Origin of the sequence: Brevundimonas sp. UBA4553 (assembly GCF_002387245.1) — a bacterium.
GTDB lineage: Bacteria > Pseudomonadota > Alphaproteobacteria > Caulobacterales > Caulobacteraceae > Brevundimonas.
This window is the reverse complement of record NZ_DGLD01000013.1, coordinates 1-219979: the sequence shown is the minus strand read 5'-3', so window position 1 is coordinate 219979 and position 219979 is coordinate 1. Positions and strand designations below refer to the sequence as shown.

Sequence of the window (219979 nt, the reverse complement as noted above, 5' to 3'; positions counted from 1 at the left end):
GTCCAGTCCAAACCGGCCAGCGCCCTGTCGCCGGTCTTCGTCACGCCCGACGCGCTCGGCGACCGCTGGAACGACGGCAAGCTGTCGGGCGCCCTGTCGGTGCAGTTGAACGGCCAGGACTTCGGCCAGGCCGACGCCGGCGTGGACATGACCTTCGACTTCGGCGTGCTGATCGCCCACCTGGCCAAGACGCGCTCGCTGGGCACCGGGACCATCATCGGTTCGGGCACTGTGTCGAACAAGGACGCCGACGGCGGCCCGGGCAAGCCGGTGGCCGACGGCGGCCTGGGCTATTCCTGCATCGCCGAGGTCCGCACCGTCGAGACCATCCTGACCGGCGAGGCGAAAACGCCCTTCCTCAAGCACGGCGACACGGTGCGCATTGAGATGCTGGACGACGCGCGCCACACGATCTTCGGCGCCATCGAACAGACGGTCTCGCCCGCCTGATCTCCGCTTTTCGAGCGCCGTTCGCCGCGTTAGGCTGACGGCGTTCGGAGGGGGAGTTCCGCATGTCGCCTGAAACCATGGGGCCGCTGATCGGCATCGCCGTCGCGGTGATCATCGTCCTGCTGCGCAATCGCCGGAAACGGACGCTGCGACCGCATCTGCTGTGGGTCACGCCCGTTCTGGTCACCACGCTGATCGGGGTCGGGCTCTGGGCCAACACCCAGCATCCGCACTTCGGCCCCCTGGCCTGGCTCGCCTTCATCGTCGCCCTGGGTCTGGGCGGCGTCGCCGGCTGGTGGCGCGGCAAGACCATCACCATCGAGAAGGAACCGGACGGCTCACTGAAGGCCCAGGCCTCGCCGCTGGGTCTGATCCTGGTGATCGGCCTGTTCGCCGCGCGGGCGGGCCTGCGCGAGGTGATGGACGCCAACGCCGCCGCCTGGCATCTGGACGCGGTCGTCGTCACCGACGCCTTCATGATCTTCGCCATCGGCCTGATCGTGATGCAGCGCGTCGAGATGTACATCCGCGCCCGGCGCATTCTGGCCGGCGGAACCGATCGTCACGTCGAGGTTGCAGCCTAGTTTTGGCAGCGGCGCTTTCGCGGATTGACCCCCCGAATTCCGCCGCTAGATTGCGCGCCTCCCAGACCTGTGCCGGTGTGGTGGAATTGGTAGACGCGCTGGATTCAAAATCCTGTTCCGAGAGGAGTGCCGGTTCGAGCCCGGCCACCGGCACCACGTCTGGATGAGCGCCTGAAGAGGCGCTTTCCCCACGCTTCCTGACATCGTCATCGACCCGGAACGCAGCCTTGGCCGTTCTGGCGCATTCCGCTGGGCGAGGAGGAATGTCGCGCGCCGTCGCATGACGAAACAAAGAATGAGTTCGAGCGCTATTGATTAAGCGGACACAAGTGTCCACTTGGCGATCTTCATGACCCGTCCCTTGCGAAAAGACGCCGCCGAACGCCGCGAGGCGCTGCTGATAGCCGCCGCCGAGGCCTTTGCGCGCGATGGGCTGGACGCCCCTCTGCACCTGATCGCCGAACAGGCGGGCGTGGGACGGGCGACGCTGTATCGCAACTTCGCCGACCGGTCGGAGCTGGCCCTGGCGGTGTTTCTGGAACAGATCGAGGACCTGGGTCGCCGGACGCACGACCGCCTGGATGATCCCGAGGTCTTCCTGTGGTTTCTCGGCCAGATGGTCGAGCTGATGATCCGCAGCGCCGGCCTGTCCACCGCCATCCGCGACCTGAGGGACGAGGCCCTGGCCCCGATCCGCAGCGGCCTGAAGCAGGCCGGCGCCGAGGCGCTGCGCGTATCCCAGTCGGCGGGGCGGGTGCGGCCGGACCTGACGATCGAGGACATCCGCGTCATCGCCCTGATGCTGGGCGCGCCGTCGCGCACAGCCGCCGCCGCCGACCGCGACCTGTTGAGCCGCCGCACTCTGGAGCTGGTGCTGGACGCCGTCCGACCCCAGGGGCGCCCGGCATGAGCCGCCGCAACTGGGACCTGCCCTGGGACGACTATCTGGCGACGCTGAAGCCGCACGAGCGGCCGGCCTTGCCGGGCTCGCCGGCCACGCCCGACCACTCGACCGCCTGGCGCCTGGCCTACGCCGCCGTCGGCGTTCTGGTGGCCCTGACCGGCAGTCTCGGCAATGCCGCGGTCACGGCCAACATACCCCTGCTGGCGGGGTCGCTGGGCGTGACCACGACCGAAGCCGCCTGGCTGCCCGTGGTCTTCGTCATGACCAACGCCTGCATGAACCTGCTGCTGGTCAAGTTCCGGATGCAGTATGGCCTGCGCCTGTTCACCGAGATCATCCTGATGGTCTTCCTGGCGACGGCGGCGGCCCACCTGTTCCTGGAGGACTACGGCTCGACCCTGGTGGTGCGGGGCATCGCCGGGATCGCGGCGGCGGGCATGTCGACCCTCGGCATCCTCTACATCATCCAGGCCTTCCCGGCGCAGCATCGGCTGAAGGGCATCATCATCGGCGTCGGCCTGTCCAGCCTGGCCATCCCGCTGGCGCGGCTGGGCGTGGGCCGCCTGCTGGACCACGACCTGTGGCGCGCCGTCTATATGTTCGATCTGGGCCTGGTGCTGATCGCCCTGCCCGCCGTCTTCGCCCTGAAGATGCCGCCGTCGCAGCGGGTCAAGACCTTCGAGAAGCTGGACTTCGTCACCTTCGCCCTGTTCGCGCCGGGCATCGCCCTGCTGACCGCCGTGCTCGGCCTGGGCCGGATCGTGTGGTGGACCGAGGCGGCGTGGATCGGTTGGGCCCTGATCGGCGCTCTGATCCTGCTGACCGCCGCCGTGGTGGTCGAATACAATCGCACTAATCCGCTGATCGACCTGAAATGGCTGGCCGGGCGCGACATCGTGCGGCTGACCCTGGCCATCATCCTGGTGCGGATCGTCCTGTCGGAACAGACGACGGGCGCGGTCGGCTTCCTGCAGCAGATGGGGCTGGGCAACGATCAGATGCACGGCCTGTTCTGGGTCATGCTGCTGGCCACGGCCGCCGGCACCCTGACCAGCGCCCTGACCCTGAACCCGCTGAAGCTGTGGAAGCCCATCTCCATCGCCCTGGGTCTGATCGCGGTCGGGGCCTTCATGGACAGTCACGCCACGGTGCTGACGCGTCCGTCCAACCTCTATCTCAGCCAGGCCCTTCTGGCCTTCGCCGCCGCCTTCTTCATCGGCCCCACCATGATCATCGGCTTCGGCAAGGTGTTGCAGGGCGGCGGCAAGAACCTGATCAGCTTCATCGTCGTCTTTTCCATCGGCCAGAACATCGGCGGCCTGATGGGCTCGGCCCTGGTCGGCACCATCCAGACGATCCGCGAGAAGTATCACTCCAACCAGTTGAGCGAGAGCATCACCCTGGGCGACCCCGACGTGGTCCTGCGCCTGCAGCAGCTGGGCGGAGCCTACGCCCACACCCTCGGCGACGCCGCCCAGCGCCAGGCTCAGGGCCTGAAGCTGTTGCAGCAGCAGGTCAGCCAGCAGGCTCAGGTTCTGGCCTACAACGACGTCTTCCTGCTGATCTCCGCCGCCGCAGCCCTGGGCGCCGCCTGGGTCGCCCTCAACCATTTCCGCCCCCGTATCGAGGCGCGCCGCGCCGCCAACCGCGAGGCGGCGCAAGCCGCCGCAGCCGCCGCTGTCGAATGACCCGGACCCGACCATGACCGACGCCACTCCCTCACCCGTTCCCGCCGCTCCGGCTCCAGCCGCCCCGCCGCCGCCCGCCGCGCCCGCGCCCCAGCCGTCCAGCAGTCGACGCGTCATGATCAGCGTGGTGCTGGCGCTGATCGCCCTGGTCGGTGTCGGCCTGATCCTGCACGCCTGGCGGCTGCCGCCCTTCGACGGCGGGCCGCAGACCACCGACAACGCCTATGTGCGCGGTCAGGTCACCGTCATCAGCCCCCAGGTCAGCGGCTATGTCACCTCCGTCCCGGTGCAGGACTTCCAGACCGTGCAGCAGGGCCAGCTGCTGGCGACGATCGACGACCGCATCTATCGCCAGAAGCTGGAACAGGCGCAGGCGGCCCTGCACGCGGCCGAAGCCGCCCTGGCCAACTCGGCCCAGAGCCAGGCCTCGGCGCGCGGCTCGGTCGCCCAGACCCGCGCCTCCATCGCCGGCGCCGAGTCAGCCGTGACCAAGGCCCGCGCCGACGCCCAGCGCGTGCGCACCCTGTTCGCCGGGGGCTGGGTCGCCCAGGCCCAGGTGGACACGGCCCAGAACGCCCTGCGCGCCGCCGAGGCCCAGCTGGCCGCCGCCCGCGCCGCCGAGGGCGTGGCCCAGACCGGCGTCACGTCCGCCGTGGTCAGCCGCGGCTCCCTGGAAGCCGCAGTAGAGAACGCCCGCGCCCAGGTCCGTCTGGCCCAGATCGACCTGGACAACACACGCATCACCGCGCCGCGCGCCGGTCGCCTGGGCGAGGTGTCGGTGCGCGTGGGTCAGCAGGTCTCGGTCGGCACGCAGCTGACGGCCCTGGTCCCCGACGCGATCTGGGTCACGGCCAACATGAAGGAGACGCAGATGCGCGATGTCCGCGTCGGCCAGCCGGTCGAGATCGCCGTCGACGCCCTGGGCGGGACGAAGCTGACCGGCCGGGTCGAGCGCATCGCGCCCGCCGCCGGATCGGAGTTCAGCGTCATCCGCCCCGACAACGCGACCGGCAACTTCACCAAGGTGGCTCAGCGCATTCCCGTCCGCATCGCCATCGACCCCGGTCAGGAGGCCGCCGCGCGACTGGCCCCCGGCATGTCGGTCAAGGCCCGGATCGACGTCAGCGACGGGCGCTGACGTCGTGTTGCAACGCAAAATTCATGCGCCTTCGGGGTTGCGTCAGCCTGACGCAGGCCGCATCAGGTCCCGATGACCAACGCCCCGACCACCACAGCCGCCGCCTCCAAGGGGCCGGGGTTCGCCGAATTCGTCTGCCTGATCGCCATCATGATGGCGCTGAACGCCCTGGCCATCGACGCCATGCTGCCGGCCCTGCCGCACATCGGCGAGGACCTGGGCGTCGCCAATGAAAACACGCGGCAATGGGTCATCACCGCCTATCTGCTGGGCTTCGGCGGCGCGCAGCTGTTCTACGGCCCGCTCGCCGACCGCTTCGGTCGCCGACCCATCCTGTTCACCGGCATCGGCCTCTATGTGGCGTTCAGCATCCTGGCCGCCTTCGCCCAGTCATTCGAGTGGCTGATCCTGTCGCGCATCGGCATGGGCCTGGGCTCGGCGGCGACGCGGGTCCTGGCCGTGTCGATCGTGCGTGACCGCTATTCGGGCCGGACCATGGCGCGGGTCATGTCACTGAGCTTCCTGGTCTTCCTCGGCGTGCCGATCCTGGCCCCGACCGTGGGGCAACTAATCATGCTGGTGGCGCCGTGGCGCTGGATCTTCGGCTTCTTCGCCCTGTTCGGCGGCAGTTTCCTGCTGTGGGCCGCCCTGCGCCTGCCCGAGACCCTGCACCCGGAAGACCGGATGCCGATCAAGGTCAAACGCATCGCCGGCGCCTTTGGTCAGGCCCTGAGCAATCGTCAGGGCATGGGTTACACCCTGGCCATGACCGCGATCAGCGGCGCCCTGTTCGCCTTCATCAACTCGTCGCAGCAGATCTTCTTCGACGTCTTCAAGTCGCCCGGCCTGTTCACCACCGTCTTCGCCATGGTCGCGGGCGGCATCGCCCTGGCCTCGGTGCTGAACTCGCGCATGGTCGAGAAGCTGGGCTCGCGCCTGATCGCTCACACGGCCCTGTTCGGCTTCATCGGTTTCAGCGTCCTGCACGCCGTCATCGCCTATGCGGGGCATGACAGTCTCTGGATGTTCGCCACGCTGCAGGCCTGCAAGATGTTCTGCTTCGGCTTCATCGCCGGGAACTTCGGCTCCATGGCCATGGAGCCCATGGGCCATATCGCCGGCACGGCCGCCTCGGCCCAGGGCTTCATCTCGACCATCGGCGGCGCCCTGCTGGGCTTCTGGATCGGCCAGCATTTCGACGGCACCACCGTGCCGATGACGGTCGGCTTCGCCGCCCTCGGCGTGCTGGCCCTCGTGCTGGTGCTGGTGGCGGAGAAGGGACGGCTGTTCAAGGCTCACCACCTGCGCCCGGTCGCCGCCCCGGGCTCAACCAAGGCTTGATCTTTCGCGGCGGAGGGAGCCTTTTCGCACGCATCTGAATACGGAGCGTTCGATGTCCCTGAAGCTGGTTGGGCAGGTTTCCGCCCTCGCCCTCGCCGCCGCCCTTGTCTCTTCCCTGGGCGCCTGCGCCACCGCGCCCGGAGGCTCGTCGATGACCTCGCCTGCCGCTGAGGCCCCCGCCTTCGCCTACGCCAACGACATCCACTCCAACGCCCGCCCGGCCGAGGCGCGCGTCGGCCATGTGGCGCTGGACCTGACCGCCGACTTCGCCGCCAAGACCCTGTCGGGCTCGGCCACGCTGGACGTCACCGGCCGCGTCGGCGCGACCGAAGTGGTGCTGGACACCAAGAACCTGGACATCCGCGGCGTGCGCGACGCCCAAGGCCGTCCCCTGCGCCATGCGCTGGGCGCCGTCGACGCCATCAAGGGTCAGGCCCTGACCGTCCACCTGCCCGCCTTCGCCGGCGCCGAGGTCCAGAAGGTCGTCATCGACTATTCAACCCGCCCCGACGCGGCGGCGCTGCAATGGCTCAGCCCGCAGCAGACGGCGGGCGGCCAGAAGCCCTATCTGTTCAGCCAGGGCCAGGCCATCCTGACCCGCACCTGGGTCCCGACCCAGGACAGCCCCGGCATCCGCCAGACCTATTCCGCCCGCATCGTCGCCCCCGCCGACCTGACCGTGGTTATGTCCGCCGAGCACCTGACGCCGCAGGGCGAGGCCGCGGGCGCCGGCCAGAAGGCCTGGCGCTTTGACATGGATCATCCGATCCCGCCCTATCTGATGGCCATCGGCATCGGCGACATCGCCTTCGCCTCCTTCGACGGCCGCACCGGCGTCTGGACCGAGCCGAGCCGTCTGGAGGCCGCCCGCGCCGAGCTGCAATCCACCCCGCGCATGGTCGATGCGGCCGAGGCCCTCTACGGCCCCTATCGCTGGGGCCGCTACGACCTGCTGGTCCTGCCGCCCAGCTTCCCCTTCGGCGGGATGGAGAACCCGCGCCTGACCTTCGCCACCCCGACCATCATCGCCGGGGATCAGTCCCTGGTCTCGCTGGTGGCGCACGAACTGGCCCACAGCTGGTCCGGCAATCTGGTGACCAACGCCACCTGGTCGGACATCTGGCTGAACGAAGGCACCACCGTCTATTTCGAGAACCGGATCATGGAGGCCCTGTACGGCCGCGACCGCGCGCTGCAGGAGCAGGTCCTGGGCTGGGGCGAGCTGTCGGCCGAACTGGCGACCACCGCGCCGGACGACACCAAGCTGCACATCGACCTGACCGGGCGCGACCCCGACGACGGCCTGTCGGGCGTGCCCTATGAGAAGGGCGCGGCCATGCTGCGCACCATCGAACGCATCGTCGGCCGCGAGACGTTCGACGGCTGGCTGCGCGGCTACTTCGACCGCCACGCCTTCCAGCCCATGACCGACGTCGGCTTCCTGGCCGACATCCGCGAGCACCTGATCAAGGGCGACGCGGCGCTGGAGGCCCAGCTGCAGCTGGAGAACTGGATCTACAAACCGGGGATGCCGTCGAACTGGATCCCGCCGGTCTCCCACGCCTTCGAGGCCGTGGACCAACAGGCCAAGACCTTCTTCGCCGACAAGGGTCCGGCATCGGCCATCGACTGGAAGAACTGGAACACCCAGCAACGCCAACGCTTCCTGGCCTGGCGTCCCGAGGGCCTAGTGGCCGGCGCCGACTGGCTGACCCCGGCGCAACTGGCCGACCTGGAGAAGACGCTCAACCTGGCCAATGAAGGCAACGCCGAGCTGACCTTCGCCTGGCTGCAGATCGCCCTGGCGCATCGCTATGAGCCCGCCGTCGCCACCGCCGACCGCTTCCTGACCAGCCAGGGCCGTCGCAAGTTCGTCCTGCCCCTGTTCCAGACCCTGTGGGGCGAGGGCGACTGGGGCCGCCCGATCGCCACCCGCATCTACGCCAAGGCCCGGCCGCTCTATCACCCAGTCACCTCGGGCTCGGTGGATCAGCTGGTGGGCCGTCCGTAAGGCCGACCTGTCCGGGCTTCCCTGCGATGCGGGGAGGCCCGGACGCCTCCACGGTATGGCCAGCACGGGTCTCAGGGTTTGAGCCGATGGGATCCAGTGCGGAGGCCGATACACTCCTGGAATCCAGGAGAGGCGCATGGCGGGAATTTCGGACCGGGATATCGTCGAAGCCTACCAGTACATGCTCGCCCGCTGGCTGGTTTTGCGGCAGGAGCGACGCGATCTCGACGAGGGTTTTCGCTGGAACGCGATCATCCACCGCGCGCCCGGCGGCGTTTCCTGGGCCAATCCCAACCTCGACGTCGCCTATAGCGAGGCTTGGATCGCCGTCGACGACGACAGCGCCACCATCCTCGATCTGCCCGAGATCAGGGATCGATATTACACCTTTCAGCTTCTGAACGGCTGGGGCGAGGTGGTGTTGAACATCAACGAGCGAAACTTCCCGGATCATGCCTTCGGCCGGTTCGCGCTGTGTTTGAAGGGAGCGGAGGTTGACCTGCCAGACGACGTGCTTCGGGTTGATCTGCCCGGTCGGAAGTCGCGACTGCTGATGCGCGTGGAGCTCGGCAGTGATCCGGCGGAGGCGATCAGGCTCCAGAAATCTACGACCTTGCGGGCTACCGGCGAGCCCCGCCTACCCGATCCTGTCCCGATCGATTTCGAACTTTTCCCCGGCGCCGAAGCGTTTGACCGAACCGACGACGTCCTGGACGACGAGCAGACATCAATCCAGGCGTGGCGTCCTTGCAGGTCAAGGCCCGCGCCGTGGCGGCGGCCGTGCGCGATCCGGCGGAACGCACCCGAATAGATGGCGTCATTCAAACCCAGGCTGTCCCGACCTTCCTCGATGCCGTCAAAGGCATGGGCCAATCCGTCAACGGCTGGGTTCGCCCCCGCATTATCGGCAATTACGGCTCCGACTGGCAGATGCGCACAATCGCCAATTTTACAGGCATTTGGGCGAACAACACACAGGAAGTGATCTACTTCGTCGCGCGTGAAAACGATGGCGGAAAGACGATCTCGCTAACCTTTCCCGCCAACGCGTCGCCCGATCAGAAGACGCGCTACTTCTGGTCCGTGATCGCCGTGGATTCGCGCGAGTTCCGGGTGATCGCCAACCCGCTCGGCCGGTTCCTGCTCAATAACCAGTCCGGTCTTCACCGCGACAGCGACGGGTCCCTGACCTTGTGGTTCGCGCCGGAAAAGCCCGACGCCAGCCCGGAACCCAACTTGGCTGCCGACGCCGAAGGGCGGACGCTACAACCTGACCTTCCGCTTCTACGGGCCGTCCGAAGATGTGGTGAGCGGCGACTACTTTCCACCGCCCCTGAGGGAGGGCGCCTGAGGAGGACAGCGCATGGCGGATCCAATCCCCGTCACCGTAGACAACTTCGTTCGCGCCGAGAGCGACATGTATTTCGGCCATCCGGTGGCTCTGGTGGGCATCGGCAAGTGGCATCATGCCAGAGAGCTGATGCCGCTGGATCGGCAGACCGTCATTCGCGGCAATCGCGACACGGTCTATTCATCGGCCGTGTTCGATCTGGACGCCGGACCTGTGACAATCACCCTGCCCGATCCCGGTCAGCGCTTCCTCTCGATGCAGGTGTTCGACGAGGACCAATACACCCGACCTACGATTTACAAGTTCGGCAGCTACACGCTCGACCGCGCCGATTTCGACACCCGCTACGTCATGGTCGGCATTCGCACGCTGGTGGACCCGATGAAGCCCGGCGATCTCGAACAGGTCCATGCGCTGCAGGACGCCATCGCCATCGCGCAGCCGGGCGGCCCCGGCCGTTGGGAGGTTCCGGCCTGGGACCCGGAGAGCCAGAAGACGGTGCGCGACGCGCTGCTCGTGCTGGCCGGGACGGTCAGCGATACCAGCAAGGCGTTTGGTTCGAAGGCGGAAGTCGACCCCGTACAGAGGTTGCTTGGCGCAGCCTCAGCTTGGGGGGCCAACTCGCCACGCGACGCCATCTATCTCAACTTCGTCCCAAACGAGAATGACGGAGCGACGGTCTACAGATTGAAGGTGCCGGCGGACGTGCCTGTCGATGGGTTCTGGTCCGTGAGCGTCTATGGCGCGGACGGCTATTATCATCCGAACTCCTCGGATCGCTACACACTGAACAACCTCACCGCCATCAAGGATGCGGACGGCGGAGTGGCTATCCAGTTCGGCGGCTGCAGCGAGACAACGCCCAACTGTCTGCCGACCTCCCCGGGTTGGAACTACATGGTGCGTCTCTACCGACCCCAAGATGAGGTGCTGCAAAACAGGTGGCGCTTTCCCGAAGCACAAGCCGTCTGAAATTTGCACGGGCATGCAGACTGTTCGCCCCCGCTGTCGCAACCTCGCGCTCCAAACCTCGTGATTTTCCGGGTTTGCGCGCCGCTCGGCGCCTCATTCCAGGCGCTGTCGCCAGGCGTGCGATGATGGCTTCGGGTCTTTGACATCGCCATTCGCCGCCTGACCGCCCCATCACCGAGCAAGGTCGTCCGGCCCGTTCCCACGGAGCGCCCGCTCCTGCGGCTCGCCATTGCACCTATTGCACTGTTTTTTCCGAGGCGCCGTGCAATACGCCGGCCCGGACTTGACGGCGGACCTTGCGACCCGCTCCCTGCGCTGACGTTGGAGGACGCCCCATGATCCGCACCACCCTGAAGGCTATCCCGCTGGCCGCCGTCCTGATGGCCGCCGCCGCGCCCGCCGCCTTCGCCCAGAACCTGCTGATCCGGGGCGGGACCATCCACACCGGAGTCGAGGCGCAACCCACCGCCGAGATCGTGGCCGTGCGCGACGGTCGCATCGCCTATGTCGGGGCCGCCGCCGGCGCGCCTTCGACCGAGGGGCTGGAGGTGGTGGACCTGAAGGGCGCGACCCTGTTTCCCGGCTTCACCGACGGCCACGCCCATCTGGACGGCATCGGCTGGCGCGAGATGACGCTGAACCTGGAAGGCTCGACCTCGGTCGCCGAGGCCATGCAAAGGCTGACCGACTGGGCCAGGGCGCACCCGGAGGGCGTCATCGTCGGGCGCGGCTGGATCGAGACCCACTGGCCCGAGAAGCGCTTCCTGACCGCAGCCGATCTGGACGCCGCCGCCCCTGGTCGCGTGGTGCTGCTCAGCCGGGCCGACGGCCACGCGGTCGCCGTCTCCAGCGCGGCCCTGACCGCCGCCGGGATCGACGCCGCGACCGCCGCCCCCTCGGGAGGCGAAATCCTCAAGGACGCCGCAGGGCAGCCCACGGGCCTGCTGGTCGACGGGGCCATGCCCCTGGTCGAACCCCTCATGTCACAGGCCGACGCCGCGGCGACACGCGCCGCCTATCGCGCCGGGTTTGACGTCTACGCCCGCTACGGCTGGACCGGCGTCCACTTCATGAGCGCCCCGTGGAAGGACGTGCCCCTGCTGGAGCAGATGGCGCGCGACGGCGAGGCGCCCCTGCGCGTCTACAACAGCATCGACATGGGCGACGCCCGCGCCCTGATGGCGGGCGGCCCCCGCGACGCCGCTGACGGGCGGATCATCACCCGCGCCGTCAAGTTCTACGCCGACGGCGCCCTGGGCTCGCGCGGGGCGAAGCTGTTCCAGCCCTATTCGGATCGGCCGGAGACGTCGGGCCTGATGCTGGCCTCGCGCGACACCGTCATGCCCCTCTATCAGGAGGCCCTGCGCACCGGCGTCCAGATCGCCACCCACGCCATCGGCGACCAGGGCAACCATGACGTCGCCGCCTGGTACGAAGAGGCCCTGCGCACCGTGCCGAAGGCCGAGTGGAAGCTGGCCGACCCGCGCTGGCGCATCGAACACGCCCAGATCATCCGGCCCGCCGACTACCACTACTTCGACGAGCTGCCGATCATCGCCTCGATGCAGCCCAGCCACGCCATCGGCGACCTGCATTTCGCCGCCGACCGCCTGGGCGACGCCCGGCTGGACGGGGCCTACGCCTGGCATACCCTGGTGGACCGGGGCGTGATCGTGGTCGGCGGCTCGGACGCGCCGGTCGAGCGCGGCGATCCCCTGATCGAGTTCTACGCCGCCGTGGCGCGCCGCGACCTGAACGGCTTCCAGGGGCCGGACTGGCGTCCGAACGAGGCCGTGGACCGGGCGACGGCGCTCAAGATGTTCACCCTGTGGCCGGCCTACGCCAGCTTCCGCGAGGATGAGCTGGGCTCCATCGAGGTCGGCAAGCGGGCGGACTTCACCGCCTTCGACATCGACCTGATGACCGTCCCCGCCGCCGCCATCCCCAAGGGCCGCGCGGTCCTGACCGTGGTCGACGGCCAGGTGGTCTATCGGGCCGACTAGATGCCGCTCGCCCTGCCGTGCGTTGCGGCGGGGCGGCGCATCGGTTAAGCCCCGGCCATGGTTTTCTTCTCCGGCCGCCCGCCAGCGGCCGGGCTTGGCGTTGGAGCGCTAGATGGCTGATTTCGCCCCCGGACTGGTCACCGTTTTCGGCGGCTCGGGCTTTGTCGGAACCCAGGTGGTGCGGGCCCTGGCCAAGCGCGGCTGGCGCGTGCGCGTCGCCGTGCGCAAACCGGCCCTGGCCTATGAGCTGCGCATGGCCGGCGACGTCGGCCAGATCCAGACCGTCCGCTGCGACATCACCGACAAGGCCGCCGTGGCCGAGGCGCTGAAGGGCGCCGACGCCGTGGTCAACCTGGTCGGCATCCTGTTCGAGACCGGCGGCCGCAAGTTCGAGGCCCTGCACGTCCAGGGCGCCGTCAACGTCGCCGAGGCCGCCAAGGCCGCTGGCGTCAAGCGCCTGACCCACATGTCGGCCATCGGCGCCGACGTAAACGGCAAGGCCGACTACGCCCGCACCAAGGGCGCCGCCGAGGCCGCCGTCCGCGCCGCCTTCCCCGGCGCCGTGATCGTCCGCCCCTCGATCATCTTCGGCAAGGAAGACGCCTTCCTGAACCGCTTCGCCGCCATGGCGACCTTCTCGCCCGCCCTGCCGCTGATCGGCGGCGGCGTGACTAAGTTCCAGCCCGTCTATGTCGGCGACGTGGCCGAGGCGGTCGCCCGGGCGACCGTCTCGCCAGAGGCCGAGAGCAAGACCTTCGAGCTGGGCGGCCCGTCGGTCTGGACCTTCGAGGACATCCTCAAGTTCATCCTGCGCGAGACCAACCGCAATCGCTTCCTGGTTCCCGTCCCCTTCTTCGCCGCCCGCATCCTCGGCTCGCTGGCGCAGATCCCCGCGGCCATCGGCCTGGCCCCCGCCCTGACCAAGGATCAGGTGGTGCTGCTGGAGAGCGACAACATCGTCTCGCCCGGCGCTGACGGTCTGGCCGAGCTGGGCATCGAGGCGACGGGCCTGGAGGCCATCGCGCCGAGCTACCTGTTCCGCTACCGCGTCGGCGGGCAATACGCCGAGAACCCCGCCGCCGCCTGATCGGCGCACTTACGAAAAAGAAAAACCCCTCGGGACCCGCGTCCCGAGGGGTTTTTCCTTGCCCGACGCCCCCTGCGCCCTAGAGGGCGCCCGTCGCGGCCAGACCAATAATGCCGGCCACGCCGACCACGATCCGCCACCAGGCGAAGAGGCCGAAGCCGCGCTTGGACACGAAATCGAGCAGGAAACGCACCACCGCCAGCGCCGAGATGAAGGCGGCGATAAAGCCTATGGCGATCAGGCCGAAGTCGCTGAAATCCAGCACATCGCGGTTCTTGAACAGATCATAGGCCACCGCCGCCCCCATGGTCGGCAGGGCCAGGAAGAAGCTGAACTCGGCCGCCGAACGCTTGTCCGTCCCCAGCAACAGGCCGCCGGCGATGGTCGCGCCCGAGCGCGACACGCCCGGGATCATGGCCAGACACTGGAACAGGCCGATCAGGAAATAGACGCGGAAGGGGTAGCGATCCGCATCCAGATAGCTCGGCATCTTCTTCAACCGATCCAGCCACAGCAGCAGCAGGCCGCCCACGATCAGGGCGACGCAGATGACCAGGGGCGTCTCGAACAGGACGGTCTTGATGAAGCCGTAGGCCATGAAGCCGATCACCACCGCCGGCGCGAAAGCGACCAGCAGGCCGATCAGAAAGCGCCGCGCCGCCGGGTCGAAGGGCCAGCGTGTCGCCAGGGTCCACAGACGCTGGAAATAGACGCTGATGATGGCCAGCAGAGCGCCCAGCTGGATGACGATCTCGAACGTCTTGCCGGTGCTTTCGAAGCCGAGAAAATGCCCCAGCAGCAGCAGGTGGCCGGTGGAGGACACCGGTATGAACTCGGTCAATCCCTCGACCAGACCCAGAAGGATCGCCGTCAGCCAGTCCGCCATGAAAACTCCGTCTCGACTGGCGGCGGTCCGTCCGCGCCAGCAGCCCCTTCCTTAGCGCCCCGGACAAGACGCCGCCATTGGCGGATGACCGGTTTTGCGCGACAAGGGCGGGGATGACCGCCTCTCCCCTCGACGACGCTCACGCCACGACCCGCCGCATCACCGCCCTGTCGGTGGGGACGGCCACGATCCTGATCGTGATAAAGGCCTTTGCCCTGGGCGCCTCGGGCTCGGTGTCGATCCTGGCGACGCTGGCCGATTCCTCCTTGGACCTGATCGCCTCGCTGGCCACCTTCTTCGCCGTGCGCTGGGCCGCGACGCCTGCCGACGAGGGGCATCGCTACGGTCACGGCAAGGCCGAGGCCCTGGCGGCCCTGGTGCAGGCCGGACTGGTCTTCGCCTCGGCGATCTTCATCGGTTGGGAGGCGGTGCAGCGCATCTTTGATCCCCGCCCTGTCACCGCCGGCGGCTGGGCCGTAGGCGCAGTGATCATCTCGATCGCCGTCACCCTGTGGCTGGTGTGGATGCAGAGCCGGGCGTTGAAGAAGACCCGATCCCTCGCCGTCGCAGGCGACCGCGCCCACTACGCCGCCGATCTGGCGGCCAATGTCGTGGTGCTGATCGGCGTCGTTTCAGGGGCCTATCTCGGAGCCCCCGGCCTCGACGCCGCCGCCGGCCTGGTGGTGGCGGTCTGGCTGTTCTGGGGCGCGATCTCCATCCTGCGCGACGCCGCCGACCACCTGCTGGACCACACCGCGCCCGACGCCGACCGCGCCGCCGTCGTCGCGGCCGTCCTGGCCGATCCGCGCATCTCCGGCGTGCACCAGCTTCGCACCCGCATGGCCGGGCAGGTGCTGATGATCCAGATGCACGTCGACCTGGAACCCAGCCTGACGCTGGACGTCGCCCACGCCATCGTCGTCGAAGCCGAACAACGGGTGCTGGCCGCCTTTCCTCACGCCGACCTGCTGATCCACGCCGACCCGCGCGGCAGCGGCGACAGCCACGGGCGTCGCGACGGCGCCGCTCCGATCCCGGCCGCCCCCGCCGACACGGAAGTCGAGCCGCTGGCGATCCGCCCGGGTCCCTGGTCATGAACTGCGACGGTCCGTCGCGGTAAACGCGCCCTTAACGAGCGGCGCGTATGGATTGGGCGATGTCCGCGCCCGCCGTCCTCTATCATTTCGCCTTCCACCCCGGTTCGCGCACGGCGCGACTGGCGCTGGGCGAGGCGCGCGTCGAGTTCGGCGAAGAACCGGTCAAACCCTGGGAGGAGGACTGCCCCCTCTTCGACCTGAATCCCTCGGGAATGCCGCCAGTCCTGACGGTGACCGAGAAGGGCAAGACCCTGACCCTGTGCGAAACCGACGCCATCCTGGGCTGGATCGAGGACCGGGCCAAAGGCGACGTCCTGATGCCCGCCGATCCGGGCGAGCGCGCCGAGGCGCGGCGGCTGGCGACCTGGTTCAACCGCCGCTTCATCGACGAGGTCGACGCCGTCCTGCTGCACGAGCGGATGGAGAAGCCCCTGCTGCGGCTGGGGCCACCCGAGGCGCGGATGCTGCGCGAGGGGCGCGACGCCCTGCGCGCCCATCTGGCCATGCTGGAAGGTCTGGCCGCCGGTCGTGAATGGCTGGCCGGACGTCGCCTCAGCCAGGCCGACCTGATCGCGGCGGGCCACCTGTCGGTGCTGGACTATTTCGGCGAGATCACCTGGGCCTCCTATCCGTCGCTGAAGACCTGGTATTCCAAGTTGAAGTCGCGGCCCTGCTTCCGCCCCCTGCTGGGGGATCGTTTCCCCGGCGTCCACCCCGCCACCTGGTACGCCGACCTCGACTTCTGAGGCTAACGAGGGCTAAAGCGCCCTCATGGCGGCCGATCCCCGCATCTTCATCCGACAGCGCGCCGCCGAACTGGGCTTCGGCGTGTGCCGCTTCGCCTCGGCCAGCGACCCGTGGAGCGCGGGCGAAAAGCTGGCCCACTTCGTCGAAGCGGGCCGTCACGGCGACATGGGCTGGATGGAGACGACGCTGGAGCGCCGCGCCCACCCGACCGCCATGTGGGACGGGGCGAAGACCGCCATTGTTCTGGGCATGAACTACGGCCCCGAGGCCGATCCCCTGCCGGAGCTCGAAGACAGGTCGGCGGGCTATATTTCGGTCTATGCGCGCGGCGACGACTATCACGAGGTCATCAAGGGCCGTCTGAAGATCCTGGCTGGCCAGATGGCGGCGCGGCTGGGGCAGGAGGTGAAAGTCTTCGTGGACACCGCCCCCCTGATGGAGAAGCCCCTGGCCCAGCGCGCCGGTCTGGGCTGGCAGGGCAAGCACACCAATCTGCTGAGCCGCACCCACGGCAACTGGCTGTTCCTCGGCGTCATCCTGACCGCCGCCGAGATCGAGCCCGACGAGGCCGAGACCGAGCATTGCGGCCGCTGCACCGCCTGTCTGGACGCCTGCCCGACCAACGCCTTTCCTGCGCCCTTCCAGATCGACGCCCGACGCTGCCTCTCCTACCTCACCATAGAATACGCCGATCCTTGGCCGGTCGAGTTCCGCATCGCGACAGGGCCGCGCATCTATGGCTGCGACGACTGTCTGGGCGCCTGCCCCTGGAACAAGTTCGCGCAAGGGGCGTCGGAGGCGCGCCTGCACGCCCGCGACAGCCTGAAGGGGCCGCGGCTTGCCGATCTCCTAGCCCTGGACGACCCGGCATTTCGCGCCCTGTTCACCAAAAGCCCGGTCAAGCGCATCGGGCGGGATCGCTTCATCCGCAACGTCCTCTATGCGACGGGGAACTCCGGCGACGCCGCACTGGTCGCCCCGGTCGAAGCCCTGCTGGACGACCCGGCCCCCGTGGTGCGCGGGGCGGCCGTCTGGGCGCTGTCGCGGCTGCATGGCGAGCGGTTCGCGGCGCTGCGTGAGGTGCGACTGGCGGTCGAAGAGAACGAGAGCGTCAAGGCGGAATGGAATCCTTCTCTCCTTGCGGGAGAAGGTGGCCCGCGCAGCGGGTCGGATGAGGGGTCTCGCCGCCCTCAGACCTAGCAAAAAGGGGTTTCCCACTTGGAGAAACCCCTCATCCGTCAGGCTTCGCCTGACACCTTCTCCCGCAATGGGGAGAAGGGTCTTCAGACGTCGGCGGAACCCACACCACGACCGCCGCCGGGGACCGGGGCCACGTCCAGCAGCTTCAGCCGGAACACCAGCACGGCGTTGCCGGGGATCATCGGCGGGCCGCCGGCTTCGCCGTAGCCCAGCTCCGGCGGGACGTAGAGCAGCCATTCATCGCCGGGCTTCATCAGTTGCAGCGCCTCGGTCCAGCCCGGCACGACCTGCTCGGGGCTGAAGACGGCGGGCGAGCCGCGCTTGAACGAGCTGTCGAAGACCGTGCCGTCGGTCAGGCTGCCTTCGTAATCGACCCGCGCCAGATCGTTGCGGTCGGGACGAACGCCGCCCGCAGGGCCGCTGGCCACGACCTTGTACTGCAGGCCCGACGGCAGGGTCTGGACCCCCTCCGCCGAGGCGTTGGTCTTCATGAAGGCGGCGGCTTCTTCCGCGTTCTTCGCCAGATCGGCGCCGGATGCGGCGGGCTGGCGATTGCAGGCGGCCGTAGCCAGCAGGGCGGCGACGGTCGCCGCAGCAAATGCGGGCTTAGCCCATGCGAAGTTCATAGCCACGTTCCTTGAGCGCTTCGCCGATTTCCTCGGCATGTCTGGCGTCGCGAGTTTCGACCATGATGTCGAACTCCGCCCCCTTGGCCGGCACGTCCAGCGCCAGCCGGTTGTGCACGACGTCGATGATATTGCCGCCCAGGCCGCCGATCACGGCGGCCATGGCCGACAGCATGCCGGGGCGGTCGTCGCCCAGGATGCGATAGACGATCAGCCGCTTCTCGCGAACCATTTCGCGGTTCAGCACCACGGCCAGCATGCGGGCGTCGATATTGCCGCCGGTCAGCTCGACGCCGACCTTCATGCCCCTGAACCGCTCGGGATTGGCCAGGATGGCGGCCAGACCGCCGGCGCCGGCGCCCTCGGCCACCGTCTTCTCCAGCGTGGCCAGCAGGGCCACGCCCTTTTCGAAATCGGCCTCCTCGCAGACGAAGACCTCGTCGATCAGGCTGTCGGCCAGAGCAAACGGAATCTCGCCCACGGCCTTGATGGCGATGCCCTCGGCAATGGTCTGGCCGCTGCATTTGGCCGGTTCGCCGCGACGACGGGCGGTGAACGACGGATAGCGGGCCGCTTCGACGCCGAAGATCTTGATGTCCGGCTTCATCGCCTTGGCGGCGATGGCGCTGCCGGCGATCAGGCCGCCGCCGCCGATGGGGATGATCAGGGCGTCCAGATCCGGCGCGTCCTCGACGAACTCCAGCCCGCAGACCCCCTGGCCCGCCACGATGCCCTCATCGTCGAAGGCCGAGACGAAGACATAGCCATGCTCGGCCTCAAGCCGTTTGGCCTCCTCGGTCGAACCCGAAAAGTCGAGGCCGTGGATGACGACGTTGGCGCCGTGGGCGCGAGTGCCGTCCACCTTCACGAAGGGGGTGCCCTCGGGCATGACGATGGTCACGGGCACGCCGAGGCGACCGCCGTGATAGGCCAGAGCCTGGGCGTGGTTGCCCGCCGAGGCGGCGACGACGCCGCGCTTCATTTCGTCCGGCGTCAACTGCAGCAACCGGTTCAGGGCGCCGCGTTCCTTGAAGCTGCCGGTGAAGTGCAGGTTGTCGAACTTGATCCAGATCTCGGCGCCGGTCAGTTGCGACAGGCGGCGCGAATAGCGGACGGGCGTGCGGTCGACCTGGCCGGCGATGCGTTCCTGCGCCGCGCGGATGTCGTCGAAGGTGACGGTCATGAAGTTCCTGAAAACGTTTCTGGCCGGTCTCTGCGTCCGGTCTCCGGCGCTCTTGTGGCCTACCACGCGACGCCGGGCAACCTTGACTCCAAGGGTCGTGGGGGGCCATGCCGGTCACGCTTGAAACGAGTTTCGGGAACCCTCCATGTCGAACCGTCGCCCCTCCCTCGCCCTCGCCGCCATCCTCGCCGGCGCTCTGGCTCTCAGCGCCTGCGCCACCACGCCTGTGGGCGGCGGAGCGAGCCCGGCCGAGTTCAGCGCCGACGCCTTCGCTTGGTCGACCCGCGCCGGCCAGGCCTCGATCGAGGGCCGCGTGGCTTTCGCCCAGGACGGCCAGGCCTTTAGTTGCGTCGGCAATGTCGGCCTGATCCCCGACACCGGCTACACCCGTGCCCGGATGCAGCGCCTCTATGGCTCGACCGAGCGCGCCGCCGTGCCCGCCGCCGTGGTCCGGGCTCGCTCGGCCGGCGAACAGGGAGCCGACTATCGCTCGTACGAACGCGCCCAGCCTTGCGCTGACGGCGCCTTCCGCTTCAGCGGCCTGCCCGACGGCAGTTGGTTCCTGATTTCGCCCGTGAAGGCGGGCGACGACATCGTGGTCCTGATGAAGCGCGTTCAGACGCGCGGCGGACGGATGGTCAACGTCACCCTCGGGGGCTGAACAGCGACGGGGATCGGCGTTCGCCATCCTTTGGCCTTACGGGGCCGCTCTCTGAACTGATCCAATCACGGACAGTCGGGGAGCGCGTTCTTGTCCCAACACAACATCATGGGTTCCGAGGCCTTCAACAAAGGTCCGTTCGTCATCATCCGCGCCGTGAAATCGGGCGGCTTCCGTCGCCGCCGTTCCCGCTCCGTGGCCGCCTACGCCGTCGTCGCCGTCCTGGCCTTGTCGGCAGGGGCGGCTGCAGCCGCCTTCGCGCTCGGCCCGCTGCTGATCCAGGTCGATCCCGGCGTCGCCGCCGCGCCTGCCGCGCCGGCTCCGACGCCCGCTGTGGTCGGCGCGCCAAGACCGGCGGCCTGAAGCCTAGGGACCGATAAAGCTCAGCGCCTCGGCGAACAACTCGCCCCGGCTGCGCACCCCCAGCTTCTGATAGGCGTGTTTCAGATGCGTGCGCAGGGTCTCGATGGAGATGTCCAGCGCCTGGGCGATCCGACCCGTCTCGACACCCGCCAGCAGCATTTCGATGATCCTGCCCTCGGACGGGGTCAGCAGGTGGTTCTCGATCAGGGCCTGAAAGCGGACTTCGCTGCGCGCCCTTTGCAGGGTCAATCCGACCAGGTCGTGCGGCGGCCCGGAAACCGCGCGCGCCCAGGCCACCCAATGACGGCCGCCTTCGCCGGGCGCCACGGCGCAGCCGGATTCCTCGGGTCGGGCCCCAGCCACCAGGCTGGCGATGATCGCCGAACGCGGCGCCAGACGGCCGTCGCTGACCTCGAAAGCCTCGCCGTCGTCGCGCAGCACCCGCGCCGCCTCGTTCATCCACAGGACGTCCAGTTCGCGCGTCACGATCAGGCGCGCGCGCCGCTCCCCATCCATCCAGTTGGCCAGCGCGCGCCCGCAGACCGCGTCCAGATCGGCGCCGTCGCTAGAGGATGAACGCCGCCGATCGCGCGACACGCGGCGATCGACCGACAGCCAGAAAGCCCTTTGCGACGCCTCAGGGGCCTCGGCCTCAGCAGAACCGTGTATCACACCGTCGCTCCAGCTTTGGCCGCCCCCGTCCGACCGCTTGTTGCTCCACCACCTAACGCAACGCCACAATCTCGACGAATTCACCATACCCCAAAATATTCTCATGAACACCCCACAGATTGGTGATGCCCATCATCGCGAATGTCTCGTATGGTCTACACAGACAGAGCGACGAAATATTTGTTTCTACAATACAGAGCTTGGCCGATATGTAGAACATGTATCATTTACTTGCTCTACAAGTGAAAGCGCGATTACTAATAATAGATTAGGGATTTAAATCCTTGAGTTTGCTGAACTTCGTTCAGCTGCACCAACCCTGACACGCCGATCGCCACCACCGCGCTCTGCGGGATCGACGCGCCAAAGGGCGGGCCGAGCGAGGCGCAAGCGTTCTCGCTTAAACATCGGCGCTTCGGCGCGACAGCCTCGCCGCGGGATTGCACGCCCCCCAGCGTCCCGCGCGACCGGAGTCGTCGCCGAAGCGCCAGGCCTGCCGACAATCTGGTGGAGGCTTGAGGGCGCGCCAGACGCCGGACCACGCCCCGAGGCCCTGGAGCGGCCGATGGGAATCGAACCCACGACATTCAGCTTGGGAAGCTGACGTTCTACCTCTGAACTACGGCCGCGCTGGGCGGACCATAGAGGCCGGGGCTGAAAAGAAAAGAGCCTCGGCTCGCTTGGGCGAGCGGGCGTGCGCCATGCCTCAGTCGCGGATGCGTTCGACGCGCACGCCGCGCTGTTCGAGTTGCGCTTGCAGGCTGTCGACGCCCGCGAGGTGGCCAGCGCCGACCGAGATGAAGGCGGTGCCCGAACCGGCGAGCAGGGTCTGGATCTGATCCGCCCAGGCCTGATTTCGACGCGTCAGCATGACGGCGTACATCTCGGGCGATTCCGCCTTCATCTCCTGACCGATCAGGCTGTCCAGGCCGTCGACATCGCCGGTGGACCAGGCGGTGACCATGCGGTCGAGGAAGGCCTCCGCCTGATCGAACTCCTTGAGCCCCGACCGCAACATAGCCAGTTGAGCCTCCTCGGACATGTCGGCGATGAAGCCGATCTGCTGGGGCGCGGTCTCGAAACCCTTGATGGGTTTGCCGGTGGCGGCGGCGCGGGCGTGCAGGACCTGATCGCCGCCGTTGGCCGCGACATAGCCGGCCTTCTGAATCGAGGCGAGCGCCAGTTGCAGGCTGGCCAGCCAAGGGCGCAAGGGATCCAGTTGCGCCGCCGTGGAGCCGACGGTGCGGGCGGCCAGATCGAGGTCGGCCATCTCCTCGGTGGTCAACAGGCTGGACAGCGGGCGCTGGGGCGACAGCCCCTTGGCCTGGATCAGCGGCACGACCCCGTCCTGATTATTCAGGTCAGCGATCTCGAACCAGTATTCATCCGCGCTGGCGAAGGCCTGGTCGACGCGCCGAGTGCCCCAGGCGGTGTCAGGCTTCAGGACGTGAACCGTGCCGAAAAGGTAGAGGGTAGAATCCGCGTCTCTCACCACCCAGAGGCCCGGGCCGGACCCGGCAGACGCGGCCACGACGGCGGCGGGCTCGACGGTCGGCGCCGGGGCCTGGGCCTGGACGGAGGGCGCTAGCAGGAGAAGCCCCGCCCCCGTTCCCGCCATCAGGATCGCGCGAAAACGCGAGGACAATCGGGGAAAACGCATGGCGGGCATCCTTTGGCGGGCGCGGGCGACGACCGTTAGTCCTCGTCCGAGAAGATGGATTCGATCGGCAGGGCGAACAGCCGCGCGATCTTGAAGGCCAGCGGCAGGGACGGGTCGTAGCGGCCCGTTTCCAGCGCATTGACGGTCTGGCGCGAGACGCCGAGTTCGGTGGCCAGATGAGCCTGACTCCAGTCGCGCTCGGCGCGCAGGACCTTGAGACGGTTGTTCATGCCGCCCTCCTCAACGCCGACCCAGCCACCACCAGGCCCAGGCGACGCCGTAGCCGATCAGCATCAGCGTCAGCATGGCGAAGGCGCCCGTGGCGGCGTAGGCGGCGGGGTCGGAGCGCTCGGAATACCAGGCCGGGATATTGATCGCCGCCGCCTGGGGCAGAGAGGCCAGGATGACGAAGACGCCGCCGACGGCCATGCCGCTGGATCCGCCCCAGAACCAGGCCCATTTGTGGGCCTCCTGCGCGGCCTCGTCGATCGAACGCATCCATTTCAGGCTGATCCACATGGCGATTACCATGCTGATCACCGCAAAGACGCCGATGATCGTCAGTGCAACCGGATTGGCCAGCACATCTTCATCGCTGGCGCTGAGGTAGCCGATGACGCCCCCCGTGACGAAGATCGCCGCCAGGAACAGGCCCAGCGCGACGGCGGACTGAATATAAAGTTTACGCTTGCTGGCCACGACGCCCTCCCGCTCTGACAAGGACGTTTTACAACGCGGAGCCCGGCCGTCAAGCGAGGTCGCCGGGATAAGGCGATCCTACTCCGCGGCCGGCGCGTTCAGCAGCTCGGGGCGGCTGAGGGTGCGTGGGGATTGCTCGACGGCGGGCAGCTCGGGCAATTCCTTGCCCTCATGGTCCACCTGCAGGTCCTCGAAGCGGCGGGCCGAGACCATGACCTGGCTCTCCAGCGAGCCGACGAACTGGTTGTACTTGCCGACGGCGGTTTCCAGCGCCCGACCGACCGAGGCGGCATGGCCTCCCATGACCGACAGGCGCTTGTAGAGCTCCTTGCCCAGCCTGGCGACGTCCTCGGCGTTCTTCGCCTGCTCCTCGGCGCGCCAGCCATAGGCGACGGCCTTGCACAGCGCGAACAGCGTAGTGGGGGTGACGATGACCACGCGCGAGGCCATGGCGTCCGTCATCAGGTTCGGCTCGTGATCGAGCGCGGCGGCCAGGAAGGCGTCGCCCGGCACGAACATGGCGACGAAGTCGGGACTGGGCTTGAACTGGTCCTGATAGGCCTTGGACGACAGCTGGCGGACGTGGGTCTTCATGCTGGCGGCGGTGCGGGCCGACATGGCGCGCCCTTGCGCCTCCTCGTCGCCGTCCGCCTCGTCGGCGAAGGCCAAGGAGACCTTGGCGTCGATGACGAACATGCCGCCGCCGGGCAGCTTGACGATGAAGTCGGGGCGCTGTTGGCGGCCCTCGTCGTTGGCCGAGGAATTCTGCTCCTCGAAGTCGAAGCGCCCGGCCATGCCGGCGGCTTCCAGAACATTGCGGCAGGTCTGCTCGCCCCAGCGACCACGACGGCCGGTATTGCCCTTCAGGGCCTCGGTCAGGCGGCGCGCCTCGTCGCGAGTGGCGGTCGAGGCGGTCATCAGGGCGGCCAGTTGCTCCTTCAGCCCGCCGGTGTCCTCGGCGCGGGTCTTCTCCAGGGCGGCGACGTGCTCCTGGAACTTGGCCAGAGTTTCCGAAACGGGCTTGAGCTGGGCCTCCATCCGCTCGCGGGCGACGCGGTCCTGGGCCTGGAAGCTCTCGGTGGCGCGGGCCACCAGCTTGGTCGCCACGGCCTCGGCCGACTGCGAGGCCTGGGCCTTGAGGAACTCCGCCATGGAATCGCGGCTCTCCTCCATCAACTCCAGCCGGGCGTCGGCGGCGTCCAGCGCGCCCTTGGCCTTCTGCCAGCCCATGAAGGCCCAGAAGAAGCCGGCCACAGCGGCCACGGCGACGACCAGCAGGATGAGTTCGAGCGTGTTCATGCTCCGTTCCTAACGGGAGTCGCCGGCCGTTGAAAGCGGAGCCGCGTCAACCGCGGACGCAGGGGATCAGGCGGGACGCCTGGCCCGCAACGCCTGAACGATGGTGCCGTCATCCAGCCAGTCCAGTTCGCCGCCGACGGGGACGCCCCGCGCCAGAGAGGTGACCTCGACCCCCGCCGCCGACAGGCGCTCGGCCAGATAGTGGGCCGTGGTCTGGCCGTCGACGGTGGCGGGCAGAGCCAGAACGACCTCCCTCGCCTCGCCGCCGCCCATCTCGCCGCCTTTGACGCGGCCGATCAGTTCGGCGATGCGCAGTTGCTCGGGGCCGACGCCGTCCAGCGCCGACAGCAGTCCGCCCAGGACATGATACTTGCCGCGAAAGGCGCCGGAGCGCTCCATGGCCCACAGGGCGCCCGCTTCCTCGACCACGCAGATCAGGCTGTTGTCCCGGGCGTTGTCGGAACAGATCGAACAGGGATTGCGCGTGTCAGGCGCGGCGCAAACCGAACAGTTGACCACCTTCTCCGCCGTCTCGGTCAGCGACGCCGCCAGTGGGACCAGAAGCTGCTCGCGCCGCTTCAGCAGGGCCAGGGCCGCGCGCCGGGCCGAGCGCGGGCCCATGCCCGGCAGCTTGGCCAGCAGGCTAATCAGCCGTTCGATTTCCGGCCCGGCGGAGGCGGCCATCAGAAGAGTTTCGGCATTCCCGGGATGTTCATCCCGGCCATGGGGCCGGCGGCCTCGCGCATCAGGGCGCTGTTGACCTCGTCCAGCTTGCGCTTGGCGTCGGCGTGGGCGGCGACGATCAGGTCGGCCAGGATTTCACCCTCGCCGGGCGCCATCAGGCTGTCGTCGATCTTCACGGCGGTGATCTCGCCGGGCCCTTTGAGGGCGATGGAGACAAGGCCGCCGCCCGAGGTGCCCTCGGCGGTGGTTTCGGCCATTTTCGCCTGGGCGTCCTGCAGCTTTTGCTGCATGGCCTGGGCCTGTTGCATCAGGGCGTTGAGGTCTTTCATGCCCCCTAGATAGGGCGATCCGCGGCGCGGCTCCAGACCCTCGTGCCGAACATCGCTCCAAATCAGCAACAGTTTTTGTGGCAATCCCCTTGACGGGCGAGTGTGGCGAGCCATATTCGCCACAATTGAAGTTGCTAATCCTGCTCAGGAGCTTTTCCCATGGCCTTCGACGCCCTTTCCACCCGCGACGTTCCGGTCGCCGACGCCGTGCTAGCCCAGTTGTTCACCGAGGCGCGCACGCGCAACGGCTGGAGCGACCGCCCCGTGTCCGAAGCGTTGATCCGCCAGCTTTACGACTTGACCAAGTTCGGCCCGACCGCCGTCAACATGACCCCGGCCCGCTTCGTCTTCGTCACCTCGCCGGAAGCCAAGGCGCGCCTGTCAGTGCACATGAGCGAAGGCAACCGCGCCAAGACCCTGGCCGCGCCGGTCAACCTGATCATCGCTCAGGACCTCGACTTCCACGACACCTTGCCGAAACTGTTCCCGCACGCGCCGGGCGCACGCGACTGGTTCCTGGACGAGGCCGGTCGTCGCGAAGCCGCCTTCCGCAACGCCTCCCTGCAGGGCGGCTATCTGACCATCGCGGCGCGCGCCCTGGGACTGGATGTCGGACCTATGTCGGGCTTCGACGCCGCCGGCGTGAAGGCCGAGTTCTTCCCTGACAGCCATGTCGAGCCGAACTTCATCATGAACCTGGGCTACGGCACGGACGAGAACCTCTTCCCCCGTTCACCCCGACTCGCCTTCGAGGAAGCCGCGCAGATTCTCTAAGCGCGAAAACGGCGAGGGCGATCAGTCGTCTTCGCCCGCTTCGTCGTCCTCGGGGATGGCGGGCATCTCGACCGCCGGGGCCAGGAGCTTGATCTCCTTGATCTCGGCGCCGGGGAAGGCCTGCATGATGGACACGACGAAGGGGTCCGCCTCGACCGCCGCACGGCGGGCGGAGCGGGCCTTTTTCTCGACCTCGATCAGGGTCTCGCCGCCACCCTGGCCATTGGCGGCGATCAGCCAGGTGCGGCCGGTCCATTCCTTGAGCCGCGAGGCCAGGCGCCGCGCCAGATCGACGGGGGAGCCCGCCGCCGGTTCATAGACAATGGCGCCCGGCTTGAACGAGACCGGCTTCACATAGCGCTCGACGTCCATCTGCAGCGTGATCTCACGCTTGTCGCCGATCAGGGCGACCACGGCCTCGAAGGTCTGGGGGTCCGGCAATGCCGGCTGGGCCATGGGCCGCGCCGCCAGCATGGCTGAGGCGCCGCCTCCGCCGCCGCCCCCACCACTACGAGGACCGCCCGCGCCGCCGCCCGGCAGGGTCCCCCCCGACTGGATGGCCTTCAGCGCTTCTTCCGGTCCCGGCAGGTCGGCGGCGTAGGCCAGACGGACGATGGCCATCTCGACGGCGTCGGCCGGATTGGGTGCGCGCCGCACCTCGTCCAGGGCTTTCAGCAGCATCTGCCAGGTCCGCGACAGGGTCCCGGCGGAAATCGCCGCCCCCATGGCCGTCAGCTTCTGCGCCTGATCATTGGGCAGGCGGGTGGCGTTCGGCCCCAGCATCTTGGCGACCGAGGCCGCGTGGCAATGCTCCAGCAGGTCGTTGGTCACCTGCACCGGATCAGCGCCATAGCCGTAAAGGGTGCGGAAGGTTTCCAGCGCCTCGGGCGTGCGCCCGGCCATGATGGATTCGAACAGGGCGATCGTCTGGGTCCGGTCGGCCAGACCCAGCATGTCGCGCACGGTCGCGGTCTGGACCGTCGCGCCGCTCTCGGCCTGAACCAGGGCCTGATCCAGCAGGCTGAGGCCGTCCCGCACAGAGCCTTCGGCCGCGCGGGAGATCAGGGCCAGGGCCTCCTGCTCGATCTTCATGCCCTCGCGATCAGCGATGCGCGACAGGTGCTCGACCAGGATTTCCGGCTCGACGCGACGCAGGTCGAAGCGCTGGCAGCGCGACAGGATGGTCACCGGGACCTTGCGGATCTCGGTGGTGGCGAAGATGAACTTGGCGTGGGGCGGCGGCTCTTCCAGCGTCTTCAGCAGGGCGTTGAACGCCTGCGTCGACAGCATGTGGACCTCGTCGAGAACATAGACCTTGTAGCGGGCCTCTACGGGGGCGTAGCGGACGCTTTCAAGGATGTCGCGGATGTCGTTGACGCCGGTGTGCGAGGCGGCGTCCATCTCCATGACGTCCATGTGCTGGCCGGCCATGATGGAGGCGTCGTGACGGCCATGCGCCGTCAGGCTCAGCGACGGCTTGTCGATGACGTCGGTTTCGTTGTTCAGCGCGCGGGCCAGCAGGCGGGCGGTCGTCGTCTTGCCGACGCCCCGAACCCCGGTCAGCATGAAGGCGTGGGCGATGCGGCCGGTGGCGAAGGCGTTGGTCAGGGTCCTGACCATGGCCTCCTGCCCGATGAGATCTTCGAACGTGCGCGGGCGGTACTTGCGCGCCAGAACCTTGTAGGCGCCGTCGTCGGCGGGCTCGTCGGTGACAGGTTCGGCTTTCGCAGGCGTGGGAGCGGGCGCGACGACCGGGGCAGCTACAGGCTCGGGCGCAGCAGCGGGCGCGCCGAACATGTCGTCGGTGTTCTCGTCCCGCTCGGGAACGTCCTCCTCCCAGGGAGGGCCATCAAGACTCGGATCGACGTCGCTCATGATCCTGTCTTAGCGCGAGAGGGCGCGGTCGCGCACCCCCTCGCGAGAGACGGACTTCAGAGATCGGTGGGCAGACGGCCGCCGTTGTCGCGGATCTTCTGAATCACCTGCTTGTGCAGCCAGATATTCATGCTGGCGCTGTCGGACTTGTCGCCGGTGTAGCCCAGCTCGTCGGCCAGTTCCTTGCGCTCGGCCAGCGAGGATTCCAGCCCGACCAGCTTCATCAGATCAACGATCGAGGTGCGCCAGTTCAGCTTCTGCGCGCGCTGGTCGTTCATGAAGTCAAGGATGCCGGCGACATCGACCTCGGGCGCCGGCTGAGGTGCGCTGGCGACGGCGGCCGTGACCGGGGGCTGGACCGGGGTCGCGGCCGGCGCGGGCGCCACCGGGGCGGCAGGAGCCGCGTCTTCCTTCTTCTTCTTGAAGATGCCGCCGAGAATGGACCCGAGAATGCTCATGCGCCTGCTCCTGAAAGGGTGAAGCCCATTCAGCGGGTCAAGGCGTGTCCGGTTCCGTGACGCTTGCGCGACGCAGCCAAGAGCCCTGCTAAAAAACAGAGTCCAAATTCGTCTGAATAGTCTGAAATCGCGCTCAAGCGGCGACCGACCGCGTCGGGAGCGTAGCGCAAAAAAGGAGGTGGAGACCGCGACCCGAAGGGGAATTCGTTGTGGCTGCTGCCTTCCGGCCCTGACCAGATTGGCGAAGCCTTCGCCCGCGATCTCCGAGGAGGGATATGACGGTTGCCGAGCCGGGAATCAAGACCCCTCCCCGCGCGGTCGTCTCGGGGGTATGAAGCGCCATGCCCTATCGCAACGCCTTCTCCGGCAATCCGCTCGACCGCTCCGGCGACCTTCGCAACGACGTCGCCTGGCTGGGCGAGCAGGAGGCCAACCCCGAGGCCCTGGCCATGGTGCTGTGGGAGGGACGGCCTCTGGTCGAGGATCATGAAGGCGGACAACGGCTGGTCTGGCTGTCGCTGGGCCACGGTCGCGACCTGGTCCCGGACCGCGACGTCTTCCTAGGCCTGTGGAAGGGCGCGCCGGTCTTTGCGGTGGAGTTCGAGGGCTCCATCGATCCGACGACCGGGCCGGCCGGGGGACTGGGCCAGTTCATCGAGATGCGCGCCGCCGCCGCCGCCCTGGCGGAGGCCGACGTGGCCATCGCCGGAACGGCCAAGAGCCTGTTCGACTGGCGCCGCCGTCACGGCTTCTGCGCCGCCTGCGGCAAGGCGACCGATCAGGCCTCGGGCGGGTGGCGGCGGGTCTGCCCGGCCTGCGGGGTCGAACATTTCCCGCGCGTCGATCCGGTCGTCATCATGCTGCCGGTCTACAAGGGCGGTGCGGAACCTCGTTGCCTGCTGGGCCGCCAGGCCGCCTGGCCCGAAGGCCGGATGTCGGCCCTGGCCGGCTTCATGGAACCCGGCGAATCCATCGAGGAGGCCTGCGCCCGCGAGGTGATGGAGGAGGCGGGGCTGACCGTGTCGGGCGTCGCCTATCATTCCAGCCAGCCCTGGCCCTTCCCCGCCCAGTTGATGATCGGGCTGATCGCCGAGGTCACGGACGACAACGCCGCCCCGGACCAGACCGAACTGGAAGCCGTGGCCTGGCTGACGCGCGCCGAGGCGCGGGCAGTGCTGGCCGGGACGCACGGGACGATCCATGCGCCGCCGCCGTTCGCCATCGCGCGGCGGCTGCTGGAGACCTGGGCGGAGGAATAAGGCCCTTCTCCCTCAAGGGGAGAAGGCAGGGTCAGGCGAGCGCTCTGGCCGCTTGCAGATCGGCCGGGTTGTCCACCGACAGCGGGGCTTCGTCGATCACCGAGGCCCAGATCTGCAGGCCCATTTCCAGGGCGCGCAGCTGCTCCAGCTTTTCGCGCCTCTCCAGCGGCGACGGCGGAGCGGCGCAGAAGCGCATCAGGGCGTCGCGGCGATAGCCGTAGATGCCGACGTGCCGCCAGATGGGACCGTCGCCGTAGAGGGTCGAGCGGGTGAAATAGAGGGCGCGGCCGCTGGTCCCGCCTTCCGGCAGGGCCAGGACGGCTTTCACCACATCGGGGTTGGTGCGGTCCGAGACCTCGGCCTCGGCCGCGACCAGGGTGGCGATGTCGCAGGCCGGTTCGCCTGCCAGCAGATCGGCGCAGGCGCGCGCCAGACCAGGCGAGGCGAAGGGCATGTCGCCCTGGATGTTGATGACCAGATCATGTGCGCCGTCGGGATCGACCGCCTCGACCGCAGCGCGGATGCGGTCCGAACCGCTGGGCAGGCCAGGATCGGTCAGGACGGCCAGGCCGCCGGCCGCCTCCACCGCCTCGACGATTTCGGGATCACCGGCGGCCACGGCGACGCGGAAACCGGACAGGGCCGCCTGTTCCCAGGCGCGCACGATCATCGGCTTGCCGCCGATATCGGCCAGCGGCTTGTTGGGCAAACGGGTCGCCGCCATGCGAGCGGGTATCATTATCAGCGGATTCATCGACTTGACGACGTCCAGAGGCGCCCGGAAGCGGCCGGGCCGGTTGCGAAGGTCGCGCTAGCGTGTCAGAGACGCCGACGCAAGAATATGCCTGAGGCCGCTTCGCGGTTGGGGGGCTCATTAGAGACGGGAAGCGACGACGCGCATGAGCGGCGATCTGAAGTGGAACAAGATTATGGGCGCGTGCCTGGGCACCGCCTTTGTGATCCTGGTGGTCCAGCAGGTTTCGGGCATGGTGTACCACACCAAGCAACCCGAAAAGATGGGCTACTTCGTGGACGCGCCGGACGAGGCCGCGGGCGCTGAACCGGCCGCCCTGCCGATCGACTGGGGTACGGTCCTGCCGACCGCCGATCTGGCCGCCGGCGAAGCCGCCTTCGCGCGCTGCCAGGCCTGCCACACCGCCAACACGGGCGGCGCGGACGGCATCGGCCCCAACCTGTTCGGCGTCATCGGCGGCCCCGCCATGCACCGCGCCGGCTTCGCCTATTCGGACGCCATGGCCAAGCACAAGGCCGAGGCCCCGACCTGGGGCTATGACGAGATCGACCACTTCCTGACCGCGCCGGGCCGCTACATCCCCGGCACCAAGATGTCGTTCGCCGGCATCCGCGACGAGAAGACCCGCATCAACCTGATCGCCTGGCTGCGCACCCAGGGCTCGGGCGGCTTCGGCATCCCCGCGCCGGATCCGGCGCGTCAGCCGGGCGCCGCAGCGGCTCCGGCCGCCGAGGGCGCGGCTCCGGCCGAAGGCGCCGCCGCCACCGAGGTCGCTCCGGCGGCGGAAGGCGCGGCTCCGGCCACGACCCAGGCCACCCCGGCCGCTCCGCCGGCCGCGACCAGCGCCCCGACGGCGTAAGCGTCAGCTAATCCAGACAACGGAAAAGGCGGCCTTCGGGCCGCCTTTTCTGCGTTTGGGCGTCTGATCCTCGCTCGTGAAAACGGGGAAGGATTGAGAAGGGAGTTCAGATGCGCCGGAAGACGGCCGAAGCAAAGCCTTCGCCGGTCAGCCGGGCCTCGACCTCGGACAGGGGCTCGATGACCACCCCGCCATGGGCGCCGGTGGCGTGAATGACCTGATCGGCGTCCACCATGATGGCGGAATGGCCGGTCCAGTCGTGGTCCTGGTTCGGGGCCATCCAGACGACCAGATCGCCGCGCTGCGCGGCGGCCCGGGCGATCGGGCGCCCCAGATCGGCCTGGGCGTCGGAGCGGCGCGGGCCGGGCAGACCGCAGGCCAACAGGGCCTGTTGCACCAGCCCCGAACAATCCGTCTCGAACGAGGAACGGGCGCCCAGGGCATGGGGACGGCCCAGAAGCCGCTCGGCCACCGCCACCGGCTCGCGCTCGAAATCGCCGACCGGTTGAAGGTCGGCCTCGCTGAGGCCGTCGGCCGTCTCGCCGATCAGGGCGTTCAGCGGCAGGGCGGCGGCGACGGAGGAGACGCGGTGGGTGGCCAGCGGCGCGCCGGACGACAGCAGGTTCAGCGCGACCCAGCCGACGACGCCGTCGCGCCGGGCGCGGCCCCAGGCCCGCTCACCCTGGCGATGCAGGACGTCGAAGGCCTCGCCGAACAGCAGCTGGTCGATGCGCTGGTCCGTGTCGGAAAGGATGTCCGCGACAGGAACCCGGCAATGCATGGGTTCGGGGCGCAGATAGGCCTCGGCCCGGATCAGACCTTCCAGCGCCTGCTCGGCCAGCACCACGCGATCCCCGTCCCGAAGGATCAGGGGGGCGCCGGGCGGGATCAGGTCGAGGGCGTCGGACAATACGAGGGCTCGGCGGTTCACGCGGGTAAGTCGCCCCTTGTAAACGCCGAAGCCAAATCGGGCGTTAACAGCCTTGGCTATTGGGCGAATCGGTCACGCAGATAGCGGTAGCAGGCGCGCAGGGCCTGGGCTTCGCCGCCCTCGGGCCAGCCGGGACGGGCGCGGGGGTTCCAGGCGAAGATGTCCATATGCGCCCACGATCCCGTCGTCGGCGCGAACTTCTGCAGGAACAGCGCCGCCGTCACCGATCCGGCCTGCGCCCAGGCGGCGGAATCGTTCTTCACATCCGCGATCTCGCTGTCGAGAGAGGCGCGATAGCCGGCCCACAGCGGCATCCTCCACAGGGGATCGCCCACCGCCTGACCGGCGCTGAGGATGCCCTCGGCCAAGGCCTCGTCGTCGGTGTAGAGCGGCGGCAGTTCGGGGCCGAGAGCCATCCGCGCCGCACCGGTCAGGGTGGCGAAATCGAGGGTCAGGTCGGGCTCGTGCTCGCCCGCCCGCGTCAGGATGTCGGCCAGGATCAGGCGACCCTCGGCGTCGGTGTTGCCGACCTCGATGGTCAGACCCTTGCGGCTGTTCAGGATGTCGCCGGGGCGGAAGGCGTCGGCGGATACCGCATTCTCGACGGCGGCGACCAGCACCACCAGACGCACGGGCAGGTCCGCCCGCATGATGAGGCGCCCGAGCGCGAGGGCATGGGCCGAACCGCCCATGTCCTTCTTCATGTTGCGCATCCCGGCGGCGGGCTTGAGGTCCAGACCGCCGGTGTCGAACACCACCCCCTTGCCGACCAGGGCCACCAGCGGCAGGTCGGTTCGGTCCAACTTCCAGCCGAGCTCGATGACGCGCGGGGCGCGATGCGGCGCGGCGGCGCGGCCGACGGCGTGGACGGCGGGATAGTTCTCTTCCAGCAGGGCGTCGCCAGTCGTGACGGCAAGCGTCGCGTCCGCGGCTTCCGCGATTTCGCGGGCGATAGTCTCGATCTGCAGCGGCCCCATGTCGGCGGCGGGGGTGTCGACCATCTCGCGGGCCAGGGCGGCGGCGGCGGCGATGTTCAGGGCCTCGGCCAGATCGAGGCCCGCAGGCGCGACAAGGCGCGCGCGGCCGCGCTCGGGCCGGGCCTTGTAGCGGTCGAACAGGTAGCCGCCAAGGGCGAAGGCCAGAGCGGCCTGCGACGCCGCCTCGCCCTCTACGCCCTCCAGACGCCAGTCGCCGGCGGGCAGACGGGTCGGCAGGGAACGGGCCGTCAGGGGATCAAACGTCTCGCCCGCGCCGAACAGGGCCTCAGACGCCGCGCCGTCGTCGCTGGGCACAATGAGAAGTTGGCCCGTCTTGCCGGTGAAGCCGTTGGCCTCGGCCCAGGCGGCCGCCTTGCCGATCAGCCCCTGCCCTTGCGCCACGAGGCGCACCGGGCGCGCGGCGTCGGAAGCGGCGATCAGCAGGTCGGAGTGAACCACGGACATGGGGCGAGCCTTTCCGGCCCTTAAAGGCCGATTAACCAAACCTTGACCCGGAGGCGCGACGCTGGGGCCGCAGGAAACCGTCCGGACCCTCTCCATGTCGCGCACCGCCGTCGCCGCCGCAACCATGACGCTGGCTCTTTGGAGCCTGGCGGGCGCCGTTCAGGCGCAAACGCCCGCTCCTGCCGCCGTGCAGACGCGCGCGCCCGCCGACGCCGCGACGCGCGCAAGCTATGACCGCGCCGACGCCCTGACGCGCTCGGTCTTCTGGTCGCAGGAACAGCAGATCAATCCGATGGACCCGGTCGCCGGGGTCAAGACGGCCCAGGCCCTGCGCGAACTGGGTCAGTTCGATCAGGCCGCCGAGACGGCGCAGGGCGTGTTGACCGTCCAGCCCGCCAATATCGAAGCCATGCTGGAGGTCGGCCGCGCCCACATCGCGCGCGGTCAGGCCTTCTATGGCATCGCCGCATTGGAACAGGCGCGCGCTTCGGCCCCGCGCGACTGGCGGCCGCTGTCGCTACTGGGCGTGGCCTATCAGCAGGTGCGTCGGGCCGACGACGCCAAGACCGCCTGGAACGAAGCCCTGCGCCTGTCGCCCGACAATCCGGACGTCCTGACCAACGCCGCCATCGCCCGCATGGGCGAGGGCGACGCGCCCTCGGCTGAAATCCTGCTGCGCCGCGCCGCGGCCCAACCGACCGCCACCCTGAAGGTGCGCCAGAACCTGGCCCTGTCGCTGGGCCTGCAGGGCAAGACGGCCGAGGCCGAACAGATCCTGCGCCGTGATCTGCCGCCCGAGGTGGCCGACGCCAACCTGCGCTGGCTGGCTGAAAGAACGGCCGCGGCGAGAGGCGCCCCCGTCACGGCGGCTGTCGAGCCCGGCACGGCCCGCACCTGGTCTTCGGTTCAGGGCGGTTGACCTAATCCGCCCAGGCGCAGCGGGAGAGGATCGCATCTTCATTCTTCCACCCATCACGCCTATCTTCACCGCATGATCGACGACCTCTACAGCGCGCGCATCCTGTCGCTGGCGGCCAACCTGCCGCACAGCGGGCGGTTGGCCGCCCCGCAAGGGACCGCCGAACGCGTGGCCAAGCTGTGCGGGTCGAAGGCGATCGTCGATGTGGCGCTGGACGACGCGGGCCGCATCAGCGACTTCGCCCAGGCGGTGAAGGCCTGCGCCCTGGGTCAGGCGGCGGCGGGCGTGGTGGGCGAGAGCATCATCGGCGCCACGGCTCACGAAATCGCCGAGGCCCGTGACGCCATGCTGGCCATGTTGAAGTCCGGCGGCGAGGGCCCGGCCGGGCGCTTCGAGGGCCTGCGGGTGCTGAAACAGGTGGCGGACTATCCGGCGCGCCACGCCTCGACCATGGTGGCGCTGGAAGCCACGCTGGACGCTGTCAATCAGGCGTTGGAAAAGCACCACAGCGATACGCGAACTCGCCTCGCCGGCGCGGCCTGAGGCTTCGCCCGGTTGATCCCCCTGCGATGACAAGGGATAAGCGGCGCGAACCCGAAACAGAGCCCCCGGCGAAGGGACCGATGTCTCTCTACGAACGCAGCGTCCGCGCGGCCCATCGGGGCTACAAGGTGACGCTGTCCCCCTTCTTCGGCCAGTCGTGCCGATTTCTGCCGACCTGCTCGGACTATGGGCGCGACGCCCTGCTCCAGCATGGTCCGGTTCGGGGGGGATGGCTCACCGTGCGCCGTCTCTGTAAATGCCATCCCTTCGGCGGTTCGGGCTATGATCCCGTGCCGCCCGCCAAGATCGAAAAAGAACGACCGTCATGATCGAACTGAAATTCCCCGACGGCGCCGTGCGTCAGTATCCGGCCGGCTCGACGGGCCGCGACGTGGCCGCCGCCATCTCGCCCTCGCTGGCCAAGAAGGCGGCCTTGGTCGTCTGGAACGGCGAGCAGCGCGACCTGGACCGCGTCATCGACGGGAACGGCGACTTCCGTCTTTTGATGCGCGACGATCCCGAGGCGCTGGAGACCATCCGTCACGACGCCGCCCACGTCCTGGCCCAGGCGGTGCAGGAGCTGTTCCCCGGCACCCAGGTCACCATCGGCCCGGCCATCGAGGACGGCTTCTATTACGATTTCGCCCGCGACGAGCCCTTCTCGACCGATGACTTCGCCAAGATCGAAAAGAAGATGGGCGAAATCATCGACCGAGGCGCCCCGCTGGAGCGTCAGGTCTGGGACCGCGACGAGGCCATCGCCCACTTCGAAAAGATCGGCGAGACCTACAAGGCCGAGTTGATCCGCGATCTGCCGGGCACGGAGACCATCACCGTCTACAAGCAGGGCGAATGGGCCGACCTGTGCCGGGGACCGCACTTCCCGACCACAAAGTTCGTCGGCAAGGCCTTCAAGCTGACCAAGCTGGCCGGCGCCTACTGGCGCGGGGATTCGAACCGCGCCCAGCTGCAGCGCATCTACGGCACCGCCTGGGCGACCAAGGAGGACCTGGACGCCTATCTGCTGCGCATCGAGGAGGCCGAGAAGCGCGACCACCGCAAGCTGGGCCGCGCCATGGAGCTCTTCCACATGCAGGAAGAGGGCCGCGGCATGGTCTTCTGGCACCCCAAGGGCTGGGTCCTGTGGCGCGTGCTGGAGGCCTATATGCGTCGCCGTCTGGACGCCTCGGGCTATGTCGAGGTCAAGACGCCGCAAGTGCTGGACCGCAAGTTCTGGGAGGCCTCGGGCCACTGGGAGAAGTACCGTCCCAACATGTTCGTCTGCGAGACGGTGGAGGGCGAGACCCTTTCCCTGAAGCCGATGAACTGCCCCGGCCACGTGCAGATCTTCGATCAGGGCCAGCGCTCCTATCGTGAACTGCCGCTGCGCATGGCCGAGTTCGGCGCCTGCCACCGCTATGAGCCGTCGGGTTCGCTGCACGGCCTGATGCGCGTGCGCGGCTTCACCCAGGACGACGCCCACATCTTCTGCCGCGAAGACCAGATCGTCGACGAGACGGCCGAGTTCATCAAGCTGGCCCAGTCGGTCCACGCCGACCTCGGCATGGAGACGGCCTACATCAACCTGGCCACTCGCCCCGACGTCCGCGCCGGGTCGGACGAGTTCTGGGACAAGGCCGAGGCCCAGATGGCCGAAGCCGCACGCCACGCCGGGGTCGATGTGGTCATCGCCGAGGGCGACGGCGCCTTCTACGCGCCCAAGCTGGACTTCATCGTCAAGGACGCAATCGGTCGCGAATGGACCTGCGGCACGATCCAGCTGGACTATGTCCTGCCGGACCGTCTGGACGCGACCTACATCGCCGAGGACGGCCAGAAGCACCGCCCGGTCATGCTGCACCGCGCGATCCTGGGCTCGTTCGAGCGCTTCATCGGCATCATGATCGAGAACTACGCCGGGGCCTTCCCGCTGTGGCTGGCGCCGACCCAGGCCGTGGTGGCCACCATCACCTCGGACGCCGACGGCTATGCCGAGGAAGTCGTCGCCAAGTTCCGCGCCGCGGGCCTGCGCACCGAGATCGATCTGCGCAACGAGAAGATCAACTACAAGATCCGCGAACACTCGGTCGGCAAGGTGCCCGCCATCGCCGTCGTCGGCCGCAAGGAAGCCGAGGAAGGCAAGGTCGCCATCCGCCGCCTGGGCAGCCAGGCCCAGACCATCGTCACCGTCGAGGAGGCCATCGCCATCCTGACCGACGAGGCCCTGGCGCCGGACCTGAAACGTCTCCGCGACGGTCAGGCCTGAACATGACAACGCCCCGGTCGAGCGACCGGGGCGTTTTTCTTTGGGACCATACTGATCCGCTCATCCCCGCGGAGGCGGGGACGCAGTAGGAGCTTCACGCGCCGCGACACGGGTAGACTTCACGGCCATCGGTGACCGAAACACGCGTGGCCAAAGCCTGGGTCCCCGCCTCCGCGGGGATGAGCGGGGGTTTAGGTCACTGCGCCGTCAGGCCGCCGTCGATCTTGAACTCCGCGCCGGTCACGAACTTGGACTCGTCCGAGGCCAGATAGAGGACGCAATACGCCACGTCGTCGGGCTCGCCTATGCGCTTCAGCGGAATGCCGCGCGCAAGCTTTTCATGCGCCGTCGTCTCGTCGCCGCCGGCCATGGCGACGAAGGGATCGAGGATCGGCGTCTTGATGAAGACCGGGTGGACCGAGTTGGCGCGTACGTTCCAGCCGGCCTTGGCCGCCTCCAGCGCCACCGTCTTGGTGTAGAGCCAGACCGCCGCCTTGGTGGCGTTGTAAGCGCCCATGCCCGGCGCCGCCGCCAGGCCCGCGATCGACGAGATGTTGACGATGGAGCCTGCGCCCGACGCCCGCAGATGCGGCATGGCGTGCTTGCAGCCCAGCATGACCGACTCGATGTTCACCGCCTGAACCAGCCGCCAGTTGTCCAGCGTGTCCTGTTCCGCCCAGGCCAGAGAACCGCCGATGCCGGCGTTGTTCACCAGGATGGACAGGCCGCCCATGTCCTCGGCGGCGGCGGCGGCCACGCGGACCCAATCGTCCTCACGCGTCACGTCATGCTCATAGGCGAAGGCCGAGCCCGGGTAATCAGCGTTGATGCTGTCGGCCAGAGCCTTGGCGCCGTTCAGATCGCGGTCGGAGACGGCGACTTTCGCTCCTTCGCGCACCAGCATCCGCGCCATGGCCTGGCCCAGACCGCCCGCCGCCCCGGTGATGAGGGCGGCCTTGCCGGAAACGCGTCCCTGACGAGGGGCGCTCACTCGACCAGACCTTTGACGGCCTCGTTGATGAAGCGGGCCATGGCGACATCGCGCTCGGTCACGCCGCCCGCGTCATGGGTGGTCAGCAGCACCTCGACGCGATTGTAGACGTTGGACCATTCGGGGTGGTGATCCGCCTTGTCGGCCAGCAGGGCGACGCGGGTCATGAAGCCGAAGGCGGCGTTGAAGTCGGCGAACTTCAGCGAGCGGGCGATGGCCGGACGCGGATCGTCGGCGCGGCGCCAGTCGGGCAAACCCTGAAGCACGGCGTTGACGTCGAGGGCGGCGGTCATGGGCGTCTCCTTGATTTTGTTCAGGCGTATCGCGGCCCCGCCAAGGCGACAAGCCGTGACGCCGCGTCAGCCTGTCGATGTTCTGCGACGCTTCCCCGGATGACGCCGCGCGCATGAGGCGTTACACCCCCTGTCATGACACAGGCCGACAACTCATCCTCCTCCGGCAAGACCTCCTCCTTCGGCTTCCGCGACGTGGACGCCAGGGAAAAGGTGCAGATGGTGCGCGGCGTCTTTGACTCCGTCGCCTCCAACTACGACCTGATGAACGACCTGATGAGCGCGGGCGTGCACCGTCTGTGGAAGGACGCCACGGCGGCCAAGCTGAACGCCCGTCCCGGCGAAGTCATCCTCGACATGGCCGGCGGCACCGGCGACATGGCGCGGCGCTATTCGAAGATGGCGCGCGCGGCCCAGCAACGCCGCGGCGGCGAGGACGCCACCGTCATCGTCATGGATTACAACGCCGAGATGATCCTGAACGGCGTGGCCAAGGGCGGCGAGCCCGAGATGGCCTGGGGCGTCGGCGACGCCATGAACCTGCCCTTCCCCGACGCCTGTCTGGACGCCTATTCGATCAGCTTCGGCATCCGCAACGTCTCGGATGTGGCGGGGGCGCTGAAAGAGGCCCGGCGCGCGCTGAAGCCGGGCGGCCGCTTCATCTGCCTGGAGTTCTCGCACCCCACGACCAGCGCCCTGCGCAAGGCCTATGACGCCTGGTCCTTCCACGCCATTCCGCGCATCGGCGAATGGGTCGCCAAGGATCGCGACAGCTATCAGTACCTGGTCGAAAGCATCCGCCGCTTCCCAGATCAGGCGACCTTCAAGCGGATGATCGAGGACGCAGGGTTCAGCCGCGTCAGCGTCACCAACCTGTCGGGCGGGATCGCAGCCATCCACCACGGGTGGGCGATCTGAGCCGGCTCTCCGTCAAGACCCCGCCCGCCGCCCCGACGCCGGAGCCCGTTCGCGATCCGCTGGGCGCCAGCTTGCGCCTGATCGGCTGGGGCTGGGTGCTGGCGCGTCACGGCGCCCTGATCCCGCGCGAGGTCAATCCGCTGCTGCCCGCCTGGACCCGCCCCTTCGCGCGGCTGGTGCAGATGACGGCCAGCCGCAAGCACCGCGCCGGTCGCCCCGGACAGCGCGTGGGGCAAGCCTTCGAGCACCTCGGCCCCGTGGCCATCAAGCTGGGTCAGGTCCTGGCCACCCGCGCCGACATCTTCGGCATCCAGTTCGCTCGGGATCTGGGCCGACTGAAGGACAAGCTGCCCCCCTTCCCCTTGGACGAGGCCCGCGCCGAGATCGAACGCTCGCTGGGCCGCCCGGTCGAGAGCCTGTACCGAGATCTGGGCGAGCCGGTCGCCGCCGCTTCCCTGGCGCAAGCCCATCCCGCCTGGTTGGCCGACGGCCGCAAGGTGGCGGTCAAGGTGCTGCGTCCCGGAGTCGAGCGTCGCGTGGCGCGCGGTCTGGACGCCATGCGGCTCGGCGCCAAGCTGGTGCAGAAGTTCGTCGAGCCCGCCCGGCGGCTGGAGCCCCAGGCCTTCGTCGAGATCATCGCCCGCGCCCTGTCGCTAGAACTGGACATGCGGCTGGAGGCCGCCGCCGCCTCAGAACTGGCCGAGGTCATGGCCAAGGACGGCTATATGTCGGCCCCCGCCATCGTCTGGGACGGGGTGGGCAAGCGCGTGCTGACGCTGGAATGGGCCCCCGGCCTGCCGATGACCGACCCGGCCCTTGAGGCCCTGCCCGGCCTCGACAAGGACGCCCTGGCCGACACGGTCGTGCGCGGCTTCCTGGTGCAGGCCCTGGACCACGGCGTCTTCCACGCCGACCTGCACGAGGGCAATCTGTTCGCCGACGCTCCCGCCCACGTCACCGCCATCGACTTCGGCATCGTCGGCCGGCTGGGCCCGGCCGAGCGACGCTATCTGGCCGAGATCCTGTGGGGCTTCATCAGCCGCGACTACGACCGCATCAGCCGCGTCCATTTCGAGGCTGGCTACGTGCCGCCGCATCACTCGGTCGATACCTTCGCCCAGGCCCTGCGCGCGGTCGGCGAGCCGGTCATCGGCCGCCAGGCCAGCCAGGTGTCGATGGGCCGTCTGCTGGGCCAGCTGTTCGAGATCACGGCCCTGTTCGACATGCATATGCGCCCTGAGCTGGTGCTGCTGCAGAAGACCATGGTCTCGGTCGAGGGGGTGGCGCGCCGCCTCAACCCCGACCACGACCTGTGGGAGGCCGCCAAGCCCGTGGTCGAGCGCTGGATCAAGCGCGAACTGGGCCCGCAGGCCCAGATCCGGGAGACGGTGGAAGAGGCCATCGCCACGCTGAAGGCCCTGTCGCACCTGGCGCAGAACCCGCCGCAATCTCAGACGTTGGTGATCGAGAAGGCCGGAACGCGGCCCTGGGTGGTCGCCGCCGTCACCGTCGCTGTCTGTGCGTCGATGGCCGCCTTGGTCCTGACACTCTGGCCGATGATCGTCGCCTGACGTTTCTTCGGAGCCCCGAGCCCATGACGACCCCGACCAAAGCCCTCGTCCTGGGCGCCGTGCTAGGCTGCAGCCTGTTCGCCCTGCCTGCTGTGGCCCAGACGGCGGCGGCCACGCTTCCAGACGCCTTCGGACAGCCGGCGGCGGCCGCCCCCGCGACGCGGGCAGCCCCGCCCGCCCCTGTATCGGCGGAAGCGCCCGACATCGCCCGCGCCGAACAGGCCCTGCGCGCCGTGATCGCCTCCTTGCAATCGCGTCAGATCGACTATTCCGTGTTCAGCCCCAACCTGGCCGAACAGATCCGCAGCCGGGCCGCCGAGTTCGCGCCGCGCATCCAGCAACTGGGCGCGGTCCGGACGGTCGAACACCGCGGCCAGCAGGACGGGGCGGACCTGTTCCGGGTCGTCTTCGAGAAGCAGGCCACCGACTGGGTCATAGGGTTCGATGACGAGGACCAGATCGCGGCCCTGCTGTATCGCCCCGCGCCGGGGTGAGCCGGATCAGTCCAGGGACGGCTTGCCGCGCCCGCTCTTGATGGTCGAGCGGGTGGACTTGGTTTTCAGCCGCCGCTCCTTGGACGCGCGCGTGGGACGGGTCGGAACGCGGTAGACCGGCTTGATCGAGGCCTCGGCCACCATGTCGTCCAGCCGTTCGATGGCGTCCGCCCTGTTGCGTTCCTGGGTGCGGAAACGGACGGCGGTGATCAGGATGACCCCGTCCAGGGTCAGGCGGCTGCCCGCCAGCTTCATCAGGCGCGCCTTGACCGGCTCGGTCAGGCTGGGCGAGTTCTTGACGTCGAACCGCATCTGCACGGCGGTCGAGACCTTGTTGACGTTCTGGCCGCCCGGTCCGCCGGAGCGGAAGAAGCGGAACTCCAGCTCATCCTCGGGAATGCGGCTCACGGACTGACCTTCCGTGCACGGACGACCGCCGTGTCGAGGGCCTGAAGGAAGCGAGAGCGGTCAGCCGCGGAGAAGGGCGGGGGGCCGCTGGTGGCCACGCCGATGGACCGCAGATGCTCGCCCACCATGCGCCCGGCAAGGGCCGAACCGATCGAATCCGGGGTGAAGGGCTGGCCGTTCGCCTTCAAGGCCTGAGCCCCGGATTTCAGGCAGCGGTCGGCCAGGGGGATGTCGGCGGTTATGACGATGTCGCCTGCGGTCGCCCGCTCGGCGATCCAGTCGTCGGCCACGTCGGGGCCCGCATCGACCACAATCTGTTCGATCAGGGGTTCGCGCGGGACGTTGATCCAGGTGTTGGAGACCACGAAGACCTTGAGCCCATAGCGGCGGGCCACGCGATAGACCTCCTCCTTCACGGGGCAGGCGTCGGCGTCGATGTAGAGGGTGGTGGCCATGCGCTCCTTATGGCCCTTCTCCCCTTGCGGGAGAAGGTGGCAGGCGAAGCCTGACGGATGAGGGGTCTCGCTGCCCCTCGCCTCATGCTCAAAAGAAAGCGCCGCGACCTTTCGATCGCGGCGCTGACACCCCTCATCCGAGCGCCTGCGGCGCCCACCTTCTCCCGCAAGGGGAGAAGGATTCTACTGCGGGTAGGCCACCGGCATGGCCCCTTCGCCGCCGGTGCGATAGCGGTCGCGCAGCAGGAGGTTGCGAGCCTGGAGCGGCTGTTCCACGCCGTCGATAAACACGGCGGAGGGCTGGCTCAGCGGTTCCAGCGGATCGCCGGACCAGACCACGACGTCGCCCGCCGCGCCCGGCTTCAGCTCGCCGAACTGGCCGTCGAAGCCGAAGATGCGGGCCGGGTTGACCGTGATCGCCTGGATAGCCGCCGCGAAAGGCAGGCCGTGCGAGACGGCGTTGCCGGCGTTGTAGCGGATGTCGCGGGCGCGATGGGTCGAACCCTCGTTGCCCTTGATGGCGATGACCACGCCCGCCGCGTTCAGCGCCGCCGCGTTCTGCATCCGCGCCGCCCGCATCTCGAAATTGCCGGGCAGGTTGGTGATCGGGTGCAACAGGACCGGGACCTTGGCCGCCGCGATCTCATTGGCGACCAGCCAGCCTTCGGCGGCCCCGTCGAGGATGACCTTGACGCCCTCCTCCCGCGCCAGACGCAGGACCTGCTGGATGTCCGAGGCGCGGTTGACGCTGACGATCAGCGGCATGGAACCGTTGGCCACCGGGATCAGGGCCTCGAGGTCCGCCCGCGACAGCGACAGGTCGCGCAGCGCCGCGCGGTCATAGGCGGCCTTGTTGCGGGCGTAGAGGCGCACCTCAGCCAGGGTTTCCTTGAACAGGACGAATTCGGCCCCGCGCGCACCGCCGGCGACGCCCTTGCCGGCCTCGCCGAAGGGGGCGACCATGGCCACGCGCGGCTTCACCAGAATGTCGGCGCCGCCCAGCTTTATAACCGCCGCCTGCCCGGCGAACAGGCCGGGCGACTGATAGCCGCCGTGGCCGGCGCCGGCGAAGTCGCTGTCGTCATGGCTGTGGCCGCCGCCCGAGCCGGCGTGCTGGGGCGTGACCACCGCGCGGGTGACGCCGCCGAGACGGGCGACCGGCAGGGTGAAGGACCAGGGATCCAGACCATAGGACAGGTCGAAGGCCGCGCTCAGGGTGTTGGCGCTGTTCGACAGGTCGTTGGAGCCGCGCACCGAGCCGACCTCCGAACCGCCGAGACCGGAGTCCACGGCGACGAAGCCAGGGGCCACGATCTGGCCGCGCGCGTCGATGGTGCGCAGGCCGGCCGGGGCCGCGCCGGTCCCAACGGAAACAACCTTGCCGTTACGGATGACGACGGTGCCGTTCTCGATCACCGAGGTTCCGGTCAGGATGCGGCCGCCAGTGATGGCGACGTCCTGCGCCGCGGCGGGACCGACGAGGGCGAACGCTGCAACAGCGCCCGCGAGAAGGGTTTGGATACGCATGGTTCAGCGAGCTCCCTGGGCGACGCCGGCGGCGGACTGGCCGAAGCCGGGCTGACCCAGTTCGAAATCGGATACGGGCTGGAAGGCGGGGTTGGACCGGTCGAAGGCCAGACCGCCGTCGATGAAGACCTGATCGGCGCGGGCGTAGATCGAGAAGGGATCGGCGCTCCAGATCACCACGTCGGCGCGTTTGCCGGGTTCCAGCGAGCCGGTCTCCTTGTCGATGCCGATGGAACGGGCGGCGTTCAGGGTGATCCAGCTGATGGCGTGTTCTTCCGAGATGTTCATCCCGGCGCGACGACCGGCCGACAGGGCGGCGGCGACTTCCTGATTGAGGCGCTGCGTCAGTTCGGCGTCATCGGAGTGGATCACCGCGCACGACCCCTCGGGCGCGTCGGTCAGGGCGGCGTTCTCCTCGATGCCGTCCAGGGCCTCCATCTTGAAGCCCCACCAGCCGGTCCACATGGCGGCGCAGACGCCTTCACGCGCCAGCAGGGGCGCGATCTTGTAGGCCTCGACCGCGTGGTGGAAGGTGGTGACCTTGTAGCCGAACTCCTTGGCCACATCGAGCATGACCGCCATCTCGTCGGCGCGGTAGCAGTGGTTCTGGACCAGGATGGAGCCGTCCAGCACCCCGGCCAGCGTCTCCAGCTGAAGGTTGCGGGTCGGGGGCGTGCCCTGCCCCGTTTCACGCCACTTGTCCCACTTCTCCTTGTAGTCGCGGGCCGAGATGAAGGCGGCGCGATAGCCGGCGACATTGCCCATGCCGGTGGCCGGCGAGGTGTTGCGACCGCCGTAGACGCGGCTGGGATTCTCGCCGCAGGCCATCTTCAGGCCGTAGGGAGCGTTCGGAAACTTCATCCCCTGCATGGTGACCGACGGGACGTTGCGCACCGTCACGCCCCGCCCGCCGAACAGGTTGGCCGAGCCGGGCAGGATCTGGAGCGTGGTCACGCCGCCGGCGCGGGCTGTGTTGAAGCCCGGGTCCTGAGGCCAGATGGAGTGCTCGGCCCAGACCTGGGCCGTATTCGGGTTGGTCGCCTCGTTTCCGTCGCTCATGCCCTGAACGCCGGGCGAGGGGTAGACGCCGAGGTGGCTGTGGATGTCGATGACGCCAGGCGTGACATAACGGCCGCGCGCGTCGATGACGTTGTGGCCCGCCGGGACCGGGGTGTCGGCGCCGCCGACGGCGGCGATGCGGCCGTCGGTGACGATCACCACGCCGCTCTCGATCTTCTGCCCCGCGCCGGTCAGGACCGTGGCGCCGACCAGGGCCAGGTTTTCGCGCGGCAGGCCGCGATAGGTCGAGGGATAGGGGTCGGTGTTGGCCCAGCCGTCCAGGCCCGGAGCCATGGTGCGGTCCCTGGACGCCGGAGCGGTCGAGGCCGTCTCGGTCCGGGGCTTGGCGTCGCCGGTCGTGGCGCAGGCCGACAGGGCCAGGGCGCCGAGCGCGCAGGTGAGGACAGCGAGGCTCGGGCCCCGCAGACGGTTAAGCAACATGGGCGAGACCCCCTCGCGCCCGCGGACGGCGGGCTGACAATGGGACGGCATACAAAGGGGGTTCAGCCTCGCCGTAAAGGGGAATTGTCAGGAGCCGGACAAGCGGTCGCGGACCTCGGCCTCGTCCAGCCCCTCGACCTCGATCATCTTCAGTCGCGACTGGCCGCCGCGCGCCAGGGTCACGGCGCGCCTGGGCACATTCAGGGCCCTGGCGAGGACGGCGGTCAGGGCGGCGTTGGCCTCGCCCTCGACCGGCTGGGCGCGCACGCGGACCTTCAGCACGGGACGACCGTCGGGGTCCACGCCCCAGCCGTCGATGCGGTCGGCGGCGGCGCGGGGGGTGAGGCGGATGGGGAGGCGGGTCATGGGATCAGGAGGTTCAGCGACGGCGGAGTCGACGATCATTCAAGCCACGGGCGTCGTTCAGGACAACATCGCGATAGGGGTTTGACCGGATATGAATCCCACGGGCGCCAAGTGACAACCGCTCTTTAGCGGAGCCCAGAGGATGGATTGCGAACTCCCCCAGACTTCACGGCTGGCCGTCGCCTTGGCTGGAGTCATGCTGCTGTCGGCCTGTACCGGTTCGTCCGACGAGCCCCCGGCGGCCGACACTAAAGCCCCGGCGGTCGCACCACCGACGCGGGAACAGCTGGCCAAGGACAACGCCCTGTTTCTCCAGGCCGCGACCAAGTCGCTGAAGTGGGAGGAGCCGGCCGAGCCGACGAAGATCGTCGGCCCCATCCACTTCGTCGGCACCCAGGGTCTCGGATCCTACCTGATCAACACCCCCGACGGATTGATCTTGCTGGGCACGGGGACGCCCGCGTCCGGGCCGTTGATTGCAGCCTCCATCCGCAAGCTCGGCTTCCGGCCCGAGGACCTCAAAGTATTGCTGACCTGGCACGCCCATGCCGACCACGCCGGGGCGCTGGCCTACTTCAAGGAACTGGCCCCTGGGGCCCAGGTGGCGATCATGGAACCGGACGTCGCAGCCATCGAGGACGGCGGCAAGAGCGACTTCCACTACGGCTGGGACTGGCGAACCATGGGATGGCCGGCCGTCAAGGTCGACCGGGTGCTGCACGACGGCGACACGGTCGCGCTGGGCGGGGTCACCCTGACGGCGCTGGCGACCCCCGGCCACACGCGGGGCGACACCAGCTGGACCACGACGGTCACCGACAACGGCAAGACATACAAGGTGGTCTGGCCTGACGGGCTGAGCGTCAATCCGGGCTACCGGGTGGCGCGCAACCCCTCCTACCCCGGCATCGGCGACGACTATCGCCGGACCGGCGAGCGGTTGGCGGCGCTGCGGCCCGACATCTGGCTGGTCTCGCACACCGAACGGTTCGGCCTCGACGCCAAGCGCGCCCGCGCCGCTACCCTGGGCGCCGAGGCCTTCGTCGACCGCGAAGGCTATCAGGCCTACATCCAGGCCCAGCGCGACGCCTTCGAGGCAGAGGTCGCGCGCGAGACGGCCGCGCCGTCCGCCGAGGACGGGGTCCGCCGGGGGCCGGCCCCGGCAAGCGACAGAACGGGGTGATGGCATTGGCGGGGCCACGAAAAAGGGCGCGGCGCCCTGCAGCGCCGCGCCCTCTTCATTCGGCCTGCAGCAGCCCTCAGCCCAGGGCCTTCATCAGCTCCGGCACGACGGTCTTGTAGTCGCCGACGATGCCGAAGTCCGCGACCTGGAAGATCGGGGCGTCGGCGTCCTTGTTGATGGCGACGATGACCTTGGAGTCCTTCATGCCGGCCAGGTGCTGGATGGCGCCCGAGATGCCGATGGCGATGTAGAGGGCCGGGGCCACGACCTTGCCGGTCTGACCGACCTGATAGTCGTTGGGGGCGTAGCCCGCGTCGACGGCGGCGCGCGAGGCGCCGACGGCGGCGCCCAGCTTGTCAGCCAGGGGGTCCATGACGGCGTGGAACTCTTCGGCCGAACCCAGGGCGCGACCGCCCGAGACGATGATCTTGGCGGCGCCCAGTTCGGGGCGGTCCGACTTGACCATTTCCTCGGAGACGAAGGCGGTCTTGGGCGCTTCACCAGCGGCGACCGTCTCGACCGAGGCCGAGCCGCCTTCAGCGGCGGCGGCGAAGGCCGTCGGACGCACGGTGATGACCTTCTTGGCGTCGGCGGACTGGACGGTCTCCAGGGCGTTGCCGGCGTAGATCGGGCGCACGAAGGTGTCGGCCGAGACGACCTCGACGATGTCGGAGATCGGCGCGACGTCCAGCTTGGCGGCGATGCGCGGGGCGAAGTTCTTGCCGTCGGTGTTGGCCGGGGTCAGGATGGCGTCGTAGTTCCCGGCCAGCGGCAGGACGGTGGCCTCGACGGCCTCGGCCAGACCGTGGGCGACGGCGTCGCCCTCAGCCAGCAGGACCTTGCGCACGCCAGCGATTTTCGCAGCCGCGGCGGCCACGCCCTGAGCGCCCTTGCCGAGAACCAGAATATCCACGTCCGACGACAGGGCCAGAGCCGCCGTCACCGTCTTGTGGGTGGTGTCGCGAACAGCCGAACCGTCATGGTCGGCGATGACGAGAACGGCCATTACAGAACCCCTGCGTCTTTGAGTTTGGAAACCAGCTCTGCGGCGTCGGCGACCTTGACGCCCGCCGAACGGGTCGGCGGGGTCGTGACCTTCAGAACCTTGAGGCGGTCGGCGGTATCAACGCCGTAGTCGGCGACCGCCTTTACGGCGATCTCCTTCTTCTTGGCCTTCATGATGTTGGGCAGGCTGGCGTAGCGCGGGGTGTTCAGGCGCAGGTCGACCGAGACCACGGCGGGCAACTCGGCCGCCACGGTCTGCAGACCGCCGTCGACTTCACGGGTGACGACAGCCTTGCCGCCCTCGATGACCAGCTTGCCGGCGAAGGTGGCCTGCGGCCAGTCCAGCAGGGCGGCCAGCATCTGACCCACGGCGTTGTTGTCGCCGTCGATCGACTGCTTGCCCAGCAGGACCAGGTCCGGCTTCTCTTCGTCCACGACCGCCTTCAGCAGCTTAGCGACGGCCAGCGGCTCCAGGTCCGCGTCCGACTGGATCAGGACGCCGCGATCGGCGCCCATGGCCAGGGCCGTGCGCAGGGTTTCCTGGGCCTGGGTCACGCCGATGGAGACGACGACGATTTCCGTCGCCGTGCCTGCGGCATGGTGTTCCTTGCCTTCCTTCAGGCGCACGGCCTCTTCGACGGCGATCTCGTCGAAGGGGTTCATGCTCATCTTGACGTTGGCCAGGTCGACGCCGGTCTGGTCCGCCTTGACGCGAGCCTTGACGTTCGAGTCGATCACCCGTTTCACCGGGACGAGTACCTTCATGAGCCTATCCACTTGGTCATCGAAATATGGGTCGAGGGATTGGACCGGCTAAACCGGCCTGTCAACGTAACGCTACGTGAACTGCAGCCGTGTCGTCGGCGCATTTTTCATCTATGAGACCCGCATGAAACGCTTTCTGACGATCCGACGCCTCAGCGTCCTGTTCTTCGGCATCTTCAGCCTGATGATCGCCGGGGTCTTCGTGTTCCAGCGCTACTGGATGGAGCCGGGCGAGCGCTGCGAGGCCCAGGGCAAGTGGTACGACATGGAAAGCCGCATCTGCGCCCAGCCCATCTCGATCGCCGAAATCACCGGCCGCCCCATCGGCGTGACCAGGGCGGAAGCCTCGGCCGAGAAGAACAAGGAACTGGTCGTCATCGAGGACCAGCTGAACGCCGAGAAACGCGCGCGCGCCGCCGCCACCGACGCCGAACGCGCCCGCGTCGCGGCCCTGCAACGCTAAGCGCCTGCCGCTATCGCGTCGCGCCAGGCTTCCACAGGATGTCGGCGGCGCCGTTGGCGTTGGCGCGACGGGCGGCGACGAACAGGTGGTCGGAGAGCCGGTTCAGATAGCGCACGGCGTCCGGGTTCACCGGCTCGCCTGATTCCATCAGACGAATGGCGTCCCGCTCGGCCCGACGGCAGACGGTGCGCGCCAGATGCAGGTGCGCCGACAGCGGCGAGCCGCCCGACAGGATGAAGCTGCCCAGCGGTTTCAGGCTCTCGTTCATCCAGTCGATTTCGCTCTCGATCCGCTCGACCTGCGAGGCGACAATGCGCAGCGCCTCCCATTTCGGGGCCGGCTCCAGCGGGGTCGCCAGGTCGGCGCCGAGGTCGAACAGTTCGTTCTGGATGCGGCCCAGCATGGCGTCGATGCGGTCGTTCTGGCCGCTGTTCAGACGGGCCAGGCCGATGACGGCGTTCAGTTCGTCCACCGCGCCATAGGCCTCGACCCGCAGATCGGTCTTGGAGACGGGCGCGCCCGACGCCAGACGCGTCTGTCCGCCGTCGCCAGCGCGGGTGTAGATCTTGTTCAGCGTGACCATGGTCTCAGCCCCCTCGGATTAGCCGCCGTGCGTGGCTTTCCACCACATGCCGCCCATCAGCAAAAGCACCGCCGCCGCCTGCAGCACGACACGCAGCCGCATCAGCTTGTTGGAGTTGGTGCGGGCGAAATCGCCGCCGCGATACAGGGTGTAGACCCCGAAGCCGAGGGTGATGGTGACGGCCGCGATGGCGATCAGGATCAGGATGTCGAAGATTTCCATGACCGCCTTCTAGGCGCGCCGCCCTCCGCGCGCCAGCACCCCACGCGCCGAACTGCAGTTGCGACCTATTCGCACACCCCCATTGTCACGTTCGGCGACCTGCTGTTGAGAGGCGCTCGCAACTAACCGGGGTTATTCATGTTTTCCTTCGCCGTCTCTCGTCGCTCGACCCTGCTGGCCGCTTCGGCGCTGGCTTCACTGTCCCTGGGTCAGGGCGCGCTGGCGAACGACCAGACCCAGACCACGACCGTCGACGACGTCGTCGTCACCGCCGCCGGCTTCGAACAGAAGCTGACCGACGCCCCGGCCAGCATCAGCGTCATCACCCAGGAAGAGCTGAAGCGTCGCCCCTACATCACCCTGCTGGACGCCGTGCGCGATCTGGAAGGCGTCGATGTCGGCGAGACGCGCGACAAGACGGGCCAGGGCACCATCTCCATGCGCGGCATGGGCTCGGACTACACCCTGATCCTGGTCAACGGGCGTCGCCAGAACAACCACGGCAACATCTATCCCAATGACTTCGGCGGCAACCAGTTCAACCACATCCCGCCGATGGACGCGGTCGAGCGCATCGAAGTGATCCGCGGCCCCGCCTCGACCCTGTACGGCGCCGAGGCCATGGGCGGCGTCATCAACATCATCACCAAGCGCACGCTGGACCGCTGGTCGGGCTCGATGACGGTGGGCGGCACCTTTGAAGAAAACGACGCCTACGGCGACGACACCACCGCCGACCTCTACGCCACGGGCCCGCTGATCCGGGGCCTGCTGAACCTGGGCGTTCGCGCCAGCTGGTACGACCGCAGCGCCTCGAACCCCGTCTTCGCGTCGGTCGAGGATCCGGCCGGCGACGTGCACAACCGGTCGCTCGGCTTCGGCGGCGGCGGCAAGACGGTCGACAACACCAACACCACGGCCGGCTTCAGCCTGATCTTCACCCCGACCAGCGAACAGACGCTGACCTTCGACTACGACATGTCGAAGCAGGAATATAACAACCAGATCCGCATCAACGACGCCGGCGATCCCGAGTATCCGGTCGGCACGGTCGACAACATCGCCAGCATCTGGACCGCAGGCAACTTCTGCCTCGGCGCCACGGGAGCCAATGCGGCGACTTGCGGCCGTAACGGCGGGGTGTGGTCGCGCCGCGCCAACCCGCGCGTCGGCTATAGCCCGACGCAGGAGTTCACCCGCGACAGCTGGGCTCTGACCCACGAAGGCCGCTGGAGCTTCGGCAACAGCCGCGTGTCGCTGTCGCACGTCGCCACCAACAACGAAGGCCGCACCATGCCCTTCACGGTGGCCGAACGCGCCCAGTTGCTAGCCATGTTCGACGGCACGGGCCAGTACGCCGGTATGAGCACGGCGGACCGCCGCGCCCTGGCGGAAACGACTTTCCTGCCGCGTCCCAAGCGCACGCTGGAAAGCGCGCAGTACACCCTCGACGCCCAGATAGACCTGCCCTTCCAGCTCGCGGGCGAGCATATCGCGGTCCTGGGGGGCCAGGTCATCCGCGGGGAGCTGACGGACGGCGTCTTCGGCATGGAGAGCGGCACGCCGGGACAGAAGCAGGAACACAACATGTTCTCGCTGTTCGCCGAGGACACCTGGCAAGCCACGACGGCCTTCGCCGTCACGGCCGGCCTGCGCTATGACGACCACGAACTGTTCGGCAGCCAGTTCAGCCCCCGCCTCTACGGTGTCTACAACGTCAACGACCAGTGGACGGTGAAGGGCGGCGTCAGCACCGGCTTCAAGACGCCGCAGACGACCCAGCTCTATGACGGCGTGACCGGCTTCGGCGGCCAGGGCACCTCGCCCATGTTCGGCAACCCGAACCTGCAGCCGGAGACCAGCGTCAGCACCGAACTGGCCGTCTACTGGCGTCACCCGGACCGCCACAACTTCAACGCCACGGTCTTCAACAACGTCTTTGAAGACAAGATCGCCAACCAGCCCTGCGGCGCCGGCACCGACCTGCCCTGCGCCTCCAGCGGCGAGTTCGCCGACATCGGCTACGGCACCAGCAGCCGCGCGACCAATATCGACGAGGTCGTAATCCGCGGCGTGGAGATCGCCGGACGCTGGCAGGCGCTTGAGGCCCTCAGCCTGCGCGGCAACTACACCTTCACCGACAGTGAACAGAAGAGCGGCCAGAACGCCGGCCGCCCCCTGGGCAACAGCGCCCGCCACATGGCCAACGCCATGGTCGAATGGCAGGCCACCGACAAGCTCAACTTCCTGCTGTCGAGCGAGATGCGCTCCAAGCGCTATCGCAGCTACGACGTCGCCAACAGCAAGGAGCTCTTCTACAAGAGCTACACCGTGCTCCACCTGGCGGCGTCGTATGAAGTGAACAGCTGGCTGACCGTCAACGGACGCGTCAACAACCTGCTGGACCGCGACTTCACCACCTACGACACGGCCTTCTACGACCTGGACGACGACGGCCGCTACCAGACCACCGGCGAGGTGGTCTACCTCGACCACTACAACAACAAGGACAAGGCGCGGAGCTTCTGGCTCAGCATCAACGCTCGCTTCTGATCCGTTCCGATCCGCGTTGAACAGGGCCGCCTCGCAAGGGGCGGCCCTGTTTGCTTACAGCTAAGCCGTTAGTCATCTTTGTCGGGCAGGATGGCGGCCATGACTGATCGCGCCGTCCGCAATCTGGAACATCTGCGCCGCACCGCCTCGACGGCGCGGGTGCTGAACCTGCTCAAGGTCTTTGACGAGCATGGCGAGACCGACGACTGGGCCGAGCGCCCCATGTTCCGAACGCCGGCGTTGAACACCGCCCTGATCATCAAGCACCGTCTGCGGCGCAACGAGACCGACTCCTTTCCCGGACGGCGCCAGGTGGCGACCAAGGTGGTGGTGCCGATCGACAGCACCGACCTGAAGACCGGCGGCCGCTTCGTCTTTGTCAACCAGATCGGCTTCGAGCGCGCCATGCACGAGGCCTTCGGCATCGCACCTGACCACCCCGATCTGAAAACCCTGCGGCTGATGGATCAGCTTCCGTCGCTGGACCCCTTCCTGCTGCGCGAGCAACTGCGGCGCGGCGAGGTCGATGCAGCGCCCTGCTACTTCGCGCTCAGCGAGGCGGACCTGGAACGGATGCTGACCTTCGTGCAGAGCGAGATCGAACCCCTGGTCACGCTGAGCATGGGCGGCGGGATCGCGGCGGTCGGCTCGACCGCCCGCATGGCATCGAAGATCCTGTCCAATGCGCCGGGCGACCGGCTGGAGGCGCTTCGCGCCACCCTGAGACTGGAACCCGAGCAGTATCAGGAGGGCGTCTTCTGCTGGAAGGGCTTCCTCTATTACAAATGGACCCTGGCCAGCCTGATGAACGACATCGTCGTCGTCGCCGACGAAGTGGGCTCGGTCAAACCCGTCGGCCCCAGCGACCGCGCCGCCAAGGAATACATCGACCGCGGACGCTCCGTCCTGCGCGGCCGCATCATGAAGACGTGCGAGGAAGTCAGCCGGACGCTGCGCTACTACGACGACGCCTACGCCAGCCTGACCCGCGACGGCAAGCCGATCGCCTTCCGTGACTTCCTGCTGGAGGCCCCGACCCTGTTCGCGCGTCTGGGCGACCAACTGGGGGCGGTGCAGCATATCGTCAGCTTCTGGCGCTTTCGCTTCGGGCCCAAGGCGCCCCCGGTCGGCGTCGACGAACTGATCGATATATTCATGGACTTCGAGACCGGCCTGATGGGCCGGGAGACCGACGTCTACGATCCCCGCGACGCCGCCTAGCGTCCGCTCTCAAGCAAGAAAAACCCCGCGCCGTCGCCGGCGCGGGGTTTCTGCTTTCAGACCTTCAGCCGGTCTTAGTAGCGGTAGTGTTCCGGCTTGAACGGGCCCTCGGTCGGGACCGAGATATAGTCGGCCTGTTCCTGGGTCAGGGTGGTCAGCTTGGCGCCCAGCTTGGCCAGGTGGAGGAAGGCGACCTTCTCATCCAGGTGCTTGGGCAGGGTGTAGACCTTGTTTCCGTAGGACTTGGCGTTGGTCCACAGTTCGATCTGGGCCAGGGTCTGGTTGGTGAACGAAGCCGACATCACGAAGGACGGGTGGCCGGTCGCGTTGCCCAGGTTCACCAGACGGCCTTCCGACAGCAGGATGATCTTCTTGCCGTCCGGGAACTCGATGTGGTGGACCTGCGGCTTGATCTCGTCCCACTTGAAATTCTTCAGGCCGGCGACCTGAATTTCCGAGTCGAAGTGACCGATGTTGCAGACGATGGCGTTGTTGCGCATGGCGCGCATGTGCTCGACGCGGATGACGTCCTTGTTGCCCGTCGTGGTGACGAAGATGTCGGCCTTGTCGGCGACGTCTTCCAGGGTCTGGACTTCGTAACCTTCCATGGCGGCCTGCAGGGCGCAGATGGGGTCGATCTCGGTGACGATGACGCGAGCGCCGCCGTTGCGCAGCGAAGCGGCCGAGCCCTTGCCCACGTCGCCGTAGCCGCAGACCACGGCGACCTTGCCCGACAGCATGACGTCAGTGCCCCGACGGATGGCGTCGACCAGGGATTCACGGCAGCCGTACAGGTTGTCGAACTTCGACTTGGTGACGCTGTCGTTGACGTTGATCGCCGGGAACGGCAGCTCGCCGCGCTCGGCCATCTGATACAGGCGGTGAACGCCCGTGGTCGTCTCTTCCGACACGCCGCCGATGGCGTCGCGGATGGCCGAGTAGAAGCCGGGCTTCTCGGCGATGTAGCGCTTCATCACCTTGAAGAGGGCTTCTTCTTCCTCATTCTGCGGGTTCGCCAGGACCGAGATGTCCTTCTCGGCCTTCGGGCCGAGCACGCACAGCAGGGTGGCGTCGCCGCCGTCGTCGAGGATCAGGTTCGGATAGCCGCCGTCCGCCCATTCGAAGATCTTGTGGGCGTAGTCCCAGTATTCTTCCAGGGTCTCGCCCTTGGTGGCGAAGACCGGCGTGCCGGCGGCCGCGATGGCGGCGGCGGCGTGGTCCTGGGTCGAGAAGATGTTGCACGAGGCCCAGCGCACTTCGGCGCCCAGGGCTTCCAGCGTCTGGATCAGGACCGCCGTCTGGATGGTCATGTGCAGGCTGCCGGCGATGCGGGCGCCCTTCAGCGGCTTGGCGGCGCCGAACTCGTCGCGCAGCGCCATCAGGCCCGGCATTTCGGTTTCGGCGATGGCGATTTCCTTGTTGCCGAAATCGGCCAGGGAAATGTCGCGAACGATATAGTCGGTCATACGGAAGCTCTCGCGGCGAGGATTTGCAAGGCGTCGCTATAGCGCGCCCGCAGCCCGGGGGCAATCAACACATAAGGATGTCTTTATATGAGGCCCGGCTTGAGTGGCGACGTCGGCCTAAGGGATTCTACGCACCCCCCTCTTAAGAGCCGCAATACCCCTAAGGTTCAAAGGGATAAACAGGCGCGCTCCCCTGCGCCGGCGTAGGTAGCGAGACGACGATCATGGCGGGCGAAAACATCGACCACCGCATGGGCTTCATGGGCCTGGGCCAGGCCTCGGCAGGATACCGCGCCATGGGGCCGCTGTTGCGGGCGCAGACGCCGATCGCTCTCGCCGCCTTCTACGACCGGGTGCGCGCCGAGCCGACGACCCGCCGCTTCTTCCGCGAAGAGTCGCATATCACCGCCGCCAGCACGGCGCAGCAGCGCCACTGGGACGCCATCATCGACGGCCGCGCCGACGCCGACTACGCCAAGTCCGTGCGCACCATCGGCCATGTCCACGCCCGCATCGGGCTGGAGCCGCGCTGGTACATCGGCGGCTACAGCGTCATCCTGGCCCACCTGACCCGCGCCATCGCCGAGCGTCCCCGGAAGTTCTGGGCCAACAAGCGCGAGCACGACCGCGTCACCGCCGAGGCCGTGGCCGAGCTGACCCAGCGGGTCATGCTGGACATGGACCTGGCCATCTCCATCTACCTCGAGGTGCTGCAGGAGCAACGCGACAAGGTCCAGGCCGCCCACGACGAGGCCGAGGCGCGTCAGACCGAGGTGGTCCGCGCCCTGGGCGCCGCCCTGCATGATCTGGCCGAGAACGACCTGTCGACCACCATTCCCGGCGTCTTCCCCGAACAGTACCGCAGCCTGCAGAACGACTTCCACGCCGCCACCCGCGCCCTGCGCACCGCCGTCCGCGCCGTGGCCGACAGCGTGCAGAGCCTGAGCGCCGGCTCCAACCAGTTGGCCACCGCCTCCGAAGACCTGGCCAGCCGCACCGAACGTCAGGCCGCCAATCTGGAGCGTACGGTCCACGAGGCAGACGCCATCGCCCGCGCCGTGGCCTCGACCGCCGACAACGCCCGCCAGACCGCCGAGGCCCTGGCCGCCGCCCGCATCGACGTCGAGGAAAGCAGCCAGGTGGTCGGAGAGGCGGTCAACGCCATTCACGCCATCGCCGAATCCTCGACCGGCATCGCCCGCTTCACCAGCCTGATCGACGAGATCGCCTTCCAGACCAATCTGCTGGCCCTGAACGCCGGGGTCGAGGCGGCCCGCGCCGGCGACGCCGGTCGCGGCTTCGCCGTGGTGGCCCAGGAAGTGCGCGCCCTGGCCCAACGCTCGTCCGAAGCCTCGGGCGAGATCCGCACCCTGATCTCGACATCCTCGGCCCAGGTGGCGCGCGGCGTCGATCTGGTCGAACGCACCGGCGAGGCGCTGGAGCGGATCGGCGGCCGCGTCGTGGCCATCGACGGACTGGCCGGCGGCATCGCCGGTTCAGCCCAGGAACAGGCCGAAGGTCTGGCCCGCGTCCGCCGCACCATGGGCGAGATGGACGACATCACCCAGCAGAACGCCGCCATGACCGAAGAGGCCACCGCCGCCGCCCGGCAGTTGGCCACCGAGGCCGTCGGCCTGCACCAGCAGGTCAGCCGCTTCCGTCTGGACCGCGGCGCCGCGCCGCAGCTGCGCGCGGTCGGCTAATCCAGCGAACACCGGCTTGGGAATTCCGGCTTGGCCGCGCCGTCGCGCACGGCTAAGCCGTCGCCATGGCTGACGACGCTTCGATCCGACCCGCCCGCGATTTCTCGATCCCCCGCCACGACTGGACGCTGGAGGAGGTCGAGGCCCTGTTCGCCCGCCCCTTCATGGAGCTGGTGTTCGAGGCGGCGACCGTGCACCGCCGCACCTTCGACCCCAGCGAGGTGCAGAAGTCGCAGCTGCTGTCGGTCAAGACCGGCGGCTGCGCCGAGAACTGCGGCTACTGCTCGCAATCGGCCAGCTTCAAGACGGGCCTCAAGGCCGAGAAGCTGATGGAGCCGACCGCCGTCATCGCCGAGGCCATGGCGGCCAAGGCTGGCGGGGCCAGCCGCTTCTGCATGGGCGCCGCCTGGCGCGAGTTGAAGGACCGCGACACGCCCAAGCTGGCGGCCATGATCTCGGGCGTGAAGGCGCTCGGCCTGGAGACCTGCGCCACCTTGGGGATGCTGAACGCCGACCAGGCGAAACAGCTGAAGGACGCGGGCCTCGACTACTACAACCACAACCTCGACACCGGGCCCGAGTATTACGCCGAGGTGGTGACGACCCGCTCCTATCAGGACCGGCTGGAGACGCTGCAGCACGTCCGCGACGCGGGCATGAACACCTGCTGCGGCGGCATCGTCGGCATGGGCGAGAAACGTCGCGACCGCGCCGGCCTGCTGCACGCCCTGGCCACCCTGCCCGTCCATCCCGACAGCCTGCCGGTCAACGCCCTGGTCCCCGTCGGCGGCACGCCCCTGGGCGAGCGCGTGCTGAAGGAGGGCGAGATCGACCCGATCGAGTTCGTCCGCACCGTCGCCGTCGCCCGCATCGTCTGCCCCCGGTCCATGGTCCGCCTGTCGGCCGGTCGCGAAGGCATGACGCCGGAGATGCAGGCCCTGTGCTTCCTGGCCGGCGCCAACTCCATCTTCGTCGGCGGCAAGCTGCTGACCACGCCCAACCCGGAAGAAGACGACGACGCCAGGCTGTTCGCCCTGCTGGATCTCAAGCCCATGCCGCTGAAGGTCGAGGCGCGAAGCTAGGCCGTTACGAACAGCGCCAGCCAAGGATACAGGGGCGAGCGCCGCTCACGCCCATGCCTACGCCCCGCTTCGTCCTGAACGGCCCAATCGACGCCGCTCTGAGCCAAACGCCAATGTCCATTTGCGGCGTCAGGGCTGGGGACTGCTTACGACCCGTTGCGGACCTTCCTGACAGACATGAGAGAACGCGAGCGCTTATCGCGACCTGCGCTTATTCCATCTTCAAAACACCCAAGCACATATTGCTTGGGACTTCTCGATAGAGGCGGCAGTTAAACCCGATCCGTGCCTTATTCTGATCGGTCTTGAAGGCAAAAAGCTGCGATTTGATCTGCTCCCTGTTTAGAGAGGACGCATCAGGCATATCTCTTTCGCGCCATATCCTGACGGAACAATGCTCACGAGCGATGCACTGAGCTTCTGATAGACCTGCAAATGAACCCAAATCGAAGTTGGCATAGTCATCAACGCCGATTGCATAGTTATCCGGTCCCAGTTCAATTGTTATCTTGGCAACCGCAGTCACTGACAGCTCACGCTGGGGGATTATTCCCAGCACGATAAAGGCGGCACCGATGGCTAGAACGGCACACCCCGCAGCAATAGCCCACCACTTCATCACACCCCTCGCGAAGCTCAACCTTGCTCAGTGTCGGCCAAGCAGACTGGTGCAGCAAGCCAGTTGGGGCCTCACTCCATGTATGCGAAGGTCAGCAAACCGCCCGTAGCCGCCATTCAAAACGCCCAAGCCTCGGCGGGAGAGCTTACCGCCCCGGTCGCCGCGTCATGGCCGAGGCCGGGGCCAGTTGCAGGCCGCGCGCTTCAAGTCCGGCGGTCCAGCGGGCGGCGGCTTCGACGGTGACGGGGTAAGAGAAGCCGGTTCCGAGCGCTGCGCCGCGCGTCTTGGCGGCGGCTTCCAGGGCGTTGAGCTGGCCCATGATGGCGGCCGGGGTCTGGCTCTCGTCGATGATGCGGTCGGCGCTGGCGCGGGCGAAGGCGCCGGGCTTCCTGCGCATGGAGCCGTCATCGAGGAAGGCCACGCCGCGCTGGCGCAGGACGGCCAGCATGGCGCCCATGCCTTCGTCCGAGGTCGCGAACCGGTCGCCCAGATAGTTGGTCACGCCGAAATAGCCCGTAGCGCGGCCCAGCAGCCAGTCCAGTTTGACCTCGACGTCGTCGGCGCCGCCGCTGGACAGCAGGGTGTAGGGGCCGGGGTCGTTGTCGGGATAGCCGGTCGGCTCCATCGGCAGCTCGATCATCACCTCGTGCCCCTGGGCACGGGCCATGTCGATCCAGGCTTGCAGCCCTTCGGCGTAGGGCACGAAGCTGAGCGTCACCTCGGCGGGCAGGCGTTCAATGGCGGCGCGGGTGGTGACGGCGTTCAGGCCCAGACCGCCGACGACCAGCGACACCATGGGCTTGCCGTTCGAGCGGAAGGGCCGGGCGTAGGCCTGGGCCGGGACGCGGCCGTCCGGCGCGATGCGCGGCAGGGGGCCGTTGGGACCGGGCGAGAACAGGCCCGCGATCGGGGCCTTGGGCAGAGGGTTCGAGGGCGCGCGAACGGGCGCAACGATGGCCGAGCCGCCCGCCACGCTGGCGCCGTCGGGCAGGGTGATCAGGGCCTCGTGCCCCGCCGCGCCATTGGGATCCAGCAGGGCCGGATCGCCGCCCGCCATGTCCTGATAGAGATCGAGGCCGCTCATGGCGAAGGCGTCGACGCCGGTCGGCGCAGGGGCTGCGGCGGCGACCGGGCGTTGCAGCGCCACGCGCGCGGAAGGCGCGCCGGCGCGCGGGTCGCCCAGCACCGCCACGAACAGCACCCCGGCGGCCAGAAGGAAGACGCCCGCCGCGCCTACGGCGACCGGCGGCTTCTTCAGCGCGGCGACGATCGTGTCGCGCGTCAGGCGCGAGCGCGCCTCCGGCGGCAGGCCGGCGGTGGCGGCGAGGGCGGACTGGCGCTTGGCGAACATGGACAGGGCGGCGCTCGAACGTCAGGGGCGGACTGGAGCGCCGCACGACGCGACGCTCCTCAAGCCTCACTTATCCCGAGCGCCGGTTAAGAAACCCTAACGCACCATTCACCACGTTGGCGGCGGCGACGCCGAGGAAGGATCAGTCCTTCTTCGGCTCGTTGCCCGGCGTGATCTCAGGCGTGCGCGCCGGCGAGGCCGCGGGCGTGTCTGTGGACGCAGTCTCCGCCGTCTCGATCGGCTTGGTCCCAGGCGCCGTGACCACGACCGTATCCGGCGCGGCGGCCAGTCGGGTCAGGTCGCCGCCCGCGCGCAGGACGTCCAGGGCGCGCTGCAGCTGATAGTCCTTGGTCTTGTCGAAGCCCTCGCCCGGCGCCTCGTGCGGGGTGTGCGGCCCCTTGCGCTCGGCCCCGATGGAGGAGTCCAGCGCCGTGGCGTAGGCGGCCTCGGAATAGATGAAGCTGGAACGCGAGACGATGCGCGCCTCGGCCTCGGAACGGGCGACCTCGAGGTCCGGTTCGATGCCGATCTTCTGGATCGACCGGCCCGACGGCGTGAAATAGCGCGCCGTGGTGATGGACAGGGCGCCGTCGGCCCCGCCGCGCAGGGGGATGACAGTCTGCACCGATCCCTTGCCGAAGCTGGTCAGGCCGACCACGGTCGCCCGTTCCTGATCCTTCAGGGCGCCGGCCACGATCTCCGAGGCCGAGGCCGAGCCGTAGTTGATCAGGACCACCAGCGGCAGCCCGCCGGTCAGGTCACCCGGCTTAGCGGCGTAGCGTTCGATGTCGTCGGGCTTGCGGCCGCGCTGGCTGACGATCTCGCCCCGTTCCATGAAGGTGTCCGACACGTCGATCGCGGCGTTCAGCAGCCCGCCGCCGTTATTGCGAAGGTCGAGGACGTAGCCCTTGATGCCCGGCTTCTCGGCCTTCAGGCGGTTGATGGTCTCGGTCAGTTCGCGGCCGGTATTCTCGTTGAAGGTCGAGATGCGCAGGTAGCCGAAGTCGCCTTCCAGTCGTCCCGTGACGGACTCGACCTTGATGACCTCGCGCGTCAGGACCACTTCGCGCGGCTCCTCGCCGTCGCGCAGGAAGGTGACGGTCACGCTGGCGCCGATGGCTCCGCGCAGCTTCTCGGACACCTCGGACACGGTCAGGCCGGCGGCGTTCTGGCCGTCGATGGCGCTGATGACGTCGCCCGCCTGCACCCCGGCGCGGCCGGCGGGGCTGTCGTCCATCGGCGAGATCACCTTCACCAGGCCGCCCTCGGAGGTGATGGTCAGACCCACGCCGGAATATTCGCCCGTCGTCCGTTCGCGCAGTTCGCCATAGGACTTGGGCGGCAGATAGTTGGAGTGCGGGTCCAGCGCCGTCATCATCCCCGACAGCGCCGCCTCGATCAGCTTCTTGTTGTCGACCGGCACCACATAGGCCTGCTCGACGATGCCCAGCACGTCGCCGAACATCTGGAGCATGCGGAAGGTCTCGTTGCGCGGGGTCTGGCTGGCGACAGCCGCCGCCGATCCGCCCAGGGCCAGGGCGGCGCAACCGATGAGAAGCAGTTTACGCATTCGGTGTCTTTCCATCGGACCCGCGCGGGCTCCGGTCGTCCAGGGAGGCGCAGGCGTTCAGCCGCCGACGTCAGATGTGACGATACAATCAGCCTCGGCGCGGATTTGAAAGGACTTTCGCGCGGACCCGGCCCTATCGCGGACTATTGCAGCCAGGGCGCCGGGTCGATGGGCCGTTCATCGCGACGCAGCTCGAAATAGGCCTCGCCGTCCTCGCCCGTGCGGCCCAGGGCCTGGCCGTCGGCGACGCGCTGGCCGGTGTCGACCGACAGCTGATCCAGTCCGGCCACGACGACGCGCCAGCCGGGTCCCAGATCGAGAATGACCACCTCGCCCCATTCCTTCAGCGGCCCGGCGTAGGCGACGCGCGCGGCGGCCGGGGCGGCGATGACCTCATGACTGGAGCGCCAGCGCCACCCGCTGGAACCGCCGCCGAAGCGCTGCGACGGCGCGCCCTGGACCGGGGCGGTCAGGCGGCTGCGCCCGGCGGGCAGACGGGCGGCAGGGGCTTCGACCGTGACTTCGGCGATAACCGGCGCTTGACCGCCCAACTCGCGGATGCGGGCCTCCAGCGACCGGGTGGCCCGTTCTGCGCGAGCGGCCTCCGCGCGCAGGACGGCGCGCAGGGCGACCTTCCGGGCCGACAGGCTCTCGATCTCGGCGCGACGGTCGCCTTGCGCGCTCTCGACGGTGAACAGGCGCTCGCTGGACAGGGCGGCCAGACGACGAATGCGGATCACCTCGGCCTGACGCTCGACCAGGGACCTGGCCCGCCCCTGCAGTTCGGGGGTCATGGCGCGGATGAGGATGGAGGCGCGCACGGTATCCACCGCCTTGTCCGCCGGGATCAGCAGGGGCGGCGGCGGCTTGCGGCTCATCATCTGAAGGGCCGACAACAGGCGTCCCTGACTGGCGCGTTCCCGGGAAAGGGAGGCGACCAGGGCGGCCTCGCGGTCGCCCAGCTCCTTCAGACGGGCGCGCTGGGCTTCCAGTTGCACGTCGTCCTCGGCCTCGGCCCGGCGCAGGGCCGCCAACTGGCGATCCAGGTCGACCACCTCGTCGCCGGCGGCGGCGGCCTCGGCGCGCAGGCGACGAGCGCGAGCGGTCTCGTCGCGATACTCCGCCTGCAGCCGGGTCAGTTCAGGATTGGGCGCGGCGGCGCGCTGGCTGGACGCCGGCCCGGCCAGAACCAGGGCCAGGCCCCCGGACAGCAACAGAAGCCCCGCCCCCCGGCGCATCAGTCGCGGTGATAGGGAGAGCCGGACAGGATGGTCACGGCGCGATAGAGTTGTTCGGCCAGCATGGCGCGAGCCAGGGCGTGGGGCCAGGTCTGAGGTCCAAAGGCCAGAGTCGAGCGGGCGGCGCGGCGCACGCTTTCATCCAGACCATCCGCCCCGCCGATGGCGAAGACCAGACGCCGCTCGCCCTGGTCGCGGAGGGCGGCGATATGATCGGCGAAGGCGCGGGAGGAATAGGTCTTGCCGCGCTCGTCGCAGGCGATCAGGTGCGCGCCCTCGGCGGCGGCCAGGATCAACTCAGCCTCGGGCGCCTTGCCGGATTTACGGGGTTCGAGATCGACCAACTCGAGCGGGCCCAAGCCCAGCGGACGACCCGCAAGGGTCGCCCGTCGGGCGTAGTCGTCGGCCAGAGCGGCCTCCGGACCGCGGCCCGGCTTGCCGATGGCCGCGATCGCCAGCTTCATGCAGTCAGCCCGGCTCGAGGATCAGGCGGCGCCGGCGCCGCGGTGGGCGCTGTCGATCGCCCAGATCTTCTCGATGTTGTAGAAGGTGCGCACTTCGGGGCGGAACAGGTGGACGATGACGTCGCCGGCGTCCAGCAGCACCCAGTCACAGTGCGGCAGGCCTTCGACCTTCACCTTGCCCAGACCCATGTCCTTGAACAGGCGCAGCAGGTGATCGGCCAGGGCGCCGACGTGACGGTTCGACCGGCCCGAGGCCACGATCATGGCGTCGGACATCGGGCTTTTGCCGCGCAGGTCGATGAGGACCATGTCGAGCGCCTTGTCGTCGTCGAGCTTGGTGATGATGGCGCGTTCCAGATCGGTCAGGCCGACCGGCAGCGGGGCCTGATCGCCGAAACTGGGACCGCCTTCGACCTGACCGTCTTCGGAATGGACGGAATCCATCGGGTCCATTTCGTGGGCCGCGTTGGAAACGGCGGCGTCTTGCGCATCGTGCGCGGGCGAGGGGGTCAGCGGAGGGCTCCGGGGAGATTACTAAAGGGGCAATCTAGCACGTTCCCGCCGAAAGGTCACCCACCGCGGAGATTCGACGCCTCGCCCCGACGAATCGCCGTCGAGGAGCGCGGATTGAGCGGGGCCGTCAGATAGGTCCAGGCGGGCGCTTCGAGGCTGGGCAGCAGGCCCGCGCGAGGCGCCGGGATGCGAAAACGCGCATAGCGCGAGGCGGCCGGGGCGGAGCGGCTGTCCAGTTGGCTGCCCGGCCGCGCAATCACCGCCACCGGCATCAGATGCATGATGTCGGTCCAGCCCCGCCAGCGATGGAAGCTGGCCAGATTGTCCGAACCCATCAGCCAGACGAACTGCACGCCGGGATAACGGGCCTTCAGCACCCGCAGGGTGTCGACGGTCCACTGCACGCCCGCCCGGGTTTCGAAATCCGAAACGATCATGGCGGGTCCGACCGTGGCGGCGACCGCCCGGGCCGAGGCCATGCGCGCGGACAGGGGCGCGGTGTCGCGGCTGGATTTCAGCGGGTTCTGCGGCGAAACCAGCCAGACCACCCGGTCCAGGCCCAGGCGGCGCATCGCCGTTTCGGCCACATGGGCGTGGCCGTCGTGCGCCGGATTGAAGGAGCCGCCGAACAGTCCGACGTTCATCCCCGGCTGCAGGCCGAGCCCGTCGCGCAGGGCGCCGGGTCGAGGGCCGAGGCCTTTCGGCGCGGGACCAGCGTGGAAGAAGGACAAGGGCGGCTCTTTGGCGGCGACGACGAGAGGGCGGACTTATGCTCACCCGCGCCCTAACACGCCGCGCCGCCCCTGTCTCGCATCAGCAGACGGACGAAAGTCTCAGAATTCTTTCCAGCTCGAACCCGGATCGCGTTCGCCCGGCTGCGCCAGCTGCTGGCCCCAGGTCACGACCATCAGAGCCTTGTGGCTGCGGATCTTGTACTGGCCGATCATCGGGGAGACCGCGCCCAGAGGCAGGCCGGTGCGACCGTCGTAGAGGAAGCCGGAAAACTCGGCCACGCCCATGCGGTCGCGGTTGGAGTAGATCGAAAGCTCGGGGATGGAGACGACGTTCAGCGTCTCATTGATCGGCACCCGCATGTCGGGGATGCCGAAGACGCGGCGCATCTGCTCCAGCGACAGGGCGCCGGCGCGAACCTCGAAGATGGCGTCAGCGCTGTCGCGGTCGCGACTGATGGCGTAGCCGGCGTCCGACAGGGCGGCGCGAATGGCGCTCAGCGCGTAGCGGGCGTTTTCGGCCTGGAAATAGGTTTCGTCGATGAAGACGCGCGCGCCCTGCGGGATCGGCAGGGTCAGCCCCTCGACCGCGCGATCGGCGGCGCGGTTGACCAGCAGCATGTCGGTAGCCGTCCGCGCCGGATTGGTCTCGGTCACCGAGGCGCAACCGGCCAGAACCGCGGTCGCGGCCAGCAGGACGATCAGGCGCGCCCTGATCAAATCACCAGGCTCCGACGTTGGGCATGGAGGCCCAGGGTTCGGCCGGCGCCAGGCGCTCGCCGGCCTGAAGCAATTCGATCGAGATGCCGTCGGGCGAGCGGACGAAGGCCATGTGGCCGTCACGCGGCGGACGACTGATCGTCACGCCGCCATCCATCAGCCGCTGACAGGCGGCGTAGATGTCGTCGACCGCGAAGGCGAGGTGGCCGAAGTTGCGACCGCCCTGATAATCCTCGGGGTCCCAGTTGTAGGTCAGCTCGACCTCGGGCGACTTTTCGGCCTCGGCGCGGCCGACATCCTGCGGCGCGGCCAGATAGATCAGGCTGAAACGACCCTTCTCGCTGTCCATCCGGCGCGTCTGCACCAGACCCAGCAGGTCGCGATAGAAGTGCAGCGACGCCTCCAGATCCTTCACGCGGACCATGGTGTGCAGATAGCGCATGGCTCAGTGGGCCTCGGGCGGGCGAGCCGCCGGGTCCAGGTATTCATTCTCGGGGTGCGAATGGGCGGACAGGACGAAGCGGCGGTCGCAATAGCCGCACTCGACAAAGTCGTCCTCGCCCATCTCCAGATAGACCAACGGGTGGCCGAGGACGCCGCCGCCGTCACAGGCGACGCGCTTGGACGAGACCACGATCTCTTCGGGGGCGGGGATGACGGCGTCGGTATGGCGGGGAGGCATGGGTCCGGTCCGGGTCTGGAAGGCTCGCGCCGTTCCTAGAAGGACCGGCCCTCAAGGTCAAACTTCCGAAGGGCGCGGCTTACGCCCGAACAGCTTGTCCAGCATGGCCTTGCGCTTCTTGAACAGGGTCAGCCCCAGGCAACCGGCGCCGACCCACAGGCCGATCTCGCCGATCAGCGCGGCGGCGGCGGCCAGCAGGGCCGCATGGGTCATGTCCAGATAGTCCAGCTTGCCCGCCAGCAGGGCCAGCCCCATGCCGGTGTAGCCGATGGCGCAGACGCCCAGGGCGGCAAAACCGATCAGGCGGGTCTTGGTCAGAGGCTTCTTCATCTGGGCTTGCAGCGCGGTCATGAACATCTCTCCATCAAGGCAGGTTGTCTTTATGACAAGCAACCTAGACACCCCCACACGCAACGTCAAGCGACATTTACACAAAGACGTGCACGCTTGTCCGACATCCCCTGAACGCCGGCTTGGCGAACGGGCCTTGGCCCCCTACCTATGCCGCACGCTTCCGCCGCTCCGAGTGACCCGCCGCATGACCGAGACCCCTGCCCTGCCCGTCAACGCCATCGAGGTGCGGGGCCTGAAGAAGACCTATGCGGGCAACAAGAAGTCGCCGGCCAAGACCGCCCTGCGCGGCGTCGACCTGACCGTGCCGCGCGGCTCGATGTTCGGCCTGCTGGGCCCCAACGGCGCCGGCAAGTCGACCCTGATCAACATCATCGCCGGGGTGGTGAACAAGTCCGAGGGGACCGTCCGCATCTGGGACCGCGACATCGACCATGAGGCGCGCGACGCTCGTGCGGCCCTGGGCGTGGTGCCGCAGGAGATCGTCGCCGACGTCTTCTTCACCCCGCGAGAAGCCCTGGAGGTCCAGGCCGGCTTCTATGGCGTGCCCGCCGACGAGCGCCGCTCGGACGAGTTGCTGGCGGCGCTGGGCCTGTCGGACAAGGCCAACGCCTATGTCCGCGCCCTGTCCGGCGGCATGAAGCGCCGTCTGATGGTGGCCAAGGCCCTGGTGCACAATCCGCCGGTCCTGATCCTGGACGAGCCGACGGCGGGCGTAGACGTCGAGCTGCGCCGCCAGCTGTGGGACTATGTTCGCAAGATCAACGAGGAAGGCGTCACCGTCATCCTGACCACCCATTACCTGGAAGAAGCCCAGGAGCTGTGCGACACCATCGCCATCATCAACCGAGGCGAGGTCGTGGCCTGCGAGCCGACACGGACCCTGTTGCAGCGCCTGGACACCCGCAACGTGGTGGTGACGCCGGAGACGCCGCAAGACGTCCTGCCGGTCCTGCATGGCTTTGCGGTCGCGCCGCGTCCGCACGGCGCCTTCGTCGTCACCTATCGGACCGGAGAATCCAGCGTCGAACAGGTGCTGGCGGCGGTGCGCGCGGCGGGTGTGACCATCAAGGACATCGCCACCGAGGACCCGGATCTGGAAGACGTCTTCCTGGCCCTGACCTACGGCGACTCCACCCGGCCGAGCCCGACACAGGACTAACGGCCTCTCGTCATCCCGCAAGCGGCGCAGCCGCTTCTACTGTCGATGCGGGCGGTCCCGGCGTTTCGCCTTCTGCTCGGGCCGGAATGACGTTCAGACGCGGCCTCAGACCACCATCACCGTCCCGAGCAGCAGCTTCGCCCCCGCGCGGCCCAGGACGCGATCGGTCGCCGCCTGCAGGGCCCGGCTCAGCCATTCCACGTCCGGCGGCGCGCCGGGCAGGATGCGCTCGCCCGCCAGCCGAACCACTTCGTTGTAGGCGGCGCTGAGACGCGGCTTGGACTGGTCGGCGCGCGTGCGCAGGGTCGCGTCGGGCACATCGACCCCGACCTCGACGGTCATTACCCCCCGGCGACCGTCGCGGCGCAGAATGGTGGCCGTGGCGGTGGGCAGCGGGATGTAGGCGTTGGCGGGCGCGCCCCCGCCCTCGCTCTTGCCCGAGGCCTCGGCGGCCTCCGCGACAAGGGCGGTGCTCAGGGCGGCGAGGCCGATCAATGCGCGACGATCCATGCCCTTGCGTCTATCACCCGTCCGCTTAAGGCCCGGTTACGGCTGGCGGGCCGACGCGGCGGGGCGTAATCGGATCGGATGAGCCAGACTGATCTTTCCGCCTATCGCCCCAATGTCGGGGTCGTGCTGTTCAACGCCGCCGGCCAGGTCTGGCTGGGTCGCCGGGCGAACACCCCCGAGCCGTGGAACTGGCAGTTCCCGCAAGGCGGCGTGGACGAGGGCGAGGATCTGGCGGTGGCGGCCCTGCGGGAGTTGCAGGAAGAGACCGGCGTCCGCTCGGTCGAACTGCTGGGGCGGACCGGCGGCTGGATCGTCTACGACTTTCCCGCGGGCATGGGCGGACCGAAGGCCTGGAAGGGCTTCAAGGGTCAGAAGCAGGTCTGGTTCGCCTTCCGCTTCACCGGCGAGGATTCCGAATTCGATCTGGCGGCCCACGGCGAGCCCGAGTTCGACGCCTGGCGCTGGGGCGCGCTGGAGGAAGCCCCCGACCTGATCGTACCGTTCAAGCGCGAGGTCTATCAGCAGGTGGTGGCGGCCTTCGAGGACCTGCCGAAGAGCTGACTTCAAGAAAAAGACCCTCCGCCGAAGCGAAGGGCCCTGATCTTGTCGGTCTCGCAGAAGCCTCAGGCTTCGACGATTTCCGAGGCTTCTTCCGCCAGGATGCTGAGACCCTGGGCGTTGATGTCGGCGAAGCCGCCCTTGACCGCGAACTGACGACGCACGGCGCCGTCATAGAGGGTCACGACGCCCTCGCGCAGGGTGGTCATGAAGGGCGCGTGGCCCGGCAGGACGCCGAAGTCGCCCTCGACGCCCGGCGCATCGACCTGATCGACCGAGCCCGCGAAGATTTCGCGTTCCGGGGCGACGAGGGAGAAGTTCAGCTTACCAGCCATGGATCAGACTTCCGCAGCCATCTTGGCGGCCTTCTCGACGACTTCCTCGATGGCGCCGACCATGTAGAAGGCGGCTTCCGGAAGGTGGTCGTACTCGCCGTCGCAGATGGCCTTGAACGAACGGATGGTGTCCTTCAGCTCGACGAACTTGCCCGGCGAGTTGGTGAACTGCTCAGCCACGAAGAAGGGCTGCGACAGGAAGCGCTGGATCTTGCGGGCGCGCGACACGACCAGTTTGTCGTCTTCCGACAGCTCGTCCATGCCCAGGATGGCGATGATGTCCTTCAGCGCCTTGTACTGCTGCAGGATTTCCTGAACGCGGCGGGCGACGGTGTAGTGCTCTTCACCGATGACCAGCGGGTCCATGATGCGCGAGGTCGAGTCCAGCGGGTCCACGGCCGGGAAGATGGCCTGGGCCGCGATGTCGCGGTTCAGAACGGTGGTCGCATCCAAGTGAGCGAACGAGGCGGCGGGCGCCGGGTCGGTCAGGTCGTCGGCGGGAACGTAGATGGCCTGGACCGAGGTGATCGAACCCTTCTTGGTCGAGGTGATGCGCTCTTGCAGGTTGCCCATCTCGGTGGCCAGCGTCGGCTGATAGCCCACGGCCGAGGGGATGCGGCCCAGCAGAGCCGACACTTCCGAACCGGCTTGCGTGAAGCGGAAGATGTTGTCGACGAACAGCAGCACGTCCTTGCCTTCTTCGTCGCGGAAGTATTCAGCGATCGACAGGCCGGTCAGGGCGACGCGGGCGCGGGCGCCGGGCGGCTCGTTCATCTGGCCGTAGACCAGGGCGCACTTGGAGCCTTCGGTCGAGCCGTTGTTCTTGGCCGGGTCCACGTTCACGTTGGACTCGATCATCTCGTGATACAGGTCGTTGCCTTCGCGGGTGCGTTCGCCCACGCCGGCCAGAACCGAGTAACCGCCGTAAGCCTTGGCGATGTTGTTGATCAGTTCCTGCATGGTCACGGTCTTGCCCACGCCGGCGCCGCCGAACAGGCCGGTCTTGCCGCCCTTGGTGTAGGGGCAGATCAGGTCGATGACCTTGATGCCCGTGACCAGGATTTCCGCCGAGGTCGACTGCTCGTCGAAGGTCGGAGCTTCCTTGTGGATCGGGCGGTATTCGGTGGTCTTGATCGGGCCGGCTTCGTCGATCGGCTGACCGACGACGTTCATGATGCGGCCGAGGGTGCCCGGGCCGACCGGGGCCATGATCGACTTGCCGGTGTCCACGACGGGCTGACCGCGGGTCAGGCCTTCGGTGGTGTCCATCGAGATGGCGCGGACCATGTTCTCACCCAGGTGCTGGGCGACTTCGAGAACCAGGGTGAAGGGCTGGCCCGTCTTCTGGTCGACGTTCTGGGTTTCCAGCGCGTTCAGGATCGCCGGCAGGGCGCCCTCGAACTCGATGTCGACGACGGCGCCGATGACCTGGGCGATCTTGCCCTGGCCAGCGACGGCGGCGACGGCGGCTGCCTTCTTGGGAGCAGCCGGCTTCTTGGCTGCGGTTTTCTTCGGGGCGGTGGTGTCGGTCATCGTGCGTGTCCGTATCGGAATGTCTGGCGGGTCGGGATCAGAGCGCTTCGGCGCCGGCGATGATCTCGATCAGCTCGGTTGTGATCTGGGCCTGGCGTTTGCGGTTGTACTGGAGCGTCAGGCTGTTGATGAGGTCGCCCGCGTTACGCGTGGCGTTGTCCATCGCGGCCATTTGCGCGCCGAAGAAACCGGCCTGGTTTTCGTAGAGGGCGGCCAGGATCTGCGTCGTCAGGTTGCGCGGCAGCAGGGTCTCGAGGATTTCCTCTTCCGAGGGCTCATACTCATAGACCGCGCCGTTCAGGTCGATCGGCTCGGCGTCGCCGGCCACCACGGCCGGGATCAGCTGGTTCGCGGTCGGAACCTGCGAGATGACCGATTTGAACTCGCTGTAGAACAGGGTGACGACGTCAGCCTGTCCGCCTTCGAAGCTCTCGGCGATCAGTTCGGCGATCGGTTGCGCGGCGGCGAGACCCAGGACCTTGTGCTCGCTCAGTTCGAAGGTCTTCACGACCTTGTCGCCGAACAGGCGCGTCAGGGGATCACGCGACTTCTTGCCGACGGCGATGACGCGAACGTCCTTGCCCTGGGCGATCAGGCTGTTGATCCGGTCGCGGGCAGCGCGGACGACGTTGGTCGAGAAGCCCCCGGCCAGACCCTTGTCCGCCGTGGCGACCACGATCAGGTGGCGCTGGTCGGCGCCGGTGCCGGCCAGCAGCTTCGGCGCGCCGTCGCCCGAGACGCCGGCGGCCAGGTTGGCGATGACCGAGGCCATCCGCGACGCATAGGGGCGGGCGTTCTCGGCCTGCTCCTGGGCGCGCTTCAGCTTGGCCGCGGCGACCATCTGCATGGCTTTCGTGATCTTCTGCGTCGCCTTGACGCTTCCGATCCGATTGCGCATTTCCTTAAGGCTGGCCATCCGGCGCTACTCTCGCTCTCTGGTCAGTTCTTACGCGAAGGTCTTGGCGAAGGCGGCCAGGACGTCCTTGAGTTCGGCTTCCAGTTCCGGCGTCAGAGCCTTCTTGGTGCGGATGCCTTCCAGCAGCGAGGCGTGGTTCGAGTGGACGCGAGCCAGCAGCTCGCTCTCGAAGCGGCCGATGTCCGACACAGCCACGTTGTCCAGGTAGCCGCGCGTGCCGGCGTAGATCGACACGACCTGCTCTTCGACGGCCAGCGGCGAGTACTGCGGCTGCTTCAGCAGCTCGGTCAGGCGAGCGCCGCGGGCCAGCAGTTTCTGGGTCGAGGCGTCCAGGTCCGAGCCGAACTTCGCGAAGGCGGCCATTTCGCGATACTGGGCCAGCTCGCCCTTAATCGAACCGGCGACCTGCTTCATGGCCTTGATCTGGGCCGAGGAGCCCACGCGCGACACCGAGATGCCGACGTTCACGGCCGGACGGATGCCCTGGTAGAAGAGGTCCGATTCCAGGAAGATCTGGCCGTCGGTGATCGAGATCACGTTGGTCGGGATGTAGGCCGAGACGTCGTTGGCCTGGGTTTCGATGATCGGCAGGGCCGTCATCGAGCCCGAACCATAGTCTTCGTTCAGCTTGGCCGAACGCTCCAGCAGGCGGCTGTGCAGGTAGAAGACGTCGCCCGGGTAGGCTTCACGGCCGGGCGGACGGCGCAGCAGCAGCGACATCTGGCGATAGGCCACAGCCTGCTTCGACAGATCGTCATAGACGATCAGGGCGTGCATGCCGTTGTCGCGGAAGAACTCGCCCATGGCGGTGCCGGCGAACGGGGCCAGGAACTGCAGCGGGGCCGGTTCCGAAGCCGTGGCGGCGACGACGATGGTGTATTCCAGAGCGCCCGACTCTTCGAGCGTCTTCACGATCTGGGCCACCGTCGAGCGCTTCTGGCCGATGGCGACGTAGATGCAGTACAGCTTCGCCGACTCGTCGTCCGACTTGTTGACGTTCTTCTGGTTCAGGATGGTGTCGATGGCGATGGCGGTCTTGCCGACCTGACGGTCGCCAATGATCAGCTCGCGCTGGCCGCGGCCGACGGGGATCAGGGTGTCGATCGCCTTCTGGCCCGTCTGCATCGGCTCGTGAACCGACTTGCGCGGGATGATGCCCGGCGCCTTTACGTCCACGCGACGACGCTCGGCGAACTGGATCGGGCCCTTGCCGTCGATCGGCTCGCCCAGCGGGTTGACGACGCGGCCCAGCAGGCCCTTGCCGACCGGCACGTCCACGATCTCGCCCAGACGGCGGACTTCGTCGCCCTCGGCGATCTGCGCATCGGCGCCGAAGATCACGGCGCCGACGTTGTCGCGCTCGAGGTTCAGGGCCATGCCCTTCACGCCAGCCTTGGGGAACTCGACCATTTCGCCGGCCTGGACGTTGTCCAGACCGTGGATGCGGGCGATGCCGTCGCCGACCGACAGCACTTGGCCGACGTCGGAAACGTCGGCTTCAACGCCGAAGTTGGCGATCTGCGACTTGAGGATGGCCGAGATTTCGGCGGCGCGGATGTCCATGGTGGGCTCTCTGGCTTTCGTCTTCGGTGCGGGCCCGCTGGCCCGGCTTGAACTTGGAATTCGGGGCTTAAGCGCGTTTCAGCGCGAACTTCATCTGGTCGAGCTTGGTCTTCAGCGAGGCGTCGAACAGCTTCGACCCCACCTTGACCTTCAGCCCGCCCAGGATCGACGGATCGACGCGGGCGGTCAGTTCAGGATCGCGGCCCAGCGACGCGCGCAGGGCCGACTGAATGCTCTTGGTCTGGGCCGCCGACAGCGGCAGGGCCGAGACGACCTCGGCGGCCACAACGCCCGTCACCTTGGCGTGCAGGGCCTGGAAGCCGGCGATCACGCCGGGCAGGTCGCGGACGCGGCCGTTGGCGGCCAGAAGGCCGAGAAACTTCTTGGTGGTGGCGTGGAACTTCGCCTTGTCGGCGATCGCCGCCAGGCCCTTGGCCTGATCCTCAGCCGAAATCACCGGCGACTGGGCCAGGCGACGCAGGTCCGCGCTGTCCAGCCAGGCGGCCTTCAGCGAGGCCAGATCGCCGCGCACGGCGTCGAGCGCCCCCGTCTCTTGCGAGAGGTCGAACAGCGCCTGAGCATACCGTTCGCCGACTTCCGTCGTTCTGAAATCGTCCGCCACGTAATAAAGGTCCGCGATTTGAAGCGTTTGGGTCGAGTCCGGCCGCGATCGCTCGCGCCAGACAAGGGCTTGATTTGCTTATGGAAAGCATACTTGGGACACATCTTGCGATGCATCCTTCGTCAAAGCCGCGCGGCTGATAACACGCAAGGTCTCCGCTCGCAACCGACGGGAACGGAACGATAAGGTCGCACCTGCGCTCTTTCGCCGGACTCCAGACCTTCGCGACGGCGCCGGGTGCGACGACATCGCCGCCCTCGCCGGGTTGATGCAACCTCACGATCCCGTTACCGCTTATGGCTATCATCACATTCTGGAATCCCGATGCTTGAAAGCATAACTCCCCTGTTGAGCGATCCGGCCGCCTGGGCCGCGCTCGTGACCCTGGTGGTCATGGAAGTCGTTCTTGGCATCGACAACCTGATCTTCATCTCGATCCTGTCGAACAAGCTGCCGCCCGAGCATCGCCAGCGCACCCGCCGCATCGGTATCGGCCTGGCACTGATCATGCGCCTCGGTCTTCTGGCCACGATCGGCTGGATCGTCGGCCTGACGGCGCCCGTCTTCGACCTGGGCCTTCACGGCGAGACCTTCGACACCGCCTTCAGCTGGCGCGACCTGATCCTGATCGCCGGCGGCCTCTTCCTGGTGTGGAAGGCCACCAAGGAAATCCACCACGCGGTCGACACGACGCCATCCAACGACATGCTGGAGAAGGACAAGAAGGACGTCGTCATCAACAACGTCGGTTCGGCCATTTTCCAGATCATCCTGCTGGACCTGGTCTTCTCGGTCGACTCCATCCTGACCGCCGTCGGCATGACCGATCACGTGCCGATCATGATGGTCGCCGTGATCGCCGCCGTGACCGTCATGCTGCTGGCCGCCGATCCGCTGGCCAACTTCATCGACAAGAACCCGACCGTGGTCATGCTGGCCCTCGGCTTCCTGCTGATGATCGGCGCCGTGCTGATCGCAGACGGCTTCGGCGTCCACGTGCCCAAGGGCTACATCTACGCCGCCATGGCCTTCTCGGCCCTGGTCGAGGGTCTGAATATGTGGACCCGAAACGCCAAGATCAAAAAAGACCTCGCCACCGAGGCGGCGCTGGCGGCCCGCAACAAGGCCGAAACCGCCGAGCCTGGCGTCTGATCGTGCGTCTTTGGCCGGTCCTGGCGATGCTCTTGCTGGCGCTTCCCGCGTCGGCGGGCGCGCAGTCGCCGGGGCCGGCCGCCTCTTCTCCCCGCGCCCCCGTCACGCCGGTCTACGGCTATGAGGTTGTGCGGACCTTCCCCCACGACCCGACCGCCTTCACGCAGGGCCTGGTGTTTCGCGACGGCGAACTGATCGAGAGCACGGGCCGCGCCCCGTCCAGCGTGCGTCGGGTGCGGCTGGAAGACGGCGTCGTGCTGCAGAAGCGCGAACTGGATGCTCAGTATTTCGGCGAAGGCCTGACCGAGATCGACGGCCGCGTCGTCACCCTCACCTGGAACAACGGCGTCGGCTTCGTCTGGAACCCTCGCGATCTGACCCAGACCGCGCGCTTCAGCTACGCAGGCGAAGGCTGGGGCCTGACCCACGACGGAACGCGCCTGATCCTGTCGGACGGATCGGCGGCCTTGCGCTTCCTTGATCCCGCCACCTTCGCCGAGACCGGCCGCGTTCCCGTCACCCTGAACGGCCGTCCGGTCCGCCAGTTGAACGAGCTGGAATGGATCGACGGCGAGGTCTGGGCCAATGTCTGGCAGACCGACTACATCGTCCGCATAGATCCGAACACAGGCCATGTGGTCGGCGTGGTGGACCTGAAGGGCCTGCTTCCCGCTGGCACGGTGAAAGACCCCGCCGACGACGTCCTGAACGGCATCGCCTGGGACGAAAAGGCCCGCCGCCTGTTCGTCACCGGCAAGAACTGGCCGTCACTATTCGAGATCAGGCTGACAGGACCGCGCTAACCCTCCTTACCGCTCATCCCGGCGGACGCCTGAGTGAGCGGTGAGGGCTGCGCTCATGCAGCGAGCGACCGTGTCGCGAGCGTTAGCCCTCCCTACAAGAAACTGTAGGGGTCAACATCAATGGTCAGCCGCACCGAAGCCGGGACCTTCACCCGCGTCAGCCAGGCGCGCAGGAAGGCCTGCAGATTGACGTCCCGGTCAGCCCGAACCAGCAGCCGTTTGCGCCGACGCCCGCGCACCAGGGCGAGCGGCGCGTCGGCGGGGCCATAGACCTCCAGCCGCTCGGCGTTGGGGATGGCCTCTGCCAGATCGCGGGCGACCTTCTCCACCGCCACGGCGTTCTCGCTGGACAGGATGATCGCCGCCAGACGGCCATGCGGCGGCAGCGACGCCGCCTCACGCTCGCCCATCTCGGCCTCGACAAAGGCGTCTCGGTCGCCCGCCGCCAGCGCCATCAGCACCGGATGCTCCGGCGTCCAGGTCTGCAACAGGGCGCGGCCCGGCCTGTCCGCCCGCCCCGCCCGACCCGTGGCCTGGGCCAGCAGTTGATAGGTGCGTTCGGCCGCGCGCAGGTCGCCGCCACGCAGGCCCAGGTCGGCGTCCACCACCCCCACCAGCGTCAGACGCGGGAAGTTGTGGCCTTTCGCGGCGGCCTGGGTCGCCACCAGAATGTCGATCTCGCCCTCGGCCATCGACTGGATCAGGGCGCGGGCCGAGACGCCGTCGGGCACGGTGTCCGAACTGAAGATGGCGGTGCGCGCCTCGGGGAAGAGGCGGCGAACCTCCTCCTCGACCCGCTCGACACCCGGCCCCACCGGCACCAGGGAATCCTCGGCCCCGCACGACGGGCAGTGCTTGGGCTTCATCATCGAAAAGCCGGTCAGATGGCAGACCAGCCGCCCGGTGTAGCGATGCTCGACCAGCCATGAATCCGTGTCCGGCGCCGTCAGCCGGTGGCCGCAGGCCCGGCACAGGACGACCGGGGCGTAGCCGCGCCGGTTGAGGAAGAGCAGACTCTGCTCCCCCTTGGCGAAGGTCTCGCCGATGGCCTCGCGCAGCGGCTGCGACAGCCAGGTCTGCGGGTCCGGCGGACAGGTGCGCAGGTCCACCAGCTCGATATCCGGCAAGACTGCCGCTCCGTGCCGCGCCGCCAGCTTCAGCCAGCCGTAGCGGCCTTGCCGGGCGTTCCACAGGGTCTCCAGCGACGGGGTCGCCGACGCCAGGACCACGGTCGCGCCCTCGATCCGTCCGCGGGCCACAGCCAGGTCACGGCCGTGATAGACCAACCCTTCTTCCTGCTTGAACGAGCCGTCGTGCTCCTCGTCCACCACCACCAGCCGCAGGTTGGCGTAGGGCAGGAACAGGGCCGAGCGCGCCCCGACCACGATGTTGCAGCGCCCGGCGACCACCGCCTCCCACACCTGACGGCGACGCGGCGGGGAGACGCCGGAATGCCATTCCGCCGGAGCCGCGCCAAAGCGGGCGCTGATCCGTTCGATAAGGGCTTGGGTCAGGGCGATTTCGGGCAGCAGGATCAGCACCTGCGCGCTCGGATCGGCGCGCAAGGTCCGCGCCGCCGCCTCCAGATAGGCCTCGGTCTTGCCGGACCCCGTCACCCCGTCCAGCAGGAAGGGGGCGAAGCCGCCCGCGGCCACGGCGTCGGCGATGGCCGTGGCCGAGGCCGCCTGATCCGGGTTCAGGGTGGCGGGCGCATGGTCGGGATCGGGGGCGTCGAAGGCGGCGACCGCCTCGATCTCGATGATCGTCAGCACGCCCTCGTCGACCAGTCCCTTGACCACGCCCGCCGAGACATTGGCCGCGCGCGCCAGATCGGCGGCCGCCATTGAACGCGGGCCCAGAGCCTCCAACACCGCCGTCCGCGTCGCCGTGGGGCGGGCGGGACTGCGGCCCTCGACGCGCCTGACCCGTCGCTCGGGCCGGGGCCGCGGCGCGCGCAGGCCCTTCAGAGCCGTCGCCGCCATCTCGCCCGGCGGGCTCAGCGTCCAGCGCGCCGCCCATTCGACAAAGGTCAGCGTCCGTTCCGGCAGGCGATGCTCGCTCACCACCTGTTCGATGGCCTTCAGCCGCCGGTTCGAGCCGGTGGTCTCGAACACCTCGGCCACCACGCCCCGGATCAGGCGCGGCCCCAGGGGCACGCTCACCTGATCGCCGCGCACGACCGTCAGCCCCTCCGGGACCTCGTAATCGAAGGCCTCGGGCACCGGCAGGGGAATGAGGACGGAGGCGACTTTCACCGCGCGTCCCAAAGGGCTAGCATCCCAGGCATGAAACTCTTTCTCGACACCGCCGACGTCGCCGTCATCAAGGACATGCTGCCCACCGGGATGGTGGACGGCGTCACCACCAATCCGTCGCTGATCGCCAAGTCGGGTCGGAACATCGCCGAGGTCATCGCTGAGATTTGCGCCCTCGTCGAGGGGCCGATTTCCGCCGAGGCCGTAGCGACCGACTTCGAGACCATGGTGAAGGAGGGCGACAAACTGGCCGCCATCGCTCCGAACGTCGTCGTCAAACTGCCCCTGACCTGGGACGGCCTGCGCGCCACGCGGGCCTTTGCGGACAAGGGGATCAAGACCAACGTCACCCTCTGCTTCTCGGCGGCTCAGGCCATGCTGGCCGCCAAGGCGGGCGCCACCTTCATCTCGCCCTTCGTCGGTCGTCTGGAAGACGTCGGCGCAGACGGCGTGGGCCTGCTGGAGGAAATCCGCGCCCTGTACGACATCCACGATTTCGACACCGAAATCCTGGCGGCGTCCTTGCGCAACCCTGATCACGTGACCGCCGCCGCCATCGCCGGCGCCGACGCCGCTACCTTGCCCGCCGACACTTTCAAGGCCTTGGTCAAGCACCCGTTAACCGACAAGGGGCTTGATGCGTTTTTGGCCGACTGGGGCAAGACCGGTCAGTCGATCCTGTAGATCCCGACCCGGAAAGAGGTCCGCTTGAGCACTTCCCTGGACCTCTCTCCTGACGCCGCCGAGGGCCTTCACTGGCCCGAGGTGCGGGCCTGGTTGAACGCCCATCCCGATCGTCTGCTGGACGACCGCACCCTGCTGGAAGAGCTGGGCCTGCGCGCCACCGGTCGCAACGTGGTCGATTTCGGCCGCGCGGCCCTGACCCGGCTGGAAGCCGTGGTCCAGCGCGAGGCCGGCGCGAGGAAGCAGATCGAAGAGATCGCCCGCGCCAACTTCGCTGCCCAGACCCAGACCCACGTCTCGGCCCTGGATCTGATGGAGGCGACCACCCACGCCGAACTGTCCCGCCAGTTGGACGCCACGGCCCAGGCCCGCTTCGGCCTGGCCGGCGGCGCCATCGCGATGGAAAAACCCGGCGCCGTGCCCTTCGGCTGGAAATCGCTGGAGCCGGGCCGCGTCGACGCCCTGCTGGGCGACGACGGTCTGGAATGGCTCGGTCCCAACTTCACCGGACTGGACCTGTTCGGCCCCGCCGAGGGCGAGGTGAAGTCCGTCGCCCTGGTGCGGATGAGCCTGCACCTGCCCGGTTCGGACGGCGCCCGCCCGGCCCTGTGCGCCTTCGGCTCGCATGAGGACGACGGCTTCACCCCCGCCATGGGCTGCGAACTGGTGGCCTTCATCACCCGCGTGGTCGAACGCATGGCCGAGCGATGGCCGACGCAAAGCTGACGGCCCCCGAGGCGCTCCTCGCGTGGCTCGAGCATCTGGCGCACGAGCGTCGCCTGTCGCCGCGCACGCTGGAGGCTTACGGCCATGTCGGCCGCCTCTACGTCGCCTTCCTCGAACGCCATCGCGGCGAGCCGCAGACCCTGTCTGATCTCGGCGCCGTCACCGCCGCCGAGGTCCGCGCCCATCTGGCCGAACGGCGCAGCGGCGATCGGCCCCTGAACGCCCGTTCGCTCAGCCAGACCCTGGCCGCCATCCGGAGCTTCCACGCCTTCCTCGACCGGCGCTTCGGCGTGGCCGCACCGCAGCTGGCCCTGGTGCGCGGCCCGCGCGTCAAGCCGCTGCTGCCCCGCCCGATCACCGAGGATCAGGCCAAGGGGCTGCTGCACGAACCCGAGGCAGACCCCGACATGGAGCCGTGGGAGGCGGCGCGCGATCGCGCCGTCCTGACCCTGCTCTACGGCTGCGGGCTGCGGATTTCCGAGGCCCTGTCGCTGAAGCGGTCCGACGCCCCCCTGCCCGAGGCCCTGCGCATCACCGGCAAGGGCGGCAAGATGCGGCTGGCCCCGGTCCTGCCCCAGGTGCGCGAGGCGGTGGACGCCTATCTGGCCGCGCAACCCTTCCTCCTCGAGGCTGGCGCCCCCCTGTTTCGGGCCAAACGCGGGGGGGCGCTCAGTCCCCGCCACGTCCAGGCCACGGTTCAGCGCCTGCGCGGCCGCCTCGGTCTGCCAGCGTCGGCCACGCCCCACGCCCTGCGCCACAGCTTCGCCACCCACCTGCTGGGGGCCGGAGCCGACCTGCGCTCGATCCAGGAATTGCTGGGCCACGCCAGCCTGTCCACCACCCAGAAATACACCCAGGTCGACGCCGCCCGCCTGCTGGCGGCCTACGCCGAGGCGCATCCCAGAAGCTGACTCGCCACGGAGCGCGAACGGCGCCTATTCTCCGCATGGGGATGAATGCGGCGTGGAGATCAGCCATTGCCTGAACCAGAGCTTGCCCGCCGCCCCTCGCGCCGATTGGCGCTGGCCCTGACGGCCGGAGGCGCGGTGATGCTGGGGTGGCCGGCCAAGGCCCAGACCCCGTCGCCCCCGCCACTGGACGAAACAGCGCGCCTTCTCGAAAACCTGCTGACGCGCATGGCCGTCAAGGTGAAGGTCGGCAGCCTCCGCGATCCGCTGTTCGTCATAGATACGGGCGCGGAACGCACCGCGATTTCGGATCGATTGGCCGCCGAACTCGACCTGGCGCCCGCATCCCCGGTTCTGGTCCATGGCATCACGGCGGCGGAGATGACGCAGACGGTCGCCCTGCCTCGTCTGGACTTCTCCGGGCGACGCTTCGCCAATATGACGCCGCCGGTGTTTCCCCATGAGGTTCTGGGCGCGGACGGACTTCTGGGCCTGGACGTGTTGTCGCGTTTTCGGCTGACGCTGGATCTCAGACGGCGTCGGGTCATGATGGCGCCGTCCGGCCCCGACGTGGTGGAGCGCGGCATCGCCTTTGGTCGCGCCAGCCGAGTCCGCAACGACATCACCGATACCCGCCGCGCCCGCTTCGGCCAGTTGATTCTGACCAGCGTTCAGGTCGACGGCGTTGATGCGGTCGCCTTCGTCGACAGCGGCGCACAATACTCCATCGCCAATACGGCCTTGATGCGGTCCATCGACGCCCGGATCGGGCGCGCTGCGCGTCAGTCGATCCGGGTCTATGGCGTCATCGGCCAGTCGCTGATGGTCGATTCCGGGGCGGTATCCAGTCTGCGGCTGGCGCGGCGGGACATGGGGCCCACCCCGCTGTTGTTCGGCGACCTGCACGCCTTTCGGGTGCTGGGATTAGTAGAGCGGCCAGCCTTGCTGCTGGGCGCCGACATCCTGACCCGGTTCAGCCGCATCACCCTGGACTATGGTCAGTCGCGGATCGCGTTCGGCGGCCTGATCCGCCGCCCGACCCCGCTCACGCCTCCGACAGGGGTCAGATCGCCTTGACCGCCCCGCCGTCGACGCGGATCAGCGAGCCGGTGACATAGCCCGCCAGCGGACTGGCCAGGAAGGCGGCGACGGCGCCGAACTCCTCGGTCGTGCCGATGCGGCCGGCCGGGATGGACTTGACCGATTCGGCGCGCGCCTCGGCGGGCTCGACCCCGGTGGCGGCGGCGCGAGCGGCGTCCAGACGCTCAATGCGCGGAGTGTCGATGCGGCCCGGCAGCAGGGTGTTGACCGTCACGCCATTGGCCGCGACCTCGCCCGCCAGCGTCTTGGCCCAGGCCGCCACCGAGGCCCGCAGGGTGTTGGACACGCCCAAGGTGCCCACCGGCTCGATCACGGTGATGGAGGCGACGTTGAGAATGCGCCCCCAGCCCATGGCCCGCATCCCCGGCAGCACCCGGTCGGTCAAACGGAAGACCGACAGCACCATGGACTCGAAATGATCGCGCCAGACCGACGGCTCCAGCCCGTTGACGCCCGACGGCGGCGGCCCGCCGGTATTGTTCAGCAGAATCTCGATCGGTCCGCCCAGAGCCGCCTCGGCCCCGTCCACCGCCTTCAGCAGTCCCTCATGGTCGGCCAGATCGGCGGGCGCGATCACCGCCCTGCCCGGCCCCATGGCGTTCAGTTCGTCGGCCACGGCCTGAAGTTTCGCGGCATCGCGCGACAACAGGGCCACATGCACGCCCTCAGCCACGAGCGCCGTCGCCACGGCCCGCCCCAGGCCACTGGAGCCGCCGCAGATCAGGGCGCGCTTGCCGGAGAGTTTCAGGTCCATGTCGGTATCCAATGTGGCGAGAAGATCGAGGCTGCACATGGTCATACACGCGGCGGATTACGAGGCCGACCTCGACCTTCGGCGCACTGTCCTTGACGGAGGTGCGCAGGGCTGAAGAAATCGGTCGCGCGACAACGTTCGCTGAAGCATTGTTCGCGGGCAACCGGATCGCAAAGGGGAGAGTCCCGTGTTCGCCATCATATTGGGCGCAGTCCTTGCCGGCCTCGCGATGCCGCAGGCCGCTTCGCCGCTCGACGGCCTCGTCGACGCCCAGAACGAAGCCTACGTCTTCCAGCGGCCCAATCCCGGCATCCATTTTTCGCCAACCGCCGGCGCGCGTTACGGGATGCAGCAGGGCTGTGTTCCGCACGTCATGACGGGGCGTCCAGCACGGGAATTCTTCCAGACCGCCGCGATCTCGCGCGGCCCCAAGGTGGACGGTCAGCACACCGTCACCAACGCCGTCACCTTGAAGGAAGAGGCCAATGACGCGTGCACCCTCATCGTGACGCGCGGCGATCCGGATGAACTGCGCGCAGAGATGCTGACCGTTTTCACGGAGGCCGGGGCTGTGAGCGAGGTCAGAAGCGACTCAGGGCCAGGTTCAAGCGATTCCAACGGCAGCTTCAGGCAGGAACTGCACTGTTTGACCCTGAACGGAAGGCCGCTTTTTCTGCTGATGTCGTCGTCCACCGCACGGAACCGGCCGCGGTTGATGGTTAGCCTGGGGCCTGATCCCAACGGCGCCTGCCGAACGCGTTGAGACCGTAGAGTCATCCCATCCCCCAACGAAAACGGCGCGCCCCTTGCGAAGCGCGCCGTGATGCGTTCGGACTGACGGCCGAAGCTTAGGCCTGCATGGCCCAGCCTTCGACGGCCATGGCCGCCTGGCGGACGGCCTCCGAGCGGGTCGGGTGCGAGTGGCAGGTGCGGGCGATGTCTTCCGACGAACCGCCGAAGGCCATGGTCATGCAGGCCTCGCCGATCAGCTCACCGGCTTGCGGGCCATAGATGTGGACGCCCAGGACCTTGTCGGTCGTCGCGTCGGCCAGGACCTTCACGAAGCCCTCGGTCTCGTGATTGATCTTGGCGCGGCTGTTGGCGGCGAAGGGGAACTTGCCCTTCTTGAAGGCGACGCCCGCGGCCTTCAGCTGCTCTTCGTTCTTGCCGACCCAGGCGACTTCCGGGCCAGTGTAGATGACGCTGGGGACCAGGTCGTAGTCGACGTGACCGGCCTTGCCCGCGATGGTCTCGATGACCGCCACGGCGTCTTCCTCGGCCTTGTGCGCCAGCATCGGGCCATAGGTGACGTCGCCGATGACCCAGACGCCGGGCGCCGTGGTCTTGAAGTGGTCGTTGGGGATAACGCCGCGCTTGTCGGTCTCGATGCCGACCGTCTCCAGGCCCAGACCGGCGGTGTAGGGACGACGGCCGATGGCCACCAGAACCACGTCGCCCTTCAGGGTTTCGGCGGCGCCGCCGGCCGAAGGTTCGATCGTCAGCTCGACGCCGTCCTTGGTCGAGGTCGCGGCGGTCACCTTGGTGCCCATGCGGAAGGTCATGCCCTGCTTGGTCAGGCCGCGCTGGAAGGCCGTGGCCACCTCGGCGTCCATGCCGGCGCCGACCTTGTCGAGGAACTCGACCACGGTCACCTGGGCGCCCAGACGACGCCAGACCGAACCCAGCTCCAGGCCGATCACGCCTGCGCCGACGACGATCAGGTGCTTGGGCACCTTGGGCAGGAAGAGGGCGCCGGTCGAGTCGATGACCTTGCCGTCCTCGAAGGCGACGCCCGGCAGCGGGGTCGGCTCTGAGCCGGTGGCGATGATGATGTTCTTGGCGTCATAGGTCGTCTTCGAGCCATCAGCGGCCTCGACCTCGACCTTGCCCTGGCCGGCGATGCGGCCGCGGCCCTTCAGCCAGTCGACCTTGTTCTTCTTGAACAGGAACTCGATGCCCTTGGTCAGGGCGCCGACGCTGTCGTCCTTGGCCTTGTGCATCTGGCCCAGGTTCAGCTTGGGCTTCACCTCGATGCCTATGCCGGCGAATTCGGTGTTGGCGGCCTCATACAGCTCCGAGGCGTGCAGCAGGGCCTTGGACGGCATGCAGCCGACGTTCAGGCAGGTGCCGCCCAGGGTGTCGCGCATTTCGACGACGGCGACCTTGAGGTCCAGCTGGCCGGCGCGAATGGCGGCGTTGTAGCCGCCCGGCCCGCCGCCGATGATCACCACGTCGTAGGTCTGGGGAGCGGCGTCGGCCATGGAATTCCTCTGATCGGTCTGGCGCTGGGAGAAGGCGGCGCGGACACTAGCGCCGACCCCGGCGGGGTCAACCGCCACGGTCCATATAGGCCGGGATTGCGCCGGGGGCCATGCCGACGAAAGCCAAACGCGAACGTCAAAGGGCCGGGCGTCGCCGCCCGGCCCTCCGCGGATCGTTGATCCGGGCGATCAGTACTTGAAGCGCACGCCGACGAAGGCGTTGTAGCCGAACTTCTCGTACTCGTAGGTCCGTTCGCGCGAGCCGTAGTATTTGACCCCAGCCGAGTCGGTCAGGTTCTTGGCTTCGCCGAACACCTCGAAACCATTGCCGAAGTCGTAGCTGGCGGTGAAGTCCAGTTGCTCGCGGCCCTCGACATAGAGGTCCAGGTCGGCGTTGTCGGCGTTGATCTCTTCCAGGTAGTCGCTGCGCTTGGTGTAGGACAGGCGAGCCGAGAAGCCGGCCATCTCGTAGAACAGGGCCGCGTTGTAGTTGGTCTCGGACTGACCCGGCAGGTCGAAGGTGTTGCGCCCGCCGTAGTTCTGGCCCGTCTTGATCTCGGCGTCCGTGACCGTGAAGTTGGCGAAGACGCCGAAGCCCGACATCCAGCCCGGCAGGAAGCCGAACTTCTGCTGCCAGTTCAGCTCCAGACCCATCAGGTGGCCTTCCGGCGCATTGATCGGCGTCGAGAAGTCGGCGTCGACGTAGGTCACGCCGCCGATGGTGACGTCCTGCTGATAGTTCAGCACATAGCGGTAGTCGGTCAGGTCCTTGTAGAAGGCGTTGGCCGAGACCACGCCCAGCGAGGCGAAGTAGTATTCCAGACCGAAATCGACATTGTTCGACAGCGTCGGCTGCAGGTCGGGGTTGCCGACCTCGAAGCTGGCGCTCAGCTCGGTGCCGTCCACCTCCTCGACCCGACGCGGAACGATCTGGTTGAACTCGGGACGCGAGATCGAGCGCGTCAGGGCGAAGCGACCGATCAGGTTGTCGTTGAAGGCGTGGCGGACGGTCAGGTTGGGGAAGAAGTCGGTGTCGTCGCGGCTGACGTTCGCCGTCGCATAGACCTCGTTCTCGTCCTCATCGATCGAATAGGTCGGGGCCGAGCCGTCGAACTTGGTCTGCTCGACGCGCAGGCCGACGGTGATGTTGGTGGCGCCGACGTCGAAGCGCGCCTGACCGTAACCGGCCAGGATGTCTTCCTGGGCCGTGTAGTCCGCCGTCAGCGAGTCGGGCATGCGGCGCGGCGACGCCCCCTTGGCGGCGGCCAGATAGGCGTCGACCAGACCCTTGTCGTACTGCGTGCCCAGTTGATAGCCGAAGTTGCGCCCCTGGGTGTCGCCCAACAGCGAGGCCAGGGTTCCGGGATTGGCCGAGGAGGCGCGGTCACGCTGGCGTTCCTCGTCCGCATCGACGTCGCGGGTGGCGTATTTCAGGCCGAACTTCCAGTCGACTTCGCGGCCGGCGAACTGGCTCGGAATCTCGAGGTTGGTGCGGAAGGCGACGTCTTCCTGCTGGGTCGTGTTCGAGCGGAAGGTGTTCTCGCGGAACGAGAAGTTGCCCGGCGTGGCGAAGAAGCCGGTCGCCGTGTCGCCGAAGATCGGATTGCCCGCCGCATAGAAGTAGGTCGGGGCGTAGTGGTCGCGCGTGTCGTAGCTGAGCGTCGTCGACGTGGAGCGATAGACCAGCTCGTCGCGGTGGGGATAGGTCTGTTCGCTGTCGGCCCAGGACAGGTCGGCGTCCCAGATCATGCCGTTGTCGAAGGTGTGCTCGCCGCCCAGCACCAGGGTCGTGATCTGGTTGTTCTGGGTGCGGTGACGCAGGCCGCGGTAGATACGCGCGCCGGTGTAGGTGGCGGTCGTGTCAGTGGCGCCGGCCTGGAGCGCCCCGTCGGCGTAGCCGAGGATCAGGGTGTTGCGATACTCGTTGTCCTCAAAGTCGGCGTAGGAGCCGCGGACATACAGTCGCGTCTGGTCCGTGGGGCGCCATTCCAGGGCGCCGGTCAGGGCCTGACGGGTGCGCTGGGTCTCATACTGCTTGAACAGCGTCTCTTCGATCACATAGGAGCTGCCGCCCTCGACCCAGGCGTTCTCGATGTTCTCGGGACGGCGGTTGGTCTCGGAGTAGCTGAGCGACAGCAGGGCGCCGAAAGTCTGGTTCTCGCCGAAGACGTTCGAGACCGTGGCGGCGGCGCGCGTGTCGTTGCCGCCGTAGTCGTTGTAGCTGCCGCCGGCGTAGCCGCTGAAGGCCAGGCGGCGGGTGTCGAAGGGCGAGCGCGTGCGGATATTGACGGCGCCGGCGATGGAATCGGCGTCCTGGCTCGGCAGCAGGGTCTTGGAGACCTCGATGTTCGAGACGATGTCGCTGGGCAGGGTGTCCAGATCGACCGCGCGCGTGCCCGGATCAACCGCAGGCACGGCCACGCCGTCCACCGAGACGGCGGTGAAGGCCGACGGCGCGCCACGCACGTTGATGTAGCGGCCTTCGCCCTGGTCGCGCTGGATGGCGATGCCGGGGACGCGCTGCAGGGACTCGGCGACGTTCGGGTCGGGGTAACGGCCGATCGCATCCGCCGACAGGACGTTGATGGTGCCGTCGGCGTTCTTCTGCTGGTTCAGCGAACGAGCGACGCTGTCCGTGATGACGCCCGTCACCACGACGTCCGCCACCGTGGTCACGTCGCCGCCGCCCATCGTCACGGTGATCGCGGTCAGGCGACCCGGCGTGGCGACGACCGTCTGGCTGGCCGATGGCAGGCCGATGTAGCGAACGTCCAGCTCGATCTGGCCCGAGACGCCGTTCAGGATGAACTCGCCCTGGGTGTTGCTGACCACCCGACGGCCCGTGCCGCGCTCGACGATCTCGGCGCCCGGCAGGGGCGCGCCGTCGGCGTTGACCACGCGGCCGATCACGCCGTCGCCGGCCGGTTCGATCACAGCGCTGGGCGCGACGTCGGCGGCCTGGGCGGCCATGGCGAAGGTCAGGGGCAGCAAGGCCGCGCCCACCAGAAGTCGAATTTTCATGTCAGTCATCCCCGTTCGCCGGAATCGCCTCGCGCTCCGGTCCATGGCGGCGCTGGCTAACGGCGTGCGACGACGCGGCCGCGACGGTTTGACGAAAAGGAATCTGCGAACGGACCACAGGGACGCGACATTCCATCCCGAAACGGAACGTCTGTCGTCATGCTGAAATCAGACTTTCACGCCATTGTCCGAGGCGGAATGCGAAACGGGGCCCGATCTTGCGATCGGGCCCCGTTTTCCCAGTCTCGACTGGAGCGGGCGAAGAGATTCGAACTCTCGACCCCAACCTTGGCAAGGTTGTGCTCTACCACTGAGCTACGCCCGCATTCCCGTGGGAGCGATGTGCTGCTCCCCGTCGAGGAGGGGCGTATAGCGGACCTTCTTCGGCTCGCGCAACCCCCTTTTTGGTTTTTCCTTCAATCCACCACGCTTTTTCGAATAGCCCTGCAATTTCAAGCAAAACGGCCCTCGCAACACTTCTGGAGAGAAGGTTGCGAGGGCCGCTGAAAACAACTTCCACGGATCAATCCCGCGGGCCGCCTCCCCTCAGACGGCCAGCCGCTACGCAGGACGGACCAGAGCCGTCGACGTCTCGCCTAGCGCGGCGCCAGGCGAATGGCGCCGTCCAGACGGATGCACTCGCCGTTGATGTAGACGTTCTCGGCCAGATGCAGGGCCAGGGCCGCATAGTCGGCCGGGGTGCCCAGGCGGCTGGGGAAGGGAATGGCGGCGGCCAGGCTGTCCTGAACCTTCTGGTCCATGCCGGCCATCATCGGCGTCCACATGATGCCGGGCAGGATGGTGTTCACCCGCACCCCCTCCTGGGCCAGATCGCGCGCGACCGGCAGGGTCATGGCGTAGACGCCGCCCTTGGACGCCGAATAGGCCGCCTGGCCGATCTGACCGTCCTGGGCCGCGACGCTGGCGGTGTTGACGATCAGGCCACGCTCGCCATCGGCCATCGGCTCGGCCTGAACCATGCCCAGGGCCGACTGCGACAGGACGCGGAAGGTGCCGAACAGGTTGATCGTGACGGTGCGCTCGAACGAGGCCATGTCGTGCGAGCGGACCTCGCCGGTGTCGCGCTTGCGGCTGACGGTCTTCTGGCCCGTGGCGATGCCGGCGCAGTTGACGGTCAGGCGCTCCTGGCCGTGGGCGGCGCGGGCCTTGATGAAGCCGGCGGCGACGCTTTCGTCCGAGGTCACGTCCACCTTGCAGAAGACGCCGCCGATTTCCTGGGCGATCACCTCGCCACGCTCCTCGTTCAGGTCGAACAGGGCGACCTTGACGCCCCTGGCCGCCAGCGCGCGCGCCGTGCCCTCGCCCAGGCCCGAGGCTCCGCCCGTCACCACCGCCGCAATCGAACCGTCGAGTTTCATGAAGATCGTCCCTATATTCTGGTGAACCGAGTGTCTGCGCGAGGATTTAGCGGCCATGACCGCCAAAGCCAAACCGGCGTCGTCAGCCGACTCCATGGCCGACGCCATCGATCCTGAGAAGGCCCTGGTCCCCACGGTGCAGAGGGTCAATGAAATGCGTGTCAGAAAGGGCTTCTGGCCCAAACTGCGCAGCACGGCCTCTCGCATCCCCTTCGCGGGTCAGGCCCTGGCCGCCTGGTACGCGACCCAGGATCCGCAGACTCCGATGGCGGCCAAGGGGGTCATGCTGGGCGCGCTGGCCTATTTCGTCATGCCGGTCGACGCCATTCCCGACATCTTCGCCGGCATCGGCTTCACCGACGACGCCGCCGTGATCGCGGCCGTCCTGGCGACGCTCGGCGCCCACGTGAAACGCAGGCACCATGAACAGGCCGAGACGGCGCTGAAGCGCGTCCGCGACGAGGCGAACTAGGTCAGCGCCTGCGAGCGCCACCAGCCGATGATGGAATAGCGCGGCGCGGGCGCAAACGGCGCGACGACCGAGACGGCGTGGGACTGGGGCACCTTGAAGACGTTCAGCGCGCCAAAGGCCGGGATCATGCTTTCGGTCACCTCGCCTGTCTCATCCAGAAACTGCAGATGACCGCCCCACTCCGCCCGCCAGCGGGGCGAGAGATTCAGCACATAGGCGTAAAGGCGCCCCGAGGCCTCATTGGCGTCGGTATGCCGGTTCAGAAAATGCCCCGACAAATAACGGGTCGCCTGACCGTCAGCGGAGACGATGCGGTCGTCGCCGGTCAGGCGGCGCGCGAACGCCAGATAGGCCTCGCTGTTGAACAGCTCGACAGCCGCCTTGAGCAGAGGCGGCGTGTGGCTGGCCTCGTCACCCGTCGTGTGGATCAACAACCGGTCAAAGAGAAACTGAAGCCCCTTGGCGGCGCCGGCGTGGATGCGATCCAGCGCCGCCTGTCGATCCTCATCCGATTGAGCGTCGAACCCGGCGGCGGACACGTCAACGCCGAACGGATTGTGGAAGGCCCGCGCCCAGTCATGGATCGGGTCCGCCATCTCGTCATGCAGCCGTCCGGCCCCTTCGCCCAACAGACCCGGCACGCGCGTACGGCCGGTACGCGCCAGCCGTTCGGCGGCGACCGCGAATTCGACCTCGTCGACCGCAAGGTTCAGACCGTCGCTCATCCCTCGGTCACCACGACGATCTTGCCCAGGGCCTGACGATCGCCCAGCGCCTTGATCGCTTCGTGCGCGTCTTCCAGGGGATAGGTGCGGCTGACGCGCGGCTTGATCTTGCCGTCCTTCCACAGCTGCATCAGCTCGGCCATGTTGGCCGCGTGCGCCTTGGGATCGCGCGCCACCGCCGCGCCCCAGAAGACCCCGATCACCGACACCGACTTCAGCAGGGTCAGGTTCAGCGGCAGGGACGGGATGCCCGCCGGGAAACCGACCACCAGATAGCGCCCGTTCCAGTCCATGGCGCGCAATGCCGGCTCGGCGTAGTCGCCGCCGACCGCGTCATAGACCACGTCGGCGCCGTCGCGGCCCGTGGCCAGCTTCAACTCGCCCGACAGCGATTTCTGCGCCGCCTTGTCCATCGGACCTGACGGATAGATCAGGCCGTTGTCGGCCCCCAGCTCAAGCGCGAACTCCACCTTGTCGTTAGTCGAGGCCGCGGCGACGACGCGCGCGCCCATGGCCTTGCCCAGTTCGACCGCGGCAGCGCCCACGCCCCCGGCGGCGCCCAGCACCAGCAGGGTCTCGCCCGGCTGCAGCTTCGCCCGGTCCTTCAGGGCGTAGTAGCTGGTGCCGTAGGTCATGGTCAGGGCGGCGGCCTCCTCGAAGCTCATGCCGTCGGGCATGGGGATCAGGCTGGAGGCCGGGACCGCCAGACGCTCGACTAGACCGCCCCAGCCCGGCACGGCGATGACCCGATCGCCCTTGAACACGCCCTTGACGCCCTCGCCCACCGCGTCGACCACACCCGCCACCTCGGCGCCCGGCGAGAAGGGGCGCTCGGGCCTGAACTGATACCTGTCCTCGATGATCAGGGTGTCGGGGTAGTTGATGCCGACGGCCTTGATCTCGATCACCACCTCGCCCGGCTTGGGCGTGGGGTCCATGACCTCCTCGACGACGAGAGCTTCAGGGCCGCCGACGGCCTTGGACAGGACTGCGCGCATGCTGGTTTCTTTCGTGATCCCCCGTCGGGCCATGGCGCCGACACGATTGCGACGCTAATCAGCGCGCGGCCCGATGCAAAGAGGCCGAACAGACTTTCAGGAGACGACCATGGCGCGAACCGCCCTCATCCTCCACGGCGGCGCCGGCGCCCGGCGCGAGCGCAACTACGACGCCGAGGTCGTGCACATGCGCGAAGTGGTCGAGGCGATGAAGGCGCGGCTGGACGCCGGAGCCTCCGCTGTGGACGTCGCCGTCGAGGCGGTGATCATGCTCGAAGACTCCGGCCTCTACGTCGCGGGCCGCGGCGCCTCGCCCAACCTGGCCGGGGCCTATGAGCTGGACGCCAGCCTGATGGACGGCGCCTCGGGCAAGGCCGGGGCCGTCGCCGCCCTGCAGGGCTTCCGCAACCCGGTCGTCGCCGCCCGCGCCGTGATGGACCGCACGCCCCATGTCATGCTGGCCGGCGAAGGCGCCGCCCTGTTCGCCCATGATCAGGCCCTGGAGCCGATCGGAGACGAGGAGGCCTGGTTCACCCGGGCCGGTCAGGGCGAGGACAACCACCCGCCGGGCACGCTCAGCCATGGCACCGTCGGCTGCTGCGTACTGGACAGCCAGGGCCGCCTCGCCGCCGCCACCTCGACGGCCGGCGTCTTCGGCAAGATGCCGGGCCGCGTCGGCGACACCCCCATTCCCGCCGCCGGGACCTGGGCTGACGACCACGCCGCCGTCTCCTGCACCGGCCAGGGCGAGTACTTCATCCGCGTCGCCGCCGCCGCTCGCACAGCCTTCGGCGTGGCCGCCGGTCAGTCGCTGGCCGAGGCCTCGCAGGCGACCATCGACCGCATCGGCGGTCTGGGCGGCGACGGCGGCCTGATCGCCCTGGACCGCGACGGCAACATCGTCGCCCCCTTCAACAGTCAGGGCATGAAGCGCGCCTGGCTGACCACCGACGGCGAGGTCGGGGTCGAGGTGTTCGGGCGCTAAACGCCTCCCTCTCATCCGCTCATCCCGCGGAGGCGGGGATGAGCGGGGCATGTAGGGCCCGCTCACTTCATTACAGCACCGTAAGGTGCGCGGCAGGTTTCGGCCCTGATAGGGTCCGGCCGACCTGCCCCCGGCGCGGCCGGCGGGCGACCGGAACCTGACGCCCATGAAGACCCGCCTGATCCTGACCGCCTGCGCCTCGGCCCTGCTGCTGGGCCTGCCCGCCGCAGCCATCGCCGAGGGATCGCCGCCTGCGACCGCGACCACCGCCGCACAGGGCGGCGTCGCCGTGCCGCCGCTGGGCTTCCAGAAACGCGTCCTGGCCAACGGGATGGAGGTCTACACCGCTCGCGACGCCTCGACCTCGAACGTCACGGTCCAGGTCTGGTATCGCGTGGGCTCCAAGGACGATCCGGCCGGCCGTTCGGGCTTCGCCCACCTGTTCGAGCACCTGCTGTTCAAGGCGACGAAGAACATGCCGTCCGAGACCTTCGACCGTCTGACCGAAGACGTCGGCGGCATGAACAACGCCTTCACCGCCGACGACGTCACCGCCTACTACGAGGTGGTTCCCGCCAACCACCTGCAGCGCATCCTCTTCGCCGAGGCTGACCGCATGGGTTCGCTGGTGGTCGATGAAGCCACCTTCGTCTCCGAGCGCGACGTGGTGAAGGAGGAATACCGCCAGCGGATCCTCGCCAGCCCCTATGGCCGCCTGTTCGGCCTATTCACGCCCGAGACCATCTATCAGGACCATCCCTATCGCCGTCCGGGCATCGGCTCGATCGAGGAGTTGAACGCCTCGACCCTGGACGACGTCCTGCGCTTCCACGCCACCTACTACCGGCCCGACAACGCCATGCTGATCGTGGCCGGCAACTTCGATCAGGCCCAGCTGGACGCCTGGGTGAACGAGTATTTCGCCCCGCTGAAGCGCCCGGCCGCGCCCATGCCGGTCAATGATGTGAAAGAGCCCGAGCCGACCGGCCCGCGCACCGCCACCTACTACGCGCCCAACGTGCCCCTGCCGGCCGTGGTCCTGGCCTGGAACACCGTGGCCTATCGCGACGCCGACCGCGCCGCCCTGACCGTGCTGGACGGGGTGCTGTCCACCGGCGAGTCCAGCCGCCTCTATCGCTCGCTGGTCTATGATCAACAGATCGCCGCCTCGATCGGCTCCAGCCCCGACTTCGCCCAGCAGGCCGGCAACCTGACGGCCTACGCCATCATGGCCGACGGCCAGACGGTCGAGGCCGGCAAGACCGCCCTGGAGGCCGAGATCGCCCGCCTGCGCGATGCGCCGATCACCGCCGCCGAACTGAGCGAGGCCAAGAACGAGCTGGTCGCCAACGCCCTGCGCGGCCGCGAGAGCATCGACGACCGCGCCACCACCCTCGGCATGGCCCTGATCATGACCGGCGACGCCACCGCCGCCGACCGCGAGATCGCCGAGATCCAGGCCGTCACCGCCGCCGACGTGCAGCGCGTGGCCCGTCGCTATCTGACGCCGCAGCGCCAGATCACCATCAACTACCAGCCTGCCGACGACGAGCATCCGGCCAGCGTGCAGAAGATGAACGTCGACGCCCCCGTCACCGTGGCCGAACTGGCCCCGGCCGGTCCCATCGCCGTCCTGCTGCCGGAAGCCGAGCGCGCCCGCCTGCCCCAGCCCGGCGCCGAGGTGGCCCCGACCACCCCCGCCGTGGCCGACTTCCGCCTGGACAACGGCATGCGAGTGCTGGTCGCCCCGACCGAGGGCCTGCCGCTGGTTTCGGCCCGTCTGAACTTCAACGCCGGTTCGGCCAATGATCCCGCGGGCAAGCCGGGCGTCGCCTCCATGACCGCCGGTCTGCTGACCCAGGGCACGACGTCGAAATCAGCGCCCGAGATCGCCACCGCCATCGAGCAGCTGGGCGCCAGTATCGGCGCGGGCTCCGGCGCCGACTTCACCAATGTCTACGCCAATGCCCCCAAAGACGTCTTCGGCCGCTCGCTGAGCCTGATGGCCGATCTGGTGCGTAATCCGGCCTTCGCCGCCGAAGAGCTGGAGCGCCAGCAGGCGCAGACCCTGGACGGCCTGCGCGTCGCCCTCAGCCAGCCCGGCTCCATCGCGGCCCAGTCGGTCGGCCGCGTCATCTATGGCGACGCCCCCTATGGCGCGCCCGGCGGGGGAACCCTGACCAGCATCCCGGCCATCACCCGCGACGACGTGGCCGCCTTCCACGCCGCCCGCTATCGCCCGTCGCAGGCCACGATCGTCTTCTCGGGCGCCGTGACTGCAGCCGAGGCCCGCGAACTGGCCCAGGCCGCCTTCGGCGACTGGCGTGATCCGTCGTCGGCAGCCCCTGCGCCCGTCGCCAAGGCGGGCCAGACCCTGCCCACCCGCGTCGTCGTCATCGACCAGCCGGGCGCGGGTCAGGCCGCCGTCATCGCCGCCATCCGCGGCGTTAGCCGCACCGACGCCGACTACTTCCCGCTGACCCTGGGCAACACCCTGCTGGGCGGCGGCTTCTCGTCGCGCCTCAATCAGGAAATCCGCATCAAGCGCGGCCTGTCCTACGGCGCCCGTTCGTCGGTGGGCGCCCAGCAGGACGTCGGCGTCTTCACCGCCTCGACCCAGACCAAGAACGAAACGGCGACCGAGGTGGCCGACCTGATCCTGGCCGAGGTCGGCAAGCTGGGGACGGCGCCCGCCGCCGAGGCCGAACTGGCCCCCCGCCGCGCCGCGCTGATTGGCGGCTTCGGCCGCTCGCTGGAGACGGTGGACGGTCTGGGTGGCCTCGTCGCCAACCTGGCCCTCTACGACCTGCCGATGAGCGACCTGGCCGACTACGCCGGACGCGTCCGCTCGGTCACCCCGCAACAGGTCGAGGCCGCCTTCGCCGAACACCTGCCCACGGATCAGGCCAGCCTGGTCATCGTCGGCGATGCGTCCAAATTCATCGACGCCCTGCGGGCCAAATACCCGAACGTCGAGGTCATCCCGCTGACCGACCTGAACCTGAACAGCGCAACGCTGAGATAGGGTGCCTCTATCCTCCCCTGTCGCCTCGCGACGGGGGAGGGGGACCGCGTAGCGTGGAGGGGGCGAACCTTCTCTCCGCGCTTGCCCTCCGCGCTTGATCGAACAAGGCCGACAGGCCCGAGCCGCCCCCTCCACCATGATGCGTATGGTTCCCTCCCCCGCTTCGCAGGGAAGGATCGAGACAGGCGCTATGCCGTCAGGCAGACCACCTGGGCCACGCGCAGGTCGCGGCGCAGGCGGTCGGCGACCTGGCCGTAGTTCTCGGTCGTCACCGCCTCGCCCAGGGCCTTCTCGTCGGCGCGCTGCTCGCCCCGGATCGCGGGGACGAAGGTGTCCGGGGCCGTGGTGTAGATCAGCCCCCGACGGGGCGCCTCGGCGATGGTCACCCCCAGCACCCGGCCGCGTCGATCCAGCACCGGCGCGCCCGACAGCCCCGACAAGGTTCCCTTCAGCCCCTTGGTGCGCCCGGCCTCGGCCCAGGCCAGCACCGGCTCGTCGCGCTCGCCCCGCCCTCTGATCTTCAAGGTCTCACGGCCCAGCAGGCGCGACGCGACCTCGCCCGGATGGCCTTGCGGGAAGCCCGGATGGAAGGCGCGCTGGCCCTTGCGCAGCGGCGTCTGCGTGGCGACCGGCAGCGCCGGCGGTCCGCCCTCGGTCAGCAACAGGGCCACGTCGGCGCGCGCGGCCAGTCGCACGTCGGCGGCCAGGGCGCGTCCGCCGCCGATCACCAGCGCCGGACGGCGGCAGCCCTCGACCACATGGCGGGCCGTAACCCAGCGGCCGTCGCCGGCGATGGAGAAGGCCGTGCCGGACGACGGCTGAAAGGGAATGTCGGGAGCGATGACCGTGACGGAAGGATCAAACGGCGTCACCGGCCCCAGCAAGGGGCCGTGCGCCTCGTCGTCCTCGGGCGCATGGGGAGCGTCGGCCTTTTCCCGGCGGCCCAGCGACACGATCAGAAGGGCGCCGATCACCGCCGCATAGATGGTCCAGTCAGGAAGACGGGGAAAACCCATCATGACGCCGCCCTCAGCCCGTCAGGGCGGCGGCCAGGATCAGGGCCGTGGCCAGCTTGGCGCCGGCCAGCACCACGGCGGCCGCCACCTCGCCCTTCTCGATGCGCTGCGGCAGACCGGTCAGCAGCATGTCGACCGCGCGGAAGGCCAGAAGTTGCAGCACGACCGTCGCCACGCCCCAGATGGCGATGTCGCGAATGGAGGTCGAGATCGACAGCGAGGTCGCCAGCGGGATCGCCAGACCGACCAGCACCCCGACGAAGGCCACGGCGGCGGCCGGATTGCCCTGACGGATCAGCGCCACCTCGCGCCACGGCGTCAGCAGGGCGTAAACCGTCGCCCCCATGGCCAGCAGGCCGAACGTCACGACCAGATGCAGCAGCAGGATCGGAAAGCCGGTGGCGAAGGCCTGAACCTCTGGGCTCGACAGCACGCTGGGCAGAGACGACGCGTCCATGATGTGCGAGCCCGCAGCCCCCTGCTGAAAACGGAACGAAAGCAAAACAAGCCTTGCCCGATCCCCCGCCTCTTCCGCAAGGGCGCCGGAGCCACACCCGATCAGGAAAACAGCGTTAGACCGAGGTCAGCGACATCATGCCACCGCGGCGTCGTCTCCGTCCGCCTCGCGCTCAGCCTTGATCCGCGCGCTGGCCCTCTGCTTCTCGCTCTCGGACTTCAGCTGCCCGCAGGCGGCCAGGATGTCGCGGCCGCGCGGGGTGCGGATGGGCGAGGCGTAGCCGGCCTTGTTCAGGATGGCGGCGAAGCGTTCGATGGTCTTCCAGTCCGAGCACTCATAGTCGGTGCCGGGCCAGGGATTGAACGGGATCAGGTTGACCTTTGACGGGATGCCCTCGATCAGCTTGACCAGGGCGCGGGCCTCGTCGGGGCTGTCGTTGACGCCTTTCAGCATGACGTATTCGAACGTCACCCGGCGCGTATTGGCCAGGCCTGGATAGGCGCGGATGCCGGCCATCAACTGGTCCAGCGGATACTTCTTGTTCAGCGGCACCAGCTTGTCGCGCAGGGCGTCGTTGGTGGCGTGCAGGCTGATCGCCAGCATGGCCGCCGTGCGGTCGCCCAGAGCCTGGAGTTGTGGCACGACGCCCGAGGTCGAGACCGTGATGCGGCGGCGCGACAGGGCGATGCCTTCATTGTCGGAGATGATGTCGATGGCGTCGGCGACGCTGTCCAGATTGTAGAGCGGCTCGCCCATGCCCATGAAGACGATGTTGGACAGGCGGCGGTCTTCCTTGGGCGACGGCCATTCCTCCAGGTCGTCGCGGGCCACCTGGACCTGGGCCACGATCTCGGCGGTCGTCAGGTTACGCACCAGCTTTTGCGTGCCGGTGTGGCAGAAGGTGCAGTTCAGGGTGCAGCCGACCTGGGACGAGACGCACAGGGCGCCGGCCCGGCCCACGTCGGGAATGTAGACGGCTTCGACCTCGATGCCCGGAGCGGTGCGGATCAGGTATTTGCGCGTGCCGTCCTTCGACACCTGACGCTCGACGATCTCGGGGCGAGCCAGGGTGAAGACGTCAGCCAGGGCCGCGCGGGTCTCCTTGCCGATGTCGCTCATCAGGGCGAAGTCGGTGACGCCGTAGTGGTGGATCCAGCGCCAGACCTGCGAGGCGCGCATCTTCGCCTTCTCAGGCGGGCAGATCTTCGCTTCGATCAACGCATTGCGCAGGCCCTCGCGCGTCAGACCGGACAGGTTGACGGGGGCTTTTACTGCGGCGGAAGCACGCGAAAGGTCGAGCGTGATGCTCAAGGCTGAATATCCTGCGGCGGGGGTGAAGGCGCGGCGTCTAGCACAGATGGGGCGTCTTGTCGCCTCCGGCCAGTTCCGGGTTGAACCCCGGCGTCGCAGCCGCTAGAGCAGCGCCCGTTGGGGAGTAGCTTCCGGCATAGCCCAGCCGGGGTCGCGTCAACACACTTGTCCGTCGCGGACATGGTGCGACCAGCGGATCCGTCCGCCTAGCGAGACCAGCGCACCCTGGGGGCCGAGCCGGCCTGCGCCCGGGGGGCGCTGTCACGCGACCGGCTGAGTGCGTATCCCCATGATCACCCCGCTTTCCATCGCCGTCCTGTCCGTCAGCATGTCCGCAGACGCCTTCGCCGCCGCCATCGGCCGGGGCGCGGCGCATCGACCGACCCTGCCGCAAGCCCTGCGCTCGGGTCTGGTCTTCGGGATCGTGGAGGCCGTCACCCCGCTGATCGGCTTCGCCCTGGGCGTCGCCGCCGCCGGCTTCGTCGAGGCCATCGACCACTGGATCGCCTTCGGCCTGCTGGGCGCGGTCGGCGGCAAGATGATCTGGGAATCCCTGAAACGCGAGGATGAGGACGCGGGAGCCGAGGCAGGCAAGGCCGGATCACGCGGTCTGCTGGCCCTGGTCGCCACCGCCGTCGGCACCTCCATCGACGCCGGCGCGGTCGGCGTCGGCCTGGCCCTGCTGGGCGCCAACATCTGGCTGATCGCCGCCTGCATCGGGGCCACGACCTTCGCCCTCGCCACCCTCGGCCTGCTGATCGGCAAGGCGGCGGGAACGCGGCTCGGCAAGACGGTCGAACTGATCGGCGGCCTGGCTCTGATCGCGCTCGGCCTGAAGATCCTGCTGGAGCACCTGGGCGTCCTGGCGTTCTGACAAGGGCCTTGCGTCCGGCGGGCGACTGGCGGAACGTCCAACTTCGGCCAATCGTTAAGCCGCCAGTTGCAAGGAGTTCCCGTCATGCGCGCCGCTCTTGTTCTCGTCGCCCTCGTCGCCCCCATCGCCCTGGGCGCCTGCGCCACCGGCAAGGCCTACCCCACCTATCAGCAGGAGTACGACAAGCTGAGCGCGGAATGCACCGCGCGCGGTGGAATCCTGACGCCATCCGGCTCGCAAACCGGCCGCCCCCAGACGGACAATGTCTGCAAGATCACCGGCGGCGCATCGCGCCTTCCGAACAACTAGAATCCGCCTGACCGGGAAATCCGTGGTGGTTGGAGGCGGGATCGAACCGCCGACCTGTGGGTTATGAATCCACCGCTCTAACCATCTGAGCTACCCAACCCCTTACGGGAGCTCGCGCGAGGTCGTGACGACCAGGCAGCGCGAGAGGCGTGCGTATATCGCCGCCTTCGACCGGGTTCAAGCCGATTAAGCAGGGAAATCGTGCGGGACGATCGGTCGCGGGCGGTTTCGGCTCGCGCAGGGAACGGCAAGGCTTCATTGTGGATTGCCACATCTGCTGTCCAGGAGAGCCCCATGCGTCCGATCGTTCTCGCCGCTTCCGCCTCGCTCCTCGTTCTCGCCGCCGCCTGCGGCGCCAATGGCGAGACGGGCGCCCAGACCTCGCCGGCGGCGCCGGGCGCGCCCGTCGAGACCCGCCCCGCCAACAATCCTGACCAGAAGCCGGCCTTCGAAGGCCAGACCCGCGCGCCTGGCGTCCAGACCGCCGGGACGCTTCGCAACGAGACCATCGCCTCGGGCCTGCTCCACCCCTGGGGCCTGGCCCTGCTGCCGGACGGCCAGTGGCTGGTGACCGAGAAGCCGGGACGGATGCGGGTCGTTTCGGCCCAGGGTCAGGTCGGCGCACCGATCGCCGGCCTGCCGGCCGTCTCGGCGCGCGGCCAGGGCGGCCTGCTGGACGTCATCATCAGCCCCGCCTTCGCCCAGGACCGAATGGTCTACTGGAGCTACGCCGAACCGCGCGAAGGCGGCAACGCCACCTCGGTCGCGCGCGGCCGCCTGTCGGACGACCTGACCAAGATCGAGAACGTCCAGGTCATCTTCCGCGCCCTGCCCGTCTATGACGGCGACAAGCACTTCGGCTCCTCCTTGGCCTTCGCGCCTGACGGCAAGCTGTTCATCACCCTGGGCGAGCGCTCGGACAAGCCGATGCGCCCGCAGGCGCAGGACCTCGGCTCGCACATGGGCAAGACCATCCGCATCAACGCCGACGGCAGCGTGCCGGCCGACAATCCCTTCGTCGGGCAGGCCGGCGCCAAGCCCGAAATCTGGTCCCTGGGTCACCGCAACATGCAGGGCGTCGCCGTCCAGCCGGGTACGGGCGCCGTGTGGACCGTGGAACACGGCACGCGCGGCGGAGACGAGATCAATCTGGATCAGGCCGGCAAGAATTACGGTTGGCCGGGCGTCGCCTATGGCGTCGAATACAACGGCCAGGCCATCCCGGAAGCGGTCACGGCGCGCGAAGGCACAGAGCAGCCGGTCTACTACTGGGATCCGGTGATCGCGCCTGGCGGCATGACCTTCTACAGCGGCCCCATGTTCCCCGGCTGGAACGGCAATCTGCTGGTCACCGGCCTGGGCGGCAAGCACCTGGCGCGACTGGTGCTGGAGAATAACCGCGTCGTTGGCGAGGAGCGCCTGCTGACCGGTCTGAACGAGCGCATTCGCGACGTGGCCGTGGCCGCCGACGGATCCGTCTGGGTCATCACCGACGAGGAAGACGGCAAGCTGGTCCGGCTCGCCGCCGCTCAATAGCCGATAGGGCGGGAGGTCAACGCGCCTCCCGCACCCCTGCCTCCGACAGGTCGCCTCTGCGGGTCATCGGCTCATCGGCCATGGCGAAGGCGTTGTCTTCGCCATGGAAGGTATGGGTCTCGGCCGCGATCTCCGGATGTCCCTGGAGCTCGGCCATGGCGCTCTTCTTGCGGGTCCGCATCCGGTCCGCCAGATCATCCATGTCCAGGCCCGCCACCCGAGCCTGGCTGAACAGCCCTTCGGAGCGCATTTCCTCCTCCTTGACGTGGTGCTCGATCATTTCGGACAGCACCTTGACCTTGGCCTCATAGAAGGCTTCGTCCGGGCCGCCGGCTTCGATGTCATTGATCAGCACCTTGGCCGCGTCATGCTCGACATAGGCCTCGTTCAGCAGGTCCCCTTCGATCTGGCCGCGGCACGCGGGATAGAAGATCTCCTCCTCGATAATGGTGTGAACCTTGAGTTCCAGGCAGGCTTCTTCGGCCAGCGCCTTCTTGCGGTCCTTGCCGCGCGCCTTCTCAAAGCGTGCGAAGATATCCTCCACCTTGCGGTGGTCGGCCTTGAGCATGGCGATCGCGTCCATGTCCTCATAAGTCTGGGCCATCGGGCTCCCCTTTGCGTTGAATTGTTGAACGGGGAAGCGCCCGGAGCGGCCGGGCCGTTCCAAAGGTGTAGCTAGGTGAGAATCGTTAGCGCTGAGGAGACCCAGAGGCGATGATCGACCATATCGGCTTGGACGTGCATGACATCGAGCGCTCGCGCGCCTTCTACGACGCGGCCTTGGCGCCGCTGGGCTATCACCTGATCGCGCAGGAGAGAGACGGCGCTTCGACCGTCCTGTTGTACGGCGTCGGGAGCGAGCCAGACTTCGTCATAGCCGACAAGGACCAACCGGGAGAAGCAAACCATGTCGCCTTTCGCGCCGAGAGCCGGGCCATGGTCGACGCCTTCCATGCGGCGGCGCTGGCGGCGGGAGGGCGCGACAACGGAGCGCCGGGGCTGCGCGGCCGCTACGGGCCGAACTACTACGCCGCCTTTGTCCTGGACCCAGACGGTTTCAATATTGAAGCCGTGTGTCACGCCTCCGCGTGACCTGGTCACGCCGGTTGTTACTTGACGTTGACGTAAACGTCGGGTTTCTACGCCCCAAGTTTCAATTCCAGACCCGTCCCGCCACACGCACGTCCCTCAAGTAGCGAGGCGCCGCGCGCCAAGCGGCAGGGCCCCAAAGAAAGAGACATTTCATGGCCGACGCCTATATCTACGACGCCGTGCGCACCCCGCGCGGCAAGGGCAAGAAGGACGGCTCGCTGCACGAGATCACCGCCCTGTCGCTGGCCAGCCAGGTGCTGCAGGCCCTGCGCGACCGGAACGGTCTGGATACCTCCAAGGTCGACGACGTCATCCTCGGCTGCGTCTCTCCGGTGGGCGAGCAGGGCGCCGACATCGCCCGGACCGCCGTGCTGAACGCCGGCTGGGCCCAGACGACCGCTGGCGTCCAGATCAACCGCTTCTGCGCCTCGGGTCTGGAAGCCGTGAACATGGCGGCCGCCAAGGTGAAGTCCGGCGAGGCCGATTTCGCCGTCGGCGGCGGCGTCGAGGCCATGAGCCGCGTGCCGATGGGCTCGGATGGCGGCGCCTGGCCGGTGGACCCGTCCAGCGCCTTCTCGACCTATTTCGTGCCGCAAGGCGTCTCGGCCGACATGATCGCCACCAAGTGGGGCTTCAGCCGCGCCGACGTGGACGCCTATTCGGTCGAAAGCCACAAGCGTTCGGCCAAGTCCTGGGCCGAGGGCCGCTTCAACAAGTCTGTCGTCCCGGTTCTGGACCAGTTGGGTCTGGTCCGCCTGGACCATGACGAGACCATTCGTCCGAACACGGACATGCAGACGCTCGGCGCGTTGAACGCCTCCTTCGCCATGATGGGCGAGATGGCCTTCGACAGCGTCATCAACCAGCGCTACCCCGAGGTTGAGCGCGTCAACCACGTCCACACGCCGGGCAACTCCTCGGGCATCGTCGACGGTTCAGCAGGCGTCCTGATCGGCTCGCTGGAAGCTGGCAAGGCCCTGGGCCTGAAGCCGCGCGCCAAGATCCGCGGCGCCGCCTCGATCGGCTCGGAGCCGTCGATCATGCTGACGGGTCCGGAGTTCGTGACCAACAAGCTGCTGGGTCGCCTGGGCATGAAGTCGACCGACATCGACCTCTATGAGCTGAACGAGGCCTTCGCCGCCGTCGTCCTGCGCTACATGCAGGCGCTCGACATCCCGCACGACAAGATCAACGTCTGCGGCGGCGCCATCGCCATGGGCCACCCGCTCGGCGCCACCGGCGCCATGATCACCGGCGTGGTGCTGGACGAGCTGGAACGCTCGGACAAGGAAACCGCCCTCATCACCCTATGCATCGGCGGCGGAATGGGCACCGCCACCGTCATCGAACGCGTCTGATCCGGGAGCGACTGACCATGGAAAACTTCAAGATCGACGTCGACGCCGACGGTATCGCCCTGATCACCTTCGACGTCCCCGGACGCTCGATGAACACCCTGACCTCGTCCGTCATGGCTGAGATCCCGCAGCTGGTGGACCGCATCAAGACCGACGACGCCATCAAGGGCGCCGTCATCACCTCAGGCAAGACCTCCGGCTTCTGCGCCGGCGCCGACCTCGGCGACATCGCCGGCGGCATGATCGGCGGGGCCAGCCTGCAGGACGCCTATGACGCCGGCTGGAAGATGAACGGCGCCCTGCGCGCGCTGGAAACCTGCGGCAAGCCGGTGGCTGCGGCCATCAACGGCCTGGCGCTCGGCGGCGGGCTGGAACTGACGCTGGCTTGCCACTATCGCGTGGTCGAGAACGACAACAAGATCCAGCTGGGCCTGCCCGAGATCAAGGTCGGCCTCTTCCCCGGCGGCGGCGGCACCCAGCGCCTGACGCGCCTGATCGGCGTCCAGCCCGCCATGATGGCCATGACCGAGGGCAAGTCCTTCCGCCCGAACGACGCCAAGGGCGCCGGCATCGTCCACGAGATCGCTGAAAAGGGTCAGTCGGTCGAGGCCGCCAAGACCTGGATCAAGAACGGCGGCAAGGCGGTGCAGCCGTGGGACGACAAGTCCTTCAAACTGCCCGGCGGCGGCCCCTACCACCCGGCCGGCATCCAGAACTTCCTGGTCGGCAATGCGATGATCCGCAAGCAGACCTACGGCAACTATCCCGCCGCGACCAACCTGATGAAGGCCGTCTACGAAGGCGTTCAGGTGCCGATGGACGCCGCCCTGCGCATCGAGACCCGCTACTTCATCAAGACCCTGATGACACCGCAGGCCCAGGCCATGATCCGCAGCCTCTTCCTGTCCAAGCAGGAACTGGACAAGGGCGCCGTGCGCCCGGCGGGCGTGCCCAAGTCGGACGCCAAGAAGGTCACGGTTCTGGGCGCCGGCATGATGGGCGCGGGCGTGGCCTATGTGCAGGTCATGGCCGGCATCGAAACCGTCCTGATCGACCAGACCCAGGAAGCCGCCGACAAGGGCAAGGCCCACGTCGAGGAACTGCTGAAGAAGCGTCTGTCGCGCGGCCAGATGACCCAGGAGAAGTTCGACGCCACCCTGGCCCTGGTCACGGCGACGACGGACTATGATCACATCAAGGGGTCGGACCTGGTCATCGAGGCCGTGTTCGAAAACCGTGAGATCAAGGCCGATGTGACGAAGCGCGCCGAGGCGCAACTGGCCGAGGGCGCCGTCTTCGGCTCCAACACCTCGACCCTGCCGATCACCGGCCTGGCCGAGGCCTCGGTCCGTCCCGAGGACTTCATCGGCATCCACTTCTTCTCGCCCGTCGACAAGATGATGCTGGTCGAGATCATTCTCGGCGAGAAGACCGGTCCGGCCGCCATCGCCAAGGCCATCGACTACGTCCTGAAGATCAAGAAGACCCCGATTGTCGTCAACGACAGCCGCGGCTTCTACACCTCGCGCTGCTTCTCCACCTTCCTGATGGAAGGCATGGCCATGCTCGAGGAGGGCTATGCTCCCGCCCTGATCGACAACGTCGGTCGCATGACCGGCATGCCGCGCGGCCCGCTGGAGATGCACGACGACGTGGCTCTGGACCTCTCCTACAAGATCGCCAAGCAGACGGCGATCGACCTGGGCGACGCCTATGTCCCGTCGGAAGGCGCCGACATCGTCGCCAGGATGGTCGAGGGCGGGCGCTATGGCCGCAAGAACGGCAAGGGCTTCTACGACTACGACACCAAGCCCAAGACCCTGTGGGCGGGCCTGTCGGAACTGGCCCCGGTCAAGTTCGACGACTCGACCCCGGAACTGGTCGACGAGCTGAAGACGCGCCTGCTTTATCGTCAGGCCGTCGAGGTCGCCCGCTGCTGGGCCGAGGGCGTCATCGACGACCCGCGCGAAGCGGACCTCGGCGCCATCCTGGGCTGGGGCTTCGCCCCCTGGTCGGGCGGCCCGATCACCTTGATCGACCAGACCGGCCTGAAGGCCTTCGTCGAGACCGCCGACCGCCTGACCACCACCTATGGCGATCGCTTCAAGGTGCCGGAGTTGCTGCGTGAAATGGCCGCCAAGGGCGAAACCTTCTACGGCCGCTTCGCTCCGGAGAAGAAGGCAGCCTGATCGGGCTGACTTTGGAATGAAATGGAAAGGGCGGCTCGCAAGAGCCGCCCTTTTTCTTTGGACTCTGCCGCGCTCAAGCACCGAGGCCCCGCGGGCCGAGCGATAGCGCCCTACTATCTGCTCCTGAACACCCGCGACGCCGCATAGCCGGTCAGCGCCGCCAGGATCACGCACAGGGCGCCATAGGACCACGGCCGCCGATGGGCGAACTCATAGATGTCGCGCTCCAGACCCACCTTCTCGACCGTCAGGGTCAGGTTGGACACCGAGACCGGCGCCCCCTCCTGAAACAGCCAGACCTCGGCGTAGTATTTGCCGGTCGGCGCCACGGTGGGCAACTCGACCTCGGCGCGGAACAGGCCCTTGTCGACGAACTGCACCCCGTCGGGGTCGGTGTTGTAGAGGGCCGCAGCCTCCTTCAGCCGGATCACGGCGCGGCGCCAGTCGAGGTAGTTCTCGCCCAGACGGCTGACCACCACGTCGCGCACGCCGTAGCGGGTGACGGTGCGGCTTTCCTGCGGCGCTTCGATGCGCAGGTGATCAACGCCGACGCCGAGCCGGCGCAACTGGCCAAAGTCGGCCACGTCCGACAGGGGCCGGGTCGAGGCGGTCATGTAGAAGCCGGGCGCCCCCTCGAACAGGACGGGACGGCTGTTCAGCCAGACCCCCATGTTGCGGGTCTTCTTCACCAGACGCACCGGGGCGTCGGGACCGCGCACCACCACCACCACGTCGGCGGGTGTGTCGGTCGGGTTGAACACCGCGCCATAGAGGACGATGGAGGCGCCGCGGAAGCTGGAGTCGACCTTGACCTGGGCGTCGGTCAGGGCCGCAGCGACGCGCACCTCGCCCTCGGTGGCGACCGAGCGTTCGATGACGCCAGGCGGAGCCGGGGCGACGACAGGGGCGGGTTCGGGGGGCAGGGCCTGGAACATCAGTCCCCCACCCCCGGCGCCAGCAGGAAGAGGTCGCTGGGCCGCACGAACAGCTCCAGCCCCATCTGGATGCCAACCAGCAGGACGATCAGGCCCAGCGCCGCGCGCATCTCCTCGGCCCGGAACCGGCCCGACAGCCTGGCCCCGAACTGGGCCCCGACCACCCCGCCCAGCAGCAGAATGGTCGACAGGACGATGTCCACCGTCTGATTGCGCCCGGCCTGCAGGATGGTGGTGATGGCCGTGGTGATGATGATCTGGAACAGGCTGGTGCCGACCACCACGCCAGCCCGCATCCGCAGCACATAGAGCATGGCCGGCACCAGGATGAAGCCGCCGCCCACCCCCATGATGGCCGACAGGATGCCGGCGAAGACGCCCAGGCCGAAGGGCGGGATGGCGCTGATGTAGAGGCCCGAGCGCGGGAAGCGCATGCGGAACGGCAGGCCGTAAAGCCACATGGGGCGACGGCGTTCCTTCCTTGGCGGGGTCTCACCCCGGACCCGGTGCAGGATCTGCGTCAGACTTTCGTACAGCATCATGCTGCCGATGGCGCCGAGGAAGATCAGATAGGACAGAGCCACGACCAGATCGGCCTGACCCAGCAGGCGCAGGTAGCGGAACAGCTCGACGCCCGCGAGCGCGCCCAGGGCCCCGCCCACGGCCATGATGCCGCCGATGCGATAGTCGACCGCCTTCATCCCCGAATAGCGGATCACGCCCGAGGTCGAGGAGGCGACGACGTGACTGGCCTGGCTGGCGACGGCCACGGTCGGGGGGATACCCATGAAGACGAGGACGGGGGCCATCAGGAAGCCGCCGCCGATGCCGAACAGGCCCGAGACAAAGCCGACCAGCGCGCCCAGCATCACCAGGAACGGCCAGTTCACCGAAACCTCGGCGATCGGCAGGTAAATATCCACGGCACGCGCCTTCGGCTGGAAGGGAACGCAGAACAGCGCCGGAAAGGCGACTAGGCTTCTGGTCTTAGCGGCGGCCGCGACGAACCGCCACCCCCGCCGCCTCTTCGACGCGCTTCGTTATGCGACCGGATCGACCGTAAAGGCGTCCGCCGCCTCGCGCGCCACCCGACGCGTCTCGGCCGAGGTCAGCGGCGTCAGCCGCTGCACCGCCGCCAGGGCCTGCTGGTCGCCGCGCCGGGCCGCGATCATGTACCATTTGAAGGCCTCGGTCGCATTGGCGGCCACGCCCTCGTCGCCCTTCTCGTACAGACGGGCGACATTGTACTGGCTGTCGACGCGACCGGCTTCGGCCGCCTTCCTGAGCCAGGACAGGGCCTCGGCGCGGTTCCGCACGCCGCCTTCGCCGTCATACAACTGCATGGCGTAATAGTGCATGGCCCGGGGCTCGCCGCCCTCGGCCGCGCGTCGCGCCCAGGTCCGCGCCTCGACCGGATCGGGCGTCAGCCCAGCGCCGCCTTCCTGATAGAGGCCGGCCAACCGCATCTGCGCCGGGCCGTAACCCAGGTTGGCCGCGCGCTTCAGCGGCTCCAGGCCGCTGTCGTCGCCGTTGTCGATCAACTGTATCGCGCGGGCGAACAGGGTCGCGCCCTCGGTGGCCGCCACATCGGGCGACGGGACCGCATCGGTCGGGGCGGCGTCGAGCGCCACGGCCGCGATGGGGGTTTCGGGCGCGCCGGCCACGGGCCCGCTGGTCAGGGCGGCGACGCCCGGCAGGTTCAGGCCCGAGCCCTCGGCCAGCTGCAGCGAGGCGTAACCGCCGCCGACGACCACGACGGCCACGGCCGAAGCCCCAAAGGCCTTGCGGATCGTCGAGCCTTCGCGCGACGCCTGCTTGTCCAGCCGCTCCTGCAGCTTGGACTTGCCTCCACGCTTGAGGCCGAAGCCCTTGCGCGGCGCCTCGTCGACATCGGCCATGGCGGCCCGCGCCGCGTCCAGGGTGTCGCGGGTCGAGGCCCGCCCGGCGGCGGCTCCCGCCTGCAAGGCGCGCGGATCGACGAAATCGATCTCGGCCGAAAACTCGTCGTCCTCGCTATCGGGTCCATCAACCAGAGGCGGCAAACCGCCCGCCACGACCGGTTCGGGATCGGCCAGCACGTCGCTGACGTCGGCTCCGCCGAAATCGTCCAGCGCGGATTTGAACGTCGCCTGATCGACGTCGGCAGGTTCGTCATTGAACGAGGTCGAAACCTCGCCGAAATGCGCCCGTTCCGGCGCGGAGCCGAACAGCGCCGCCGGCGATCCAGCCTCGGCGCCCGGCGCGTTCAACTCGACGTCGAGCGGGTCGGCGAAGACCGGCTCGGGGTCCCGAGCGACGGGGGTCGGGAAGGGCGCTGCGTCCAGAACGCCGCCCAGCGTGTCTTCGGACCAGAGATCGGTCACCGGATCGGCGAACGCCGCCGCGCGCCAGTCGCCGCTCGGGCTTTCGGCGGGGCTCCACGGCGTCGGCTCGGGGCTCTCCAGCGGCGTCTCGCGGCGACCGCCGCGGCTGCCGCGCTGCTCGATGCTTTCGCGCGCCTCGGCGAGCAGACGCGCGGTCCGCTCCTCGCTCTGGCGCATCCGCTCGCCCAGTTCGCCCGACGCGCGATCATGGCGCTGTTCGATCTTGTCGGTGTTCTCCGACAGACGACGTCCGATGTCGTCCAGCGCCTGGGCCGAGCGGCGCTCGGATTGGGCGATACGCTCGCTGAGGCGATCCGAAATCCGGGTGATCTCGCCGCCCAGCCGCTCCAGCGCCAGGGCGTGCTGGTCGTCAGACCGGGTCAGCCGCTGGTCCATGGCCTGGGCGTAACGGCCCATGTCGCGATCCAGCTTGTCGTTCAGTTCGCGCCCCAGGGCCGCGACCTGGGCCTCGGCGCGTCCGGCGTCGCCGCCGCTTTCAACCGTCTCGACCCGCACGTTCAGGTTATGGGCGATGCGCAGGACCTCGCGGCCCATGGCCTCGACCGCGTCGGCCGAGCGCTGCTCGGCGGCGCGGGTCTGATCGCCGACAGCCGCCAGCGCACGCTCGATCCGGTCCACACGGCTTTCGGTCTCGGCCGCGTCGAGGCGGCGTAGCATCTCGACGCGGCTGCCCTCGACCTGTCGGGTCAGGGTTTCGGCCAGCTTTTCGAAACGGGCGGCCTCGCGGGCGTGCTCGGGCTCGATCCGGCCCTCCGCGTCGCGCAGGCGCTGGTCAAGGGCCGCGAACGAGCGCTCCAGCCCCTTCAGGGCTTCCGACGTGCGATCCTGGGCCTCGTCCAGACGCGCGCCGACCTGGGCCAGGATGTCCGTGCCGGGGCCGGGGCCGGCGGCCTTCTCCACCGCCTCCATCCGCTCCCGCAGGTCGCCGATGGTGCTGCGCTGGCGCTCGTCCAGGTCGAACAGGCGGCTGGAGACCGCGCCCAGGGCCGCGTCCAGTCGAGCGAAGCCTTCTTCCGTCTTCGGACCGGCCTCCTGTTCGAAGCGGCGCAGGCGCTTGTGGCCCTCGCGCAGTTCGTCGGCGATGTCGTCGATGCGACGCGCATAGCCCAGGCCGATCTCGTCCTGCTTCTCCAGACGGCGCACCAGGCCGGCCACGGCCTGATCAATGCCCTGGATGGCCACCGTCGAGCGTCGCTCTGCGGCTTCCAGCCGACCGGCGATGATTTCCAGCGACGCGCCGACGCGCAGGCTGTCTTCCTCGACGCCGTAGACGTCGTCCAGCCGACGCGAACGGCTGCGGCGGTCATAGGGGTCGGGAATGGGCGTGCGGCGCGGCAGAGGGGTCACGCCCTCGTCCTCGTCCGGCTCGTCCATGATCATGGAATTCAGCCACTCGCCCAGCGTCATGCCTGAACGGCGCGCAAGGTCCTTGGCGATCTCGCGAGCCTTGGGGTCGATCCCCTTCACGCTCCACGGCGCTGCTGCGCTCACTGATTCGCCTCCCGAGTCTTTGTGGGACGCTACCGCTCCAGATCAAGCGTGTAAACGCGTCGTTAACCGCAACATCTGGCGCCTGGGGTGAGGGAATCACTGGCGGCGCTGGATCGCGATTCCGCGCTTTTCAAGCCAGCATGGTTAACGTCGCGTTTAGATTCAGCTTCTGGCGCCGCTTCGCCTTGCCAAGCGCCGCTCCAGACGCCAACTGCCCTCGCCATGAGCCCTTCGCTGACCCTCATCCTGCTGGCCGTGGCCGTCGCCGTCGCCGTCCTTTCCGGCTGGCGCGGGGCGCGGCCGCCCGACCTGTCGAAGGGCCCGCGCATGATGCCGTGGCGCTTCATCATGCTGGTGGCCGGCGCGTTGGCGGTGCTGCTGCTGATCCACCTGGCCTCGGTGCTGGGCGGCCGGACCTTCCCCACCGGCTGACGGAACGGGACGGCGCGTCGACGGTTCTTCTGCCTCCCCCGCAGAAAAGGACCACCGGATGAGCAAGGACCTGACCCCCGCCGACGCCGAAGCCGAGTTCTGGAAGAGCCTGAAGCACAGCAACACCGGCATGCTCGGCCTGGACCGGCCCGGCTATCACAGCCAGCCCATGACCGCCTTCCGCGAGGAAGAGACCGGGACCATCTGGTTCTTCACCCGCGACGACACCGACCTGGCGCGCGACGCCGCCACGCCCGGTCAGTCCGCCATGTTCAGCTATGGCTCGAAGGACCAGAAGATCTGGGCCTGCATCCACGGCGATCTGTCGGTGCACGGCCACGACCGCGCGATCATCGACCGCTACTGGAACCCGGTCCTGGCCGCCTGGTATCCGGACGGCAAGGATGACCCGCACCTGACCATCCTGCGCTTCGACGCCGACGACGGCCGGGTCTGGGTCAGCGACGGCGGCCTGGTCAAGTTCGCCTGGGAGATCGCCAAGGCCAATGTGACCAAGACCCTGCCCGACGCCGGCGACGTCGCCGACGTCAACCTGAAGTAGAGGCTATGTCGCGCGCCTCGCCCTCAAGCAGCCTCGCCCCGCGGGCGAGGCGTCAGGGCCTCTTCTTCAAAGGAAGCAGGCGGGCTTTCAGCCGCCGAAGCACCAGGCGAGAACCGCCTTCTGGGCGTGGATGCGGTTCTCGGCCTCGTCCCAGATCAGCGAGCGCGGGCCGTCGATGACATCGTCCGTCACCTCTTCGCCGCGGTGCGCCGGCAGGCAGTGCAGGAAGACCGCGTCGGCGTTGGCCAGACCCATCAGGGCCTCATCCACCGTATAGGGCTCGAAGGCGGCCAGACGCGCCTCATAGTCCTGATCGCCCATCGACACCCAGGTGTCGGTGACCACCACGTCGGCGCCGACCACGGCCTCGCGCGGGTCGCTGGTCAGGTGAACCTGGGCGCCGCCCTTCTCCAGATCGCGCAGGTCAGGGTGATATTCCGCCGGGCAGGCGACGTTCAGACGGAAGCCGAACTTGGCCGCCGCATGCATGAAGCTGTGGCAGACGTTGTTGCCGTCGCCGATCCAGGCGACGGTCTTGCCCTCGATCGGGCCCAGATGCTCCTCGATCGTCAGCAGGTCGGCCAGGATCTGACACGGGTGGCTGCGGTCGGTCAGGCCGTTGACCACCGGCACGGTGGAGACGCGGGCGAAGCGCTCGACGTCCTCATGGTTGTTGGCGCGGATCATCACCGCGTCGACCATGCGCGACAGGACCTTGGCCGTATCCTCGACCGGCTCGCCGCGGCCCAGCTGCATGTCCGAAGCGGTGGCGATGATGGCCGAGCCGCCCAGCTGACGAATGGCCGCGTCGAAGCTGAAACGGGTGCGCGTCGAGTTCTTCTCGAAGATCATGGCCAGGACGCGGTCCTGACCCGGCGCATCGGCGTCGGGACGCCCCTGGGGCCAGCCCTTGCGCGCCTGCTTGCGGGCGTGGGCGTCGTCCAGGATGGCGCGCAGGTCGGCGGCGTCCAGCCGGTGAATATCGAGGAAGTGACGGACCATCTCAGGTCTCCGTGGTCAGAGGCGTCAGCCGGGCCGAGGCGATCAGGCCGTCAGCTTCGTCCGGGCGAACTCGCAGGCGGTTTCAAACTTCTCGACGGCTTCACGGGCCTCTTCGAGGGTGATGTTCAGCGGCGGCAGGATGCGGACCAGGTTGTCGCCGCCGCCGGCGACCAGCAGCTTCGCCTCGTCGCGGGCCCAGCCCATGAAGTCGCGGTTGTTGGGGATCAGCTTGACCCCCACCAGCAGACCCTTGCCGCGCACCTCCACGATCACGTCGGGGAAGCGTTCGGCCAAACCGTGAAGCTGCTGCTTCAGATAGCCGGCGACCTCGTTGACGTTGGCCAGGATCGCGTCCGACGACACCTCGTCAAAGGCCGCCTGACCGACCGCCATGGCCAGGGGATTGCCGCCGAAGGTCGAGCCGTGGGCGCCGACCGTCATACCTTTGGCCGCCTCGGCCGTCGCCAGGCAGGCGCCGATGGGGAAGCCGCCGCCCAGGGCCTTGGCCACCGCCATGATGTCCGGCGTCATGCCGGCCCATTCGTGGGCCCACAGCTTGCCGGTCCGGCCCATGCCGCACTGGACCTCGTCGAAGATGATCAGGACGCCGTACTGGTCGGCCATGTCGCGCATCCAGCGCAGGTCGGCCTCCGGGGTCGAGCGGCAGCCGCCCTCGCCCTGCACCGGCTCCAGGATGATCGCCGCCGTCGTCGGGTTCTCGAACGCCGCCTTCAGCGCGTCCTTGTCGCCCCAGACCAGTTGATGGAAGCCTTCCATCTTGGGCCCGAAGCCCTCGGTGTAGCTGGGGTTGGCCGCGGCATTGATCGCGCCATAGGTGCGGCCATGGAACGAGCCGTCAAAGCCGTAGATGTCGATGCGTTCCGGCTGACCATTGGCCGAGTGGAACTTGCGCGCCGTCTTCAGCGCGCACTCGACCGCCTCGGTGCCCGAGTTGGTGAAGAAGACCACGTCCGCGAAGGACTTGGCGCACAGGGCGTCAGCCAGGGCGTCCTGGCCCGGAATCTTGAAGATGTTGGAGACGTGCCACAGCTTCTCGGCCTGATCCTTGACCGCTTGCACCAGCTTCGGATGCGCGTGGCCGAGGGCGTTGGTCGAAATGCCCGAGACGCAGTCCAGGTATTCGGTCCCGTCGGTCGACCACAGTCGGACGCCCTGGCCGCGCTCCACTTCCAGCGGCGCGCGATTGTAGACACCCATCAGATGACCGGACACAGGCAGACTCCATAAAGCGAGACGGCCCCGGCGCATCTGCGACGGGACCGCTTCAAAAAGGGTCAAGCCTTGTCCGACGAGGGGGCCAGATAGTCAACACCGCCGCCGAGGCGACCTGAAGCCTTGGCTTCCGCCAGAAGCGCGCGAAAACGATCGGCTTGCTCATCATCAAGCAGGCGTTTGGGAAGAACCGGATTGTAGGAGGGCGTGACGAGAAACACGAAGCGGTCAGACTCTTCCTGGACCGACTTTACTCCAGCCCAATCGACACGGTTGGCCTGCAGGCTGTTCTCAAATACCAGTCCCTCCCGATCGATGGCCCAACGCCAGGTCAGAGGCCCCGTCGGCGCCTTCAGCGCCGCCGCCATCCATATTCGGCGAGCCAGCCACGCCCCTCCCCACCACGCCAGAAATGACCCGACCAAGACCACATTGAACAACTGCTGCGGTAGAAACTCACCGGCAATGGCCTGGACGGCGAACCCATAGACCAGCAGGCCGCCCAGATAGGCATAGGTGTAGGGGATGCAGGCCCAACAGACCGCACCCCATCCCTTTTTAATCGGTCGCTGCTCTCGAGGCGTCGGCTTGACGTCCTCGATTACGATCACGGCGTCACCAGCTGCGCGTCCAGCTTCTGGATCAGGGCGGCGTAGGTGGCGCCGGCGGTGGCGATGGTCGCGCCCTCGACGGCTTCGATGGCGTCGTCCTTGGAGTGGATGACGCGGAAGACCTGGGGCACGAAGCCCTCGGCCAGACCATTGGCTTCCCCGCCGTTGAAGGCCAGCCACATCTGGTGGGCGCCGACCTGGTCCTGGAAGCCCAGCGACACCACCGGCGCGCCCGCCGCCGAGAAGGCGCGGTCATCCGACGGCGGATACTCAGGGAAGCCGACGCATTGCATGGCGCGTTCGGCGCACAGCTCCTGAACCGCGCGGGTGACGAAGGCCGACTGGGCTCCGTTGTTCTGGCCGTACATCATGGTGTCGCCATAGGCGGCGACGTCAGAGTTCACCACGGCGGCGACGTTGGCGATCCCATGCGCCTCGATCCACTTCTTGGCGCCGATCAGACCCAGCTCTTCCTGGTCGAAGAAGATGATGCGGACGCGGTGCGACAGGGGCTTGTCCCTGAGGATCTTGGCGGCCTCGATCAGGGCCACCACCGAGCCGGCGTTGTCGATCACGCCCTGGGACATGGTGCCGTCGCGCAGCTTCACCGCGTCATAGTGGGCCGTCAGCAGGATTTCCTTGGCGCCTTCACCGATGGTGACGACGACGTTGGAGCCCTGCATCGGCCCGGCGCGACCGCCGCCGTCAAAGGTCTCGACGGTCGGCGCGAAGCCGGCGGCGCGCAGCTGGCTGACCACGACGTTCATCCGCTCGGCGTTGGACGGCTGGACGTAGGCGGCGACCTGGGCCTTCAGCGCCTCCGCATCCTGAGCGAAAGCGGTCGTGGACAGAAGCGCGGACGCCGCGACGGCGGACGCGAGAACGGAACGAAACAGCATGAAGGACCTCCCGGAGGCCCCTCTCCCCGGAGCCGATGCTCCTGCCTAAAGGCTCAGCTCTTAAGACGCCAGCCCGAGCGGAACACCAGCCAGCAGGCCGCGCCCATCAGAACCGTCAGCACGGCGCTCATGACCACCCCGATCATCAGATTGCCCTCGGCATGGCCGATGAAGCCGGCCCGGAAGCCGTCGATCAGGTAGAAGAAGGGGTTGAAGCGGCTGATGCTGGCGAACGGCTCCGGCAGGCTGTCGATCAGGTAGAAGGTGCCTGACAGGAAGGTCATCGGCATGACCACGAAGTTCTGCACCGCCGACAGGTGGTCGAACTTCTCGGACCATAAACCCGCCAGCACCCCCGTCATCCCCATCAGCAGAGAGGCGATCAGGCCGAACCAGACGATCAGGGCGATATTGGCCAGGCCAAGCTTCGCAAACGGCAGGACGCACAGGGCCGTCACCAGCCCGACCGCCACCCCGCGCGTCGCGGCGCCCAGGGTGAAGCCGATGGTCAGTTCCAGCGGGCTGAGCGGCGGGGTCAGGAAGTCGGTGGCCGTGCCCATGATCTTGGCCTGGATCAGGCTGGACGAAGCGTTGGCGAAGGCGTTCTGCAGGATGGCCATCATGATCAGGCCCGGCGCGACAAACTCGGCGAAGGGGGTGCCGTGCAGCGGCGGCCGCGCGCCCTTCAGCGCCACCACGAAGACCAGCATATAGAGCAGGGTCGTTACGACAGGCGCCGCCACGGTCTGCGCGCCGACCTTCCAGAAGCGGCGCACCTCGCGCAGGTAAAGGGTGCGCAGACCCACCCAGTTGATCCCGTCATAGCGACGCGGCTGGGGCAGGCCCGAGGGGCGGGTGGAGGCGAGATCAGTCGTCATGGCCGCCCAGATGCGCCCGCCAAGCTGGTTTCGCAAGGCTCACGTCGTTCCTCGACGCGACCTAAAACTGAGTCAAAACGGGACATTAACCACACTACATCTGGTTTCTGTGGACAGCCGAATTGCCACATCTTGCGTGTTTTAAGGCCTGCTTTACGATTAGTAGCAGGTCGGGGCGGTGAAATCCGTTGGCGACCCAAGATATTGAATCCGAACCCCGGGAGGGTGGCCATGACCGCAGCAAGCTGGACTGAAGACCGCGTCGGCGCGTTGAAGAAGCTCTGGCTGGAAGGCCAGTCCGCCAGCCAGATCGCCAAGACCCTTGGCGGAGGCGTGACCCGCAACGCCGTGATCGGCAAGGTGCATCGCCTGGGCCTGTCGGGCCGCGCCGCGCCGTCGCAACCGGCCCGCACCACATTCCCCCGCGCCGCCACCCGTCCGCGCCCGGCGGCTCCGGCCGCTCCGGTCCAGGCCCCGTCGGCCCCGCGCCGCATCGAGGCCGCCGCCCCGCGTCCGGTCATGGCCGTCCAGCCTTCGGCCCCCGCCCCCATGCCGGAACTGCCCGGCACGGCCACGGTGATGACGCTGGGCGCCCACATGTGCAAATGGCCGATCGGCGACCCCTCGTCGCGCGAGTTTAGCTTCTGCGGCCGTCGCGCCACGGAAAACGTCTACTGCGGCGAACACGCCCGCGTCGCCTACCAGCCGCAAGTCCGCCGCGGCGCGTCCAAGGACGGCGCCACCGAGCTGGCGCGTAGCCTGCGGCGCTACATCTAAGGGCGCTAGCGCTCGCCGCGCGGCGGCTCGCTGCTTGAGCGCGCGCGAAGCGCCAGGCCGCGTCGGGTCGAAAAGGCGGAGCCTTTTGACCGCGGCCCGCAAGGAAACTGATTTCGTCCGGCTTGCCGGATGAAATCAGGGGGCTGCGGTTCATCCGGGTTGACGCAGCCCTATCGCCCTCGCCGCAAGGCGGGGGTTTTTCTTTGGCTGCCGCGCTTCGCCCTAGTTCAGCACCCGCCGCGTATCCGGCACGTCCAGACTGAAGGCCGGGATCGCCGCTTCGAACATCCGCCCGTCCACGTCGGTCATGTAGTAGGCGCCGACCATGGACCCCGAGGGCGCGCCCAACGGACAGCCCGAGGCGTAGGAATAGCTGTCGCCCGCCTCGATCACCGGCTGTTCGCCGACCACCCCCGGACCGCGCACTTCCTCGACATGGCCGTAGGCGTCGGTGATGGTCCAGCGCCGCGCCACCAGCTGCACCGGCGATCCGGTCAGGTTGACGATCTCGATCTGATAGGCCCAGACCCAGCGCCGGCCGTCGGGGTCCGACTGGGCCGCCAGATAGGAAGGACGGACGCGGACAAGGACGCCGTGCGTTTCGGCGGTATAGGCAGGAGGGGCGTGCATAGGCTATATGCCTTCCGCCGACCTCGGGGTTCAACCCGTCTGGCGCTGCGGATGTCGCATTCCGAAGCGAGACAGATGGAAAAAACCGTGTGAGACAGGACGGCATGAGCACCTTCGAGATTCCCGCCCAGCCCGGCATTCTGCCCTTCCAGGGCATCGAGGCCCTGATCGCCGTCGGCGCGATCAAGTCCGACACCCCCTTCGACCCCGATCAGGTGCAGCCGGCCAGCCTGGACCTGCGTCTGTCGAACCAGGCCTGGCGTGTGCGCGCCTCCTTCCTGCCCGGCCAGCGCAAGGTCGAGGACCGCATCAACGACGTGGAGATGCACGCCATCGACCTGTCGGGCGGCGTGGTGCTGGAAAAGGGCTGCGTCTACATCGCCCGTCTGCAGGAACGCCTCAGCCTGCCGCGCGGCCTGAACGCCCGCGCCAATCCGAAAAGCTCCACCGGCCGCGTCGACGTCTTCGTCCGCCTGCTGACCGACAAGGGCGGCAGCTTCGACGACGTCGATGAGGGCTACGACGGCCCCCTCTACCTCGAGATCGCGCCCCAGACCTTCTCCATCCTGGTCCGCCCCGGCACCCGCCTGAACCAGCTGCGCCTCAAGGCGGGCGAGCCGCCCAAGCTGGAGACCCGCAGCGTCGGCGTCGACCTGCGCGCGGGCGATCACGGCATTGTCGGCTTCCGCGGCCGTCGCCACGCGGGCGTGGTCAACATGGACCATATCGACGGCCACGACCCGCGCGACTTCTGGGAGCCGTTGACGCTGCGTCGCGGCGAGCTGCTGCTGGATCCGGGCGAGTTCTACATCCTGGCCTCGTCGGACGACGTGGAGATTCCGGTCGATCAGGCCGCCGAGATGACCCCGATCGACCCCTCGGTCGGCGAGTTCCGCGTCCACTACGCCGGCTTCTTCGACCCCGGCTTCGGCACGGACGAGGCTCACGGCGCCGGCTCGAAAGGCGTGCTGGAGGTCCGCACCCACGACACCCCCTTCCTGCTCGAGCACGGCCAGATCGTCGCCCGCCTGGTCTATGAACCGCTGACGGAACGTCCGACGCGCCTCTATGGCGAAGGCGGCAGCCACTATCAGAGCCAGGGTCTGAAGCTGTCGAAACACTTCCGCCCCTGGGGCTAATTTCCCTTCTCCCCTTGAGGGAGAAGGTGGGCGCCGCAGGCGCTCGGATGAGGAGTGTGAGCGCCGCGGTCAGATGATCGCGGCGCTTTTTCTTTTATCCGCCTAACAATAGGGGGCCCCGCCGACACCCCTCATCCGTCAGGCTTCGCCTCTTCTCCCACAAGGGAGAGAAGGATCAGCCCTCAGCCAGCAGGGCGTCCACCAGAGCCTTCGCCTCCGCGCTCGCCCAATCGGCCTCACCGGTCAGGACGGCGCGAACCCGCCCCTCACGGTCAAGCAGGATCGTCTGGGGCATGGCGCCCTTGCCGGGAAACTCGAACGGCAGCTGGAACCGGGGATCGGCGTAGTAGGTCAGCGGCGGGTGGTCGGCGATGAAGGCGCGAGCCTCGGGCACGGCCTTGTCGACGTCCATGCTGATGGTCACCACAGCCACGTCGTCGCGGCCCTGGTAGTGCGCGGCCAGAGCCGCCAGGGTCGGCATCTCGATCTTGCAGGGCGCGCACCAGGTGGCCCACAGATTGACCACCGCGACCCTGCCCTTGAAGTCGGCGAAGCGGACGTCGCGGCCCTCGGCGTCCCTGAAGACATAGTCCGGCGCCGGCGCCGGGGCGGGCGTCAGCAGCTTAGACAGCGAACCCCGGGCGTAGACCGCCAGCGAGGATGACGCGGACTCTTTGCCCCCGCCCTCGCGATTGGCGTATAGCAGCGCCACGCCGCTGATCGCGCCGATCAGCAGCACCGCCGTCGCCACGCCCGCCAAAGTCCGTTTAGAGCCGCTCATGTCCGACACGCCTTCCAGCACCCCTCAAGGTCAGTCTCTATGGGGCGGACGCTTCAGCGCCAAGCCCGCCGACATCATGCAGGCCATCAACGTCTCCATCGGCGTCGACAAACGCCTGTGGGCGCAGGACCTGGCGGGGTCGCGGGCGCATTGCCGCATGCTGGCCCAGCAGGGCATCATCGCGCAGGCGGACGCCGAGGCCATCCTGGGCGGGCTGGACGTCATCGAGGGCGAGATCACGGGCGGGACCTTCCCTTTCCGCGACGCCTATGAAGACATCCACATGAACGTCGAGGCCCGCCTGTCGGAGCTGATCGGCGAGCCCTCGGGGCGCCTGCACACGGCGCGCAGCCGCAACGATCAGGTGGCGACGGACTTCCGCCTGTGGGTGCGCGACGCCTGCGACCGCACCGTGGCGCAACTGAAGGACCTGCAGGCCGCCCTGCTGGACCGGGCGGAACAGCACGCCGGCGACCTGATGCCCGGCTTCACCCATCTGCAGACGGCCCAGCCGGTGACCTTCGGCCACCACCTGATGGCCTATGTCGAGATGTTCGGCCGCGACGCCAGCCGCTTCGCCGACGCCCGCGCCCGCATGAACGAGAACCCCCTGGGCGCCGCGGCCCTGGCCGGTTCGCCCTTCCCCATCGACCGCCACATGACCGCTGCGGCGCTCGGCTTCGACCGCCCGATGGCCAACTCGCTCGACGCCGTCTCCGACCGTGACTTCGCCCTGGAAAGCCTGGCCGCCGCCTCGATCGCGGCCGGCCACCTGTCGCGCCTGGCCGAGGAGATCGTGGTCTGGATGACGCCGATGTTCGGCTTCGCCTCCCTGCCCGACGACCTGACCACCGGCTCGTCCATCATGCCGCAGAAGCGCAACCCTGACGCCGCCGAGCTGGTCCGGGCCAAGACGGGCCGCATCAACGGCGCCCTGGTCGCCCTGACCACGGTCATGAAGGGCCTCCCTCTGGCCTATTCCAAGGACATGCAGGAGGACAAGCCGCCGGTGTTCGAGGCCTTCGACGCCCTGGACCTGGCGCTGACCGCCATGACCGCCATGGTCGCCGCCATCATCCCCAACACGCCGCGCATGGCCGCCGCCGCCGGGGCCGGCTTCTCGACCGCCACCGACCTGGCCGACTGGCTGGTCCGCGAACTGAACCTGCCCTTCCGCAAGGCCCACCATGTCACCGGCGCCGCCGTGAAGCGGGCCGAGGCGCTGGGCGTCGGTCTGGGCGATCTGCCGCTGGAAGAATTGCAGGCGCTGCATCCCGGCGTCACCAAAGCCGTGTATGATGTCCTGACGCCCGAAGCCTCCTGCGCCAGCCGCCAGAGCTTCGGCGGCACGGCGCCGGAACAGGTCCGCGCGCGCATCGCCGACTGGAGAAGCCGCCTGTGAAAAAGACCCTGATCCTCGCGGGCGCCGCCGCCCTGCTTCTGACCGGCTGCGGCCGCATGGCCGATCTGGAAGCGCCCGGCGCCGTCCAGACCGAACGCGCGCCCCGCGACCGGAACGCCAAGCCCCTGCCCGACCCGGCGACCATCAACACCTCGCCCAGCCAAAATCCGATCGACAGCGGCGCCTCGGACCCGTTCGGCCGCCCCCCGACCCGCTGATCCACCTTCCACGCTCCCGACCGGACTCCCCGCCCGTGCACCATTTCGACCTGAAGGACGGCGTTCTGCACGCCGAGGGCGTCTCGCTGGAGACTCTGGCGGCGGAGGTCGGCACCCCGACCTATGTCTATTCCTCCGCCACATTGCGCCGTCACTACGGCCTGCTGCGCGACGCCTGTGACGCCCACAAGTCTGCCTTGGGCGAGGCCCTGATCGCCTTTGCGGTCAAGGCCAACTCCAACCTGTCGGTGCTGGCCACGCTGGCGAAACTGGGCTGCGGCGCCGACACCGTGTCCGAGGGCGAGATCCGTCGCGCCCTGGCCGCGGGCGTGCCGGGCCAGCGCATCATCTTCTCCGGCGTGGGCAAGACCGACGCCGAACTGGCCTTCGCCATCGACGTCGGCGTGCGCCAGATCAACGTCGAGTCTTCGGCGGAGCTGGAACGACTGATCCTCGTGGCGGCCGGGAAGTCGGCCGCTCCGGCCATCGCCATCCGCGTCAACCCGAAGATCGGCGCCGGCGGCCACGCCAAGATCACCACCGGCGGCGCGGGCGACAAGTTCGGGGTGCCGGTCGAGGAAGCGCTGGCCCTCTACGCCCGCGCCTCCGCCTCGCCGCACGTCACGCCCGTGGGCCTGGCCTGCCACATCGGTAGCCAGATCACCGACCTGACCCCGCTGGAAAACGCCTTCCGCGTGCTTCGTGAGATGACCGAGACCCTGCGGGCGCAGGGTCACAGCGTCACCCGACTGGACCTCGGCGGCGGCCTGGGCGTGCCCTATTACGGCGACGCCGAAACCGCCTCGCCTGCCGACTATGTGGCCATGGCCGCGCGAGTGCTGGACGGTCTCAACGTCGAAGCGGCCTTCGAACCCGGTCGCCTGATGGCCGCCAACGCCGGGGTCCTGCTGAGCCGGGTCATCCAGGTCAACGAGCGGACCGACGGGCGCCGCTTCCTCGTGCTGGACGCAGCGATGAACGACCTGATGCGCCCGGCCCTCTACGACGCCTTCCACGACTTGAAGCCGGTGCGGCCGCGCGCGGGCGCCGACCGCCCCTACGACGTGGTCGGTCCCGTCTGCGAGACCGGCGACACCTTCGCCCGCGACCGCGACCTGCCGCCGCTCGAAGCCGGCGATCTGGTCGTCTTCATGAGCGCCGGCGCCTATGGCGCGGTGATGAGCGGCGAATACAACACCCGCCCCCTGGCCGCCGAGGTTCTGGTCGACGGCGACCGCCAGGCCCTCATCCGCCCGCGCCCGACCTATGAGCAAATGTTCGCCCGCGAACCGATGGCGGACTGGCTGAAGGTCTAACGTCGTCCCTTCTCCCGGTGGGAGAAGGTGGCCCGAAGGGTCGGATGAGGGTCGGCCCTAGCCTTCGGCGCAAGCCGTCGCGCCACGGCTGACGCCGACGGAGGCCGTAGCCCCTCAGCCTTTCGCCTGGCCGATCGCCTTCGGCTCTCGGAGGCTCAGCCCTCTCCCGCCGGGAGAGGGTGACGATGTCGCTAATCCAGGGCGCAGATGTCCGGCAGGCCGCGCAAGCCGCCCTTGTGATCCAGGCCGTAGCCGACAAGGAAGCGATTGGGGGCTTCCCAGCCGACGAAGTCAGGCTCAGGCGCGCGCGGCTTGGGCCAGGGCTTGCGGGCGAAGACACAGGTCAGGACTTCGGACGCCCCGGCTTCCCTGGTGATCCGAACCGCCTCGGCCAGCGACAGGCCGGTGTCGAAGACGTCGTCCAGGATCAGGACTCGCTTGCCCGCGATGGGCCGCTGATAGGGGGCGTAGATGTCGATCTTGCCCCGGCTGGTGGTCTCGTCGCCGTAAGACGCCAGCCACAGGGCGTCGAAGCGAACGTTGCGGCCTTCGCGCGAAAGGGCGCGGGTCAGGTCCGCGGCGAACCAAAGGCCGCCGGTCAGCAGGACGGCGGCCACCGTCTCGTCGTCAATGACGGGGGCGATGCGCCGCGCCAGATCGGCGACAATCGCCTCGATCTCGGCCTGGGGCAGCAGAACCGTGGGGGCGGGCGTCGGGTCAAGATCAGCCATGCCCGGCGGATACTCTCTAGGCGGGGCGGCTGTCGAGGGGTTCTGCGTCCACCGGCGTCAGATCATAGGCGGTGGCGCGACGCAGCCCTTCCTCCGGCGCGGGCGGCGGAGCCCGGCGCGACGGGCGCACCGCCGCCTGCTCGATGCGCGGCGGCGACGACGGGGACGCGGCGGCCAGTGTCTTCTTCGGCGGCATGACAAAGTCGACGCCCACGCCCGACGCCTTGCGGTCCGGATCGGGGATGACGACGGCGAAGCCCTGCACCTTGCCGGGCAGGACCGGCGCCGTCTCCAGACGCACGATGCGATGGGCCACCTCGGCCCCAGAGGCGTTCAGCAGGGCCACCCGCACCGGCGGGGCGACGACCTCGTTGTCGCGAATATTGCGCAGGGCGCCCGAGACCACGACCTTGCCGGGATCATAGGCCGCAGTCTTGGCGCCGACCGCCTCGAACTCCAGCCCGGCCAGGTTCACCGGCGCCCCGGCCAGCTTGTAGACAGCCGCAGCCTGGGGCCAGGCCTGAACGATCTGAAGCCGGAAGGCGAAGGCGGCGCCCAGCAGGGCCAGGAAGACCACCGCCAGACCCGCCCAGACCGCGCCCTGGGCGGCGGCGCGGCGCATCTTGCGCTGCTGCTCGGCCTTGGCGCGGAAGGCGCGGGGCAGCTCGGGCGCGGGAGTTTCGGCCAGGGTTTCGGGCGCTTCCTCGCGCTTGCCGAAGCCGGGCTCCGCCACAGGCGTCTCGGCGGCGGACAGCTCCAGAGGCTCGTCCTCCAGCGTAGCGCGCCAGTCGTGACCGCAGGATTTGCAGCGCACGCGACGGCCGTTCGGACCGATCGCCTCATCGGGAACAAAATAGCTGGTGGCGCAGGCGGGGCAGGTCAGTATCATGTCGGCTGACTGCGAGGCTCGACGCCCCCTCCTGTCGAGGCGCCCGCAACGCCCCGGTCCAATACGAAACCTGAATGCCAAACTCGACCCGACGCGCCGCCGACCCCGAATCCGCGCCTGACACCGTCCGCCTGCGGGGCGTGGGTTTCGGCTATGCGGACAGGCCCGACGTCCTGCGCGACGTTAACCTTAGTCTGCCGCAGGGCTCTTTCCACTTTCTTACCGGACCCTCCGGTGCGGGCAAATCCTCGCTTTTACGTCTGCTGACCCTCGCCGAACGCCCTCAGACCGGACGAATCAGCCTCTTCGGCCGCGAAGTCACCGACCTGCCGCGCGGCGGCGTGCCTGCCTTCCGGCGGCGCATGGGGGTGGTGTTCCAGGATTTCCGCCTGCTGGATCACCTTTCAGCCTTCGAGAACGCCGCCCTGCCGCTGACGCTGGCGGGTCAACGCCGGGTCGATCACGCGGCCGACGTCGCCGAAATGCTGCGCTGGGTGGGCCTGGGAGACCGAATGGACGCCCTCCCCCCGGCCCTGTCCGGCGGCGAGAAGCAGAGGCTGGCCATCGCCCGCGCCGTCATCACCCGGCCCCGTCTGATCTTGGCCGACGAGCCCACCGGCAGCGTCGACCGGGCCATGGGGGAGAAGCTGATGCGGCTGTTCCAGTCGTTGAACAAGCTGGGCGCCACCATCCTGATCGCCAGCCACGACGAGGCCCTGGCCGAACGGGTCGGGGCAGCCGTGCTGAGGCTGGAGAACGGCCATCTGCGCCAGAGCCAACCCGTGGGAGACGCCGCGTGATCCGCGCCGTGTTCCAGCGCCGGCCGGGCCTGCTGTCGCGCGAGGCCGGCGGTGAGCGCTGGCTGATGGTGGTGGTCGCGGTGCTGTGCTTCCTGGCCTCCATCACGGCTGTCGGGGCGGTGGCCGCCGACCGGGCCGCCCACGGCTGGGCGCGCCAGCTGCGCGCCGAGGCCACGGTGCAGGTGCGCCCGCGTGTAGACGAGACCGGACCCACCGCCGCCGCCCGCGCCGCCGAGACCCTGGCTGGCGTCAAGGGCGTGGCCGAGGCCGAGGCCATGGACCGCAAGGCCGCCGAAGCCCTGTTGAGGCCCTGGGTCGGAGAGGCGGCCCTGCCCGATCTGCCCCTGCCCTATCTGGTCACGGTGCGGCTGGACCCCGCGTCGCCAGCCAGCGCCCCCACGCTCAGCCGCGCCCTGGCCGAAGCCGGGCTGGACGCCACCGTCGACGACCACAGCCTGTGGCGCGGCGAGGTCGAACGCTCCGCCGGCGTCATCACGGCTCTGGCCGGCGCGGCCTTCCTGCTGATCGCGGCCGCGACGGCGGCGGTCATCGCCTACGCCACCCGCGCCGGCATGGCGGCCCAGGCCGCCGTGATCGAGACCCTGAGCCTGAACGGCGCCTCCGACGGCTATGTCGCCGGCCTGTTCCAGCGCCGTTTCGGGGGACTGGCGGCGAGCGCGGGCGCCCTGGGAGCGGGGACCGCCGCCGTGCTGCTGGCCCTGCTGCGGCTCCTTGGCGGCGAAGGCGGACTGAGCCCGGCCCTGCCGCTGGCCTTCACCGACCTGCTGATCCTGATCGCCTGCCCGGCTCTGGCCTTTGGCGTCGCCCTGCTCGCCGCCCGCTTCACGGCGCTGGCGAAGCTCGGCGCGCGTCGCTAGTTAAGCAGCATGAAGTTCCTGACGCTGATCGCCGTGGTGGCGCTGATGTGGCTGGTGGGGTTGTTCGCCTTCGCCGAGCGCGTGCGCGGCCTGACGCCGGCGCCGGAACCCGCGCGCGCGGACGCCATCGTGGCCCTGACCGGCCCCTCGGCCGAACGCGTCAACGCCGCCATCCGTCTGTTGGAGCTGGACAAGGGACGCCGGGTGCTGATCTCGGGCGTCAACCGCGACGTGCGCCGCCAGGAACTGCGCGCCCTGACGCCCGGTTCGTCCAAGCTGTTCAACTGCTGCGTCGACCTGGGCTTCGAGGCCGAGAACACGGTCGGCAACGCCCAGGAGATCGCGGCCTGGGCGCGATCCAAGCAGTATGACAGCCTGATCGTCGTCACCTCCGACTACCATATGCCGCGCAGCCTGCTGGAGATCCGGGGCGCCGCGCCGGGGGTCAAGCTGACGCCCTACGCCGTCTCGACGCCGTCTCTGGACAATACCCGCTGGTGGCGCGCAGCGGTCACCGCACGGCGGATGACGCTGGAATACATGAAGTACCTCGCGGTGCTGGGCCGCGAGGGGATGCACCGCCTGAGGGGCCACCACCCGGAACGATCGGCGCCGCAGACCCAGCCCGAGACCGCCTGAATGACCACCGTCCGATCCCTGCTCTTCGTCCTCTGGCTCTACCTGTCGATGGTGATCTTCGCCGTCGGCCTGTCGCCCGCCCTGCTGATGCCGCACGGCGCGGCCATGGGCGTCATCCGGCTTTGGTCGAAATTCGTTCTGTTCGGCCTGCGCTGGATCGCCGGGGTCAAGGTCGAGGTGCGCGGGCTGGAGCATCGCCCGGCCGGGTCCGCCCTGATCGCGGCCAAGCATCAGGGCATGCTCGACGTCATCGCCCCGTTCGCCTTCCTGGACGACGCCTGCTTCGTCATGAAGAAGGAACTGATGCCCCTGCCCTTCTTCGGCTGGTTCGCGTGGAAGACGCGGATGATCGCCGTGGACCGCTCGGCCCACTCCAAGGCGCTGAAGGACATGGTGCGTCAGGCCCGCGCGCGTCACGCCGAAGGCCGGCAGATCCTGATCTTCCCGGAGGGGACGCGTGGCGAGATCGGGGCCGCGCCCGACTACAAGCCGGGCATCGCCGCCCTGTACCGAGACCTGGACAGCCCCTGCTGGCCGGTCGCCACCAACTCGGGCGTTCACTGGCCCGCCCACGGCTTCAAGCGCTATCCCGGGACCATCGTTTTCGAGTTCCTGCCGCCCATTCCGGCGGGTCTGAAACGCGCCGAGTTCATGGCCGAGCTGGAGCGCCGGATCGAAACCGCCTCGACCGCCCTGCTGACGCCGAACCGCTGAGGCCCAGCGTCAGTCGCTGGCCGATCAACTGGCGGCGAATTCGCTGAGGGCGTCGATCACGGCGCGGTTCTGGTCTTCCGTGCCGATGGTGATGCGCAGGCAGTCGGGCAGGCCGTAACCGCCGACAGGGCGCACGATAATGCCCTTGGAATTCAGGTAGTCGTTGGCGGCTGCCGCGGTGCGCTTCTCGTCCGCAAACCGGATCAGGACGAAGTTGCCCGCCGACGGGAAGACCTCGAAGCCAAAGCCGCGAATGGCTTGGGTCATGCGCGGGCGCCAGTCCAGCACCAGATCGCGCGAGGCCTTCTGGTGCGCTTCATCCGAAAGGGCGGCGGTGGCGGCGTCGAGACCGGGCACCGAGACGTTGAACGGCAGGCGGATGCGGTCCACCGCCTGCTCGATGGCCAGCGGCGCATAGCCGAAGCCGATGCGCAGGCCGCCCAGGCCGTGGATTTTCGAGAAGGTGCGGGTGACGACGATGTTCGACGCCTCGCGGGCCAGGCCGAAGCTGGTCTCCCACTCCGGCTCGACCACGAACTCGGCATAGGCCTCGTCCACCACGAGAATGACGTGCGCCGGCAGGGCGGCGTGCAGGCGGCGAATCTCTTCACCCGCGTTCCAGCTGCCGGTCGGGTTGGACGGGTTGGAGACGTAGACGATCTTCGTCCGCTCATCGACCTGTTCAAGGATGGCCTCGACCTCGGCCTTCATGTTCGGCTCGGCGGCCAGCTTGACCTCGGCGCCGCAGGCCTTGGCCGAGATGCGATAGGCGAGGAAACCGTACTGGCCGGTGACGATATTGTCGCCCGCGCTCAGATAGGTCTGATTCAGCAGGGCGAAGACCTCGTCCGAGCCGTTGCCGAAGATCAGGCGCTCGGGCTCCAGCCCATGATGAGCGGCCACGGCCTCGCGCAGCTTGGTGGCGCGGCCGTCGGGATAGACGTGGATGTTCTTCAGGGCGGCCGCATAGGCCTCGCGCGCCTTCTCGCCCGCGCCCAGGGCGTTCTCGTTCGACGACAGCTTCATAGGCTCGGCGAAGCCCGCGATGGCGCCCTTGCCGCCCACATAGGGGGCGATGTCGAGGATGCCGGGTTTGGGGGCGGGCGCGGCGTTCGGCGCGTCGGTCATGGGCGTCGTCCTCGAAGAAGAAATCAGTAAACGGGAGCGGCGCCGATGACGCCGCTCATCTGGCCGGGGGCGTTGGTCAGCCGCCCGTCCTCGGCCTGCACATAGCCTGTCAGGACGAACAGCTTCAAGCCGCCGCCCGCCGCCAGGGGTCCGGCGATCAGCCCCGCCTCGCCCAGGGCCGCGACGATGCGAGCGTCGGAGGCGGGACTGTCGGTGACCCAAAAGGTACGGTCGTCGCCGGTCGGACCGGGGGCCTCGGTCGAGACCAGCAGAGCCCGGGGCGCGCCCGCCGCATCATCGGGCAGGACGGCGATGACCTTGAGCATGGGCAGGGCCAGCAGCTTGCCCCACCAGGGCCGCGCGCCGAGGTCGATCAGGGCCCGCCCGCCTTGCCGGGCCGTGGCCAGAGCCTGGTCTGGTTCGGCAGCCGGCCGGCCGATCAGGCCCCAGCGGTCGGCGGCCAGGGCCTGCGACAGCGGCCCGCAGGTGGCCAAGGCCGGGCCGGTAGCCGCCTCGATCCGGCCAAGCACGGCGCGCAGGGCCGGACGTTCCGAGGTCGGAATGTCGCGCAGCAGGTCCCGCAAGGCGATGGCGTCGGCGTCGACGGAACCGCGCGACCCGGCGGCGACCCGCGCCCGCGCCGCCGCAATCAAGGCGCGGTCCAGGGCCAGGCGCTCTGCATCCTCGGGCGGTGCGACCAGCATCAGAACAGCTGGGGCGCCGGGGCCAGGGCGAAGGGGCCGAGATAGGTGCGCCCGCCCTTGAAATTCAACACCAGATCGACGGCCTGCCCCTGATCGCCGTTCCCGCCTTGCGGCGTGGCGGCGGCGGCGCGGGCGGCGGCGGCGCGATCGACCGCCCCGCCCTGCTGGGCGCCGGCCAGACCGACGATGGCGGCGAGCGGCTTCTCGGCGCGCAGGAAGACCTCGCCCTCCAGACGCCCCTTATCGTCGGCCGACAGGGCCGGGCTGGACAGGAAGGTCTTGCTCTCGCCCGCGCCGAGTTCGCCCTTCATGTCGACGAAACGGCCGCCCGCAACGGTCCAGGCGGACAGCAGCCCCTGGGCGTCGGCTCCCTTCAGGGCGCTGGCCTTTTCAATCACGGCCTCGATCTGAGCGTTCAGCCGGCCTGACTGGGTCAGCCCCTCAACCGGGCCGTTGGGACGACCCTCGCCGTCGACCAGGCGGAACAGGACGTCCACGTCGTCCGTCGGCGCATTGGATCCGCTCACGTGCGGACGCATGTAGAATTGAACCAGACCCGCCTTCGACAGGGGGAAGGGCTCGGCGTCGGGAAGGGCGGTGAAGACCGGCTTGGCCAGCTCGACGACCACATTGGGCCAGCGCTGGGTCAGGCCGTGCAGGCTCATGCGGATCGTATCGGCGCGCACCGCCACCTTACCCTTGGCCCCGCGCGTCAGAACCATCCCGTCCGGCGCGACGATGACCCACCGGGTCGGGTTGTAGGCATTGGCCTCCGCCACGATTTCGGGCGCGGCGACCGCATGACCCGAGGGCGCGACGACGTCGACATGCTTCATCGCCACCCGCGCCCGCAACGGCCAGCCGGTCGTGCTGACCCCCGCATGCTTCACGGTCCAGCCCGATTGCTCCAGTCGGGCGATGCGGCCCTCCAGCTTCTTCTCGATCTGCTGGGTCAGGACGAACCACCAGCCGGTCCACAGGGCCAGGCCGACGAAGACAAGGGCGAAGGGGATGATCAGTCCCTTGCGGCTGTGGCGGACAGGTTCAGCGTGGGCTTCGGTCATGGGCGGGGTTTAGCAGGCCGCGCGGCTGCTGACACGCCCTGTCAGCAGGAACAGGCCAGGCTGTCGCCCGTTCGAATCGCGCGCCGACAGGAGACAAGGCCCATGGAAACCCAACAGCTTCATCGCGGTCGGCTGATCGACCATCTGCAACTGGTGACGCCCGACCTGGAGGCCAGCCGCCGCTTCTACGGCGCGGTGCTGGAGGCGCTGGGCGTGCCGATCGGCGGCGAGGCCGAACGCTTCTTCTGGGCCGACGAACTGTTCGTCTCGGCGGTCGACAGCATAGCCGCGGCGGGCCGTCCGACCGGGCGCTGCCACCTGGCGTTTCAGGCCAAGGACCGCGCCATGGTCGAAGCCTTCCACAAGGCGGGCCTTGAGGCAGGCGGAACCGATAACGGGGCCCCGGGGGAGCGACCCTATCACCCCGGCTACTACGCCGCCTTCCTGCTGGATCCTGACGGCAACAACATCGAGGCGGTCTTCCACGGCGAGGCGGAGCGCTCAGCCGACAGCGTGGTGGTGACGTTTGAAGGGTGAGGGCTCAGGCTAGGCCGTCAGGTCGGCCAGTTTTGCGTTGGTGGCCCGCGCCGCCTCGTCCGGCGTCATGCCCAGCAGCAGGCCGCGCTGACCGCCGTTGATCAGTATGCGGTCGAACAGGACGGCCGTCTCGTCCATCACCGTCGGCACGGCCTTCCGCTGTCCGAAGGGGCTGACGCCGCCAACCTTGTAGCCGGTCAGGCGTTCGGCGTCGGCGGGCTTCATCATCTGGGCCGACTTGCCCCCGATGGCCGCCGCCAGCTTCTTCATGCTGACCTCGCAGTCGGACGGCACGATGACGCAGGCGGCTTTGCCGTCCACCAGGGTCATCAGGGTCTTGAACACCTGTTCCGGCGCCCAGCCCAGAGCCTCGGCCGCCTGCAGGCCCACGCGCGGAGCGGCGGGATCATAGTCGTAGGGGAAGAGCTCGAACGCGACGCCGGTCTTGCTTAGGGCCACGGTCGCGGGGGTGGTCTTGGACATCAGCTCGTCTCGGGGTTCAGGAAGCTCTTCGTCAGCTCCACCGCCTCGGCCAGACCCATGCGCTGGACCTCGGTTCCGGGGGGCAGGCCGGCGAACAGCCGGGTCGGACAGGCGGCGTCGAGCATCAGGAAGACCCCCCTGTCATCGGCGCGGCGGATCAGACGGCCAAAGGCCTGGGCGATGCGGCCTCGCGCCAGGGCGTCGTCATAGGTCTTGCCGCCGAAGCGTTCGCGTCGCGCCTTGTGCAGCAGGTCAGGGCGCGGCCAGGGCACGCGGTCGAAGGCCAGAACCCGCAGGGACCGGCCCGGCACGTCCACTCCGTCGCGCACGGCGTCGGTGCCGAGCAGGCAGCTGTCCTGTTCGGCCCGGAAGACGTCCACCAGGGCCCCCACCTCCAGCGGATCGACGTGCTGGGCGTAGAGGGGGACGCCCGCCTTGGCGAGATCCGGCCCCAACCGCTCGTAGACGGTCTTCAGCCGCCGGATGGCGGTGAACAGGCCAAGGCCTCCGCCGCCCGCCGCCAGAAACAGCTCGCGCATGGCCGCCGCGATCTGGCGCGGGTCGTCCTTCATCAGGTCGTTGACGACGATGATGCGGCTGTTGGCGGCGTAGTCGAAGGGGCTGTCCACCTTCAGCGTCCGCGCCGGTTCGATCAGGCGGGCCGCGCCGGTGCGCATCCGGGCCAGCTGGAACGGGTCCTCGGCCGCCGGGTCCGACAGGGTGGCCGAAGTCACCAGCACGCCGTGGGCGGGCATGACGACGGCGGCCTCCAGCGGCACCGTCGGGTCGATCCAGTGGCGGCGCAAGGCCACGTCGTGGATGCGGCCGAAAGCGGCCTCGGCGCTGAGCCAGTCGACGAAATCAGGATCAGGCTCGTCGCCACCCTCCTCCAGAGCCGCCAGCATGGAGCGCCAGCCCGGCAGGGTCATGCGCGCCCGCCGGTCCATGCCGCGCAGCGCGCCTTCGATGCGGGCGCGAGCCGACGGGTCGAGCTCGGCCGCCTCCTCGTCGAGGATGTCCTCGAGGTGACGCGACAGGGCCAGAAGCGGCGCCTCGACGGCGGCGATGGCGCGAGCAGCGGCGCGGGCGGCCTCCAGCACCGGCTCGGTCGCGGGGCGCAGGGCGCATTCCATGCCGAACTCGGTCCCGCCGCTCTCCTGGGTGCGGGCGCGCAGTTGCTCCAGGGCGGCGACCAGGAAGGCCTCGATCGGACCGATGGGATTGATCTCGCCCGACGCCGGAGCGATGCGGCCCGACACCCCCTCGCCCGGCAGGGCGGCGGCGGCGATCATGGCGTCCTTCAGGGCCTTGGCGGCAGCCTCGTTGTCGGCGCACAGATCGCCGAGTCTTTGCTCCAGCCCGCGCCCGCGACGGCCGCGCCCCTCGGGCCCTCTGATCCAGCGGCGCAGTTCGGCGGCTTCCTGACCCGACAGGGCGGCGGAGAAGGCGCTGTCGGCGGCGTCGAACAGGTGGTGGCCCTCGTCGAAGACGATGCGTTTCAGCGCCGCCGTCTCGCCGTCCTGCTTCAGGCCGCGCGCGGAGCGGGCGCCGTCGAAGGCAGCCTGGGTCATGACGAGGGCGTGGTTGGCCACGACCAGATCGGCCCGGCGGCTGGCGCGGATGGTCTTCTCGACAAAGCAGAGGCGGTAGTGCGGACAGGCGGCGTGGACGCATTCGCCGCGCCGGTCGACCAGATTGGCCGGGCTGGCCTGATGGCTGGGCGCGGTCGCATAGAGGCCAGGAAGCCAGCCGGGATAGTCGCCGCCGGTCATGTCGCCGTCGCGGCTGTGCGCCGCCCAGCGCGAGGCAAGCCCCATGCCGATCAGGTCGCCGTTTCCCAGCTGGGCCGCCTGCATCATGTCCTGCAGGTTCAGGAGGCAGAGGTAGTTTTCACGGCCTTTTCGCACCACTGTCTTCTTGCGACGCTCGGCCTCGTCGGGCCACAGGGCGCGGCTTTCGCGATCGATCTGGCGTTGCAGGGCGCGGGTATAGGTCGAGACCCAGGCCGCCCCCGAATTGCGCTCGGCCCACAGGCTGGCAGGGGCCAGGTAGCCCAGGGTCTTGCCGGTGCCGGTGCCCGCCTCGGCCAGCAGGACGCGCGGGCGGCCCTCCTCGTTGCGCGGCGAAAAGGCGTAGGCGGCCTCTGCGGCGTAGTCGGACTGGGCCGGACGGGTCTCGTCCAGACCCGAGGCCTGCAGCAGCTTGTCCAGACGGATGCGGGCGCTCTCGCTGTCGACCGGGGCGGACCCGGCCTCGCCGCGCGGGGCCTCGTCCTCCCACTCCTGAAGGCGGGACCAGACGTCCAGACCGGAGCCGCGTTCGCGACGGTCGCGCAGGGGTCCGGCCTGAAGCGCCGCCAGCACGCGCGAGCCCCAGGACCAGCCCGCCCGGTCCAGCGTCCCGGCCAGGGTGTAAGCGTCCTCGCGCCCCGGATAGGTCGGGTCAGTCAGTTCGTTCAGCAGATCGGCGGCGGCGTCGCGCAAAGCTTGCGCCTGAGCCTCGGCCCCCTTGGGTTCGGAGCGGCCCAGCGCCAGGGCCAGGCCCGACGGCGAGGGCGCGCAGAACCTGGCGGGCCGCACGAAGGCGTAGAGCTCCAGCACGTCCAGCATCTCGGTCGAGCGCTGAGGGGGACTGAGGCCCAGACGGCGCGCGGTCAGGCTGGCGTGAGCGACCATGACAGCGCCGCCCAGAAAGACGCCTTCAGCTGCGCCGCGACCGATCTTCTTGGCGCCCGCCGCGTCGCACACCGCGCCGGCGCCCGGCGGCGTGGCCAGGGCGGGCGGCAGGTCCGCCACGAACGCGGGCGCGAGCTTGACGGCGGGAGGGGCGGAGACGTCGGTCACCCCCGATCCATAGCGCCCCCCGTCGCGAAACGGAACGGGAACGTTCATCCCCCTCGCCAGCCACTGAAAACACGATAGGCTTCCCGCAAACGGAGGACCGCCCATGCAGACCCGGCGCATCGCCACCGACGGCCTGACGCAACAGGTGCTCGAGGCCGGAGAAGGGCCGCTGGTCCTGCTGCTCCACGGCTTTCCCGAGTTGGGGATCAGCTGGCGGGCGCAGGTGCAGGCCCTGGCGGAGGCCGGTTTCCACGCTGTCGCACCCGACATGCGCGGCTATGGCGGGACGGACAAGCCAGCCGATCTGGAGGACCACACCATCCTGCATCTGGTCGGGGACATGGTCGACCTGGTCCGGGCGCTGGGCGAGGAGCAGGCCGTGGTCATCGGCCATGACTGGGGTTCGGCCGTCGCCTGGCACAGCGCCCTGCTACGGCCCGACGTCTTCCGCGCCGTGGCTGGTCTGTCGGTGCCCTTCCAGCCGCGCCGTCCCAAGGGGCCGCCGACCGCGGCGATGGCGGCGATCACCAGGCGGGCGGGTCTGGGCGACCTCTACATCAACCGCTTCCAGTCGCCGGAAGCCCACGTCGAACTGGACGCCGATCCGGCGACCGCGCTGAGGAAGATGTTCTGGGCCTACGACGGCGCCACCGCCGAGGCGGATCAGTCGACCGGCTTCATGCCCGACGGCGTGTCTCTTCTGGACAGCATTGCCGATCAGGCGACCCTGCCGCCGTGGATGAGCGAAGCGCACTTCAGTGAATACGTCGCCGCCTTCACCGCCTCAGGCTTCAAGGGACCGCTGGACTGGTATCGCTGCCTCGACCGCAACTGGGCCCTGACCGCCTTCCTGCAGGGCCAGAAGATCGTTCAGCCCGCCCTCTTCATGGTCGGCGACCGCGATCCCGTCCGCCACTACGCCGGTCCGCACGAGGCGGCGCAAAAGGACTGGCTGACGGACTTGCGCGGCCAGGTGGTCCTGCCCGGCGCCGGCCACTGGCTGCAGCAGGAACGGGCGGATGAGGTCAGCGTGGCGCTCGTGGAGTTTCTGCGGAGGCTCGATTGAATCAGGTCGGCTAGCCCAGGTCGGGAATGTCCTGCAGCGCCTTGAGCCAACCCACCATGATTTCATGTCGAATGGGTCCGTCCGACAGGGAGACGTCCCGCGGCGGCGACAGCGGTTCGACTTCGGACGGGGAATAGCCGAAGCGCGCCCGGAACTGGCGGCTGAAATGCGAGGGCGAGGCGAAGCCGTAGGCATAGGCGATGTCGGCGATGGTGGGCGCCGCTCCGCTTCTCCGCCGCAAGGCGCGACGGGCGTGGTGCAGGCGTCGGTCCTGAATATAGCGGTTGACTCCGCCATCCTCGTCAAAGGCGCGATAGAGGGAGGCCCGCGACACGCCCGCCGCCTTGGCCACGGCGTCGTTGGTGACCCCGGCCTCGCCCGCCGCCAGACGGCTTTCGATGAAGCCCTTGGCCTGACGCCGGACCGAGCGCTGCAGGGCGGCGACATCGGCAGGCGCCAGCGACACCTCGAACCCAGTCATTCGCGCGGCGACCAGCAAAAGCGCCTGGATCCCCGCCTCGACCTCATCATCCGTCAGGCTGGCGGACAGTTCATCCAGACTGGTCAGGTGCGCGGTCAGAAGCCGGGCGCCCGGCGCCTCCGGGGGAATAACCGCGCCATGGGCCTCCCGCGACAATAGGCAGGCCGGCGCGACGCTTCGCGACACGATCAGGGTCGTGACATCCACGCGGTCCAGCCGCGACGCCACCGGCCGTGACAGGTCGCGCAACTGCACCGCGCCCGGAGCCGCGCGGACCGAACGACCGTCCGCATCCCCCACCACGGCGGCCCGATTGACCAGAAGATTGAGCCCGTCCACGTCCGATCGACGCAGCGTCGCAGGACTTCGCGCCAGGGTCTGACGCACCGAACGACCATGCCCCACGGCGCCGACGTCGGTCAGGGTGGTCCGGCTGTGATTATAGAAGTTCAGACGATCATGGTCGCTGACGCCCGACACCTCATAGAGGTCGGCCATGCCGTAAACATAGCGCTCGAACGCGTCGGGCGTCGTCTGGGACGTCACCTCCCAGGAGATCGAACGCGAGGACATTGGACGCTGCTTACTCCGAAAACCTGCAGTTCTCGGCATCCTAGCGCATGGGGCCGAGCCTGCGGAGCCCCTTCGAGGATCGACGCCGGCCACGCTGGCCTGAGCGTCCCAGATTCAGAGACTTCCAGACATTCACAGCTGCCCGCCGCCGCCCTACTCAGTGGCGACGCTTTCCGCGTTCGGGGCAGCGAGCATGAGTATGATCAACCATTTCCGCATCGCCGCGCTGGCGATGGCGCTGACCCTGCCGCCGATGACGGCGATGGCGAGCAGCCTGATCGACATCCACGCCTCGCGGAAATCCGCTGAATCCAGCCCTGTCGCCGTCCGCAGGGATGTCTTTCCCGGCGCCATCCACTGGGCCCTGCTCGCCGCAGGGGTCGCCTTTGTCGGGGTGTCTATCTACATCCAGCGTCGCCGCGGCTTCGACTTCGACTAGACGGGATCGGTCGGCTTGGGCTCCACGGGCGCGGGCGCGCGGGCGGCCTGGGCAGGCTCGTCCGGCAGAGGGATGAACTCCAGGGCGTCCTCGGCCGGCAGGCTCATGCGGCCGGTCTTCCAGTCGGCCTTGGCCTGGTCCAGACGATCCTGGGTCGAGGCGACGAAATTCCACCAGATCAGGCGCTCGCCGACCGGCTCCCCGCCCAGGGCCATGACGCTGGACGGCTGCACGGCCGTGACGGTCGGCTCCGCGTTGGCCGACAGGATCACCATCTGGCCCTCGTGGAAGATGCGGCCATCGACCTCGATCGCGCCCTTGGCCACGAACAGCGAGCGTTCGCTGTAGCCGCCCTTGGACTTCGGCGGCGGCGGCGCGGCGCGCATGCCCTCGGCCATTTCCCAGTGTATGTAGAAGAGCGGGGATTCGACCGGGGTGCCCGCCTTCTCCCCGAAGGCCTCGCCCGCCACCAGGCGCGCGAACAGGCCGTTGTTCTCATAGGTGGGCTGGGCGTCCTCGCCCAGGTGGGTGAAGGAAGGAGCGATTTCTTCCTTCTCCAGCGGCAGGGCGACCCAGGCCTGCATGCCGTGCATCTTGCCGCCTTGCGCCTTCTTCAGCGGGTCGGTGCGTTCGGAGTGAACGATGCCGGACCCGGCCGTCATCCAGTTCACCTCTCCGGGACGGATGGGCTGGGTGTAGCCCAGATTGTCCCGGTGCATGATCTCGCCCTCGAACAGATAGGTCAGGGTCGACAGGCCGATGTGGGGGTGCGGCCGTACGTTTATGGCGTCAGCCCCCGGCGCGAACTCGGCCGGCCCCATCTGGTCCAGAAAGATGAAGGGGCCGACCATCCGATGCGAATGGAAGGGCAGGACGCGCCCGACCTCGAACCCGCCCAGGTCCTTCCTGCGCGCGTCGATCACCAGTTCGATCATGCCGGCCTCCCTCTGTCTTCCAGTCGTCTAGCTGACGTGGGGCGTGATGATGCCCAGCGGCAGGGTGGTCACGTTCTTCACGCCGCGGGTGACGATGTGCGAGGCGCAGTCGGAGACGATGCCCAAGGTCAGCAGCTTGTCGCGCAGGAACTGGTCAAAGGCGTGCATGTCCGAGGTGATGATGCGCAGGACATAGTCCTCGCGGCCCGTGATGGTGGCGCACTGCACCACTTCCGGCCAGTTGGCGACGGCGGCTTCGAAGATGTCGAGGTTCTCGCGCGAGGGCAGGCTCAGCTTGACGATGGCGTAGACTTCGAAGTCCAGACCCAGAAGACCGGCGTCCAGAAGCGTGACCCGCTTGCGTATCAGGCCGCTATCCTCCAGTCTCTTGATCCGGCGCCAGCACGGCGAGGCCGAGAGGCCGACGCGATCGGCGACCTCGGCGACCGACAGTCCCGCGTCCTGTTGCAGGATATCGAGGATGCGGGCGTCGATAGGATCAAGTTCGTCAGCCAAAGGCGTTTCTCCAAAAGGGGATTTCACGCAATAAAATACCCCAAATGACCATTTGGCAAGGGTATTTTTAGGAAGGCCAATAGAGACGCGCCATGCTATGCCCTCTTCATAGAGGAAACGCGGTCGGATTAACCGGACGGGACGCATGATGAAGAATACGCCCACGCTGTCGCTGCGCGTGCCGGAACCCTCGGGCCGGCCCGGCGACGCCCCTGATTTCAGTCACTTGCAGTTCGATCCCGCCGGCGCCGTAGCCCGGCCCGAGGTGTCGACCGCTCCCTATGAGATGCGCGATCACGCCTTCCGTCTGGTCCGCGTGCTGGACGATGAAGGCCAGGCCGTCGGCCCGTGGGATCCCAAGCTGGACCCCGAGACCATGCGTCGCGGCCTGAAGGCCATGATCCTGACGCGCGCCTTCGACGAGCGGATGCACCGCGCCCACCGTCAGGGCAAGACCAGCTTCTACATGAAGTGCACCGGCGAAGAGGCCATCGCGGTGGCCCAGGGCATGATCCTGAGCCGCGAGGACATGGGCTTCCCCACCTATCGCCAGCAGGGGCTTCTGATCGCACGCGGCTATCCGCTGGCGAGCATGATGAACCAGATCTATTCCAACGCCGAAGACCCGATCAAAGGCCGCCAGCTGCCGATCATGTATTCGGCCAAGGACTATGGCTTCTTCACCATCTCGGGCAATCTGGGCACCCAGGTTCCCCAGGCCGTGGGCTGGGCCATGGCCAGCGCCTACAAGGGCGACGACAAGATCGCCATCAGCTGGATCGGCGACGGCGCCACGGCGGAAGGCGACTTCCACAACGCCCTGACCTTCGCCGCCGTCTATCGCGCCCCGGTCATCCTGAACGTGGTCAACAACCAGTGGGCCATCTCGTCCTTCATGGGCATCGCGGGCGGTCTGGAAACCACCTTCGCGGCCAAGGCCATCGGCTACGGCCTGCCGGCCCTGCGCGTCGACGGCAACGACTTCCTGGCCGTATGGGCCGCGACCCAGTGGGCCGAGGAGCGTGCGCGCACCAACCAGGGCGCCACCGTGATCGAGCTGTTCACCTATCGCGGCGCCCCGCACTCGACGTCTGACGACCCCAGCCGCTATCGCCCCGGCGACGAGCATGAGAAGTGGCCGCTGGGCGATCCGATCGAGCGCCTGAAGCAGCACCTCATCGTCCTGGGCGAATGGTCCGACGAGCAGCAGGCGGAGGCCGAGAAGGACGCCGTCGAGCAGGTCCGCGCCGCCGGCAAGGAATCCGAAGCCATCGGCACGCTGGGCCAGTCGCGCCCCAGTGTGAAGACCATGTTCGAGGAGGTCTATGCGACCGAGGACTGGCGCCTGATCGAACAGCGCCGCGAGGTCGGAGTCTGACCATGACCGAGCAAACCTTCACCGACGCCGACCGCAACGACGGCCTCGAACCCGACATGGTCGATCAGAACAACGCCCCGAAGTCGGCGGCTCCGACCTCAGGCGTCCAGCCGATGAACATGATCCAGGCCCTGAACTCGGCCATCGACACCAAGATGGCCGAGGACCCGAACGTCCTGTCGTTCGGCGAGGACGCGGGCTATTTCGGCGGCGTCTTCCGCGTCACCGACCAGCTGCAACAGAAGCACGGCCTGACCCGCAGCTTCGACGCTCCGATTTCGGAATGCGGCATCGTCGCCGCCGCCATCGGCATGGGCGCCTATGGCCTGCGTCCGGTCGTCGAGATCCAGTTCGCCGACTACATCTATCCGGCCTATGATCAGATCGTCTCGGAAGCGGCCAAGATGCGCTACCGCTCGGGCGGTCAGTTCACCTCGCCGATCACCATCCGCAGCCCCTACGGCGGCGGCATCTTCGGCGGCCAGACGCACAGCCAGTCTCCGGAAAGCCTGTTCACCCACATCGCGGGTCTGAAGGTCGTCATCCCAAGCAACCCCTATGACGCCAAGGGCCTGCTGACCGCCGCCATCGAGGACGACGATCCGGTGGTCTTCTTCGAGCCCAAGCGTCTCTACAACGGCCCCTTCGACGGCTGGCACGAGAAGCCGGTTTCGCCGTGGAAGACCCAGGAGCTCGCTCAGGTCCCCACCGAGAAGTACGCCCTGCCCATCGGCAAGGCCCGCGTCATGCGCGAAGGCAACGACGTCACCATCCTGGCATACGGCACCATGGTCTGGGTCGCCCTGGCCGGCGCGGAACACGCCGGCGTGGACGCCGAGGTCATCGACTTGCGGACGCTCGTGCCGCTGGACATCGAGACCATTGAGGCCTCGGTCAAGAAGACCGGCCGCTGCGTCATCGTGCACGAGGCGCCGAAGACCTCGGGCTTCGGCGGCGAGCTGTCGGCCCTGGTTCAGGAACGCTGCTTCTATCATCTGGAAGCCCCCATCGCGCGCGTGACCGGCTGGGACACCCCCTACCCGCACGCCTTCGAGTGGGAATACTTCCCCGGCCCTCAACGCGTGGCCGACGCCCTGAAAGCCGTCATGTCGGGAGGCCGTTAAGATGGGTCGCTTCGTCTTCAAACTGCCCGACGTGGGCGAAGGCACCGCTGAGGCCGAACTGGTCGCCTGGCACGTCGCGGTCGGCGACATGGTCGAGGAAGACCAGATCGTCGCTGACGTCATGACCGACAAGGCCACGGTGGAGATCACCGCCCCGGTCAGCGGCAAGGTTCTGGCCATCCACGGCCAGGCCGGCGAGATGGTGCCGGTGCGCGGCCCCTTGGTCGAGTTCGAGGTCGAGGGCGCCGGCAACGCGTCCGACGCCGAACCGACCCCGGCTCCTGTCGCCAAGCCCGAGCCCGCCCCGGTCGCCGTCGAGGCGCCGAAGGTCGAGGCCGCCCCGGTCAGCGCCCCGGCGGCTGCCGCCGGCGCCAACTACGTCTTCAAGCTGCCCGACGTGGGCGAAGGCACCGCCGAGGCCGAGTTGGTCGGCTGGCACGTCAAGGTCGGCGACACGGTCGAGGAAGACCAGATCCTCGCCGACATCATGACCGACAAGGCCACCGTCGAGATCACCAGCCCGATCAACGGCGTGGTGGTCGCCCTGCACGGCGAGACGGGCCAACAGGTCCCCGTCGGCGGGCCCCTGGTCAGCTTCAAGGTCGAGGGCAAGGGCAATGTCGCCGCCGCTCCGGCTGCGGCCACGGCTCCCGTCGCCGCCAAGGCCGAGAAGGCCGCGCCTGCTCCGGTCGCCAAGGCCGCTCCGGCCGCGCCCAAGGCTGACGCCAAACCCGTGCCGGCCCTGACCGGCCGCCAGCCAGGCGAGCGTCCGCTGGCCTCGCCCGCCGTACGCAACCGCGCCCGCGATCTGGGCGTCGACCTGGTCTTCGTGCCGGGCAGCGGCCCCGCCGGTCGCATCGAGCACGCCGACCTGGACGCCTTCGTCGCGCGCGGCGGTTCGCTGCCCGCCGCGACCGGCGGCACGGCCTCCTCGACCTACGTCCGCGCCGAGGGCGCCACCGAGACCAAGATCATCGGCCTGCGCCGCAAGATCGCGGAGAAGATGGCCGAGAGCGTACGTCGCATCCCGCACATCACCTATGTCGAGGAAATCGACATGACGGCGGTGGAAGAGCTGCGCGCCCACCTGAACGCGACCAGGGCCAAGGACCAGCCCAAGCTGAACGTCCTGCCCTTCATCGCCCGCGCCATCGTCGTGGCCCTGCGCGATCAGCCACAGATCAACGCCACCTATGACGACGAGGCCGGCGTCCTGACCCAGCACGCCCCGGTCCATCTGGGCATCGCCGCCCAGACGCCGAACGGCCTGATGGTGCCGGTCGTCCGCCACGCCGAGGCGCTGGACCCCTACGCCACCGCCCTGGAAATCGCCCGCGTCTCGGGCGCGGCCAAGGACGGCTCGGCCAAGCGCGAGGATCTGTCCGGCTCGACCATCACCATCACTTCGCTGGGGACGCTGGGCGGCGTGGTGCACACCCCCATCATCAACCACCCCGAGGTCGCCATCGTCGGTCCGAACAAGATCGCCGAACGCGTGGTGGTCAAGGACGGCCAGATGGTCGTGCGCAAGATGATGAACCTCAGCTCCAGCTTCGATCACCGCATCGTCGACGGCCATGACGCGGCGGTCTTCGTCCAGCGGATCAAGGGCCTGCTGGAGAACCCGGCTACACTCTGGATGAACTGATCAAACTCAACCCCTTCCGCTCATCCCCGCGGAGGCGGGGACCCAGGCTTTAGCTTCGGACCCCGCCCTTGGCCTTCTTCACCTACATCATGGCCAGCCGACGGAATGAGACGCTCGATACGGGCTCGACGGACGACCTCGGTCTGCGCGTCTCGCAACACTGGGAAGGGGCGGGATCGAAGTTCACAGCCGAGCACGGCGTAGAACGGCTGGTCTGGTTCGAGGCCCATGAAACCCGCGAGGCGGCGTTTCGACGGGAGCGGCAGATCAAGAAGTGGAACCGTCAGTGGAAACTGCGGCTGATTGAAGAAATGAACCCCGGCTGGCGCGATCTCGTCGAGACTTTGAGCGCCTAGCCAAAAACCTGGGTCCCCGCCTCCGCGGGGATGAGCGGAAGGAGGAAGCAGCAGATGAAGACTGGCGCTCTGATCATCGCCGCCATGCTCGCGACACTCAGTGCCGCGCCCGCTCTCGCCTGCACTCCAGCGCCAGGGGATCAGGTAGCGGCGCGGACGCGGGACCTTCGCGCGGTCACTAGCGTATATGAAGCGCTGGTCGAGAACGTCGTGCTGCACGATCAGTACGGGGACAATCTCGACTTCACCATCAAACCTGCCACGGCGATCTGGGGCCCTAAGCCTCATGAGCCTTTCCGACTGTCGTTTGAGGCAGGGGCTTGCACCAACTGGTTCTTCCTCATGGACGATCAGTCCGATAGTCCGCCTCGCAACGGATCAAAGGTCATCGTTATGGCGAACCCCGACGGTCTGGCAGACAATCGTTGGCTCTACATTTTGAGGGCTGACGCAGACTACATCGACAGCTTCATGAGCGATTGGCGAGCGGCGAGAGCCGGTCAACCTCTATCGAGACCCTAAATGACCCAGACCCTGAAAACCAAAGTCCTGATCATCGGCGCCGGCACCGGCGGCTATGTGGCGGGCATCCGTTGCGGCCAGCTGGGCCTGGACACCGTGCTGGTGGACGGCGGCGACGGCCTGGGGGGGACCTGCCTGAACGTCGGCTGCATTCCGTCCAAGGCCATCATCCACGCCGCGGGCAAGTATGAGACGGTGCTGAAAGCCGCCGGCGACGGCACGCTCGGCATCACGGCGTCGGCCCCGGCCATCGACCTGTCCAAGACGGTCGCATGGAAGGACGGCATCGTCAGGAAGCTGAACGCCGGCGTCGCCGCCCTGCTGAAGAAGGCCAAGGTCAAGGTCATCAAGGGCTGGGCCGAGTTCACCGACGCCAAGACCTGCCGCGTCGAGACCGCCGACGGCCCCATCCTCATCACCGCCGAACACGTCATCCTGGCCACGGGCTCGGAGCCGGTCGAACTGCCCTTCCTGCCGTTCGGCGGCGACGTCATCTCCTCGACCGAAGCGCTGAGCCTGCCCGACGTGCCGAAGAAGCTGGTCGTCGTCGGCGGCGGCTATATCGGCCTGGAACTGGGCATCGCCTTCCGCAAACTGGGCGCCGAAGTCGCCATCGTCGAGATGGCCGACCGCCTGCTGCCCCTCTACGACAAGGCCCTGACCGACCCGGTGCAGAAGTGGCTCGAGAAGCACGGCGTCGAGCTGTTCCTCGGCGCTCGCGCAGGCGGCTTCGGCGACGGAAAGCTGAACGTCACCGACAAGGACGGCAATCCGATGCAGCTGGACGCCGACAAGGTGCTGGTCACCGTCGGCCGTCGTCCGCGCACCCAGGGCTGGGGTCTGGAGACCATGGGCGTCGCCATGGACGGCCCGTTCGTGAAGATCGACAACCGCTGCGCCACCAGCATGAAGAACGTCTGGGCCGTCGGCGACCTGACCGGCGAACCCATGCTGGCGCACAAGGGCTCGGCCCAGGGCGAGGTGGTCGCCGAGATCATCGCGGGCCATGACCGCGTCTTCGATCCCGTCACCATCGCCGCCGTCTGCTTCACCGAGCCGGAAATCGTCTCGGCGGGCCTCGGTCCGCAGGACGTCGAGGGCCGCGACGACGTGATCCAGTCCGTCTTCCCCTTCGCCGCCATCGGCCGCGCCCTGGCCATCGAGGCCGGCGAGGACGGCGGCTTCGTCCGCGTCATCGCCTCCAAGGCCGACCACCGCATTCTCGGCATCCAGGCCGTCGGCCAGCACGTCTCCGAGATGTCCAACAGCTTCGCCCAGATGCTGGAAATGGGCGCGGTGCTGGAAGACGTAGCGGGGACCATCCACGTCCACCCGACGCTCGGCGAAGCCTTCCACGAGGCCAGCCTGCGCGCGCTGGGCCACGCCATTCATATCTAAGCTTACGACTGCCTTCCTTCTCCCCTTGCGGGAGAAGGTGGCCGAGCGGAGCGAGGTCGGATGAGGGGCCTCTCAACCGCCAGCGAAACCCCTCATCCGTCAGCCTTCGGCTGCCACCTTCTCCCGCAAGGGGAGAAGGAACCGGCCTCGCTTGCCCGAAGCGGCCGACCGCGCGACCCTCCCGCAACCTGGGAGGCTTCGATGAGCGCCGAGACCCACTACCTGGCCGTCTTCACCAGCGACAAGACCGGCCCCAAATGGCGAGCCTGGCGCGCCATGAGCGAGGCCCAGCAGGCCGAGACGGCCCGCATAGGCGTGGCCGCCGTCGCCGCCTGGGAAGAGGCCCACCGCGACTCCATCGTCTATCAGGGCGGCCCGCTGGGCCCGACCAGGCGCATCGGCGACGACAGCGCCGTAACCGACATGGTCAACCTGCTGACCGTCTTCATGGTGGTCCGCGCCGACAGCCACGAGGCGGCGACCCGCCTGTTCAAGGACCACCCGCACATGAGCATCTTCGTCTGCGACGGGGTGGAGGTGATGCCGGTTCTGGGGTGAGGCTCAGTCCGCGTCTGGCTGCGGCCTCCAGTCGGGGTCAGGGAACCAGTCGGCGGCGAGGTCGCGCCAGTCCGGGTTATCCTGCTCGATCAGGGCCAGCTTCCAGTCGCGCAGCCACTTCTTGATGCGCCGCTCGCGCCGGATCGCCTCAAGCATCAGGGCGTGTTGCTCGAACCAGACCAGACGGGTGCAGTCGTTCTCGTCGGTGAAGCCGGGAAAAGCGCGCGCCCTGTGCTTCCACACGCGGCTTTCGAGGTTGGAGGTCGAGCCGGTGTAGAGCGTCCCGTTCCGCCCGCTCGCCATGATGTAGGTCGCGATGAAGGTGCGGTGGGTCGCCATGCGGCGACGCTAACCCGCCCTTCTCCCTTCCGTCATCCTCCGGCGAAGCGAAGCGGAGACCGGAGGACCCAGCGGCGCCGCAGGCGATCTTTACGGCTAGCCCGACGCCTCCGACAGTGTCGCGCTCCCGCGCGCCGCTGGGTCCCCCGGTCTGCGCCACTGACGCGGCTTGCCGGAGGATGACGAAAGGAGAGAGCTGAAGCTCAGAGCGATAGATTTATATCGAGGGGCTTCATGTCAAACGGGTTGGGTGCAAGACGCCTCAGTACGGCTGCGATTGCTGATGTCTTCCACACCCGTCCCAAGTCAGATTCTTCATTCACCCGGCCGCTGTAAATGCCCATAAGCTTCTCGACAGGCCCCGAGAAGACGGCACTACCGCCATTGGCCATAGCGACGGCACCTCCTGAGCGATACGCGACAACAGGTGATCCTGATTGGCCACGGCGACTCCTGCAATCGACCAGAAACATCGGGAGAGCATCATGATCGACGTCAAGTTCTGACGCTACAAAACCGGTTGCCCAAACAGCTAAGCTACCTGCAACCCGGATACCGAAGGGAAAGCCAATCACGCTGACTGGATCGCTGATGCCGACCAATATCGGTGTGCTGGCCGTTTCGAGGTTGTACTCAACCAGTTCTACGCCGGCGAGATTTTGCATGGGAATGCCAACCAGATCGGCTTTAGCTCCAAGGGTTGGGTGTTCCAGCCATCGCGGCGTCTCGTCGTCAAAGAGAAGTTCTTCCACCGGAAACCACTGACCCAATGCACCGGCTCGGTTGTGGTAGATCACAATCCGGTCCGGGACCCCTCCGGTTGAGGATAGACAGGCACCGGTATCTTGGTGGCGACCAGTCACGTTGTGGCGGTTCGTAAAGAGCAACGAGCCGTGCGGCCCTCTGGCGACGAAAGCTGTCCCGGCTGCAAGCACTTGGTTTCGGAACTTCATCTCGATGAAAAGAGACGCGACCGAGGGGCGGGCGATTGCCATCAATGCACCCGCGCCTTCCCGATCTCCAGCCCGTCCGCGCCCGCTGAGACCGCGACCACAGACCCGTCCTCGATCTCGCCGGCCAGCAGCTTCTTGGCCATGGGGTCGACCAGTTCCTTCTGGATGACGCGCTTGAGGGGGCGGGCGCCGTAGACGGGGTCGTAGCCCTTGTCGGCGAGCCATGTCAGGGCGCTGTCGTCGAGGGCGAGAGTCAGGCGGCGGTCGGCCATCAGCTTTTCCAGACGCGCCAGCTGGATGCGGACGATGCCGCCCATCTGTTCGCGGCCAAGGCGGTGGAACAGGATGATCTCGTCGATGCGGTTCAGGAACTCGGGCCGGAAGTGGGCGCGGACCTGTTCCATGACCAGGGGACGAACGGCCTCGACGTCCTCGCCCTCGGGCTGGTCGGCCAGATACTGGCTGCCCAGGTTGGAGGTCATGATGATCAGGGTGTTCTTGAAGTCGATGGTGCGGCCCTGGCCGTCGGTCAGGCGACCGTCGTCCAGCACCTGAAGCAGGACGTTGAAGACGTCGGGGTGGGCCTTCTCGACCTCGTCGAACAGGATGACCTGATAGGGGCGACGACGCACGGCCTCGGTCAGGGCGCCGCCCTCGTCATAGCCGACATAGCCGGGAGGGGCGCCGATCAGGCGGCTGACGCTGTGCTTCTCCATGTATTCGGACATGTCGATGCGGGTGATGGCGTTGTCGTCGTCGAACAGATAGCCCGCGAGGGCCTTGGTCAGCTCGGTCTTGCCCACGCCCGTCGGTCCGAGGAAGAGGAAGCTGCCCAGCGGCTTGTTGGGGTCGTTCAGACCGGCGCGGGCGCGGCGCACGGCGTCGGACACGGCTTCCAGCGCCTCGTCCTGACCGACGACGCGGCGGCCCAGTTCGTCTTCCATCTTGAGCAGCTTTTCGCGCTCGCCCTCCAGCATCTTGTCGACGGGCACGCCGGTCCAGCGGCTGACGACGGCGGCGATCTGCTCGGCGTCGACGACCTCGGGGGTCAGGGGGCCTTCCGCCGGTTTTTCGGCGGCTTCGGCCTCGGCCAGCTGGCGTTCCAGTTGCGGGATCTGGCCGTAGGCGATCTCTGAGGCGCGGCCCAGATCACCGGCGCGCTGGGCGGCGGCCAGTTCGGCGCGCAGGCGATCAAGCGTTTCGCGCAGCTGGGCGCCCTGACCGACCTTGTCCTTCTCCGACTTCCAGCGGGCGGTCATGTCGTCCGACTGGCCCTCAAGGTCGGCGATCTCGTCTTCCAGCTTCTCGAGACGCTGCTGGGAGGCGCTGTCGCTTTCCTTCTTCAGGGCCTCGCGCTCGATCTTGAGCTGGACCAGACGGCGGTCGATTTCGTCCAGGGCCTCGGGCTTGGAGTCCACCGCCATGCGCACGCGCGACGCGGCCTCGTCGATCAGGTCGATGGCCTTGTCGGGCAGGAAGCGGTCGGTGATGTAGCGGTTCGACAGGGTGGCGGCGGCGACGATGGCGCTGTCCGAGATGCGCACCCCGTGGTGGACCTCGTACTTCTCTTTCAGTCCACGGAGGATCGACACTGTGTCCTCGACGGTGGGCTCGGAGACGAAGACCGGCTGGAAGCGACGGGCCAGGGCCGCGTCCTTCTCGACGTGCTTGCGGTATTCATCCAGGGTGGTGGCGCCGACGCAGTGCAGCTCGCCGCGCGCCAGGGCGGGCTTCAAGAGGTTGGAGGCGTCCATGGCCCCGTCGCCCTTGCCGGCGCCGACCAGGGTGTGCATCTCGTCGATGAAGATGACGATGCCGCCCTCGGCTGCGGCCACCTCGTTCAGCACGGCCTTCAGGCGTTCCTCGAACTCCCCGCGGTATTTGGCCCCGGCGATCAGCGCGCCCATGTCCAGCGACAGGACCTTCTTGTCCTTCAGGCTTTCGGGCACGTCGCCGTTGACGATACGCAGGGCCAGGCCCTCGACGATGGCGGTCTTGCCGACCCCGGGTTCGCCGATCAGGACCGGGTTATTTTTGGTGCGCCGGGCCAGGACCTGGATGGTGCGGCGGATCTCTTCGTCGCGGCCGATGACCGGGTCGACCTTGCCGTCGCGCGCGGCCTCGGTCAGGTCGCGGGCGTAGCGTTTCAGGGCGTCGTAGCTGTCTTCAGCCGAGGCGTTGTCGGCGGTCTTGCCCTTGCGCATCTCGGTCACGGCTTCATCAAGCTTCTTGGGCGTGACCCCGGCGGACTTCAGCGCCTCGGCGGCGGCCCCGCCCTCCTTGGCGATGGCGGCCAGCAGGCGCTCGGTCGTGACGAACGCGTCCCCGGCCGATTTGGATGCTTGCTCGGCGGCGCTGAAGACCCGGGCGGTGTCGCCGTCCAGATAGAGCTGGCCCGAGCCGCCCTCGACCTGGGGCCGCTTCTTCAGCAGGCCTTCGGTCACCAGTTCCACGGCGGACGGATCGCCGCCCGCCTGATCGATCAGCTTGCGAGCCAGACCGTCGCGTTCCTCCAGCAGCACCTTCAGCAGGTGCTCGGGCGCGAACTGCTGGTGGCGGCGAGCCAGGGCCAGCGACTGGGCGGATTGGACGGCCTGTTTGGCGCGGTCGGAATAGAGGTCGAGATTCATTTCGGTGCAGTCCCCTCGGGAGGCGGAATTTCACCCGCCGCGCCCTTACTGGAAGCGGCGCCGGGGTGATGCCAGACGAGGTGGGTGTGACCTATCCGCCACGCAAGGGTCTGCCCCCGAGCTCATGCCAAAACGCCCGCCGCCTGCGAGGCGACGGGCGTCCGGCGGATCGCTCCGGCGTCAGCCGCCGGTTGGGCCAGTGGAGAAGTCGAACTGCGGCTCCGGCTTGCGCGGACCGCCGCCGAAGGACCAGGTCAGACCCAGGTAGAAGGCGCGCAGGTTGAGGTCCTGCTCGACCTTCTCGCGGAACAGGGGGGCGTCATAGGTCGTGGCGCCGCCAAAGGAGTTGAGGATGTCCCGGGCCGTGAACTGCAGCGACAGCGTATCGTTCAGCTTGCGCCGATAGCCGAGGTTGAGCATTCCGCCGCTCTCACGCGTGCCTTGCGCCAGCAGCTGGTCGCCCTGCCAGAAGCCCGAGACCTGCACGAAGTCCTTGGGCGTCGCCTGCCAGTTCAGGCTGACGCGTCCGGTCAGCATGTCGCCCTCGCGGTCGCGCCCGCCCGGGATGCCCGACGCGTCGATCTCCTGCCGGAACAGGTTGACGCTGGCGTTGTAGCGCAGGGTCGGATGCAGACGCCCGCTGGCCGTCAGTTCGACACCGAGATCGCGCCGCGCGCCCAGGTTCTCGGGCCGGGTCAGCAGAACGCCGCCGCCGATATCCGTGGCCACCTCGGTAAAGGCCTTAGTGGTGTCGCGGTAGTAGGCCGTGGCCTGATAGAAGCTCTGCCCACGACGCATCTGCCACATGGCTTCGAAGCTGTCCGTCTCCTGCGGCTCCAGATTGGGGTTGCCCGAGCGAAGATTCAGGGGGTCGCTGTAGGAGATGAAGGGATTGAGCTGGGTCGGCTGCGGTCGCTGGATGCGGCGCGAATAGCTGGCCCGCAGGGTCTGGGTGTCCGTCAGCTTGTATTGAAGGTGGCCGGTCGGATAGGCGCGGAAATAGTCCTGCGAGGCGCGGACGGCGTTGGTGACGTCCTCGATATCGACCTCGGCCTGTTCCAGGCGCAGGCCGAACTGGGCCGACAGCTTCTCGCCGAACGGGCGCTCGTAGGTGGCGTAGAGGGCGTGGACCGTCTGGTCGGCCTCGAACTGGTTGCTCAGGCCCGGGACAGGGGCGAGGGTCGCTTCTGACGGCCCGCGTCGCAGCACGACATCCTGATCGGGGCGGTTGATGCTCAATTCGTAGCCCGCGCGCACCTTGGAGCCGTCGTCCATCGGGCGGGTGTAAGCGCTGGTGAAGCCGATCGTTTCCTGTGCGTTCTGGAAGGTCTGGTCCTCATAGACCGCCGGGCTGACCGGAACGGCGAAGACGTTGACGTTCAGCGAGGCGTTCTCGTTGTCGTTGCGATCGTAGCGCAGCTCGTTCGACCATTCGTGCCCCGAGGTGTCGAACTGATGCAGGACGCGGGCGGTGGCGCCCCAACCGTCCATGGTGAACCCGCCGACCCCGTCGCGGGTGTAGGCGCTGGTCAGGACGCCCGAGGCGTCGCGCGTCTCGAACAGACCTCCAGCGTCGGCGTCGGCCTCGAAACGGTTGGCGCGGAGCTCGCCGGTCAGCATCGTCTTTTCGGTCAGGCGGTATTCGGCGGCGAGACGACCGAAGGCGCCCTTCTGGATCATGTCGTTCTCCTGGACCGTGGTGGTCGTGGAGGTGACGGCGCCGGTGACCGGGTTGAGCTGTTCCCGCAGCCGGTCAAAGGCGAAGTTCTGTTCGTCGTAGCGATAGCTGAGGTCGCCGGTCAGGGTCAGCTTGCCGCGCTGACGCGAACCGCTGGCTCCGACATTCCAGCGCCCGTTGTCGCCGACGTTGAGCCGCAGCGAGCCGGTGGTCACGGTCGCATCCGGCGACGCTGCGGCCGCGCCGCGCGCAGCGGCGGGGATCGGCTTGGTGATCAGGTTGATCACGCCGCCGGACCCTTCGGGGCTATAGGCGGCGGACGGGTTGGTCATGACCTCGATCCGCGCATAGCGATCGGCGGGCAATTGCAGGATGGCGTCGGCCCGGTTGGGCCCGGACAGGATGGCCGACGGGCGGCCGTCGACGAGAATGGTGACGTTGCCGTCGCCCCGCAGAGAGACATTGCCCTGGGGATCGACATCGACCGATGGGACATTGCGCAGGGCTTCGGCCAGGCTGCCGGTCGTCGCCTGGAGGTCGTCCGCCAGGCTGTAGCTGATGGAGTCGATGGAGGTCCGCACGTCGTTGGCGCGGGCGGTGACGACGACGTCGCCCACGGTCGCCGGCTGGTCCTTGTCCTCCTGCGGGGACGGGGGCGCCTGCGTTTGGGTTTGAGGCGGGCTCTGCGTCTGTGTCTGGTTCGGGGTCTGGGCGCCGGTCGCGGGCGGCGGCGTCTGGGCCATGACGGCGCCGGCGGGCAGGGCCAGAACGACGCCGAGCAAAGGCGCAAGCTTGAGTTTCGACATGGTCGCGTCCCTGCGGACGTCCCCTCGACGTCCCCTCAGCGCTGCGACTATCAGTCGGCCGTCGCCAACCACAGTTACATCTTTTTCATCCCGGCGGCGGGTCTGTGTCCGAGGCCGGGAACCTTAAGCGTCGCTGTGCGCTTGGGACCCATGCTGACGACCAAGATGAACCCCCGTGTTTTCTGGGGGGCCAGCGCCATCGCAGGCGCCCTGCTGTTGCTCGCCCTGATCGCTCCAGCCACTTCCGACCTGATTTTCGGCGCCGCCCAGGCCTGGGTCATCGAGACCTTCGGCTGGTTCTATGTGGCGGCTGTGGCTGGCTTCCTGCTGTTCGTCGCCGTGTTGGCGCTGGGGCCGACCGGGCGGCTGAAGCTGGGGCCGGACGACGCCGAACCCGACTTCCCCTATGTCTCGTGGCTGGCCATGCTGTTCGCGGCGGGCATGGGCATCGGCCTGATGTATTTCGCCGTGGCCGAGCCGGTGCAGCACTATATCGCCCCGCCCGAGGCGGAGCCTGGCACCATAGACGCCGCCCGCGAGGCCATGGTCATCACCTATACCCACTGGGGCGTCCACGCCTGGGCCATCTACGCCGTGGTGGGGCTGAGCCTGGCCTATTTCGCCCACCGCAAAGGCCTGCCCCTGACCATGCGGTCCAGCCTCTATCCCCTGCTGGGCAAGCGGGTGAACGGTTGGGTCGGCGATGTGGTCGACATCTTCGCCATCTGCGGCACCCTGTTCGGCATCGCCACCTCGCTGGGCTACGGAGTGGCGCAGATGACGTCGGGCCTGAACTATGTGTTCGGCCTGCCCAGCAGCGTGACCATTCAGATCGGACTCATCGTGGTCGTCATGGGCGCCGCCGCGATTTCCGTGCTGACCGGAGTGGACAAGGGCGTGCGGCGGCTCTCCGAACTGAACCTCGTGCTCGCGGTCTGCCTGATGCTGTTCGTCCTGGCCGTGGGGCCGACCCTGTTCCTGCTGCGGGCCTATGTGCAGAATTTCGGCCTCTACCTCGACCACTTCTTCGAGCGCACCTTCACCCTCTACGCCTATGAGCCGCGGGCATGGATGGCGGACTGGACCCTGCTCTACTGGGCCTGGTGGATTTCCTGGTCGCCGTTCGTGGGCATGTTCATCGCCCGTATCTCGCGCGGGCGGACCGTTCGGGAATTCCTGATCGGCGTGCTGCTGGTCCCGTCGGCCTTCACCTTCTTGTGGATGACCGTCTTCGGCAACACGGCCATGAGCCTGGACCTCGGCGTCGCCGGCGGCGCCATCTCGGATGCGGTGCAGGCCGACCTGTCGACCGCTCTGTTTCACTTCTTCGAGTTTTTGCCGGGCACAGTAATCACCTCGACCTTGGCCGTGGCCCTGGTGGCGGTCTTCTTCGTCACCTCGGCGGATTCAGGCTCTCTGGTGATCGACACCCTGGCTTCCGGCGGGGCCGAGGACACCCCGCGCTGGCAGCGGGTCTACTGGTGCGTGCTGCTGGGCCTGACGGCCGCCCTGCTGCTGGTCGCCGGGGGACTAGGAGCCTTGCAGGCGGCGACCCTGGTGGCGGCCCTGCCGTTCGCCGTCATCATGATCCTACTGGCCTTTGGCTTGGCGCGACAGATGAACGCCGACCTCAAGGGCGAGACGGTCGAGACCGAAGCCCCGCCGATCGGCGAGCGCCTGAAGCGCATCTTCTCGCCCGCCAACCGCAAGGACATCGCCCGCCAGATCGAACGTCAGGGCGCGCCCGCCCTGGTCGAGGTGCGCGACGCCCTGGTGGAAGGCGGACTTGAGAACAGCCGGGTCGAAATGGACGAGAACGGCGTCTGGCTGGTGGTCGAACACGCCAACGGTCGCGACTTCCTCTATCGGATCGGCGCCCGCTCACGCCCCTTGCCCGCCCTGACCGCCCTCGAGGCGCCCGAGGCGAGGCGCGCGCTGGAATGGCGCATGATGGCCCAGACCGGCGACGGCACGCGCGCTCGCGACCTGACCGGCTTCACCCGGGCGCAGATCGTGGCCGACGTTCTGGACCACCTGCAAAGGTGGCGGCTGGCGGCCTGAGCTCTTGGCCCGGCGGAGCGGCGGCGCTAGCGTCGCCGCTCATGTCGGGAGTTTCGCCTATGTCCATCCGCCTGTCGCGCCGCGCCGCGCTGATTTCCTCCGCCGTCGCCGCATCGGGCGCGGCCCTGCCCGCGACCGGCTGGGCCCAGACCAGCGCCGACACGCGCACGGATCAGGAGATCGCCGCCGCCGCCGACGCCTGGGTGCAGCGTTGCATGGCCGCCTGGCCGGAACAGCCGGCGGTGTCGCTGGCCCTGGTGCGCGACGGCAAGACGGTGCTGGCCAAGGGCTATGGCGTGCGCCGTCAGGGCAAGGCCGAGCCCGCCGACGAACACACCCTGTTCGCCATCGCCTCCAACTCCAAGAACGTCACCGCCGCCTGCCTCGCCATCCTGGTCGACGAGGGCAAGGTGAAGTGGGACGAACCCATCCGCACCTACCTGCCCGGCTTCACCCTGTCGGACCCCATGGTGGGCGAGCGCATCACGGTGCGCGATACGCTGAGCCATCGCGCCGGTTTCGGCCTGGGCGCCGGGGACCTGCTGTTCTGGCCCAACAGCGACCGGACCCGCGCCGAGGTCCTGGCCCAGGCCGCCTTCGTGCCGATCGAGGACGGATTCCGGGAGGACTATCACTACTGCAATTTGATGTTCGTGGTGGCGGGCGCGGTGATCGAGAAGGTGTCGGGCCTGACCTGGGAGGGCTTCGTCCAGACCCGCATCTTCGACAAGGTGGGCATGAGCGAAAGCGTGCCCCTGGCGCGCCTGGCCGATCCGGCCAAGTCGGCCCTGCCCCATGGCCGTGTCGGTCCGCCCCTGCGCTATCAGGGACCGATGACCCAGATCGCCGAGTCGATCGTCGAGGTGTGGAACTGGGATTCGGCGGCGGCGGCGGGCGGCATCTGCGCCAGCGCGACGGACTGGGCCAAGTGGATCGCCGTGCGTCTGAACGACGGCAAGCTGGCCGACGGAACGCGGCTGTTCTCGGAAGCCGCCGCCCGCGAGATGGTCAAGCCCAACATCATCGTCTCGTCGTCGAACGGGCCGACGGCTGAACTGCCCAACCGGGCCGTAGCTTCGACCTACGCCATGGGGCTGCAGGTGCAGGACTATCGCGGCGAGCGACTGGTCACCCACGGCGGCGGCTCGCCCGGCGGCATCTCGGCCACCGTCCTGATCCCCGGCCGCAAGATCGGCTTCTCGGTCTTCACCAACGCCGAGGAAAGCTTCCTGCTGCGCGCGCTGCGCTCGGGCCTCTCCGACATCGCCATGAACAAGGTCGACGTCGACTGGATCGCGGACTCCAAGAAACGCGAGGCCGAGGGGACCGAGAAGTCGCTCAAGGCCGCCGTCGAGATCGACGCCAAGCAGGCGGCGGGCGCCCCGCCCTCCATGCCGCTGGACGCCTATGCCGGAACCTGGCGCGACCCCTGGTACGGCGACATCGTCATCGAACAGAAGACCGAGGGACGCGGCCGCAACAGAAAGACCGGCCTATGGCTCAGCTTCACCCACACCCCGGCCCTTCTGGGCTGGCTGGAGCCCTATGACGGCGAGACCTTCCGCACCCGCTTCCCGGACAAGCGCGAGGAAGACGCCTTCATCACCTTCAGCATCGCCACGGCCCGGCCCGCGACCGCCACGCTCAAGGGCGTCTCGCCCGACATCGACTTCTCCTACGACTATCAGGACCTGCGGCTGACGCGGGTCTGACCTTTCGCAGGCGAGTGAACAAAACCCGGCGCGGGGCTCTTAGATGGCAAGACATAGAGGAGCCCCCCGCTTGCCGCGCTATTTCTTTCACACCGAGAACGGCCATCTGGTCCCCGATGATCAGGGTCAGGAACTGGCCAACCTGGATGCGGCCCACGCCGTCGCCCTGGACACCATGGGCGAGATCCTGCGCTATCAGGGACGCGCTTTCTGGAAGACCCGACAGTTCCGGGTCATCGTCACCGATGATCATCAGACCGAGGTGGTGCGTCTGACCACCTGCGCCAGCCCGGCCTCGACCTAGGGCTCGATCACAAAGACCTGGCGGTCGCCGTCCAGAACCTCGACCCGGTGCACCCGCGTCCACTCCGCAAGCGCGGGGGCCAGAAAGACGGAAATCTCATCGTCGTGCGGACAGTCCAGATGGCGGAGCTGCGGCACCTCGCCCTCGCGGACGGTGATCAGGCACAGATAGGTTTTCATGCGGCGCTCCCCCACGCGGGGGCCGCGCAACGGTAGCCTAAGCCATTCAAAACGGGCCGCATTCACATATGTAAGTTCGGGAATCGACGAAGTCCGCCATGGGATACGGCAACGCTTGTCCGGATGGGGCGTTTGCCTCTTCGCTAACTGTGGGCCCCTCACGATGACCAACGCCCTTATCGAGAAATTGTCGCGGCGAGACCTGATCTCTCCCGACGAAGTCGCCGCCCTCGCCGCGGTGCTGGAGCCCCCGCGCAAGGTGGAGGCCAATGTCGACATCGTGCTGGAGCACGCCTTCACCGACCACAGCATCCTGCTGCTCGCCGGCTTCACCGCGCGCTACTCCACCCTGTCGGACGGCCGACGCCAGATCACCGAGATCAACGTGGGCGGCGACTTCGTGGACCTGCACAGTCTGCTGATGAAGCAGATGGATCACGGCGTGGTCACCCTGAGCCCCTGCGTCATCGCCCATGCCCCGCACAGCCGCCTGCGCAAGCTGACGGAAGAGCATGGACATCTGACGCGCCTGCTGTGGCTCGACACCATCATCGACGCCGCCATTCATCGTCAGTGGCTGGTCGCGATGGGGCGCCGCAGCGGTCTGGGCCATCTGTCGCATCTGGTCTGCGAACTGTTCACCCGACTGAGCGCGGTGGGCCTGACGGACGGACAGAGCTTCGACCTGCCCCTGACCCAGACCGTTCTCGGCGACGCCCTGGGTCTGTCGACAGTGCACGTGAACCGGCTGATCGCCGAGATGCGGCGCGAAGGTCTGGTGCGCTGGACCAACCCCCGCGTGGAGATCCTCGACTGGCCGCGTCTGGCCCAGATCGCCGAGTTCGACCCGACCTACCTCCGATTGCACTCGGCGCCGGTCTGACGCGTCAGCGCGCCGCCGGGCGCTGGCCGGCCTCCAGGATCGGCATGCCGGCTTCGGTGGGAATGTAGATGGTCTGGCGACCTTCCTTGCCGGCGGTTTCCTGCAACATGTTGATGTAGGACCAGCGCAGATAGGCCTCGGGGCCGCCCAGGGCCTCGGCCATGATGCGGTTGGCCTCGTTGGCGCCCTTGGCGCGCTCAATCTCGGCGGCGGCGGTCAGCTTGGCGGAATCCAGGGCGGCCTGGGCTTCCAGCACACGGATGCGACGGTTCTGCACCGCCTCCTCATAGGCCGCCTTGCCCGCCATCTGCTTGGAGTAGACGTTGTAGGTCGGGAAGCCGACCAGGACGACGGCGATCAGCACTGCGACAGCGATGATGGAACCGAGTGTAAAGCCTACGCCGCGCATGTGCGCCTCCCCTGAATGAAACTGTGGTCAGGGTGGACGCCGCCGGGCGTCGCGGTCAAGCTCGGCGAGGGGCGGGGACCAGCTCGATCAGATCAAGGTTGGACTCGTTGGCCGGCCAGGGGATGGCCAGGCGCCAGCGGCGCTCGCCGATCCGCTCGACCACGGCCACCATGTCGCGCTCGGGTCGCTGACCGTAGGACCGGGCGGCGGGTTCGGACGCCAGGGCCATGGAACCCAGGAAGACCATGTGGCGATCATTCTCAGGGAACAGCAGGCCGCTGGGGCGCTGGGACCCTGTCAGCTTGGAGAATTTCAACCCGGCGGGGGTCTGCTCGATCCGGCAGGCGAACCAGCCGTAGACCACATAGCCCAGGCCTTCATCGCCGCCCTGCGACCCCAGCTTGACCGTGCGACAGCGATAGTCGCCCGTCGGCGGCGTGACCGAAGGACGCGCGGCGTCCGGGTCGATCAGTTCGCCGAGGCTGGCGAGGTTGCCGGAACCGGGCTGGCGTCGGGCCTGCTGCAAGGCCAGGGTCCAGGCGGCGTCGCGACGTTGATAGCGATCACGGTCCGGCGCGGTGATGACGCCGCGCCAGTCGCTGAGAACCACGCCGCTCGGCGCGTCGGGCGCGGTCGGCGGCGGAGGCGGGGGCGGCGGAGGCGGGGTGGTGGCGCAGCCGGCCAGCAGCGCCGCGGACACCAGACCCGGGATCAGGGCGCGACGCCCTCTGGCCCTGGCCCGCGAAACGTCGGCCGACAAACGTGACATGGGCTCTCCCTTGCACAGGGTCGAAAAGCCCCCCTGACGCCTTAGGAAGCTCGCTCGAGGCGCCGCGTCAACCCCAGCTAGACCGCACATCGTTCGCTCAACCTGCGCCTGCGACGGTCCTGTTCACGGGCGAAGCCGTCAGGGGCGGCGCCAGGACCCGTGACAGGGCCTCGACCAGAGCCGGAATCTGCAAGGGCTTGGTCAGGTATTCGACAAAGCCCGCGTCGCGCCCCTTGCGGATATCGGCCAGGGAGGCGCGGGCCGACAGGGCCATGACCGGTAGACCGCGGGTCAGCGGATCTTCCGCCAGCCGCGCCCTGACGTCGAACCCGTCCATGCCGGGCAGGTTGATGTCGAGGAGGATGACGTCCGGCCTGAGGTCCCGCGCCAGGGCCAGCCCGTCCGCTCCGGTCTCGGCCACATGCAGTTGCATGGCGCCCAGGGCGGTGATCACATGGCGCATGAGGGCGATGTTGGACGGATTGTCCTCGACATAGAGCAGGGTCGCGGAAGGAAGGCTGACCGCCGGGACAGGCGAGGCCGTCACGGCGCGCGGGGTTTCGTCGGCGCCGGGCAATCGGATCGTGAAGACGGCGCCCTCGCCTTCCCGGCTTTCGGCGGTCAGTCGACCGCCCATGGCCTCGATCAGACGCTGCGCCACCGCCAGGCCCAGACCCGCGCCCGGCACGTCCAGCGCCTCGCGCCCCAGACGATTGAAGGGCTGGAAGAGGCCCTCAAGGGCATGCGGCGAGAGGCCAGGGCCGGTGTCCTGAACACGCAGGCTGACGCCCTCGGCCGACTGCGCCGCCTCGATCAGCACCGCGCCGCCCGGTTGGTTGTACTGGATCGCATTGGTGACGAGAGCGGTCAGGACCTGCCGAAGACGCTCACGGTCGGCGCGCGCCGCCAGACCTGCGGTCGGGGCGGGCACGCACAACTCGATCCTCGCCGCCTCGGCCACCGGCTTCAGGTCCTCGCACACTTCCCGCGCGATCAGCAGGGGGTCGGCCCGCTCGACCGCCAGCGCCAGGCGTCCGCCTTCGAGATCGGCCAGGGCGAGCACCTCGTCGACCAGGGTCAGCAGTCGGGCCCCGGCGGCGCGGATCTGCTCGACGGCCTGATGCTGGCGGTGGGTCAGAGGCTCCTGCGCCTCGTTCATGCGCATCAGGTCGGAAAACCCGATGACGGCGTTCAGCGGCGTGCGCAGTTCGTGGCTCATGCTGGCCAGGAACTCCGTCTTGGCCCGGTGCGCCGCCTCGACCTGGACCGCCTGACCTTCGGCGGCGGTCAGGGCCGCATGAAGTTCGCGCGACCGCTCCTGTGAACAGGCTTCGAGCGTGGCGTTGATCCGCCGCAGGGCCGCCGCCTCGCGTCGCGCCCGGATCGCCATCCGCATCCCCGCCCAGCAGCCCGACAGGGCCAAGGCGACCACCACCAGAACGAGTTCCATCGCACGTCCTCCCGATGCCTCGAGAATGACGCCCATAGATTGCAGTTATGTAAATATACGCGCCAAGGTTGCGCGCCGTCGATCAGCCTTCGTCGGCGGCGGGTTCGACCTTGCGGCGCGGCGCGCGGCGCTTGGGCGCCGGGGCCTCTTCCACCGCCTCATCCGACGACGACGGCCGCGTCAGGAAGCCGGGCAGGCCCATGCCGTCGCTGACCTCGCCTTCAGCCGGGGCCTCGACGGGGGCGCGTTCGGCGCGCGGCCGGCGCGGGGCGCGGGCGGGGCGAGCGTCGGCGTCTTCGCTCTGGACCACGGGCGCGGCGGCCGGTTCCTCGGCGGCGGCTTCAGGGACGTATTCGGCCTCGGCTGCGGCGCGGGCCTCGTCCTCGGGCGTGGCCTCGCCGTTCTCGAAGCGACGGTTGCGCTCCTCGCGACGACGCTCCCAGCGCTCGCGACGGGTCTCGCGGCGGCCGCCTTCACGGTCCCCCTCGACGCGGGGCTCGCGGTCGTTGTCGCGCGGTTCGCGCTCGGCGCGAGGTTCGCGATCACGGTCCCGGTTGTTGTCCCGGTCGCGGTTGTAGTCACGATCCCGGTCGCGGTTGGCGTCGCGCTCGGCGCGCTCGGCCTGACGACGGGCGTCGTCCTCGGCCTTCTGCTGCTCGGCCTGGGCGGCGGCGATGATGGCGGCGGCCTGAGCGCCCGACTCGTCCTCGAAGTCGATGTCGAAGCCCTGACCGGCCAGTTCGCGCTGAGCGATCTCGCTGACGGGACGCTGCGGCTGCAGGGCGCGCAGGACGCGGAAATAGTGCTCGGCGTGCTGGGTGTAGTTCTCGGCCAGCACCCGGTCGCCAGCGGCGGAGGCGTCGCGCGCCAGCTGCATGTAGCGCTCGTAGACGGTCTGGGCGTTGCCGCGGACCTTGATGTTCTCGGGGCCTTGCGAATCCCACGACCGGTTCGGATTGGTGGCGTTGGCGTTGTTGCCGCCGCCGCTGCCGGGCTTCCGGTTGCGTCCGCGCTGACGCTTCATGCCCTTGAAATCTCTCATCGGAGCTTACCGTGCTGGTGCGGGCCGCCGTCGGTTAAGGACGGGCAGGACCCAGTTCGTCGTTCCGTTCGGTCGGGGCCAATCCCCGTATCGATGTGCTCGGAAAACCGTTCGCCGCCCTGTGGTCCGCCGGACTGACCAGCCCGACCGTCACTGGCCCAGACGCGCTTGAGCGAGCAAACCTGCCCGAAAAGGATGCGTTTGAGTGGGAGACAAGAAACGACTTAGCGCGCGGCGAAGCGGTTTCCAAGGGTTTTATTGCAGGGCCTGCACGGCCTCCGGTCACGCTTCCGGGATGGGATCGACGCGCGGGTCCGGGCCGTTGGTGACGACGCGGTCTCGGTCGCCCAGGTCCTTGACCACCTTGACCCCGGTGAAGCCGGCGGCCTCGAACAGAGCCTTGACCGCCCCCCCCTGGTCCCAGCCGATCTCGACGGCGAAGACGCCTTCGGGGCGCAGGATGCGAGCGATCTCGGGCGCCAGATCGCGATAGGGCTGCAGCCCGTCGGGTCCGCCGTCCAGCGCCAGATGCGGGTCATGATCACGCACTTCCGGGTCCAGCCCCGCGATATCCGCCGTCGGGATGTAGGGCGGGTTGGACACCACCAGGTCGAAGCTGTCGTCGGCGAAGCCCGCCGCCCATTCGGTGCGGATGAAGGTGCAGCGTCCGTCCAGGTCCAGATTGGCCGCGTTCTCGCGCGCCACGGCGATGGCCTCGGTCGAGATGTCGGTGCCGACGCCCCGCGCTCCGGCCCGCTCGACGAGCGCGGCCAGGAGTATGGCGCCGGACCCGGTGCCAAGGTCGATCATGTCGAAGGCGCGGTGCGGCGGAAAGGCGCGAACGACGACGTCCAGCAGGGTCTCGGTGTCCGGGCGCGGGCTGAGGACGTCGGGGGTGACGTTCAGCATGATCTTCCAGAAGCCCTTCTTGCCGAGAATGCGCGACACCGGCTCACGCTTCAGGCGGCGCGCGATCATGGCCTCGAAGGCGGCGAACCTGTCGGCGTCGAGGACGCGATAGGGATCGTTCAGGATGTCGACCCGGCCGACGCCGGTCGACGCCTCCAGCAGCAGGCGGGCGTCGATCGACGGACTGTCGACGCCGGCGGCTTTCAACTGGGCTTGCGCGCCCTTCCAGGCGCTGAGCAGGGTCGGGGCGGCGGGGGTGTGATCGGACATATCGGGTGATTGGCGCTTGCGGTTGGCGATTTCAAGACGGAACGCAGAGACAGCGTGACCGTTCAGGAGCGGATGGGGATGCAGAATCTTTTCGGACGGTCGTCGCACAGGCGATCCAGCGGCGCGATCTGGCGGCTTATTGGCGCGGCGGCGGGCGGTCTGGCGGCCGGCGCCACGGCCGCGCATCTCGTCTACACGCAAGGCCACAGGTTCGGCGTCGAACTGCGCCCCAAACGCCCCGAGCCCTTGCCGCAGCGCGACCCCACCCCCGAGGATTTCGACAGCAAGGAGCCGGGACGCGGCCGCCTGGCCGAGCATCCGGTCCATATCCCACGCAAGGGCTGGATCGACATCGCCTGGCGCACCGGCATGGGCTATTTCGGCGATCGGGTGGGCTTCGTCGCCGGCGGCGTGACCTTCTTCATGCTGCTGGCCCTGTTTCCGACCCTCGGCGCCTTCGTCACCATCTACGGCCTGTTCGCCGATCCGGCCGACGCCTGGGGGCGGCTGAGCTTCCTCTATTCGGTCCTGCCGTCGAACGTGGCCCAGTTTCTGGGCGCCGAGATGACGCGTCTGGCCGGCAACTCCACCGGCCAGTTGACCTTCACCCTGGTCTGGACCCTGGCCCTGACGCTGTTTGCGGCCAACGGCGGGGTGAAGACGCTCTTCTATGGCCTGAACCTCGCCTATCATGAGGTCGAACGCCGAAACATCATCACCTACAACCTGATGTGCATGGCCTTCACCGTCTCGGCCCTGCTGGCGGTGCTGATCAGCGCCGGTCTGGTGGTCGGGGTGCCTGTGGTTCTGTCGGTCTTCGGCCTCGAGGAGGAATGGGCGCATCTGGCGCCGTTGCGCTGGCCGCTGCTCTTCTTCGGCTATGTCGGGGCGCTGGCCCTGATCTACCGCATGGGGCCGTGCCGGGCGCGAGCGCGCTGGCGCTGGCTGACCCCGGGCGCCCTGTTCGCCGCCGGCCTCAGCCTGATGGTGTCCTTCCTGTTCAGCTGGTTCCTGAGCAACTTCGTCCGCACCGACTCCTACGGCCCGCTGGCGGCGGCCATGGGCTTCCTGCTGTGGACGTGGATTTCAGTGCAGGTGATCCTGATGGGCGCCCGCCTGAACGCCGAGATCGAGCATCAGACGGCGCTGGACACCACCACCGGCGCGCCCCTGCCCATCGGCGAGCGCGGCGCGGTCATGGCCGATTCGGTCGGCCCGCGCCGGGGCAATCCGGCGGCCCTGGCCTTCACCCTGAAATACGCCGAGGCCCTGGGAGACAAGGTGCTGAAGCGGCGCATCAAGGGCCGCTGATCCCTAGCTGAACTCAGCTTCCAGATCCGCCAGACGCGCGGCCTGATCCTCGGCGATCAGGGCGTTCAGCAGGGGATCGATGTCGCCCTCCAGGATCTGCGGCAGGCTGTGCAGGGTCAGGCCGATGCGGTGATCGGTGACGCGCCCCTGGGGGAAGTTGTAGGTGCGGATGCGCTCGGACCGATCGCCCGAGCCGACCTGCGACTTGCGCGCGTCGGAGCGGGCGCTGTCCTTGGCCTGACGCTGCATGTCGTACAGCCGCACACGCAGGTTCCGCATCGCCTTGTCGCGGTTCACGTGCTGCGACTTCTCCGACGAGGTGACCACGATGCCGGTGGGCAGGTGGGTGATGCGCACCGCGGAATCAGTCTTGTTGACGTGCTGGCCGCCTGAGCCGGAGGCGCGGAAGGTGTCGATGCGGATGTCCTTGTCGTGGATTTCGATCTCGACATCCTCGACCTCGGGCAAAACGGCGACCGTGGCCGCCGAGGTGTGGATGCGGCCCTGCGCCTCCGTGGCGGGGACGCGCTGAACCCGGTGGACGCCCGACTCGAACTTCAGGCGGCCGAAGACGCCCTCGCCGGTGACGGTGGCGATGATTTCCTTGTAGCCCCCGGCCTCGCCCTCGGTCGTGCTGTCGATCTCGACCCGCCAGCCGCGCCCCTGGGCGTAGCGCGAATACATGCGGAACAGGTCGCCGGCGAACAGGGCGGCCTCGTCCCCGCCGGTGCCGGCCCGCACTTCCAGCACGGCCGAAGCGTTTTCATCCGCGTCGCGCGGCGCCAGCAGCAGGGCGACCTCCCGCTCCAGCTCGGGCAGGCGGGCGTTCAGCGCCTCCAGTTCGTCGGCGGCCATGGCGGCCATTTCCGGATCCGAGGCCATGGCCTGCAGGTCTTCCACCTCGGCGCGGGCGCGGGCCAGGGTCTGCACCGCGTCGGCCACGGGCTTGAGTTCGGCGTGTTCCTTCGACAGGCGCACGATCTCGGCGCCGTCCGAAGCCGCGCCCATGCGCGCCTCCACCTGGTGGAAGCGGTCGAGCACCTGATCGAGCCGGGCCTGGGGCAGTCGCAAGGGAGCGTCCTTTGAAGGAAATTTCGAGGGCGGAGCCTTACCCCCCGGACCGCCGCCTGTCGATGACAAGGCCGGAACACGCGCCGATGGAGCGATTGTGACCAGCCGTCACAAGCCCGTCAGACCGGTTCCTTCGCAGATGCAAAACCCCTAGCTGCACGGGGGCTGAAACTTGACAGGAGACAGGCATGTTCGACGGAAACGCAGATTACACCGCCGGCGCGGACGAGAATGTGGCGCGGCTCTGCGCCCTCTACGATGGTCTTCTGGAGCGTCCCGAGGCGACTGTGTCGGATGAAGCCGCCGCCGAACTCAAGGCCCTGGCCCAGATCTTCGACCTGGACGCCGACCGTCCCGCGGGCGAACTGTGGCCCGCCGTGCGCGCCGTGCTGGTGCGCCAGGCGCCGGCCGAGACGCCTGTGACGACGCCGCAGATCGAGCCATTGACCGTCCTGCTGGTCGAGGACGACGCCGAGGCTGCCGCCGCCCTGACCGAGGCGCTGGACGCCGCCGGACATCGCATCGTCGGTCCCTTCCACAGCGCCGAGGCCGCCGAAGCCGCCACCGCGCTTCATCCGATCGACGTGGCCCTGCTGGACATCAATCTGTCGGGAGAAGCCAGCGGCGCCGATCTGGCCCGCAGCCTGAAATCGCGCTGGGGGGTGCCGGTCATCTTCCTGTCCGGCGATGTCAGCGCCGCCGCCGCCAATGCCGAACTGGCCGCCGCCATGGTCATCAAGCCCTACACGGGACGCGACGTGCTGGACGCCCTGGCGCGACTGGAGCGCCCCGCCTGACCATCTGCACCCGGCAACCAAAAGCGGTTTCACGCTATTTGTGCAGACGGCCGCTTGAGCGTTTAGTGCGGCCAGGGGGCTGAATGGACACTTTCTTCCTGTTCCTTCTGGTGGGCGTCCTGGCCCAGGCGGTCGATGGCGCCCTGGGCATGGCCTATGGCGTCATCTCGTCCTCTGTCCTGCTGGCCCTGGGCGTGCCCCCGGCCACGGCCTCGGCCAGCGTTCACGCGGCCGAGGTCTTCACCACTGCCGCCTCCGCCGGCAGCCACGCCTGGCACAGGAACGTCGAATGGCGGCTGTTCATTCCGCTGGCCATCGCCGGCGTGATCGGCGGCGTCCTGGGCGCCTATGTCCTGGCGGGGATCGACGGGGACATCATCAAACCTTTCGTCGTCGCCTACCTGTCGCTGATCGGCGTCTGGATTCTGTGGCGAGCCGGACATGACGTCAGGCCGCGCCGCCTGCCCGCCTGGATCACGGCGCCCATCGGCGTGGTCGGCGGCTTCCTCGACGCCATCGGCGGCGGCGGCTGGGGTCCGACCGTGTCCTCGGCCATGGTCGGCGCCGGGCATGAGCCGCGCAAGGCCATCGGCACCGTCAACACCGCCGAGTTCTTCCTGACCGTCGCCATCTCGGCCACCTTCGTCTGGGCTCTGGTCACGGGACACTGGGAAGAAGCGGGGGCGCTGGAAAACCACGCCGCCGCCGTGGCGGGACTGGTGGTCGGCGGCCTGATCGCCGCGCCGTTCGCGGGTCTGATCGTCAAGAAGGTGCCGCGCAAGGCGCTGACCTACGCCGTCGGAGGCCTGTTGCTGGCCCTCGCCGCCTTCCAGGGTGCGCAACTGGCCGGACTGATCGGTCGCTAAGGCGACCACCGGGCCGTCGACGTCAGACCGGGATCGTGGCCTGGAAGCTGGGGCGCTGCTCCAGCGCGGCCTGGAGCGCGACCAGGTTGGGACGGCCCGTCTTCCAGTCGTAGTCAGGGTGACGGAAGCTGATCCAGCTGACGGCGATCCCGGCGCTCAACACGCCCATGTTGAAATCTTCGGACTGCGGCGCGGCGGCTTCCAGGGCGTCGAGCGCCCGGCCCATGTTGAAGGTCCACCGTTCCGTCCACGACGGCGAGCGCTCCTGCTCCGGGCGGCGCTTCTCCAGCACCAGCTTGACCCCCATCTCCAGCGTGGCGTTGGCCAGGGTCTCCAGGCGCTTGACCCGCAAGCGCTCCAGCCCGTCCGCCGGCAGGAGACGCGGGCCGGACCCGATCATGTCCAGATACTCGGCGATCACCGGGCTGTCGGTCACGGGCAGGCCGTCCTCGGCGATCAGGGTCGGCACCTGCACCACCGGATTGGTCGCCAGCAACTCGGGAGCGTTGGCGTAGGGATCGACGGCAATCTCCTCGATGCGGTCCGACAGGCCCTTCTCGCGGGCGACGATCCGAACCTTGCGAGCGAAGGGCGACGGGGTGGTGATGTAGAGTTTCAAGTCGGCTCCAGCAGTCAGTCGGGGCGAACGCAACGGTTCTCGCGGTGCAGGGCCCATTCCTCGCACTCGCGTCCGTCAGCGAAGCGGCAGACGCCCATCTGCCCCGTGGCCGTCGAGCGGATCTGACTCTGGCCGCCCTTTTGCACGCAGGACACGGAGGCCGGATTGGCCATGCCGATGGTCGGGCGCGGCGTCTCTTTGGGGGCGCATGCGGTGCTCAGAGCCAGAAGGGCGGCGACTGCGCCGGCGATGACAAAGGATCGAGCCATGAACCGTTCTCCCTGCACGCGCCTCTATTCGGCGGCGTGACGGGAAGCGTCCGCCGCCGCGCGGGCGGCGTCAAGCTCGGCGGCCTTCTGTTCGACCAGTTCGACGATGTGGTCGATCATGCCGTCATTGGCCTGTTTGCCGGCGATCTTGCCGTTCAGATAGACCATGCCCGCGCCCTTGCCGCCGCCGGTGAAACCGACATCGGTATAGAGAGCCTCGCCCGGGCCGTTGACCACGCAGCCGATGATCGACAGCGACATGGCCGTCGAGACGTGGGCCAGCTTCTCTTCCAGGATGGCCACCGTCTCGATGACGTTGAAGCCCTGACGGGCGCACGACGGGCAGGCGATGATGTTCACCCCCCGGTGGCGCAAGCCGAGAGATTTCAGGATATCGAAGCCGACCTTGATCTCTTCCACCGGATCGGCGGCCAGCGACACGCGGATGGTGTCGCCGATACCGGCCCATAGCATGTTCCCCATGCCGATGGCCGACTTGATGGTGCCGGTGCGCAAGGGGCCCGCCTCGGTCACGCCGAGGTGAAGCGGGCAGTCGATGGCGTCGGCCAGTTGCTGATAGGCGGCCACCGTCAGGAAGGGGTCGGACGCCTTCACCGAGATCTTGAACTCGTGGAAGTCCAGATCCTGCAGGATGCGGGCGTGGTTCAGCGCGCTTTCAACCATGGCGTCGGGACAGGGTTCGCCGTATTTTTCCAGCAGCTCCTTCTCCAGCGAGCCGGCGTTGACGCCGATGCGCATGGAGCAGCCGTGGTCGCGAGCGGCCTGGACGACCTCCTTGACCCGGTCGATGGAGCCGATGTTGCCGGGGTTGATGCGCAGGCAGGCGGCCCCGGCCTGGGCTGCCTCGATGCCGCGCTTGTAGTGGAAGTGGATGTCGGCCACGAGCGGCACGCGGGCTTCGCGTGCAATGGTCCTGAAGGCCGCCGTCGACTCTTCGTCCGGGCAGGAGACGCGGACGATGTCGGCCCCCGCCTCCTCCAGCTGACGGATCTGGTTCAGCGTCGCCGCCGCGTCGGTGGTCGGCGTATTGGTCATCGACTGGACGCTGATCGGGGCGTCGCCGCCGACCGCGACCGAGCCCACCATGATCTGGCGGCTCTTGCGGCGCTCGATGTGGCGCCAGGGGCGGATGTGGCCGAGTTCGGAATGGTCGCTCATGTCGGGCGGAACATAGGCGAGGAACGACGGCAAAACCACGACATCAGTCGCCGGCCGCGACGATTCATCCGGCGGGCGGGCTTGCCGGGACCACAGGAAGGGGCGGCGGCGCTGCGGCCAGGGCGGCGGCGGCCTGGGCGGCGCGCGCCCGCGCCTGGGCTTCCGCCGCAGCGGCGGCCCGAGCCTCGGACTGACGCGCCTCCGTCTGGGCGCGGCTGTTCAGCTGGCCCAGCGGCGACTGAGGCGCGGGCAGGGCCCCGCTATGCTCGCCGTTCAGATAGACGTCGAAGGCGGTCGGATCGGAGACGTCCACCGTGGCCGAGACGTTCGGCGGCGCCCGCCAGGCCTCGCCAGCCGCCAGTTGACGCGCGAACAGGACGCGGCCGTCGCCTTGACGCACGACCAGGCTGGCCGGCTTCCTGGCCTGCAGGATGACCTGAGAGGCCGTGGCCGAGGCGCCATAGACGGCGCCGCGCGGGTTGAAGGCGGCCTGGACCGGGGGCCCGGGCAGGGCCGCCACGACCGCATTGGGATCGTCGGGATCTACGCCGGTCAGCTGGGCCTCCAGACCAGGCGTGATGTAAAGGGCCGGGGTGGTCTGGTCTGGCGGCGCGGCGCGCGGCGCGCCCAGATACAAGGCGCGTTCGACCTCAGAGTCGGCTTCCTTGGCCCAGTTCTTGGGCACGGCGACCAGGTCGGACGGATGCGGCGGCTCGATGCGGACGACGCGCTGAAAGACGTTCCAGCCGACCACGGCCAGAACCAGGACGCCCAGCGCGGCCAGGATCCGGGGCGAGGTGCGGCGCATCTGCTGCAGGGCGGCGCCGGTCGGGGCCTGCAGCGGCACGGCGGCATCGGGAAACTCGCGCTTGAAGCGCTCGACCGCCGTCAGTTCGTCCAGACCCAGGGCCCCGGCGTAGGCGCGGACATAGCCCATGGAGAAGATGCGCGACGGCAGGACCGAAAACTCGTTCTGCTCCAGCGCCGTCAGATAGCGCGGATGCACCCGCGTCATCGTCGACAGCTGGGCCATGGAGCGGCCCGAGGCGAGACGGGCCGCACGCAGGGCCTCGCCCAGCGTCTCGGCGTCCTCGAGGGACGGCGCGTTCTGCCGATCCTGATCCATGCGGGAATCCGTTGGTGCGGGCGCGAACACGCCCTCCCCTTCGCTTAGACGAGGCGCTCCACGCGGGCAACGCGGGAAAAGCGGCTCCGCTTGGTTCTCAGACCGAAACGTTCAGCTTGCGCGCCAGGGACTCGATTTCGCCGCGCACCGATCCGGCCGAGGAGCCGAGCAGGACCGCCATGCCGCGACGCGCGGCCGGCAGGTCAGCCGACAGGATCATGCGCTTGACCGGCCCCACGCCGCCCGCCGGGGCCGACAGCCGGGTGTAGCCCAGGGTGATCAGGGCGAAGGCTTCCAGCGGGCGCCCGGCCAGTTCGCCACAGACGGACACCGGCGTGGCGCTGTCGGCGCATTTCTGCTGGATCTCGGCCAGTGCGCGCAAGGCCGGCGGCGACAGGGGGTCATAGCGATCCGAGACCAGGGGATTGGTCCGGTCGGCGGCGAACATGTACTGCAACAGGTCGTTGGTGCCGATCGAGACGAAGTCGGTCAGCGGCAACAGGGCGTCCAGGTGCCACAACAGGCTGGGGCATTCGACCATGGCCCCGACGCGCAGCAGGGACGGCAGGGGGCGCCCGCGACGCCGCGCCCAGTCGCACTCGACATCGACCAGTTCGCGCGCGGCGCGGAACTCGTCCACGGTGGCGATCATGGGGAACATGACACGCAGCTCGCGCCCGGCGGCGGCGGCCAGCAGCGCCCGCACCTGCATTCGCAGCAGGGCCGGCCGGTCCAGACCCAGACGGATGGCGCGACGGCCGAGCGCCGGGTTTTCTTCACGCTCATTGTCGATATAGGGCAGGACCTTGTCGCCGCCGATATCCAGGGTGCGGAAGGTGACCGGACGGTCGCCCGCCGCATCCAGCACCAGCTTGTAGAGGGCCGTCTGGGCGTCCAGACGCGGCAACTCGTCCGAGACCATGAACTGGAACTCGGTGCGGAACAGGCCGATGCCCTCGGCTCCGGTCGCGTCGAGATTCTCCAGATCGACGGCCAGGCCCGCGTTGGTCAGGATGGTGATCCGGGTGCCGTCCCGGGTGACGGCCGGGGTGTCGCGCAGCAGGTCGAACTCGGCCCGGCGCTGGTCGCGCACGGCCATCCGGGTCTGGACCGCCGCCAGCATGTCGGGGCGGGGACGCAGATAGGCCTCGCCGGTCTCGCCGTCGACGATGACCTGATCACCTTCGGACAGACGGTCGCGCAGACCTTGCAGGCGACCGACGCAGGGGATCTGCAGCGCCCGCGCCACGATGGCCGCGTGGCTGGCGGCCGAGCCTTCTTCCAGCAAGAGGCCGCGCAGCTTGTGGCGCGGATATTCCAGCAGGTCGGCGGGGCCGAGGTTACGCGCCACCAGAATGGCGTCGTCCGGCAGGTCGCGCTGGCCCGGATTGTCGCCCGCCAGCACGCGCAGCAGGCGGTTGGCCAGGTCCTCGAAGTCGTGCAGCCGCTCGCGGATATAGGGGTCGCGGGCCTTGGCGAAGCGGGCGCGGTGCTCGTTGCGGACCCGATCGACGGCGGCCTCGGCCGTCAGGCCCGAGCGCACCGCCTCTTCCAGCGACCGGTTCCAGCCGCGGTCGTCGGCGAACATGCGATAGGTTTCCAGCACCTCGAACGAGGTCCCGCCCAGCTTGCCCTGACCGCCTTCCAGCATCTCGTCGATGCCGGCCTTGAGCGCCGACAGGGCTTCGGCCAGACGCCGCTCCTCCGCAGCCGGATCGTCGGACAGCAGTTGCTCGGGGGCCAGGGGCGCCTCGTGCTGGACGACGACGCCATAGGCCAGGCCTTCGGCGAACTTCTGCCCCTTGAGCCGCTCGGGCCGGTGGGGCGCCACCTCGACGTCGCGCAGTTCGTCCTGGGCCAGCAGTTCGCCCGAGGCCACCGTCTCGGCCAGGACCATGGCGATGGTCTGGATGTCCTCGACCTCTTCCTCGTCATAGCGACGGGCGGCGCGGTTCTGGACGACCAGAACGCCGATGGCCCGGCCGCCGCGCAGCAGGGGCGCGCCGAGGAAGGCGTGGAAGGGATCTTCGCCGGTTTCTGGGCGATAGGAGAAGCTGGGGTGGGATGGCGCGTCCGACAGGCTGATCGGCTGGGCCAGCCGGGCCACCTCGCCGACCAGACCCTCGCCCGGACGCAGCCGCGTATTGTGCACGGCCTCGGGGTTCAGGCCTTGGGTGGCGAACAGCTCCAGCTCGCCCGAGGCGCGGCGCAGGTAGATGGAGCAGACTTCGGCGACCATGGACTGGGCGATGGTGCGCACCACCATGTCCAGCCGGTCCTGCGCCGGGCCGCCGCCGGCCATGGCTTCGCGGATCTGGCGCAGGAGGTTGCGAGGCCCCCTCGTCGTCAATCCGCCCTTCACCATGGTCGCTCCCGCCTTGCCGCCCGCTGATCAGATAGGGCGGCCCTCACATTCATCCTATAGCGCGTCGAGCCCGTAGGCCGAATGAAGCGCCCGCACCGCCAGTTCCGAGTAGGCGTCCTCGATCAGCACGCTGATCTTGATCTCGGAGGTCGAGATGGCCTGGAACTTGACGCCCTTGTCGGCCAGGGCCCGGAACATGGTCTGGGCCACGCCGGCATGGCTGCGCATGCCCACGCCGATGACCGAGATCTTGGCCACGTCCGCATCGATGCGCAGTTCCTCGAAGCCGATCTCGGCCTTGGCGGCGGTCATCATCTCGGCGGCGCGCTGGGCGTCGCGGCGACCGGTGGTGAAGGTCAGGTTCACCGCGCCCTCGGTGCGGGCCTGGCTCTGCACGATCATGTCCACATTGACGTTGGCCTCGGCCAGACGCGTGAACACGTCGGCGGGGGCGTCGGTGCGGTCCGCCAGACCCAGCAGCGTGATCCGGGCTTCGTCCCGGCTCATGGTCACGCCGGAAACGATGCGCTTTTCCACGATCTCATCCTCGTCACAAATCAGGGTGCCGGCGTTTTCCGGCAGATTTCCATTCTCATCCGGCTCGATGAAGCTGGACAGGACCCGAACCGGGACCTGCTTGGCCATGGCCAGTTCAACCGAGCGGGTCTGCAGCACCTTGGCCCCCAGCGAGGCCATTTCCAGCATCTCCTCGTAGGAGACCTTTTCCAGGCGCCGCGCGCGGCTCTCGATGCGGGGGTCGGTCGTATAGACCCCGTCCACGTCGGTGTAGATGTCGCAGGGGCATTCCAGCGCCGCCGCCACCGCCACCGCCGAGGTGTCGGAGCCGCCGCGTCCAAGCGTGGTGATGCGGCCGTCGCGGGTCACGCCCTGGAAGCCGGGCACCACGGCGATCTGACCGCCGTCGACGGCGGCGCCCAGGACGTCGCCGGGCACGTCCTCGATACGGGCGCGGCCGTGGGCGTCGTCGGTGATGATCGGAATCTGCCAGCCCATCCAGCTGCGCGCGTTCAGCCCCATGTTGCGCAGGGTCAGGGCCAGAAGGCCCGACGTCACCTGCTCGCCCGAGGCGACCACCACGTCATATTCGTCGTCCGACAGGGGCAGGCCCCCATTCTTCAGTTCTGGGGCGGCGGGACCCGCGCCGTCGGTCCAGGCCACCAGCTCATTGGTCTTGCCGGCCATGGCGGACACCACCACGGCGATCTGTTTGCCCTTGGCGGCCTCGGCGGCGATAATTCGCGCCGCACGACGAATACGCTCGAGGTCCCCCATGGAGGTCCCCCCGAACTTCATCACCAGTCGTGTCGTCTCGGGCCGCGTCATCGTGCCGTTTCGTCCCCTGCTTGCATGGGCGGCCAAGGCGGTTCATGCCTGCAGCCATGTCCGCTTCTAACGACAGCCTTGAGCCGCGCAAACCCCAAAGCGAAGAGGGTTTTTCACCCTTTGCAACCGATCGTGCCGAGGGGCCGAGCATCGATCCTGCCGACGTCGCCCGCTTTTCCGCCCAGGCGGCCGAGTGGTGGGATCCCAAAGGGCCGTTCGCGCCCCTGCACCGCTTCAATCCGGCGCGTCTGAAATTCGTGCGCGACCGCGCCGCCGCGCATTTCGGGCGCGACGCCCGGAGCCGCGCGCCGTTTGCGGGGCTGAGCCTGATCGACATCGGCTGCGGCGGCGGCCTGATCGCCGAACCGATGCGGCGCATGGGCTTTGACGTCACGGCCCTGGACGCCTCGTCCGAGAACATCGGCACGGCCCGCGCCCACGCCGAACAGGTCGGGCTGGAGATCGCCTATCGCGCCGCCACGGTCGAACAGATGGTGGAAGCCGGCGCTGGTCCCTTCGACGTGGTCCTGACCATGGAGGTGATCGAGCACGTAGCCGATCCCGAAGCCTTCATCCGCGCCTGCTCGAAGCTGATCAAGCCAGGCGGGATGATGATCGTCGCCACCCTGAACCGCACGCTGAAGGGCCTGCTGCTGGGCAAGTTCGCCGCCGAATACGTGCTGCGCTGGGTCCCCGCCGGCACCCACGACTGGCGTCAGTTCCTCAAGCCCGAAGAACTGCGCGCCATGCTGGACGGCGAGCCCCTGACCGTCACCGGCCCTTTCGGGCTGGCCTATGACCCGCTGAGCGATCGCTGGAGCGAGGGCGACGACGTGGGCATCAACTACATGATGATGGCGACGCGGGACGCATGACGCCCCGGCGGATCGTCGTCACCGGCGGGCCGGGATCGGGCAAGACCAGCCTGATCGAGGCCTTGGCGGCGGCGGGGCACGCCACCTCGCCCGAGGCCGGACGGGCCGTCATTCGTCGCCAGCAGGCCATCGACGGACAGGCCCTGCCCTGGCGTGACCGCGCCCTGTTCGCCGAACTGATGCTGGACCGTGAGCTGGAGGCCCATGCCCGCGCCGAGGATGCGACCGACCAGGTCTTCTTCGACCGCGGCGTCCCTGACGTGGTCGGCTATCTGGCCCTATGCGGCCTGCCGGTCCCGCCCCATGTCGAGCGGGCGGCGCGTGAGGTCCGTTACGATCGGCGCGTCTTCATCGCCCCGGTCTGGCCCGAGATCTTCGCCCAGGACGCCGAGCGCCGGCAGGATCTGGATGAGGCTCAGCGCACCTTCGACGCCATGGCCGCCGTCTATCCGCGCTTCGGCTACGAGTTGGTCGAACTGCCCCGGGTTCCAGTCGCCGAACGCCTCGCCTTCGTCCTGTCGCGCCTGGCCTAGCCCGGCTGCCGCGTCTCGCGCAGCAGCGACAGGTCATAGCCCAGGGCCTGAACCCGGTTGCGCAGAGCCTGAACGGTTTCCGCCCCTGGCCGCGCCTCGCGGCTGAGAATCCAGAGGTAGCGGCCGGACGGCTCGCCCACGATCGACCAGCTATAGTCGTCGGCGTGGTCCAGAACCCAGTAGTCGCCCACGTAGAAGGGACCGAAGAAGGAGACCTTCAGCTTGGCGCCATTGCTGTCGGCGACCAGCTTGGCCTTGCCCTCGGACTGCTTGATCGGACCATCGACAGCCCCCTGACGACAGCGGTTCAGCACCCGGACCTGGCCGTTCTCCAGCAGGCTGTAGTCCGCGGTGACCGCCTCGCAGTCTTTCTGGAAGCCGGCTTCGTAGCGGGCCAGCTCGTACCAGCGGCCCAGATAGCGGTCGAGCTCGACCGGTTTGGCCGGCTGCGGCACGGCGGCGTTGCCGACGGGTCCGCGTTGCAGGGTGGCGCAGGCGCCGACGGCGACCGCGACGCCGGCCAGGAGGAGGAGGGGGAGGGTGCGTTTCAAGGTCATGAGGCCCGAAAGACCCGAACCTCACCCCCGGTTCCGCTCAGAGCGTCCGGATCATGTAGCGGGCGTCCTCGCCGTAGCTGGCCAGCTTCTCGGCCATGCCGGGCGGGCTCTGGACGACGAAGCCGTTGCGTTCCCAGAATGCGGTCGCCTCATTCACCGCCACCAGAGCGATGACGGGCCACCCCGCCGCCCTGGCCTGCGCGGCCAGACGCTCGACGATGACACGCGTATGGCCGCCGCCGCGCGTGTCGGGGTGAACGGCCAGGTCGTGCAGGTAGATGATCTCGGCGTCCTGGGGCACCGCGCCGATCAGACTGTCCAGCGGCGGGGCCGCGTTCCGCCGCCAGGGATAGGCCATCAGATAGCCCATTACGGTTCCGTCTTCGTCGGACAGGACGAAGCAGCCCTGGGGCGCCAGGGCCTGTCGCTCGGCGAAACACGCGCGGGCCTCGAAATGGTCGGGGAAGGACAGGCGGGCCACCGCGACGACGCCGTCGATGTCGTCGGGCGTCATCGGCCGCCACTCTAGACGGGACAGCGGGCGTTCAGTTCCGCCCTGTTGAAGCTCCATTCCACACTCCGGGTTTCGTCGTCATCCGCCCCTTCGATGCGGGCGGTCAGCACATCCCCCTGGCGCTGATAGAGGATGCGGTGCGGAAAGTCGTTGGCGGGATTGGCGAAGACCACGCGCTGCGGCCCGCTTTCGATCAGACGGAAGGGCGTGGGCGCGGCCCCTTCCGGCTGCGCCAGATAGGCCAGGACGCCGTCCTGCAAGGGAGCGATGCGGGCGAACTCGAAGCCGCTGCGGCCATTACGCACAGTCACGGCATGGCCCGCCAGAAGGCCCACGCGCGGGTCGCTCCAGGTCTCCGACGCCTCGCGCCCGCCGGAGCAGTCCAGCCAGTAGCCCGCCATCCAGGACAGGTCGGGCGCGGGCGAGGCCGCCTGAACCAGCACGGCGGCCGAAAGCGCGGTCAGCAAGGCCATCAAAGTCTCCCTCCTCAGTGTTCTGAGAGAGGCTAGATCAGTCCGTGTCGTCCCGCTTGTAGGTTTGCGACGCCAGCCGCCGCGCCAGCTCCATCTGGTCCCGCGCCCACGCGGTGGCCGTACAGCCGAGGAAGCGGCGGAAATCCCGCGCCATCTGCGGCTGGTCGAAATAGCCAGCGGCCAGTCCCGCCTCCAGCCAGGAGGCCGCGTCGGCGTCAGGGCCCGTCGCATGGTCGAAGATGCGGCGGAAGCGGAAGACCGAGCGCAGGGTCCGGGGGGCCACGCCCACGCGATCACGGAAACGGCGCTGCAGGGCGCGTCGCTCGGCAGGGTTCAGGACGGGTCCGTCGACGTCGCGCTCGGCGGCGGCGACCTCGACGCGGACAGCAGGGTCGAGGCGCCAGCCGCCCGCCTGGCGCTGCTCCTCCAGCCAGTCAGCCAGGGCCGTCGCCTGGGCGGCCGGATGGCCGGCAGGGGCCGTGAAGCCGCCTAGGCGCGCCACCAGATCCAGCCGGCGGTCCGTCGCCTCGATCAAGGGACGCCCCAGAAACGCCCGCGCGCCGTCCGGCTCGAACCTGGCGGCGACGATCTCCACCGGACCGACGGGACGGATAGCCATGGGCCGGGTCATCTGGCCGGCGAAGATGACCGGCGGCTGGGGGCGAAACACGCCGTCCTCGCCCGCTTCCTCGTAGGGCGCGGCCAGATCGATCACCAGTTCGGGGCAGCCGTCGGGGGCGATGCGCTGCACCTCGCCCGTCGGGCTTGGCGCCGCATAGGTCCACAGGACGCGCACGAAGGGGCGCAAGGATTCCGGCGGCGCGAACTCCTCGTATCTCTCCCCCTCCCCCATGTCGTCAGTGCGCCTTCTTCGGGTCCGGCGGCAGGCTGGGCAGGGGGGCGCAGGGCACGCCGTCGTCCTTCAGCTTCTTCACATCGGCGGGGGTGGCCTCGCCGTAGATCTCGCGCTTCTCGCTGCGGCCTTCATGGATATCGCGGGCCTCGCGAGCGAAGGCGTCGCCGACGTAGTCGAAGTTCTGCTCGACGTGATCGCGCACCTCGCGCGCGGCCTGCGTCATCATGGCCTGCATCTGCTTCATGGCGTCGGGGGCGGGCGCCGCCTTTTTCGTGCCCGCGACGGCGGGGGCCATGACCTGCTTTCGCACACCTGTGGAGGCGCAGAAGGGGCATTCGACCAGACCGCGCGCCGCCTGGTCGTCATAGTCGCTGGAAGACGCGAACCAGGCCTCGAAGCCGTGCTCGTGGTCGCAGATCAAGGCGTAACGGATCATTGAGGCTCGTCGAATGGGCGGTCGTGCGCCAGGGACGGCACGGCCTGCCGCGCGCGTCGCACCGCGCTCAGGTCCAGGCTCGCGGCGATGACGCAGGGTTCGTCATGATCGGCCCGAGCGATGATCTCGCCCCAGGGCCCGACGATGACGGAGCGCCCCCAGGTCTGGCGGCCGTCCTCGTGCGTCCCGCCCTGGGCCGGGGCCAGGACAAAGGCCCCGGTCTCGATGGCCCGGGCGCGGAGCAGGGTCTCCCAGTGCGCCTCTCCGGTCGGGCGGGTGAAGGCGGCGGGCACGGCGATCATCGATGCTCCGGCCTTGGCCAGCTGGCGATGCAGATGGGGGAAGCGCACATCGTAGCAGATGGTCAGACCCAGACCGCCCCACGGGGTGTCGGCGAGCCGCGCGGCGTCGCCTGGCCGCACGGAGGCGCTTTCACGATAGGTCTCGCCATTGGCCAGATCGACGTCGAAGACGTGCAGCTTGTCATAACGGGCCGTGATCGACCCGGCCGGGTCGATCAACAGGGAGCGATTGGCGGCGCGGTCGTCGCCAGGCGCCTCCGAACGGACGATGGCCGATCCGATCAGCAGCCAGACGCCCAGCTCGGCGGCCAGGGCGCGCAGGCCGAGAACGGCCACGTCCGCGCTTTCGGTCGTCAGGGCGGCGTCGCGAAGTCCCCGACGCTGTTCGAGGAAGTTCGTCCCCTCCGGCGTCAGGATCAATTTCGCCCCGCCCGCCGCCGCTTCGCGGATCAGCGGCTCGACATGGGCCAGCCCCGCGGTCGCCGTCGCCGGCGTCCGCGTCTGGATCAGCGCGACGTCGAGCCGCTCGTCCATCAGGCCGCCAGCAGGGGGTCGAGGCCGCCGCGCGCATCCAGGGCGTGGATGTCGTCAGAGCCGCCGACGTGTTTGTCGCCGATGAAGATCTGCGGGAAGGTGGACTTGCCGCCGGCGCGCTCCACCATCTCGGCCTTTTTAGCCGGATCGTTCGAGGCCACGATCTCGGTGAAGGCCACGCCCTTGCGGTTCAGCAGGCCCATGGCGGCGATGCAATAGGGGCAACCGGGCTTGGTGTAGATGACGACTTCGGCCAACGCGGACTCTCCTGAATTCAGACCAGAGCCCTACTTAGGCGGTTCGCGCGCAGTTCGCACCCTCGCGATGACAGCCAGGTCCACGGCGCGGGCGCCGGCCGACAAGAGAACGCGGGCGCAGGCCTCCGCCGTGGCTCCCGTGGTCAGGACGTCGTCGATCAGAAGAATGCGACGGCCCTTGATCCGGCGACGCCCGGCCTCGGTCACGGCGAAGGCCTTTTTCACGTTCAGACGGCGCCCGCGCGCCGACTTGCCGCCCTGACTGTCGGTCGGCGTCGCGCGGATCAGGGCGTCCGGCAGGTAGTCGAGACCGGCAGTGCGGGCCAGCGGGCGGGCGATCTCCGCAGCCTGATTGAACCGCCGCGTCAGCAGGCGCGACCGGTGCAGCGGCACAGGGACCACGGCGTCCGCCTCGGCCACCAGATCGGCGCCGGACCGCGCGATCCAGCGGGCGAACAGGGGGGCGAACTGCTGCTGGTCGCCGTGCTTGAACTTGAGGATCAAACCGCGGGACGCCTCGTCATAGACGCAGGCCGCGCGGGCGCGGGCGAAGACGTAGGGCTGGACCTGGCAGGCCAGGCAGCGGTCGGAAGCAAATTCTCCGCCGTCGTATTCAAAGGCCGCGCCGCAGCCGTCGCAGACAGGCGCTTCCAGAAACACGACCCGGCTCCAGGCGTCGGGCGTCAGGCCCGCCGACGCCGTGGCCTCGCGGCTGTCGTGGGCCATGGGCGGCAGCAGAATATCCAGCAGACCGCGCCCCGCATCGCGCGCGCCGGATGCTATAGGCGCGGTCACGCCTTTTAATCGACCTCGCCAACCCCCATCCTGAACGGACATGAGCGCCCCCTCCTCTGGTCCCCCGATCATCTTCGACGCCGCCCGCCGCGCCGCGCGCCTGAGCCGCGCCGCCCGTCGTTTCCCCGACGCCGACTTCCTGCACGTCCGCGCCGCCGAGAACGCGGTGAACAGTCTGGAGGTGATCCTGCGCGAGTTTCAGGCCCCCGTCGACCTGTCGCCCCATCCGGGCGTATTCGCGCGAGCGGTCGCCGACAGTTCGGCCCGCGACCGGCTGGGCGAGGTCCGCGCGGTGGGTGCGACGTCCCAGCGCGCGGCGCCGGGCGCCGGGCCTCTGGGCCTCGAGGACCAGTCCGCCGACCTGATCGTGAACCTGCTGGGCCTGCACTGGGCCAACGACCTGCCCGGCGCCCTCGCCCAGATCCGCAGGGCGCTGAAGCCCGACGGCCTGTTCGTCGCCAGCCTGTTCGGGGCGGCGACGCTGAAGGAGCTGCGCGGCGTGCTGACCGAGGCCGAGCTGGAGGTCAACGGCGGCGCCCAGGCCCGCGTCTCGCCCTTCGCCGACGGCTTCGACGGGGCGGGTCTGCTGCAGCGGGCGGGCTTCGCCCTGCCGGTCAGCGACGTGGACCGGGTGACGGTGCGCTACGCCGACCCCTTCGCCCTGATGCGCGACCTGCGCGCCATGGGCGAGACAAACGTGCTGGCGGGACCGATCAAGCCGCTGAGCCGCGCCGTCCTGGCCCGCGCAGCTCAGCTCTACGCCGAGCGCCACGCCGAGGCGGACGGACGCATTCCGGCGACCTTCGAGATGGTGCATCTGGCCGGTTGGGCGCCGCACGACAGCCAGCAGAAGCCGGCTCGGCGCGGATCGGCAAAAACCCGGCTGGCCGACGCCCTCGGGGTGCGCGAGCGGACGGGCGAAGAGCCTAGCTGACCGCCTGGGTCAGGGCGGTCAGGGCGGCGTTGAACACGCCCGCGGCCTTCTCGCCCGCCAGACGCATCGAGCCGATGATGACCAGAAAGATCAGGGCGCAGATCAGGCCATACTCGATGGCGGTGGCGCCGCTGTCGTCGCGCAGGAACCGGCCGATGAAACGTCGCATCCAGGCCCCCTCCCGCGGCGGCTGATCAGAGCAGGTCGCGCAACCAGGCGACCAAGGGTTCGTCAGCCGGCGGCATGGGATAGTCCGAAAGCTTGTTCGGCTTCACCCAGGCCAGACCCGCGTGTTCACGCGAGGTGACCACGCCGGACCAGCGTCGGCACAGATACAGTGGCATCAAGAGGTGAAAGGAATCGTAAGCGTGACTGGTAAACACGAACGGGGCCAGGCAGGCCTCGTTCACGTCGATGCCCAGTTCTTCGTTCAGTTCGCGGATCAGGGCCCGTTCGGGCCGCTCGCCCGGCTCGACCTTGCCGCCGGGGAACTCCCACAGGCCGGCCAGTTGCTTGCCCTCGGGCCGCTTGGCGATCAGGACGCGGCCGTCCGCGTCGATCAGGGCGACGGCGACGACGAGAACGGTGGGAACGGCGCCGACTGCAGCCTCGCTCACGAGCGATAATCCCCGTTGATCTCGATGTAGCGCTTGGTCAGATCGCAGGTCCAGACGGTGGCCGAGGCCCGGCCCGAGCCGACGTGGACGGTGATGTCGATCTCTGCGTTCTTCATATAGGCGCTCATCTTCGCCTCGTCGTAGGTCGGCGAGGGCGCGCCGTCGACGGCGGCGACATGGGGACCGAAGTGGATGGCCAGACGGTCGCGATCCACGGCCTCCTCGGTCTTGCCCACGGCCATGACAATGCGGCCCCAGTTGGCGTCCTCGCCGGCGATGGCGGTCTTGACCAGGGGGCTGTCGGCGATCGACTTGGCCAGCTTGCGCGCCGAGGCGGGGCTGGCCGCCCCGTCCACGGTGATGCGGACGAACTTGGTCGCGCCCTCGCCGTCCTTGACCAGCTGGTGGGCCAGATCGAGCATGACCTTGTCCAGCGCCGCCGAGAAGTCCTTAAGCCGGCGATCGCCGACCCGGCCGATGCGCGGCGCGCCCGAGGCCCCGGTCGCGAACAGCAGGGCCGTGTCATTGGTCGAGGTGTCGCCGTCCACGGTCACCGAGTTGAAGGTGGTGCGCACATGCAGGTTCAGCAGGGCCTTCAGGACCGGCGGGGCGATGTCGGCGTCGGTGACGATGAAGCCCAGCATGGTGGCCATGTCGGGCGCGATCATGCCCGAGCCCTTGGCGACGCCGGCGATCTTCACCTTGACGCCCTCGATCTCGCACTCGGCGTAGGAGCCCTTGGGGAAGGTGTCGGTGGTCATGATGCCCAGACCGGCCCGAGCCCAGGCGTCGGCCTTCAGCCCGGCCTTGATGTCGGGCAGGCGGGCGGTGATCTTGGTCTCGTCCAGCACCACGCCGATGACGCCGGTCGAGGCCAGCATGACGTCGCGCTGGCGGCAGTCGAAGCGCTTGGCTGTTTCCGAGGCCGTGCGGCGGGCGGCGTCGGCTCCGGCCTTGCCGGTGAAGGCGTTGGCGCAGCCGGCGTTGACGACCAGGGCCTTGACCCCCTCGCCGCCCTTGTCGGCGTCCAGGTGGCGCTTGCACCAGTCGACAGGCGCCGAGCCCACCTTGTGCCGGGTGAAGACCCCCGCGCAGGACGCGCCCTCCGGGAAGTGGAAGACCACCAGATCGTCGCGCTCATGCTTGTAGAAGCCGGCGCGTGCGGTGGCGATCTCGACCCCGCCGATGGGCGGAATAGTCGGGAAGGGCACGGCCAGCGGCGAGACCATCAGCCCCGGCTTGCCCGGCGAGGCCGGCTTGGCGGCCGGTTGGGTGGCGCGCTTCAGGGCCGAGGCCAGCGGGTCCAGGGCCTTTTCGATGGCGGTTTCGATCATCTGGCCGGTCGAGCCGGATTTGACGGGCGGACGGTTCATGAGGCGACGGTTCCGGCGGGAGGGGCGGCGGCAGGTGCGGCGGGCGCTGACTTGGTTGAGCCTTGCGCCGCCGGTTTGGCGGGATTGAGGAAGACCTCGACCTGAGCCTTGCCGCGCAACTGCTCCAGCAGCTGGCGTACGCCCTCATAGGTCAGATAGCGGACGATCAGGGGGCGGGCCTGATCCAGGGTCGGGGGCGTTTCCAGGCGGCGATCCTCGATGCGCAGCACGGCCCAGCCGCCTGCGCCCTGGACGGGCCCGACCACCACGCCCGGCGCCTGGCCGCGCACGGCGGCGGCGTAGGCGTCGGGCAGGACGTCCAGCGTCGAATAGCCCAGGTCGCCGCCGGAATAGCGGGTGGCGTCGTCGATCGAGCGCTGGGCGGCCACAGCCTCGAAGGCGGCGCCCTGGCCCAGAACCCCGACCACGGCGTCGGCCTGTTCTTTCGTGTGCGACAGGATCAGACGGACCCGGATCTCCTCGGTCGTCTGGGCCCGGCGCTGTTGCTCCTGATAGAGCCGTTCGACCGCCTGGTCCGAAACCGCGCCGCTGACGACGGATTCCACCAGCATGTCGCCGAGGATGCGTTCGTGCACCGCCTCCAGCCGGCGCTGGGCGGCGGCGTTCTTGTCCAGACCGCGACGACGCGCCTCGGCCGCCAGAAGTTTCTGATCGACCACCTCGTCCAGCACCCGGCGGAACAGCTCGGACTTGACGTCCAGGGGTTCGCCCTCGCCGACCAGACCCTGGGCGACGGCTTCCCGGCGCACGTCGGACGCCCAGACCGAGCGGTCCAGCACCCGCGCCACCACCAGATCGCCCTTTTCCGGCGGGGTTTCCGCGTCTCCGCGACTACAGGCGCCCGTCAGCGTCACGGCCAGCAGGACCGCCGCCAGCACGGGCCGCAATGCTCGGAAGGAGGGGCGCGAATGACGCATCGGGCGCTCCGGCCAAAAGGCGACAGGGGGACGAAAATCAGGAACCGAAGGGCCTGCGGCGCCAGGCCCTCGAAAGCCCCTCGCGTTGACAGGGGTTAGGGCGGTGCTTAAGTCCCGGCTGCGCCCAAGTCGAGGGGTTTTCGATCGTCTGCGCGGCCCCTGCGCACGCCTCGTATTTCGAGGGTCGCCGGGACCGGCGTCGATCCTGGGCTCCGCGATCGCGACGCTCCCTGTTTCAGAGCCTTCAGCCGCTCGACCGCCTTTACCGGATCGCCCATGCTCGGCTTCGCCAAGAAAATCCTCGGCTCCTCCAACGACCGCAAGGTCAAGGCCTTCCAGGCCCAGGCGCAAAAGATCAACGCCCTGGAAGCCCGGTTCGAGGCCTTCTCGGACGACGAGCTGCGCATGATGACGCAGACCTTCAAGGATCGCATCGAGGCCGGCGACAGCCTGGACAAGATCCAGAGCGAAGCCTTCGCCGTGGTGCGCGAGGCCTCCAAGCGGGTCCTGGGTCAGCGCCAGTATGATGTTCAGCTGGCCGGCGGCATGATCCTGCACGAAGGCGGCATCGCCGAAATGCGGACCGGCGAAGGCAAGACCCTGGTGGCCGTGGCCCCGGTCTATCTGAACGCCCTGGCGGGCAAGGGCGTCCACGTCATCACCGTCAACGACTACCTGGCGCGCCGCGACGCCGAGACGATGGGCAAGGTCTATCGCTTCCTCGGCCTGGAAGTCGGGGTCATCGTCAACGGCCTGTCGCAGGGTCAGCGCCAGGCGGCCTACAACGCTGACATCACCTACGGCACCAACAACGAATTCGGCTTCGACTACCTGCGCGACAACCTGGTCTACGACCGCCGCGAGATGGTGCAGCGGACCCACCATTTCGCCATCGTCGATGAAGTCGACTCCATCCTGATCGACGAGGCGCGCACGCCCCTGATCATCTCGGGCCCGACCGAGGACCGCTCGGACCTCTACAAGATCGTCGACACGATCGTGAAGGAGCTGGTCAAGGACAAGGCCACCTATGATCTGGACGAGAAGCAGCGTCAGGCCCTGCTGACCGAGCTGGGCTCGGAACGCATCGAGGAGATGCTGGAAGCCGGCGGCCACTTCGCCGAGGACACCACCGACCTGTATGATCCGGCCAACGTCAGCCTGGTCCACCACGTCAACCAGGCCCTGCGCGCCAACACCCTGTACACGCGCGACAAGGACTACATCATCAAGGCGGGCGAGATCGTCCTGATCGACGAATACACCGGCCGCATGATGACGGGCCGTCGCCTGTCCGAAGGTCTTCACCAGGCCATCGAGGCCAAGGAAGACGTCAAGATCATGCCCGAGAACCAGACCCTGGCCTCGGTCACCATCCAGAACTACTTCCGCCTCTATGAAAAGCTGTCCGGCATGACCGGCACGGCCGCCACCGAGGCCCAGGAATTCCTCGACATCTACAAGATGGACGTCCTCGAGGTTCCGACCAACCGTCCGATCCAGCGCAAGGATTACGACGACGAGGTCTATCGCACCTTCAAGGAAAAGAACGCGGCCATCGCCGCCCAGATCGCCGAGTGCCACGTCAAGGGTCAGCCCATCCTGGTCGGCACCGTCTCGATCGAAAAGTCCGAAGAGCTGTCGGACGTCCTGAAGAACTATGCGTACAAGGTCGAGACCGGCCGCACCCTCAAGGCCGAATACGCCGGTCGCGAGAAGGAGGCCCAGAAGGTCGGCGACGACGCCTATGACATCGTCTACGCCACCGGCCACGGCATCCCGCACAACGTCCTGAACGCGCGTCAGCACGAGCAGGAAGCCTATATCGTCGCCGACGCCGGCCTGCCCGGCGCGGTGACCATCGCCACCAACATGGCCGGTCGCGGCACCGACATTCAGCTGGGCGGCAACCTGGAGATGCGCCTGCAGCGCTGGACCCAGGAGCAGCGCAACATGGCCGTGGCGGTCACGCCTGAAATGCTCGCCGAGGTGGAAGCCGAGTACAAGGCCGAGATCGCCGTGCACCGCGAGACGGCGCTGGCCGCCGGCGGTCTGTTCGTGCTGGGCACCGAGCGTCATGAAAGCCGCCGCATCGACAACCAGCTGCGCGGCCGCACCGGTCGTCAGGGCGACCCCGGCACCTCGAAATTCTACCTGTCCTGCGAAGACGACCTGCTGCGCATCTTCGCCGGCGATCGCCTGGATTCGATCATGCGCAGCTTCGGCGTCGCCGAAGGCGAGGCCATCAGCCACCCCTGGCTGAACCGCGCCGTGGAAACCGCCCAGAAGCGCGTCGAAGCCCGCAACTACGACATGCGCAAGAACGTGCTGAAGTACGACGACGTCGTGAACGACCAGCGCAAGGCCGTGTTCGAACAGCGTCAGGAGTTCATGGACTCCACCGACCTGTCGGAACTGGTCACCGACTTCCGTCTCGACGTCGTGTCCGACCTGGTCGAACGCTACATGCCGCCCAAGGCCTACGCCGAGCAGTGGGACATGGACGGTCTGGACGAGAAGGTCCGCTCGACCCTGGGCCTTGAGCTGCCCCTGCGCGAGTGGGCCGCCGAGGAAGGCGTCTCGAACGAAGAGATCGAGGAGCGCATCAACGCCGCCGCCGACGCCCGCGCCGCCGAGCGTCTGGAGCAGATCGGCGCCGACCAGACCCGCGGTCTGGAAAAGCAGTTCATGCTGCAGATGATCGACATGCAGTGGCGCGAGCACCTGGTCCATCTGGACCACCTGCGCGGCGTCATCGGACTGCGCGGCTACGGCCAGCGCGACCCGCTGAACGAATACAAGACCGAAGCCTTCAACCTGTTCGAGACGCTGCTGCACGACCTGCGCCACAACGTCACCCGCTGGCTGATGACCGTCGAGTTCCGCTTCGAGGCGCCGCCGGCGATGGAACTGCCCGAGTTCCAGGAAATCCACCTGAACCCCGGCACCGGCGAGAACGAGATGGCTAATCCGATGGCCCAGAACCCGGAAGGCATGCTGACCGGCGACGACCGCTCCAAGCTGCCGGTCGAGGCCCTGCCCGTCGGCTGGGAACGCACCAGCCGCAACGCCGACTGCCCCTGTCACTCGGGCCGCAAGTTCAAGCACTGCCACGGTAGTCTCATCTAAGGCGCTGCCGCGCGGCGCTACGCTCGCGACGCGGTCGCTCGCGGCTTGAGCGCCAAACACTGAGTTGAGAGAGGCGGCCTCGCTTTGCAGGGCCGCCTTTTTCTTTGGGCGGTGTTGAGGCGGAGCGCGTGACGCCGCCTTAGTGGCGAGCTAGCCTGTCGCCATGAGCTACAAGCCCCTCTTCTCGCGCGCCCTAGGTCTCGATCCTGAGCGGCTGCATTTCGCCGCCCACAGCCACCACCTGTGGCCCGACGCCAGCTTCGACGCCCAGGTCCAGGCCTGGGCCGAGGCCAATCGCTTCGCCGACCGCAAATGGGATCTGGTCTTCGGCGAGGTCATTCCTGAGGCCCAGAAGCACGTGGCGAAGGAGCTGAACCTGCCTTCGCCGGACAGCCTGATCTTCACCTCCAACACCCACGACCTGCTGATCCGCCTGGTTTCGGGCGTCGAGAAGAAGCCGGTGCGCATCCTGTCCACCGACGGCGAGTTCCACTCCTTCCGTCGCCAGTCCGAGCGCTGGGAGGAGGCGGGCGAGGCCGTCGTGACGCGGGTGCCTTTGCAACCCTTCGCCAGCTTCGCCGAGCGCTTCGTCGCGGCGGCCAGGGCGGGCGGCCATGACCTGATCCTGGTCAGCCAGGTCTTCTTCCGCACAGGTCAACTCTTTGACGCCATCCCCGAGCTGGCGGTCCTGGCCGACCCGGCGGGGCCGTGGGTGGTCATCGACGGCTATCACGGCTTCATGGCGACCCCGACCGACCTGTCGGCGGTGGCGGACAAGGTCTTCTACCTGGCCGGCGGCTACAAATACGCCATGGCGGGCGAAGGCGCCTGCTTCCTGCATGCCCCGCCCGGCTTCTGCCCCCGCCCGGTCATCACCGGCTGGTTCGCCGAGTTCGGCCATCTGGAGGGTCCGCCCGGCGGAGTCCAGTACCGCACCGACGGCGGCCGCTTCTGGGGCGCCACCTTCGACGTCAGCGCCCTGTATCGCCTCAACGCCGTTCGCCGGATGCTGGACGAACAGGGACTGACCACCGTCGAGGTCGCCGCCCATGCGCGCGGCCTTCAATCCCGCTTCCAGGCGGCGATCCTGAACGGCGAGGCCGGAGCCCTGTCGCAGGCCGAGATCCTCAACCCCGTTGAGGGCGAGGCGCCGCGCGCCCGCTTCCTCGCCCTGCGTTCCGACGAGGCGTCGCGCTGGAAGGCCGACCTGCAACACATGAACGTGGTCACCGACGTCCGCGACGACGTCATCCGTTTCGGCTTCAGCCTCTATCAGTCGGAAGAGGACGTGGAGCGGCTGATCCACGCCTGCGCCCGCCTGACCTGAAGCGTCAGAAGAACAGGCTGTCGGCCTGTCGCTGCGCTTCTGGCGGCCGTCGCGCCGGAGCCGACTTCGGCGCAGGCCGGGACGCAGCGGCGGGCGGGGCGGCGCGACTGGGCGCCTCCGGCCGCGCTGGCGGAGGCGGCGCCGGAGCGCGAGTCTCCGCCCTTTCCTCGTCTTCAAAGATCGAGCGCCAGCCGGATGCCGCCGGCGCACGGGGCCGTTCCACCTCGGGGGCCGCCGGCCGCGGCTTCGGCGGGGGCGCCACGGCGGGATAGGGGATGGGCGACGCCGTGGCCTCGGCCCCCGGATCGTCGGCGACGGCCGCGACCGGCGCCGCTGACGTCGGCGCTGCCGGACTTTCGGTCGCCAATCGCTGATCCGCCGCGTTCCAGAGAATGGCCACGCCCAGCGCCAGCAGCACGAGGCCGATGGCGGCGCCGATGGCCGAGCCCATCAGGATGCGGTTCATATCACTGGCGGCGCGCGAACTCATGACGCCCAAGGCCTACCACGACCACCCTGCCCGCGTCTCAGACGGCGGCGTCCAGCAGGGCCTCGCGCACGATGTCGGGATGGGTCATCGGAAACAGGTGTCCGCCCCCCGCCACCGCCTCCACCTGATGCGGCGAGGCGCCGGCGGGCACGGCGCACAGGCTTCCGCTCTCGGCCTTCAGTATACGGACGACATCAGGGAACCGGCGCAGGGCGCGCCAGGGATTATGCGCCTGGGCCGCGTAGTTGGACGCCTCCCAGGCCGGGGCACAGGTCAATTCCAGCCCCCGATCCGTCTCGACCAGTCCGTCGATCAGGTAGTCGGCCAGCATCATGTCCGACCAGCCCTTGAACGCGCCGCGTCCGCGATAGGCGGCCAGCGCCTGCTCGCGGCTGTCGAACACGGCGCGCCGCTTCAGGGTGCTGGCGACGATGGGGATGCGGTGCGACATCCGGCCGATCAGCGGCAGGTTCATCGCCAGAACCATGGGACGGCGCCAGATCACCGGGTCCAGCAGCAGAAGGCGCGACACCCGATCCGGCCGCTCCGCCGCCGCCAGGAGGCCGCTGGTGCCGCCGATGGAGTGACCCGCCAGGGCCACCGGCGGCCCCTCGACCGCGTCGAGCAGGGCGATCAGGTCGTCGCGATGATCCAGCCAGCTGCGCCGCCCCTCGGGCCGCGCCGGCAACTGGCTCCGGCCGTGCCCCCTCAGATCCGGTGCCCAGATGCGCAGGGCGCCCGACAGGGGCTGTAACAGGGACCTGTAGGTGTAGGCGTTGAATCCGTTGGCGTGGGCGAAGATCAGGTCGACAGGCCGGGCGGGATCGCCGAAATCGAGAACCGCCATCTCGCCCCCGCCCCAGCGGTTCTCGATGGGAACCGTCAGACGCCGCGGCGCCGAAAGGGCCAGGGCGTCCATGCGCCTCAGGCCGCCACGCGGCAGGCGGGGCAGCGGCCATGCCCCTCGATCGTGGTGCGTTCGATGGCGTAGCCGGCCGAAGACGCCGCCTCGGCGAAGGCCTCGCCTCCGGCCACGGCCACCTCCTCGGTCGCGCCGCAGCAGTCGCAGATCAGGAAGGCCGCGGCGTGGGCCGGCGCGTCGCCTGCGACGGCGGTGCAGGCGACATAGGCGCTGATGGAGGCGATGCGATGAACCACGCCGCGCCGCTCCAGAAACTCCAGGGCGCGATAGACGGTCGGCGGCTTGGCCGCCTGACCGTCCAGGCCATAGCGCGCGATCAGGTCATAGGCCTTGACCGGCTCGCCCGCCGCCAGCAGCAGTTCCAGCACGCGCCGGCGCGGGGCGGTCATGCGCTCGCCCTCGGCGGCGCAGCGCGCCTCGACGGCGACCAGCGCCTGTTCCACCTCGGCATGACCCGGTCGGCTGTCGGCATGATTGTGATCGCAAGCGGCGCCCATACCCCACAGCTAAGGGGTCGGCGGCCGCATCGCAACCGTAGCGGCGTCGCAGTCCGCCGTGGACAGTCTGCCGTTCGTCGAACAGCCGCGTTTGCCGCCCGCCGAGCCATAGGCTAGAAGGCTCGACCTTTCTGTTCAGAGCCGATCCGACAACATCATGACCGACACCACGTCCCAAGCTGGCGCCCTGTCCGGCAACGTCCTCTTCTACACCCAGCCGGAGCCGATCTCGATCGAGGCCCACGGCAAGCTGGGCGTGACGCCGGCCGACAAGCCCTACGCCTTCGTCGCCCAGACCAACATCGTCCCGCTGACCGTGACCGAGTTCGCGCCGGCCGCCCTGTCCTACCCGGTCATCTTCGTCGGCGAGTTGAAGCAACCGGTCGTGGCCATGGGCCTGCGTCAGAACGACAACCTGTTCATCGACAACGGCGACTTCCGTCCCGAGGCCTACATCCCGGCCTATATCCGTCGCTATCCCTTCGTCTTCGCCAACGACGACACGCAGAACCGCATGATCCTGTGCATCGATCGCGCCGCGAACTTCGTCGGCGAGGGCGGCGAAATTCCCCTGTTCGAGAACGGTCAGCCCAGCGAGTACGTCAACAACGCGATGGAGTTCTGCAACAACTTCGAGCAGGAACGCGTGCGCACTGAATCGTTCGTGAAGCTGCTGACCGACCTGGACCTGTTCGAAACGCGCGAAGCCTCCTTCACCCCGCGCAATCCCGACGGCACCCCGGGCCAGGTGCAGAAACTGGCCGAGTACTTCGCCGTCTCGGAGGACAAGCTGAAGGCCCTGCCGATCGAGAAGCTGGCCGAACTGCGCGACAACGGCGCCCTGGGCCAGATCTACGCCCACCTGGTGTCGCTGCTGGGCTGGGACCGTCTGATCGCCATGGCCTTCGCCCGCGCCGCCACCGAAACCCCGGTCGCCGCGAACGCCTGATAGGTGTTCTTTAGGGGGCCTACCGCGCTGCGCGCTGCTTGAGGCCCATTGAAGAAATGAAAACGCCCCGTCGGGAAACCGGCGGGGCGTTTGTCTGTCTAGCGTCTGGCGATCAGGGCGCGGGTCAGACAGGAGAAGACCAGCCGCCCCGCCTCGTCCAGCAGGTCCTGCTGGGCGATGACGATGCCCTTTTCGTCGCCGACCGGGTCCTTGCCCATGACCGTCAGGCGGCCACGCAGCAGTTCGCCCGGCGGGGGATTGCGCAGAAAGCGCAAGCCGTCGATCGCCAGGGTCTTGGTCCCGGCCCAGGTTCCCGCCTTCTCGGCGGACAACCGGCTCCACAGCGCATAGACCAGAGCGTCGGGAGCGCCGTAGGCGACATCCCAACCGGGCGCGAACCGCTCGACGAAGATCTCCATCGCGCCCTCGTCCACCGCACAGGCGCCCAGAGGGATGACCTGGCCGATCTCGATATCCTCGAAGTGGACGTGCAGCGGTTCGGTCATCCCATGTCCTCAGGCGGCGGGCTCCTCCGAGACCCGGACCAGCAGCTTGCCGTCATGGTCGCCCGTGAACAAGCGGTTCAGCGAGGTGACCGCCCCCTCCAGCCCGTCGTCGACGTGAACCTTCCACTTGACGCGCCCGTCCGCGAGCCACGGCCCCATCTCCGCGACCATCTCGCGGGCGCGCGGCGCATAGTCGAGCACCAGGAAGCCCTGGACGTTGAGGCGATGAGTGATGATCCGGCTGAAATTCGGCGACGGCGGCATCCGCGTCGCATTGTAGCTGGAGATCAGGCCGCAGACCGCCATCCGCGCGTGCACGTTCAACCGGTTCCAGACCGCGATCATGATGTCGCCGCCGACATTCTCGAAATTCAGGTCGACGCCGTTTGGCGCCAGCCGGTCCAGGGCCTCGCCCACGTCCTCGTTCTTGTAGTCGACGGCGGCGTCGAAGCCGAGTTCCTCGGTCAGCCAGCGGCACTTCTCGGCGCCGCCGGCGATGCCGATGACGCGGGCGCCGCGCTGCTTGGCCACCTGGCCGGCGATGGAGCCGACTGCTCCCGCCGCCGCCGAAATCACCAGGGTCTCGCCTGCCTTGGCCTTCAGCACGTCGGTGACGCCGAAATAGGCGGTCAGGCCCGTCATCCCCAGAACCGACAGATTGGCGGTCAACGGCAGGCCCGGCGCACGGTGAACCGGGCGCAGGCCCTGCTCGTTCACCACGGCGTAGTCGGCCCAGCCGCCCGACAGCGGCGTGACGATGTCGCCTTCCTTGAAGCGTTCCGATCTGGACTGCTCGACCACGCCCAGGGTCAGACCGCGCATGACCTCGCCGAGCCCGACCGGCGGCAGATAGCCCTCGGAATCATTCATCCAGGTGCGGTTGGTCGGGTCCAGCGACAGGTAGATGGTGCGAACCAGGACCTCGGCGTCCTTCAGGTCCGGCACGAGGGTCTCCACCAGTTCCAGGTCGCCGTCCTGGATCAGGCCTTTCGGCCGCTGACGGAGGACCCACTGACGATTGCGAAGGCTCATGGCGCAGCTCCAATGCGTTTTCTTTGAAGACCCATAGTGGCGGATGCGCCGGGCCTGTCGAGAGGCTTTCAAAGAAAAAGCGGACCGTTTCCGATCCGCTTGAGGTGGCATCATCGAGAATGAGGAGCGAAGACGATGGGGCGGCGAACCGTCCGGTCGAGGGGCGTCTATCGCCTTCGCCCCTTGATAACGGCGGTTCGAAGAGCCGGTTCCATAGCCGCCGCATTTGATCCCGCGGGGGATCGCGACCCTCGGAACGCCGCACCCCCGCGCCGCGTTGCTAGACTGCAAGAGCGGCCCTTCGACCGGCCACAACGGACGCCTCATGACCCATCAGGATCCCCATTCCCACTCCGCCGACGCCTTCGAACATCACGAGCCGATCGAGGCGCAGTACGTCCGTCAGGGCCGGGGCGGCGTCCGCATTCTGTGGCTGTTGATCGTCTCGGGCGGCGCCGCCGCCATCCTGCTGCTGGGCATGTGGCTGCTCAGCAACGGCGGGTTCCAGAGCGTCAATCCCGGCGCCGGCGGCACGCGCGAGGATGTCGCGCAGTTCGACACGCCAGCGTCCACGCCGTCCCCGCCGGCCTCATAAAAGAACGGCCTCGACGGCGAACCGTCGAGGCCATGTTCAAACCGGGGTCGCGAACTCAGGCGGCCTGTTTCTGACGCGACGGATGGAAGAAGAGCGCCTGGCTGATCGCCGCCTTCACCGTTTCCGGCTGGAACGGCTTGGTGATCAGGAAGGTCGGTTCCGGCCGCTCGCCCGTCAGCAGACGTTCCGGGAAGGCGGTGATGAAGATCACCGGCACGTCGAAGCGTTTCAGGATGTCCTTGACCGCGTCGATGCCCGACGATCCGTCGGCCAGCTGGATATCGGCCAGCACCAGACCGGGCCGATGACGCGTCACGGCGTCGACGGCCTCGTCGTGGGTGGTGGCGGTGCCGGTGACGCGATGGCCCAGCTCCTTCACCAGGCTCTCGATATCCGCGGAAATGATGGCCTCGTCCTCGATGATCAGGACGTCGGTGGCCAGTTCCGCGTCGATGTCGGACTGCGCCTCGGCGATCAGGCGCTCCACCGAGCGGGGGTCGACGCCCAGGATCTGGGCCGCTTCCGAAGGCGTGAAGCCTTCGAGCGCCGTCAGCAGGAAGGCCTGGCGCGACCGCGGCGAAATCCGCATCAGGCGGTGCGACGCGTCATCCTCGCCGCCCTCGATGCCGCTGCTGTCCTCGAGCTGGGCGCCCGTCGAGGACCAGATGGTGTGGAACACGTGATACAGCGCCACGCGCGGCGTCATATCCGTCGGCAGCTGTCGCTCGCCGGCGGCCAGCGCCTCGAGCGCGACGCGCACATAGTTGTCGCCCGTGATTTGGTCGCCCGTCAGCGCCCGCGCGTAGCGGCGGACATAGGGCAGATGCGGCGCAAGCCTCGCCAATAGACTCATACAAGTTCCCCGACAGTCAGCGTCCCCGATCTGGTGACGCGCCAGCTGCCTCAACGTGTCCAGCTCGCAACGGTTCCATGGCGGTTTCACAAGCTTGAGCATTAAATCGCCGCGGCCTAGGAACTCTTGGAGGGAAGCCGCGTTTTTCGCTTCCATGAACTACTCTTACAGGCTTGGGCGGCGGCCGGAACTCCATGATCAATTCTAAGGAAACCACTCCGCGTCCTGACGCGCCTGCGTCCAAGGACACCGGATTGGAAGAGGTGCGCCTGCGCCAGCAGGCCATCGGCGTGAAGCTGCGCCATATGTTCGACCAGGTGGTGAACGAGCCGGTTCCGGACGAATTTCTGGATATCCTGCGGCGGGCCGACGATCGGTCGTCGACCAAGGACGGCAAATGAGCAGCTCCAGCGCTCCGCCCAAGCCCGCCTCCGCCGACGACGCCGGCTTCAAGAAGGAGCTGGTGACGCTGATCCCCCATCTGCGCGCGTTCGCCCGGACCTTGACCGGCGATCCGACCGCCGCCGACGATCTGGCGCAGGAAGCCATGATGAAGGCGTGGGATGCGCGGGCCAGCTATCAGATGGGCACCAACATGAAGGCCTGGACCTTCATGATCCTGCGCAACCAGTTCTATTCGGAAAAGCGCCGCTCGTGGCGCCAGACCCAGCTGGATCAGGAAGCCGCCGAACGCACCCTGGTGGCTGTCGATGATCCCGAGGCGCCGGTCGCCCTGGATGAGCTGCGGCAGGCGCTGAAAACCCTGCCCGAGGAACAGCGCGAAGCCCTGATCCTCGTCGGCGCGGGCGGCTTCGCCTACGAAGAGGCCGCCGAAATCTGTCAGTGCGCCGTGGGTACGGTGAAAAGCCGCGTATCGCGGGCGCGCAAGGCCCTGGCGGCCACGCTGGAACGCGGCGGATACGGCCGTGACGGCAAGGCCGCCGGCGACGCCATGCGCTCCATCCTGGCCGACGCCGACCGGTTGAGCGGCGCCAGGCAGGGCTGACGCATGATGCGTTTCGGCCGCGCATGGGGCCGCAAGCTGGGCCGACCGAGCGTGCAGGGCATCCGTTTCCGCATGGGCCTGGCCATGGCGGTGGCCCTTTTGCCCATTCTCCTGCTCAGCGCCGCCCAGACCCAGGCCGAGTTCCGTCGCCAGGCCGAGGACCGCCGCATCGATCTGCAACTGGCGGCCGAACGCAGCGCCGCCGACGCCAAGGCGCGGATCGACAGCACCGTGGTCCTGCTGCAGGCCCTGGCGCCCGAGGGCGGCGGATTCTACTGCGAGCCGCGCCTGACCGCCCTGGTGTCGCGACTGGACGCCCTGTCCGCTTTGCAGCGCTACAGCGCCACGGGAGAGCCGGTCTGCGCCTCTCGGCCGGCTGGCGGGGCCGCTGCGGTCGCCCCGACCGCCGATGTTCGCGGGCAGGAATGGTATCAGAGGCTGCGGCAAGGCGAGGACGTGGTCATGGCCCGCGCGCCGGGCGCGTCGGGATCGCTGATCGTCGCCGTCCGCTCGGAGCGTCCCCTGGGCGCCTTCCAGGGCGTCATGGCGGCGGTCATTCCCCTGACCGCCCTGCAACCCGACATTCGCGACCCCGCCCTGCCGTCCGGCGCCCAGTCGGCGCTGATCGACGCCCAGGGCCGCCTTCTGGTCTCGACCGACCCGTCGAGTTTCGCCAACGAGGGCGCGATCGCGCGCTGGGCCGAGCGCGCCCAGAAGGGCGAGGCTCCGCTGTTCGAGGCGCGGGACGCCCGCGACCGCAAGCACGTCTATGCCGGCGCGCCCCTGGCCGGCCGCGACCTGTTCGTCCTGCTGTCGGCGCCCGCATCGGGACTGCTGTCCTGGGCGCGGCTGAACCCGATCGGCTCCTTCATGCTGCCCCTCGCCGCCTGGCTGGTCGCCTTCCTGGCGGTCATGCTGCTGTCCGAGCGGATCGTCATCCGCTGGCTGGTCTATCTGGAGCGGGTCGCCGCCATCTATGCGCGCGGCCGGTTCTCGGTGCGGCCGGTCCAGGCCGAGCACGCCCCCGCCGAAATCCGCACCCTGGCCCGCACCCTCGGCTCGCTCGGCGACAGCATCACGACCCGCGACAAGGCTCTGCTGGACTCGCTGGACGAGAAGGACGCGCTGATGCGCGAGATCCACCACCGGGTGAAGAACAACCTGCAGATCATCTCCTCGCTGCTGTCGATGCAGCAACGAGCCGTGACCGACCCCGCCGCCCGTTCGGCCCTGGGCGACACGCGCCAACGCATCACCGCCCTGGCCCTGATCTATCGCACCCTCTACCAGAGCGAGGACATTCGCGAGGCGGACTCGCGCACCTTCCTGACCGAACTGGTGGGACAACTGATCGCCGGCGAGGCCATGCGCGGCCCCCTGGTCACCAGCTCCGTCGACGCGGACTATCTGATCATCGATCCCGACCGGCTGGCGCCGGTGGCCCTGTGGCTGGTCGAGGCCGTCTCCAACGCTCAGAAGCACGCCTTCGCCGGGCGCGGCGGCGACCTCAAGGTGCGCTTCCGCGTCCTGGGCGACACCAGCGTCCTGGAGGTTCAGGACGACGGCCCCGGCGCGCCGGACATCGACACCGCCGGCGTCGGCCGCACCTTGATGAACGCCTTCGCCAAGCAGTTGCGCGGTCAGGCCGAGATGGTCGAAGCGCCCGGCGGCGGGTCGATCGCACGCCTGACCTTCGCCACGCCGGAAGCGCCGCAGGCCGCCGCTCATCGGCCAGCTTGACAGGAACCCGGGACAGGTCGTCGCGTTGATGTCTCCAGGGGCGGTCCTTTGACCCCCTGCTGTTTTCACTGGAGCCGACCATGCGCAAACTGTTCGTACTCGCCGCCGCCGCCGCCCTGCTGTCCACCGCCGCCTGCAACACCGTCGCCGGTGTCGGCAAGGACACCCAGGCCGCCGGTTCCGCGGTCGAAGGCGCCGCCCGCGACGTCCAAAACTAGGACCCGACGCCGACATATCGATCCCCGCCGCCTTCGGAGGCGGCGGGGATTTTTGCGCCCGGGATCAAACCTCCGGTCCTCGGACGCCGCGCCTCGGCGCACTGACCGCAATTCGACCTAGCCCTTCCCCGAGGTCAGGTTTAGCGTTCGCTCAGGCTCCGCTTGGTGGAGCGTGAACTCAGGGACGAAATCCATGCGTGTCGGCGTGCCCCGCGAGATCAAGACCAATGAACATCGGGTCGGCCTGACCCCCACCGCCGTCCGCGAATATGTCGCCCACGGCCACGAGGTGCGGATCGAAACGGGCGCCGGTCTGGGCGCCGGCTTCACCGACGCTGAATATCAGAAGGCTGGCGCGACCATCGTCGCCGACGCCGCGACCGTCTTCTCCGACAGCGATATGATCGTGAAGGTGAAGGAGCCGCAGGCCGTCGAATGGGCCCGCCTGCGCGAGGATCACATCCTCTTCACCTACCTGCATCTGGCCCCCGATCCCGAGCAGACCAGGGGCCTGCTGGCCTCGAAATGCGCCGCCATCGCCTATGAGACGGTGACCGACCGGAACGGCGGCCTGCCCTTGCTGGCCCCCATGTCCGAGGTGGCCGGGCGCATCGCCGTCTTTTCCGCCGCCGAAACCTTGCTGAAGCACAATGGCGGCATGGGCCTGCTGTTCTGCGGCGTGCCGGGCGTGGCCCCGGCGCGGGTGCTGGTGCTGGGCGGCGGAGTCGTGGGGCTGAACGCCGCGCGCATGGCCATGGGCCTGGGCGCCGAGGTGGTGGTGCTGGAGCGCTCCATCCCGCGCATGCGCGAGATCGACGAACTGACCGGCGGTCGGGTCATCACCCGCTACTCCTCCATCGGCGCCATCGAGGAGGAGTTGGTCAAGGCCGATGTGGTGATCGGCGCCGTTCTGGTGCCGGGCGCCGAGGCCCCGACCCTGGTTCGGCGCGACCAGTTGAAATCCATGAAGCCGGGCAGCGTCCTGATCGACGTGGCCATCGACCAGGGCGGCTGTTTCGAGACCTCGAAGCCCACCACCCACGAAGATCCGACCTATGTCGTCGACGGCGTGGTCCACTACTGCGTCGCCAACATGCCGGGCGCCGCGCCGCGCACCAGTTCCGAGGCGCTGAACAACGCCACCCTGCCCTTTGGCCTGGCCCTGGCAGACCAGGGACTGGCCGCCCTGAAGAAGGACCCGCATCTGGCGCGCGGCCTCAATGTGCTGAAAGGCGAGATCACCTATCCCGCCGTAGCCGAGGCCCTGGGTCTGCCCTGGAGCGATCCCTTCGGCGTCTGGGCGCGAGGCTAGATCGTCAGGGCTATGCCGAGGGGCGGCGCGGCCTGAACGGCGGCGGCGACCTCCCGGTTCATGCCGGCGACGGCGCGCTCGGCCTCATCGCCTTCCGGCGTGTCCTTGGCGCTTTTCTGCGCCAGGTTCTTGATCTGGGCGGCCAGACGCTTGACCTCGTCAAGGACGTCGCGATCCGCCTGACGCGCCTCGCTGCGACGCGCCTGCTCGGCAACCCGGGCCTGAGAGGCGTCGATGGCCTGTTGATAGGGGTTCGACGGCTTGGCGCCATCAGCCTCCGACCCGGCAGCAGCCCGAGCCTCGTCGGCCACGACCGGCTGCGCCGGCTCAGCCATCGCCTCATCCGATGCTGCAGCCGCGCCCGCGTCATCACCGGAGGCAGCGGGCGCAGCGGGCGCCGCACCCAGACCGGCAGGCGCGCCGCCCGCCGCCGCATAGGCCTTGACCGCCGCGCCCAGCTCCCTAGCCAGCTGCGCCGCCATGCGGGCCGCGCCCTTCGGGTCCCCGATCATGGCCATCTGCAGCATTTGCAGGCGGGCCTTGATCTGTTCGATCTTCTTCTTCGCGGCCGCCTTCTGATCTTCAGACGCATTGTTCGTTCGCTGTTTCAGGCTTTCGACCGCCGCACGGGCGTCATTCAGCCGGGCGTCCGCCAAGGCCGCCTGGCGCTCCTCCCGCGCCGTCGTGGTCTCGGCCTTCACCGTCGCGGGCGCGGAAAACAGAGAGCCGATGTTCATGGCCGGCCAGCGTCCTCTGCGTCGCCTAACGGGGCGTAAACGCAGCGGAACAGCGTGACGCTCGCCCTTTGCCTCGAGTTTTGGCATAAGCCGGCGATGAAGTTTCTCGACCAGGCCAAGATCTATATTCGCTCGGGCGCGGGCGGCGCCGGCGCCGTCTCGTTCCGACGCGAGAAATTCATCCCCAACGGCGGCCCGGACGGCGGCGACGGGGGCAAGGGCGGCGACGTCTGGATCGAGGCGGCAGACGGCCTGAACACCCTGATCGACTTCCGCTACCAGCAGCATTTCAAGGCCCAGACCGGCCACCACGGCCAGGGCCGCCAGATGCATGGCGGCAAGGGCGAGGACGTGGTCCTTCGCGTCCCCGTCGGCACCCAGGTGCTGGACGAGGAAAAGGAAACCGTCCTGGTCGACATGGACAAGGCGGGTCAGCGCGTGAAGCTGCTGTCCGGCGGCAACGGCGGCTGGGGCAACACCCGCTTCAAGGGCCCGACCAATCAGGCCCCCGACCACGCCAACCCCGGCCAGGAGTTCCAGGAACGCTGGATCTGGCTGCGCCTGAAGCTGATCGCCGACATCGGTCTGGCCGGTCTGCCCAACGCCGGCAAGTCGACCTTCCTGGCGGCGGTCTCGGCGGCCAAGCCCAAGGTGGCGGACTACCCCTTCACCACCCTGACGCCCAACCTCGGCATGGTGGACCTGAGCCCGTCCGAACGCTTCGTCATCGCCGACATTCCCGGCCTGATCGAGGGCGCCCACGAAGGCGCCGGCCTGGGCACCCGCTTCCTGGGTCACGTCGAGCGCTCGGCCAGCCTGATCCATCTGATCGACGGCACGCAGGAAGACGTGGCCGATGCCTATCGCATCATTCGCGGCGAGCTGGACGCCTATGGCGAAGGCCTGGCCGACAAGGTCGAACTGCTGGCCCTGAACAAGATCGACGCCCTGTCGCCGGAAGAGCGCGCGGACAAGGTCGCCCAGCTGGAGGCCGCCTCCGGCAAGACGCCCTATCTGGTGTCCGGCGTGTCCGGCGAAGGCGTGACCGAACTGCTTCGCGCCGCCTGGGCCGAGGTGCGCAAGACGCGCGGCGAGATCACCGTGGAGGGCGCGGACACCATCCCGGAAACCCCGGGCGGCTGGCAGCCGTAATCGCGCACAAGGGCGGATGACGGGGGGGCTTGTCCCCCCTATGTTCGCGCCATGACCGACGCGCCCATCGAAACTGACGCCCGCCCCCTGACGCAGGACGGCCCGCCGCCCCGGCTATGGCTGATCGACGCCTCGGCCTACATCTTCCGCGCCTATCACGCCCTGCCGCCCCTGACGCGCAAGTCGGACGGCCTGCCCGTCGGCGCGGTGCAGGGCTACTGCAACATGTTGTGGAAGCTGATCCGCGACATGAAGGGCGAGGACGGCCCGACCCATCTGGTCGCCGTCTTCGACCACTCGGAAAAGACCTTCCGCAACACCCTCTACGATCAATACAAGGCCCACCGCCCGCCGGCGCCCGAGGACCTGGTGCCGCAGTTCCCGCTGGTGCGCGAGGCGACCGCCGCCTTCGGCGTCCAGTGCCTGGAACTGCCGGGCTATGAGGCCGACGACCTGATCGCCACCTATGCCTGCAAGGTCCGCGACCTGGGCGGCGAGGCGGTCATCGTCTCGTCCGACAAGGACCTGATGCAACTGATCGGGAACGGCGTCGTCATGTACGACCCGATGAAGGACCGGCGCCTGGAGGAAGAGGCCGTGTTCGAGAAGTTCGGCGTCACCCCGGACAAGGTGGTCGAGGTCCAGGCCCTGATCGGCGACAGCGTCGACAACGTCCCCGGCGCCCCCGGCATCGGCCCCAAGACGGCGGCCCAGCTGATCCACGAATACGGCGACCTCGACACGCTTCTGGCCCGCGCCGGCGAGATCAAGCAGCCCAAGCGGCGCGAGACCCTGATCGAGTACGCCGACCAGATCCGTCTGTCGCGCGAACTGGTCAAGCTGACCTGCGACGCCCCGGCGCCCGAGCCCGTCGACGACTTCCTGATCCGCGATCCCGACCCGGCGGTGCTGTCCGAGTTTCTGGAGCGGATGGAGTTCCGTTCGCTGCTGCGGCGCGTCGGCGACGGCAAGGCGCCGCCGAAGGAGGGCTCCGCCTTTGCGCGCCAGCCCTCGGCCCCGGTCGCCACCCCGCGCTACGCCCCGGCCGAGGTGGCGACGCCGGACGAAGTCCACGACTTCGACCGCGACAAGTACGAGTGCGTTCAGACGCTGGAGGATCTGGATCGCTGGATCGCCCGCGCCCGCGCCGCCGGCGTCGTCGGCTTCGACACCGAGACTGACGCCCTGTCGGCCACCCACGCAGGGCTGTGCGGCGTCTCGCTCGCCGTCGGGCCGAACGAGGCCTGCTACATCCCCCTGACCCATGACCACGAGCCAACGGGAGACGGCGGGCTGGACTTCGGCCTCGACCTCGGCGGCGGGGCTCCGCGCGAGCCGCTGACGCAGATTCACAAGCCGACCGCGCTGGAGCGGCTGAAGGTCCTGCTGGAAGATCCGGCGGTGCTGAAGGTCGGGCAGAACATCAAATACGATCTCGCCGTCATGGCCCGGCGCGGCATCCGCGTGGCCCCGGTCGAGGACACCATGCTGATCAGCTATGTGCTCGAAGGCGGGCTGCACGGCCATGGCATGGACGAGCTGGCGCGGCTGCACCTGGGCCACGAACCCATCCCGTTCAAGAGCGTGGCCGGCACGGGCAAGAGCCAGAAGAGCTTCAAGCACGTCGAGCTGAAACCGGCGACCTGCTACGCCGCCGAGGACGCGGACGTCACCCTGCGCCTCTACAAGCTGCTGAAGCCGCGACTGGCGACCGAGCGTCTGACCACCGTCTATGAGACGCTGGAGCGCGGCATGCCCGCCGTTCTGGCCGACATGGAGCTGAACGGGGTGCGGGTCGATCCCGACCGGCTGCGGTCCCTGTCCTCGACCTTCGGCCAGCGCATGGCCGAGCTGGAGGAACAGGCGCACAAGCTGGCGGGCCGCCCCTTCAACGTCGGCAGCCCGCGCCAGATCGGCGAAATTCTCTTTGGCGAGATGAACCTGCCCGGCGGCAAGAAGACCGCCAGCGGCCAATGGGGCACCGAGGCCAGCGTGCTGGAAGAGCTGGCGCTGACGCATGATCTGCCCCGCGCCATCCTCGACTGGCGCCAGTTGTCCAAGCTGAAGGGCACCTATACCGACGCCTTGGTGGCGGCGGCCGATCCGGCCACCCACCGGGTCCACACCTCCTATCAGTTGGCGGCGGCGACGACGGGGCGCCTCGCCTCCTCCGACCCCAACCTGCAGAACATCCCGATCCGCACCGAGACCGGCCGCCTGATCCGTCAGGCCTTCATCGCCTCGCCGGGCCATGTGTTGATCAGCGCCGACTACAGCCAGATCGAACTGCGCCTCTTGGCCCATATCGGCGACATCCCCGAGCTGAAGCGCGCCTTCAAGGCCGGGCTCGACATTCACGCCGCCACCGCGTCGGAGATGTTCGGCGTGCCGGTCGAAGGGATGCCGTCCGAGACGCGCCGCCGCGCCAAGGCCATCAATTTCGGCATCGTCTACGGCATTTCGGCCTTCGGCCTGGCCAACCAGCTGGGCATCGATCAGGGCGAGGCCGGGGCCTATATCAAGACCTATTTCGAGCGCTTCCCCGGCATCCGCGCCTACATGGACCAGACCAAGGCGCAGGTGAAGGCGGACGGCTTCGTCACCACCGTCTTCGGACGCCGCATCCACATCCCGGCCATCCATTCCAAGTCAGGGGCCGAGCGGCAGTTCGGCGAGCGCGCCGCCATCAACGCCCCGATCCAGGGCGCCGCCGCCGACATCATCCGCCGCGCCATGATCCGCATGCCGGGCGCCCTGGCCGACGCCGGCCTGAAGACGCGGATGCTGTTGCAGGTCCACGACGAACTGATCTTTGAAGCCCCGGAGGCAGAGGCCGAACGCGCCCTGGCCCTGGTGCGCAAGGTCATGGAAGGCGCCGCCGACCCCGCTGTGGCCCTGAGCGTTCCCCTTGTGGTCGAGGCCCAGGCCGCCGCCAACTGGGACGAAGCCCACTAAGCATGGAGACCGACATGAGCCTGGATCCCGAGATCCGCGACAACGCCGAAGCCACCCGCTACGAACTGACCGTCGAGGGTCAGACCGCCGTGGTCATCTACAACAAGGTGGCGGGCGGCCTGCTGATCACCGAAACCATCGTGCCGGTCCCGTTGGAAGGGCGTGGCATCGCCAGCCGCATGGCCAAGCACGTCCTGGCGGACCTGAAGGAACGCGGCCTGGTCATCCTGCCGACCTGCCCCTTCTTCGCCGGCTATCTGCAGAAGCATCCCGAATACGCCGATCTGGTGCATCCCAGCTATCGCATCGCCCTGGGCTTGTAGGGGCGTCTGAGGTCGCTTCATCGTCCCGCGCCTGCTAGGGCGGGGCGATGAAGTCTTCAGATCTCGACGTCCTGATCGTCGGCGCCGGCGCGGCCGGCATGATGTGCGCCATCGAGGCGGGCAAGCGCGGCCGTCGCGTGCGCGTCATCGACCACGCCCGCGCGCCGGGCGAGAAGATCCGCATCTCGGGCGGCGGGCGCTGCAACTTCACCAACCTGGGGACCAGCGGCGCGAACTTCCTCAGCGAGAACCCGCGCTTCGCCCTGTCGGCGCTGAAGCGGTTCACCCAGCACGACTTCCTCAAGATGGTCGAACGCCACGGCATCGCCTGGCATGAAAAGACGCTGGGCCAGCTCTTCTGCGACGACAGCGCCAAGCAGATCATCCGTATGCTGACCGACGAGATGAAGGCGGCGGGCGTGACCCTGTCGCTGGGCCTTGGCGTGACCTCGATCAACCGCAACGGCGACCGTTTCGACGTGGCGCTGGACGACGGCTCCTGCGTCTCCACCGCCTCGCTGGTGGTGGCCACCGGGGGCAAGTCCATCCCCAAGATGGGCGCGACCGGCTGGGGCTACGACGTCGCCCGCCAGTTCGACCTGCGCGTGACCGAGACGCGCCCGGCCCTGGTGCCGCTGACCTTCGAACCGGGCCTGCTGGAGCAGTTGAAACCGCTGGCGGGCGTGGCCGTCGACGCCGTGGTCAGGGCCGCCCCCAACTCCGCGCCAAATAGCCCGAAGGGCGATAGGCCCAGCTTCACCGAGGCGATGCTTTTCACTCACCGGGGCCTTTCGGGCCCGTCGATCCTGCAGATCAGCTCCTACTGGCGCGAGGGCGAGGCCATCACCGTCAACATGGCCCCGGGGGAGGACGTCGCCGCCCGGATGCTGGCGGCCAAGACCGAGAACGGCAAGCAGGCGGTGCACACGGCGCTCGGCCACGTCATTCCCCGTCGTCTGGCCGAGGTGATCTGCGCCCGCGAAGGCCTGTCGGGCAAGCTGGCCGAGGTCGGCGACAAGAAGCTGCGGGCCCTGGCCGAGGCGGTCAACGCCTGGACCGTCAAGCCGGTCGGGTCGGAAGGCTATCGCACCGCCGAAGTGACCCTGGGGGGCGTCGACACCGCCGCCCTGGACCAGCAGACCATGGAGGCTCGAACCGTCCCAGGCCTCTTCTTCATCGGCGAGGTGGTGGACGTGACCGGCTGGCTGGGCGGCTACAACTTCCAGTGGGCCTGGTCGTCCGGCTGGGCCGCGGGCCAGAGCTGCTGACCTGCGGCTGCCGGCCCTGCGGCGTCTGCGCACGTTGTCGCAGGGCGGGCGCGACCCTAACTCTGTCCTCAGCGGGACGGGCCCCTCTGGCGGCGCTTCGGCGGCGTGATGTCGGACCGCATCATTCGATGACGAGGACCCCATGCCCCTGTTGATGTGCCCCAACGACAACGCCTCCATGCAGACCCTGGACCGCAACGGCGTCCAGTTCGACATGTGCCCGACCTGCCGCGGGGTCTGGCTGGATCGCGGCGAACTGGAAAAGCTGATGGCCAGCGCCGCCGACGAGGGACGCGCCGCCGCCCCGCAACTCGCGCCCCAGGCCCCGCCTCAACCGACCTACCAGCAGCCCGCGCAGCAACCTTGGGGCGGGCAGCCGCAGGGCTATCGCGAGCCGCCCCGCTACAAGGACGACCGCTACCGCGACGACGACTATCACCACCGCAAGAAGAAGAAGCGGATGGATATCTTCGACATCTTCGACTGACGCGTTGTTCCGGGTCAGGCGGCCAGGCCGACCGCCTTCATCAGCGGTCGCAGAGCCTGGACCGCCTCGGGCGCCGCGCCCAGGGCGGCGCGCACGTCCGGCGAGCGGAACAGCTTTAGCGCCTCCGCCCTGGCCCGTTCCGCCACCGGCCCGGTCGGTCCGGTCTCCGCCGCCGCGAGCCGTAGCAGCGCCCCCAGCTTCTGCGCCGGGGGCACGGGCGCGCGCACGATCTGGACGGTCAGCTTGGCGTCGGCCTCGATGGCCCCTCCGACCAGGCCCAGGGCCGTCACGATGGCGTCGCGATCCCGGTCCGACAGGGCGGCGTTGCCGACGGCCCGCTGAAGGGCGTTCAGCGCGACCAGCTTCTGGCCCGGCGCCTGGCTCATGGCCCGCATCTCGGTTTCGAACCGCAGGGAGGTGACGCAGGCGTCCAGCCACCGCGCCGCCGCCCGCTTGTTGGCGCCGCCGGTCACGTTTTCACACAGGCGCGCCAGCCGCTCCGCCTCCCTCAGCGCCGTGGGGCAACCGCGCACATAGGCGGCGACGAAGTCGGCGGTGACTAGGCTCTTGGAGCGTTCGCTGAAGGCGGTCTGCACCTCGTCCAGCGTCAGCAGGCGCCCCGCCGTGGCCGTCAGGGCGACAGCCAGCGCGCGCAGGATGTCGATCTCGCCTTGCGGATCATTGGGCCGCAGACGGCGCGGGCTCATCAGCTCGCGCACCACCATCCGCGCCAGCGACGCCGACAGCAGCGGGAATTCCCCCGCGGCCAGCCGCTCGCCCAGCCGCGCCGGGCCGCCCTCCACCGGCGGCACCAGGACGGCCAGCTTGGGATCGTGCGCGATCAGGGCGTTGATTTCGCGCGGCGCCACCATGCGCACCACGGCGGCCAGGCTGGACCCCTGATCCAGCGCCGGGCCGACGATCTGGGCCAGGCTGGCGCGTGATCCGAACAGCTCGCACAGCACCTGCTCGACCGGCACGAAGACCAGGGCGCGCGGCGGTCCGTCGGCCGGCGCCCGGTCGCACAGGTCCATCAGCCGATCCAGCCGCGCCCGAGCGCCCTTCAGCCCTTTCAGCGCGCCGGCCACCACCCCGCCCATGATGAAGGCCCGGTCGGGCGATCCGCTCAGGCGATGCGCCACGTCGGCGACGGAGCGTTCGGCCAGACCGGGAAACTGATTGCGGCGTCCGGCCTGCAGGACCCGCTCGATCGCCTGCTCGCTGAGCTTCAGGTAGTGACGCACCAGATCGTGCACCGGCTGACCGGTGGCTTGGCTTTCCGGCACCGCCACCTTCTGGATGGCGTGCTGAAGTTCGACGCCCGAGGCCTCCAGCCGTTCCGCCAGGTCGGGGCGGTGCAGCAGTTCGAACGTGGTCGCGCCCTGGCGGGTCAGCCAGTCCTCGAGCACCCGGCTGATCAGGTCGCGGGCGTGGGGGGTGTAAAGATCCTGAACCCCGCGGCAGCTGGGGCCGACCCGCTCCTCGCGCACCTTCACCTTCTGCTTCATCTCGGGCGCGCCGCGCGTCAGGACGTTGACGCTGGCGAACTCCATGGTGTCCGGGTCCAGCGTCTCCTTGGTCACGCGCACCGCACAGGCCTGACCGTCGCGCAGCAGGTCCTCGGCCGTTTCGATCGCCGTCTTGCGGTCCTCGGTCGCCATGGACAGCGACCAGGACGCCGGCGGCGTCTTGCGAATGTAGATTTCGTAGTGAACCGGACCGGCCATGGCGTCTTTCGCGCGTATCAGCCCGCCACCCTGCGCCCGGAGGCTTTAAGGCGAGGTTTCGCCTTTTCACGGCCAAGGTTGAAAGACAGGCTCTGGCGAACCATCTGCTGTGGCCGTAATGTCACCACGATGGAATAGAACGGTTACGCTTGTCGCGCGTTGAGCAATCGACCCGCGACGGATGATCGAACGACCGCCGCCGCCCGCACTCAGGAGAAGCCCTTGGCCAACATCACTCTGGTCGACGACGACGAGAACATCGTCGCCTCCGTGTCCCTGGCCCTCGAAAGCCACGGCCACAAGGTCACGGCCTATCACGACGGCGCCTCGGGCCTGGAAGCGCTCGAGACGACGCCGCCGGACCTGGCCATCCTGGACGTGAAGATGCCGCGCATGGACGGCATGGAGGTGCTGCGCCGCCTGCGTCAGACCTCGCAGATTCCGGTCATCATGCTGACGTCCAAGGACGAGGAGATCGACGAGATCCTCGGCTTCAACCTCGGCGCCGACGACTACATCCACAAGCCCTTCAGCCAGCGCCTGCTGATCGAACGCGTCAAGGCCCTGCTCCGCCGCACGGGCGCGGACGGCGGCGAGGTCGAGACCGCGGCGGAAGCCGCCGGTAAGGCCATCAAGCGCGGCAAGCTGTCGATGGACCCCGCCCGCCACGAGAGCACCTGGGAAGGCAAGCCGGTCAAGCTGACCGTCACCGAGTTCCTGCTGCTTCAGGCCCTGGCCCAACGCCCCGGCTTCGTGAAGAGCCGCGACAGCCTGATGGACGCCGCCTACGACGATCAGGTCTATGTCGACGACCGCACCATCGACAGCCACGTCAAACGGATGCGAAAGAAGTTCCGGGTGGTCGATCCCGAGTTCGACGCGATCGAGACCCTGTATGGCGTCGGTTACCGCTACCGCGAAAGCTGAGATCGAGGACAGCCGGCCGCAGCGCCGATTCCGCTTCGGCGGATCGCGCCTCGGCGGCTTCATCCTGGCTCTCAACCTGCTCAGCCTGCTGATCCTGTTCGGCGGCGCCCTGGCCCTGAACGAATGGAAGCGCGGCCTGATCGAGGCGCGTCAGGAATCCCTGTCGGTCCAGGCCGAACTTCTGGCCAACGTGCTGGGCGAGCTGGGCATCACGCGCGGCGAGCCCTATCCCATGCTGGAGCCCGGACCGGCGGGCCTGTGGCTGCGCGACAACTTCATCCCCGCCGGCCAGCGGGCGCGCCTCTACGATCAGGACGGCCTGCTGGTCTCGGACAGCTACGCCGTCACCGACGCCATCCCCGGCGAAGGCCTGCCGCCGGCCCGGCCCGCTGGCACGCCGGTCGCCTCCGACGAGCCGACGCCGCGCGAAGAGATGCGGCTGAGCCGGGCCAACGCCGAGTTGTCCGCCGAGGTCGAGCGCGCCCTCCAGGGCGTCCCCCAGGCCGACATCCGCCGCAACGAGGACGGCGACCGCGTCGTTTCCGTCTCCCTGCCCGTCCGCCACGTCCAGCAGGTGCTCGGCGTGTTGACGCTGGAGGCCGGCGACGTCGACGAGACCCTGGCCGCCCAGCGCCGGGCCCTGACGCCCTTCGCCCTGGTCGCCCTGGCCGTGAACCTGCTGTCGGCCCTGGTGCTGCACATGTTCGTGGCTCGCCCGGTCATGCGACTGTCGGCGGCGGCGGATCAGGTGCGCCTGCAACGCGCCCGCGCCATCTCTCTACCCGACCTCGAGGACCGCAAGGACGAGATCGGCGACCTGGCCCGCGCCCTGGAGTCGATGACCGACACCCTGTCGACGCGGATGGACGCCATCGAGCGCTTCGCCGCCGACGTCAGCCACGAGATCAAGAACCCGCTGACCTCCATCCGCTCGGCGCTGGAGACCCTGCCCCTGGTCAAGACCGATGAGCAGAGGGCGCGCCTGACCAACCTGTTGCAGCAGGACGTGCGGCGTCTCGACCGGTTGATCACCGACATCTCCAACGCCTCGCGCCTGGACGCCGAGTTGTCGCGCGACCGGCCGCGCCTGATCGACCTGAACGAACTGCTGGGCGACATCGTCGCGGTCTACGACGGCAGTCAGAAGCCGGGCGAGGCGGTGGTCCGTTTCGCCTCGACGGCGGAGGCCGCGCGCGTCCTGGGTCGCGACATTCCTCTGGGCCAGGTGTTCCGCAACCTGATCGACAACGCCCGCTCGTTCAGTCCGCCCGACGGCGAGGTCCGCGTCCGGCTGGAGCGCGACGACAGCCGCGCCGATCTGCCGCTGCGTATCCGGGTCGAGGACGACGGCCCCGGCATTCCGGCGGACAACCTCGAGACGGTGTTCGAGCGCTTCTACACCTCCCGGCCCAAGGGCACGGCCTTCGGGGCCAACTCGGGCCTGGGTCTGTCGATCGTGCGTCAGATCATCGACGCCCACGGCGGACGGGTCCATGCCGAGAACCGTGTGGATGAGGCCGGCGACGTCGTCGGCGCCCGTTTCGAAGTCCTTCTGCCCCTGGCTGGACGACGCCCGTGAGCCCTTCCCTGCAGCCCCTCCATGCGACCGCCGTGGCCCGCCACACGCCCGCCGGCTGGCGCGGCGTCCTGATCCAGGGGCCTTCGGGCGCCGGCAAGAGCGATCTGGCCCTGCGGCTGATCGCCGAGGGGTGGCGCCTGGTCGCCGACGACTGGACCCATATTTGGGTGTCGAACGGCGCGCTCTACGGCGCGGCGCCGCCCACCATCGCGGGGCGGATAGAGGTGCGCGGCCTGGGCATCGTCCGCGTTCCGCAGCAATCGATGGCCCGGATCGTCCTGGCCGTTCAATGCACGCATGACGCCGTCGAACGCCTGCCGGAAGCCGCGACCTGGACCTGGGAGGGGGTCGCGATTCCCCGCCTGCGCCTCGACCCCCGCCCGGCCTCTGCGGGTCAGGTGGTCGCAACTGCGTTCGCCGCTCTTTGAACCGGCGCGCGATTGGCCTATGAAGGCCGGCTTGCAGATCAGTCTGGTCGTCCCAAGGGCGTCCGCTGGGAGCAGAAGCGCGGGGCGTATTGTCTTGGTGAAGCCTTCATGATCGGGCTGGTGATCGTCACCCACGGGGGCCTGGCCTCCGAATTCCTGGCGGCGATGGAGCACGTGGTCGGCCCTCAAAGGGGCGTGGCCGCGATCTGCATCGGCCCCGAAGACGACATGGAGCGGCGTCGCCGCGACATCGTCGACGCGGCCGCCGCCGTGAACGACGGCGACGGCGTGATCCTGCTGACCGACATGTTCGGCGGCACCCCCTCCAACCTGGCGATTTCGGTGATGGAACAGACCCATGCCGAGGTCATCGCCGGCCTGAACCTGCCCATGCTGATCAAGCTGGCCAGCGTGCGCGGGCGCGAGAGCCTGGAGACCTGTGTGGCCCACGCCCAGGATGCAGGACGCAAATACATCTCGGTGGCGTCCTGGGTTCTGGCGGGCGAGAAATGACCGACGCCCCCGTTCAGGGACCGATCCAGGTCACCGTCGGCATCTGCAACCAGCGCGGCCTGCACGCGCGGGCCTCGGCCAAGTTCGTCAAGCTGGCCTCCAGCTTCGAGTCCGAGATCCGCGTCACCCGCGACGGCGTGACCGTGGACGCGCGTTCGATCATGGGCCTGCTGATGCTGGGCGCGGGGATCGGCTGCGGCGTCGACATCGAGGCCGATGGCCCCGACGCCGCCGAGGCCATCGAAGCCCTCAGCGACCTGGTCGCCCGCAAGTTCGACGAGGACCAGTAGGCGTCTAGGGCGTCTCGGTGATCAGCAGGGTGGCGCTGGCCGTCCCTCCGCCGAAGGTGCCGATCCAGACGTCGTAGGTGCCGGTGCGCGGCTTGTCGAACCGCACCTGGGCGTCGCCGTCGCCATAGCTGTCGTCGTCGCAGGACCAGCCGCCGTCCGGTCCGTTGACGATCAGGGTCGTGTCCACCGACGACAGGGTGCGGAACACCAGCGGCAACCGCCCCGCCTCATAGGTCACCTCGAAATCCGGGGCGTCCGCGACATTGCCGACGCAGACCGCCGGCAGGGGCGTGTCCACATAGGCGTCAATCGCGCCCCCGGCGGTCACCGATACGCGATAGGGGTCCGGGGTGAACCCAGCCCTCAGCACGATCTCGCCATAGGTGGCGGTCTTGGCGGGGTCCTGCGCCAGCGCCCCTGAACAGATGGGCGAGACGGCCAAAACGACCGCGCCCGCCAGGATCAGATCTTTCACGACTTCCTCCGCCCGCTACAAGCTTCGCCGAACATCGGTAGGGATGCGGCCAAGCTTGCCGTGCGTCAAGACGCCGCAAGCAGAACACGAAAAAGTCATGATCGAGCCACAATCCGCCCGATCAAAGGACCAAGACCCAGCGCCCGGTCAGACGTCGACGGCGGCGTCCAGGGCGTTGTCCTGGATGAACTCGCGGCGGGGTTCCACCACATCCCCCATCAGCTTGGCGAACAGGTCGTCGGCGTCGTCGCCATGCTCGACCTTGACCTGCAGCAGGGTGCGGGCGTTGACGTCCAGCGTCGTCTCCCACAGCTGCTCGGGGTTCATCTCGCCCAGGCCCTTGTAGCGCTGGATGGCCATGCCCTTCTTGCCGGCGTCCAGCACGGCGTTCAGCAGGTCCAGGGGTCCGCGGATCGTCGTCGACTTGTCTTTGCGGCGATAGACGCCCGGCTGGTCGAACAGGCCCTCGAAGACAGCGGCGCGTTCGGCCAGACGACGGGCGTCCAGCGAGCGGCCCAGTTGTTCGTCCAGAACAATGGTTTCGCTGACGGCGCGACGGATGCGGCTGAACACCACCCCGCCCTGCTCGGCGCGATCGCCGGACCAGGGGCCGTCGCCTTCCTCGGCATAGAGGTTCAGGCGGTCGGCCGCAGCGGCGGCGCGCGCCTCCAGTTCGCCGCTCTCGGTGAACAGGCCGGCGAGGGCGCTTTGCTCGATGGCGAAGGCCGGGGCGCGAGCGGCCAGACGATCGACCAGGGCCTTGAAGGCCTTGGCCTCACGCACCAGGGCCTGCAGGTCCAGACCCATGCGGCGCTCGCCGTTGAACAGGTCCAGCTCGGCGTCGGCGCAGCCTTCCTCGATCAGGTAGGCGTCCATCTCCGCCTGATCCTTGACGTAGCGATGCTGCTTGCCCTTCGACACCTTATAGAGCGGCGGCTGGGCGATGTAGACGTGGCCGCGTTCGATCAGCTCCGGCATCTGACGATAGAAGAAGGTCAGCAGCAGGGTGCGGATGTGGGCGCCGTCGACGTCGGCGTCGGCCATCAGGATGATCTTGTGATAGCGCAGCTTGTCGGCGTTGAAATCGTCGCGGCCGATGCCGGTGCCCAGAGCCAGGATCAGGGTGCCGATCAGTTCCGACGACAGCATCCGGTCAAAGCGCGCGCGTTCGACGTTCAGGATCTTGCCGCGCAGGGGCAGGACGGCCTGGTTCTCGCGGTTGCGCGCCTGCTTGGCCGAGCCGCCGGCGGAATCGCCCTCGACGATGAAGAGTTCGGACTTGGCCGGATCGCGTTCCTGACAGTCGGCCAGCTTGCCGGGCAGGCTCGAGATCTCCAGCGCCGACTTGCGGCGGGTCAGGTCGCGCGCCTTGCGGGCGGCTTCACGCGCCGAGGCGGCTTCGATGATCTTGGACACGATCAGCTTGGCTTCGACCGGGTGTTCCTCGAACCATTGCGACAGCCCCTCGGAGCAGAGGTTCTCCACCGCCGGACGCACCTCGGACGAGACCAGCTTGTCCTTGGTTTGCGAGCTGAACTTGGGGTCCGGCACCTTGACCGACAGGACGCAGGTCAGGCCTTCGCGGGCGTCCTCGCCGGTCGGCGCGACCTTCTCCTTCTTGGCCAGGCCCGAGCTCTCGATATAGCTGCCCATGACGCGGGTCAGGCTGGCGCGGAAGGCCGACAGGTGGGTGCCCCCATCCCGCTGCGGGATGTTGTTGGTGAAGCACAGCATGGTCTCGTGGTAGCTGTCGTTCCACCACAGGGCCAGATCCAGCTCGATGCCGTCCTTCTGGCCGCGAATGACGATGACGTCCTTGAGGATCGGGGTCTTGGACTTGTCGAGGTGGCGCACGAAAGCTTCGACGCCGCCCTCATAGTGCAGCATGATCTCGACCGGCTCGGCGCCGCGATGGTCCGCCAGCTGGATGACCACGCCCGAGTTCAGGAAGGCCAGCTCGCGCAGGCGGTGCTCCAGCGTCTTCAGGTCGAAGTCGATGTGGCTGAAGGTCGTGACCGACGGATAGAAGGTGACCTCGGTGCCGGTCAGCAGACGGCCCTTGTCCTCGCGCATGGGCGCGTCGCCGATGACCGCCAGCGCACGCACCGTCTCGCCGCGCTCGAAGCGGACGCTGTGCTTCTTGCCCTCGCGATAGATGACCAGCTCCAGCCAGTCGGACAGGGCGTTGACCACGGACACGCCCACGCCGTGCAGACCGCCGGACACCTTGTAGGAGTTCTGGTCGAACTTACCGCCGGCGTGCAGCTGGGTCATGATGACCTCGGCGGCGGACACGCCTTCCTCGGCGTGGATGGCGGTGGGGATGCCCCGCCCGTTGTCGGTCACGGTGACCGAGCCGTCCTCGTTCAGGGTGACCGTCACCAGATCGGCGTGACCGGCCAGGGCCTCGTCGATGGCGTTGTCCACCACCTCATAGACCATGTGGTGCAGGCCAGAGCCGTCGTCGGTGTCGCCGATATACATGCCGGGGCGCTTGCGCACCGCGTCCAGGCCTTTGAGAACCTTGATGGAATCAGCGCCGTATTCCGGCGAGGCGTCAGTCTGGTCGGTCATGAAAACGTCGGCTCAGGGTCCGCGGACGGACAGGGAAAAGACGGCCGCTCAGCCGTCCGCGTCAGGTCGCAAATCACCACGCCCCGACACCGCCAACATATAGGAAATTCGACGGGAAAAGCGAGCCTTTAGGGTCAGACGGACAGGCCGCCGCCCTCCACCGTCACGAAATGCGCCCGGCCCTCCAGGGCGGCGAACAGGCTGCGCTCGGTGCCGGTCATGAAGGCCTGCAATCCCAGGGCTTCGATCTCGTCGAACAGGGCGGCGCGGCGCGCCTCGTCCAGATGAGCCGGAGCCTCGTCCAGCAGCAAGACGGGCTGGGCGCGCTGCCCAGCAAGACGCCCGACCTGGGCCAGGATCAGGTTCAGCACCAGAGCCTTCTGCTCGCCCGAGGACCCCTCGGCGGCGGGCCGGTTCTTTTCGCGGTGGATGGCGGTCAGGTCCGAACGATGCGGTCCGAACAGCGACCGTCCGGCCGCCGCATCGCGCCCCCGCGCCCGAACGAAGCCTTCGCCCAGCATTCCCACGACATCGGCCTCGTCCGCCCCCGCCGCCGCCATTTCCTCGGCCGGGCCGGTCAGACCCAGATCGGCCTGGGGGAAGGGCCGATCGTCGCGCGCGTCGATGCCCGCCTGAAGCGCGACCAGCGCCCGCGTCCGCGCCAGGGCGGCCCGCGCCCCGGCTTCGGACAGCCGGGCCTCCAGCGCATCCAGCCACAGGGGATCGGCAGGGCGACCTTCCGCCCCGTCGGTCAGCAGCCGCAACCGCTCGCGCAGGGCCTTTTCATAGGTCGAGACGGTCGCCGCATGGTCGGGATCGGCCGCAAACACCAGCCGGTCGAAAAACCGCAAGCGCCCCGCCCGCGCGTCGGAAAACAGCCGGTCCTGCTCAGGCGTGGCCCAGACCGGGCGCAGATGGTCCAGCAGCCGTCCCGGCGGGGCCGTCTCGCCGTCGATGCGGACGATGCGCCTGGCCGCCCCCGGCGTCTGCACCCCCGTGCCCAGACGCACCTCTTCGCCCGCCTCATCCAGGGTGACCATGACCGCCCAGGCTCGCCCCACGGCCTCGCCCGGCTCGCGCCGCCCCATCTCCTGCGCCGTCGCTCCGCGTAAGCCCTTGCCCGGGGTCAGCAGGCTGATCGCCTCCAGCAGATTGGTCTTGCCCGCCCCGTTCGGCCCATGCAGCACCACAGCCCCGCCGGAAACCGGCAGGCTGGCGCCCGCATAGGAACGGAAATCGGTGAGGGCGAGGGAGCGGATCACGCCCCCTCCTTAGGGTATGACGCGCAGAATCACACCCGCAGCGGCATCAGCACGTACTGCACGCCCACGTCGGCCGGGTCGAGCACCAGGGTCGGGCTGGCCGGGTCGGCGAATTTGAAGTGGGCGGTCTCGCCGGTGATCTGGCCGGCGACGTCCAGCAGGTAGCGGGCGTTGAAGCCGATCTCGAAGGGCTCTTCGGAATAGCCGATCTCGACCTCTTCCTCGGCCTGACCGGCTTCCATGTTGCGGACGGTCAGCTTCACCCGGTCGTTGTCGAAGGCCAGCTTCACCGAGCGGCTCTTCTCGGCCGAGATGGTGGCCACGCGGTCGACGGCCTTGGAGAAGAGGGCGTTGTCGATGTCGGCCTGCTTGTCATTGCCCTTGGGGATGACGCGCAGATAGTCGGGGAAGGCGCCGTCGATGACCTTGGAGGTCAGGCTGGCCTGGCCGAACTCGAAGCGGATCTTCTGGACCGAGACCTGGACCTCGACCGGACCGTTTCCGTCGTCCAGCAGACGACGGACCTGATCGACGGTCTTGCGGGGCACGATGACGCCGGGGCCGCCCGCCGCGCCTTCCGGCGCCGGGGTCTCGGCCAGGGCCAGGCGGTGACCGTCGGTGGCCACGGCGCGCAGCAGCGGAATGCCGCCCTCGGCCACCGTGTGCAGGTAGAGGCCGTTCAGATAATAGCGCGTCTCTTCGGTCGAGACGGCGAAGCGGGTCTTGTCGATCAGGCGCGCCAGATCTTCCTTGGGCAGGCTGTAGCGCGCGCCCGAGGTTTCCGTCGACATGACCGGGAAGTCGCCCGCCGGCAGCACCGGCAGGTTGAAGCGCGAACGCCCGGCCGAGATCACCAGGCGCGGATCGTCGCCCGAATAGGTCAGCGAGACCTCGGCGCCGTCCGGCAGCTTCTTGACGATCTCATACAGGGTGTGGGCCGGGGCCGTGATCTGGCCCTCGACGTTCACCTGGGCCTCGGCCTCGTCGACCATCTCCATGTCGAGGTCGGTGGCGGCGAAGGACAGGCGGTCGCGCCCGGCGCTCAGCAGCACGTTCGACAGGATCGGAATGGTGTTGCGGCGCTCGACCACGCTCTGAACGTGCCCGAGGGCTTTCAGGAGCGCGGAACGTTCGATGGTCAGCTGCATGTGGTCTCGCCCGGGCCGCGACGCCGTCAGCAGCGTCGCCGTAAGGATGGGCTGGAACACTAGCGCATTGAGCGGCGGGGGCAACGGGGGGCCGACATCCTCAGACGTCTGCCCCCGCTATCCACAGGCGCGCCGTGGACGAAACGCCTGGCCGCGCAGTTTGCGCGCCGCTCCCTTCCTAGCCGCGCAGCTTGCGCGTCAGGGCCTCCACGTCGCGGGCGATCTGGTCTTCCTTGGGCATCAGCTCCTCGATCTTGCGCACGCCGTGCAGGACGGTCGTGTGATCGCGTCCGCCGAAGCGACGGCCGATGTCGGGATAGGAGCGGGTGGTGTGCTGCTTGCACAGATACATGGCGATCTGGCGCGGGCGGGCTATGGCGCGGGTGCGGCGCTCGCTCAGCAGATCGGCCTGCTTCAGGTTGAAGTGGTCGGCGACCGTCTTCTGGATCTCGTCCACCGTGATGCGGCGCTCGGGGCCGCCGCGCAGGGCGACGCCCAGCAGGCTCTGCGCCTCATCGACCGTCAGGGTCGACAGGCGGGCGCCGGCGACGGCGGCCAGGGTGTTCACCGCGCCTTCCAGCTCGCGCATCGAGCCGGGGGTGCGGTCCACCAGGTGTTCCAGAACATCAGCGCGCGCCTCGCCCGAGACGACGCCCAGCCTGGCCAGGGCGTTCAGACGCGACTGGGCCACAGCGACCTTCAGACTGCGGTCGGCGGCTTCGACCGGGCAGGTCAGGCCGGCGGCCAGATGGCTGCGCAGGCGCGGCTCGACATCGGTCAGGGCGGTCGGGGCGCGGTCAGCCGACAGGACGATGCGTTTGCCGTCCTCGATCAGCGAGGTCAGGGTGTTGAGCAGTTCTTCCTGGGTCGAGGTCTTGCCGCCGACGAACTGGACGTCGTCCAGCAGCAGCATGTCGGCCGAACGCAGGCTCTCCTTGAAGGCCGCGGTCGAGCGGTCCTGCATGGCCCGCACGAAGGTCGACAGGAAACGCTCGGCGGTCAGATAGACCACCTTGGCGTCGGGGCGCAGGCGCTGCGCCTCCCAGGCGATGGCGTTCAGCAGGTGGGTCTTGCCGTAGCCGTAGGGGCCGCAGAAGAAGACCGGGTTGAAATGGCCGTCGGCCCAGCTGGCGACCTGCTTGGCGATGGCTAGGGCGAAGGCGTTGCCCTGGCCCTCGACGAAGCTGTCGAAGGTCAGGCGCTCCTGCAGGCCGGCGGCGCGCACGGCGCGGGCGCCGTCGGTCGAGGGGGCGAAGGCGGACGCGGCCGGCGCCATGACGGAGGCGGGGGCGACCACGCCGCCGACCGAGGCCAGGCGCGGCGCCTCGCCGGCCGGGAAGGCGGTGGCCGGGGCGGGCGAGCCCACCTCGGCGCGGCAGCGCACGTCCAGTCGGCGCGACAGGCCGTCCAGGCCCAGCCACAGCTCGTTCATGCGACGCAGGGCGTTCTTGCGCACCCAGTCCCGCGCATAGGCGGTGGGCGTCACCAGGATCAGATTGCCGTTCGCATCCAGACGCACGGCCGAGGGCGCGATATAGCTGCTGAAGGGCCCGTCGCCGATCTCGGTCTTCAGGCGGCCCGCCGCCTCGTTCCAGATACGGTCAGGATCCGTCATGCCCGTCATTAGTGCGCCCCCGATCATTCTCAGACACCCGCCAGAATAGTTAGTCCACCGAACGAACGCCCTTCGAACACGCCGATCCGGGACGACTTCTCCTGCCCCGCGAAGCCAGGCTTCGCGAGTGGGGTCGTACTCACAGACAGACATCTCCCGCCGAGGGAAACCTTTGATTTCCCTCGCCTTCAATCCAGACTGGATGGAAGTGCGTTACCCCTCGAACTTACGCGCCGCGCGGCGGAGATCAACGCTGATTCGAGTCGAGATTCGCACTTAAATTGTTTGACTCCGGCAAACCTCGGCGGCGCTTGAGAAAATGGCGATTTCGCCCCATTTCCGAGCCCCGGATTCCCTCGTGCACTTAGCACCAGACAGCAAGACGGCGAGGGAGCTTGCGCGCCCTCGCCGTTGAAATCGCTAGATTTTCTTGCGACAACCCCGTTACGGGTCATCCGGACGCGTTAGATGACGTCGTTTGACAAAGGCGTGAAAGCCCGTCCCGACGCCGCCTAAATCAGGCGGCCGACAGCTTCTTCAGCTGGGCGGCCAGGCGCGAAACCTTGCGCGAGCCGGTGTTCTTGTGAACCACGCCCTTCGACACGGCGCGCATCAGTTCCGACTGAGCCGTGATGAAGGCGCTCTTGGCGGCTTCGACGTCTCCGCCCGTCAGGGCTTCCTGGAACTTGCGCAGGTAGGTGCGAACGCGGGTGCGGCGGGCCTTGTTCACTTCGGTCCGCGCTTCGATCTTGCGGATCGCCTTGCGGGCGCCTGCATTGTTGGCCATCGGGTAAAAACCTTCGAACGAAAACGCCGCGAACCCACGTCCACGGCGAGGAAATCTCAAGAGCGGGCGGCTATAGCGGAAAGGCTCCGGCCGGTCAACGCGACACGGCCGGAATTGAATCAGGGCCTGGGTTTCAGCGCCCCGTGAAGGCGGGTTTGCGCTTCTCGACGAAGGCCGACATCCCCTCCTTCTGGTCCTCGAAGGCGAACAGGGAGTGAAACAGGCGGCGCTCGAACACCACCCCTTGTGTCAGGGTCGTCTCGAAGGCGGCGTTGACCAGCTCCTTGTTGGCCATGACCGCCAGGATCGACTGGCCGGCGATCTTGGCCGCCGCGGCCCGCGCCTCGTCCAGCAGGGCGTCGGACGCCACCACCCGCGACACCAGACCCGCGCGCTCGGCCTCGGCCGCGTCCATCATCCGCCCGGTCAGACACATGTCCATCGCCTTCGACTTGCCCACGGCGCGGGTCAGGCGCTGCGAACCGCCGATGCCAGGCGCCACGCCCAGGTTGATCTCGGGCTGGCCGAACTTCGCCGTCTCCGAGGCGATGATGAAGTCGCACAGCATGGCCAGCTCGCAGCCGCCGCCCAGGGCATAGCCCGACACCGCCGCGATGATCGGCTTCCTGAACCCAGCCACCCGGTCGTGGGCGCGGGCGAAGAAGTTGCCGCGATACATGTCGGCATAGGCCTGATCCGCCATCTCCTTGATGTCGGCGCCGGCCGCGAAGGCCTTGACCGACCCGGTCAGGACCACGCAACGCACGCCGTCGTCGTCGGCCACGCTCTCCAGAAAGTCGCCCAGCTCGCCCGTCAGGGTGGTGTTCAGCGCGTTCAGCGCCTCGGGCCGGTTCAGGGTCACGACCGCATAGCCGTCGGCGTGACGTTCGATCAGCAGGGTGGAATAGGCGTCGGCCATCAGGCGCTCCTCACTATATCTGTTCGGAGGAGGTCTAGCGCCTCAGCCCTCCCACTGGAACACCTCGCCGATCTCGACGCCGAAGACCTGGGCGATGCGGAAGGCGGCCTCCAGGCTGGGCGAATACTTGCCCTGCTCCATGGCCACGATGGTCTGGCGGGTCATGCCGATGCGCGCGGCCAGATCGGCCTGGGTCATCTCCTCGGCGTGGAAGCGCAGTTCGCGGATGCGGTTCCTTATAGGAGGGGGGGCCTTGCCCATCACCGCCCCCGCTTCAGCAGGGCCAGGGACAGGGCCCAGCGCGCCAGCTCCGACGCCATGATGCAGCCCAGCACCGCATTGGCCGCCAGCACCAGACCATTGCCGGGGATCATCCACCGCGCCAGCCGCTCGGGATGGGCGGCGCCCCAGAAGCCGATCCCGTAGGCGACCGCCGCGACCGTCACCAGCAGGCCGATCAGCAGCATCAGCGAGACATGGCTGGCCTGCAGCGTCGCCAGACCCTCGCGCTCGTCGCGCGCCCGGCGCTCGGCCCTGGACGTGGTCAGGCGGGCCAGCGCCGTCAGCCCCATCTCCAGCACCACCACCGCGATCAGGCCGAGGACGAACAACCCGCCCATGTCAGCCGCGAAATCGGCCTGCCTCAATCCCCCGGCCAGCACCCGCTCTGTAAACTTCCAGCCATAGGCGCCCCAGACCGCCAGCCCGGCGATGATGGCCACCCACAGATGCTTTTCGCGAAACGTCATCACACGCTCCTATTCGAGGCCGACTGTCAGCCGACCCGGCGCAGCAGGGTGATCTGGGTGGCGTGACGCACCACCTCGGACAGGGCGAGGGCGAGGATCACGCCATTGGCCGCTAGCAGCATGGCCGCCGCCAGGGGCTCCGTACCCAGCAGATCGGGATGCTTGCGCGCATAGACATAGGCGAAGGCCGCCAGCCCGCCGAGCACCGCGCTCAGGGTCAGGAACGCCGCCTGACTGGCTCGCAAGGCTACGCCCTGCTCGCGTTCATCGACCACCGACCGCTCCGCCTTCGACGTGCTGACCGCCGCCAGAATGGAAAAGCCCACATGGGCCGCCACGCTGAAGCCGATGCAGACCCCCATGGTCCACAGCACCAGATCCTGGGTCAGCAGGCCGTCGGCCGCCCTCAGCCCCAGCCGCACGAAATAGAAGCTCCACACCGCCGACGTGGTCAGCAGCACGCCCCACGACAGTTTTTCCCTGAACGACATTGCGCCCTCTCCTTGATCCCAAGCGATGAGGCGATGTCGCACGCCGCAGACATCATGTCTATTATTTTTTACATCAGGTCGGATTTTCCCGACACATCACCGCTTCTGGCAGACCGGACAGAAGAAGGTCGAGCGCCCGCCTTGCACCACGCGCGCCACCACGCCGGAACAGCCCTCGGTCCGGCACGGCGCGTTCTCGCGGCCATAGACGTCGAAGCGATGCTGGAAATAGCCCTGCCCGCCCTCGACATTGGCGAAGTCCTTCAGCGTCGAGCCGCCGGCCGTGATGGCGTCGGCCAGCACCTGACGCACCTCGGTCGCCAGCCGCTCCAGCCGGGGTCGGCTGACCTTGCCCGCCGGGGTCAGCGGCGAGATACGGGCCCGGTAGAGGGCTTCGCACACGTAGATGTTGCCCAGCCCCGCCACGATCCTCTGGTCCAGCAGGCTGACCTTGATGTTCTGCGCCTTGCCTGAGAACGCTTCAGCCAGATGGGCGGCGGAGAAGCCGTTGCCCAGCGGCTCCGGCCCCAGACCGGCGAACCAGGCATGGCCCGTCACACTCTCGCTCGGGATCAGCCCCATGAAGCCGAACCGCCGCGCATCGGCGTAGCCCAGCCGGGTCAGCCCCCCGGCCCGCTCGGCCGTCAGGCTCATATGTTCGTGCTTGCCCGCCACCGGCGCATCGGTCTCGAACACGCCCGGCGCCACGCCCTCCAGGGTGAAGCGCCCCGTCATGCCCAGATGGGTCACCCAGGTCTCGCCGGTCGACAGCGGGAACAACAGATACTTGGCGCGCCGATCCAGCCGCAGCACCGTCGCGCCGTCCAGTCGCTCGACGAAGCGCTCGGGGAAGGGAAAGCGCAGATCCGGCCGGTTCTGACGCGTCATCGTCAGCCGCGCCCCCTCCAGCACCGGCTCCAGGCCACGCCGCACGGTTTCGACTTCGGGCAATTCAGGCATGGCGGAAGCCTAATCCTTCTGCCCCAAACCGAGAAGCCACGCCTTCCTCGTCCCTTCTCCCCTTGCGGGAGAAGGTGGCCCGGCAGGGCCGGATGAGGGGTTGCGCGACGGCGGCCAAGGCTCTCGATTCAACGCGTGGAGAGACCCCTCATCCGTCAGCCTTTGGCTGCCACCTTCTCCCACAAGGGGAGAAGGGAAACGCGCGGGCTTTCACATCCCGCAGCGCCAATCCCTGAAAATCAGCGGCGTTGACCGGCGCCGGCCCCAATCAACGCGCCGCACCCTCAACCCGTGT

Annotated in this window: 223 protein-coding genes, 4 tRNA genes, 1 other RNA gene, 1 pseudogene and 1 riboswitch (1 of these 230 cut by a window edge); of the genes and pseudogenes, 102 read left to right on the top strand and 127 right to left on the bottom strand. The window is 68.3% G+C overall.

All coding sequences use genetic code 11. From position 1 onward, the window contains the following. From B4A39_RS08730 to B4A39_RS08675, 13 genes and pseudogenes are all read left to right on the top strand, one after another. Positions 1-450, top strand: the end of a protein-coding gene (locus B4A39_RS08730) for a fumarylacetoacetate hydrolase family protein (protein ID WP_292035486.1). It extends 558 nt beyond the left edge of the window; only the last 450 of its 1008 coding nucleotides appear in the window; its start codon lies beyond the left edge, outside the window; the stop codon is at positions 448-450. Between the two features lie 62 nt (positions 451-512). Continuing rightward, positions 513-1034, top strand: a complete 522-nt coding sequence (locus B4A39_RS08725) for a CcdC protein domain-containing protein (RefSeq protein WP_292035484.1) — start codon at positions 513-515, stop codon at positions 1032-1034. A 71-nt stretch (positions 1035-1105) separates the two neighbouring features. Next, a tRNA-Leu gene (locus B4A39_RS08720) sits at positions 1106-1190 on the top strand. 193 nt (positions 1191-1383) lie between these two features. Continuing rightward, positions 1384-1944, top strand: coding sequence for a TetR/AcrR family transcriptional regulator (locus B4A39_RS08715; RefSeq protein WP_292035481.1), 561 nt, complete (start codon positions 1384-1386; stop codon positions 1942-1944). Further along, on the top strand, positions 1941-3626 hold the full coding sequence (locus tag B4A39_RS08710; RefSeq protein WP_292035479.1) for an MFS transporter: 1686 nt from the start codon (positions 1941-1943) through the stop codon (positions 3624-3626). Before B4A39_RS08715 ends, B4A39_RS08710 begins: the two co-directional genes overlap by 4 nt. A 13-nt stretch (positions 3627-3639) precedes the next feature. After that, positions 3640-4764 carry an HlyD family secretion protein gene (locus B4A39_RS08705; protein ID WP_292035478.1) on the top strand — a complete coding sequence of 375 codons (1125 nt, stop codon included), beginning with the start codon at positions 3640-3642 and terminating at the stop codon, positions 4762-4764. A 72-nt stretch (positions 4765-4836) separates the two neighbouring features. Further along, complete coding sequence (locus B4A39_RS08700) at positions 4837-6105, top strand: multidrug effflux MFS transporter (protein ID WP_292035476.1); 1269 nt, start codon at positions 4837-4839, stop codon at positions 6103-6105. 52 nt (positions 6106-6157) lie between these two features. Beyond that, positions 6158-8116, top strand: coding sequence for a M1 family metallopeptidase (locus tag B4A39_RS08695; protein WP_292035474.1), 1959 nt, complete (start codon positions 6158-6160; stop codon positions 8114-8116). Between the two features lie 136 nt (positions 8117-8252). Continuing rightward, positions 8253-8927, top strand: a complete 675-nt coding sequence (locus tag B4A39_RS08690; protein ID WP_292035472.1) for a DUF1254 domain-containing protein — start codon at positions 8253-8255, stop codon at positions 8925-8927. A 53-nt stretch (positions 8928-8980) separates the two neighbouring features. After that, positions 8981-9340, top strand: a pseudogene (locus B4A39_RS16455) (DUF1214 domain-containing protein); the annotation flags it as partial. A gap of 139 nt (positions 9341-9479) precedes the next feature. Beyond that, positions 9480-10439, top strand: a complete 960-nt coding sequence (locus tag B4A39_RS08685; RefSeq protein WP_292035469.1) for a DUF1254 domain-containing protein — start codon at positions 9480-9482, stop codon at positions 10437-10439. 335 nt (positions 10440-10774) lie between these two features. Next, positions 10775-12442 carry an amidohydrolase gene (locus B4A39_RS08680; RefSeq protein WP_292035467.1) on the top strand — a complete coding sequence of 556 codons (1668 nt, stop codon included), beginning with the start codon at positions 10775-10777 and terminating at the stop codon, positions 12440-12442. Positions 12443-12554: 112 nt separating this feature from the next. Beyond that, entirely contained in the window at positions 12555-13529 is a 975-nt protein-coding gene (locus tag B4A39_RS08675) for a complex I NDUFA9 subunit family protein (protein WP_292035464.1), read from the top strand. Positions 13530-13608: 79 nt separating this feature from the next. Here B4A39_RS08675 and B4A39_RS08670 read toward each other — a convergent pair whose 3' ends face one another. After that, positions 13609-14415: an undecaprenyl-diphosphate phosphatase gene (locus tag B4A39_RS08670; protein WP_292035462.1), complete on the bottom strand. Its 807-nt coding sequence runs from the start codon at positions 14413-14415 to the stop codon at positions 13609-13611. Between the two features lie 113 nt (positions 14416-14528). On the opposite strand from B4A39_RS08670, the gene B4A39_RS08665 reads away from it, so the two are divergent. From B4A39_RS08665 to queG, 3 genes are read left to right on the top strand one after another with little or no spacing between them, the layout of a single operon-like run. Next, on the top strand, positions 14529-15512 hold the full coding sequence (locus B4A39_RS08665) for a cation diffusion facilitator family transporter (protein ID WP_292035459.1): 984 nt from the start codon (positions 14529-14531) through the stop codon (positions 15510-15512). A 59-nt stretch (positions 15513-15571) separates the two neighbouring features. Beyond that, complete coding sequence (locus B4A39_RS08660) at positions 15572-16258, top strand: glutathione S-transferase family protein (RefSeq protein WP_292035456.1); 687 nt, start codon at positions 15572-15574, stop codon at positions 16256-16258. Positions 16259-16283: 25 nt separating this feature from the next. Further along, entirely contained in the window at positions 16284-17459 is a 1176-nt protein-coding gene (gene queG, locus B4A39_RS08655; protein ID WP_292035452.1) for a tRNA epoxyqueuosine(34) reductase QueG, read from the top strand. Between the two features lie 83 nt (positions 17460-17542). Here queG and B4A39_RS08650 read toward each other — a convergent pair whose 3' ends face one another. Beyond that, positions 17543-18085 carry an FKBP-type peptidyl-prolyl cis-trans isomerase gene (locus B4A39_RS08650; RefSeq protein WP_292035449.1) on the bottom strand — a complete coding sequence of 181 codons (543 nt, stop codon included), beginning with the start codon at positions 18083-18085 and terminating at the stop codon, positions 17543-17545. After that, a complete protein-coding gene (locus B4A39_RS08645; RefSeq protein WP_292035446.1) occupies positions 18066-19268 on the bottom strand; it encodes a threonine ammonia-lyase in 1203 nt (400 codons plus the stop codon). Before B4A39_RS08645 ends, B4A39_RS08650 begins: the two co-directional genes overlap by 20 nt. A gap of 145 nt (positions 19269-19413) precedes the next feature. On the opposite strand from B4A39_RS08645, the gene B4A39_RS08640 reads away from it, so the two are divergent. Continuing rightward, positions 19414-19929, top strand: coding sequence for a hypothetical protein (locus B4A39_RS08640; RefSeq protein ID WP_292035444.1), 516 nt, complete (start codon positions 19414-19416; stop codon positions 19927-19929). Positions 19930-20019: 90 nt separating this feature from the next. Beyond that, on the top strand, positions 20020-20292 hold the full coding sequence (locus tag B4A39_RS08635; RefSeq protein WP_292035441.1) for a hypothetical protein: 273 nt from the start codon (positions 20020-20022) through the stop codon (positions 20290-20292). 3 nt (positions 20293-20295) lie between these two features. On the opposite strand, the gene B4A39_RS08630 is transcribed toward B4A39_RS08635, so the two are convergent. The 8 genes from B4A39_RS08630 to B4A39_RS08595 all read right to left on the bottom strand — a co-directional run bounded on the left by B4A39_RS08630 (position 20296) and on the right by B4A39_RS08595 (position 25635). Beyond that, positions 20296-20964 (bottom strand): helix-turn-helix transcriptional regulator, encoded by a 669-nt coding sequence (locus B4A39_RS08630; RefSeq protein ID WP_292035437.1) that lies wholly within the window; start codon positions 20962-20964, stop codon positions 20296-20298. Positions 20965-21518: 554 nt separating this feature from the next. After that, positions 21519-21593: transfer RNA gene (locus tag B4A39_RS08625), tRNA-Gly, on the bottom strand. 77 nt (positions 21594-21670) lie between these two features. Then, on the bottom strand, positions 21671-22624 hold the full coding sequence (locus B4A39_RS08620) for a TraB/GumN family protein (RefSeq protein ID WP_292035434.1): 954 nt from the start codon (positions 22622-22624) through the stop codon (positions 21671-21673). A gap of 35 nt (positions 22625-22659) precedes the next feature. Next, positions 22660-22854 carry a helix-turn-helix transcriptional regulator gene (locus B4A39_RS08615; RefSeq protein WP_292035432.1) on the bottom strand — a complete coding sequence of 65 codons (195 nt, stop codon included), beginning with the start codon at positions 22852-22854 and terminating at the stop codon, positions 22660-22662. A 10-nt stretch (positions 22855-22864) separates the two neighbouring features. Next, entirely contained in the window at positions 22865-23323 is a 459-nt protein-coding gene (locus B4A39_RS08610) for a hypothetical protein (RefSeq protein WP_292035429.1), read from the bottom strand. A gap of 78 nt (positions 23324-23401) precedes the next feature. Further along, complete coding sequence (locus B4A39_RS08605; RefSeq protein ID WP_292035427.1) at positions 23402-24622, bottom strand: DNA recombination protein RmuC; 1221 nt, start codon at positions 24620-24622, stop codon at positions 23402-23404. Between the two features lie 66 nt (positions 24623-24688). Then, entirely contained in the window at positions 24689-25306 is a 618-nt protein-coding gene (gene recR, locus B4A39_RS08600; RefSeq protein ID WP_292035425.1) for a recombination mediator RecR, read from the bottom strand. Continuing rightward, the gene (locus B4A39_RS08595) at positions 25306-25635 is read right to left on the bottom strand and encodes a YbaB/EbfC family nucleoid-associated protein (RefSeq protein ID WP_292035422.1); all 330 of its coding nucleotides are present in this window, start codon (positions 25633-25635) and stop codon (positions 25306-25308) included. The genes recR and B4A39_RS08595 overlap by 1 nt, the downstream gene beginning before the upstream one ends. 159 nt (positions 25636-25794) lie before the next feature. On the opposite strand from B4A39_RS08595, the gene B4A39_RS08590 reads away from it, so the two are divergent. Then, positions 25795-26409 (top strand): malonic semialdehyde reductase, encoded by a 615-nt coding sequence (locus tag B4A39_RS08590; RefSeq protein ID WP_292035421.1) that lies wholly within the window; start codon positions 25795-25797, stop codon positions 26407-26409. A gap of 21 nt (positions 26410-26430) precedes the next feature. On the opposite strand, the gene B4A39_RS08585 is transcribed toward B4A39_RS08590, so the two are convergent. The 3 genes from B4A39_RS08585 to ffs form a co-directional block, all read right to left on the bottom strand. Next, the gene (locus tag B4A39_RS08585) at positions 26431-28284 is read right to left on the bottom strand and encodes a DNA polymerase III subunit gamma/tau (protein WP_292035419.1); all 1854 of its coding nucleotides are present in this window, start codon (positions 28282-28284) and stop codon (positions 26431-26433) included. A gap of 56 nt (positions 28285-28340) precedes the next feature. Next, complete coding sequence (locus B4A39_RS08580; RefSeq protein WP_292035417.1) at positions 28341-28742, bottom strand: DUF3597 domain-containing protein; 402 nt, start codon at positions 28740-28742, stop codon at positions 28341-28343. Between the two features lie 174 nt (positions 28743-28916). Next, positions 28917-29010, bottom strand: an RNA gene (gene ffs / locus B4A39_RS08575) — signal recognition particle sRNA small type. A gap of 73 nt (positions 29011-29083) precedes the next feature. On the opposite strand from ffs, the gene nudC reads away from it, so the two are divergent. Beyond that, positions 29084-30001 (top strand): NAD(+) diphosphatase, encoded by a 918-nt coding sequence (nudC, locus tag B4A39_RS08570; RefSeq protein ID WP_292035415.1) that lies wholly within the window; start codon positions 29084-29086, stop codon positions 29999-30001. A gap of 31 nt (positions 30002-30032) precedes the next feature. On the opposite strand, the gene B4A39_RS08565 is transcribed toward nudC, so the two are convergent. Further along, entirely contained in the window at positions 30033-30755 is a 723-nt protein-coding gene (locus B4A39_RS08565) for a 3-deoxy-manno-octulosonate cytidylyltransferase (protein ID WP_292035413.1), read from the bottom strand. 145 nt (positions 30756-30900) lie between these two features. On the opposite strand from B4A39_RS08565, the gene B4A39_RS08560 reads away from it, so the two are divergent. Continuing rightward, positions 30901-31614: a c-type cytochrome gene (locus B4A39_RS08560; protein ID WP_292035412.1), complete on the top strand. Its 714-nt coding sequence runs from the start codon at positions 30901-30903 to the stop codon at positions 31612-31614. 106 nt (positions 31615-31720) lie between these two features. Here the strand turns inward: B4A39_RS08560 and B4A39_RS08555 are convergent, their stop codons facing one another. Next, complete coding sequence (locus B4A39_RS08555; protein WP_292035410.1) at positions 31721-32524, bottom strand: C40 family peptidase; 804 nt, start codon at positions 32522-32524, stop codon at positions 31721-31723. A gap of 77 nt (positions 32525-32601) precedes the next feature. Continuing rightward, positions 32602-33987: a leucyl aminopeptidase family protein gene (locus B4A39_RS08550; protein WP_292035408.1), complete on the bottom strand. Its 1386-nt coding sequence runs from the start codon at positions 33985-33987 to the stop codon at positions 32602-32604. 94 nt (positions 33988-34081) lie between these two features. On the opposite strand from B4A39_RS08550, the gene B4A39_RS08545 reads away from it, so the two are divergent. The 4 genes from B4A39_RS08545 (at position 34082) to thrS (ending at position 37715) form a co-directional block, all read left to right on the top strand. Next, positions 34082-34906, top strand: coding sequence for a hypothetical protein (locus B4A39_RS08545; RefSeq protein ID WP_292035407.1), 825 nt, complete (start codon positions 34082-34084; stop codon positions 34904-34906). A 72-nt stretch (positions 34907-34978) separates the two neighbouring features. After that, positions 34979-35449 (top strand): iron-sulfur cluster assembly scaffold protein, encoded by a 471-nt coding sequence (locus tag B4A39_RS08540; protein ID WP_292035405.1) that lies wholly within the window; start codon positions 34979-34981, stop codon positions 35447-35449. 80 nt (positions 35450-35529) lie between these two features. Then, on the top strand, positions 35530-35778 hold the full coding sequence (yidD, locus tag B4A39_RS08535; RefSeq protein ID WP_105562548.1) for a membrane protein insertion efficiency factor YidD: 249 nt from the start codon (positions 35530-35532) through the stop codon (positions 35776-35778). Continuing rightward, entirely contained in the window at positions 35775-37715 is a 1941-nt protein-coding gene (gene thrS, locus B4A39_RS08530) for a threonine--tRNA ligase (protein WP_292035403.1), read from the top strand. The genes yidD and thrS overlap by 4 nt, the downstream gene beginning before the upstream one ends. Positions 37716-37911: 196 nt before the next feature. On the opposite strand, the gene B4A39_RS08525 is transcribed toward thrS, so the two are convergent. Next, complete coding sequence (locus B4A39_RS08525) at positions 37912-38706, bottom strand: SDR family oxidoreductase (protein ID WP_292035401.1); 795 nt, start codon at positions 38704-38706, stop codon at positions 37912-37914. Further along, entirely contained in the window at positions 38703-38999 is a 297-nt protein-coding gene (locus B4A39_RS08520) for a 4a-hydroxytetrahydrobiopterin dehydratase (RefSeq protein WP_292035399.1), read from the bottom strand. The genes B4A39_RS08525 and B4A39_RS08520 overlap by 4 nt, the downstream gene beginning before the upstream one ends. Positions 39000-39134: 135 nt before the next feature. On the opposite strand from B4A39_RS08520, the gene B4A39_RS08515 reads away from it, so the two are divergent. Genes B4A39_RS08515 through B4A39_RS08505 form a run of 3 tightly spaced genes read left to right on the top strand, consistent with a single transcriptional unit; the run spans position 39135 to position 41982 of the window. After that, positions 39135-39917: a class I SAM-dependent methyltransferase gene (locus B4A39_RS08515; RefSeq protein ID WP_292035397.1), complete on the top strand. Its 783-nt coding sequence runs from the start codon at positions 39135-39137 to the stop codon at positions 39915-39917. Continuing rightward, entirely contained in the window at positions 39905-41488 is a 1584-nt protein-coding gene (ubiB, locus tag B4A39_RS08510; protein WP_292035395.1) for a 2-polyprenylphenol 6-hydroxylase, read from the top strand. The genes B4A39_RS08515 and ubiB overlap by 13 nt, the downstream gene beginning before the upstream one ends. 23 nt (positions 41489-41511) lie before the next feature. After that, positions 41512-41982 carry a hypothetical protein gene (locus B4A39_RS08505; protein ID WP_292035394.1) on the top strand — a complete coding sequence of 157 codons (471 nt, stop codon included), beginning with the start codon at positions 41512-41514 and terminating at the stop codon, positions 41980-41982. A 6-nt stretch (positions 41983-41988) separates the two neighbouring features. On the opposite strand, the gene arfB is transcribed toward B4A39_RS08505, so the two are convergent. The 5 genes from arfB to B4A39_RS08480 form a co-directional block, all read right to left on the bottom strand. Next, positions 41989-42390 (bottom strand): alternative ribosome rescue aminoacyl-tRNA hydrolase ArfB, encoded by a 402-nt coding sequence (gene arfB / locus B4A39_RS08500; protein WP_292035392.1) that lies wholly within the window; start codon positions 42388-42390, stop codon positions 41989-41991. Next, positions 42387-42845, bottom strand: a complete 459-nt coding sequence (locus B4A39_RS08495; protein ID WP_292035391.1) for a YaiI/YqxD family protein — start codon at positions 42843-42845, stop codon at positions 42387-42389. The genes arfB and B4A39_RS08495 overlap by 4 nt, the downstream gene beginning before the upstream one ends. A 183-nt stretch (positions 42846-43028) precedes the next feature. Further along, positions 43029-44372 carry an amidohydrolase family protein gene (locus B4A39_RS08490; protein ID WP_292035389.1) on the bottom strand — a complete coding sequence of 448 codons (1344 nt, stop codon included), beginning with the start codon at positions 44370-44372 and terminating at the stop codon, positions 43029-43031. A gap of 3 nt (positions 44373-44375) precedes the next feature. Further along, complete coding sequence (locus tag B4A39_RS08485) at positions 44376-45872, bottom strand: amidohydrolase (RefSeq protein ID WP_292035388.1); 1497 nt, start codon at positions 45870-45872, stop codon at positions 44376-44378. Between the two features lie 87 nt (positions 45873-45959). Further along, entirely contained in the window at positions 45960-46238 is a 279-nt protein-coding gene (locus tag B4A39_RS08480; protein WP_292035387.1) for a DUF167 domain-containing protein, read from the bottom strand. A 142-nt stretch (positions 46239-46380) separates the two neighbouring features. Here B4A39_RS08480 and bla point away from each other — a divergent pair, with 142 nt between their 5' ends. Continuing rightward, positions 46381-47421 (top strand): subclass B3 metallo-beta-lactamase, encoded by a 1041-nt coding sequence (gene bla, locus B4A39_RS08475; RefSeq protein ID WP_292035386.1) that lies wholly within the window; start codon positions 46381-46383, stop codon positions 47419-47421. Positions 47422-47497: 76 nt separating this feature from the next. Here the strand turns inward: bla and B4A39_RS08470 are convergent, their stop codons facing one another. Beyond that, positions 47498-48427, bottom strand: a complete 930-nt coding sequence (locus tag B4A39_RS08470; protein WP_292035385.1) for an electron transfer flavoprotein subunit alpha/FixB family protein — start codon at positions 48425-48427, stop codon at positions 47498-47500. Next, positions 48427-49191, bottom strand: coding sequence for an electron transfer flavoprotein subunit beta/FixA family protein (locus tag B4A39_RS08465; protein WP_292035384.1), 765 nt, complete (start codon positions 49189-49191; stop codon positions 48427-48429). The genes B4A39_RS08470 and B4A39_RS08465 overlap by 1 nt, the downstream gene beginning before the upstream one ends. Before the next feature lie 124 nt (positions 49192-49315). Here B4A39_RS08465 and B4A39_RS08460 point away from each other — a divergent pair, with 124 nt between their 5' ends. Next, positions 49316-49654, top strand: a complete 339-nt coding sequence (locus B4A39_RS08460) for a hypothetical protein (RefSeq protein WP_292035383.1) — start codon at positions 49316-49318, stop codon at positions 49652-49654. 10 nt (positions 49655-49664) lie between these two features. On the opposite strand, the gene B4A39_RS08455 is transcribed toward B4A39_RS08460, so the two are convergent. Together B4A39_RS08455 and B4A39_RS08450 are read right to left on the bottom strand one after the other, a co-directional pair. Further along, on the bottom strand, positions 49665-50237 hold the full coding sequence (locus B4A39_RS08455) for a cob(I)yrinic acid a,c-diamide adenosyltransferase (protein ID WP_292035381.1): 573 nt from the start codon (positions 50235-50237) through the stop codon (positions 49665-49667). Between the two features lie 18 nt (positions 50238-50255). After that, complete coding sequence (locus B4A39_RS08450) at positions 50256-50459, bottom strand: twin transmembrane helix small protein (RefSeq protein ID WP_292035379.1); 204 nt, start codon at positions 50457-50459, stop codon at positions 50256-50258. Positions 50460-50597: 138 nt separating this feature from the next. On the opposite strand from B4A39_RS08450, the gene B4A39_RS08445 reads away from it, so the two are divergent. Both B4A39_RS08445 and B4A39_RS08440 read left to right on the top strand, forming a co-directional pair. Next, positions 50598-53012 carry a TonB-dependent receptor domain-containing protein gene (locus B4A39_RS08445; RefSeq protein ID WP_292035377.1) on the top strand — a complete coding sequence of 805 codons (2415 nt, stop codon included), beginning with the start codon at positions 50598-50600 and terminating at the stop codon, positions 53010-53012. Positions 53013-53111: 99 nt separating this feature from the next. Then, positions 53112-54233 (top strand): hypothetical protein, encoded by a 1122-nt coding sequence (locus B4A39_RS08440; RefSeq protein ID WP_292035376.1) that lies wholly within the window; start codon positions 53112-53114, stop codon positions 54231-54233. 74 nt (positions 54234-54307) lie between these two features. Here the strand turns inward: B4A39_RS08440 and ahcY are convergent, their stop codons facing one another. Beyond that, the gene (gene ahcY, locus B4A39_RS08435; RefSeq protein ID WP_292035375.1) at positions 54308-55699 is read right to left on the bottom strand and encodes an adenosylhomocysteinase; all 1392 of its coding nucleotides are present in this window, start codon (positions 55697-55699) and stop codon (positions 54308-54310) included. Between the two features lie 224 nt (positions 55700-55923). Between ahcY and B4A39_RS08430 the strand changes: the two genes are divergently transcribed. After that, a complete protein-coding gene (locus B4A39_RS08430; protein ID WP_292035374.1) occupies positions 55924-57402 on the top strand; it encodes a globin-coupled sensor protein in 1479 nt (492 codons plus the stop codon). Between the two features lie 65 nt (positions 57403-57467). Next, the gene (bioB, locus tag B4A39_RS08425; protein ID WP_292035373.1) at positions 57468-58484 is read left to right on the top strand and encodes a biotin synthase BioB; all 1017 of its coding nucleotides are present in this window, start codon (positions 57468-57470) and stop codon (positions 58482-58484) included. Positions 58485-58695: 211 nt separating this feature from the next. Here bioB and B4A39_RS08420 read toward each other — a convergent pair whose 3' ends face one another. The 11 genes from B4A39_RS08420 to B4A39_RS08370 all read right to left on the bottom strand — a co-directional run bounded on the left by B4A39_RS08420 (position 58696) and on the right by B4A39_RS08370 (position 66723). Further along, positions 58696-59103: a hypothetical protein gene (locus B4A39_RS08420; protein WP_292035372.1), complete on the bottom strand. Its 408-nt coding sequence runs from the start codon at positions 59101-59103 to the stop codon at positions 58696-58698. 145 nt (positions 59104-59248) lie between these two features. After that, a complete protein-coding gene (locus B4A39_RS08415) occupies positions 59249-60454 on the bottom strand; it encodes a divergent polysaccharide deacetylase family protein (protein ID WP_292035371.1) in 1206 nt (401 codons plus the stop codon). Between the two features lie 142 nt (positions 60455-60596). Further along, positions 60597-62024 carry a S41 family peptidase gene (locus B4A39_RS08410; protein WP_292035369.1) on the bottom strand — a complete coding sequence of 476 codons (1428 nt, stop codon included), beginning with the start codon at positions 62022-62024 and terminating at the stop codon, positions 60597-60599. A gap of 143 nt (positions 62025-62167) precedes the next feature. Next, positions 62168-63238: a murein hydrolase activator EnvC family protein gene (locus tag B4A39_RS08405; RefSeq protein ID WP_292035366.1), complete on the bottom strand. Its 1071-nt coding sequence runs from the start codon at positions 63236-63238 to the stop codon at positions 62168-62170. 23 nt (positions 63239-63261) lie between these two features. Next, the gene (gene rlmH / locus B4A39_RS08400; RefSeq protein WP_178825235.1) at positions 63262-63726 is read right to left on the bottom strand and encodes a 23S rRNA (pseudouridine(1915)-N(3))-methyltransferase RlmH; all 465 of its coding nucleotides are present in this window, start codon (positions 63724-63726) and stop codon (positions 63262-63264) included. A 21-nt stretch (positions 63727-63747) separates the two neighbouring features. Continuing rightward, the gene (gene rsfS / locus B4A39_RS08395) at positions 63748-64179 is read right to left on the bottom strand and encodes a ribosome silencing factor (protein WP_292035361.1); all 432 of its coding nucleotides are present in this window, start codon (positions 64177-64179) and stop codon (positions 63748-63750) included. Positions 64180-64295: 116 nt separating this feature from the next. Next, a complete protein-coding gene (locus tag B4A39_RS08390) occupies positions 64296-64970 on the bottom strand; it encodes a nicotinate-nucleotide adenylyltransferase (RefSeq protein ID WP_292035358.1) in 675 nt (224 codons plus the stop codon). A gap of 102 nt (positions 64971-65072) precedes the next feature. Further along, a complete protein-coding gene (locus B4A39_RS08385) occupies positions 65073-65690 on the bottom strand; it encodes a DUF6655 family protein (RefSeq protein ID WP_292035355.1) in 618 nt (205 codons plus the stop codon). Between the two features lies 1 nt (position 65691). Further along, positions 65692-66132, bottom strand: coding sequence for a VOC family protein (locus B4A39_RS08380; RefSeq protein WP_292035352.1), 441 nt, complete (start codon positions 66130-66132; stop codon positions 65692-65694). A gap of 3 nt (positions 66133-66135) precedes the next feature. Further along, positions 66136-66372, bottom strand: coding sequence for a zinc-finger domain-containing protein (locus tag B4A39_RS08375; RefSeq protein WP_292035349.1), 237 nt, complete (start codon positions 66370-66372; stop codon positions 66136-66138). Between the two features lie 57 nt (positions 66373-66429). Continuing rightward, positions 66430-66723 carry a hypothetical protein gene (locus B4A39_RS08370; protein WP_292035345.1) on the bottom strand — a complete coding sequence of 98 codons (294 nt, stop codon included), beginning with the start codon at positions 66721-66723 and terminating at the stop codon, positions 66430-66432. 187 nt (positions 66724-66910) lie between these two features. Here B4A39_RS08370 and B4A39_RS08365 point away from each other — a divergent pair, with 187 nt between their 5' ends. Beyond that, complete coding sequence (locus tag B4A39_RS08365; RefSeq protein WP_292035342.1) at positions 66911-67885, top strand: ABC transporter ATP-binding protein; 975 nt, start codon at positions 66911-66913, stop codon at positions 67883-67885. 105 nt (positions 67886-67990) lie between these two features. Here the strand turns inward: B4A39_RS08365 and B4A39_RS08360 are convergent, their stop codons facing one another. Further along, entirely contained in the window at positions 67991-68395 is a 405-nt protein-coding gene (locus B4A39_RS08360; RefSeq protein ID WP_292035340.1) for a Tat pathway signal protein, read from the bottom strand. Between the two features lie 78 nt (positions 68396-68473). On the opposite strand from B4A39_RS08360, the gene B4A39_RS08355 reads away from it, so the two are divergent. Beyond that, positions 68474-68956 carry an RNA pyrophosphohydrolase gene (locus B4A39_RS08355; RefSeq protein ID WP_292035337.1) on the top strand — a complete coding sequence of 161 codons (483 nt, stop codon included), beginning with the start codon at positions 68474-68476 and terminating at the stop codon, positions 68954-68956. A 62-nt stretch (positions 68957-69018) separates the two neighbouring features. Here B4A39_RS08355 and B4A39_RS08350 read toward each other — a convergent pair whose 3' ends face one another. From B4A39_RS08350 to B4A39_RS08330, 5 genes are all read right to left on the bottom strand, one after another. Continuing rightward, positions 69019-69288, bottom strand: a complete 270-nt coding sequence (locus B4A39_RS08350) for an ATP synthase F1 subunit epsilon (protein WP_292035335.1) — start codon at positions 69286-69288, stop codon at positions 69019-69021. 3 nt (positions 69289-69291) lie between these two features. Next, a complete protein-coding gene (gene atpD, locus B4A39_RS08345; protein ID WP_292035333.1) occupies positions 69292-70821 on the bottom strand; it encodes a F0F1 ATP synthase subunit beta in 1530 nt (509 codons plus the stop codon). A 37-nt stretch (positions 70822-70858) separates the two neighbouring features. Then, positions 70859-71737, bottom strand: coding sequence for a F0F1 ATP synthase subunit gamma (locus tag B4A39_RS08340; protein WP_292035332.1), 879 nt, complete (start codon positions 71735-71737; stop codon positions 70859-70861). A 30-nt stretch (positions 71738-71767) separates the two neighbouring features. Next, positions 71768-73300, bottom strand: a complete 1533-nt coding sequence (gene atpA, locus B4A39_RS08335; protein ID WP_292035330.1) for a F0F1 ATP synthase subunit alpha — start codon at positions 73298-73300, stop codon at positions 71768-71770. A gap of 67 nt (positions 73301-73367) precedes the next feature. Further along, positions 73368-73922: a F0F1 ATP synthase subunit delta gene (locus B4A39_RS08330; protein ID WP_292035328.1), complete on the bottom strand. Its 555-nt coding sequence runs from the start codon at positions 73920-73922 to the stop codon at positions 73368-73370. Between the two features lie 324 nt (positions 73923-74246). Between B4A39_RS08330 and B4A39_RS08325 the strand changes: the two genes are divergently transcribed. Then, positions 74247-75074, top strand: a complete 828-nt coding sequence (locus tag B4A39_RS08325; RefSeq protein ID WP_292035326.1) for a TerC family protein — start codon at positions 74247-74249, stop codon at positions 75072-75074. A 26-nt stretch (positions 75075-75100) separates the two neighbouring features. Then, the gene (locus tag B4A39_RS08320) at positions 75101-75877 is read left to right on the top strand and encodes a glutaminyl-peptide cyclotransferase (RefSeq protein WP_292035867.1); all 777 of its coding nucleotides are present in this window, start codon (positions 75101-75103) and stop codon (positions 75875-75877) included. 92 nt (positions 75878-75969) lie between these two features. Here the strand turns inward: B4A39_RS08320 and B4A39_RS08315 are convergent, their stop codons facing one another. Next, entirely contained in the window at positions 75970-78132 is a 2163-nt protein-coding gene (locus B4A39_RS08315; RefSeq protein WP_292035323.1) for a primosomal protein N', read from the bottom strand. A 30-nt stretch (positions 78133-78162) separates the two neighbouring features. On the opposite strand from B4A39_RS08315, the gene fsa reads away from it, so the two are divergent. The 4 genes from fsa (at position 78163) to B4A39_RS08295 (ending at position 81527) form a co-directional block, all read left to right on the top strand. Further along, positions 78163-78816 (top strand): fructose-6-phosphate aldolase, encoded by a 654-nt coding sequence (gene fsa / locus B4A39_RS08310; protein ID WP_105563152.1) that lies wholly within the window; start codon positions 78163-78165, stop codon positions 78814-78816. 24 nt (positions 78817-78840) lie between these two features. Further along, a complete protein-coding gene (locus tag B4A39_RS08305; protein ID WP_292035308.1) occupies positions 78841-79542 on the top strand; it encodes a DUF484 family protein in 702 nt (233 codons plus the stop codon). Further along, positions 79524-80453 carry a tyrosine recombinase XerC gene (locus tag B4A39_RS08300; RefSeq protein ID WP_292035306.1) on the top strand — a complete coding sequence of 310 codons (930 nt, stop codon included), beginning with the start codon at positions 79524-79526 and terminating at the stop codon, positions 80451-80453. Before B4A39_RS08305 ends, B4A39_RS08300 begins: the two co-directional genes overlap by 19 nt. Positions 80454-80519: 66 nt before the next feature. After that, positions 80520-81527 carry an aspartyl protease family protein gene (locus tag B4A39_RS08295; protein WP_292035303.1) on the top strand — a complete coding sequence of 336 codons (1008 nt, stop codon included), beginning with the start codon at positions 80520-80522 and terminating at the stop codon, positions 81525-81527. Here the strand turns inward: B4A39_RS08295 and B4A39_RS08290 are convergent. Next, positions 81514-82305 carry an SDR family oxidoreductase gene (locus B4A39_RS08290; protein ID WP_292035302.1) on the bottom strand — a complete coding sequence of 264 codons (792 nt, stop codon included), beginning with the start codon at positions 82303-82305 and terminating at the stop codon, positions 81514-81516. The two genes, B4A39_RS08295 and B4A39_RS08290, sit on opposite strands and share 14 nt — an antisense overlap. Positions 82306-82492: 187 nt before the next feature. On the opposite strand from B4A39_RS08290, the gene B4A39_RS08285 reads away from it, so the two are divergent. After that, positions 82493-83068 (top strand): hypothetical protein, encoded by a 576-nt coding sequence (locus B4A39_RS08285; protein ID WP_292035298.1) that lies wholly within the window; start codon positions 82493-82495, stop codon positions 83066-83068. 85 nt (positions 83069-83153) lie between these two features. Here the strand turns inward: B4A39_RS08285 and lpdA (B4A39_RS08280) are convergent, their stop codons facing one another. The 4 genes from lpdA (B4A39_RS08280) to B4A39_RS08265 all read right to left on the bottom strand — a co-directional run bounded on the left by lpdA (B4A39_RS08280) (position 83154) and on the right by B4A39_RS08265 (position 88966). Further along, a complete protein-coding gene (lpdA, locus tag B4A39_RS08280) occupies positions 83154-84566 on the bottom strand; it encodes a dihydrolipoyl dehydrogenase (RefSeq protein ID WP_292035296.1) in 1413 nt (470 codons plus the stop codon). A gap of 189 nt (positions 84567-84755) precedes the next feature. After that, positions 84756-87587 carry a TonB-dependent receptor gene (locus tag B4A39_RS08275; RefSeq protein WP_292035294.1) on the bottom strand — a complete coding sequence of 944 codons (2832 nt, stop codon included), beginning with the start codon at positions 87585-87587 and terminating at the stop codon, positions 84756-84758. Between the two features lie 250 nt (positions 87588-87837). Beyond that, positions 87838-87912, bottom strand: a tRNA-Gly gene (locus tag B4A39_RS08270). Positions 87913-88183: 271 nt separating this feature from the next. Continuing rightward, positions 88184-88966, bottom strand: a complete 783-nt coding sequence (locus B4A39_RS08265; RefSeq protein WP_292035292.1) for an SDR family oxidoreductase — start codon at positions 88964-88966, stop codon at positions 88184-88186. A 55-nt stretch (positions 88967-89021) separates the two neighbouring features. Between B4A39_RS08265 and B4A39_RS08260 the strand changes: the two genes are divergently transcribed. Continuing rightward, positions 89022-89438 carry a YkvA family protein gene (locus B4A39_RS08260; RefSeq protein WP_292035287.1) on the top strand — a complete coding sequence of 139 codons (417 nt, stop codon included), beginning with the start codon at positions 89022-89024 and terminating at the stop codon, positions 89436-89438. On the opposite strand, the gene B4A39_RS08255 is transcribed toward B4A39_RS08260, so the two are convergent. Both B4A39_RS08255 and B4A39_RS08250 read right to left on the bottom strand, forming a co-directional pair. Further along, positions 89435-90163 (bottom strand): 2OG-Fe(II) oxygenase, encoded by a 729-nt coding sequence (locus tag B4A39_RS08255; protein WP_292035284.1) that lies wholly within the window; start codon positions 90161-90163, stop codon positions 89435-89437. The two genes, B4A39_RS08260 and B4A39_RS08255, sit on opposite strands and share 4 nt — an antisense overlap. Further along, positions 90160-91161: an NADPH:quinone oxidoreductase family protein gene (locus tag B4A39_RS08250; protein WP_292035281.1), complete on the bottom strand. Its 1002-nt coding sequence runs from the start codon at positions 91159-91161 to the stop codon at positions 90160-90162. The genes B4A39_RS08255 and B4A39_RS08250 overlap by 4 nt, the downstream gene beginning before the upstream one ends. Before the next feature lie 109 nt (positions 91162-91270). Between B4A39_RS08250 and B4A39_RS08245 the strand changes: the two genes are divergently transcribed. Together B4A39_RS08245 and B4A39_RS08240 are read left to right on the top strand one after the other, a co-directional pair. Further along, positions 91271-92146 carry an isoaspartyl peptidase/L-asparaginase family protein gene (locus tag B4A39_RS08245; RefSeq protein ID WP_292035278.1) on the top strand — a complete coding sequence of 292 codons (876 nt, stop codon included), beginning with the start codon at positions 91271-91273 and terminating at the stop codon, positions 92144-92146. 166 nt (positions 92147-92312) lie between these two features. Next, positions 92313-95171, top strand: a complete 2859-nt coding sequence (locus B4A39_RS08240) for a M16 family metallopeptidase (RefSeq protein ID WP_292035277.1) — start codon at positions 92313-92315, stop codon at positions 95169-95171. Between the two features lie 188 nt (positions 95172-95359). On the opposite strand, the gene B4A39_RS08235 is transcribed toward B4A39_RS08240, so the two are convergent. The 3 genes from B4A39_RS08235 to rlmN form a co-directional block, all read right to left on the bottom strand. Then, the gene (locus B4A39_RS08235) at positions 95360-96187 is read right to left on the bottom strand and encodes a S1 family peptidase (RefSeq protein ID WP_292035865.1); all 828 of its coding nucleotides are present in this window, start codon (positions 96185-96187) and stop codon (positions 95360-95362) included. A 13-nt stretch (positions 96188-96200) separates the two neighbouring features. After that, positions 96201-96644 carry a DUF350 domain-containing protein gene (locus B4A39_RS08230; protein ID WP_292035275.1) on the bottom strand — a complete coding sequence of 148 codons (444 nt, stop codon included), beginning with the start codon at positions 96642-96644 and terminating at the stop codon, positions 96201-96203. Between the two features lie 135 nt (positions 96645-96779). Next, the gene (rlmN, locus tag B4A39_RS08225; protein ID WP_292035273.1) at positions 96780-97955 is read right to left on the bottom strand and encodes a 23S rRNA (adenine(2503)-C(2))-methyltransferase RlmN; all 1176 of its coding nucleotides are present in this window, start codon (positions 97953-97955) and stop codon (positions 96780-96782) included. Positions 97956-98062: 107 nt separating this feature from the next. Next, positions 98063-98163, top strand: a riboswitch (yybP-ykoY riboswitch). 81 nt (positions 98164-98244) lie between these two features. Here rlmN and B4A39_RS08220 point away from each other — a divergent pair. Further along, positions 98245-98829, top strand: coding sequence for a manganese efflux pump MntP family protein (locus B4A39_RS08220; RefSeq protein WP_292035270.1), 585 nt, complete (start codon positions 98245-98247; stop codon positions 98827-98829). Between the two features lie 84 nt (positions 98830-98913). Further along, on the top strand, positions 98914-99138 hold the full coding sequence (locus B4A39_RS08215; protein WP_292035267.1) for a hypothetical protein: 225 nt from the start codon (positions 98914-98916) through the stop codon (positions 99136-99138). A gap of 23 nt (positions 99139-99161) precedes the next feature. Here B4A39_RS08215 and B4A39_RS08210 read toward each other — a convergent pair. Next, a tRNA-Met gene (locus B4A39_RS08210) sits at positions 99162-99238 on the bottom strand. 194 nt (positions 99239-99432) lie between these two features. Here B4A39_RS08210 and B4A39_RS08205 point away from each other — a divergent pair. Then, positions 99433-100674 (top strand): PQQ-dependent sugar dehydrogenase, encoded by a 1242-nt coding sequence (locus B4A39_RS08205; protein WP_292035266.1) that lies wholly within the window; start codon positions 99433-99435, stop codon positions 100672-100674. Positions 100675-100690: 16 nt separating this feature from the next. Here B4A39_RS08205 and B4A39_RS08200 read toward each other — a convergent pair whose 3' ends face one another. Continuing rightward, positions 100691-101278: a hemerythrin domain-containing protein gene (locus B4A39_RS08200; RefSeq protein WP_292035264.1), complete on the bottom strand. Its 588-nt coding sequence runs from the start codon at positions 101276-101278 to the stop codon at positions 100691-100693. Between the two features lie 110 nt (positions 101279-101388). Here B4A39_RS08200 and B4A39_RS08195 point away from each other — a divergent pair, with 110 nt between their 5' ends. The 3 genes from B4A39_RS08195 (at position 101389) to B4A39_RS08185 (ending at position 105313) form a co-directional block, all read left to right on the top strand. After that, the gene (locus B4A39_RS08195; RefSeq protein WP_292035262.1) at positions 101389-101766 is read left to right on the top strand and encodes a VOC family protein; all 378 of its coding nucleotides are present in this window, start codon (positions 101389-101391) and stop codon (positions 101764-101766) included. A 152-nt stretch (positions 101767-101918) separates the two neighbouring features. After that, positions 101919-103124, top strand: coding sequence for an acetyl-CoA C-acetyltransferase (locus B4A39_RS08190; protein WP_292035260.1), 1206 nt, complete (start codon positions 101919-101921; stop codon positions 103122-103124). A 17-nt stretch (positions 103125-103141) separates the two neighbouring features. Beyond that, positions 103142-105313, top strand: coding sequence for a 3-hydroxyacyl-CoA dehydrogenase NAD-binding domain-containing protein (locus tag B4A39_RS08185; RefSeq protein ID WP_292035258.1), 2172 nt, complete (start codon positions 103142-103144; stop codon positions 105311-105313). A gap of 113 nt (positions 105314-105426) precedes the next feature. Here B4A39_RS08185 and B4A39_RS08180 read toward each other — a convergent pair whose 3' ends face one another. From B4A39_RS08180 to B4A39_RS08170, 3 genes are all read right to left on the bottom strand, one after another. Next, the gene (locus B4A39_RS08180) at positions 105427-106248 is read right to left on the bottom strand and encodes a TIGR02186 family protein (RefSeq protein WP_292035256.1); all 822 of its coding nucleotides are present in this window, start codon (positions 106246-106248) and stop codon (positions 105427-105429) included. Then, positions 106248-107171, bottom strand: coding sequence for a sulfite exporter TauE/SafE family protein (locus B4A39_RS08175; protein ID WP_292035255.1), 924 nt, complete (start codon positions 107169-107171; stop codon positions 106248-106250). The genes B4A39_RS08180 and B4A39_RS08175 overlap by 1 nt, the downstream gene beginning before the upstream one ends. Positions 107172-107288: 117 nt before the next feature. Beyond that, positions 107289-110123 carry a hypothetical protein gene (locus B4A39_RS08170; RefSeq protein ID WP_292035254.1) on the bottom strand — a complete coding sequence of 945 codons (2835 nt, stop codon included), beginning with the start codon at positions 110121-110123 and terminating at the stop codon, positions 107289-107291. Between the two features lie 222 nt (positions 110124-110345). Here B4A39_RS08170 and B4A39_RS08165 point away from each other — a divergent pair, with 222 nt between their 5' ends. Together B4A39_RS08165 and B4A39_RS08160 are read left to right on the top strand one after the other, a co-directional pair. After that, positions 110346-110555, top strand: coding sequence for a hypothetical protein (locus B4A39_RS08165; protein ID WP_292035251.1), 210 nt, complete (start codon positions 110346-110348; stop codon positions 110553-110555). Between the two features lie 58 nt (positions 110556-110613). Next, positions 110614-111117, top strand: coding sequence for a pyridoxamine 5'-phosphate oxidase family protein (locus B4A39_RS08160; RefSeq protein ID WP_292035249.1), 504 nt, complete (start codon positions 110614-110616; stop codon positions 111115-111117). An 87-nt stretch (positions 111118-111204) separates the two neighbouring features. Here the strand turns inward: B4A39_RS08160 and argF are convergent, their stop codons facing one another. The 5 genes from argF to B4A39_RS08135 form a co-directional block, all read right to left on the bottom strand. Beyond that, entirely contained in the window at positions 111205-112119 is a 915-nt protein-coding gene (gene argF / locus B4A39_RS08155; RefSeq protein WP_292035247.1) for an ornithine carbamoyltransferase, read from the bottom strand. 42 nt (positions 112120-112161) lie between these two features. Next, positions 112162-113337, bottom strand: coding sequence for an aspartate aminotransferase family protein (locus tag B4A39_RS08150; protein ID WP_292035862.1), 1176 nt, complete (start codon positions 113335-113337; stop codon positions 112162-112164). Positions 113338-113414: 77 nt separating this feature from the next. Beyond that, the gene (locus B4A39_RS08145) at positions 113415-113963 is read right to left on the bottom strand and encodes a YcxB family protein (RefSeq protein WP_292035245.1); all 549 of its coding nucleotides are present in this window, start codon (positions 113961-113963) and stop codon (positions 113415-113417) included. Next, positions 113960-114862, bottom strand: coding sequence for a M28 family metallopeptidase (locus B4A39_RS08140; RefSeq protein ID WP_292035243.1), 903 nt, complete (start codon positions 114860-114862; stop codon positions 113960-113962). The genes B4A39_RS08145 and B4A39_RS08140 overlap by 4 nt, the downstream gene beginning before the upstream one ends. Before the next feature lie 53 nt (positions 114863-114915). Continuing rightward, positions 114916-115740, bottom strand: coding sequence for an ABC transporter permease (locus B4A39_RS08135; RefSeq protein WP_292035240.1), 825 nt, complete (start codon positions 115738-115740; stop codon positions 114916-114918). Between the two features lie 231 nt (positions 115741-115971). On the opposite strand from B4A39_RS08135, the gene B4A39_RS08130 reads away from it, so the two are divergent. Continuing rightward, positions 115972-116517: a GcrA family cell cycle regulator gene (locus B4A39_RS08130; RefSeq protein WP_292035238.1), complete on the top strand. Its 546-nt coding sequence runs from the start codon at positions 115972-115974 to the stop codon at positions 116515-116517. A 222-nt stretch (positions 116518-116739) separates the two neighbouring features. Here the strand turns inward: B4A39_RS08130 and apaG are convergent, their stop codons facing one another. Continuing rightward, the gene (gene apaG / locus B4A39_RS08125; protein WP_292035236.1) at positions 116740-117147 is read right to left on the bottom strand and encodes a Co2+/Mg2+ efflux protein ApaG; all 408 of its coding nucleotides are present in this window, start codon (positions 117145-117147) and stop codon (positions 116740-116742) included. Between the two features lie 104 nt (positions 117148-117251). On the opposite strand from apaG, the gene B4A39_RS08120 reads away from it, so the two are divergent. Continuing rightward, complete coding sequence (locus tag B4A39_RS08120) at positions 117252-118286, top strand: 2'-deoxycytidine 5'-triphosphate deaminase (protein WP_292035235.1); 1035 nt, start codon at positions 117252-117254, stop codon at positions 118284-118286. 175 nt (positions 118287-118461) lie between these two features. Here the strand turns inward: B4A39_RS08120 and B4A39_RS08115 are convergent, their stop codons facing one another. Further along, a complete protein-coding gene (locus B4A39_RS08115; RefSeq protein WP_292035232.1) occupies positions 118462-119067 on the bottom strand; it encodes a TlpA family protein disulfide reductase in 606 nt (201 codons plus the stop codon). On the opposite strand from B4A39_RS08115, the gene argH reads away from it, so the two are divergent. Genes argH through lysA form a run of 3 tightly spaced genes read left to right on the top strand, consistent with a single transcriptional unit; the run spans position 119066 to position 122003 of the window. Next, complete coding sequence (gene argH, locus B4A39_RS08110) at positions 119066-120469, top strand: argininosuccinate lyase (RefSeq protein ID WP_292035228.1); 1404 nt, start codon at positions 119066-119068, stop codon at positions 120467-120469. The two genes, B4A39_RS08115 and argH, sit on opposite strands and share 2 nt — an antisense overlap. Beyond that, on the top strand, positions 120466-120687 hold the full coding sequence (locus tag B4A39_RS08105; RefSeq protein ID WP_292035225.1) for a hypothetical protein: 222 nt from the start codon (positions 120466-120468) through the stop codon (positions 120685-120687). The genes argH and B4A39_RS08105 overlap by 4 nt, the downstream gene beginning before the upstream one ends. A 35-nt stretch (positions 120688-120722) precedes the next feature. Then, entirely contained in the window at positions 120723-122003 is a 1281-nt protein-coding gene (lysA, locus tag B4A39_RS08100) for a diaminopimelate decarboxylase (RefSeq protein ID WP_292035224.1), read from the top strand. Positions 122004-122194: 191 nt separating this feature from the next. Here lysA and B4A39_RS08095 read toward each other — a convergent pair whose 3' ends face one another. Together B4A39_RS08095 and B4A39_RS08090 are read right to left on the bottom strand one after the other, a co-directional pair. Then, positions 122195-122734: a phosphoribosyltransferase gene (locus tag B4A39_RS08095; protein WP_292035222.1), complete on the bottom strand. Its 540-nt coding sequence runs from the start codon at positions 122732-122734 to the stop codon at positions 122195-122197. 16 nt (positions 122735-122750) lie between these two features. Beyond that, positions 122751-123623, bottom strand: coding sequence for a DUF3426 domain-containing protein (locus tag B4A39_RS08090; RefSeq protein WP_292035220.1), 873 nt, complete (start codon positions 123621-123623; stop codon positions 122751-122753). A gap of 74 nt (positions 123624-123697) precedes the next feature. Here B4A39_RS08090 and B4A39_RS08085 point away from each other — a divergent pair, with 74 nt between their 5' ends. The 4 genes from B4A39_RS08085 to B4A39_RS08070 are packed head-to-tail and all read left to right on the top strand — an operon-like array spanning position 123698 to position 126654. Next, the gene (locus tag B4A39_RS08085; protein ID WP_292035218.1) at positions 123698-124423 is read left to right on the top strand and encodes a cell division ATP-binding protein FtsE; all 726 of its coding nucleotides are present in this window, start codon (positions 123698-123700) and stop codon (positions 124421-124423) included. Beyond that, positions 124420-125301 (top strand): cell division protein FtsX, encoded by an 882-nt coding sequence (locus B4A39_RS08080; RefSeq protein WP_292035217.1) that lies wholly within the window; start codon positions 124420-124422, stop codon positions 125299-125301. Before B4A39_RS08085 ends, B4A39_RS08080 begins: the two co-directional genes overlap by 4 nt. Positions 125302-125310: 9 nt before the next feature. Further along, on the top strand, positions 125311-125940 hold the full coding sequence (locus B4A39_RS08075; protein ID WP_292035215.1) for a YdcF family protein: 630 nt from the start codon (positions 125311-125313) through the stop codon (positions 125938-125940). Next, positions 125941-126654 carry a lysophospholipid acyltransferase family protein gene (locus B4A39_RS08070; protein ID WP_292035213.1) on the top strand — a complete coding sequence of 238 codons (714 nt, stop codon included), beginning with the start codon at positions 125941-125943 and terminating at the stop codon, positions 126652-126654. Positions 126655-126678: 24 nt separating this feature from the next. Here the strand turns inward: B4A39_RS08070 and hisC are convergent, their stop codons facing one another. The 3 genes from hisC to B4A39_RS08055 are packed head-to-tail and all read right to left on the bottom strand — an operon-like array spanning position 126679 to position 129550. Next, positions 126679-127782 carry a histidinol-phosphate transaminase gene (hisC, locus tag B4A39_RS08065; protein WP_292035211.1) on the bottom strand — a complete coding sequence of 368 codons (1104 nt, stop codon included), beginning with the start codon at positions 127780-127782 and terminating at the stop codon, positions 126679-126681. 23 nt (positions 127783-127805) lie between these two features. Further along, the gene (locus B4A39_RS08060; RefSeq protein ID WP_292035210.1) at positions 127806-128486 is read right to left on the bottom strand and encodes a hypothetical protein; all 681 of its coding nucleotides are present in this window, start codon (positions 128484-128486) and stop codon (positions 127806-127808) included. After that, positions 128486-129550 (bottom strand): DUF2125 domain-containing protein, encoded by a 1065-nt coding sequence (locus tag B4A39_RS08055; RefSeq protein ID WP_292035208.1) that lies wholly within the window; start codon positions 129548-129550, stop codon positions 128486-128488. The genes B4A39_RS08060 and B4A39_RS08055 overlap by 1 nt, the downstream gene beginning before the upstream one ends. Before the next feature lie 102 nt (positions 129551-129652). Here B4A39_RS08055 and B4A39_RS08050 point away from each other — a divergent pair, with 102 nt between their 5' ends. Then, positions 129653-130087: a VOC family protein gene (locus B4A39_RS08050; protein WP_292035206.1), complete on the top strand. Its 435-nt coding sequence runs from the start codon at positions 129653-129655 to the stop codon at positions 130085-130087. Between the two features lie 9 nt (positions 130088-130096). Here B4A39_RS08050 and ybaK read toward each other — a convergent pair whose 3' ends face one another. Both ybaK and B4A39_RS08040 read right to left on the bottom strand, forming a co-directional pair. Further along, positions 130097-130570, bottom strand: a complete 474-nt coding sequence (gene ybaK, locus B4A39_RS08045; protein ID WP_292035203.1) for a Cys-tRNA(Pro) deacylase — start codon at positions 130568-130570, stop codon at positions 130097-130099. Further along, positions 130570-133245 carry an ATP-dependent DNA helicase gene (locus tag B4A39_RS08040; protein ID WP_292035860.1) on the bottom strand — a complete coding sequence of 892 codons (2676 nt, stop codon included), beginning with the start codon at positions 133243-133245 and terminating at the stop codon, positions 130570-130572. The genes ybaK and B4A39_RS08040 overlap by 1 nt, the downstream gene beginning before the upstream one ends. 271 nt (positions 133246-133516) lie before the next feature. Between B4A39_RS08040 and B4A39_RS08035 the strand changes: the two genes are divergently transcribed. Then, positions 133517-134479, top strand: coding sequence for an alpha/beta fold hydrolase (locus B4A39_RS08035; protein ID WP_292035200.1), 963 nt, complete (start codon positions 133517-133519; stop codon positions 134477-134479). 10 nt (positions 134480-134489) lie between these two features. On the opposite strand, the gene B4A39_RS08030 is transcribed toward B4A39_RS08035, so the two are convergent. Next, positions 134490-135533 carry a helix-turn-helix domain-containing protein gene (locus B4A39_RS08030; RefSeq protein WP_292035198.1) on the bottom strand — a complete coding sequence of 348 codons (1044 nt, stop codon included), beginning with the start codon at positions 135531-135533 and terminating at the stop codon, positions 134490-134492. Positions 135534-135726: 193 nt separating this feature from the next. Between B4A39_RS08030 and B4A39_RS08025 the strand changes: the two genes are divergently transcribed. Then, entirely contained in the window at positions 135727-135972 is a 246-nt protein-coding gene (locus B4A39_RS08025; RefSeq protein ID WP_292035195.1) for a hypothetical protein, read from the top strand. On the opposite strand, the gene B4A39_RS08020 is transcribed toward B4A39_RS08025, so the two are convergent. Both B4A39_RS08020 and B4A39_RS08015 read right to left on the bottom strand, forming a co-directional pair. Then, complete coding sequence (locus B4A39_RS08020; protein ID WP_292035191.1) at positions 135969-136907, bottom strand: pirin family protein; 939 nt, start codon at positions 136905-136907, stop codon at positions 135969-135971. The two genes, B4A39_RS08025 and B4A39_RS08020, sit on opposite strands and share 4 nt — an antisense overlap. 27 nt (positions 136908-136934) lie before the next feature. Continuing rightward, complete coding sequence (locus tag B4A39_RS08015; RefSeq protein WP_184266628.1) at positions 136935-137423, bottom strand: Lrp/AsnC family transcriptional regulator; 489 nt, start codon at positions 137421-137423, stop codon at positions 136935-136937. 145 nt (positions 137424-137568) lie between these two features. Between B4A39_RS08015 and B4A39_RS08010 the strand changes: the two genes are divergently transcribed. The 7 genes from B4A39_RS08010 to B4A39_RS07980 all read left to right on the top strand — a co-directional run bounded on the left by B4A39_RS08010 (position 137569) and on the right by B4A39_RS07980 (position 144407). Further along, positions 137569-138801 carry a 3-methyl-2-oxobutanoate dehydrogenase (2-methylpropanoyl-transferring) subunit alpha gene (locus B4A39_RS08010; protein ID WP_292035182.1) on the top strand — a complete coding sequence of 411 codons (1233 nt, stop codon included), beginning with the start codon at positions 137569-137571 and terminating at the stop codon, positions 138799-138801. Positions 138802-138857: 56 nt separating this feature from the next. Further along, positions 138858-139925 carry an alpha-ketoacid dehydrogenase subunit beta gene (locus tag B4A39_RS08005; RefSeq protein WP_349679244.1) on the top strand — a complete coding sequence of 356 codons (1068 nt, stop codon included), beginning with the start codon at positions 138858-138860 and terminating at the stop codon, positions 139923-139925. Between the two features lies 1 nt (position 139926). Continuing rightward, positions 139927-141573, top strand: coding sequence for a 2-oxo acid dehydrogenase subunit E2 (locus tag B4A39_RS08000; protein ID WP_292035177.1), 1647 nt, complete (start codon positions 139927-139929; stop codon positions 141571-141573). A gap of 68 nt (positions 141574-141641) precedes the next feature. Further along, the gene (locus B4A39_RS07995; RefSeq protein WP_292035174.1) at positions 141642-141929 is read left to right on the top strand and encodes a GIY-YIG nuclease family protein; all 288 of its coding nucleotides are present in this window, start codon (positions 141642-141644) and stop codon (positions 141927-141929) included. A gap of 54 nt (positions 141930-141983) precedes the next feature. Next, on the top strand, positions 141984-142451 hold the full coding sequence (locus tag B4A39_RS07990; protein WP_292035171.1) for a hypothetical protein: 468 nt from the start codon (positions 141984-141986) through the stop codon (positions 142449-142451). Continuing rightward, positions 142452-143849: a dihydrolipoyl dehydrogenase gene (lpdA, locus tag B4A39_RS07985; protein ID WP_292035169.1), complete on the top strand. Its 1398-nt coding sequence runs from the start codon at positions 142452-142454 to the stop codon at positions 143847-143849. Between the two features lie 201 nt (positions 143850-144050). Further along, entirely contained in the window at positions 144051-144407 is a 357-nt protein-coding gene (locus B4A39_RS07980) for a hypothetical protein (RefSeq protein WP_292035166.1), read from the top strand. A 3-nt stretch (positions 144408-144410) separates the two neighbouring features. On the opposite strand, the gene B4A39_RS07975 is transcribed toward B4A39_RS07980, so the two are convergent. The 4 genes from B4A39_RS07975 to B4A39_RS07960 form a co-directional block, all read right to left on the bottom strand. Next, the gene (locus B4A39_RS07975; RefSeq protein WP_292035165.1) at positions 144411-144746 is read right to left on the bottom strand and encodes a GIY-YIG nuclease family protein; all 336 of its coding nucleotides are present in this window, start codon (positions 144744-144746) and stop codon (positions 144411-144413) included. A 203-nt stretch (positions 144747-144949) separates the two neighbouring features. Further along, positions 144950-145744, bottom strand: a complete 795-nt coding sequence (locus B4A39_RS07970) for a trypsin-like peptidase domain-containing protein (RefSeq protein ID WP_292035163.1) — start codon at positions 145742-145744, stop codon at positions 144950-144952. Then, positions 145741-148329, bottom strand: a complete 2589-nt coding sequence (gene clpB, locus B4A39_RS07965) for an ATP-dependent chaperone ClpB (RefSeq protein WP_292035160.1) — start codon at positions 148327-148329, stop codon at positions 145741-145743. The genes B4A39_RS07970 and clpB overlap by 4 nt, the downstream gene beginning before the upstream one ends. A 180-nt stretch (positions 148330-148509) precedes the next feature. Next, positions 148510-150813: a TonB-dependent receptor domain-containing protein gene (locus B4A39_RS07960; RefSeq protein ID WP_292035157.1), complete on the bottom strand. Its 2304-nt coding sequence runs from the start codon at positions 150811-150813 to the stop codon at positions 148510-148512. A gap of 150 nt (positions 150814-150963) precedes the next feature. Between B4A39_RS07960 and B4A39_RS07955 the strand changes: the two genes are divergently transcribed. The 3 genes from B4A39_RS07955 (at position 150964) to B4A39_RS07945 (ending at position 154890) form a co-directional block, all read left to right on the top strand. Further along, positions 150964-152874 carry a BCCT family transporter gene (locus B4A39_RS07955; RefSeq protein ID WP_292035155.1) on the top strand — a complete coding sequence of 637 codons (1911 nt, stop codon included), beginning with the start codon at positions 150964-150966 and terminating at the stop codon, positions 152872-152874. Positions 152875-152933: 59 nt separating this feature from the next. Next, a complete protein-coding gene (locus tag B4A39_RS07950; RefSeq protein WP_292035153.1) occupies positions 152934-154586 on the top strand; it encodes a serine hydrolase in 1653 nt (550 codons plus the stop codon). 70 nt (positions 154587-154656) lie between these two features. Next, on the top strand, positions 154657-154890 hold the full coding sequence (locus B4A39_RS07945; RefSeq protein WP_292035150.1) for a DUF6894 family protein: 234 nt from the start codon (positions 154657-154659) through the stop codon (positions 154888-154890). On the opposite strand, the gene B4A39_RS07940 is transcribed toward B4A39_RS07945, so the two are convergent. Continuing rightward, a complete protein-coding gene (locus B4A39_RS07940; protein WP_292035148.1) occupies positions 154887-155069 on the bottom strand; it encodes a hypothetical protein in 183 nt (60 codons plus the stop codon). The two genes, B4A39_RS07945 and B4A39_RS07940, sit on opposite strands and share 4 nt — an antisense overlap. Positions 155070-155232: 163 nt before the next feature. Between B4A39_RS07940 and B4A39_RS07935 the strand changes: the two genes are divergently transcribed. Then, on the top strand, positions 155233-155952 hold the full coding sequence (locus tag B4A39_RS07935) for a Crp/Fnr family transcriptional regulator (protein WP_292035146.1): 720 nt from the start codon (positions 155233-155235) through the stop codon (positions 155950-155952). A gap of 4 nt (positions 155953-155956) precedes the next feature. On the opposite strand, the gene B4A39_RS07930 is transcribed toward B4A39_RS07935, so the two are convergent. The 5 genes from B4A39_RS07930 to prmC form a co-directional block, all read right to left on the bottom strand. Next, on the bottom strand, positions 155957-156361 hold the full coding sequence (locus B4A39_RS07930; RefSeq protein WP_292035144.1) for a hypothetical protein: 405 nt from the start codon (positions 156359-156361) through the stop codon (positions 155957-155959). A 55-nt stretch (positions 156362-156416) separates the two neighbouring features. Next, positions 156417-157130, bottom strand: coding sequence for a DUF4893 domain-containing protein (locus B4A39_RS07925; RefSeq protein ID WP_292035142.1), 714 nt, complete (start codon positions 157128-157130; stop codon positions 156417-156419). A gap of 97 nt (positions 157131-157227) precedes the next feature. Further along, entirely contained in the window at positions 157228-158580 is a 1353-nt protein-coding gene (locus tag B4A39_RS07920) for a hybrid sensor histidine kinase/response regulator (RefSeq protein ID WP_292035140.1), read from the bottom strand. 82 nt (positions 158581-158662) lie between these two features. Beyond that, positions 158663-159622, bottom strand: coding sequence for a DUF4167 domain-containing protein (locus B4A39_RS07915; RefSeq protein ID WP_292035137.1), 960 nt, complete (start codon positions 159620-159622; stop codon positions 158663-158665). A gap of 282 nt (positions 159623-159904) precedes the next feature. After that, the gene (gene prmC / locus B4A39_RS07910; RefSeq protein ID WP_292035135.1) at positions 159905-160801 is read right to left on the bottom strand and encodes a peptide chain release factor N(5)-glutamine methyltransferase; all 897 of its coding nucleotides are present in this window, start codon (positions 160799-160801) and stop codon (positions 159905-159907) included. Positions 160802-160879: 78 nt separating this feature from the next. Here prmC and B4A39_RS07905 point away from each other — a divergent pair, with 78 nt between their 5' ends. Then, positions 160880-162112, top strand: coding sequence for a YihY/virulence factor BrkB family protein (locus tag B4A39_RS07905; RefSeq protein WP_292035133.1), 1233 nt, complete (start codon positions 160880-160882; stop codon positions 162110-162112). Between the two features lie 3 nt (positions 162113-162115). Here the strand turns inward: B4A39_RS07905 and prfA are convergent, their stop codons facing one another. After that, on the bottom strand, positions 162116-163183 hold the full coding sequence (gene prfA, locus B4A39_RS07900; protein WP_292035131.1) for a peptide chain release factor 1: 1068 nt from the start codon (positions 163181-163183) through the stop codon (positions 162116-162118). 188 nt (positions 163184-163371) lie between these two features. On the opposite strand from prfA, the gene B4A39_RS07895 reads away from it, so the two are divergent. Together B4A39_RS07895 and B4A39_RS07890 are read left to right on the top strand one after the other, a co-directional pair. After that, the gene (locus B4A39_RS07895) at positions 163372-163980 is read left to right on the top strand and encodes a response regulator (protein ID WP_292035128.1); all 609 of its coding nucleotides are present in this window, start codon (positions 163372-163374) and stop codon (positions 163978-163980) included. A gap of 83 nt (positions 163981-164063) precedes the next feature. After that, a complete protein-coding gene (locus B4A39_RS07890; RefSeq protein ID WP_292035126.1) occupies positions 164064-164846 on the top strand; it encodes a sulfite exporter TauE/SafE family protein in 783 nt (260 codons plus the stop codon). A 22-nt stretch (positions 164847-164868) separates the two neighbouring features. Here the strand turns inward: B4A39_RS07890 and B4A39_RS07885 are convergent, their stop codons facing one another. The 6 genes from B4A39_RS07885 to B4A39_RS07860 all read right to left on the bottom strand — a co-directional run bounded on the left by B4A39_RS07885 (position 164869) and on the right by B4A39_RS07860 (position 171748). Next, on the bottom strand, positions 164869-165465 hold the full coding sequence (locus tag B4A39_RS07885) for a glutathione S-transferase N-terminal domain-containing protein (protein ID WP_292035123.1): 597 nt from the start codon (positions 165463-165465) through the stop codon (positions 164869-164871). Between the two features lie 14 nt (positions 165466-165479). Next, positions 165480-165734: a DUF333 domain-containing protein gene (locus tag B4A39_RS07880; protein ID WP_292035121.1), complete on the bottom strand. Its 255-nt coding sequence runs from the start codon at positions 165732-165734 to the stop codon at positions 165480-165482. Between the two features lie 24 nt (positions 165735-165758). Further along, complete coding sequence (gene ispG / locus B4A39_RS07875) at positions 165759-166913, bottom strand: flavodoxin-dependent (E)-4-hydroxy-3-methylbut-2-enyl-diphosphate synthase (RefSeq protein ID WP_292035859.1); 1155 nt, start codon at positions 166911-166913, stop codon at positions 165759-165761. A gap of 64 nt (positions 166914-166977) precedes the next feature. Next, positions 166978-168039: a helix-turn-helix domain-containing protein gene (locus tag B4A39_RS07870; protein ID WP_292035120.1), complete on the bottom strand. Its 1062-nt coding sequence runs from the start codon at positions 168037-168039 to the stop codon at positions 166978-166980. Positions 168040-168136: 97 nt separating this feature from the next. Further along, complete coding sequence (gene ptsP / locus B4A39_RS07865) at positions 168137-170404, bottom strand: phosphoenolpyruvate--protein phosphotransferase (RefSeq protein WP_292035118.1); 2268 nt, start codon at positions 170402-170404, stop codon at positions 168137-168139. A gap of 54 nt (positions 170405-170458) precedes the next feature. Next, positions 170459-171748 (bottom strand): aspartate kinase, encoded by a 1290-nt coding sequence (locus B4A39_RS07860; RefSeq protein ID WP_292035116.1) that lies wholly within the window; start codon positions 171746-171748, stop codon positions 170459-170461. 56 nt (positions 171749-171804) lie between these two features. On the opposite strand from B4A39_RS07860, the gene ubiG reads away from it, so the two are divergent. Further along, positions 171805-172623, top strand: coding sequence for a bifunctional 2-polyprenyl-6-hydroxyphenol methylase/3-demethylubiquinol 3-O-methyltransferase UbiG (gene ubiG / locus B4A39_RS07855; RefSeq protein ID WP_292035113.1), 819 nt, complete (start codon positions 171805-171807; stop codon positions 172621-172623). After that, the gene (locus tag B4A39_RS07850; protein WP_292035112.1) at positions 172620-173156 is read left to right on the top strand and encodes an AAA family ATPase; all 537 of its coding nucleotides are present in this window, start codon (positions 172620-172622) and stop codon (positions 173154-173156) included. The genes ubiG and B4A39_RS07850 overlap by 4 nt, the downstream gene beginning before the upstream one ends. On the opposite strand, the gene B4A39_RS07845 is transcribed toward B4A39_RS07850, so the two are convergent. Genes B4A39_RS07845 through B4A39_RS07810 form a run of 8 tightly spaced genes read right to left on the bottom strand, consistent with a single transcriptional unit; the run spans position 173153 to position 177922 of the window. Further along, on the bottom strand, positions 173153-173713 hold the full coding sequence (locus B4A39_RS07845) for a lipocalin family protein (RefSeq protein WP_292035110.1): 561 nt from the start codon (positions 173711-173713) through the stop codon (positions 173153-173155). The two genes, B4A39_RS07850 and B4A39_RS07845, sit on opposite strands and share 4 nt — an antisense overlap. 37 nt (positions 173714-173750) lie before the next feature. Further along, positions 173751-174227 (bottom strand): GNAT family N-acetyltransferase, encoded by a 477-nt coding sequence (locus tag B4A39_RS07840; RefSeq protein ID WP_292035109.1) that lies wholly within the window; start codon positions 174225-174227, stop codon positions 173751-173753. A gap of 11 nt (positions 174228-174238) precedes the next feature. Further along, positions 174239-174700 carry a DUF6265 family protein gene (locus tag B4A39_RS07835; protein WP_292035107.1) on the bottom strand — a complete coding sequence of 154 codons (462 nt, stop codon included), beginning with the start codon at positions 174698-174700 and terminating at the stop codon, positions 174239-174241. Between the two features lie 37 nt (positions 174701-174737). Then, positions 174738-175553 carry an AraC family transcriptional regulator gene (locus B4A39_RS07830; RefSeq protein ID WP_292035106.1) on the bottom strand — a complete coding sequence of 272 codons (816 nt, stop codon included), beginning with the start codon at positions 175551-175553 and terminating at the stop codon, positions 174738-174740. Between the two features lie 4 nt (positions 175554-175557). Further along, a complete protein-coding gene (locus B4A39_RS07825; protein ID WP_292035105.1) occupies positions 175558-175992 on the bottom strand; it encodes a DUF1178 family protein in 435 nt (144 codons plus the stop codon). After that, entirely contained in the window at positions 175989-176828 is an 840-nt protein-coding gene (locus B4A39_RS07820) for a carbon-nitrogen hydrolase family protein (RefSeq protein ID WP_292035103.1), read from the bottom strand. The genes B4A39_RS07825 and B4A39_RS07820 overlap by 4 nt, the downstream gene beginning before the upstream one ends. Continuing rightward, positions 176828-177085, bottom strand: a complete 258-nt coding sequence (grxC, locus tag B4A39_RS07815; protein WP_292035101.1) for a glutaredoxin 3 — start codon at positions 177083-177085, stop codon at positions 176828-176830. Before grxC ends, B4A39_RS07820 begins: the two co-directional genes overlap by 1 nt. Before the next feature lie 30 nt (positions 177086-177115). Beyond that, positions 177116-177922 (bottom strand): ComF family protein, encoded by an 807-nt coding sequence (locus B4A39_RS07810; RefSeq protein WP_292035100.1) that lies wholly within the window; start codon positions 177920-177922, stop codon positions 177116-177118. Between B4A39_RS07810 and B4A39_RS07805 the strand changes: the two genes are divergently transcribed. After that, on the top strand, positions 177921-178814 hold the full coding sequence (locus B4A39_RS07805) for a class I SAM-dependent methyltransferase (protein WP_292035099.1): 894 nt from the start codon (positions 177921-177923) through the stop codon (positions 178812-178814). The two genes, B4A39_RS07810 and B4A39_RS07805, sit on opposite strands and share 2 nt — an antisense overlap. Here the strand turns inward: B4A39_RS07805 and B4A39_RS07800 are convergent. The 4 genes from B4A39_RS07800 to B4A39_RS07785 are packed head-to-tail and all read right to left on the bottom strand — an operon-like array spanning position 178807 to position 181742. Further along, positions 178807-178983: a Flp family type IVb pilin gene (locus tag B4A39_RS07800; protein WP_292035098.1), complete on the bottom strand. Its 177-nt coding sequence runs from the start codon at positions 178981-178983 to the stop codon at positions 178807-178809. The genes B4A39_RS07805 and B4A39_RS07800 overlap by 8 nt on opposite strands. Positions 178984-179008: 25 nt before the next feature. Further along, complete coding sequence (locus tag B4A39_RS07795) at positions 179009-179431, bottom strand: (deoxy)nucleoside triphosphate pyrophosphohydrolase (RefSeq protein ID WP_292035097.1); 423 nt, start codon at positions 179429-179431, stop codon at positions 179009-179011. Continuing rightward, complete coding sequence (gene argJ / locus B4A39_RS07790) at positions 179428-180804, bottom strand: bifunctional glutamate N-acetyltransferase/amino-acid acetyltransferase ArgJ (RefSeq protein WP_292035096.1); 1377 nt, start codon at positions 180802-180804, stop codon at positions 179428-179430. The genes B4A39_RS07795 and argJ overlap by 4 nt, the downstream gene beginning before the upstream one ends. Continuing rightward, positions 180801-181742 (bottom strand): peptidylprolyl isomerase, encoded by a 942-nt coding sequence (locus tag B4A39_RS07785; RefSeq protein WP_292035095.1) that lies wholly within the window; start codon positions 181740-181742, stop codon positions 180801-180803. Before B4A39_RS07785 ends, argJ begins: the two co-directional genes overlap by 4 nt. Before the next feature lie 276 nt (positions 181743-182018). Here B4A39_RS07785 and secA point away from each other — a divergent pair, with 276 nt between their 5' ends. Continuing rightward, complete coding sequence (gene secA / locus B4A39_RS07780) at positions 182019-184871, top strand: preprotein translocase subunit SecA (RefSeq protein ID WP_292035094.1); 2853 nt, start codon at positions 182019-182021, stop codon at positions 184869-184871. 163 nt (positions 184872-185034) lie between these two features. Continuing rightward, on the top strand, positions 185035-186198 hold the full coding sequence (locus B4A39_RS07775) for an aminotransferase class V-fold PLP-dependent enzyme (RefSeq protein ID WP_292035093.1): 1164 nt from the start codon (positions 185035-185037) through the stop codon (positions 186196-186198). Between the two features lie 4 nt (positions 186199-186202). Here B4A39_RS07775 and B4A39_RS07770 read toward each other — a convergent pair whose 3' ends face one another. The 3 genes from B4A39_RS07770 to B4A39_RS07760 are packed head-to-tail and all read right to left on the bottom strand — an operon-like array spanning position 186203 to position 188107. After that, positions 186203-186688 carry a hypothetical protein gene (locus B4A39_RS07770; RefSeq protein ID WP_292035092.1) on the bottom strand — a complete coding sequence of 162 codons (486 nt, stop codon included), beginning with the start codon at positions 186686-186688 and terminating at the stop codon, positions 186203-186205. Between the two features lie 37 nt (positions 186689-186725). Next, positions 186726-187607, bottom strand: coding sequence for an alpha/beta hydrolase (locus B4A39_RS07765; RefSeq protein ID WP_292035090.1), 882 nt, complete (start codon positions 187605-187607; stop codon positions 186726-186728). A 5-nt stretch (positions 187608-187612) separates the two neighbouring features. Next, positions 187613-188107, bottom strand: a complete 495-nt coding sequence (locus B4A39_RS07760) for a Fur family transcriptional regulator (protein ID WP_292035088.1) — start codon at positions 188105-188107, stop codon at positions 187613-187615. A gap of 157 nt (positions 188108-188264) precedes the next feature. Between B4A39_RS07760 and B4A39_RS07755 the strand changes: the two genes are divergently transcribed. Continuing rightward, on the top strand, positions 188265-189056 hold the full coding sequence (locus B4A39_RS07755; protein WP_292035086.1) for a SapC family protein: 792 nt from the start codon (positions 188265-188267) through the stop codon (positions 189054-189056). Between the two features lie 98 nt (positions 189057-189154). Here the strand turns inward: B4A39_RS07755 and B4A39_RS07750 are convergent, their stop codons facing one another. Next, positions 189155-189562: a MaoC family dehydratase gene (locus tag B4A39_RS07750; RefSeq protein WP_292035084.1), complete on the bottom strand. Its 408-nt coding sequence runs from the start codon at positions 189560-189562 to the stop codon at positions 189155-189157. 9 nt (positions 189563-189571) lie between these two features. After that, entirely contained in the window at positions 189572-190594 is a 1023-nt protein-coding gene (locus B4A39_RS07745; protein ID WP_292035083.1) for an NADP-dependent oxidoreductase, read from the bottom strand. A gap of 325 nt (positions 190595-190919) precedes the next feature. Between B4A39_RS07745 and B4A39_RS07740 the strand changes: the two genes are divergently transcribed. Continuing rightward, positions 190920-191189: a hypothetical protein gene (locus B4A39_RS07740; RefSeq protein ID WP_292035081.1), complete on the top strand. Its 270-nt coding sequence runs from the start codon at positions 190920-190922 to the stop codon at positions 191187-191189. A 55-nt stretch (positions 191190-191244) separates the two neighbouring features. Here B4A39_RS07740 and B4A39_RS07735 read toward each other — a convergent pair whose 3' ends face one another. Continuing rightward, the gene (locus tag B4A39_RS07735; protein ID WP_292035080.1) at positions 191245-192042 is read right to left on the bottom strand and encodes a response regulator; all 798 of its coding nucleotides are present in this window, start codon (positions 192040-192042) and stop codon (positions 191245-191247) included. A gap of 194 nt (positions 192043-192236) precedes the next feature. On the opposite strand from B4A39_RS07735, the gene B4A39_RS07730 reads away from it, so the two are divergent. The 5 genes from B4A39_RS07730 (at position 192237) to ald (ending at position 196318) form a co-directional block, all read left to right on the top strand. After that, positions 192237-192443: a NepR family anti-sigma factor gene (locus B4A39_RS07730; protein ID WP_292035078.1), complete on the top strand. Its 207-nt coding sequence runs from the start codon at positions 192237-192239 to the stop codon at positions 192441-192443. After that, positions 192440-193048, top strand: coding sequence for a sigma-70 family RNA polymerase sigma factor (locus tag B4A39_RS07725; protein WP_292035076.1), 609 nt, complete (start codon positions 192440-192442; stop codon positions 193046-193048). The genes B4A39_RS07730 and B4A39_RS07725 overlap by 4 nt, the downstream gene beginning before the upstream one ends. Positions 193049-193054: 6 nt before the next feature. Next, positions 193055-194788 carry a sensor histidine kinase gene (locus B4A39_RS07720; RefSeq protein WP_292035858.1) on the top strand — a complete coding sequence of 578 codons (1734 nt, stop codon included), beginning with the start codon at positions 193055-193057 and terminating at the stop codon, positions 194786-194788. Between the two features lie 80 nt (positions 194789-194868). Beyond that, positions 194869-195006 (top strand): entericidin A/B family lipoprotein, encoded by a 138-nt coding sequence (locus tag B4A39_RS07715; RefSeq protein ID WP_292035073.1) that lies wholly within the window; start codon positions 194869-194871, stop codon positions 195004-195006. A 193-nt stretch (positions 195007-195199) separates the two neighbouring features. Next, complete coding sequence (gene ald / locus B4A39_RS07710) at positions 195200-196318, top strand: alanine dehydrogenase (RefSeq protein ID WP_292035070.1); 1119 nt, start codon at positions 195200-195202, stop codon at positions 196316-196318. Here the strand turns inward: ald and B4A39_RS07705 are convergent. After that, complete coding sequence (locus B4A39_RS07705; protein ID WP_292035067.1) at positions 196315-197055, bottom strand: hypothetical protein; 741 nt, start codon at positions 197053-197055, stop codon at positions 196315-196317. The genes ald and B4A39_RS07705 overlap by 4 nt on opposite strands. Before the next feature lie 96 nt (positions 197056-197151). Between B4A39_RS07705 and obgE the strand changes: the two genes are divergently transcribed. The 5 genes from obgE (at position 197152) to B4A39_RS07680 (ending at position 203240) form a co-directional block, all read left to right on the top strand. Next, entirely contained in the window at positions 197152-198207 is a 1056-nt protein-coding gene (gene obgE / locus B4A39_RS07700; protein ID WP_292035065.1) for a GTPase ObgE, read from the top strand. 51 nt (positions 198208-198258) lie between these two features. Beyond that, the gene (gene polA, locus B4A39_RS07695) at positions 198259-201162 is read left to right on the top strand and encodes a DNA polymerase I (protein WP_292035062.1); all 2904 of its coding nucleotides are present in this window, start codon (positions 198259-198261) and stop codon (positions 201160-201162) included. Positions 201163-201176: 14 nt separating this feature from the next. Continuing rightward, the gene (locus B4A39_RS07690) at positions 201177-201485 is read left to right on the top strand and encodes a GNAT family N-acetyltransferase (RefSeq protein ID WP_292035060.1); all 309 of its coding nucleotides are present in this window, start codon (positions 201177-201179) and stop codon (positions 201483-201485) included. Between the two features lie 47 nt (positions 201486-201532). Continuing rightward, positions 201533-202753, top strand: coding sequence for an NAD(P)/FAD-dependent oxidoreductase (locus tag B4A39_RS07685; RefSeq protein WP_292035057.1), 1221 nt, complete (start codon positions 201533-201535; stop codon positions 202751-202753). A gap of 142 nt (positions 202754-202895) precedes the next feature. Then, positions 202896-203240 (top strand): zf-TFIIB domain-containing protein, encoded by a 345-nt coding sequence (locus B4A39_RS07680; RefSeq protein ID WP_292035055.1) that lies wholly within the window; start codon positions 202896-202898, stop codon positions 203238-203240. Between the two features lie 14 nt (positions 203241-203254). Here B4A39_RS07680 and B4A39_RS07675 read toward each other — a convergent pair whose 3' ends face one another. Continuing rightward, positions 203255-204967 carry a hypothetical protein gene (locus tag B4A39_RS07675; RefSeq protein ID WP_292035052.1) on the bottom strand — a complete coding sequence of 571 codons (1713 nt, stop codon included), beginning with the start codon at positions 204965-204967 and terminating at the stop codon, positions 203255-203257. Between the two features lie 222 nt (positions 204968-205189). Between B4A39_RS07675 and B4A39_RS07670 the strand changes: the two genes are divergently transcribed. From B4A39_RS07670 to B4A39_RS07650, 5 genes are all read left to right on the top strand, one after another. Continuing rightward, entirely contained in the window at positions 205190-205894 is a 705-nt protein-coding gene (locus tag B4A39_RS07670; protein WP_114818485.1) for a response regulator transcription factor, read from the top strand. After that, on the top strand, positions 205863-207473 hold the full coding sequence (locus B4A39_RS07665; protein WP_292035043.1) for an ATP-binding protein: 1611 nt from the start codon (positions 205863-205865) through the stop codon (positions 207471-207473). Before B4A39_RS07670 ends, B4A39_RS07665 begins: the two co-directional genes overlap by 32 nt. Further along, positions 207470-207901 (top strand): HPr kinase/phosphorylase, encoded by a 432-nt coding sequence (locus B4A39_RS07660; RefSeq protein ID WP_292035040.1) that lies wholly within the window; start codon positions 207470-207472, stop codon positions 207899-207901. The genes B4A39_RS07665 and B4A39_RS07660 overlap by 4 nt, the downstream gene beginning before the upstream one ends. A gap of 108 nt (positions 207902-208009) precedes the next feature. Next, complete coding sequence (locus B4A39_RS07655; protein WP_292035039.1) at positions 208010-208414, top strand: PTS sugar transporter subunit IIA; 405 nt, start codon at positions 208010-208012, stop codon at positions 208412-208414. Beyond that, positions 208411-208704 (top strand): HPr family phosphocarrier protein, encoded by a 294-nt coding sequence (locus B4A39_RS07650; RefSeq protein WP_292035038.1) that lies wholly within the window; start codon positions 208411-208413, stop codon positions 208702-208704. Before B4A39_RS07655 ends, B4A39_RS07650 begins: the two co-directional genes overlap by 4 nt. A gap of 4 nt (positions 208705-208708) precedes the next feature. On the opposite strand, the gene B4A39_RS07645 is transcribed toward B4A39_RS07650, so the two are convergent. The 11 genes from B4A39_RS07645 to mutM form a co-directional block, all read right to left on the bottom strand. Beyond that, positions 208709-209179: a peptidase S1 gene (locus B4A39_RS07645; protein ID WP_292035037.1), complete on the bottom strand. Its 471-nt coding sequence runs from the start codon at positions 209177-209179 to the stop codon at positions 208709-208711. 147 nt (positions 209180-209326) lie between these two features. After that, positions 209327-211753 (bottom strand): DNA topoisomerase (ATP-hydrolyzing) subunit B, encoded by a 2427-nt coding sequence (gene gyrB / locus B4A39_RS07640; RefSeq protein ID WP_292035030.1) that lies wholly within the window; start codon positions 211751-211753, stop codon positions 209327-209329. A 134-nt stretch (positions 211754-211887) separates the two neighbouring features. Then, positions 211888-213015, bottom strand: coding sequence for a DNA replication/repair protein RecF (recF, locus tag B4A39_RS07635; RefSeq protein ID WP_292035028.1), 1128 nt, complete (start codon positions 213013-213015; stop codon positions 211888-211890). A 29-nt stretch (positions 213016-213044) separates the two neighbouring features. Next, positions 213045-214163 carry a DNA polymerase III subunit beta gene (gene dnaN, locus B4A39_RS07630; protein ID WP_292035025.1) on the bottom strand — a complete coding sequence of 373 codons (1119 nt, stop codon included), beginning with the start codon at positions 214161-214163 and terminating at the stop codon, positions 213045-213047. Positions 214164-214341: 178 nt separating this feature from the next. Further along, positions 214342-215778, bottom strand: a complete 1437-nt coding sequence (gene dnaA, locus B4A39_RS07625; protein ID WP_409449573.1) for a chromosomal replication initiator protein DnaA — start codon at positions 215776-215778, stop codon at positions 214342-214344. Between the two features lie 517 nt (positions 215779-216295). Then, complete coding sequence (rpsT, locus tag B4A39_RS07620) at positions 216296-216565, bottom strand: 30S ribosomal protein S20 (protein ID WP_105562740.1); 270 nt, start codon at positions 216563-216565, stop codon at positions 216296-216298. A 133-nt stretch (positions 216566-216698) separates the two neighbouring features. Further along, the gene (locus tag B4A39_RS07615; protein ID WP_292035020.1) at positions 216699-217484 is read right to left on the bottom strand and encodes an enoyl-CoA hydratase; all 786 of its coding nucleotides are present in this window, start codon (positions 217482-217484) and stop codon (positions 216699-216701) included. A 42-nt stretch (positions 217485-217526) separates the two neighbouring features. Beyond that, positions 217527-217745 (bottom strand): helix-turn-helix transcriptional regulator, encoded by a 219-nt coding sequence (locus B4A39_RS07610; RefSeq protein ID WP_292035017.1) that lies wholly within the window; start codon positions 217743-217745, stop codon positions 217527-217529. After that, a complete protein-coding gene (locus tag B4A39_RS07605) occupies positions 217745-218233 on the bottom strand; it encodes a hypothetical protein (RefSeq protein ID WP_292035015.1) in 489 nt (162 codons plus the stop codon). Before B4A39_RS07605 ends, B4A39_RS07610 begins: the two co-directional genes overlap by 1 nt. Positions 218234-218259: 26 nt before the next feature. Then, positions 218260-218724: a hypothetical protein gene (locus B4A39_RS07600; protein WP_292035012.1), complete on the bottom strand. Its 465-nt coding sequence runs from the start codon at positions 218722-218724 to the stop codon at positions 218260-218262. A gap of 96 nt (positions 218725-218820) precedes the next feature. Then, complete coding sequence (mutM, locus tag B4A39_RS07595; protein ID WP_292035009.1) at positions 218821-219684, bottom strand: bifunctional DNA-formamidopyrimidine glycosylase/DNA-(apurinic or apyrimidinic site) lyase; 864 nt, start codon at positions 219682-219684, stop codon at positions 218821-218823. Between the last annotated feature and the right edge of the window lie 295 nt (positions 219685-219979).

What these genes read in the sequence shown, in the direction of transcription:
- B4A39_RS07770 (WP_292035092.1), bottom strand. Translation starts at nt 186,688, where the DNA reads ATGAGTTCGCGCGCCGCCAGTGATATGAACCGCATCCTGATGGGCTCG.
- B4A39_RS08050 (WP_292035206.1), top strand. Translation starts at nt 129,653, where the DNA reads ATGGAAACCCAACAGCTTCATCGCGGTCGGCTGATCGACCATCTGCAA.
- B4A39_RS08290 (WP_292035302.1), bottom strand. Translation starts at nt 82,305, where the DNA reads ATGGACCTGAAACTCTCCGGCAAGCGCGCCCTGATCTGCGGCGGCTCC.
- B4A39_RS08685 (WP_292035469.1), top strand. Translation starts at nt 9,480, where the DNA reads ATGGCGGATCCAATCCCCGTCACCGTAGACAACTTCGTTCGCGCCGAG.
- B4A39_RS07930 (WP_292035144.1), bottom strand. Translation starts at nt 156,361, where the DNA reads ATGCGCGGCGTAGGCTTTACACTCGGTTCCATCATCGCTGTCGCAGTG.
- B4A39_RS08595 (WP_292035422.1), bottom strand. Translation starts at nt 25,635, where the DNA reads ATGAAAGACCTCAACGCCCTGATGCAACAGGCCCAGGCCATGCAGCAA.
- B4A39_RS07760 (WP_292035088.1), bottom strand. Translation starts at nt 188,107, where the DNA reads ATGGGCGCCGCTTGCGATCACAATCATGCCGACAGCCGACCGGGTCAT.
- obgE (WP_292035065.1), top strand. Translation starts at nt 197,152, where the DNA reads ATGAAGTTTCTCGACCAGGCCAAGATCTATATTCGCTCGGGCGCGGGC.
- B4A39_RS07685 (WP_292035057.1), top strand. Translation starts at nt 201,533, where the DNA reads ATGAAGTCTTCAGATCTCGACGTCCTGATCGTCGGCGCCGGCGCGGCC.
- B4A39_RS08410 (WP_292035369.1), bottom strand. Translation starts at nt 62,024, where the DNA reads ATGCGTAAACTGCTTCTCATCGGTTGCGCCGCCCTGGCCCTGGGCGGA.
- B4A39_RS08115 (WP_292035232.1), bottom strand. Translation starts at nt 119,067, where the DNA reads ATGAGCGGCTCTAAACGGACTTTGGCGGGCGTGGCGACGGCGGTGCTG.
- B4A39_RS07895 (WP_292035128.1), top strand. Translation starts at nt 163,372, where the DNA reads ATGTTCGACGGAAACGCAGATTACACCGCCGGCGCGGACGAGAATGTG.
- B4A39_RS07720 (WP_292035858.1), top strand. Translation starts at nt 193,055, where the DNA reads ATGCGTTTCGGCCGCGCATGGGGCCGCAAGCTGGGCCGACCGAGCGTG.
- B4A39_RS08560 (WP_292035412.1), top strand. Translation starts at nt 30,901, where the DNA reads ATGAGCGGCGATCTGAAGTGGAACAAGATTATGGGCGCGTGCCTGGGC.
- B4A39_RS07860 (WP_292035116.1), bottom strand. Translation starts at nt 171,748, where the DNA reads ATGACGCGGCCCGAGACGACACGACTGGTGATGAAGTTCGGGGGGACC.
- lpdA (WP_292035169.1), top strand. Translation starts at nt 142,452, where the DNA reads ATGACCCAGACCCTGAAAACCAAAGTCCTGATCATCGGCGCCGGCACC.
- B4A39_RS08160 (WP_292035249.1), top strand. Translation starts at nt 110,614, where the DNA reads ATGAGCAAGGACCTGACCCCCGCCGACGCCGAAGCCGAGTTCTGGAAG.
- B4A39_RS08440 (WP_292035376.1), top strand. Translation starts at nt 53,112, where the DNA reads ATGACTGATCGCGCCGTCCGCAATCTGGAACATCTGCGCCGCACCGCC.
- queG (WP_292035452.1), top strand. Translation starts at nt 16,284, where the DNA reads ATGGCGGCCGATCCCCGCATCTTCATCCGACAGCGCGCCGCCGAACTG.
- B4A39_RS07690 (WP_292035060.1), top strand. Translation starts at nt 201,177, where the DNA reads ATGAGCCTGGATCCCGAGATCCGCGACAACGCCGAAGCCACCCGCTAC.
- B4A39_RS08705 (WP_292035478.1), top strand. Translation starts at nt 3,640, where the DNA reads ATGACCGACGCCACTCCCTCACCCGTTCCCGCCGCTCCGGCTCCAGCC.
- B4A39_RS08420 (WP_292035372.1), bottom strand. Translation starts at nt 59,103, where the DNA reads ATGAAGTGGTGGGCTATTGCTGCGGGGTGTGCCGTTCTAGCCATCGGT.
- B4A39_RS08090 (WP_292035220.1), bottom strand. Translation starts at nt 123,623, where the DNA reads ATGATACTGACCTGCCCCGCCTGCGCCACCAGCTATTTTGTTCCCGAT.
- B4A39_RS08430 (WP_292035374.1), top strand. Translation starts at nt 55,924, where the DNA reads ATGGCGGGCGAAAACATCGACCACCGCATGGGCTTCATGGGCCTGGGC.
- B4A39_RS08060 (WP_292035210.1), bottom strand. Translation starts at nt 128,486, where the DNA reads ATGCTGGTCGCACCGCCCGAGGATGCAGAGCGCCTGGCCCTGGACCGC.
- secA (WP_292035094.1), top strand. Translation starts at nt 182,019, where the DNA reads ATGCTCGGCTTCGCCAAGAAAATCCTCGGCTCCTCCAACGACCGCAAG.
- B4A39_RS08695 (WP_292035474.1), top strand. Translation starts at nt 6,158, where the DNA reads ATGTCCCTGAAGCTGGTTGGGCAGGTTTCCGCCCTCGCCCTCGCCGCC.
- B4A39_RS08585 (WP_292035419.1), bottom strand. Translation starts at nt 28,284, where the DNA reads ATGAGCGACGTCGATCCGAGTCTTGATGGCCCTCCCTGGGAGGAGGAC.
- B4A39_RS08645 (WP_292035446.1), bottom strand. Translation starts at nt 19,268, where the DNA reads ATGACCGTCACCTTCGACGACATCCGCGCGGCGCAGGAACGCATCGCC.
- B4A39_RS07975 (WP_292035165.1), bottom strand. Translation starts at nt 144,746, where the DNA reads ATGGCGACCCACCGCACCTTCATCGCGACCTACATCATGGCGAGCGGG.
- B4A39_RS08205 (WP_292035266.1), top strand. Translation starts at nt 99,433, where the DNA reads ATGCGTCCGATCGTTCTCGCCGCTTCCGCCTCGCTCCTCGTTCTCGCC.
- B4A39_RS08355 (WP_292035337.1), top strand. Translation starts at nt 68,474, where the DNA reads ATGAGCCAGACTGATCTTTCCGCCTATCGCCCCAATGTCGGGGTCGTG.
- B4A39_RS08320 (WP_292035867.1), top strand. Translation starts at nt 75,101, where the DNA reads ATGCTCTTGCTGGCGCTTCCCGCGTCGGCGGGCGCGCAGTCGCCGGGG.
- B4A39_RS08665 (WP_292035459.1), top strand. Translation starts at nt 14,529, where the DNA reads ATGACCGCCTCTCCCCTCGACGACGCTCACGCCACGACCCGCCGCATC.
- B4A39_RS08505 (WP_292035394.1), top strand. Translation starts at nt 41,512, where the DNA reads ATGACGACCCCGACCAAAGCCCTCGTCCTGGGCGCCGTGCTAGGCTGC.
- B4A39_RS08025 (WP_292035195.1), top strand. Translation starts at nt 135,727, where the DNA reads ATGAGTATGATCAACCATTTCCGCATCGCCGCGCTGGCGATGGCGCTG.
- B4A39_RS08245 (WP_292035278.1), top strand. Translation starts at nt 91,271, where the DNA reads ATGGCGCGAACCGCCCTCATCCTCCACGGCGGCGCCGGCGCCCGGCGC.
- B4A39_RS08640 (WP_292035444.1), top strand. Translation starts at nt 19,414, where the DNA reads ATGTCGAACCGTCGCCCCTCCCTCGCCCTCGCCGCCATCCTCGCCGGC.
- argF (WP_292035247.1), bottom strand. Translation starts at nt 112,119, where the DNA reads ATGGTCCGTCACTTCCTCGATATTCACCGGCTGGACGCCGCCGACCTG.
- bioB (WP_292035373.1), top strand. Translation starts at nt 57,468, where the DNA reads ATGGCTGACGACGCTTCGATCCGACCCGCCCGCGATTTCTCGATCCCC.
- B4A39_RS08545 (WP_292035407.1), top strand. Translation starts at nt 34,082, where the DNA reads ATGTCGCGCACCGCCGTCGCCGCCGCAACCATGACGCTGGCTCTTTGG.
- B4A39_RS08360 (WP_292035340.1), bottom strand. Translation starts at nt 68,395, where the DNA reads ATGGATCGTCGCGCATTGATCGGCCTCGCCGCCCTGAGCACCGCCCTT.
- B4A39_RS08365 (WP_292035342.1), top strand. Translation starts at nt 66,911, where the DNA reads ATGACCGAGACCCCTGCCCTGCCCGTCAACGCCATCGAGGTGCGGGGC.
- B4A39_RS07725 (WP_292035076.1), top strand. Translation starts at nt 192,440, where the DNA reads ATGAGCAGCTCCAGCGCTCCGCCCAAGCCCGCCTCCGCCGACGACGCC.
- B4A39_RS08010 (WP_292035182.1), top strand. Translation starts at nt 137,569, where the DNA reads ATGATGAAGAATACGCCCACGCTGTCGCTGCGCGTGCCGGAACCCTCG.
- B4A39_RS07845 (WP_292035110.1), bottom strand. Translation starts at nt 173,713, where the DNA reads ATGACCTTGAAACGCACCCTCCCCCTCCTCCTCCTGGCCGGCGTCGCG.
- B4A39_RS08055 (WP_292035208.1), bottom strand. Translation starts at nt 129,550, where the DNA reads ATGACCGAAGCCCACGCTGAACCTGTCCGCCACAGCCGCAAGGGACTG.
- B4A39_RS07600 (WP_292035012.1), bottom strand. Translation starts at nt 218,724, where the DNA reads ATGTCGTTCAGGGAAAAACTGTCGTGGGGCGTGCTGCTGACCACGTCG.
- B4A39_RS08185 (WP_292035258.1), top strand. Translation starts at nt 103,142, where the DNA reads ATGGAAAACTTCAAGATCGACGTCGACGCCGACGGTATCGCCCTGATC.
- B4A39_RS07805 (WP_292035099.1), top strand. Translation starts at nt 177,921, where the DNA reads ATGAGCGCCCCCTCCTCTGGTCCCCCGATCATCTTCGACGCCGCCCGC.
- B4A39_RS08675 (WP_292035464.1), top strand. Translation starts at nt 12,555, where the DNA reads ATGGCTGATTTCGCCCCCGGACTGGTCACCGTTTTCGGCGGCTCGGGC.
- B4A39_RS07750 (WP_292035084.1), bottom strand. Translation starts at nt 189,562, where the DNA reads ATGACCGAACCGCTGCACGTCCACTTCGAGGATATCGAGATCGGCCAG.
- B4A39_RS08095 (WP_292035222.1), bottom strand. Translation starts at nt 122,734, where the DNA reads ATGGCTGATCTTGACCCGACGCCCGCCCCCACGGTTCTGCTGCCCCAG.
- dnaA (WP_409449573.1), bottom strand. Translation starts at nt 215,778, where the DNA reads ATGACGGATCCTGACCGTATCTGGAACGAGGCGGCGGGCCGCCTGAAG.
- prmC (WP_292035135.1), bottom strand. Translation starts at nt 160,801, where the DNA reads ATGTCCGATCACACCCCCGCCGCCCCGACCCTGCTCAGCGCCTGGAAG.
- B4A39_RS07950 (WP_292035153.1), top strand. Translation starts at nt 152,934, where the DNA reads ATGTCCATCCGCCTGTCGCGCCGCGCCGCGCTGATTTCCTCCGCCGTC.
- B4A39_RS08085 (WP_292035218.1), top strand. Translation starts at nt 123,698, where the DNA reads ATGCCAAACTCGACCCGACGCGCCGCCGACCCCGAATCCGCGCCTGAC.
- B4A39_RS08660 (WP_292035456.1), top strand. Translation starts at nt 15,572, where the DNA reads ATGTCCGCGCCCGCCGTCCTCTATCATTTCGCCTTCCACCCCGGTTCG.
- B4A39_RS08480 (WP_292035387.1), bottom strand. Translation starts at nt 46,238, where the DNA reads ATGACCCGCCTCCCCATCCGCCTCACCCCCCGCGCCGCCGCCGACCGC.
- fsa (WP_105563152.1), top strand. Translation starts at nt 78,163, where the DNA reads ATGAAACTCTTTCTCGACACCGCCGACGTCGCCGTCATCAAGGACATG.
- B4A39_RS07705 (WP_292035067.1), bottom strand. Translation starts at nt 197,055, where the DNA reads ATGAACATCGGCTCTCTGTTTTCCGCGCCCGCGACGGTGAAGGCCGAG.
- B4A39_RS08540 (WP_292035405.1), top strand. Translation starts at nt 34,979, where the DNA reads ATGATCGACGACCTCTACAGCGCGCGCATCCTGTCGCTGGCGGCCAAC.
- B4A39_RS07735 (WP_292035080.1), bottom strand. Translation starts at nt 192,042, where the DNA reads ATGAGTCTATTGGCGAGGCTTGCGCCGCATCTGCCCTATGTCCGCCGC.
- B4A39_RS08370 (WP_292035345.1), bottom strand. Translation starts at nt 66,723, where the DNA reads ATGACCGCGCTGCAAGCCCAGATGAAGAAGCCTCTGACCAAGACCCGC.
- B4A39_RS07745 (WP_292035083.1), bottom strand. Translation starts at nt 190,594, where the DNA reads ATGAGCCTTCGCAATCGTCAGTGGGTCCTCCGTCAGCGGCCGAAAGGC.
- B4A39_RS08340 (WP_292035332.1), bottom strand. Translation starts at nt 71,737, where the DNA reads ATGGCCAGCCTTAAGGAAATGCGCAATCGGATCGGAAGCGTCAAGGCG.
- B4A39_RS07655 (WP_292035039.1), top strand. Translation starts at nt 208,010, where the DNA reads ATGATCGGGCTGGTGATCGTCACCCACGGGGGCCTGGCCTCCGAATTC.
- B4A39_RS08565 (WP_292035413.1), bottom strand. Translation starts at nt 30,755, where the DNA reads ATGAATCCGCTGATAATGATACCCGCTCGCATGGCGGCGACCCGTTTG.
- ybaK (WP_292035203.1), bottom strand. Translation starts at nt 130,570, where the DNA reads ATGTCCAAGACCACCCCCGCGACCGTGGCCCTAAGCAAGACCGGCGTC.
- B4A39_RS07665 (WP_292035043.1), top strand. Translation starts at nt 205,863, where the DNA reads ATGGCGTCGGTTACCGCTACCGCGAAAGCTGAGATCGAGGACAGCCGG.
- B4A39_RS08325 (WP_292035326.1), top strand. Translation starts at nt 74,247, where the DNA reads ATGCTTGAAAGCATAACTCCCCTGTTGAGCGATCCGGCCGCCTGGGCC.
- B4A39_RS08140 (WP_292035243.1), bottom strand. Translation starts at nt 114,862, where the DNA reads ATGCTGTTTCGTTCCGTTCTCGCGTCCGCCGTCGCGGCGTCCGCGCTT.
- B4A39_RS08040 (WP_292035860.1), bottom strand. Translation starts at nt 133,245, where the DNA reads ATGGTCGCTCACGCCAGCCTGACCGCGCGCCGTCTGGGCCTCAGTCCC.
- B4A39_RS07905 (WP_292035133.1), top strand. Translation starts at nt 160,880, where the DNA reads ATGCAGAATCTTTTCGGACGGTCGTCGCACAGGCGATCCAGCGGCGCG.
- B4A39_RS08220 (WP_292035270.1), top strand. Translation starts at nt 98,245, where the DNA reads ATGATCACCCCGCTTTCCATCGCCGTCCTGTCCGTCAGCATGTCCGCA.
- B4A39_RS07890 (WP_292035126.1), top strand. Translation starts at nt 164,064, where the DNA reads ATGGACACTTTCTTCCTGTTCCTTCTGGTGGGCGTCCTGGCCCAGGCG.
- B4A39_RS08165 (WP_292035251.1), top strand. Translation starts at nt 110,346, where the DNA reads ATGAGCCCTTCGCTGACCCTCATCCTGCTGGCCGTGGCCGTCGCCGTC.
- lpdA (WP_292035296.1), bottom strand. Translation starts at nt 84,566, where the DNA reads ATGGCCGACGCCGCTCCCCAGACCTACGACGTGGTGATCATCGGCGGC.
- yidD (WP_105562548.1), top strand. Translation starts at nt 35,530, where the DNA reads ATGTCTCTCTACGAACGCAGCGTCCGCGCGGCCCATCGGGGCTACAAG.
- B4A39_RS08580 (WP_292035417.1), bottom strand. Translation starts at nt 28,742, where the DNA reads ATGAGCATTCTCGGGTCCATTCTCGGCGGCATCTTCAAGAAGAAGAAG.
- B4A39_RS08195 (WP_292035262.1), top strand. Translation starts at nt 101,389, where the DNA reads ATGATCGACCATATCGGCTTGGACGTGCATGACATCGAGCGCTCGCGC.
- B4A39_RS08120 (WP_292035235.1), top strand. Translation starts at nt 117,252, where the DNA reads ATGAGCACCTTCGAGATTCCCGCCCAGCCCGGCATTCTGCCCTTCCAG.
- B4A39_RS07755 (WP_292035086.1), top strand. Translation starts at nt 188,265, where the DNA reads ATGACCGACACCACGTCCCAAGCTGGCGCCCTGTCCGGCAACGTCCTC.
- B4A39_RS08135 (WP_292035240.1), bottom strand. Translation starts at nt 115,740, where the DNA reads ATGACGACTGATCTCGCCTCCACCCGCCCCTCGGGCCTGCCCCAGCCG.
- B4A39_RS08005 (WP_349679244.1), top strand. Translation starts at nt 138,858, where the DNA reads ATGGTCGATCAGAACAACGCCCCGAAGTCGGCGGCTCCGACCTCAGGC.
- B4A39_RS07730 (WP_292035078.1), top strand. Translation starts at nt 192,237, where the DNA reads ATGATCAATTCTAAGGAAACCACTCCGCGTCCTGACGCGCCTGCGTCC.
- B4A39_RS08445 (WP_292035377.1), top strand. Translation starts at nt 50,598, where the DNA reads ATGTTTTCCTTCGCCGTCTCTCGTCGCTCGACCCTGCTGGCCGCTTCG.
- argJ (WP_292035096.1), bottom strand. Translation starts at nt 180,804, where the DNA reads ATGAACCGTCCGCCCGTCAAATCCGGCTCGACCGGCCAGATGATCGAA.
- B4A39_RS08250 (WP_292035281.1), bottom strand. Translation starts at nt 91,161, where the DNA reads ATGCGCGCAGTCCTGTCCAAGGCCGTCGGCGGCCCTGAAGCTCTCGTC.
- thrS (WP_292035403.1), top strand. Translation starts at nt 35,775, where the DNA reads ATGATCGAACTGAAATTCCCCGACGGCGCCGTGCGTCAGTATCCGGCC.
- B4A39_RS07605 (WP_292035015.1), bottom strand. Translation starts at nt 218,233, where the DNA reads ATGACGTTTCGCGAAAAGCATCTGTGGGTGGCCATCATCGCCGGGCTG.
- B4A39_RS07960 (WP_292035157.1), bottom strand. Translation starts at nt 150,813, where the DNA reads ATGTCGAAACTCAAGCTTGCGCCTTTGCTCGGCGTCGTTCTGGCCCTG.
- ubiG (WP_292035113.1), top strand. Translation starts at nt 171,805, where the DNA reads ATGTCCGCTTCTAACGACAGCCTTGAGCCGCGCAAACCCCAAAGCGAA.
- clpB (WP_292035160.1), bottom strand. Translation starts at nt 148,329, where the DNA reads ATGAATCTCGACCTCTATTCCGACCGCGCCAAACAGGCCGTCCAATCC.
- ahcY (WP_292035375.1), bottom strand. Translation starts at nt 55,699, where the DNA reads ATGACCGACTATATCGTTCGCGACATTTCCCTGGCCGATTTCGGCAAC.
- B4A39_RS07775 (WP_292035093.1), top strand. Translation starts at nt 185,035, where the DNA reads ATGAGCTACAAGCCCCTCTTCTCGCGCGCCCTAGGTCTCGATCCTGAG.
- B4A39_RS08380 (WP_292035352.1), bottom strand. Translation starts at nt 66,132, where the DNA reads ATGCGCTATCTGCACACCATGGTCCGCGTGAAGGATCTGGAGGCGTCG.
- B4A39_RS08710 (WP_292035479.1), top strand. Translation starts at nt 1,941, where the DNA reads ATGAGCCGCCGCAACTGGGACCTGCCCTGGGACGACTATCTGGCGACG.
- apaG (WP_292035236.1), bottom strand. Translation starts at nt 117,147, where the DNA reads ATGCACGCCCCTCCTGCCTATACCGCCGAAACGCACGGCGTCCTTGTC.
- B4A39_RS08375 (WP_292035349.1), bottom strand. Translation starts at nt 66,372, where the DNA reads ATGCCTCCCCGCCATACCGACGCCGTCATCCCCGCCCCCGAAGAGATC.
- B4A39_RS07615 (WP_292035020.1), bottom strand. Translation starts at nt 217,484, where the DNA reads ATGGCCGACGCCTATTCCACCCTGCTGATCGAACGTCACGCCGACGGC.
- B4A39_RS08605 (WP_292035427.1), bottom strand. Translation starts at nt 24,622, where the DNA reads ATGAACACGCTCGAACTCATCCTGCTGGTCGTCGCCGTGGCCGCTGTG.
- B4A39_RS07680 (WP_292035055.1), top strand. Translation starts at nt 202,896, where the DNA reads ATGCCCCTGTTGATGTGCCCCAACGACAACGCCTCCATGCAGACCCTG.
- B4A39_RS07870 (WP_292035120.1), bottom strand. Translation starts at nt 168,039, where the DNA reads ATGGATCAGGATCGGCAGAACGCGCCGTCCCTCGAGGACGCCGAGACG.
- mutM (WP_292035009.1), bottom strand. Translation starts at nt 219,684, where the DNA reads ATGCCTGAATTGCCCGAAGTCGAAACCGTGCGGCGTGGCCTGGAGCCG.
- B4A39_RS07825 (WP_292035105.1), bottom strand. Translation starts at nt 175,992, where the DNA reads ATGATCCGTTACGCCTTGATCTGCGACCACGAGCACGGCTTCGAGGCC.
- B4A39_RS08255 (WP_292035284.1), bottom strand. Translation starts at nt 90,163, where the DNA reads ATGAGCGACGGTCTGAACCTTGCGGTCGACGAGGTCGAATTCGCGGTC.
- B4A39_RS07800 (WP_292035098.1), bottom strand. Translation starts at nt 178,983, where the DNA reads ATGCGACGTTTCATCGGCCGGTTCCTGCGCGACGACAGCGGCGCCACC.
- B4A39_RS08515 (WP_292035397.1), top strand. Translation starts at nt 39,135, where the DNA reads ATGACACAGGCCGACAACTCATCCTCCTCCGGCAAGACCTCCTCCTTC.
- B4A39_RS08615 (WP_292035432.1), bottom strand. Translation starts at nt 22,854, where the DNA reads ATGAACAACCGTCTCAAGGTCCTGCGCGCCGAGCGCGACTGGAGTCAG.
- B4A39_RS08690 (WP_292035472.1), top strand. Translation starts at nt 8,253, where the DNA reads ATGGCGGGAATTTCGGACCGGGATATCGTCGAAGCCTACCAGTACATG.
- B4A39_RS08020 (WP_292035191.1), bottom strand. Translation starts at nt 136,907, where the DNA reads ATGATCGAACTGGTGATCGACGCGCGCAGGAAGGACCTGGGCGGGTTC.
- B4A39_RS07935 (WP_292035146.1), top strand. Translation starts at nt 155,233, where the DNA reads ATGACCAACGCCCTTATCGAGAAATTGTCGCGGCGAGACCTGATCTCT.
- B4A39_RS08260 (WP_292035287.1), top strand. Translation starts at nt 89,022, where the DNA reads ATGACCGCCAAAGCCAAACCGGCGTCGTCAGCCGACTCCATGGCCGAC.
- B4A39_RS07980 (WP_292035166.1), top strand. Translation starts at nt 144,051, where the DNA reads ATGAGCGCCGAGACCCACTACCTGGCCGTCTTCACCAGCGACAAGACC.
- B4A39_RS07675 (WP_292035052.1), bottom strand. Translation starts at nt 204,967, where the DNA reads ATGGCCGGTCCGGTTCACTACGAAATCTACATTCGCAAGACGCCGCCG.
- B4A39_RS08350 (WP_292035335.1), bottom strand. Translation starts at nt 69,288, where the DNA reads ATGGCTGGTAAGCTGAACTTCTCCCTCGTCGCCCCGGAACGCGAAATC.
- B4A39_RS07840 (WP_292035109.1), bottom strand. Translation starts at nt 174,227, where the DNA reads ATGACGCCCGACGACATCGACGGCGTCGTCGCGGTGGCCCGCCTGTCC.
- B4A39_RS08230 (WP_292035275.1), bottom strand. Translation starts at nt 96,644, where the DNA reads ATGGACGCGTCGTCTCTGCCCAGCGTGCTGTCGAGCCCAGAGGTTCAG.
- B4A39_RS08450 (WP_292035379.1), bottom strand. Translation starts at nt 50,459, where the DNA reads ATGGAAATCTTCGACATCCTGATCCTGATCGCCATCGCGGCCGTCACC.
- B4A39_RS07880 (WP_292035121.1), bottom strand. Translation starts at nt 165,734, where the DNA reads ATGGCTCGATCCTTTGTCATCGCCGGCGCAGTCGCCGCCCTTCTGGCT.
- B4A39_RS07830 (WP_292035106.1), bottom strand. Translation starts at nt 175,553, where the DNA reads ATGGGGGAGGGGGAGAGATACGAGGAGTTCGCGCCGCCGGAATCCTTG.
- B4A39_RS08180 (WP_292035256.1), bottom strand. Translation starts at nt 106,248, where the DNA reads ATGTTCCAGGCCCTGCCCCCCGAACCCGCCCCTGTCGTCGCCCCGGCT.
- ispG (WP_292035859.1), bottom strand. Translation starts at nt 166,913, where the DNA reads ATGAGCGACCATTCCGAACTCGGCCACATCCGCCCCTGGCGCCACATC.
- B4A39_RS08130 (WP_292035238.1), top strand. Translation starts at nt 115,972, where the DNA reads ATGACCGCAGCAAGCTGGACTGAAGACCGCGTCGGCGCGTTGAAGAAG.
- B4A39_RS07740 (WP_292035081.1), top strand. Translation starts at nt 190,920, where the DNA reads ATGACCCATCAGGATCCCCATTCCCACTCCGCCGACGCCTTCGAACAT.
- B4A39_RS08070 (WP_292035213.1), top strand. Translation starts at nt 125,941, where the DNA reads ATGACCACCGTCCGATCCCTGCTCTTCGTCCTCTGGCTCTACCTGTCG.
- ptsP (WP_292035118.1), bottom strand. Translation starts at nt 170,404, where the DNA reads ATGGTGAAGGGCGGATTGACGACGAGGGGGCCTCGCAACCTCCTGCGC.
- nudC (WP_292035415.1), top strand. Translation starts at nt 29,084, where the DNA reads ATGCCCTATCGCAACGCCTTCTCCGGCAATCCGCTCGACCGCTCCGGC.
- B4A39_RS08490 (WP_292035389.1), bottom strand. Translation starts at nt 44,372, where the DNA reads ATGCGTATCCAAACCCTTCTCGCGGGCGCTGTTGCAGCGTTCGCCCTC.
- B4A39_RS08715 (WP_292035481.1), top strand. Translation starts at nt 1,384, where the DNA reads ATGACCCGTCCCTTGCGAAAAGACGCCGCCGAACGCCGCGAGGCGCTG.
- B4A39_RS07925 (WP_292035142.1), bottom strand. Translation starts at nt 157,130, where the DNA reads ATGTCACGTTTGTCGGCCGACGTTTCGCGGGCCAGGGCCAGAGGGCGT.
- B4A39_RS08550 (WP_292035408.1), bottom strand. Translation starts at nt 33,987, where the DNA reads ATGTCCGTGGTTCACTCCGACCTGCTGATCGCCGCTTCCGACGCCGCG.
- B4A39_RS08680 (WP_292035467.1), top strand. Translation starts at nt 10,775, where the DNA reads ATGATCCGCACCACCCTGAAGGCTATCCCGCTGGCCGCCGTCCTGATG.
- B4A39_RS08495 (WP_292035391.1), bottom strand. Translation starts at nt 42,845, where the DNA reads ATGGCCACCACCCTCTACATCGACGCCGACGCCTGCCCCGTGAAGGAG.
- B4A39_RS07715 (WP_292035073.1), top strand. Translation starts at nt 194,869, where the DNA reads ATGCGCAAACTGTTCGTACTCGCCGCCGCCGCCGCCCTGCTGTCCACC.
- gyrB (WP_292035030.1), bottom strand. Translation starts at nt 211,753, where the DNA reads ATGACCGACCAGACTGACGCCTCGCCGGAATACGGCGCTGATTCCATC.
- B4A39_RS07990 (WP_292035171.1), top strand. Translation starts at nt 141,984, where the DNA reads ATGAAGACTGGCGCTCTGATCATCGCCGCCATGCTCGCGACACTCAGT.
- B4A39_RS08485 (WP_292035388.1), bottom strand. Translation starts at nt 45,872, where the DNA reads ATGTTGCTTAACCGTCTGCGGGGCCCGAGCCTCGCTGTCCTCACCTGC.
- argH (WP_292035228.1), top strand. Translation starts at nt 119,066, where the DNA reads ATGTCCGACACGCCTTCCAGCACCCCTCAAGGTCAGTCTCTATGGGGC.
- dnaN (WP_292035025.1), bottom strand. Translation starts at nt 214,163, where the DNA reads ATGCAGCTGACCATCGAACGTTCCGCGCTCCTGAAAGCCCTCGGGCAC.
- ald (WP_292035070.1), top strand. Translation starts at nt 195,200, where the DNA reads ATGCGTGTCGGCGTGCCCCGCGAGATCAAGACCAATGAACATCGGGTC.
- B4A39_RS08520 (WP_292035399.1), bottom strand. Translation starts at nt 38,999, where the DNA reads ATGACCGCCGCCCTCGACGTCAACGCCGTGCTTCAGGGTTTGCCCGAC.
- rsfS (WP_292035361.1), bottom strand. Translation starts at nt 64,179, where the DNA reads ATGGACCCGATGGATTCCGTCCATTCCGAAGACGGTCAGGTCGAAGGC.
- B4A39_RS08235 (WP_292035865.1), bottom strand. Translation starts at nt 96,187, where the DNA reads ATGGGTTTTCCCCGTCTTCCTGACTGGACCATCTATGCGGCGGTGATC.
- B4A39_RS07920 (WP_292035140.1), bottom strand. Translation starts at nt 158,580, where the DNA reads ATGGAACTCGTTCTGGTGGTGGTCGCCTTGGCCCTGTCGGGCTGCTGG.
- atpA (WP_292035330.1), bottom strand. Translation starts at nt 73,300, where the DNA reads ATGGACATCCGCGCCGCCGAAATCTCGGCCATCCTCAAGTCGCAGATC.
- B4A39_RS08465 (WP_292035384.1), bottom strand. Translation starts at nt 49,191, where the DNA reads ATGAAGGTACTCGTCCCGGTGAAACGGGTGATCGACTCGAACGTCAAG.
- B4A39_RS07810 (WP_292035100.1), bottom strand. Translation starts at nt 177,922, where the DNA reads ATGTCCGTTCAGGATGGGGGTTGGCGAGGTCGATTAAAAGGCGTGACC.
- B4A39_RS07820 (WP_292035103.1), bottom strand. Translation starts at nt 176,828, where the DNA reads ATGGACGAGCGGCTCGACGTCGCGCTGATCCAGACGCGGACGCCGGCG.
- B4A39_RS08590 (WP_292035421.1), top strand. Translation starts at nt 25,795, where the DNA reads ATGGCCTTCGACGCCCTTTCCACCCGCGACGTTCCGGTCGCCGACGCC.
- atpD (WP_292035333.1), bottom strand. Translation starts at nt 70,821, where the DNA reads ATGACCGACACCACCGCCCCGAAGAAAACCGCAGCCAAGAAGCCGGCT.
- hisC (WP_292035211.1), bottom strand. Translation starts at nt 127,782, where the DNA reads ATGACCGACGCGCCGAACGCCGCGCCCGCCCCCAAACCCGGCATCCTC.
- B4A39_RS07955 (WP_292035155.1), top strand. Translation starts at nt 150,964, where the DNA reads ATGCTGACGACCAAGATGAACCCCCGTGTTTTCTGGGGGGCCAGCGCC.
- bla (WP_292035386.1), top strand. Translation starts at nt 46,381, where the DNA reads ATGGATTGCGAACTCCCCCAGACTTCACGGCTGGCCGTCGCCTTGGCT.
- B4A39_RS08650 (WP_292035449.1), bottom strand. Translation starts at nt 18,085, where the DNA reads ATGAACTTCGCATGGGCTAAGCCCGCATTTGCTGCGGCGACCGTCGCC.
- B4A39_RS07915 (WP_292035137.1), bottom strand. Translation starts at nt 159,622, where the DNA reads ATGAGAGATTTCAAGGGCATGAAGCGTCAGCGCGGACGCAACCGGAAG.
- rpsT (WP_105562740.1), bottom strand. Translation starts at nt 216,565, where the DNA reads ATGGCCAACAATGCAGGCGCCCGCAAGGCGATCCGCAAGATCGAAGCG.
- B4A39_RS08200 (WP_292035264.1), bottom strand. Translation starts at nt 101,278, where the DNA reads ATGGCCCAGACTTATGAGGACATGGACGCGATCGCCATGCTCAAGGCC.
- B4A39_RS08030 (WP_292035198.1), bottom strand. Translation starts at nt 135,533, where the DNA reads ATGTCCTCGCGTTCGATCTCCTGGGAGGTGACGTCCCAGACGACGCCC.
- B4A39_RS08035 (WP_292035200.1), top strand. Translation starts at nt 133,517, where the DNA reads ATGCAGACCCGGCGCATCGCCACCGACGGCCTGACGCAACAGGTGCTC.
- B4A39_RS08725 (WP_292035484.1), top strand. Translation starts at nt 513, where the DNA reads ATGTCGCCTGAAACCATGGGGCCGCTGATCGGCATCGCCGTCGCGGTG.
- B4A39_RS08240 (WP_292035277.1), top strand. Translation starts at nt 92,313, where the DNA reads ATGAAGACCCGCCTGATCCTGACCGCCTGCGCCTCGGCCCTGCTGCTG.
- B4A39_RS08700 (WP_292035476.1), top strand. Translation starts at nt 4,837, where the DNA reads ATGACCAACGCCCCGACCACCACAGCCGCCGCCTCCAAGGGGCCGGGG.
- B4A39_RS07650 (WP_292035038.1), top strand. Translation starts at nt 208,411, where the DNA reads ATGACCGACGCCCCCGTTCAGGGACCGATCCAGGTCACCGTCGGCATC.
- B4A39_RS07610 (WP_292035017.1), bottom strand. Translation starts at nt 217,745, where the DNA reads ATGGGCAAGGCCCCCCCTCCTATAAGGAACCGCATCCGCGAACTGCGC.
- B4A39_RS07850 (WP_292035112.1), top strand. Translation starts at nt 172,620, where the DNA reads ATGACGCCCCGGCGGATCGTCGTCACCGGCGGGCCGGGATCGGGCAAG.
- B4A39_RS08470 (WP_292035385.1), bottom strand. Translation starts at nt 48,427, where the DNA reads ATGGCCGTTCTCGTCATCGCCGACCATGACGGTTCGGCTGTTCGCGAC.
- B4A39_RS08300 (WP_292035306.1), top strand. Translation starts at nt 79,524, where the DNA reads ATGGCCGACGCAAAGCTGACGGCCCCCGAGGCGCTCCTCGCGTGGCTC.
- B4A39_RS08215 (WP_292035267.1), top strand. Translation starts at nt 98,914, where the DNA reads ATGCGCGCCGCTCTTGTTCTCGTCGCCCTCGTCGCCCCCATCGCCCTG.
- rlmH (WP_178825235.1), bottom strand. Translation starts at nt 63,726, where the DNA reads ATGAAGCTGGCGATCGCGGCCATCGGCAAGCCGGGCCGCGGTCCGGAG.
- polA (WP_292035062.1), top strand. Translation starts at nt 198,259, where the DNA reads ATGACCGACGCGCCCATCGAAACTGACGCCCGCCCCCTGACGCAGGAC.
- B4A39_RS08670 (WP_292035462.1), bottom strand. Translation starts at nt 14,415, where the DNA reads ATGGCGGACTGGCTGACGGCGATCCTTCTGGGTCTGGTCGAGGGATTG.
- B4A39_RS07835 (WP_292035107.1), bottom strand. Translation starts at nt 174,700, where the DNA reads ATGGCCTTGCTGACCGCGCTTTCGGCCGCCGTGCTGGTTCAGGCGGCC.
- B4A39_RS08460 (WP_292035383.1), top strand. Translation starts at nt 49,316, where the DNA reads ATGAAACGCTTTCTGACGATCCGACGCCTCAGCGTCCTGTTCTTCGGC.
- B4A39_RS08455 (WP_292035381.1), bottom strand. Translation starts at nt 50,237, where the DNA reads ATGGTCACGCTGAACAAGATCTACACCCGCGCTGGCGACGGCGGACAG.
- B4A39_RS07765 (WP_292035090.1), bottom strand. Translation starts at nt 187,607, where the DNA reads ATGGACGCCCTGGCCCTTTCGGCGCCGCGGCGTCTGACGGTTCCCATC.
- B4A39_RS08415 (WP_292035371.1), bottom strand. Translation starts at nt 60,454, where the DNA reads ATGTTCGCCAAGCGCCAGTCCGCCCTCGCCGCCACCGCCGGCCTGCCG.
- B4A39_RS07940 (WP_292035148.1), bottom strand. Translation starts at nt 155,069, where the DNA reads ATGAAAACCTATCTGTGCCTGATCACCGTCCGCGAGGGCGAGGTGCCG.
- B4A39_RS08075 (WP_292035215.1), top strand. Translation starts at nt 125,311, where the DNA reads ATGAAGTTCCTGACGCTGATCGCCGTGGTGGCGCTGATGTGGCTGGTG.
- B4A39_RS07785 (WP_292035095.1), bottom strand. Translation starts at nt 181,742, where the DNA reads ATGCGTCATTCGCGCCCCTCCTTCCGAGCATTGCGGCCCGTGCTGGCG.
- B4A39_RS08150 (WP_292035862.1), bottom strand. Translation starts at nt 113,337, where the DNA reads ATGGGTGTCTACAATCGCGCGCCGCTGGAAGTGGAGCGCGGCCAGGGC.
- B4A39_RS08265 (WP_292035292.1), bottom strand. Translation starts at nt 88,966, where the DNA reads ATGAAACTCGACGGTTCGATTGCGGCGGTGGTGACGGGCGGAGCCTCG.
- recR (WP_292035425.1), bottom strand. Translation starts at nt 25,306, where the DNA reads ATGGCCGCCTCCGCCGGGCCGGAAATCGAACGGCTGATTAGCCTGCTG.
- B4A39_RS08000 (WP_292035177.1), top strand. Translation starts at nt 139,927, where the DNA reads ATGGGTCGCTTCGTCTTCAAACTGCCCGACGTGGGCGAAGGCACCGCT.
- B4A39_RS08190 (WP_292035260.1), top strand. Translation starts at nt 101,919, where the DNA reads ATGGCCGACGCCTATATCTACGACGCCGTGCGCACCCCGCGCGGCAAG.
- B4A39_RS08620 (WP_292035434.1), bottom strand. Translation starts at nt 22,624, where the DNA reads ATGCGTTTTCCCCGATTGTCCTCGCGTTTTCGCGCGATCCTGATGGCG.
- B4A39_RS08275 (WP_292035294.1), bottom strand. Translation starts at nt 87,587, where the DNA reads ATGAAAATTCGACTTCTGGTGGGCGCGGCCTTGCTGCCCCTGACCTTC.